This is a genomic window from Collinsella sp. AF18-8LB (assembly GCF_003459795.1).
GTDB lineage: Bacteria > Actinomycetota > Coriobacteriia > Coriobacteriales > Coriobacteriaceae > Collinsella.
Window position 1 is genome coordinate 461,373 of the sequence record NZ_QRWU01000001.1, and the last position, 230,686, is coordinate 692,058.

The 230,686-nt window shown below is 59.2% G+C and carries 180 protein-coding genes, 6 tRNA genes and 2 pseudogenes (2 of these 188 only partly in view); 122 read left to right on the forward strand and 66 right to left on the reverse strand.

Annotated features, from left to right (window positions below):
- The 10 genes from DWX25_RS02095 to DWX25_RS02140 all read left to right on the forward strand — a co-directional run.
- Positions 1 to 884 carry the 3' portion of a transketolase family protein gene (locus DWX25_RS02095; protein WP_117734380.1) on the forward strand. Its footprint begins 58 nt before the window's first position, so only the last 884 of its 942 coding nucleotides appear in the window; its start codon lies beyond the left edge, outside the window; the stop codon is at positions 882 to 884.
- A 457-nt stretch (positions 885 to 1,341) separates the two neighbouring features.
- Positions 1,342 to 2,562, forward strand: coding sequence for a cell division ATP-binding protein FtsE (gene ftsE, locus DWX25_RS02100; RefSeq protein WP_117734381.1), 1,221 nt, complete (start codon positions 1,342 to 1,344; stop codon positions 2,560 to 2,562).
- Complete coding sequence (gene ftsX, locus DWX25_RS02105; protein WP_117734382.1) at positions 2,549 to 3,469, forward strand: permease-like cell division protein FtsX; 921 nt, start codon at positions 2,549 to 2,551, stop codon at positions 3,467 to 3,469. The genes ftsE and ftsX overlap by 14 nt, the downstream gene beginning before the upstream one ends.
- Positions 3,470 to 3,661: 192 nt before the next feature.
- Complete coding sequence (locus tag DWX25_RS02110; RefSeq protein WP_117734383.1) at positions 3,662 to 5,797, forward strand: ribonuclease R family protein; 2,136 nt, start codon at positions 3,662 to 3,664, stop codon at positions 5,795 to 5,797.
- Positions 5,798 to 5,974: 177 nt separating this feature from the next.
- On the forward strand, positions 5,975 to 6,580 hold the full coding sequence (locus DWX25_RS02115; protein ID WP_117734384.1) for a recombinase family protein: 606 nt from the start codon (positions 5,975 to 5,977) through the stop codon (positions 6,578 to 6,580).
- A gap of 245 nt (positions 6,581 to 6,825) precedes the next feature.
- Complete coding sequence (locus DWX25_RS02120; protein ID WP_117734385.1) at positions 6,826 to 7,677, forward strand: MurR/RpiR family transcriptional regulator; 852 nt, start codon at positions 6,826 to 6,828, stop codon at positions 7,675 to 7,677.
- Positions 7,678 to 7,687: 10 nt separating this feature from the next.
- Positions 7,688 to 8,611 carry an N-acetylmuramic acid 6-phosphate etherase gene (gene murQ / locus DWX25_RS02125; protein WP_117743556.1) on the forward strand — a complete coding sequence of 308 codons (924 nt, stop codon included), beginning with the start codon at positions 7,688 to 7,690 and terminating at the stop codon, positions 8,609 to 8,611.
- 57 nt (positions 8,612 to 8,668) lie between these two features.
- Positions 8,669 to 10,099, forward strand: a complete 1,431-nt coding sequence (locus DWX25_RS02130; protein WP_035137407.1) for a PTS transporter subunit EIIC — start codon at positions 8,669 to 8,671, stop codon at positions 10,097 to 10,099.
- Positions 10,100 to 10,216: 117 nt separating this feature from the next.
- On the forward strand, positions 10,217 to 11,269 hold the full coding sequence (locus DWX25_RS02135; RefSeq protein WP_117798610.1) for a MupG family TIM beta-alpha barrel fold protein: 1,053 nt from the start codon (positions 10,217 to 10,219) through the stop codon (positions 11,267 to 11,269).
- A 92-nt stretch (positions 11,270 to 11,361) separates the two neighbouring features.
- Positions 11,362 to 11,721 carry an arsenate reductase family protein gene (locus tag DWX25_RS02140; RefSeq protein ID WP_006235321.1) on the forward strand — a complete coding sequence of 120 codons (360 nt, stop codon included), beginning with the start codon at positions 11,362 to 11,364 and terminating at the stop codon, positions 11,719 to 11,721.
- Positions 11,722 to 11,793: 72 nt separating this feature from the next.
- On the opposite strand, the gene DWX25_RS02145 is transcribed toward DWX25_RS02140, so the two are convergent.
- Positions 11,794 to 12,204 (reverse strand): hypothetical protein, encoded by a 411-nt coding sequence (locus tag DWX25_RS02145; protein ID WP_117734388.1) that lies wholly within the window; start codon positions 12,202 to 12,204, stop codon positions 11,794 to 11,796.
- Between the two features lie 276 nt (positions 12,205 to 12,480).
- Between DWX25_RS02145 and DWX25_RS02150 the strand changes: the two genes are divergently transcribed.
- The 6 genes from DWX25_RS02150 (at position 12,481) to DWX25_RS02175 (ending at position 15,015) form a co-directional block, all read left to right on the forward strand.
- Positions 12,481 to 12,554, forward strand: a tRNA-Gln gene (locus tag DWX25_RS02150).
- Between the two features lie 17 nt (positions 12,555 to 12,571).
- A tRNA-Glu gene (locus tag DWX25_RS02155) sits at positions 12,572 to 12,648 on the forward strand.
- A gap of 97 nt (positions 12,649 to 12,745) precedes the next feature.
- Positions 12,746 to 13,663: a hypothetical protein gene (locus DWX25_RS02160; RefSeq protein ID WP_117798612.1), complete on the forward strand. Its 918-nt coding sequence runs from the start codon at positions 12,746 to 12,748 to the stop codon at positions 13,661 to 13,663.
- Positions 13,653 to 14,123, forward strand: coding sequence for an SsrA-binding protein SmpB (smpB, locus tag DWX25_RS02165; protein ID WP_006235325.1), 471 nt, complete (start codon positions 13,653 to 13,655; stop codon positions 14,121 to 14,123). The genes DWX25_RS02160 and smpB overlap by 11 nt, the downstream gene beginning before the upstream one ends.
- Before the next feature lie 155 nt (positions 14,124 to 14,278).
- Positions 14,279 to 14,782: a flavin reductase family protein gene (locus tag DWX25_RS02170; protein WP_117763184.1), complete on the forward strand. Its 504-nt coding sequence runs from the start codon at positions 14,279 to 14,281 to the stop codon at positions 14,780 to 14,782.
- Positions 14,783 to 14,871: 89 nt separating this feature from the next.
- Positions 14,872 to 15,015: a rubredoxin-like domain-containing protein gene (locus DWX25_RS02175; protein WP_035137395.1), complete on the forward strand. Its 144-nt coding sequence runs from the start codon at positions 14,872 to 14,874 to the stop codon at positions 15,013 to 15,015.
- A gap of 470 nt (positions 15,016 to 15,485) precedes the next feature.
- Here DWX25_RS02175 and DWX25_RS02180 read toward each other — a convergent pair whose 3' ends face one another.
- Positions 15,486 to 16,742 carry an Nramp family divalent metal transporter gene (locus DWX25_RS02180; protein WP_117734392.1) on the reverse strand — a complete coding sequence of 419 codons (1,257 nt, stop codon included), beginning with the start codon at positions 16,740 to 16,742 and terminating at the stop codon, positions 15,486 to 15,488.
- Positions 16,743 to 17,264: 522 nt separating this feature from the next.
- On the opposite strand from DWX25_RS02180, the gene gltB reads away from it, so the two are divergent.
- The 5 genes from gltB to DWX25_RS02205 all read left to right on the forward strand — a co-directional run bounded on the left by gltB (position 17,265) and on the right by DWX25_RS02205 (position 27,627).
- Entirely contained in the window at positions 17,265 to 21,962 is a 4,698-nt protein-coding gene (gene gltB, locus DWX25_RS02185) for a glutamate synthase large subunit (RefSeq protein WP_117798614.1), read from the forward strand.
- Positions 21,963 to 21,967: 5 nt separating this feature from the next.
- The gene (locus DWX25_RS02190; RefSeq protein WP_117798617.1) at positions 21,968 to 23,449 is read left to right on the forward strand and encodes a glutamate synthase subunit beta; all 1,482 of its coding nucleotides are present in this window, start codon (positions 21,968 to 21,970) and stop codon (positions 23,447 to 23,449) included.
- A gap of 415 nt (positions 23,450 to 23,864) precedes the next feature.
- Positions 23,865 to 24,572 (forward strand): hypothetical protein, encoded by a 708-nt coding sequence (locus DWX25_RS02195; protein WP_117798619.1) that lies wholly within the window; start codon positions 23,865 to 23,867, stop codon positions 24,570 to 24,572.
- 359 nt (positions 24,573 to 24,931) lie between these two features.
- A complete protein-coding gene (locus tag DWX25_RS02200; protein WP_117858836.1) occupies positions 24,932 to 26,008 on the forward strand; it encodes a hypothetical protein in 1,077 nt (358 codons plus the stop codon).
- 248 nt (positions 26,009 to 26,256) lie between these two features.
- Positions 26,257 to 27,627 (forward strand): amidohydrolase family protein, encoded by a 1,371-nt coding sequence (locus DWX25_RS02205; RefSeq protein WP_233505187.1) that lies wholly within the window; start codon positions 26,257 to 26,259, stop codon positions 27,625 to 27,627.
- 133 nt (positions 27,628 to 27,760) lie between these two features.
- On the opposite strand, the gene DWX25_RS02210 is transcribed toward DWX25_RS02205, so the two are convergent.
- The 6 genes from DWX25_RS02210 to DWX25_RS02235 form a co-directional block, all read right to left on the reverse strand.
- Positions 27,761 to 28,234: a hypothetical protein gene (locus DWX25_RS02210; RefSeq protein WP_117798625.1), complete on the reverse strand. Its 474-nt coding sequence runs from the start codon at positions 28,232 to 28,234 to the stop codon at positions 27,761 to 27,763.
- A gap of 146 nt (positions 28,235 to 28,380) precedes the next feature.
- Complete coding sequence (locus DWX25_RS02215) at positions 28,381 to 28,653, reverse strand: metal-sensing transcriptional repressor (protein ID WP_022094020.1); 273 nt, start codon at positions 28,651 to 28,653, stop codon at positions 28,381 to 28,383.
- Positions 28,654 to 28,699: 46 nt separating this feature from the next.
- Positions 28,700 to 28,921 carry a heavy-metal-associated domain-containing protein gene (locus DWX25_RS02220; RefSeq protein WP_117798627.1) on the reverse strand — a complete coding sequence of 74 codons (222 nt, stop codon included), beginning with the start codon at positions 28,919 to 28,921 and terminating at the stop codon, positions 28,700 to 28,702.
- Between the two features lie 147 nt (positions 28,922 to 29,068).
- A complete protein-coding gene (locus tag DWX25_RS02225) occupies positions 29,069 to 31,411 on the reverse strand; it encodes a cation-translocating P-type ATPase (RefSeq protein WP_117798629.1) in 2,343 nt (780 codons plus the stop codon).
- A gap of 494 nt (positions 31,412 to 31,905) precedes the next feature.
- The gene (locus DWX25_RS02230) at positions 31,906 to 33,981 is read right to left on the reverse strand and encodes a DUF6273 domain-containing protein (RefSeq protein WP_117798631.1); all 2,076 of its coding nucleotides are present in this window, start codon (positions 33,979 to 33,981) and stop codon (positions 31,906 to 31,908) included.
- A gap of 187 nt (positions 33,982 to 34,168) precedes the next feature.
- Positions 34,169 to 35,131, reverse strand: coding sequence for an FHA domain-containing protein (locus tag DWX25_RS02235; RefSeq protein WP_117798633.1), 963 nt, complete (start codon positions 35,129 to 35,131; stop codon positions 34,169 to 34,171).
- 587 nt (positions 35,132 to 35,718) lie between these two features.
- On the opposite strand from DWX25_RS02235, the gene DWX25_RS02240 reads away from it, so the two are divergent.
- The 9 genes and pseudogenes from DWX25_RS02240 (at position 35,719) to DWX25_RS02270 (ending at position 44,519) form a co-directional block, all read left to right on the forward strand.
- Positions 35,719 to 37,905: a DEAD/DEAH box helicase gene (locus tag DWX25_RS02240; protein WP_117798635.1), complete on the forward strand. Its 2,187-nt coding sequence runs from the start codon at positions 35,719 to 35,721 to the stop codon at positions 37,903 to 37,905.
- 348 nt (positions 37,906 to 38,253) lie between these two features.
- Positions 38,254 to 38,766: a PTS glucose transporter subunit IIA gene (locus tag DWX25_RS02245; RefSeq protein WP_158557550.1), complete on the forward strand. Its 513-nt coding sequence runs from the start codon at positions 38,254 to 38,256 to the stop codon at positions 38,764 to 38,766.
- A gap of 18 nt (positions 38,767 to 38,784) precedes the next feature.
- Positions 38,785 to 39,123 (forward strand): CAT RNA binding domain-containing protein, encoded by a 339-nt coding sequence (locus DWX25_RS09505; RefSeq protein WP_199412291.1) that lies wholly within the window; start codon positions 38,785 to 38,787, stop codon positions 39,121 to 39,123.
- The gene (locus DWX25_RS02250; protein ID WP_199412292.1) at positions 39,068 to 39,658 is read left to right on the forward strand and encodes a PRD domain-containing protein; all 591 of its coding nucleotides are present in this window, start codon (positions 39,068 to 39,070) and stop codon (positions 39,656 to 39,658) included. Before DWX25_RS09505 ends, DWX25_RS02250 begins: the two co-directional genes overlap by 56 nt.
- A 99-nt stretch (positions 39,659 to 39,757) precedes the next feature.
- On the forward strand, positions 39,758 to 41,374 hold the full coding sequence (locus DWX25_RS02255; protein ID WP_117798639.1) for a PTS transporter subunit EIIC: 1,617 nt from the start codon (positions 39,758 to 39,760) through the stop codon (positions 41,372 to 41,374).
- 3 nt (positions 41,375 to 41,377) lie between these two features.
- Complete coding sequence (locus DWX25_RS02260) at positions 41,378 to 42,760, forward strand: 6-phospho-alpha-glucosidase (RefSeq protein WP_117734429.1); 1,383 nt, start codon at positions 41,378 to 41,380, stop codon at positions 42,758 to 42,760.
- Positions 42,761 to 42,885: 125 nt separating this feature from the next.
- Positions 42,886 to 43,089: pseudogene (locus tag DWX25_RS09425) on the forward strand (hypothetical protein); the annotation flags it as partial.
- A 217-nt stretch (positions 43,090 to 43,306) separates the two neighbouring features.
- The gene (locus tag DWX25_RS02265; RefSeq protein ID WP_117798641.1) at positions 43,307 to 43,510 is read left to right on the forward strand and encodes a hypothetical protein; all 204 of its coding nucleotides are present in this window, start codon (positions 43,307 to 43,309) and stop codon (positions 43,508 to 43,510) included.
- Between the two features lie 88 nt (positions 43,511 to 43,598).
- Positions 43,599 to 44,519, forward strand: a complete 921-nt coding sequence (locus tag DWX25_RS02270) for a CPBP family intramembrane glutamic endopeptidase (protein ID WP_147335808.1) — start codon at positions 43,599 to 43,601, stop codon at positions 44,517 to 44,519.
- Here DWX25_RS02270 and DWX25_RS02275 read toward each other — a convergent pair.
- The gene (locus tag DWX25_RS02275) at positions 44,516 to 46,663 is read right to left on the reverse strand and encodes a YgiQ family radical SAM protein (RefSeq protein WP_233505188.1); all 2,148 of its coding nucleotides are present in this window, start codon (positions 46,661 to 46,663) and stop codon (positions 44,516 to 44,518) included. The two genes, DWX25_RS02270 and DWX25_RS02275, sit on opposite strands and share 4 nt — an antisense overlap.
- A gap of 268 nt (positions 46,664 to 46,931) precedes the next feature.
- On the opposite strand from DWX25_RS02275, the gene DWX25_RS02280 reads away from it, so the two are divergent.
- The 4 genes from DWX25_RS02280 (at position 46,932) to DWX25_RS02295 (ending at position 51,847) form a co-directional block, all read left to right on the forward strand.
- A complete protein-coding gene (locus DWX25_RS02280) occupies positions 46,932 to 47,648 on the forward strand; it encodes a YoaK family protein (protein WP_117734433.1) in 717 nt (238 codons plus the stop codon).
- A 165-nt stretch (positions 47,649 to 47,813) separates the two neighbouring features.
- Positions 47,814 to 48,980, forward strand: coding sequence for a lactaldehyde reductase (gene fucO / locus DWX25_RS02285; protein WP_117798647.1), 1,167 nt, complete (start codon positions 47,814 to 47,816; stop codon positions 48,978 to 48,980).
- 335 nt (positions 48,981 to 49,315) lie between these two features.
- Positions 49,316 to 50,335 (forward strand): M42 family metallopeptidase, encoded by a 1,020-nt coding sequence (locus DWX25_RS02290; protein WP_117798807.1) that lies wholly within the window; start codon positions 49,316 to 49,318, stop codon positions 50,333 to 50,335.
- A gap of 138 nt (positions 50,336 to 50,473) precedes the next feature.
- On the forward strand, positions 50,474 to 51,847 hold the full coding sequence (locus tag DWX25_RS02295) for a DNA-binding protein (RefSeq protein ID WP_117798649.1): 1,374 nt from the start codon (positions 50,474 to 50,476) through the stop codon (positions 51,845 to 51,847).
- Positions 51,848 to 51,855: 8 nt separating this feature from the next.
- Here the strand turns inward: DWX25_RS02295 and mnmA are convergent.
- Positions 51,856 to 52,959 (reverse strand): annotated as a pseudogene (mnmA, locus tag DWX25_RS02300) (tRNA 2-thiouridine(34) synthase MnmA); the annotation flags it as partial.
- A gap of 174 nt (positions 52,960 to 53,133) precedes the next feature.
- The gene (cysK, locus tag DWX25_RS02305) at positions 53,134 to 54,072 is read right to left on the reverse strand and encodes a cysteine synthase A (RefSeq protein WP_117798652.1); all 939 of its coding nucleotides are present in this window, start codon (positions 54,070 to 54,072) and stop codon (positions 53,134 to 53,136) included.
- 252 nt (positions 54,073 to 54,324) lie between these two features.
- On the opposite strand from cysK, the gene DWX25_RS02310 reads away from it, so the two are divergent.
- Positions 54,325 to 54,753 carry an Rrf2 family transcriptional regulator gene (locus DWX25_RS02310; RefSeq protein ID WP_089572175.1) on the forward strand — a complete coding sequence of 143 codons (429 nt, stop codon included), beginning with the start codon at positions 54,325 to 54,327 and terminating at the stop codon, positions 54,751 to 54,753.
- Between the two features lie 138 nt (positions 54,754 to 54,891).
- Here the strand turns inward: DWX25_RS02310 and DWX25_RS02315 are convergent, their stop codons facing one another.
- Positions 54,892 to 55,257, reverse strand: coding sequence for a phage holin family protein (locus DWX25_RS02315; RefSeq protein ID WP_117734439.1), 366 nt, complete (start codon positions 55,255 to 55,257; stop codon positions 54,892 to 54,894).
- Positions 55,258 to 55,581: 324 nt separating this feature from the next.
- Between DWX25_RS02315 and DWX25_RS02320 the strand changes: the two genes are divergently transcribed.
- The 14 genes from DWX25_RS02320 (at position 55,582) to DWX25_RS02385 (ending at position 81,361) form a co-directional block, all read left to right on the forward strand.
- On the forward strand, positions 55,582 to 55,881 hold the full coding sequence (locus tag DWX25_RS02320) for a YerC/YecD family TrpR-related protein (RefSeq protein ID WP_022094855.1): 300 nt from the start codon (positions 55,582 to 55,584) through the stop codon (positions 55,879 to 55,881).
- Between the two features lie 184 nt (positions 55,882 to 56,065).
- On the forward strand, positions 56,066 to 59,161 hold the full coding sequence (locus DWX25_RS02325) for a PD-(D/E)XK nuclease family protein (protein ID WP_117798654.1): 3,096 nt from the start codon (positions 56,066 to 56,068) through the stop codon (positions 59,159 to 59,161).
- 3 nt (positions 59,162 to 59,164) lie between these two features.
- Positions 59,165 to 62,797 carry a UvrD-helicase domain-containing protein gene (locus DWX25_RS02330; RefSeq protein WP_117798656.1) on the forward strand — a complete coding sequence of 1,211 codons (3,633 nt, stop codon included), beginning with the start codon at positions 59,165 to 59,167 and terminating at the stop codon, positions 62,795 to 62,797.
- Positions 62,798 to 63,059: 262 nt separating this feature from the next.
- Positions 63,060 to 66,863 (forward strand): DNA polymerase III subunit alpha, encoded by a 3,804-nt coding sequence (gene dnaE / locus DWX25_RS02335; protein WP_117798657.1) that lies wholly within the window; start codon positions 63,060 to 63,062, stop codon positions 66,861 to 66,863.
- A 161-nt stretch (positions 66,864 to 67,024) separates the two neighbouring features.
- Positions 67,025 to 70,498: a DEAD/DEAH box helicase gene (locus tag DWX25_RS02340; protein ID WP_117798659.1), complete on the forward strand. Its 3,474-nt coding sequence runs from the start codon at positions 67,025 to 67,027 to the stop codon at positions 70,496 to 70,498.
- A gap of 165 nt (positions 70,499 to 70,663) precedes the next feature.
- Entirely contained in the window at positions 70,664 to 71,026 is a 363-nt protein-coding gene (locus DWX25_RS02345) for a desulfoferrodoxin family protein (protein ID WP_117798661.1), read from the forward strand.
- A 117-nt stretch (positions 71,027 to 71,143) separates the two neighbouring features.
- A complete protein-coding gene (locus tag DWX25_RS02350; RefSeq protein ID WP_117798662.1) occupies positions 71,144 to 73,129 on the forward strand; it encodes a hypothetical protein in 1,986 nt (661 codons plus the stop codon).
- A 137-nt stretch (positions 73,130 to 73,266) separates the two neighbouring features.
- Entirely contained in the window at positions 73,267 to 73,788 is a 522-nt protein-coding gene (gene ruvC / locus DWX25_RS02355) for a crossover junction endodeoxyribonuclease RuvC (RefSeq protein WP_117798664.1), read from the forward strand.
- The gene (ruvA, locus tag DWX25_RS02360; RefSeq protein ID WP_117798666.1) at positions 73,788 to 74,408 is read left to right on the forward strand and encodes a Holliday junction branch migration protein RuvA; all 621 of its coding nucleotides are present in this window, start codon (positions 73,788 to 73,790) and stop codon (positions 74,406 to 74,408) included. The genes ruvC and ruvA overlap by 1 nt, the downstream gene beginning before the upstream one ends.
- Positions 74,408 to 75,475: a Holliday junction branch migration DNA helicase RuvB gene (gene ruvB / locus DWX25_RS02365; protein WP_022095140.1), complete on the forward strand. Its 1,068-nt coding sequence runs from the start codon at positions 74,408 to 74,410 to the stop codon at positions 75,473 to 75,475. The genes ruvA and ruvB overlap by 1 nt, the downstream gene beginning before the upstream one ends.
- A 131-nt stretch (positions 75,476 to 75,606) precedes the next feature.
- Positions 75,607 to 77,274, forward strand: a complete 1,668-nt coding sequence (locus tag DWX25_RS02370) for a formate--tetrahydrofolate ligase (protein ID WP_117763157.1) — start codon at positions 75,607 to 75,609, stop codon at positions 77,272 to 77,274.
- 400 nt (positions 77,275 to 77,674) lie between these two features.
- On the forward strand, positions 77,675 to 79,708 hold the full coding sequence (locus tag DWX25_RS02375) for a zinc ribbon domain-containing protein (RefSeq protein ID WP_117798668.1): 2,034 nt from the start codon (positions 77,675 to 77,677) through the stop codon (positions 79,706 to 79,708).
- A 252-nt stretch (positions 79,709 to 79,960) separates the two neighbouring features.
- On the forward strand, positions 79,961 to 80,260 hold the full coding sequence (locus DWX25_RS09430) for a hypothetical protein (protein WP_158557552.1): 300 nt from the start codon (positions 79,961 to 79,963) through the stop codon (positions 80,258 to 80,260).
- A 114-nt stretch (positions 80,261 to 80,374) separates the two neighbouring features.
- On the forward strand, positions 80,375 to 81,361 hold the full coding sequence (locus DWX25_RS02385; protein WP_117794563.1) for a hypothetical protein: 987 nt from the start codon (positions 80,375 to 80,377) through the stop codon (positions 81,359 to 81,361).
- Positions 81,362 to 81,379: 18 nt separating this feature from the next.
- Here the strand turns inward: DWX25_RS02385 and DWX25_RS02390 are convergent, their stop codons facing one another.
- Entirely contained in the window at positions 81,380 to 82,561 is a 1,182-nt protein-coding gene (locus DWX25_RS02390) for a cation diffusion facilitator family transporter (RefSeq protein WP_117798669.1), read from the reverse strand.
- Between the two features lie 218 nt (positions 82,562 to 82,779).
- On the opposite strand from DWX25_RS02390, the gene DWX25_RS02395 reads away from it, so the two are divergent.
- The gene (locus tag DWX25_RS02395; RefSeq protein WP_117798671.1) at positions 82,780 to 84,117 is read left to right on the forward strand and encodes a hypothetical protein; all 1,338 of its coding nucleotides are present in this window, start codon (positions 82,780 to 82,782) and stop codon (positions 84,115 to 84,117) included.
- A 462-nt stretch (positions 84,118 to 84,579) separates the two neighbouring features.
- Here the strand turns inward: DWX25_RS02395 and DWX25_RS02400 are convergent, their stop codons facing one another.
- The 4 genes from DWX25_RS02400 to DWX25_RS02415 all read right to left on the reverse strand — a co-directional run bounded on the left by DWX25_RS02400 (position 84,580) and on the right by DWX25_RS02415 (position 86,430).
- Entirely contained in the window at positions 84,580 to 84,801 is a 222-nt protein-coding gene (locus tag DWX25_RS02400) for a hypothetical protein (protein WP_117743010.1), read from the reverse strand.
- 32 nt (positions 84,802 to 84,833) lie between these two features.
- A complete protein-coding gene (locus DWX25_RS02405; RefSeq protein WP_117798673.1) occupies positions 84,834 to 85,622 on the reverse strand; it encodes an ADP-ribosylglycohydrolase family protein in 789 nt (262 codons plus the stop codon).
- A 139-nt stretch (positions 85,623 to 85,761) separates the two neighbouring features.
- Positions 85,762 to 86,214, reverse strand: coding sequence for a helix-turn-helix domain-containing protein (locus DWX25_RS02410; RefSeq protein ID WP_117743008.1), 453 nt, complete (start codon positions 86,212 to 86,214; stop codon positions 85,762 to 85,764).
- A gap of 45 nt (positions 86,215 to 86,259) precedes the next feature.
- On the reverse strand, positions 86,260 to 86,430 hold the full coding sequence (locus DWX25_RS02415) for a type II toxin-antitoxin system HicA family toxin (protein WP_117734454.1): 171 nt from the start codon (positions 86,428 to 86,430) through the stop codon (positions 86,260 to 86,262).
- A gap of 243 nt (positions 86,431 to 86,673) precedes the next feature.
- Between DWX25_RS02415 and DWX25_RS02420 the strand changes: the two genes are divergently transcribed.
- Positions 86,674 to 86,943 carry a hypothetical protein gene (locus tag DWX25_RS02420; RefSeq protein WP_117794557.1) on the forward strand — a complete coding sequence of 90 codons (270 nt, stop codon included), beginning with the start codon at positions 86,674 to 86,676 and terminating at the stop codon, positions 86,941 to 86,943.
- A gap of 94 nt (positions 86,944 to 87,037) precedes the next feature.
- On the opposite strand, the gene DWX25_RS02425 is transcribed toward DWX25_RS02420, so the two are convergent.
- The gene (locus DWX25_RS02425; RefSeq protein WP_117798674.1) at positions 87,038 to 87,631 is read right to left on the reverse strand and encodes a hypothetical protein; all 594 of its coding nucleotides are present in this window, start codon (positions 87,629 to 87,631) and stop codon (positions 87,038 to 87,040) included.
- Positions 87,632 to 87,856: 225 nt separating this feature from the next.
- Positions 87,857 to 88,462 carry a hypothetical protein gene (locus DWX25_RS02430; RefSeq protein WP_117763150.1) on the reverse strand — a complete coding sequence of 202 codons (606 nt, stop codon included), beginning with the start codon at positions 88,460 to 88,462 and terminating at the stop codon, positions 87,857 to 87,859.
- Between the two features lie 375 nt (positions 88,463 to 88,837).
- On the opposite strand from DWX25_RS02430, the gene DWX25_RS02435 reads away from it, so the two are divergent.
- From DWX25_RS02435 to DWX25_RS02465, 7 genes are all read left to right on the forward strand, one after another.
- Positions 88,838 to 89,470 (forward strand): cyclodeaminase/cyclohydrolase family protein, encoded by a 633-nt coding sequence (locus tag DWX25_RS02435; RefSeq protein WP_117763149.1) that lies wholly within the window; start codon positions 88,838 to 88,840, stop codon positions 89,468 to 89,470.
- A gap of 2 nt (positions 89,471 to 89,472) precedes the next feature.
- Positions 89,473 to 90,327, forward strand: coding sequence for a bifunctional 5,10-methylenetetrahydrofolate dehydrogenase/5,10-methenyltetrahydrofolate cyclohydrolase (locus tag DWX25_RS02440; RefSeq protein ID WP_117763148.1), 855 nt, complete (start codon positions 89,473 to 89,475; stop codon positions 90,325 to 90,327).
- Between the two features lie 355 nt (positions 90,328 to 90,682).
- Positions 90,683 to 92,206 carry a C69 family dipeptidase gene (locus tag DWX25_RS02445; protein ID WP_117763147.1) on the forward strand — a complete coding sequence of 508 codons (1,524 nt, stop codon included), beginning with the start codon at positions 90,683 to 90,685 and terminating at the stop codon, positions 92,204 to 92,206.
- Positions 92,207 to 92,305: 99 nt separating this feature from the next.
- Positions 92,306 to 92,722, forward strand: a complete 417-nt coding sequence (locus DWX25_RS02450) for a hypothetical protein (RefSeq protein ID WP_055250902.1) — start codon at positions 92,306 to 92,308, stop codon at positions 92,720 to 92,722.
- An 8-nt stretch (positions 92,723 to 92,730) separates the two neighbouring features.
- On the forward strand, positions 92,731 to 94,494 hold the full coding sequence (locus DWX25_RS02455; protein WP_117763146.1) for an AarF/ABC1/UbiB kinase family protein: 1,764 nt from the start codon (positions 92,731 to 92,733) through the stop codon (positions 94,492 to 94,494).
- 431 nt (positions 94,495 to 94,925) lie between these two features.
- A complete protein-coding gene (locus tag DWX25_RS02460; RefSeq protein ID WP_158557553.1) occupies positions 94,926 to 98,699 on the forward strand; it encodes a DUF4430 domain-containing protein in 3,774 nt (1,257 codons plus the stop codon).
- A 9-nt stretch (positions 98,700 to 98,708) separates the two neighbouring features.
- Positions 98,709 to 99,611: a DUF4430 domain-containing protein gene (locus DWX25_RS02465; RefSeq protein ID WP_233505189.1), complete on the forward strand. Its 903-nt coding sequence runs from the start codon at positions 98,709 to 98,711 to the stop codon at positions 99,609 to 99,611.
- A gap of 159 nt (positions 99,612 to 99,770) precedes the next feature.
- Here DWX25_RS02465 and DWX25_RS02470 read toward each other — a convergent pair whose 3' ends face one another.
- The 3 genes from DWX25_RS02470 to DWX25_RS02480 all read right to left on the reverse strand — a co-directional run bounded on the left by DWX25_RS02470 (position 99,771) and on the right by DWX25_RS02480 (position 102,787).
- On the reverse strand, positions 99,771 to 100,178 hold the full coding sequence (locus DWX25_RS02470) for a GtrA family protein (RefSeq protein WP_022095123.1): 408 nt from the start codon (positions 100,176 to 100,178) through the stop codon (positions 99,771 to 99,773).
- 218 nt (positions 100,179 to 100,396) lie between these two features.
- Positions 100,397 to 100,792: a GtrA family protein gene (locus DWX25_RS02475; RefSeq protein WP_117798677.1), complete on the reverse strand. Its 396-nt coding sequence runs from the start codon at positions 100,790 to 100,792 to the stop codon at positions 100,397 to 100,399.
- Positions 100,793 to 100,870: 78 nt separating this feature from the next.
- Positions 100,871 to 102,787 carry a fructose-1,6-bisphosphatase gene (locus DWX25_RS02480; RefSeq protein ID WP_117798679.1) on the reverse strand — a complete coding sequence of 639 codons (1,917 nt, stop codon included), beginning with the start codon at positions 102,785 to 102,787 and terminating at the stop codon, positions 100,871 to 100,873.
- Between the two features lie 318 nt (positions 102,788 to 103,105).
- Here DWX25_RS02480 and DWX25_RS02485 point away from each other — a divergent pair, with 318 nt between their 5' ends.
- Positions 103,106 to 103,996: a DegV family protein gene (locus tag DWX25_RS02485; protein WP_117798681.1), complete on the forward strand. Its 891-nt coding sequence runs from the start codon at positions 103,106 to 103,108 to the stop codon at positions 103,994 to 103,996.
- A gap of 80 nt (positions 103,997 to 104,076) precedes the next feature.
- Here the strand turns inward: DWX25_RS02485 and DWX25_RS02490 are convergent, their stop codons facing one another.
- Positions 104,077 to 105,168, reverse strand: a complete 1,092-nt coding sequence (locus DWX25_RS02490) for a hypothetical protein (protein WP_117798683.1) — start codon at positions 105,166 to 105,168, stop codon at positions 104,077 to 104,079.
- 193 nt (positions 105,169 to 105,361) lie between these two features.
- On the opposite strand from DWX25_RS02490, the gene DWX25_RS09435 reads away from it, so the two are divergent.
- Positions 105,362 to 105,532: a hypothetical protein gene (locus tag DWX25_RS09435; protein WP_158557554.1), complete on the forward strand. Its 171-nt coding sequence runs from the start codon at positions 105,362 to 105,364 to the stop codon at positions 105,530 to 105,532.
- Between the two features lie 24 nt (positions 105,533 to 105,556).
- Here DWX25_RS09435 and DWX25_RS02495 read toward each other — a convergent pair whose 3' ends face one another.
- Both DWX25_RS02495 and DWX25_RS02500 read right to left on the reverse strand, forming a co-directional pair.
- The gene (locus DWX25_RS02495; RefSeq protein WP_117798685.1) at positions 105,557 to 106,660 is read right to left on the reverse strand and encodes an RsmB/NOP family class I SAM-dependent RNA methyltransferase; all 1,104 of its coding nucleotides are present in this window, start codon (positions 106,658 to 106,660) and stop codon (positions 105,557 to 105,559) included.
- 150 nt (positions 106,661 to 106,810) lie between these two features.
- Positions 106,811 to 108,961, reverse strand: a complete 2,151-nt coding sequence (locus tag DWX25_RS02500; RefSeq protein WP_117798687.1) for a class I tRNA ligase family protein — start codon at positions 108,959 to 108,961, stop codon at positions 106,811 to 106,813.
- A gap of 130 nt (positions 108,962 to 109,091) precedes the next feature.
- Between DWX25_RS02500 and DWX25_RS02505 the strand changes: the two genes are divergently transcribed.
- From DWX25_RS02505 to queA, 3 genes are all read left to right on the forward strand, one after another.
- The gene (locus DWX25_RS02505) at positions 109,092 to 109,661 is read left to right on the forward strand and encodes a DUF3267 domain-containing protein (protein WP_117734470.1); all 570 of its coding nucleotides are present in this window, start codon (positions 109,092 to 109,094) and stop codon (positions 109,659 to 109,661) included.
- Between the two features lie 132 nt (positions 109,662 to 109,793).
- Positions 109,794 to 110,366 carry an epoxyqueuosine reductase QueH gene (locus DWX25_RS02510; RefSeq protein ID WP_117734471.1) on the forward strand — a complete coding sequence of 191 codons (573 nt, stop codon included), beginning with the start codon at positions 109,794 to 109,796 and terminating at the stop codon, positions 110,364 to 110,366.
- A gap of 73 nt (positions 110,367 to 110,439) precedes the next feature.
- Entirely contained in the window at positions 110,440 to 111,651 is a 1,212-nt protein-coding gene (gene queA / locus DWX25_RS02515) for a tRNA preQ1(34) S-adenosylmethionine ribosyltransferase-isomerase QueA (protein ID WP_117742995.1), read from the forward strand.
- Positions 111,652 to 111,889: 238 nt separating this feature from the next.
- On the opposite strand, the gene DWX25_RS02520 is transcribed toward queA, so the two are convergent.
- Positions 111,890 to 113,665 (reverse strand): hypothetical protein, encoded by a 1,776-nt coding sequence (locus tag DWX25_RS02520; RefSeq protein WP_117798689.1) that lies wholly within the window; start codon positions 113,663 to 113,665, stop codon positions 111,890 to 111,892.
- 294 nt (positions 113,666 to 113,959) lie between these two features.
- On the opposite strand from DWX25_RS02520, the gene DWX25_RS02525 reads away from it, so the two are divergent.
- The 5 genes from DWX25_RS02525 (at position 113,960) to DWX25_RS02545 (ending at position 118,054) form a co-directional block, all read left to right on the forward strand.
- Positions 113,960 to 114,760: an SDR family NAD(P)-dependent oxidoreductase gene (locus DWX25_RS02525; RefSeq protein WP_035137314.1), complete on the forward strand. Its 801-nt coding sequence runs from the start codon at positions 113,960 to 113,962 to the stop codon at positions 114,758 to 114,760.
- A 472-nt stretch (positions 114,761 to 115,232) separates the two neighbouring features.
- Positions 115,233 to 116,372, forward strand: a complete 1,140-nt coding sequence (tgt, locus tag DWX25_RS02530) for a tRNA guanosine(34) transglycosylase Tgt (protein ID WP_117798691.1) — start codon at positions 115,233 to 115,235, stop codon at positions 116,370 to 116,372.
- A 198-nt stretch (positions 116,373 to 116,570) separates the two neighbouring features.
- On the forward strand, positions 116,571 to 117,329 hold the full coding sequence (locus DWX25_RS02535; RefSeq protein ID WP_117798693.1) for a TIGR00730 family Rossman fold protein: 759 nt from the start codon (positions 116,571 to 116,573) through the stop codon (positions 117,327 to 117,329).
- A 114-nt stretch (positions 117,330 to 117,443) separates the two neighbouring features.
- Complete coding sequence (locus tag DWX25_RS02540) at positions 117,444 to 117,743, forward strand: type II toxin-antitoxin system RelB/DinJ family antitoxin (RefSeq protein WP_117734476.1); 300 nt, start codon at positions 117,444 to 117,446, stop codon at positions 117,741 to 117,743.
- Positions 117,744 to 117,745: 2 nt separating this feature from the next.
- Entirely contained in the window at positions 117,746 to 118,054 is a 309-nt protein-coding gene (locus DWX25_RS02545; RefSeq protein WP_117734477.1) for a type II toxin-antitoxin system YafQ family toxin, read from the forward strand.
- Positions 118,055 to 118,117: 63 nt separating this feature from the next.
- Here DWX25_RS02545 and DWX25_RS02550 read toward each other — a convergent pair whose 3' ends face one another.
- The 3 genes from DWX25_RS02550 to DWX25_RS02560 form a co-directional block, all read right to left on the reverse strand.
- Entirely contained in the window at positions 118,118 to 120,538 is a 2,421-nt protein-coding gene (locus DWX25_RS02550; protein ID WP_158557555.1) for a DEAD/DEAH box helicase family protein, read from the reverse strand.
- Positions 120,483 to 121,103 (reverse strand): hypothetical protein, encoded by a 621-nt coding sequence (locus DWX25_RS09440; RefSeq protein ID WP_158557556.1) that lies wholly within the window; start codon positions 121,101 to 121,103, stop codon positions 120,483 to 120,485. The genes DWX25_RS02550 and DWX25_RS09440 overlap by 56 nt, the downstream gene beginning before the upstream one ends.
- 741 nt (positions 121,104 to 121,844) lie before the next feature.
- Positions 121,845 to 122,705, reverse strand: coding sequence for a DegV family protein (locus DWX25_RS02560; RefSeq protein ID WP_117798698.1), 861 nt, complete (start codon positions 122,703 to 122,705; stop codon positions 121,845 to 121,847).
- 156 nt (positions 122,706 to 122,861) lie between these two features.
- Between DWX25_RS02560 and DWX25_RS02565 the strand changes: the two genes are divergently transcribed.
- The 9 genes from DWX25_RS02565 (at position 122,862) to DWX25_RS02605 (ending at position 132,612) form a co-directional block, all read left to right on the forward strand.
- Positions 122,862 to 123,524: an HAD hydrolase-like protein gene (locus DWX25_RS02565; protein WP_233505190.1), complete on the forward strand. Its 663-nt coding sequence runs from the start codon at positions 122,862 to 122,864 to the stop codon at positions 123,522 to 123,524.
- Positions 123,525 to 123,578: 54 nt separating this feature from the next.
- On the forward strand, positions 123,579 to 125,015 hold the full coding sequence (locus DWX25_RS02570; RefSeq protein WP_117798703.1) for a M20 family metallopeptidase: 1,437 nt from the start codon (positions 123,579 to 123,581) through the stop codon (positions 125,013 to 125,015).
- Between the two features lie 449 nt (positions 125,016 to 125,464).
- On the forward strand, positions 125,465 to 126,400 hold the full coding sequence (locus DWX25_RS02575; protein ID WP_117798705.1) for a phosphate ABC transporter substrate-binding protein: 936 nt from the start codon (positions 125,465 to 125,467) through the stop codon (positions 126,398 to 126,400).
- Between the two features lie 25 nt (positions 126,401 to 126,425).
- A complete protein-coding gene (gene pstC / locus DWX25_RS02580; protein ID WP_117798707.1) occupies positions 126,426 to 127,334 on the forward strand; it encodes a phosphate ABC transporter permease subunit PstC in 909 nt (302 codons plus the stop codon).
- A complete protein-coding gene (gene pstA / locus DWX25_RS02585) occupies positions 127,327 to 128,253 on the forward strand; it encodes a phosphate ABC transporter permease PstA (RefSeq protein ID WP_199412294.1) in 927 nt (308 codons plus the stop codon). Before pstC ends, pstA begins: the two co-directional genes overlap by 8 nt.
- Positions 128,250 to 129,122 carry a phosphate ABC transporter ATP-binding protein PstB gene (pstB, locus tag DWX25_RS02590; RefSeq protein WP_117798711.1) on the forward strand — a complete coding sequence of 291 codons (873 nt, stop codon included), beginning with the start codon at positions 128,250 to 128,252 and terminating at the stop codon, positions 129,120 to 129,122. The genes pstA and pstB overlap by 4 nt, the downstream gene beginning before the upstream one ends.
- 255 nt (positions 129,123 to 129,377) lie before the next feature.
- The gene (locus DWX25_RS02595; RefSeq protein ID WP_117798712.1) at positions 129,378 to 131,237 is read left to right on the forward strand and encodes an ABC-F family ATP-binding cassette domain-containing protein; all 1,860 of its coding nucleotides are present in this window, start codon (positions 129,378 to 129,380) and stop codon (positions 131,235 to 131,237) included.
- 6 nt (positions 131,238 to 131,243) lie between these two features.
- Entirely contained in the window at positions 131,244 to 132,014 is a 771-nt protein-coding gene (locus tag DWX25_RS02600; protein ID WP_117798714.1) for a Cof-type HAD-IIB family hydrolase, read from the forward strand.
- A gap of 208 nt (positions 132,015 to 132,222) precedes the next feature.
- Positions 132,223 to 132,612 (forward strand): metal-dependent transcriptional regulator, encoded by a 390-nt coding sequence (locus DWX25_RS02605; RefSeq protein WP_117798716.1) that lies wholly within the window; start codon positions 132,223 to 132,225, stop codon positions 132,610 to 132,612.
- Positions 132,613 to 132,891: 279 nt separating this feature from the next.
- Here DWX25_RS02605 and DWX25_RS02610 read toward each other — a convergent pair whose 3' ends face one another.
- The 6 genes from DWX25_RS02610 to DWX25_RS02635 all read right to left on the reverse strand — a co-directional run bounded on the left by DWX25_RS02610 (position 132,892) and on the right by DWX25_RS02635 (position 138,712).
- The gene (locus DWX25_RS02610) at positions 132,892 to 134,844 is read right to left on the reverse strand and encodes a heavy metal translocating P-type ATPase (RefSeq protein ID WP_199412295.1); all 1,953 of its coding nucleotides are present in this window, start codon (positions 134,842 to 134,844) and stop codon (positions 132,892 to 132,894) included.
- 100 nt (positions 134,845 to 134,944) lie between these two features.
- Positions 134,945 to 135,163: a cation transporter gene (locus DWX25_RS02615; RefSeq protein WP_117735568.1), complete on the reverse strand. Its 219-nt coding sequence runs from the start codon at positions 135,161 to 135,163 to the stop codon at positions 134,945 to 134,947.
- 63 nt (positions 135,164 to 135,226) lie between these two features.
- A complete protein-coding gene (locus DWX25_RS02620) occupies positions 135,227 to 135,592 on the reverse strand; it encodes a helix-turn-helix transcriptional regulator (RefSeq protein WP_055285819.1) in 366 nt (121 codons plus the stop codon).
- Between the two features lie 389 nt (positions 135,593 to 135,981).
- Positions 135,982 to 136,335 carry a hypothetical protein gene (locus DWX25_RS02625; RefSeq protein ID WP_117798718.1) on the reverse strand — a complete coding sequence of 118 codons (354 nt, stop codon included), beginning with the start codon at positions 136,333 to 136,335 and terminating at the stop codon, positions 135,982 to 135,984.
- Between the two features lie 18 nt (positions 136,336 to 136,353).
- The gene (locus tag DWX25_RS02630; RefSeq protein WP_117798719.1) at positions 136,354 to 137,103 is read right to left on the reverse strand and encodes a hypothetical protein; all 750 of its coding nucleotides are present in this window, start codon (positions 137,101 to 137,103) and stop codon (positions 136,354 to 136,356) included.
- Between the two features lie 640 nt (positions 137,104 to 137,743).
- Positions 137,744 to 138,712, reverse strand: a complete 969-nt coding sequence (locus DWX25_RS02635; RefSeq protein ID WP_117583776.1) for a 3'-5' exonuclease — start codon at positions 138,710 to 138,712, stop codon at positions 137,744 to 137,746.
- 171 nt (positions 138,713 to 138,883) lie between these two features.
- Between DWX25_RS02635 and DWX25_RS02640 the strand changes: the two genes are divergently transcribed.
- Positions 138,884 to 139,972 carry a putative manganese transporter gene (locus tag DWX25_RS02640; RefSeq protein WP_117798721.1) on the forward strand — a complete coding sequence of 363 codons (1,089 nt, stop codon included), beginning with the start codon at positions 138,884 to 138,886 and terminating at the stop codon, positions 139,970 to 139,972.
- Between the two features lie 19 nt (positions 139,973 to 139,991).
- Here the strand turns inward: DWX25_RS02640 and DWX25_RS02645 are convergent, their stop codons facing one another.
- Both DWX25_RS02645 and DWX25_RS02650 read right to left on the reverse strand, forming a co-directional pair.
- Positions 139,992 to 140,474: a DUF188 domain-containing protein gene (locus tag DWX25_RS02645; RefSeq protein WP_117742979.1), complete on the reverse strand. Its 483-nt coding sequence runs from the start codon at positions 140,472 to 140,474 to the stop codon at positions 139,992 to 139,994.
- Entirely contained in the window at positions 140,475 to 141,077 is a 603-nt protein-coding gene (locus DWX25_RS02650; RefSeq protein WP_117798723.1) for an HdeD family acid-resistance protein, read from the reverse strand.
- Between the two features lie 233 nt (positions 141,078 to 141,310).
- Between DWX25_RS02650 and DWX25_RS02655 the strand changes: the two genes are divergently transcribed.
- The 3 genes from DWX25_RS02655 to DWX25_RS02665 all read left to right on the forward strand — a co-directional run bounded on the left by DWX25_RS02655 (position 141,311) and on the right by DWX25_RS02665 (position 143,262).
- Positions 141,311 to 141,982, forward strand: coding sequence for a nitroreductase family protein (locus tag DWX25_RS02655; protein WP_117798724.1), 672 nt, complete (start codon positions 141,311 to 141,313; stop codon positions 141,980 to 141,982).
- Positions 141,983 to 142,065: 83 nt separating this feature from the next.
- Positions 142,066 to 142,608 (forward strand): histidine phosphatase family protein, encoded by a 543-nt coding sequence (locus tag DWX25_RS02660; protein WP_117798726.1) that lies wholly within the window; start codon positions 142,066 to 142,068, stop codon positions 142,606 to 142,608.
- 18 nt (positions 142,609 to 142,626) lie between these two features.
- A complete protein-coding gene (locus tag DWX25_RS02665) occupies positions 142,627 to 143,262 on the forward strand; it encodes a histidine phosphatase family protein (RefSeq protein WP_117735576.1) in 636 nt (211 codons plus the stop codon).
- Between the two features lie 132 nt (positions 143,263 to 143,394).
- On the opposite strand, the gene DWX25_RS02670 is transcribed toward DWX25_RS02665, so the two are convergent.
- Both DWX25_RS02670 and DWX25_RS02675 read right to left on the reverse strand, forming a co-directional pair.
- Positions 143,395 to 144,093 (reverse strand): DUF1015 family protein, encoded by a 699-nt coding sequence (locus tag DWX25_RS02670; RefSeq protein ID WP_117798728.1) that lies wholly within the window; start codon positions 144,091 to 144,093, stop codon positions 143,395 to 143,397.
- Positions 144,094 to 144,195: 102 nt separating this feature from the next.
- Positions 144,196 to 145,353, reverse strand: coding sequence for a M20 family metallopeptidase (locus tag DWX25_RS02675; protein ID WP_117798730.1), 1,158 nt, complete (start codon positions 145,351 to 145,353; stop codon positions 144,196 to 144,198).
- 152 nt (positions 145,354 to 145,505) lie between these two features.
- Between DWX25_RS02675 and DWX25_RS02680 the strand changes: the two genes are divergently transcribed.
- Positions 145,506 to 146,555, forward strand: a complete 1,050-nt coding sequence (locus DWX25_RS02680; RefSeq protein ID WP_117807901.1) for a hypothetical protein — start codon at positions 145,506 to 145,508, stop codon at positions 146,553 to 146,555.
- Between the two features lie 347 nt (positions 146,556 to 146,902).
- Here the strand turns inward: DWX25_RS02680 and DWX25_RS02685 are convergent, their stop codons facing one another.
- The 4 genes from DWX25_RS02685 to DWX25_RS02695 form a co-directional block, all read right to left on the reverse strand.
- Positions 146,903 to 148,066 carry a phosphoglycerate dehydrogenase gene (locus DWX25_RS02685; protein ID WP_117798733.1) on the reverse strand — a complete coding sequence of 388 codons (1,164 nt, stop codon included), beginning with the start codon at positions 148,064 to 148,066 and terminating at the stop codon, positions 146,903 to 146,905.
- Positions 148,067 to 148,137: 71 nt separating this feature from the next.
- Positions 148,138 to 149,262 (reverse strand): 3-phosphoserine/phosphohydroxythreonine transaminase, encoded by a 1,125-nt coding sequence (gene serC, locus DWX25_RS02690; protein ID WP_117798735.1) that lies wholly within the window; start codon positions 149,260 to 149,262, stop codon positions 148,138 to 148,140.
- Positions 149,263 to 149,489: 227 nt separating this feature from the next.
- Positions 149,490 to 150,071: a TrkA C-terminal domain-containing protein gene (locus DWX25_RS09510; protein WP_199412296.1), complete on the reverse strand. Its 582-nt coding sequence runs from the start codon at positions 150,069 to 150,071 to the stop codon at positions 149,490 to 149,492.
- Positions 150,050 to 151,096 carry a potassium/proton antiporter gene (locus tag DWX25_RS02695; protein WP_199412297.1) on the reverse strand — a complete coding sequence of 349 codons (1,047 nt, stop codon included), beginning with the start codon at positions 151,094 to 151,096 and terminating at the stop codon, positions 150,050 to 150,052. The genes DWX25_RS09510 and DWX25_RS02695 overlap by 22 nt, the downstream gene beginning before the upstream one ends.
- Positions 151,097 to 151,348: 252 nt before the next feature.
- Here DWX25_RS02695 and DWX25_RS02700 point away from each other — a divergent pair, with 252 nt between their 5' ends.
- The gene (locus tag DWX25_RS02700; RefSeq protein ID WP_117763112.1) at positions 151,349 to 152,188 is read left to right on the forward strand and encodes a metallophosphoesterase; all 840 of its coding nucleotides are present in this window, start codon (positions 151,349 to 151,351) and stop codon (positions 152,186 to 152,188) included.
- Positions 152,189 to 152,465: 277 nt separating this feature from the next.
- On the opposite strand, the gene DWX25_RS02705 is transcribed toward DWX25_RS02700, so the two are convergent.
- Positions 152,466 to 154,040: a lipopolysaccharide biosynthesis protein gene (locus tag DWX25_RS02705; RefSeq protein WP_233505192.1), complete on the reverse strand. Its 1,575-nt coding sequence runs from the start codon at positions 154,038 to 154,040 to the stop codon at positions 152,466 to 152,468.
- A gap of 178 nt (positions 154,041 to 154,218) precedes the next feature.
- On the opposite strand from DWX25_RS02705, the gene DWX25_RS02710 reads away from it, so the two are divergent.
- The 6 genes from DWX25_RS02710 (at position 154,219) to DWX25_RS02735 (ending at position 160,684) form a co-directional block, all read left to right on the forward strand.
- A complete protein-coding gene (locus tag DWX25_RS02710; RefSeq protein ID WP_117798737.1) occupies positions 154,219 to 155,790 on the forward strand; it encodes an L-lactate permease in 1,572 nt (523 codons plus the stop codon).
- 278 nt (positions 155,791 to 156,068) lie between these two features.
- A complete protein-coding gene (gene pckA, locus DWX25_RS02715; protein WP_199412298.1) occupies positions 156,069 to 157,739 on the forward strand; it encodes a phosphoenolpyruvate carboxykinase (ATP) in 1,671 nt (556 codons plus the stop codon).
- A gap of 227 nt (positions 157,740 to 157,966) precedes the next feature.
- Positions 157,967 to 158,686: a B3/4 domain-containing protein gene (locus tag DWX25_RS02720; protein ID WP_117735595.1), complete on the forward strand. Its 720-nt coding sequence runs from the start codon at positions 157,967 to 157,969 to the stop codon at positions 158,684 to 158,686.
- Positions 158,687 to 158,859: 173 nt separating this feature from the next.
- Positions 158,860 to 159,309 carry a MarR family winged helix-turn-helix transcriptional regulator gene (locus DWX25_RS02725; protein ID WP_117735596.1) on the forward strand — a complete coding sequence of 150 codons (450 nt, stop codon included), beginning with the start codon at positions 158,860 to 158,862 and terminating at the stop codon, positions 159,307 to 159,309.
- A gap of 119 nt (positions 159,310 to 159,428) precedes the next feature.
- Positions 159,429 to 160,283, forward strand: coding sequence for a DegV family protein (locus DWX25_RS02730; protein ID WP_117798738.1), 855 nt, complete (start codon positions 159,429 to 159,431; stop codon positions 160,281 to 160,283).
- A gap of 80 nt (positions 160,284 to 160,363) precedes the next feature.
- Positions 160,364 to 160,684 carry an MGMT family protein gene (locus DWX25_RS02735; RefSeq protein WP_117798740.1) on the forward strand — a complete coding sequence of 107 codons (321 nt, stop codon included), beginning with the start codon at positions 160,364 to 160,366 and terminating at the stop codon, positions 160,682 to 160,684.
- Positions 160,685 to 161,030: 346 nt separating this feature from the next.
- Here DWX25_RS02735 and trpS read toward each other — a convergent pair whose 3' ends face one another.
- Both trpS and DWX25_RS02745 read right to left on the reverse strand, forming a co-directional pair.
- Positions 161,031 to 162,080: a tryptophan--tRNA ligase gene (gene trpS / locus DWX25_RS02740; RefSeq protein WP_117794628.1), complete on the reverse strand. Its 1,050-nt coding sequence runs from the start codon at positions 162,078 to 162,080 to the stop codon at positions 161,031 to 161,033.
- Between the two features lie 157 nt (positions 162,081 to 162,237).
- Positions 162,238 to 163,437, reverse strand: a complete 1,200-nt coding sequence (locus tag DWX25_RS02745) for an MraY family glycosyltransferase (RefSeq protein ID WP_117798742.1) — start codon at positions 163,435 to 163,437, stop codon at positions 162,238 to 162,240.
- A gap of 534 nt (positions 163,438 to 163,971) precedes the next feature.
- On the opposite strand from DWX25_RS02745, the gene DWX25_RS02750 reads away from it, so the two are divergent.
- The 5 genes from DWX25_RS02750 (at position 163,972) to proB (ending at position 168,455) form a co-directional block, all read left to right on the forward strand.
- Complete coding sequence (locus DWX25_RS02750) at positions 163,972 to 164,910, forward strand: radical SAM protein (protein ID WP_117763106.1); 939 nt, start codon at positions 163,972 to 163,974, stop codon at positions 164,908 to 164,910.
- Positions 164,911 to 165,061: 151 nt separating this feature from the next.
- Positions 165,062 to 165,134: transfer RNA gene (locus DWX25_RS02755), tRNA-Ala, on the forward strand.
- Between the two features lie 64 nt (positions 165,135 to 165,198).
- On the forward strand, positions 165,199 to 165,657 hold the full coding sequence (locus tag DWX25_RS02760; protein ID WP_117763105.1) for a hypothetical protein: 459 nt from the start codon (positions 165,199 to 165,201) through the stop codon (positions 165,655 to 165,657).
- 84 nt (positions 165,658 to 165,741) lie between these two features.
- Positions 165,742 to 167,247 (forward strand): nicotinate phosphoribosyltransferase, encoded by a 1,506-nt coding sequence (locus DWX25_RS02765; protein ID WP_117798744.1) that lies wholly within the window; start codon positions 165,742 to 165,744, stop codon positions 167,245 to 167,247.
- 80 nt (positions 167,248 to 167,327) lie between these two features.
- On the forward strand, positions 167,328 to 168,455 hold the full coding sequence (gene proB / locus DWX25_RS02770) for a glutamate 5-kinase (protein ID WP_117743972.1): 1,128 nt from the start codon (positions 167,328 to 167,330) through the stop codon (positions 168,453 to 168,455).
- Between the two features lie 73 nt (positions 168,456 to 168,528).
- Here proB and DWX25_RS02775 read toward each other — a convergent pair whose 3' ends face one another.
- The gene (locus DWX25_RS02775; RefSeq protein ID WP_117798746.1) at positions 168,529 to 169,947 is read right to left on the reverse strand and encodes an alpha/beta fold hydrolase; all 1,419 of its coding nucleotides are present in this window, start codon (positions 169,945 to 169,947) and stop codon (positions 168,529 to 168,531) included.
- 112 nt (positions 169,948 to 170,059) lie between these two features.
- Between DWX25_RS02775 and DWX25_RS02780 the strand changes: the two genes are divergently transcribed.
- Complete coding sequence (locus DWX25_RS02780; RefSeq protein ID WP_117798748.1) at positions 170,060 to 171,346, forward strand: glutamate-5-semialdehyde dehydrogenase; 1,287 nt, start codon at positions 170,060 to 170,062, stop codon at positions 171,344 to 171,346.
- Between the two features lie 216 nt (positions 171,347 to 171,562).
- Positions 171,563 to 172,321: a transposase gene (locus DWX25_RS02785; protein WP_158557557.1), complete on the forward strand. Its 759-nt coding sequence runs from the start codon at positions 171,563 to 171,565 to the stop codon at positions 172,319 to 172,321.
- Between the two features lie 63 nt (positions 172,322 to 172,384).
- Here DWX25_RS02785 and DWX25_RS02790 read toward each other — a convergent pair whose 3' ends face one another.
- Complete coding sequence (locus DWX25_RS02790; RefSeq protein ID WP_117798752.1) at positions 172,385 to 172,984, reverse strand: HD domain-containing protein; 600 nt, start codon at positions 172,982 to 172,984, stop codon at positions 172,385 to 172,387.
- Between the two features lie 108 nt (positions 172,985 to 173,092).
- Positions 173,093 to 173,578, reverse strand: coding sequence for a CarD family transcriptional regulator (locus tag DWX25_RS02795; protein ID WP_006235480.1), 486 nt, complete (start codon positions 173,576 to 173,578; stop codon positions 173,093 to 173,095).
- A gap of 342 nt (positions 173,579 to 173,920) precedes the next feature.
- Between DWX25_RS02795 and argS the strand changes: the two genes are divergently transcribed.
- The 4 genes from argS to DWX25_RS02815 all read left to right on the forward strand — a co-directional run bounded on the left by argS (position 173,921) and on the right by DWX25_RS02815 (position 181,432).
- Positions 173,921 to 175,774, forward strand: a complete 1,854-nt coding sequence (gene argS, locus DWX25_RS02800; RefSeq protein WP_117743968.1) for an arginine--tRNA ligase — start codon at positions 173,921 to 173,923, stop codon at positions 175,772 to 175,774.
- Positions 175,775 to 176,687: 913 nt separating this feature from the next.
- Entirely contained in the window at positions 176,688 to 179,261 is a 2,574-nt protein-coding gene (rho, locus tag DWX25_RS02805; protein ID WP_233505193.1) for a transcription termination factor Rho, read from the forward strand.
- A 313-nt stretch (positions 179,262 to 179,574) separates the two neighbouring features.
- Positions 179,575 to 180,975: a hypothetical protein gene (locus DWX25_RS02810; RefSeq protein WP_117798754.1), complete on the forward strand. Its 1,401-nt coding sequence runs from the start codon at positions 179,575 to 179,577 to the stop codon at positions 180,973 to 180,975.
- Positions 180,976 to 180,982: 7 nt separating this feature from the next.
- Complete coding sequence (locus DWX25_RS02815; protein ID WP_117735610.1) at positions 180,983 to 181,432, forward strand: VanZ family protein; 450 nt, start codon at positions 180,983 to 180,985, stop codon at positions 181,430 to 181,432.
- A 114-nt stretch (positions 181,433 to 181,546) separates the two neighbouring features.
- Here the strand turns inward: DWX25_RS02815 and DWX25_RS02820 are convergent, their stop codons facing one another.
- Together DWX25_RS02820 and DWX25_RS02825 are read right to left on the reverse strand one after the other, a co-directional pair.
- Positions 181,547 to 182,437: an ROK family protein gene (locus tag DWX25_RS02820; protein ID WP_117798756.1), complete on the reverse strand. Its 891-nt coding sequence runs from the start codon at positions 182,435 to 182,437 to the stop codon at positions 181,547 to 181,549.
- Positions 182,438 to 182,578: 141 nt separating this feature from the next.
- Entirely contained in the window at positions 182,579 to 183,760 is a 1,182-nt protein-coding gene (locus DWX25_RS02825; protein ID WP_117798758.1) for a pyridoxal phosphate-dependent aminotransferase, read from the reverse strand.
- Positions 183,761 to 183,925: 165 nt separating this feature from the next.
- Here DWX25_RS02825 and DWX25_RS02830 point away from each other — a divergent pair.
- The 3 genes from DWX25_RS02830 to DWX25_RS02840 all read left to right on the forward strand — a co-directional run bounded on the left by DWX25_RS02830 (position 183,926) and on the right by DWX25_RS02840 (position 184,216).
- Positions 183,926 to 184,002, forward strand: a tRNA-His gene (locus tag DWX25_RS02830).
- Positions 184,003 to 184,024: 22 nt separating this feature from the next.
- Positions 184,025 to 184,100: transfer RNA gene (locus tag DWX25_RS02835), tRNA-Lys, on the forward strand.
- A gap of 43 nt (positions 184,101 to 184,143) precedes the next feature.
- A tRNA-Lys gene (locus tag DWX25_RS02840) sits at positions 184,144 to 184,216 on the forward strand.
- A gap of 101 nt (positions 184,217 to 184,317) precedes the next feature.
- Here the strand turns inward: DWX25_RS02840 and DWX25_RS02845 are convergent.
- From DWX25_RS02845 to DWX25_RS02860, 4 genes are all read right to left on the reverse strand, one after another.
- Positions 184,318 to 184,692 (reverse strand): BRO family protein, encoded by a 375-nt coding sequence (locus tag DWX25_RS02845; protein WP_233505194.1) that lies wholly within the window; start codon positions 184,690 to 184,692, stop codon positions 184,318 to 184,320.
- 161 nt (positions 184,693 to 184,853) lie between these two features.
- Positions 184,854 to 186,380, reverse strand: a complete 1,527-nt coding sequence (locus DWX25_RS09760; protein WP_117798760.1) for an FAD-dependent oxidoreductase — start codon at positions 186,378 to 186,380, stop codon at positions 184,854 to 184,856.
- A gap of 296 nt (positions 186,381 to 186,676) precedes the next feature.
- Positions 186,677 to 187,681, reverse strand: a complete 1,005-nt coding sequence (locus DWX25_RS02855) for a GGGtGRT protein (protein WP_117798762.1) — start codon at positions 187,679 to 187,681, stop codon at positions 186,677 to 186,679.
- Between the two features lie 18 nt (positions 187,682 to 187,699).
- Positions 187,700 to 188,434, reverse strand: a complete 735-nt coding sequence (locus DWX25_RS02860) for an iron-sulfur cluster assembly scaffold protein (protein ID WP_006235554.1) — start codon at positions 188,432 to 188,434, stop codon at positions 187,700 to 187,702.
- 403 nt (positions 188,435 to 188,837) lie between these two features.
- On the opposite strand from DWX25_RS02860, the gene DWX25_RS02865 reads away from it, so the two are divergent.
- Positions 188,838 to 189,638 (forward strand): transposase, encoded by an 801-nt coding sequence (locus DWX25_RS02865; RefSeq protein WP_117763091.1) that lies wholly within the window; start codon positions 188,838 to 188,840, stop codon positions 189,636 to 189,638.
- 65 nt (positions 189,639 to 189,703) lie between these two features.
- On the opposite strand, the gene sufU is transcribed toward DWX25_RS02865, so the two are convergent.
- From sufU to sufC, 5 genes are read right to left on the reverse strand one after another with little or no spacing between them, the layout of a single operon-like run.
- On the reverse strand, positions 189,704 to 190,138 hold the full coding sequence (gene sufU / locus DWX25_RS02870; RefSeq protein ID WP_117736728.1) for a Fe-S cluster assembly sulfur transfer protein SufU: 435 nt from the start codon (positions 190,136 to 190,138) through the stop codon (positions 189,704 to 189,706).
- Positions 190,131 to 191,456, reverse strand: coding sequence for an aminotransferase class V-fold PLP-dependent enzyme (locus tag DWX25_RS02875; protein WP_199412300.1), 1,326 nt, complete (start codon positions 191,454 to 191,456; stop codon positions 190,131 to 190,133). Before DWX25_RS02875 ends, sufU begins: the two co-directional genes overlap by 8 nt.
- Positions 191,453 to 192,724, reverse strand: a complete 1,272-nt coding sequence (locus DWX25_RS02880) for a SufD family Fe-S cluster assembly protein (protein ID WP_117798763.1) — start codon at positions 192,722 to 192,724, stop codon at positions 191,453 to 191,455. Before DWX25_RS02880 ends, DWX25_RS02875 begins: the two co-directional genes overlap by 4 nt.
- On the reverse strand, positions 192,724 to 194,136 hold the full coding sequence (gene sufB, locus DWX25_RS02885; RefSeq protein WP_117794639.1) for a Fe-S cluster assembly protein SufB: 1,413 nt from the start codon (positions 194,134 to 194,136) through the stop codon (positions 192,724 to 192,726). Before sufB ends, DWX25_RS02880 begins: the two co-directional genes overlap by 1 nt.
- A 12-nt stretch (positions 194,137 to 194,148) precedes the next feature.
- A complete protein-coding gene (sufC, locus tag DWX25_RS02890) occupies positions 194,149 to 194,949 on the reverse strand; it encodes a Fe-S cluster assembly ATPase SufC (protein ID WP_006235561.1) in 801 nt (266 codons plus the stop codon).
- Positions 194,950 to 195,173: 224 nt separating this feature from the next.
- Here sufC and DWX25_RS02895 point away from each other — a divergent pair, with 224 nt between their 5' ends.
- The 3 genes from DWX25_RS02895 to DWX25_RS02905 all read left to right on the forward strand — a co-directional run bounded on the left by DWX25_RS02895 (position 195,174) and on the right by DWX25_RS02905 (position 199,523).
- Positions 195,174 to 195,605, forward strand: coding sequence for an Rrf2 family transcriptional regulator (locus DWX25_RS02895; protein ID WP_117798765.1), 432 nt, complete (start codon positions 195,174 to 195,176; stop codon positions 195,603 to 195,605).
- Between the two features lie 139 nt (positions 195,606 to 195,744).
- The gene (locus DWX25_RS02900; RefSeq protein WP_117798767.1) at positions 195,745 to 197,523 is read left to right on the forward strand and encodes a hypothetical protein; all 1,779 of its coding nucleotides are present in this window, start codon (positions 195,745 to 195,747) and stop codon (positions 197,521 to 197,523) included.
- 203 nt (positions 197,524 to 197,726) lie between these two features.
- Positions 197,727 to 199,523, forward strand: a complete 1,797-nt coding sequence (locus tag DWX25_RS02905) for an AAA family ATPase (RefSeq protein WP_117794641.1) — start codon at positions 197,727 to 197,729, stop codon at positions 199,521 to 199,523.
- A 24-nt stretch (positions 199,524 to 199,547) separates the two neighbouring features.
- Here the strand turns inward: DWX25_RS02905 and DWX25_RS02910 are convergent, their stop codons facing one another.
- Together DWX25_RS02910 and DWX25_RS02915 are read right to left on the reverse strand one after the other, a co-directional pair.
- The gene (locus tag DWX25_RS02910) at positions 199,548 to 200,567 is read right to left on the reverse strand and encodes a glycosyltransferase (RefSeq protein ID WP_117798769.1); all 1,020 of its coding nucleotides are present in this window, start codon (positions 200,565 to 200,567) and stop codon (positions 199,548 to 199,550) included.
- Positions 200,568 to 200,737: 170 nt separating this feature from the next.
- Positions 200,738 to 201,868, reverse strand: a complete 1,131-nt coding sequence (locus DWX25_RS02915; protein ID WP_117798771.1) for an acyltransferase — start codon at positions 201,866 to 201,868, stop codon at positions 200,738 to 200,740.
- A gap of 112 nt (positions 201,869 to 201,980) precedes the next feature.
- Between DWX25_RS02915 and DWX25_RS02920 the strand changes: the two genes are divergently transcribed.
- The 5 genes from DWX25_RS02920 (at position 201,981) to DWX25_RS02940 (ending at position 208,891) form a co-directional block, all read left to right on the forward strand.
- Positions 201,981 to 203,084, forward strand: coding sequence for a glycosyltransferase (locus DWX25_RS02920; protein ID WP_117794644.1), 1,104 nt, complete (start codon positions 201,981 to 201,983; stop codon positions 203,082 to 203,084).
- A 6-nt stretch (positions 203,085 to 203,090) separates the two neighbouring features.
- The gene (locus DWX25_RS02925) at positions 203,091 to 204,131 is read left to right on the forward strand and encodes a glycosyltransferase (RefSeq protein WP_117794645.1); all 1,041 of its coding nucleotides are present in this window, start codon (positions 203,091 to 203,093) and stop codon (positions 204,129 to 204,131) included.
- A 74-nt stretch (positions 204,132 to 204,205) separates the two neighbouring features.
- A complete protein-coding gene (locus tag DWX25_RS02930; protein WP_158557558.1) occupies positions 204,206 to 205,324 on the forward strand; it encodes a glycosyltransferase family 2 protein in 1,119 nt (372 codons plus the stop codon).
- Between the two features lie 12 nt (positions 205,325 to 205,336).
- Entirely contained in the window at positions 205,337 to 206,404 is a 1,068-nt protein-coding gene (locus DWX25_RS02935; RefSeq protein WP_117798775.1) for a glycosyltransferase, read from the forward strand.
- A complete protein-coding gene (locus tag DWX25_RS02940; RefSeq protein WP_117798777.1) occupies positions 206,405 to 208,891 on the forward strand; it encodes a glycosyltransferase in 2,487 nt (828 codons plus the stop codon). It begins immediately after the preceding gene.
- Here the strand turns inward: DWX25_RS02940 and DWX25_RS02945 are convergent.
- Both DWX25_RS02945 and DWX25_RS02950 read right to left on the reverse strand, forming a co-directional pair.
- Positions 208,888 to 209,865, reverse strand: coding sequence for a translation initiation factor 2 (locus DWX25_RS02945; RefSeq protein WP_117798779.1), 978 nt, complete (start codon positions 209,863 to 209,865; stop codon positions 208,888 to 208,890). The two genes, DWX25_RS02940 and DWX25_RS02945, sit on opposite strands and share 4 nt — an antisense overlap.
- A complete protein-coding gene (locus DWX25_RS02950) occupies positions 209,865 to 210,314 on the reverse strand; it encodes a DUF4869 domain-containing protein (protein WP_117798781.1) in 450 nt (149 codons plus the stop codon). Before DWX25_RS02950 ends, DWX25_RS02945 begins: the two co-directional genes overlap by 1 nt.
- A 1,074-nt stretch (positions 210,315 to 211,388) precedes the next feature.
- Here DWX25_RS02950 and DWX25_RS02955 point away from each other — a divergent pair.
- The 3 genes from DWX25_RS02955 (at position 211,389) to DWX25_RS02965 (ending at position 218,718) form a co-directional block, all read left to right on the forward strand.
- Positions 211,389 to 214,595 carry an N-acetylmuramoyl-L-alanine amidase gene (locus DWX25_RS02955; protein ID WP_117858838.1) on the forward strand — a complete coding sequence of 1,069 codons (3,207 nt, stop codon included), beginning with the start codon at positions 211,389 to 211,391 and terminating at the stop codon, positions 214,593 to 214,595.
- A 127-nt stretch (positions 214,596 to 214,722) separates the two neighbouring features.
- Complete coding sequence (locus tag DWX25_RS02960; RefSeq protein ID WP_117798785.1) at positions 214,723 to 217,152, forward strand: NlpC/P60 family protein; 2,430 nt, start codon at positions 214,723 to 214,725, stop codon at positions 217,150 to 217,152.
- A gap of 15 nt (positions 217,153 to 217,167) precedes the next feature.
- A complete protein-coding gene (locus DWX25_RS02965; protein WP_117758316.1) occupies positions 217,168 to 218,718 on the forward strand; it encodes an oligosaccharide flippase family protein in 1,551 nt (516 codons plus the stop codon).
- Between the two features lie 146 nt (positions 218,719 to 218,864).
- Here DWX25_RS02965 and DWX25_RS02970 read toward each other — a convergent pair whose 3' ends face one another.
- On the reverse strand, positions 218,865 to 219,881 hold the full coding sequence (locus DWX25_RS02970) for a glycosyltransferase family 2 protein (RefSeq protein ID WP_117758315.1): 1,017 nt from the start codon (positions 219,879 to 219,881) through the stop codon (positions 218,865 to 218,867).
- A 33-nt stretch (positions 219,882 to 219,914) separates the two neighbouring features.
- Entirely contained in the window at positions 219,915 to 221,012 is a 1,098-nt protein-coding gene (locus tag DWX25_RS02975; RefSeq protein ID WP_117794390.1) for a glycosyltransferase, read from the reverse strand.
- A gap of 36 nt (positions 221,013 to 221,048) precedes the next feature.
- Between DWX25_RS02975 and DWX25_RS02980 the strand changes: the two genes are divergently transcribed.
- From DWX25_RS02980 to DWX25_RS03015, 7 genes are all read left to right on the forward strand, one after another.
- On the forward strand, positions 221,049 to 221,993 hold the full coding sequence (locus DWX25_RS02980) for a glycosyltransferase (RefSeq protein WP_117798787.1): 945 nt from the start codon (positions 221,049 to 221,051) through the stop codon (positions 221,991 to 221,993).
- Positions 221,994 to 222,815: 822 nt separating this feature from the next.
- Positions 222,816 to 223,502, forward strand: coding sequence for a glycosyltransferase family 2 protein (locus DWX25_RS02990; RefSeq protein ID WP_117758312.1), 687 nt, complete (start codon positions 222,816 to 222,818; stop codon positions 223,500 to 223,502).
- 5 nt (positions 223,503 to 223,507) lie between these two features.
- Complete coding sequence (locus tag DWX25_RS02995; protein ID WP_117794391.1) at positions 223,508 to 223,843, forward strand: DUF2304 domain-containing protein; 336 nt, start codon at positions 223,508 to 223,510, stop codon at positions 223,841 to 223,843.
- A 202-nt stretch (positions 223,844 to 224,045) separates the two neighbouring features.
- On the forward strand, positions 224,046 to 226,046 hold the full coding sequence (locus DWX25_RS03000; protein WP_117794392.1) for a DUF2142 domain-containing protein: 2,001 nt from the start codon (positions 224,046 to 224,048) through the stop codon (positions 226,044 to 226,046).
- Between the two features lies 1 nt (position 226,047).
- The gene (locus DWX25_RS03005) at positions 226,048 to 228,429 is read left to right on the forward strand and encodes a glycosyltransferase (RefSeq protein WP_117798788.1); all 2,382 of its coding nucleotides are present in this window, start codon (positions 226,048 to 226,050) and stop codon (positions 228,427 to 228,429) included.
- Positions 228,430 to 228,438: 9 nt separating this feature from the next.
- The gene (locus DWX25_RS03010) at positions 228,439 to 230,004 is read left to right on the forward strand and encodes a hypothetical protein (RefSeq protein WP_147335810.1); all 1,566 of its coding nucleotides are present in this window, start codon (positions 228,439 to 228,441) and stop codon (positions 230,002 to 230,004) included.
- Positions 230,004 to 230,686, forward strand: partial view of a polysaccharide pyruvyl transferase family protein gene (locus tag DWX25_RS03015; protein WP_117798790.1) — the 5' portion only. It continues 349 nt past the right edge of the window; only the first 683 of its 1,032 coding nucleotides appear in the window; it begins with the start codon at positions 230,004 to 230,006; its stop codon lies beyond the right edge, outside the window. Before DWX25_RS03010 ends, DWX25_RS03015 begins: the two co-directional genes overlap by 1 nt.

The following is a 230,686-nucleotide window of genomic DNA, read 5'->3' on the forward strand; positions in this document are numbered from 1 at the left end:
TCGCCAACGAGCACGACGACTTTGTGGTCCTCGACGCCGACCTGGCCGCCGCCACGCAGACCGGCAAGTTTAAGGCCGCCTGCCCCGATCGTTTCTTCGATGTGGGTATCGCCGAGAGCAACCTGATGGGTGTTGCCGCCGGTATCGCGACCACCGGCCGCGTTGCCTTTGCGAGCACCTTTGCCATGTTCGCCGCCGGCCGCGCCTTTGAGCAGGTCCGCAACTCCATCGGCTATCCGCATCTCAACGTTAAGATTGGCGCCACGCATGCCGGTATCTCGGTGGGCGAGGACGGCGCCACGCACCAGTGCTGCGAGGATATCGCCCTCATGCGCGTTATCCCTGGCATGACCGTTATCGTTCCCGCCGACGACGTCGAGGCCCGCGCCGTGACGCGCGCCGCCTACGAGTGCGACGGCCCTGTGTACATGCGCTTTGCCCGTCTGGCCTCGCCGGTTATCAACGACCCCGAGAACTATAAGTTCGAGTTGGGCAAGGGCATCGTTATGCGCGAGGGCGCCGACGTTACCATCATTGCCTGTGGTCTGATGGTCGGCGAGGCCCTCGAGGCCGCCGAGCAGCTCGCTGCCGAGGGCATCGACGCCGAGGTCATCAACATGCACACCATCAAGCCCATCGATGCCGACCTGGTCGTCAAGAGCGCTACCAAGACCGGCCACGTCGTGACCGTCGAGGAGCACTCCGTGATCGGTGGTCTGGGCAGCGCCGTTGCCGATGTCCTGTGCGAGCAGTGCCCGACGCCGCTCAAGAAGATCGGCGTCAACGACACCTTTGGCGAGTCCGGCCCGGGTGCAGAGCTCCTGCACAAGTACGGCCTGGACGCCGCCAACATCGTGGCGACCACCAAGGAGTTCTTGGCATAAGGCAAGGCGAGGCAAGACATCGCTTCGACAACCGCAAACAAGCTAGAGCAGGGGCGTCCTCAAAGAGGGCGCCCCTGCTTCAGTTGGCAACAAGCAAATCAAGCCCATATCAGGCAAGGGCTTCCTCCGGGAAACGGGCCCATCCCAGCCAAGTGCAATTCAGCCCCCAAGCATAGCGCTGCTGTACCCAAGTAAAACGCAACGACCCCTTAGTTACCGCAGGCCGGGCACAGGGCTACTCTCCAAATCTTTCCGCAGGACGGAGGAGCCCCCGCCGCACGTAGTGCGCAGCGGGGGCTCCGACATGTCCGAGGACGATTTGGAGAGTAGCCCTGTGTCCGGCCGGAGAGGGCCGGAGGGACCCAAACACGGCCATGCTTCTTATGTGCAGCAAAGCTAATGCTGCTAAAATACTAAGCGCTCATGTAGTTTAAACGCACGACGATAAGGAGCACCAGTGGGTAACCACTTCCGTACCTCCGGTGCGGGCGATGATGCCCCCAAGACGCAGACAGGCGTCCAGGGCAGTCGTTTCGCCACTCCGGATTCAGAGGGCCAGCCTGTTGCTCAGGCCCCCGCTCAGCCGGCAGATCAGGCACAGCCGGCATCCGATCCCTTTGCCTACAATCCCACCAGCGATGTCGCGCTTTCCGGCACGGCGGGTTTTGAGCCCGTTCAGGCCGTGACCGCTCGCGTGGAGCAGCCTCAGGCTGGCGCCGCCACGCCGCAGCCTACCATGGCCGGCATTCCCGACCCCATGGCCCCTGCGACGCCGGTTCCTCAGCCTGCGCAGTCCGGCCTCTTTGCCGCTATTCCCGACCCCACGCAGCCTGCTGCCCCGGTGGTCAAGAGCGATCAGGCAGCCGAGGTCGCAAGCCTCGATAACGCGCTCAACAATCCCGATTTTACGTCGGTGTTTGCGCCCATCGATCCGCAGGCCAGCCGCAAGAAGATGGCCAAGCAGGCCGGTGTCGAGCCCGTCATCCTTATGGAGCATGTCACCAAGATCTATCCGGCACAGCCCAACAAGCCCGCGCTCGACGATATCAACATCGAGATCTATCCGGGCGAGTTCGTCTTCCTGGTCGGTCACTCCGGCTCGGGTAAGACCACGCTGCTATCGACGCTCAACCGCGACGTCAAGCCGACGAGTGGCCGCATCCTGGTTGCCGGTCAGGATCTCATGAAGATCAAGAACCGCAAGGTTCCGTTCCTGCGCCGCCAGATTGGCGCCGTGTTCCAGGACTTTAAGCTTCTGCCGCAAAAGACCGCCTACGAAAACGTGGCGTTTGCCCTGCAGTGCATCGGCAAGCCCAAGGGCGTCATTCGCAGCCAGGTGCCCGAGGTGCTGCGCCTGGTCGGTCTGGCCGATCAGATGGACTCGCTGCCCGACCAGCTTTCCGGTGGCGAGCAGCAGCGCGTTGCCGTCGCCCGCGCTATGGTCAACCGTCCGCCGCTGCTGATCTGCGACGAGCCCACGGGTAACCTCGACCCGGCGATCTCGTTGGGCATCATGAAGCTGCTCGAGCGTATTAACCGCACCGGCACCACCGTGATCGTCGCCACGCACGACCGCGAGATGGTCGATAGCATGCACCGTCGCGTGATCGCCCTCGAGGGCGGCCACGTTATCCGCGACCAGGAGAGGGGAGGTTACGGCAACTATGGCACCAACTAACGTGGGCTACTCCTTCAAAGAGGCAATCAGCCACTTCTTCCGTAACTGGACTACCTCGCTCGGCGCCGTCATCACGATCTTCCTTTCGCTGTTTATCATCGGTCTGTTCATTATGGGCTCCGCGATGCTGAACTCCGTGATCGGCACCGTCGAGGATCAGGTTGTTATCAACGCATTCATCAGCGATGATGCCGACCAGGCGGACGTCCAGGCCTTTGAGGCCGAGCTCAAGACGTGGAGTAACGTCAAGTCCGTGACCTATAAGGATAAGGACGACGCGCTGGCCGAGTATACGAGCAAGATGTCGGGCAACGCCGATGCCACCATGAGTGCGCTCGACGGCCAGAACCCGCTTCCGGCCTCGTTCGCGATTGAGATGGACGATCCGTCTCAGGTCGAAAGCACGGCCAAGAAGCTCAAGAAGAATGCCGATTTCCAGAAGATCGCGGATGACGGCGACGTCAACGCGAGCGTGCTGTACGGCCAGGAGGAAGTGAGCCGCCTGTTCCAGGTGACCAACTACATCCGCATCGCCGCCGTGGTGCTCGTTGGCCTTCTGACCTTTATCGCATTCATCTTCATCAACAACACGATTCGCCTGTCCATCACGGCGCGTCGTCGTGAGATTGCGATTATGCGTCTGGTCGGCGCCAGCAACGGCTTCATTCGTGGCCCGTTTATCACCGAGGGCGTACTGCAGGCCATTTTGGGCTCGCTGCTTTCCATCGGTGTTCTGGAGCTGCTGCGTAATCTGATGATTCCGCGTCTGCAGGAGAGCATCGGCTGGATGTCGTTTGCCCTGCCGATGCAGTACTACCTGGTGACCTATGCTGCGCTGATTCTGGTCGGCGTGATTATCGGTCTCTTTGGTTCTGCCATCGCCATGCGCCGCTACCTGCGCGTGTAGGCATGCCTGGAATTCACCCCTTCCAACGGGTCGTCTCTTATGGGGCGGCCCGTTTTTTGATCCCTAGGGAACGGCAGGATTGCGGATCATCGTGGCGCTGGTCTATCTATGTGATCCGTTTTCCTCCGCCCCCTAAGGACCATTTGGGTAGACTCTTGGGGTGTAAACGACCATCGATAGTTAGGAGGCGCCATGGGGCGCAATAATAAGCATAAGCGTGGAGCTCGCAATAAGCGCGGGCCGGTGCGCAGCGAACGCCGTCCGAGCCTGACCGGACGCGTGCAGCTCCATGAGCATAGCGCCTACGTTGTAACCGAAAACGGCGACTACAAGGTCATGGGTCGCGGTAAGCGCGAGATCATGGATGGAGATACCGTTGCCGTGAGCATTAAGAACAGCCCACACGGTGAACGGCGCGCCGTGATCGAAGGCGTGGTTGAGCGCGCAGCCATAAGCGTGGTGGGCACGTACCAGACCGCCGGTCCGCTTGGTGTGATCGAGCCGCTCGATTCGCGTCTGAAGGCCGACTTCTTCATTCTGCCCGAGGATACCTCGGCGGATTGTCTGGGCGTCCACCCGGGTGATGCCGTTGTCGCGCGCATTTTGACCTACCCGACGCGCCTGGAATCGGGCACCGTGACGATCGAGCGCCGCATTGGCGGAGATGACGCGCCCGATTTGGGCGTTCAATATGTGATGGCGCGTTACGGCTATACCGATAGCTATCCCGAGGCCGCGCTGGACGAGGCCGAGGGACTTTCGCTCGATGTGACCGCGGCGCTTAAAGATCCGCTTCGCCGCGACCTGCGCGACCGCTTTGTCATCACGATCGACCCGGTCGACGCGCGTGACTTTGACGATGCCATTTCGCTGGAGCGCACACCCGGGGGCGGCTACAAACTGGGTGTGCATATCGCTGACGTTTCTCACTATGTGGCTTGGAACGGGCATATCGATCTTGAGGCTCGCCATCGTACGACATCGGTGTATCTGGCCGATCGCGTGCTTCCCATGCTGCCCGAACGCCTGTCCTGTGACCTGTGCTCGCTTCGCCCTGACGAGGACCGTCTGGCGTTTACCGTTGACATTGAGCTCGATGCGCAGGGCCACGTTCGCCATTACGATCCGTACCCCAGCGTGATTCGCTCGTGTGTGCGCATGGATTATGACGGCGCCGAGGCGCTGCTGGTGCGTGCCGGCGCGGTTGAGTATTCGGTGCTGGAGGGTGCGGCCGAGGATGTTGCGGCTGCCGAGACCTCGCGCGAGGAAGCGCTTGAGCGCGGTCTTGCGTGCGAGGAGGCCGCCCGCGGCTACAACGTCGACCTCGGCGATTTCCTTGTCGCCGCCAACGAACTCGCCGAACTTCGCCGTCGCATTCGTCGCGCCCGCGGCTCAGTCGATTTTGACACGGCCGAGATCCGCGCTCTATTGGATGAGGACGGAGTACCCGTGCAGATTGTCGCGCGTGAGCGTTCGTGTGCTACGTCGCTTATCGAGGAAGCCATGCTGCTCGCCAACGAGTGCGTTGCAGAGTGGCTGGCAGACCGTGATATCGAGGCCTGCTATCGCGTGCATGAGGATCCGAGCCCCGATAGCCTGCACGGTGCCGCCGTTGCGCTGGCGCAGCTAGGCATCATCGACGATCGCCGTGCTGCCGGTATTGCCCTGGGGAGTCCCGATGAGCTACAGGCTGCAGTTGATGCTGCCGCCGGTACGGCCAACGCACCGCTCGTCAACACGCTGCTTCTGCGCAGCATGCAGCGTGCGCTGTACAAACCGCGTAACGAGGGCCACTTTGCGCTCGCCGCGCCGTGCTACTGTCACTTTACGAGTCCCATCCGTCGCTACCCCGATCTGGTGGTGCACCGCGTGCTCAAACTGCAGTTGGCATACGAACAGCTGGGTGGAAAAGACGCCTTAGTGCGTACGCCCAGGCTAATCGGAAAAGGCCGGGGGTCGCTTCCGCGCATTCTGCCGCAAATTTGCCGTGCGTGCAGCGATGCCGAGCGCGCGGCCGACGCCGCCAGCCATGCGACGCAAAAAATCAAAATTGCCCAGTACTACGAGGATCGCCTGGGCGAGCGCTATGCCGGAACGGTCTCGTGGGTCAGCAGCATGGGGCTCTTTGTGCGCTTGGACCTGACGCAGGTCGAAGGCTTGGTTTCCATCAAGAGCCTGGGCAACGAGTGGTTCGAGTTCGACGAGGACGCGCTCACGCTCACAGGTGCCGACACGGGCACCCGTTACGAGCTGGGGCAGCGTGTGATCATCGAGGTCTCGCGCGTCAATACCACGCGCGGGCACTTGGACTTTAAGCTTATCCATTAGCTAAATCCCGACTCGTGGCGGGAGAGCGGAGGGCGGTCTTTCGGGGCCGCCCTCCGCATTTGAATCGTGGCTACCTTGCCGTCTGCTCGGCCGCCCGCTTACCTGCTATTTGAGAGGTAAAACCTACCAAAATAAACCTGTCCCTTTTTGGCAGGTTTACAAGAAAGCGGGGATGAGATGGCGACGGTGTACGGTTATGCGCGGGTGAGTTCGCGCGATCAGAATCTTAATCGGCAGCTGGATGCGCTGGGCGCCTATGGCGTGGGCTCGGCGAATATTTATGCCGACCATGCGAGCGGCAAGGACTTCGATCGACCGCGTTATCGCGAGCTGCTGCACGTCCTGGGAGACGGGGACGTGCTGGTGGTGCTTTCTATCGACCGACTTGGTCGTAATTACTCCGAGATTCTTGAGGAATGGCGACGCATTACCAAGGAGCTCGGAGTTGCCATTGTGGTGTTGGACATGCCATTGCTTGACACGCGCGCCAGGGCCAGCGGCGCGCCGGATGTGACCAACACCCTGATTGCCGATATAGTGCTGCAACTGCTGAGCTACGTGGCGCAGGTGGAGCGCGAGAATATCCATCGGCGCCAGGCGGAGGGAATTGCAGCGGCGCGGGCGCGAGGGGTCCGTTTCGGTCGACCTCGCAAGCCGTGCCCTCCTCAGTTTGAGCTGGTGCGCGATAGCTATGAGGCAGGCGATATTACCCGCAGCCAGGCGGCAAAGCGCCTGGGCGTGTGCGTGGGGACGTTCGATCGCTGGATGCGCGAGTCGGGGTAGGGGTTTGCGGCACGTCCGATTGGCGCCCACTCGAGGCGGTATCGGTAACAGCCCTGTTACCGATAATGCGACCTTGTTGAATTATTTTGTGTCGCGCGTATTTCCGAGCGGTCGGATTTGAGGGGCGAGCGGTAGAACGCTCGCCCTTTGTGCGCCACGATGCGGCACAATGTACCGTAAAAGCTGTTTGTATCCGGTACGAATCGTTCGTTGGTCTTTAATTCTTCTCAACGGAGGTGTTTGAGATGGCAAACGGATTGCTTTTGCGGCTTCGCGAGCGTGAGCTCAGCGCGAGCCCGGCGGAACGCAATGTCATCGCATATGTAAGCGCTCATCCGCACGAGGTGGTCGGGCTGTCCGTCCGCGGTCTTGCCGATGTCACGTTCTCCTCGCCCTCGAGCATTTTGCGCTTTTGCAAGCGCTTGGGTTTTGCGGGCTACAAGGAGTTCCAGCGCGAACTGATTGCCGAGCTGGCGCTCTTGGGTGACAAGAAAGACGTTGCCCTCGAGGACATCTCCATGGATGACAGCGTCGAACGTATCGTGGGGAAGGTGATGAAAAGCAACGTGCGCACGATCGAAGCGACGGCGCGAACGCTCGATTACACCGTCTTGGAGCGATGTGCGGCCTATCTTAAGCGGGCACGTGCGGTCAATCTGTTCGGTATCGGTGCCTCTCGTTTGGTCGCGCACGATCTGGCGCAAAAGCTCATGCGTGTCGACAAGGAGTGCCATCTGTACGACGACTGGCATGATCAGCTCTTGTGTGCCAAGAACATGCATGAGGGCGATATGGCAATCGCCTTTAGCTACTCGGGCTTGACGCAAGAGGTGCTGGACTGCACCGCCGAGGCCCAACGCCACAACTGTCCCGTTGTGGCCGTGACCAAAGTAGATGGATCATCCAAGCTTGCCACCATGGCCGATGCCGTGCTCGGCGTCGCTGCGAGTGAGCCCTTGGTCCGCAGCGGTGCCATGGCTTCGCGTATGGCCCAGCTTATGGTTGTCGATGCCCTGTACGCTGCTTACGTTGCCAGCGACTACGAACGGGCGACGCATGTCATTAAGCAAAACTACATCGAGAAACAGGAAAGATGAGGTGAATGAAATGCTCGATTTAACAAAATTCACGACCGAACAGCGTAATCAAAGGTCAATGGACCTCGATACGATGACATCGCTGCAAATCGTCACGACGATGAACGATGAGGATCTTCGTGCCGTCCAGTCGGTCACAAAAGTGCTGCCCCAGGTTGCCACAGCAATCGACTGGGCTGCTGAGGCACTCGAGCGCGGTGGGCGCGTCTTTTACATGGGCGCAGGCACCAGCGGTCGTCTGGGCGTACTCGACGCTTCGGAGTGTCCGCCCACGTTTGGCGTGTCACCCGATCTGATTGTCGGGCTCATTGCCGGAGGCGAGACGGCGTTTATCAAGGCTGTCGAAGGTGCCGAAGACAGCGAGGAGCTTGGCGCGAACGACCTGCGAGAGCGTGGACTCTCGGACAAGGATTTTGTCGTTGGCCTGGCAGCAAGCGGCCGTACTCCTTATGTGGTGGGCGGCCTTGTGTACGCCAAGGCAATTGGGTGCAAGACCATTGCAATTGCCTGCAACCAAGGGTCGAAGATCGGAGAGAGCGCAGATCTTGCCATTGAGCCCGTGCCTGGTCCCGAGGTGCTGACCGGCTCAACGAGGCTCAAGGCGGGAACGGTTCAAAAGCTCATCCTCAACATGATTTCGACCGGTGCCATGGTCAAGATCGGCAAGGTATACCAAAACCTGATGGTCGACGTGCAGCAGACGAACGAGAAGTTGGTGGTGCGCGGACAGAACATCGTGATGGAGGCGACCGGCTGCACGCGCGAGCGCGCTGTTCAGGCGCTTGTAGATGCCGACGGCCACGTAAAAACCGCTATTGTCTCGGTACTGCTGGACTGCGATGCCGAGCAGGCTGCGGTAGCTCTTGAGCGGGCGCGCGGCCATGTCCGTGCTGCGGTGAGTGGCCATGAGAAGAGCAATGCCGATGCCCAATAGGTGCGCGGCGTGAGCTGATATGACATCCAAACGAGATACCCAATACAAGGAGGAGTTATGACGAACAAAGAGCTGGCTCAAAAGCTGCTGGACCTTTTGGGCGGTAAAGACAACGTGCTCGCAAACGCGGCGTGCATGACGCGCCTGCGCGTGACCGTCAAAGACACGGGCAACGTCGACACGGAGGGTATTAAGGCACTCGACGGCGTGATGGGCCTGGTCGAGGACGACACGATGCAGATCGTGCTGGGTCCGGGCAAGGTGAATAAGGTGCTCGAGGAGTTCTCCAAGCTCACCGGCCTTGCGAAAGGCGTTGCTGACGAGAGCGTGGTTGACGCTGCGGCCACAAACAAGGCCGCGCAGAAGGCCAAGTACGAGTCCAAGCCGGTTCAGGCCTTCCTCAAGAAGATTTCCAATGTCTTCGTCGCCCTGCTTCCCGGCATCATTGCGGCTGGCCTCATCAACGGTATCTGCAACGTCATTAACGTCTCGACGGCAGGCGCGCTTGCAGGCGAGTGGTGGTACCAGGGCATTCGTTCCATGGGCTGGGCCCTGTTTGCCTATCTGCCCATCTTGGTGGGCTATAACGCGGCACGTGAGTTTGGTGGCTCCGCTGCGCTGGGCGGCATCGCCGGCATGATGTGTATCGCCAACAGTGCCATGCCCCTGCTTGCGCCTGGCGCGGCTGATCCTGCCACTGCCATTCTGCTGCCGCTTACCAATGCGCAGTACAACCCCGCAGCGGGCGGCATGATCGCGGCTCTCATCGCTGGTGCATTTTTTGCCTGGATGGAGCGTCAGATTCGCAAGGTTATGCCCAACGCACTCGACACGTTCCTGTCCCCGTTGCTGGTGCTCATCATCGGCGCCTTTGCTCTGATGCTCGTCATCCAGCCGGTTGGCGCATGGCTGACGACTGCCATCTTTAGCGTTTTGACCTTTATCTTCGAGAAGCTGGGCGTCCTGGGCGGCTATATCCTGTCGGCAGGCTTCTTGCCGCTGGTGTCCGTCGGCCTGCATCAGGCGCTCACGCCGATCCACGCTATGCTCAACGATCCCGACGGCGCTACCAAGGGTATCAATTACCTGCTTCCCATCCTTATGATGGCTGGCGGCGGCCAGGTCGGTGCCGGTCTGGCGCTGTACTTTAAGACCAAGAACGCCAAACTCAAGAAGTACGTCGCCGAGTCCATTCCCGTTGGAATCCTGGGTGTGGGCGAGCCTCTGATGTATGCTGTTACGCTGCCGCTCGTTCGCCCGTTTGTGACGGCCTGCCTGGGTGCCGGATTTGGTGGCGCGCTCGCGGCGCTGCTTCACATCGGCACGGTTTCTCAGGGCGTTTCCGGTCTGTTTGGCCTGCTGATCGTCGTTCCGGGCCAGCAGCTCGGCTACGTTGCCGCTATGCTGCTTGCCTATGCCGCCGGCTTTGTCCTGACGTGGTTCTTTGGCGTCGACGAGCAGAAGATCAACGAGTTCTTTGGCGAGTAGTTTGATATCGCGAGCCGTGTTGCTCAGAGCTCGCGGCGCGCGGCAGATTTCTTGATGCTATGGTTGTGCCGGCGGGGCTAACTGCTCCGCCGGCCTTTTTTAAAGGAGCGTTGAAGCGTGAAAACGGGTATTTCGATTTATCTTTCCAGCCCTCTGCAGGATATTGAGCGGACGATTGAGCGCGGTGCTGCGGCGGGTGCGCGCTATGCGTTTACCTCACTGCATATTCCCGAGGATGGGGGAGCGGCGTATGCCGATAAGGTCCGTCATGTGCTGTCGCTGCTTTCCGCCCGCGGCATTGCGCTCATTGCCGATGTGGGGCCGCGCACGTGCGATTTGCTCGGGCTTGAGCGCATCGAGGACCTGCGCGATCTGGGGTTGGAATACCTTCGTTTGGACTATGGCTTTAGCGCCCAGCGGGTCGCGGAGCTGTCCGGTGTATTTCGCATTGTGGTCAATGCATCGACGGTGAGTTCTGATGAAATCGCATCGTGGCGTGAGGCCGGTGCCGATGTGACTCGTTTTGCCGCCTGCCACAATTTTTACCCCAAGCCTTATACCGGCTTAGCTCTGGAGGACATTGCTCGGGTGAATCTTCGTCTTGCGGCGCTTGGATTCGAAATCATGGCTTTTGTGCCGGGTGATGCTAACGTTCGCGGGCCGGTATTCGAGGGGCTGCCGACGGTTGAGACGCAGCGCGGTCGCGCGTCAAAGGTTGCCCTCAACATGCTTGAGCTCGCACATGGCGCCGATTGCGACATTGTGTTGGTCGGCGACCCCGATCTTTCCGATGCGGGCTGGGCGCAGTTTGCTCAAGTTTCCGCCGGATACGTGGACTTGCAATGCGAGCTTGAGTCCAGTTATGCCTACGTACGTGGGCAGATTCATCACGACCGGCCCGATTCGAGCGTCCTCATCTTTAGGTCTCAGGAGTCGCGCACGACGCATAAGCCGGATTCCGTGCCGACGGATGCCGGAGCCGGCCTGCCGCGAAAGGCGGGGTCGATCGCTGTGAGCAATAGCGGCTATGGGCGCTACGAAGGCGAGCTTGAGATTGCTCGGGTCGATCTTCCCGGTGACGAGCGTATGAACGTTGCGGGCCATATCACGCCCGAGGCAATGGAACTGCTGCCGTTCATCAAACGCGGATTCGGGGTACGGTTCGTTTAGCGTGTGACCCGTGGGCTACAATTGGGCCATCGTGCGAAGGCGCCTCGTGTGGCGTGTGCCTGCGTTGGCCGATCTATATTCGGAGGATTCCCATGACTGTACTGTTTGTTGAATATCCCAAGTGCTCGACCTGTAAGAAGGCTAAGGCATGGCTGGACGAACACGGGGTAGAGTATATCGACCGCGATATCGTTTTGGACAATCCCACGGCTGATGAGCTTGCGACCTGGATTGCTCGTTCGGGGCTGCCGGTGCGGCGCTTCTTTAATTCGTCGGGCATGAAATATCGAGAGCTGGGCCTGAAGGCGCGTCTGGATGCGGGCATGACGGATCGGGAGTGCTACGAGCTGCTGGCGACCGACGGCATGCTGGTCAAGCGTCCGCTGCTGGTGGGCGACGACTTTGCGATTCCCGGCTTTAGGGAAGCGGCTTGGGCCGAGGCGTTGCTGTAGCGGCTGCGGAAAGTGCGACCCGTTTTGAGCGCTCGGGGCGGGACGTGTTTTCCATCGGCGGGCTCGCTCGGCTCAATCCTCGAGCTGTGTCCATTCGTGCGGATCGTAGACCTTTACGTGCTTGTTGGGCTTGCCGCTCCAGTACTCCTCGTCCATAAAGGGCAGATATGCCTGAACGCCGGGGCAGATAAAGGGAATCCGCTGCTGTTGCAGTCGCTCGCGCTGGCGCTGCTCCAGGTGCGCCTCGGATATGACGGTCGGCATACCGGACAGCTCGACGAGGCTTGCCTGGATTCGCTTAAGGTCGGGGAGTCCCGCGTGCCATGACATCCGCATGATCAAAAATGAGGCGCGGCGGTAGTTTGCCTGCATCACCGTGATGGCGGGGCGCAGTGTGGGATGGATCTTGTCCCGTTCGGGCCAAAGGTCAGCAGTGATCTCGAGGCCCAGGGTCTCCCATAGGTAATCAAGCTCTTCGTCCACGGCGCCTCGATATCTACGCGATCATTGATACTTCGATTGTGTTGCCTGGTGCTATCGTTTTCGCGGTAGAATCTGCCAACGGTTGACGGCTACCGCTCGCGGCGTTTTGCCCTTCGTGTACAGCGGTCGGCTTCACAGGTCCTTCACGGGTTGGACTAAAGTAGGCCAATTTGGCTGAATTTTAAAAAAGTCAAAATTGGGGCTTGCGTCACGGCGGTACTTCCCGTATATTTCTTTCTTGCGCAAAGGCACAGCCGAGCGCAGCGATGCAGTCATTGGGATGTCGTCTAATGGCAGGACAGCGGATTCTGGTTCCGTCAATGGGGGTTCGACTCCCTCCATCCCAGCCATTGCATTTGCTACATATGGCCCGTTCGTCTAGCGGTTTAGGACGCCGCCCTCTCAAGGCGGAGATCACCAGTTCGAATCTGGTACGGGCTACCAAAATTGAACGCCCGGGCCTCGTAAGAGACCCGGGTTTTGCGTATTGACCGATATTTAAGGCGCGCGTTGAGTCTGCCGCCCGGACCGAGGAGTTGTCATGGACCTGTCTATCAGCTTGGAAGACATCACGTATGCCGAGAACTATCTGGCGCAGGGCGACCTGGCTACGGCGACGCCGCTGCTGGAGCGTCTGGTTGAGCTCGCCGAGGAGTATATCGACGCTGAGTGCAAGACGGAGGAGAAGCGCCAGTACTTTAGCTTCGATAGTAAGTTTGAGCGTCTGGCCTATCGCCGCGTGGAGAAGGATCCGCGCGAGCTGGTGCAGGTCGAGGTTCCCTTTGACCGCCTGTACTCCGACATGGCGTTTGCCTACATCCGCCAGCAGGATTATGTGAGTGCTCGGAATGCCCTGATGCAGGCCGTGCGTTGGGATCCCATGAACTGCAACTATCGCTTGGACTTGGCCGAGCTGTTCCGTGCGCTCGAGGACAAGCAGGAGTGGGCATCGCTCTCGTTCTCGGTGCTGGAGCGCGCGAGCGACGGTAAGTGCGCCGCACGCGCCTACACCAACTTGGGTCAGTACTTCTTGGAGCCCGAGACCGAGAACATTTCGGCTGCCGTGGGCTGCGCGCGTCTGGCGCTGCGCCTGGCGCCCAATGATGCGCATACGACGCGCCTGCTCAATAAGATCCATACCACCTATCCGGATGCCGCCGATGAGAGCGACGACCACGTGATGGGTGAGCTCGCCCTGCAGGGCGTGCCGACCTCACCTTCGGCCGAGATCGCCATCTGCCTGATCATGTGTGCGACCGACGCTGCGAGCGACGGCGACAAGCAGGAGGCTACGCGCCTGACGGTCCGTGCCCGCGACCTGGTGGGCGAGGAGGCATGCGCGGCGATCATTAAGCTGGTGCGCGAGAGCGATGCCGAGCTTAACGCCGAGCGCAAGGCAAAGCGCGAGGCTGCGGGCTCAAACGCCGACGACGTCAAGGAGGCCGGCGATGCCCAGTAAGCGCGAGCGCAAGCTCATTTCCAAGAATCGCTCGGCGCATCACGAGTACTTTATCGATGAGACGTTTGAGTGCGGCATTGAACTGAGCGGCACCGAGGTCAAGTCGATTCGCGAGCGCGCCTGCCAGATCACCGATACCTTCGCGCTGATCCGCGGCGGGGAGTGCTGGCTCGTCGGCCTGCATATCCACCCTTATAGCCATGGTGGCGTGTGGAATCGCGATCCCGACCGTCGGCGTCGTCTGCTGCTGCACCGCAAGGAGATCGACTTTCTTGACGGCAAACTTCGCAACCGTGGTTATGCGCTGGTTCCGTTGGAACTCTACTTTAATACCGACGGTCGCGTAAAACTGCTGCTGGGTCTGGGCCGCGGCAAGAAGCTCTACGACAAGCGCGAGGATATGGCCAAGCGTGACGTTCAGCGTGAAATCGATCGCGCGCTTAAGGAGCGTAATCGCTAGGAACGAATTTGCGGGGAGCTGCCCTGCTGTGCCCGTCCCGTCTTCCTAACTTTTTTGACACATTTGCCTCAAAGGCGGCGTCCGTTATGGGCGGCGCCTTTTTTGTGGGTACATACAACCGTGAGGTTCGATCCCGGGTTAGGGGAGTGATTGTTATGGACAAAACTGCGTTCTTTACCATGCCGAGCGGACTGTACGTGGTGAGCGCCGCGGCAGACGGGCTGCGCGCCGGCTGCGTCATCAACACAGCAGTGCAGGTGACGTCCGCGCCGCCACGCATCTCGGTTGCCGTGAACAAGGATAACGTTACGTCTGGCGTTATCGCGTCTGCCAAGGCCTTTGCACTGACGGTGATCGACCAGACGGCTGATATGCTCTACGTTGGCAACTTTGGCTTCCGTACCAGCAGCGACTATGACAAATTTGCCAAGTACGAGACGCGCGAGACCGCACTGGGCATGCCTTATGTTCCCGAGCATGCGGCGGCGCTGTTTAGCTGCCGTTTGATTGACACCGTGGATGTGGGCACGCACCTGCTCTTTATTGGCGAGGTTGAGGATGCCGAGCGCTTGAGCGACGAGACTCCGTTGACCTATGACTACTACCACAAGGTTCTGAAAGGTAAGACGCCGCCCAAGGCTTCTTCGTATCAAGGCTAGAAATGTTTCGAAAGTACTTGCATTATATTATTGAGAACATATACTGATAAATGAAGTACACCAGCAGTCACGTTCGAGAGGAGAACATCATGGCTGAGGAGAAGAAGACGTATAAGTTCGTATGCACCGTTTGCGGTTATGAGGTAGAGGTCGACACGCCCGAACTGCCCGAGGACTACGTGTGCCCGGTCTGTGGCGTCGGTCCCGATCAGTTCGAGCTTGTCGAGGAGTAGCTCGTAGACACACGGCTTGCAGTAACACATAGCTCTGTCCAAGGGCCCCGGTCGAATTCTCGGCCGGAGCCCTTTTGATTAATTCATCCCCAAGGGATCACGGCTGCTGTTAGCCGATCCTGTCTGACGTGAGTCCGGCCGACCGTTTGTCTCAATCTGTAACATGTGGCGGCTCAAAACGGGCCTATCTGTTACAGATTGAGACAAAGGTTGGAGCTGAAGAAATGTCTCGATCTGTAACATCTAGAAGCGGAAATTGGGTCCACTTGTTACAGATTGAGACAAACCAAAACCGTCCGGCAGAAGATCTCAACCCGTAACATCTAACAGTGAAAACGGGGTCTACGTGTTACAGATTGAGACAAACGGAGCTGTCTCTCGGAAAGATCTCAATCTGTAACACCTAGACACCAAAAGCGGGTCTAGACGTTACAGATCGAGACGTTTGCCTGGGTAGGTGCCCCGCTCCATTACATCCCTGTCAACAACACGACATCGAGAATCGTCACGATGGCACCGATCCCTACGAGTAGCGCGTTGAGCGGGCGCGAGTTGGCGTATTTGCCCATGACGCGGCGTGAGCTGGTGAGCCGTATGAGCACAAAGACCGTAATCGGCAGCTGAAGCGACAACAATGCCTGACTCCAGATGAGACCTTCAAAAGGATTTGGGACGACCAGACACGCCGCCACTGCGCCGGCGAAACAGGTCGCCACCCCGATCGAGGAATGTCGGTCGTGGATGTCGTATTCCTCGTCGAACATGCCCGCGGTGATGGTTCCCGCCGCCATGCCTGCCGTCACACTACTCGAGAGGCCTGCAAACAGCAGTGCCACCGCAAAGATGGTCGAGCTTGCCGGGCCCAGAATGGGGGAGAGCGTGGCCGCTGCGACGGCGATGTCGTCTACGACAATGCCGTGCGCAAAGAAGGTCGTTGCGGCCAGGATGACCATGGCCGAGTTGATTGCCCAGCCCACGCCCATCGAAAAGAGCGTGTCGAAGAGCTCGTAGCGCAGACGCTCTTCGATAACCTGCTCGCCTTGGCCTTCGAAGTGCATGGATTGGATGACCTCGGAGTGCAGGAAGAGATTGTGTGGCATAACGACCGCGCCTAGGACACTTACGATAATCGCTACCGAGCCAGTGGGCATACTGGGCGTGATCCAGCTTGCGGCGGCTTGCGGCCAGTCGACCTTGACCAGCGCAAGCTCGGCCAAAAACGAGAGTCCTACCACGCCTACGAAGGCGATGATCCAGCGTTCGGCACGCTTGTAGGAGTTCGTCATCAGCATCGCCATCGATACTGCCGCCACGATGACGCAGCCCGCACGCACGGGCAGCCCAAAGAGCATTTGAAGGGCGATTGCGCCGCCTAGGACCTCGGCCATGGCGGTGGCGATGGTCGCGAGATAGGCGCTGCCGAGCACCGCGCGTCCCACGATGCGGGGGAGGTAGCGTGTCGTGGCCTCGGCAAGACAGGCGCCCGTGGCGATACCCAGGTGTGCCGCGTTGTGCTGCAGCACAATGAGCATAATCGTGGACAGCGTGACGATCCACAGCAGCGCGTAGCCAAACTGCGAGCCCGCGGCCATATTGGAGGCCCAGTTGCCCGGGTCGATAAAGCCGACGGTGACGAGCAGCCCGGGACCGATATGCCGCGCAATGTCTAGGCCTCCGTGACCACCGGTGCGCGGGGAGCCAAAGTGATGTTTGAGATGGTTGAGCATGGTGCATTCCTGCGTGCCGTTTGTTTGACGCCACAAAGGATAACCGTTTTAGGCTCGAAAGTTAACCAAGACTAATAAAAATGCCGTATTTGAATAGGATGGTGAAAGGGGGCTGCCGAAATGTCTTGATCTGTAACAACTGGGGATGGAAATTGGGCCTAGGTGTTACAGATCGAGACAGGAAGAAATGGTCCTATGGAAAATCTCGTTCTGTAACAGCTGACCGCCAAAGCCGGCCCTTCGCGTTACAGATTGAGACATTCGGAATTGTCTCTCGAAAACATCTCAATCTGTAACAGTAAGCCGTCGAAATTGGGTCTTCCTGTTACAGATTGAGATGTTTGAAGCGGTGAGCTTACAGGCCGAACTTGGGACCCTTGTTGTCGCCCTTGAGGTCGGCGGTGTCCACTCGTAGGGCGTGCGTTACGCGATTGTTTCGAAACGGGCGGGAAACACAGCGGGCCGGCGATGCTCCTAGTATGCCTATTCAACTGACTGTCTTATATCTAGGGGAGGATCGCGATGCAGGCAGATTCCGCTCAGCAGCAGGGCCTTTATCGCCCCGAATTCGACCACGATGCATGCGGCATCGGCGCGCTTGCCGATATCAACGGCGAGCGCCATCACCAGATTCTGGACGACGCGCTGTCCATTTTGGTTAACTTGGAGCACCGCGGCGGCACGGGACTCGAGAAGAACACCGGCGACGGTGCCGGCATCCTGTTCCAGGTTCCGCATCACTTTTTTCGAAAAGAGGCTCAAAAGTGCGGCCAGATTCTGCCGACAGAGGGCGACTATGGCGTGGCCATGCTGTTCTTCCCGCAGGACGACAAGGGCGTAGAGGATGCCCGCCGCGTGTTTGAGGAGGGCTGCGCCGAGGCCGGCGTGCCGCTGCTCTTTTGGCGCGAGGTACCGGTCGACCCGCACGACCTGGGCGAGACGGCCCGCGCCTGCATGCCTACTATCTTGCAGGCCTTCCTGGGCCGTCCGGACGACACGCCCGCCGGCGATGCCTTCGAGCGCCGCCTGTACGTGTGCCGCCGTACCATCGAGAAGAAGGCCGACGCTGAGTTCGCTCTGCGTGACAAGATCTTCTACGTGTGCTCCATGAGCTCGCGCACCATCGTGTACAAGGGCATGCTGGTCGCCACGCAGATGCGCCGCTTCTTCATTGATCTTAACGACGCCGCCGTCAAGACGGCTGTGGCGCTCGTCCACTCGCGCTACTCCACCAACACCACGCCCAGCTGGGAGCGTGCGCACCCCAACCGTTTTATCATTCACAACGGCGAGATCAACACCCTTAAGGGCAACGTCAACTGGATTCGCGCCCGCGAGCCCAACCTGTACAGTCCCGTGCTGCAGCACGATCTTGAGCGCGTGATGCCCATCATCAACCGCGAGGGTTCCGACTCCGCGATTCTGGACAACGTTCTCGAGTTTTTGGTTATGAACGGTCGTCCGCTTACGCGTGCCGCATCCATGCTGCTGCCCGAGCCGTGGGACCACAACGATAGTCTGAGTGAGGAGCGTCGCGCCTACGACGCCTACCAGTCTATGCTCATGGAGCCTTGGGATGGTCCGGCGGCGATCGCCTTTACCGACGGCCGTACCCTGGGTGCCGCCCTCGACCGTAACGGCCTGCGCCCGGCTCGCTACTACGTGACGCGCGACGGCCGCTTTATGCTGGCGAGCGAGGTGGGCACCATCGAGGTGCGCCCCGAGAACATCCTGACGAGCGGCTGCCTGGGACCGGGTCAGATGCTCGAGGTCGATTTTGCCCGCGGCCGCGTGATCTACAACGACGAGCTGCGCGCCCGTTACGCCAAGGAAAAGCCCTACCGTGATTGGATTGCCGAGGAGACGCTGACCGTCGACGCGCTCGATGAGCCCGTTGCGGCAACACCCGCCGAGGACGCCGAGGTACCTGCCGCCGTGCGTATGGCCAAGCTTGGCTATCACTGGGATGATGTTGACGAGGTCGTGCGCCCCATGGCCCAGCAGGGCAAGCCCCCGCTCGCCTCGATGGGTATCGATGCGCCGCTGGCCTGCCTGTCCAAGAAGACGCGTTCGTTCTTTGACTACTTCTATCAGTTATTCGCCCAGGTCACGAATCCGCCGATCGATGCCCTGCGCGAGCACATGGTCACCTCGACCACGCTCTACCTGGGTAACCACGGCAACCTGCTCGAGGATTCCCGCACGGCCTGTCAGCTGGTGCGCTTGGAGCGCCCGTTGCTCAACGAGGAGGAGTTCGACCGCATCTGCGCAATCGACCGTGTGGGCTTTAAGACCCGTCGTTTCCGTGCCGTCTACCGCCGCGATGCCGGCGAGGGCGCGCTGCAGGCTGCGCTCAAGCAGCTTGCCGAGGACGTTGAGGCTGCGGTCCGCGACGGCGTGAACATCGTGGTGCTGAGCGATCGCGCCGGAGCGGGCGAGGTGCCCGTGCCGTCGCTGCTTGCCGTGGGCTGCGTGCACAATCACCTGATCCGCGCCGGCGTGCGCACCTTTGCCGACATCGTGGTGGAGTGCGGCGACGCCGTGTCCCCGCACGACTTTGCGGCGCTGGTGGGCTACTCCGCGAGCGGCATCTATCCGTACAACGCACATGCGTGCATCTGCGATCTGGCTGCGCGCGGCGACCTGGACGTGACAGCCGAGCAGGGAATCGCCAATTACAACAAGGCTGCGACCGCCGGCATCGTCTCCATCATGTCCAAGATGGGCATCTCCACGGTGCAGAGCTATCATTCCGCGCAGATTTTCGAGGCCGTGGGCTTTACCCCGGAGTTTGTTAACGCGTACTTTGCCGGCACGGTGAGCCGTGTGGGCGGTATGGGTGTCGAGGACGTCGAGCGCGAGCAAAACGAGCGATACGACGCCGCGCTCGCTATCCTTAAGAGCCCGGCTCCCGATCAGCTGCCCACACTGGGCCTGACCAAGTGGCGCCCGCTCGGCGGCGAGGATCACCTGATCGACCCCCAGACTGTCTACCTGCTCCAGACCGCCTGCCGTGAGGACAGCTACGACACCTTTAAGGAGTACAGCGCCCGCCTGCACCGCACCGGTCGTGCCGTGCGCCTGCGCGACCTGCTGGACTTTGATGCCAGCGGCCGTACCCCGGTGGCACTCGACGAGGTCGAGCCCGCGTTCAACATTGTCCGCCGCTTTAACACCGGCGCCATGTCGTATGGCTCCATCAGCAAAGAGGCACACGAGTGCATGGCCATCGCCATGAACCGCCTGCACGGCCGTTCCAACTCCGGCGAGGGCGGCGAGGATCCGCGTCGCGAGACCCCGCTGGCTAACGGCGACTCCAAGAACTCCGCGATCAAGCAGGTGGCAAGCGCGCGCTTTGGCGTGACGAGCCGCTACCTGTGTAGCGCCTTCGAGATTCAGATCAAGATGGCCCAGGGCGCAAAGCCCGGCGAGGGCGGCCACCTGCCCGGCAAGAAAGTCTACCCCTGGATCGCCGAGGTCCGTCAGTCCACGCCCGGCATCGGCCTGATCTCGCCTCCGCCGCACCACGACATCTACTCTATCGAGGACCTGGCCGAGCTCATCTTCGACCTTAAGAACGCCAACCCCGGCGCGCGCGTGTCGGTCAAGCTGGTCAGCGAGGCCGGCGTCGGTACCATCGCCACCGGTGTGGCCAAGGGTGCTGCCGACAAGATCTTGATCAGCGGCCACAATGGCGGCTCGGGTGCCGCTGCGCGCGACTCTATCTGGCATGCGGGTCTGCCGCTGGAGCTCGGCCTTGCCGAGGCCCAGCAGACGCTGCTGCAAAACGGCCTGCGCTCGCGCGTGGTGCTCGAGGCCGACGGCAAACTCATGGACGGCACCGATGTCGCCGTCGCCTGCTTGCTGGGTGCCGAGGAGTTTGGTTTTGCGACCATGCCGCTCATCTCGATGGGCTGCCTCATGCAGCGCGACTGCCAGCAGGATACCTGCCCGGCCGGCATCGCCACGCAAAACTGCCGCCTGCGTCGTGGCTTCCGCGGCAAGCCCGAGCACGTCGAGCACTTTATGCTCTTTGTTGCCGAGCAGCTGCGCGAGGTCATGGCGAGCCTGGGCTTCCGCACCGTCGACGAGATGGTCGGCCATCCCGAGTGCCTGCGCCAGATCGAGGTCCCGGGCAACCGCAAGGCCAACCTGCTCGATCTGTCGCCCGTGCTGGCGAGCGCGACCTGCGAGTTCGGTGCCCACATTCCGGGTGCCGACGGTCGTCACTTCCTGCCGCAGATGGCTGCCGACAGTGAGCTCGACAAGACGCTCGACTCCACGCTGTTTGTGCCCTACACGGCCGATGCTCGTGCGCACCTGCATCCGATTCGCTTCCGCGCCGATATCGCAAACGTCAACCGCTGCGTTGGCACCATTCTGGGCAACGCGGTGACCAAGGCGCATCCCGAGGGCCTGCCCGCCGGCTCCATCACCATCGATTGCGATGGATCGGCTGGTCAGAGCTTTGGCGCGTTCCTGCCGCGCGGCATTACGCTCAACGTGTGCGGTGACGCCAATGACTACTTTGGCAAGGGCCTTTCGGGCGGCGAGGTGTCGGTGCGCCCCAACCCGCATGCGACCTTCAAGTTCGACGAGAACATCATCGTGGGCAACGTTGCGTTCTTTGGCGCCACGAGCGGCCGCGGCTTCATTAACGGTCTGGCCGGCCAGCGCTTTGGCGTGCGCAACTCCGGTGCTACCGTGGTGGTCGAGGGCTGCGGAAACCACGGCTGCGAGTACATGACGGGCGGCCTGGCGCTCATCCTGGGCGAGGTCGGGCAGAACTTCGCCGCCGGCATGACTGGTGGCGTGGCCTATGTCTTTGACCAGTACGGCACGCTCGATGCCCGTGTGAACCACGAGAGCGTTGAGCTCAAGGCCCCGACGGCCGACGAACTGACGCAGATTCGTGCGCTCATCCAGGAGCACGTGGACGCGACGCAGAGCCCGCGCGGCATTAAGCTGCTCTACAGCTTTGAGACGATGAGCAAGCACTTTGTGAAGGTCATCCCGACCGAGTACGAGCGCGTGCTGGCGATTGTCGCCGCGGGCGAGGCTGCCGGGAAGACGCATGCTCAGGCCGAGGAGCTGGCGTTTGACATCGTGACCGGTCGCGCGAGTGCCGCGGATGTTGCTCGCTTCGATGCTGCGGGCGATGCTGCGGGCGCTGCGTCCGTGGCTGCCAGCTCTGTTGCTTCGACCAAGAAGGAGGCGTAAGTGCCATGGGTAAGCCCGGTGCTTTTCTTGATATCGATCGCGTGACCCATGAGCTTCGCCCCGTGGAGGAGCGCAGCCATGATTTCGATCCGCTGTACGTGGAGCTCGACGACGATGCGCGTCGCGCCCAAGCGAGCCGCTGCATGATGTGCGGTGTGGCGTTTTGCCAGATGGGCGCGAGCTTTGGCAAGGCACGCCCGAGCGGCTGCCCGCTGCATAACCTGATTCCCGAGTGGAACGAGCTGGTGTACCGCGGCCGCTGGGACGAGGCGGCCGAGCGCCTGTCGCTCACCTCGCCCATGCCCGAGTTTACGAGCCGCGTGTGTCCGGCGCTGTGCGAGGCCGCGTGCAACCTGGGTTCGGTCGACGGCCAGCCCACGACGATTCACGATAACGAGCGCGCGATTAGCGACCATGAGTGGGCCAACGGCGGTCCGCGCCGCTTTGAGCCGGCGGGGGAGGATGCGCCCACGGTCGCCGTGGTTGGTTCTGGACCGGCTGGTCTGGTGGCTGCATGGGAGCTTGCGCGTCGCGGCGCCCGTGTGACGGTGTTTGAGCGCGATGACCGCCCGGGCGGTCTGCTCATGTATGGCATTCCCAACATGAAGCTCGAGAAGTCCGTGGTCGAGCGTCGCGTGGCGCTCATGCGTGAGTTGGGCATTGTGTTTGAGCTGAGCGCCGATGTGACGGACCCTGCGGTGGCAGCCAAGCTCGATGGCTTTGACGCTGTCGTGGTGGCTGCTGGTGCCCGTGCCCCGCGCGGGCTTTCGGCTGCGAACATCGAAGTGCCCGGCGTGGTGTATGCCGTGGACTACCTGACGGCTTCGACCGTCTCGCTGCTCGATGGTGGCGAGCTCGCGGTGGACGCTCGCGGCCTGGACGTCGTGGTCATTGGCGGCGGCGATACCGGCAACGACTGCGTGGGTACCGCCGTGCGCCAGGGTGCGCGCAGTGTGCGCCAGTTTGAGTTTTTGCCGGCCGCGCCCGATAAGCGCGCGGCGAGCAACCCCTGGCCGCAGTGGCCCAACGTTAAGAAGACCGACTACGGCCAGCAGGAGGCTATCGCTGCGATGGGTGGCGAGATGCGTGCCTGGGGCGTGGATACGCTCGAGGTGCTGCTGGACAAGAAGGGTGCGGCTGCGGGCCTGCGCGTGGTCGATCTGGATTGGTCGGCGGGAAAGCCCGAGCACATCGCGGGCTCCGAGCACGAGGTGCCGGCGCAGCTGGTGCTCATCGCCTGCGGCTTTACGGGTCCGGAGCACAGCGTGTTCGAAGCTGTCGGCGTGCCTGTTGCCACGGCCGGGCGACCTCTGCCCGTAATGGCTGCCGAGGGTTCACATCGTGCAGCTCGCGTGGATGGCGTTGCTGCGGATGCCGTGCCGGTGTTTGTTGCCGGCGACGCCCGCAACGGCAGCTCGCTCGTGGTGAACGCCATGGCCGACGCCCTGGCCTGTGCTACCGAAGTCGCAGACGCGCTGGAGCTGTAAGGTAGTCGCCCACAATCGAATCAACAAGGGCTGTCCCCAACTGCCGGCACGAAAGGAACGTCCCCAAGTGCCAGCAGTTGGGGACGTTCCTTTTCTGTCGGCATTCGGGGACACTCCTTGCGGATTTGCGAGCGATTTGCTCGTTTGTCGACGTACGGGTGTTCATTTGTCGACTTTTTGGGCTGTGGTCACCTGTTGTTTCTGTGGTGGCTGCGGGCATCTGGCTCAAAAGGGCGGGTTGGCTGTCTATGTCTACCTGCGGTTTCTTTGCGGTGCGCTCATTCGGTCAAGCTTTTCGTCAAGTGTTTGGTCAGCATCTGGTTTGCAGCCGGAGGCCTATTTTGCCCGCGCTTGCCTCGGTTGCTCGCCCTCCCCGTAAGCTCAAATTGAGGTCCATCAGTTTGAGGAGGATGCCATGACTGACCAAGTTTTTGACCGAGCAGAGCTGGCCGAAGCCGTCGGCAACGATATTGCCGACATGGCTCACTTTTGGATGCTGCGGAAGTTCCAGTTTTTGGAGTCGGCGCGCGAGCAGTTCGAGATTATTGTCGATCCGTGGCTCAGCTATTGCGAGGAGCCTTCTCAAAACGAAATCATGGCCTACAACATGGCGTTTACCGATTGGCTGCTGTTTGAGCGCCCCTATCGCCATGGCAAGACGCTGCTCGAGCTATATGTGGATGAGCCGCCAGCATCGATTTTGCCAGCCTCGCTCAAGCGGCTCGAGCAGGTGCGCGACACGCAGCACTTCTCTCGCTTTGGCATTTTGGACAAGGATCCTGCGTCCGGCATGGTCGCGCTGAAGGACACACGCACCGATCATCGCTTTGATGTCTACGATCCCCATATCGTGCAAAAGGAGCATTGGAATGACGGCGCGATCGCGGTGCGCATCGCGTGCGTTGACGATGTCTGGCTTGCGGTGGGACAGCTCTACCTATATGACATCGCGCGCCTGAACGACACGGCGGTCGACGGGCCGGGTGCGGTGCATCCCGAGGATCTGCAGGACGGCTTTGACACCTCGTGCATCAGCTTCTTCTTGCGTCTGGTCCGCGACATCATGGGCGCCCAGGGGCGGTACGTGAAGTCGCTCAACATCTACGAGCAGGAGTGGGAGTAGGGATTGGGCAGTTGTCGCCTGCCTTGCCCTCTGTCTTTTATGTCTCGATCTGTAACGTTTAGGGGCAAAAAACCGGTCTACCTGTTACAGATCGAGACGAATGCTTGGGCGCTGCTGATTTGTCTAAATCTATAACGTTTAGGGGCCTGGAGAACGTCTAACTGTTACAGATCGAGACGTTTGGCACCTGGCTGGGGGAATGTCTCAATCTGTAACATCTACAGGCTGAAAGTCGACCTTACTGTTACAGATTGAGACAAAGGCTGGAAGCGGTGCCGAAAGATCTAAATCTGTAACAACTAGAGGCTCAAAGACTGTCTTCCTGTTACAGATCAAGACATTTTTCAGCGGAGGCAACGGTGACGATGGTCCATTTGTCTGACGTGGTGGTGATGGAAGTGTCTAATACCGTTTTCAAACACAAGCATACGACTCGCAACACGTTGGCACGGAACAGGATGCTCGCGCGGCTCACGGAGGCGACCGAGCAAGGTGCACTGCTCGCAACGCATGACAATGCCGAGCTCATGTGGCTGCGACGCCATGTCGGAACCGACGATATCGCGGAGCCCGAGTCGTATCTGTTCTGTTTTCAATATGATTGGGATACGTTGACACCGGCGGAGCGAACGCTGCGTACCATCAAAGGGCTTGCGGAATTTCATCCAGATTGGGCGTTTTGGGGTTATGACGCGGCACTTTTGTGGGGTTTGGAGGTGCCGAATGATCTGCTCGGGCCGCGTTTTCTTGTTAAGACGGGTTGTTCAGTGACGTTGAGCAGCGGGTGCAAGTTGTTGCGTCCACAGGTGGCGGACACGCTCGAGCGTGTTGATGGCGTGCGGGTGACGTCGTTTTGGCGCACGGTGGAGGATTGCTTACTGCGTGCGCCGTTCTCCTACGGGTTGGCGATTGCCGATTCTGCACTGCGGGCGAAAGGTGTATCACGTGGGGATTTGTGCGAGCGCCTCCGCGCCGATTGCGAGGGCAGGCGAGGGTATCGCAGGGCACAGGTGATCGCGTCGTATGCGGACGGGCTGTCCGAAAACGGCGGCGAGTCGCGGTTCCGAGCGTTCTTTATTGCGTACGGCTTTCCGGTTCCGGAGCTGCAGGTGGAGTTTCGCGACCCGCTCGATCCGAGCCAGGTGTTTCGGGTTGATTATTTCTGGAGGCTCGAGGACGGGACATATGTCATCGGCGAGCTCGACGGGAAGGGAAAGTATACCCTGCAGGATGGTGGGGATCGGGAGTCGGTCGACCCATTCGTGGCAGAACGTCAGCGAGAGTCTCATCTGACGATGCTCGGGCACAAGGTGCTTCGGTTTACGTTTGATGAACTCAAGAACCCGGGGAAACTGGCTGAAAAGATGAGACTGGCGGGAATTCAACAGCGGGCCGATCTGGCTGAGGAATGGAGACGCCAGTGGTATGGGTGCTAAGGGGTGCAACTGACGCGAATGTGGTTGTTCCTGCCGAGTTTGTCTCGATCTGTAACATCTAGTGGCCCAAAAACCGGGTTTACTGTTGCAGATCGAGACGTTCGGCACACACGGCTGGGGCTCGCCGCGCTGGCCTCTCTATCCTCGCATCCTCCCTTTTCTCCGTTAACCGATACATCGGCTGCATCTCCGTCGCCTTGGGCGATAATGGACAAATGTTCAAGTTAATCGTGAGGGAGGAGCTCGATATGGCGTCTGCCGATCGTTCCACGTTGTTTATCAATGCGACCGTCCTGGATGGTTCGGAACATATGGAGTCGCAACCCGATATGGCCGTGACTGTTGAGCGCGGCGTCATCACCTGGATGGGGCCGAGCGCAGTGGCGCAGGCGCCCGCGGGTGCCGAGGTTATCGACCTGGGCGGTGCGTATCTCATGCCCGGTCTCATCAATATGCACGTGCACTTGTGCGGCTCGGGCAAACCGGTCTCGGCCGGCGATGCGGGAGCGCTGATGAAGAAACTCGATAATCCCGTGGGCCGTGCCATCGTCCGCCGCATCCTCAAGGGCAGTGCCCAGCAGCAGCTGGCAAGCGGTGTGACCACGGTGCGCGGCGCGGGCGACCCGTTGTTTGCCGATCTCGCCGTGCGCGACGCTATCGACGCCGGCAGATATCAGGGTCCGCGCCTGGTAGCGCCGGGAACGGGCGTCACGGTGCCGGGCGGCCACGGTGCGGGCTTGTTCGCGCAGGTGGCCAACAGCCCCGTCGAGGCAGCCGAGCAGGTGCGGGACCTGTATGCGCGCGGTGCCGATGTCGTCAAGCTGTTCGTGACGGGCGGCGTGTTCGACGCTACCGAGGTGGGCGAGCCTGGCGTGCTGCGCATGCCGGTCGAGGTTGCCGCGGCGGCGTGCAAGGCGGCGCACGAGGTGGGCCTGCCGGTTATGGCTCATGTCGAGAGCACCGAGGGCGTGAAGGCCGCGCTTGAGGCCGGCGTCGATACGATCGAGCACGGTGCCCCGATGACGCCCGAGATCTTGGAACTATACCGCGGCGCCGCGGGCACTCAGCTTGAGGATCGTGCACCCAGCGTTACCTGCACTATCAGCCCGGCGCTGCCGTTTGTGCTGCTCGACCCGGAGAAGACCCATTCGACCGATACGCAAAAGAAGAACGGCGATATCGTGTGCTCGGGCATTATCGAGAGTGCTCGTGCGGCACTGGAAGCCGGTATCAAGGTAGGCCTGGGCACGGACTCGAGCTGCCCGTTCGTGACGCAGTACGACATGTGGCGCGAGGTGGCCTATTTTGCCAAGTATGTCGGCGTGAGCAATGCCTTTGCGTTGCATACGGCTACGCAAGTCAATGCCGAGCTGCTGGGGCTGGGCGGCGAGACCGGCACGATCGAGTGCGGCAAGGCCGCCGATATCCTGGTGACGCGCAAGAATCCGCTCGATGACCTGTGCGCTCTGCGTGAGCCGGTACACGTAATGTGCCGCGGCGATCTGGTGCGCAAGCTGAAGGTGAAGCGCATCCCCGAGGTGGATGCCGAGCTCGACGCGATTATGGCCATGCCTGCCGAAGCGCTGGCTGAGGAGCTTGCCCGCGACGGCGTGGCGTAGATGTGACAAAGGGACAACTCCATTACCGCATGCAAAAAGCCGAGGTCTCAACACGAGGCCTCGGCTTTTTTATCGAACAAATACTTAAGATTTGGGACAAACAAACCTGATTAATTTGTCCCGCGTGCGGGCGCTAGGAGCGCGTTTCCATCTTGGCGTGGCACTTGGGGCAGGTGACGCGGATTTTGCCCTTGCCCTTGGGGACGGAGAGCATCTGGCCGCAGTTGGGGCACTTGAGGTATGCCGTGGTCTTGCGACCCTTCCACATCTTCTTGGCCGTGCGCTTGGCGCGCTCAAAGTCTTCCTTGCTCGTTCCGGCTGCACGCGAGGCGCCTGTCGCTGAGGTGCCGCCGCCCAAACTGGCGACGAACTTGCCTAGGCCGGGGACGTTTGCGGTCACGGCGACAAAGGCCGCGTTCTCCTTGCGGCGCGCGTCGATGTTTTTGGACAGGCCGCGCAGCACGCCGAGCACGATCACAGCGATGGCGATCCAGCTGAGCCACTGGATGCGGGCTATCGATCCGATCATCGCGATGACGATGCCGGCAAAACCCATCACGATGGTGAGTTCATCGGCACCATTGCGACCCTTCATAAAGTCATTCATGCAAATTGCCTTTCGTTCGATATGCTGCACGCCTTTATACCCGATTTAGAGCAAGGGGGACAGGTTAATCTGCGCCAATGTGGTGCAAACATGCCTGTCCCCGGAACACCAAGACGGTGCAAAGAAGTTTGTTCCCAATGTCCCAATTACTTGGAGAGCTTGTCGACGACGCGTTCGATCTCGGCGAGCTTGGCGGCTTTGAGGTCTTCGTCGCCCGATTCGATTGCCGAGGTCACGCAGCCCTCAATATGCGCCTTGAGCACGTCGGCGTTAATGCGCGCGAGGAGCGCCTGTGTGGCCATGAGCTGCGTGGAGATGTCGACGCAATAGCGGTCCTCCTCGACCATCCGCAGGATGCCATCAATCTGGCCGCGCGCCGTCTTGAGCATGCGGGTCACCGATTTATGGTCTGCCATCATGGCGGGTCCTCGTTTCTGATCGATGGGGTAGGTATCTCCGACGGCGCTAGGCAGCGGTCACCGAAAGGGCATGGAACTTCTCGGCGGCGCCCTCGACGGCGGCAGCGAGCTGCTCGGCGGTCACGGTGTCGGCGCACTCCACCTGGACGGTCTGAGTCTCGTGGTCGGCGTCGGCGTCGGTCACGCCTGCCACGTTGAGCAGTGCCGTCTCGACAGTGGCGTCGCAGTGGCCGCACATGAGGCCGGAAGTCTTAATTTTGTAACGCATGGATATTCCTCTCTGTTGTGTCGGCTTTCCCAGGCACCCGACCTTGACCTTCAAGCCGTCGCTCGCGTACCAAAGTACGCGTCGCTCCTCTTTCAGGTCAATCTCGGGCACCCGGAAAACCCGTTCTAAATGGACGTAATAGTGATCCTATTTTGCCACTTTGGGCTTAAAGGATTTCAGGCGCAGCGCATTGCTTACGACACATACGCTCGACAGGCTCATGGCCGCGGCGCCAAACATCGGCGAGAGCTGCCACCCGGTGAGCGGGAAGAACACGCCCGCCGCCAGCGGAATGCCGATGCCGTTGTAGAACAGTGCCCAGAACAGGTCCTGTTTGATGTTGCGGATCGTGGCGCGCGAAAGCTCGATGGCGCGGGCGACGTCCATAAGGTCGCTGCGCATGAGCACCACGTCGGCGCCTTCCTTGGCGATGTCGGCACCGGTGCCGATGGCAAGGCCCACGTCGGCGCGCGCCAGGGCGGGGGAGTCGTTGATGCCGTCGCCCACCATGGCCACCATGCTGCTCGCGTCCTGCAGTTCGCGCACGTGGCGTTCCTTGTCGGCGGGGAGGACGTCGGCAATGACCTGTTCGCTGCTCAGCCCCACGCGGCGGGCGATGGCCTCGGCCGTCACGCGGTTGTCGCCGGTGAGCATGCGCACGTCGACGCCGAGCTTGCGGAGCGCGGCGATGGCCTCGGCACTCGTTTCTTTGACCTCGTCCGCCACGGCAATGGTACCGACAAGCTCGCCGTTTTTGGCAAAGAACAACGGCGTTTTGCCCTCGGCAGCGAACTGCTCGGCAAGGTCAGCGGGCACCTCCACGCCCAGCTCGTCCATCAGGCGCGCGTTGCCGGCGGCGATGGCGTTTTGCCCCTCGCGTGCCGTAACGCCGCGACCGGGCGCAGCGGTAAAGTCCTCAACCGCGCGAGCGACAATGCCGCGTGTCTCGCACTCGGCCATAATCGACTCTGCCAGCGGGTGCTCGCTCTGGCGTTCCAGCGCAGCGGCAAGCTTCAGTAGCGCCTTCTCGCTCATCGTGGGAGAGCCGTCGGCGCGCGTCGCCACCACAATGTCCGTCACGCAAGGTTTGCCGCGGGTGACGGTGCCTGTCTTGTCGAGCACGACGGTGCCCACGCTGCGCAGGTTCTCCAGTGCCTCGGCGCTCTTAAATAGAATGCCCATTTCAGCGCCCTTGCCGGTGCCCACCATAATGGCGACGGGCGTGGCCAGACCCAGTGCGCACGGACAGCTGATCACCAGCACGGCCACGGCGGAGGTGAGCGCTTCGTTCATACTGCCGGTCAGTGCCATCCACGCCGCAAAGGTCGCTGCCGAGATCACAAACACCACGGGCACGAACACGCCAGCGACCTTATCGGCCATGCGGGCGATGGGCGCCTTGGTGGCATTGGCGTCCTCGACGAGCTTGATGATCTTGGCGAGCGACGTGTCGGCGCCCACACGCGTGGCGCGGAAGGTAAACGAGCCCGTGCGGTTGACGGTGGCGGCGTTGACGGTGTCGCCGGCGGTCTTCTCCACGGGGATGGACTCGCCGGTGAGCGCGCTCTCGTCCACGGCCGAGCTGCCCTCGAGCACCACGCCGTCGATGGGGATGGACTCGCCGGGGCGCACGCGCAGGACCTGGCCGGGAAGGATGCTGTCGACGTCGACGGTGGTTTCGGTGCCGTCATCGGCAACGACAGTCGCGGTTTTGGGCGCCAAGTCGATGAGTGCCTCGATGGCGCCGCCGGTTTTGGATTTGCTGCGCGTCTCGAGGTATTTACCCACGGTGACGAGCGATAGGATTGTGCCCGCACTCTCAAAATACAGGTTGTCCATGCCCGTCATCATGGCCTCGTGGACCTGCCCCGCGGCTAGTTGGTCGGCCATGATGAACATGGCGTAGAGCGACCAGGCGATGGCCGCGGTGGCGCCAACGGCGATAAGGGCATCCATGGTTGGCGCGCCGTGCGCGAGCGATTTAAACCCGTTGATAAAGTACGCGTCGTTGACGTAGGCGATAGGGATGAGCAGGACGAGCTCGGTGAGGGCGAGCGTCATGCTGTGGGTGTGGTCGGTGAAGACGCCAGGCAGCGGCCAGCCGAGCATATGCCCCATGCCTATATAGAACAATGGGATGAGGAAGACGATCGAGGCGATGAGGCGGGTGCGCATGGCGGAGGCGGCGGCCTCCAGCTTTTTGGTGGGCGGCTCCATATGGGCGGCACCGGATCGGGCTTGCGCGCTGCCGTTTAAGCCGACGGCACCGGTGCCCGCATCGATGGGCGAGGCAGAGTACCCTGCGCGATCGACAGCGGTGCAGATATCGTCGGGGGAGACCTGTGCGGGGTCGTAGTCGACCAACATGGAGCCGGCGAGCAGATTGACCGCGACGCTCTGGACGCCGCCGAGCTTGCTTACGGCGCGGTCCACATGCGCCTGGCAGGCGGCGCAGGTCATGCCGCCCACATCGAACTTATCTTGAGCCATGGCTTCTCCTTTCTGTGACGTAGCGTCGGAAATGTTAACCAGCTGATACTATACACCCATACCCCCTGGGGGTGTCCAGTGGAGATTGAAATGTATGACATTCTGATTATTGGTCGAGGTGATAGCCAGGTCGGCGGACCGTAGCCGGTCTAATGTCTCAATCTGTAACAACTAGACCCGTTTTTGTCGAGTAACTGTTACAGATCGAGACATTGCATCGAGCCACAACTTAACGTCTCAATCTGTAACACCTAAGGACCGTTTTTCCTGATAGATGTTACAGATCGAGACAGATTGCCCGCGGCCAACTCAAATGTCTTGATCTGTAACATCAAGAGAGGTTTTTGACCCCTTACTGTTACAGATTGAGATGTTGTCTCGCGGGGCTGGGGTTTGTCTCGTTCTGTAACATCTAGACCTGTATCTGCCGAGCTAATGTTACAGATTGAGACAATTGCCGGGGAGGGGCCCCGCCGCGGCAAGGCGCCCGCTGCTTAGATGCAGAATCCGGGAATCACGCAGGTTCGCTTGTTTGGCTTTTCCGCAGGCGTTGCGTACGTAAAGACGTCGCCGTCGTGCCCCACGCGGTTCATATAGAGTGTGCCTTCGCTCTCCGATGTGTCGGGGCTCACCGTGCGCTCCCACCAACAGGTGTCCTTGCCCTTCCACTGGCGGACCATCGTCTCGTTCGTGGTATACGGACTTACCTTGAGCTCGCGGAAGAGTTGGTATTCCTTGCCCTCGCCGTTGTAGATATCTGCCAGGTAGTGAAAGTCCTCGGTAAATGACTCGGGTGGCTGATTGCCGCAGAGCTCGACCATTGCGGGCAGCCAAAGGGTCGCGGGCAGCTCGCTCAGGCACGAAGTGCTTTTGGTGGCGCCGACGTTGTTCGAGATCTTCTTAACCTCTTTAATAAGTGCGCGCAGCTCGCTTGGCAGCAGCTTGAGGCCGTCGCTGTCGAGCCATTCTCGCAGTTCGCAATCTGCCCAGCCGGCGTTCAATGCCTGCGTTGCGGCATCGCGCTCGGCAATACCTGCGTCAAAGATGAATGACAGACCGGCCTTGCCGTTGGTATCCGCCAGGTCGTCGTGAAGAATGCCCACGAGTTGCGCCCCGACCTCCAGCCCGTTGGTGAGCGTAACGCGCTTGGCACTCGGGTAGGGAATATGGCCGTCGTCGTCGAGCAGATGATAGCGCTTGGCAATCTTGCGAGCTTCGGCGTTGCTCTTCGCCGTCTTAATCTTGAGCGAAATCTCCTGCAGCTGATCCCAGGTGTAGTCGTCAAGTGAGCTGCGGATGCCGTCGAGGTAGTCGGGAATGCCAAAGCCATGAGTGGCGGCGCCGATGACGCCGAGCCCCGCGACGGCAGCGGCAACGCCGCCGATGATAAAGCGCCGGCGGGTCATGGTGTCGCGTTGAGCCTGCTCCAGGATTTCTTGTGCGCGTTCAGCGGCGACGTCGACTGTAAGATGGGTGCCGGCATCGATATCGACCGCGGTCTCGTTGCCCATGCCTTCGCTGTCTTTGGATTCGGCGGTGGGGAGGTAGGACGAGAGCACCTCGAGCATCTGCTGTTCGGTGGGACGATCGCACTGCTCGACCGAGATGCCTTTCATAATGATCTGGACGAGCGTCTCGTCGTCACTGCATCGCGGCTCGAGCGGTGTCGGCTTGGTCTTGGTCTTTATGAGGTAGAACGAGCCGGTTGCCGCGGCGCCCGTCGACTCCACATCGAACGGCTTGCGACCGCTGTAGAGCTGGTACAGAATGCTCGAAAGCGCATAGACGTCGACCGCGGGCGAGCGGCGAAGGGCCGCGATGCCTTCGATATCCTGCGTGAGCATCTCGGGCGCGGCGTATGCGGGCGTGGCAAAGCGCCAGATGTCGGCACGCCGGGTGATCGTGTCGTCGCCGAGGGCCATGGTCGCGGAGCCCATGTCGATGAGGCAGGGGTCAAAGGAGCAATCGGCAATCTGTTGCTCGAGCGTTCGGCTGGTGGTGCGGAACATGATATTGGCGGGCGACAGGTCGCGATGGACGACCGGGTTAACGAGCCCTTGGGTCATCAGGAGTGCGCGAAGCACGGCGTTTCCAACGGCAGCCACCATCTGGGTGGTTAGCCCGCCCGAGGCATCGTGCGGAAGCAAAGGCAGCGCCTGCTTGAGCGAGGCACCCTCGACCCACTCCATGAGGATGAGCGGGTCGTCCTCGCACGATCCATAGCCATAGACGCGCGGAAATCCGCGCAGGTGCGAGACGGTGCACAGATGACGGTACTCCTCGAACAGCGCGGCGGTGTTGGCCAGGTGCGCAGCTGCTTGCTCGGCGGAGCGATCGGGCGTCTGGTCGGAAAGGATGGCGTTGTCCTTGAGCAGCTTGACGGCAAAGACCTCGCCGCTCGTGTTGGTCGCGCGCAGTACCTGTCCGATATTGCCGTCGCTGCGATAGGGCGTTTGGAGGATAAGCGTCATGAAACGGCGCTTGGCATCGTCTTCCGCGCTCGGATTGACCGCCACGGCGGTGTCGAATGTGTCGAGACGGATGAGTTTGCTGCCACGAACGGGATCCATAGTGTTCACAACGTTCCTTTGTTTATAGGGGTTGGCCGTATGCTCATACTAAAAGTACGGACATCGATAGAACCTATGATAGACGGCTCTGATGAAAAGTGAATGTTCATTGTCGCAATTATTGCGTGCAGCACGACGCAAACGGCGGAAAGGCGGAGGACGATTGGTCGCCGTCCGCCTTTCCGCGCTAGTCCACAATGACAAGGAATGTCGTGTAGAGGCCCAGATGGAGCCTGTCGCTGTTTTCGATTTCCACCGGGGGATAGACTTTGCCGGGCTCTCGTTGGTCGCGGGGCGGCTCAATCACAATATCGCCGTCGCCCGCGCCCGATTCGAGCACTGTGCCGTTGGTCGACCCAAGGCCCTGAGCGTACCAGCGTCCGCCTTCGAGCCAAATGCGCAAGTGCTCGCGCGATGCATCGGCACCCACGTCGGTGATGCTGGGCGATGTCTTGGGCAGCGATCCGATTACGGTGCCGCGCGGGTCACGCGTGAGCGGATGGATCTGCATGTCAACGCTGTTGCCGGCGTGCGTCCTAAGCAAACCGAGGTTGGGGGCGACGGTGCGCGGCTGCTCCAGGCTGCTCATAAAGCCACGTCCGACGGTAGTTTCGGTGGTGCCAAAGTGCCCGCCTGTCTTGCTGTCGCAAAAGCGCTCGACGGTGGCCACGCCTTGGATGGGGTCAGCGAGCGCCCCCGTTGCCACAAAGAGCATAAGGTAAAGCGTGCTCTTCTCGCGCACGGTATTGCCGTCAAAGTTGTCGATGTGATTGAGGGCATTTGCATATAGGCGGCTGTCCAGCTTGTAGCTGGCGAGAGCTGACATCATTTCGTTGGCTGCCGGACCACGATAGTGCTCGGCGATTGCCTGATAGGCGGACTCGCCGCCGCCGAGCTTGCTGCAGATTGCCGCGGAAAGGTTGAGCGTGGTGACGGTAAAGTCGCTGTAGATGGCGGGTGCGCACTGGTCGGGCTCGCGATGGACGATGTAACGGGTGAGATACGAGCGGTTGGAAGAGCATTTCTCGAGCAAGGTGCTGCCGAGATAGGAGTTTCCATTGATAAGCATTCGGGCGATTTCGAGATGCTTAAGACCGCCGAACGAGCGAATATCGTTATAGAGGACCGAGCAAGGCGTCTCTGCTGCCACGGATACCTCCTTTGATTGCTTCCTAGCCAATATGGCGATAGGAATTAATGCCCCCCGGTGGGCCACGTATTAAATGGCTGCGCAATATATGGCGTAACCAAAGCAACATTATAGACCACATGTTCGAAATTGCAGGAAGACTGAGAGATTTGGTTTGGACTGGACGGAAATTCCCCTCTGTCTTGATCTGTAACAATTGGGACCGATTTTGCTGCGTAACTGTTACAGATTGAGACGTTTGTGGGCCGTGTCGACCGTTTGTCTCGATCTGTAACACGTAGAGGAAGATTTGCCCTGTAGATGTTACTGATTGAGACAATCGGCCCAGACTCGCCCGTCCGCCTCGTCATCTGTGGTTTACGTGGGGGCATGCGAAGCACGGGTATACTAACCGCGGCGAATCTGCTCCATCGCTTAGAGCTGCTGCGTCTGGACGGCGCGTGATAGGGCTGCCAAAGCGATCGCCAGCGTGCTGAGCAACGTCCTCTCTGTGCGCACCCGTTTTTGTATGTATTAGCGCACTACCAAGCACGCCCGCGCGGCCGCATGCCGTGCCCATTGCGCGTGCAGATAAGGAACAACAACATATGCGTAATTCTGTATCCGACGTCACGGACGCCGAGATTCTGGACGAGACCCGCGAGGCCATGACCCAGGCTGCCTTCGATGCCGCCGATGAGGCCGGCGCCGCCCAGGCCGTCGAGTCCGCTACCGAGAGTCTGCCCGCCTTTGACGAGCTGGGACTTTCGGACGAGATGCTCCGTGCTATTGAGAACCTGGGCTATACGGCGCCCACGCCTGTTCAGGCCGGTTCGATTCCCGTGGTGCTCGAGGGTCGCGACTTGCTTGCCGCCGCTCAGACCGGCACCGGCAAGACGGCCGCCTTTTTGCTGCCGACCATGAACAATCTGGAGCACATCGCTCCTCCCAAACCCGTGCGCGAGCGCGGCGGCCGCAACCGTCGCCGCGGTGCTAAAAAGCCCGAGGGCAACGGCCGTGGCCCCGTGATGCTCGTCATCACCCCCACGCGCGAGCTTGCCCAGCAGATCGACGAGGTCGCGAGCAAAATCGCCGACGTCACGGGCCACGTTGCCGTGACCGTCGTGGGCGGCGTGAGCTACAAGCCGCAGACCGCGGCACTCAAGTACGGCTGCGATATCCTAGTCGCCACGCCGGGCCGTCTGGTCGATCTGATCGAGCAGGGCGCCTGCCACCTGGACGAGGTCAAGGTGCTGGTGCTCGACGAGGCCGACCGCATGCTCGACATGGGCTTTTTGCCCGCCGTCCGCCGCATTGTGCGCGAGACGCCGGCCGAGCGCCAGACGCTGCTGTTCTCGGCGACCCTCGACGAGGAGGCCGTGGGCGAGATCACCGACCTGGTGAGCGATCCTGCCCGCGTGGAGATCGCGCCCGCCACGTCGACCGCCGACACCGTCGACCAGTTTGTGTTCCCGGTGTCCATCGAGGCCAAGAACAACCTGCTGCCCGAGTTCCTCAAGAAGGAGGGCCCGGAGCGCACCATCGTCTTTATGCGCACCAAGCACCGCGCCGACAGCTGCTGCCGTCGTCTGGAGCGTAAAGGCATCAAGGCTGCCGCGATTCACGGCAACCGTAGCCAGGCCCAGCGCGAGCGCGCGCTTTCTGCCTTCCGCGACGGTACCGTCGACGTGCTGGTGGCAACCGACGTGCTTGCCCGCGGCATCGACATCAGCGACGTGCGCTACGTCGTGAACTTTGACGTGCCGGCAGAGCCGACCGACTACATCCACCGCATTGGCCGCACGGGCCGCGCCGGCGAGCTGGGCTGGGCTATTACGTTTGTGACCGAGCAGGACGTCGATGAGTTCTACGAGATTGAGAAGCTCATGGACAAGACCGCCGACATCTACGAGGCCGGCGACCTGCATGTGGGTCCCAACCCGCCCGCGGTTGACCCCGAGCGCGACCCTGCCGCCTTTAAGGTGAAGAAGAAGACCAAGCGCGGCAAGTCCAAGAGCAAGAAGAAGCTTGAGCAGGCGCGTCGCGACGGCAAGCGCAACGGCGACGATTACGGCGATGTGGCCGGTCGTTCCAACCGTGGTCGCGACGAGCGTCGCGGCGACGGCGAGCGTCCGAGCCGTCCCAAGCGCGGCGGCAAGACCCGCGTGCGCGAGGGCGTTCAGGCTCGTGTGGACGAGGCTGTGGAGAGTGTGGCTCGCGAGGTGGCTTCCGAGGAGCGTGCTGGCGCTGCCGAGCAGGTCCCGCGAGGCAACCGTGCCGAGCGCCGTGCCAAGCAGTTCCAGGGCGAGGCGCATCGCCGTCGCCGCGAGGACGAGGACCGCGGCGGTCGTCGCCGTGTTGAGCGCGAGGACGAGGGCCGTGGCTCGCGCGGCGGCAAGCGTGGCTCGGGCGATCGTCGTCGTTCCGGTCGCAATGACGAGCGCGGCGGGCGCGATGAGCGCCGTGGCGGCGAAGGCCGTGGTTCGCGTGACGAGCGTGGTACCCGCGGCGGCGAGTCCCGTGGCGGCAAGCGCTTTGAAGAGCGCGGCGGTCGTGGCGGCGAGCGTCGCGATCCGCGTGCCAGCCGCGATCGTCGCGATGACTGGCGCAACTACGACGATACCCGCGAGGAGCGTCGCGGCGGCTACCGTGGTGGTCGCGGCGGCAACCAGGCCGGTTCCCGTGGCGGCCGCGCCGGCGGTCGCGATAACCGTGGCAGCTATGGCAACAGTCGTGGCGGCAAGCGCGGCGGCAGCTCCCGTCGTCCCGGCGACGGCGGCGGCAAGCGCAAATAACATACGCATCGCACGCTAGCGTGAGACAAGCTAAGGGCCCCGAGCAACTACGCTCGGGGCCCTTTTTGGTGCAAAGGGGTCAGAGCAAGGAGTGTCCCTGAGTGCCGGCAGAAAAGGAACGTCCCTAAGTGCCGCATAGCTACCGTTTATCGGAGAATAAATACCGTTCACCGGTCATAATGATTATTCTGGCTTTGGGCTTGTCTACAATAGCTCTCGTAAAAAGAAATGCGGAAGGTTACCGAGTCCCTCGGACGTGGGCCTAACCAAAGTCTTTGAACGGGTGTGTCTCTATGGATGCATTCGCTTGATTTTGGTTGGGCTATATTTATGAAGGGACATGCCGCCATGGGTTTCTTTTCTCGCCTGATGGGCGGTTCGGATGAGCAGAAGACTGCAGCTTCCGAGCTCGAAATCCTCGCTCCCGTTTCCGGCGAGCTTGTTCATCTAGAAAATACCAATGACCCTGCTTTTAGCAGCCGCGCGGTGGGCGATGGCGTTGCCGTGGTTCCCCAAGAGGGAACGGTGTGCGCTCCTGTTTCCGGCACCGTCGCGGCGTTGTTTCCGACTGAGCACGCGCTGGGCATCATGTCCGACGACAGCTCTGCTCAGGTGATGCTGCATATCGGAATCGACACTGTTAAACTTGAGGGCAAGGGCTTCCATGCGCTCGTTGCTCAGGGTGACCATGTCGACGTGGGCCAGCCCCTCGTCGAGGTCGATTTTGACGCGGTTCGCGCCGCTGGCTTCGACCCCACGGTCTTCGTTATCGTGTGCGAGCGCTCGGAGAACTCGACTCTTCGTGAGCATGCTTCCGGCCCTGTTGCTGTTAAAGAGCCTGTCGTCTGGCTTTCCGAGTAAAGTCTTGTGGTGGGTACCGTGGTTATCAAGCGAGTTTTCAACAATAACGTCGCAATGGTCACTTCGGACGATGGATCCGAACTCATCGTCATCGGCCGAGGCCTCTGCTTTGGCCGCCATGCCGGTGATATCATCGACGAGGCGTCGGTCGAAAAGACCTATGCGCTGCAGGAGGGTACCTCCCAGGATTCTCGTACGATTGACCGCTTGGCACATCTTTTGGAGTCCATCCCCACCGTTAACCTCGTGATTTCCGAGGACATTGTTCAGATGCTTCGTCGAGAGCTCAATGTTGATATCAATGACAAGATTCTCATTGCTCTCGCAGATCATCATTGCTCTCGCAGATCATATTAGCCTCGCCCTTGATCGCGAGCGCAAGGGCATTCCGTGTGAGAACCCGTTGCTGCTCGAGATCCAGCAGTTCTATCGCAAGGAGTATGCGCTTGCGGGCCGTGCCCTTCAGATTATCAAGGATTACCTGGGCATCGAGATGAGCGAGGAGGAGCAGGGCTTCATCACCTTGCATATCGTCAACGCTACCATGCCGCAGCGCTCTGACCGTCTGATTGTTTCGGTCCAGCTTGTTCGCGACGTGCTCGCGATTGTTTCCGAGCACTATGCCACGACCCTTGACGTCGCCTCGTTGCCGTACGAGCGTTTCGTTCGCCATCTGCAGTTTTTTGCGCAGCGAGCGCTCGATCCCGCGGCGGGGCAGGTCAATGGCGACACGCTGTTCCGTATCGATGAAACGGTGTATCCGAGGGCGTTCTCGTGCGCGGAGTCAATTGCCGACCGCTTAGCGTCTACCTATAACGTTGTCGTTACCAATGCCGAGAAGAGTTATCTCGCATATCACATTGTTAACCTGCTTGGAGAATCTGGTCTCTAGGCATAACGTGCCCGCACATCGATTGATATAAGACAAGGCTCATGGTCTTGTCCAGGGCACACCTGTCTTAATTTGCGGAAAAGAAAGGGGAGTATCGCTATGACCGCAAAAAAGAAAGTAAACCTCAAGGCGCCGTTGGAGGTGTTCGCGAAGTCGATCGTCCAGCCGATGATGTATCTCTCGGTTGCCGGCATCCTGCTCATCGTGGGCATCATTCTGACCAACAAGACCATCTGTGCCGTGGTCCCCGTGCTGGGCTCCGGCCCGTTCCAGCTTGCGGGCGCCGTTGTCTATCAGTCGCTGATGTTTATCATCAACAACCTCTCGATTCTGTTCTGCGTGGGCATCGCCGGCGCCATGGCAAAGAAGAACAAGGGCCATGCTTCGCTGATCGCCCTGATGTCGTTCTTCCTGTTCCTTCAGGCCAATAACATCGTGCTCAACGCCACCGGTTCTCTTGCCGAAGCGAGCGGCATGCTCGGCCTTACCGGAACCGGCCAGAGCACCGTTATGGGCATTCAGGTCCTCGATACCGGCGTGTTTGGCGGCATCATTCTTGGTTGCATCACCGGTGCCGTGTTCAACAAGTACTCGAACAAGCAGTTCCCCGTTGCCCTTTCGATGTTCTCGGGCGTTCGCTTTCCGTTCCTGATCATGATCATCATTTCCTGGATCATGGGCGCTGGCTTCTGCATCGTTTGGCCTCCGGTTCAGGGTGCCATCTCCTCCGTTGCCGGCATCATTAAGGAGTCGGGCAACATCGGTCTGTTTATCTACGGCATGCTCAACAAGTTGCTCGTTCCCACCGGTCTGCACCACCTCATCTACACCCCGTTCCAGTTCTCCGATGTGGGTGGCACCCTTACGCTGGGCGATCAGGTTATCGCCGGCGCCTATCCCATCCGTGTCGCCGAGATGGCAATGACGGGCCAGCCCTTCTCCGATAGCACGTATTTCAACAGCTACGCCTTCAACAACCTGTGGCCCTACATCGGCATCGGTCTCGCCTTTATCTTCACCGCCTACAAGCAGAACAAGGACAAGACCAAGGCTGTCATCATCCCGCTGATCATCACCGCCGTGCTTTCCTGCGTGACCGAGCCCATGGACTTCCTCTTTGTCTTTGCTGCCCCTGTGCTCTTTGTCGTCCACTCGATTCTTTCCGGCGTCTTCCTGGTTCTTCTTAAGGTTTTCTCCGTGCCCGCTTCGACTGCAGGCGGCATCATCAACATCGTTGTTTCCAACCTGGTCCTTGGTGTCGATAAGACCAACTGGCCGGTCATGCTGGTGCTTGGAGTTCTCAACGCCGCTCTGTACTTCTTCCTCTTCACCTTCCTTATTAAGAAGCTCAATCTCCACACGCCTGGTCGCGAGGAGGAGTCCGAGCTCGCCGAGTCCGTCGCCGAGGGCGAGGCCGCCGCGTCTGTCGCGGTGAAGCAGGGCGCTGTTGCCGCGGCTCCCGCAGAGGGCGTCGATGCGGGCATTGCCGATCTGGTCGCAGGTCTTGGCGGCAAGGACAACATCGAGGAGCTCGAGAACTGCTTTACGCGTCTCCGCGTGAACGTTAAGAACCCGGACCTCATCGATGAGAACCTCATCAACCACGTGCCCAACAGCGGCATCAACCGCAATGGCAACAATATCCAGATCATCTTTGGCATGAAGGTCGCCGAGATGCGTGACAAGGTCGAAAACGCAATTGAGAAGGAGCAGTAAACAATGATCATTACTCTGTGTGGTGGCGGATCCACCTTTACCCCCGGCATCGTCAAGTCCATCGCTCTGCGCAAGGACGAGCTCGACGTTGACGAGATTCGTCTGTACGACATCAACGAGGAGCGCCAGCGCAAGATCGGCGTGCTCGTGGACTGGATTTTGCACGAGGACCTCGGCCTGGACATCAAGCTTACGGTGACCACCGACAAAAAGACGGCTTTTACCGACGCGAGCTTCGTGTTTGCCCAGATGCGCGTGGGCGGCTATGCCATGCGCGAGCAGGACGAGAAGATTCCGCTGCGTCACGGCTGCGTGGGCCAGGAGACCTGCGGCTGCGGCGGCCTTGCCTACGGCATGCGTACCATCTTCCCCATGGTCGAGCTGATTGACGACGTTGAGAAGTACGCCAAGAAGGACTACTGGATTCTCAACTACTCCAACCCTGCCGCCATCGTCTCCGAGGGCTGCCGCGTCCTGCGCCCCAACGCTCGCATCATCAACATCTGCGACATGCCGATTGCGATTATCGACGTGGTTTGCGCCGCGCTCGATATCGACAAGAAGGACGTCGAGTACGACTACTTTGGCCTCAACCACTTTGGTTGGTTTACCTCGATCCGCCACAAGGGCGAGGAGGTGCTCCCGCAGCTGCGCGAGTACATCAAGGAGCACGAGATTCTGCTGCCCGATTCTTACCTCAAGGGCATGAGCTCGCTGATGTCCAAGAAGCCCGAGGAGGCCACCGACGAGCATCCCGAGCAGAACCGCCACACCAAGGGCAGCTGGTACTACGTCTGGAAGGGCGAGTACGAGATCATGGAGTGCTTCCCGGAGTACCTGCCCAACACGTATCTGAACTACTACCTGCAGCAGAAGGAGTTCGTCGAGCATTCCAACCCCGAGCGCACCCGTGCAAACGAGGTCGAGGAGACGCGCGAGAAGAACCTCTTTGATGGCATCGACCATTACGAGAAGACGGGCGAGATCGACGAGAGCACGTTCTATGCGGGCAGCCACGGCGACTGGATTGCCGATCTGGCCATCGCTCTGAAGAACGATACCAAGCAGCGCTTCCTGGTCATTTGCGAGAACAAGGGCGCTATCCCCAACATGCCCTACGACGCCATGGTCGAGCTGCCTGCCTACATTGGCAAGAACGGCCCCGAGGTCATCAGCCGCGACAACATCCCGCTGTTCCAGCAGGGTCTTATGATGCAGCAGCTGAACTCCGAGAAGCTCATCGTCGAGGCTACGATCGAGGGTTCGTACGAGAAGGCGCTCAAGGCCTTTACGCTCAACAAGACCGTGCCTTCGATGAAGGTCGCCAAGGAGGTTCTCGACGACATGATCGAGGCCAACAAGGGTTACTGGCCCGAGCTTCGCTAAAGACAGAAGGTCTCTGGCACAAAAGAGCCGCTGACCGTAAAACTTGATCAATGCCCTGTTCGCGTGTTAGCGCGGACGGGGCATTGCCGTTTTGCGCAAAGGGTTGATATGGGGGTGGGCAGCGCCGTCGCATCGAGATTGCCCGAGCCCTGCTGTGCCCAGGCGACGCGGTGATTCTGGACGAGCCCTTTACCGGTCTAGATACCGCTGCGCGCGACGCATGCGCCGAGGTCGTGCTCGACTTGCTCGACGGCCGCATGATGTTGTTTGCCACGCACGATGTCGTCGACGCTCAGGCCCTCAATATCTCGGATATCATCACGCTCTAAATACTTACTCAGCAACAAAATGATCCGTTTTTTTCTCCGTCCCCATGGGGTCGGATATGGTATTCTATCTGCGGGGTAATACTTTGGAATACCAAGTAATACCAACGCCGTAGAAACAAACTCTAGATGCGGGCCAATCGGGTTGCCTTCACAGCCCGTCGCCCAGCCGCGTGGCCCGCATCTATCCGCACCACCGTCGTTTCAAAAAGGAAGCGCCATGGCAGAACACATGACCCCGGTTGTCGCGAAGGTCTTGCCCGAGGAAAAGGCGGCCTTCGCGGCGGCAACGCAGCTCGTAGGTACCACGCCGTCCAACGCCATCCGCATGTTTATCGCCGCGTTTAATCGCTGCGGCACCTTTCCGTTCGACATTTCGCCCAACGGGGCCTTTGGCATTGCGCCCGATTCTCATCGACAATGACCGTCCCAAACTGCCGGCACTTGGGGACGTTCCTTTTCTGCCGGCAGTTAAGGAACGTCCCTAAGTGCCGGGTTTTGAGGAGGTTGGCATGCTCAATGCGATGATTTGGGCGCTTGCCTGTTTTGGCGTTGTCGCGGCAGATATTGCCCTGAGTGTGGTTTTGTTCTCCGCTCTGGGCGTCGCATCGGTGTTCATGGGCTTTTCGATTGACGACCTCGATATTCAATTGCTTCAGGCTGCCGCGCAGACGGCGTCGTTTTTGATGGCGCTGATGTGGTGGCGTTATCTGTGGCCGCGCTCGTTTATGGCGCGCTGGCAGGGCGAGCGCCCGCTTGGCGGGGGAGCAGGCAAAGCATGGAGGCGCATTGCCTGCGTTATCGTGATCGGCTTGGCACTGCAGGTGGTCGTTGGCTACGTGACCGACGCCGTGCTGTCGCTGTTACCGGAGGCCGCGGCCGACTACAGCGAACTTGTCGAGGAGACGGGCATGGGTGACACGAGCTATCTGGCCGTCCTGACCACGGTGCTCGGCGCTCCGTTTTGCGAGGAGCTGCTGGTGCGCGGTATCATTTTTGAGTTTTCGCTCCGAGCGTTTAATCCGCAGTGCCGCCCACTTTGGAAGCGCCGGCGTCGTGCGGGTGCGCAGGACGGCGCTATGGTGCCCTGGGCGGCCCCGAGCACGTGGGGTATCGCCGCGGCGGTCGTGCTGCAGGCGGCGATCTTCGGTTTTATGCACCTGAACTGGGTGCAGGGCTGCTATGCGGGCGCTGCCGGCCTCATTTTTGGCTGGGTGCTCGTGACGACCGGAAAGCTCCGCTACACGATCCTGCTGCATTTTGCCTTTAACGCCGGGTCGTATCTCATGACGTTGCTCTGGTTTGTGAACACGCCGTTCGACGTGATAATCACGGTCGCGATCGCCGGCGTGATCCTGGTGGAGGCAATGCACTCGCTGCGCCAAGCGTGCCAGCAGAGCACTGCGACCACATCTACCGCATTCCTGCCCTAGTTGCGACGCCCGCCTCCGTTGGCGCCCTGTCGTCCCTGGGCCGCACGGTTGCGGCCGGCGGTGTTCTGCGCACGCGACATGCCGCCGTGCCCCTTGCTGCCCTTGGGGCCCTTGCCGGCACCACCGTGGGCCCTGCCGCCCTTCTTGCCGGTGCCATGCCCGCCGCCAGCAGACGTCTCGCCCGGGCGCGGCGGCACGGGACGAATCAGACAATGCTTGGTGTAGCCGATCAGGTCACGACGCCCGGCTTTCTCCAGTGCCTCGCGCACGAGCTTGTAGTTCTCGGGTTTGCGATATTGGATGAGCGCGCGCTGCATAGCCTTCTCGTGCGGGTCACGCGCCACATAGATTGGCTCCATGGTGCGCGGGTCAACGCCGGTGTAGTACATGCAAGTGCTCATCGTGGACGGGGTGGGGTAGAAGTCCTGCACCTGCTCGGGCATGTAGCCCATGTCGCGCACGGCCTCGGCAAGCTCCACCGCTTCCTTCATGGTCGAGCCGGGGTGGCTCGAGATCAGGTACGGCACCACGTACTGCTTGAGTCCGTATTCGCGGTTCAAGCGCTCAAATTTGCGGCAGAACGCGTCGTAGACGGCTCGGCTCGGCTTGCCCATCACGGACAGCACCGCATCGCTCACGTGCTCGGGCGCTACGCGTAGCTGACCCGAGACGTGATGTTCCAGCAGCTCGCGCAAAAACTCGTCCGAGGCATCGGCCATGGTGTAATCGAAGCGAATGCCGCTGCGCACGAAGACCTTCTTGACGCCTGGCAGCTGGCGCAGGTCGCGCAGCAGCTGCGTGTAGCCGCTCTCATCGACCACCATGTTCTTGCATACGCTCGGCCACAGACAGCGCTTGTTCTTGCACACGCCGTGCTTGAGCTGTTTGTCGCAGGCAGGACGGCTAAAGTTGGCCGTCGGTCCGCCCGCGTCGTTGATGTAGCCCTTAAACTCGGGGTCGCGCGTGAGCAGCTCGGCCTCGCGCATGATCGAATCGTGGCTGCGCATCTGCAGCACGCGGCCCTGGTGGAAGGTGAGCGCGCAAAACGAGCACTCGCCAAAGCAGCCGCGGTTAGAGTTGATGGAAAACTTGATCTCGGCAAAGGCAGGCACGCCGCCTGCCGCGTCGTAGTCGGGATGCCAATCGCGTGCGTAGGGGAGCTCTGCCACCTCGTCCATCTCGTCAGTGGTGAGCGTCGCCGAAGGCGGGTTCTGCACCACATAGACGCTGTTGGGGTAGGGCTCTACCAGGCGATGTCCGGTGATGGGGTCCATATTCTGCTGCTGCACGTTAAAGCTGCGCGCGTAGTTGAGCTTGTCGGCGGTAAGGTCGTCCCAGCTGGGCAGCAGGTCGTAGTCGTAGACCTCGTCGAGCGAGCTGGTGCGGTAGACGGTGCCATTGATATAGGTAATCTGGTCGACGGGCAGTCCCGCGTCGAGCGCGTCGGCGATCTCGACGATCGCGTGCTCGCCCATGCCGTAGATGAGGATGTCGGCGCCCGAGTCGAGCAGTACCGAGCGCTTGAGCTTGTCCTGCCAGTAGTCGTAGTGGGCCAGGCGGCGCAGACTCGCCTCGATGCCGCCGATGATGATGGGGGCGTCCTTGAACGTCTGGCGGATGAGGTTGCCGTAGACCGTAACGGCACGGTTGGGGCGGTGACCCTCCTCGCCACCGGGGGTATAGGCGTCGGTGTGGCGGCGGTGCTTGGTCACCGAATAGTGGTTGACCATGGAGTCCATGTTGCCGGCACTGACGAGAAAGCCCAGGCGCGGCTCGCCGAGCACGGTGATGCTGGCGGGATCGGTCCAGTCGGGCTGGCAGATGATGCCCACCTTGTAGCCATGCGCGTCGAGTACGCGGCTGATGATGGCCATACCAAAGCTGGGGTGGTCCACGTAGGCGTCGCCGCAGATGTAGACAAAGTCGCACTGGTCCCAGCCGCGTGCATCCATGTCGGCGCGACTGACGGGTAGGAACTTATCGCGGCTCGGACGCCAGGGGCGTGAGGGCGCTGCCTGGGTGTGCGCGGCCCGGGTGGCGGGGGCGGCCGTGACCTGCGCCTTACCGCCGCGCTTTTGCTGCTGGCCCTGTTTGCCCTGCTGACTGCGCTGGTTATTCTGAGCGTGCTGAGGCTTTTTTGCCACGATCCCTCCCGGTGTTTGTATGCTGCACGTAATTGTAACCAGTCTTTTTGGAACGGGGCTAAAAAGACTGGTGGAGTACATGGGCTGGCGGATCGGCGCGTCGATGCGGGTGTCGGCGCCTCTCCCGCCGTTTGTTTCCAGACTGTGTATCCCCGTGTCGAAGGGGTCGTCTCGCGCGCACGCCATGTTGTCAATGGGTTACAGTATGAACGGCGGCAATGTCTCCGCCAACGCACGAGAGGGTCGTCAACAAGGAGGATGTACGACGATGCAGCGTGCCAAACAGATATCGGAGTCCATCGAGCTGGGCATCATCTTGGCGCTCGCCGGTGGCTTTATGGATGTGTATTCGTACATTGGGCGCGACCATGTTTTCGCCAACGCGCAGACAGGCAATATCCTGCTGGTGGGCGTGAGTATCTCGGAGGGCAATTGGGCACTTGCGGGGCGCTACTTCTTCCCTGTGGTTTCGTTTGCTGTGGGCATTATGCTTGCTGACCTGGTACACGAGCGTTTTGGCAGCGTGATTCACTGGCGCCAGGTGACGGTGTTCTTTGAAGCCGTCATCTTGCTGGGCGTGAGTTTTATTCCCGGTGGCGATTTCAACCTGCTCGCCAACTGCCTTACCTCGTTTGCCTGCGGCATGCAGGTCGAGAGCTTCCGCAAGATTCATGGACACGGCATCGCCACGACCATGTGTATCGGCAACCTCCGTAATGCCTTGCAAAACGTGGACGATTACATCATTACCCACAAGCGCGGCTTTTTGGAAAACGGCCTGCTGTACTTTGGTGTGATCTTTACCTTTGTGTTTGGCGCCGTGCTGGGCAATTGGTGCATTGAGCGCATGGGTCTGCATGCCATTGCGGTGGCGAGCGTGCTGCTGTTTATCGCGTTTGCCATCATGTTTATCGATCGCGAACGCGACTTGCGCTTTCGCTGGAAGGTTGCGGCCGAGGCTTGGAAAGAGGGCTGTCGAAAGTAACCGAATGCGGCAGAGGGGTTGTCCCTTTGCCGCAGTTTTTTCATTTCCTGTTGAAACGCTTTAACACTTTTGACGTTCTCACGCGTTTTTTGTTTCAAAAGCGTTAGGATGGAACTTACAGCGCGGGGCGTAATGGGTGCCCCGCACACGATGGGGAGGCTATCAATGGCTAATCGTTTCGTTCTCAACACCATTTCTTATCATGGTTCCGGCGCCATCAAGGAGATCCCCGGCGAGCTCCAGCGTCGCGGCTACAAGAAGATCTTCGTCTGCTCCGACCCCGATCTGGTCAAGTTTGGCGTTACCGCTAAGGTGACCGACGAGCTCGACGCTGCCGGCATCACTTGGAGCCTTTACTCCGAGATCAAGCCCAACCCCACTATCCAGAACGTCAAGGACGGCGTCGAGGCTTTCAAGGCCGCCGAGGCTGATGCCATCGTGACCATCGGTGGCGGCTCCTCCATGGATACCGCCAAGGCCATCGGCATCATCATCAACAACCCCGAGTTCGCTGATGTCCGCAGCCTCGAGGGCGTTGCTCCCACCAAGAACCATGCCGTGTTCACCATCGCCGTGCCGACGACCGCCGGTACCGCTGCTGAGGTGACCATCAACTACGTCATCACCGACCTCGAGAAGGTCCGCAAGTTCGTGTGCGTCGACACCAACGATGCCCCCGAGGTCGCCGTCGTCGACCCCGACATGATGGCTTCCATGCCCGCCGGCTTGACCGCCTCTACCGGCATGGATGCTCTGACCCACGCCATCGAGGGCTACACCACCAAGGGCGCTTGGGAGCTCTCCGACATGTTCCACTTTGAGGCTATTAAGCTGATTAGCGAGAACCTGCGCGACTCTGTCGCTGAGGCCAAGTCCGGTCAGCCCGGCTCCGGCCGCGAGGGCATGGCCCTTGGCCAGTATGTCGCCGGTATGGGCTTCTCCAATGTTGGCCTGGGCATCGACCACGCCATGGCTCACACCCTGTCCGCTCACTACGACACCCCGCACGGCGTCGCTTGCGCCATGCTGCTGCCGATCGCCATGGAGTTCAACAAGCCGGTTTGCGCCGAGCGCCTGGCAAAGGTTGCCGTCGCCATGGGCGTTGACACCACGGGCATGAGCACCGAAGAGGCCGCTGACGCTGCCATCGCCGCCGTCAAGCAGCTCTCTGCCGACGTGAACATCCCGCACGTCTGCGAGGCCATGAAGGCCGACGAGATCGAGGTCCTGGCCAAGGACGCTATGGCCGACGCCTGCTTCCCGGGCAACCCGCGCGAGGCAACGCTTGACGACGTCATCGAGCTCTTCAAGAAGATCTGCCCGGCTGAGTAAATCACTCCCGTCGGCGGCCCCGGGTTTCCCTCCGGGCGCGTCCTCGGACATGCAAAAGGTCCCGCTGCGCGCGTTGCGCGGCGGGGCCTTTTGCGTCCTGCGGAATGCGCCCGGAGGGAAACCCGGGGCCGCCTGCGTTCTTTTCTCAGATGCCGGGGTGCCGGAAAGGCGGGATGTGAGGGGCGCATTGTTGGATGGCGCCTTATGTCTGCTTATCGTGGCGGGCGCAGTTCTGGGGAGCTCGATGGGTCGTCTCGCTAGGTAAAAAGATGGTTCGCGGTGGTATCGTTGCTGTGGGTTTAATTCGATGTGAAAGGGTGACTTTGGTGTCCAAGATGGATTCTACGCTCTCCTATATTACTGACCAGTTGAAGGCGCTTACCTCGATTGCTTCGCCTACGGGCTATACCCGTGCGGCGACTGATTATCTAATGGAAACGTTGCGTGATGTGGGCTTTGACCCCGAGCGTTCTAATAAGGGTAACGTGCTGGTTGAACTTGGCGGCGAGGGCGAGCCGCTCGTACTGGCGAGCCATGTCGATACCCTGGGCGCCATGGTGCGCTCCATTAAGGACAATGGCCGCCTGCGTCCCACGACGCTTGGTGGGCACCAGTGGTCTACGGCCGATGGCGAGAACTGCACCGTCTACACGCGAGATGGCAATGTGTACACGGGTGTGGTTCTCAACACCGAGCCCTCGGCGCATGTGGCCGATGAGCCGGTCAAGACCATCGAGAAGAATATGGAAATCCTGCTCGATGAGAATGTCGACAGCAAGGACGACGTACTTGAGCTGGGCATTCAGACTGGTGACATCATCGCTATGGATCCGCGCACCACGGTGACGGAGAGCGGCTACATCAAGAGTCGTTTCCTTGACGACAAGCTGTCCGCGTCGATTCTGCTGGGTTTGGCCCGCGCCGTTGCTGGCGGCGAGGTGACGCTTTCGCGCAAGGTATCGCTGCTCTTTACCGTGTACGAGGAGGTTGGCCACGGCGGTGCCTTCGTGCCGGCCGACACGCGCGAGATGATCAGCGTGGACATGGGCTGCGTGGGCGACGACCTGGGCTGCACCGAGCGCATGGTGTCGATCTGCGCCAAGGATTCGGGCGGTCCGTACAACTACGATCTGGTGACCACGCTGTCCAACATCGCGCGTGAGCTGGAGCTCGATTACGCCATCGATGTGTACCCGCATTACGGCTCCGACGTCGAGGCCACGCTTTCGGCCGGCTACGACATCCGTCACGGCCTGATCGGCCCCGGCGTGTACGCGAGCCACAACTACGAGCGCAGCCACATCGACGGTGTGCGCAATACCTACGAGCTGGTTCGCGCCTACGTTCAGCGCTAGGGGAGCAGTTTGCGACTCGGCCGACCAATCGCTAAGGCCCGATTTCTCGGGCCTTTTTTCGCTTTTGGTCGTTTAGTATTATGATGCCTGTAATCTATTAACTAAACGTGTAAATTACTTAACGAGGTGATGCGGTGTATGGATACGTCTGAGTACTTGTCTATGGGTGATGCTGCCCGCCTGTTGGGCGTTACGAAAGCCCGCATATCTCAACTTGCCGCATCGGGAACGCTCGCGTGCGATATTGTGGGCGGACGGAAGATGGTTGAGTATGATTCTGCGCTCGCTTATCAAAAGGTCCGCAAACGTGGACGCCGTCCTGCGGCCGATGTGGGGCGCAAGTTTACGCTGATGTCGGCCGACCATGAGGTCGCGCATGTCTCATTTGATCCGACGCGCGAGCTTCCCTTCGAAATCGCCGAGGTCCTCGATGCGCAACGAATGCCGTTTGGCACATGCTCGAGCTCTTCTCCAACGGTGAATAAGCGGGAGCTCAACGCGTGGTGGGGGCATCGGTCGGTACCCGATGTTCGCCCCGGGCTTATCTCGCGCTACCGAGAGTTAGGGATCGTCAACGGCACTGAGGTGCCGGTTCAGTGCCTGGGCCTCTCGCTTTCGGATTGCTATTGGCTGCGGCCGACCGATTGCGACGGGCTCGAATGGCGAAACATCAATTACTTTGAGAACGAATTTGAGCGATCGGCGCCCGAGGGGCGTTCGGGTTGGCTGGAAGGCATCGGTCTTAAAAATCCCGACAACACATCCGAGGGCGAGCTTCCTAAATCGTGGATGATTCGCAACGGTGTTCGCGTCCTGGTCAAGGGGTGCGGCATGGACGATCAACGTCCCTTTAACGAGGCGGTTGCAACGGCTCTACATCGTCGCTTGCTGTCAGAGGGTGAGTTTGTTCCCTATGCGGTTGAGCGGATGTTCGATGGCCCTGTGTGTTTGTGCGACGACTTTCTTGACGGCCGCGAGGAATATGTTCCGGCTGTTTACGTTAAGAACGCTCTTGGCGGTCAGCGAGGAAACTCGACGTACGACCGGTACTGCCGCTTCCTTGGTAAGCATGGAGCAGACGAGGCTGCCGTGAGAAGGTCTATGTCGCAGATGATCATTTGCGATGCCCTTTTGGCCAACAGCGATCGCCATTGGCGAAACTTCGGCATCATCCGCAATGTCGACACCCTGGAGATAAAACCTGCACCGCTGTTCGATAGCGGCAACTGTCTGTGGTATAACGTGCCAACTGCCGTGCTTTCAGCTGGGGAGTTTGGGTTTTCCGCTAAGCCGTTTGGGCCCGACCCTTTCGTCCAGCTGGCGCTTGCGGACTCGCTCGATTGGTTCGATTCATCGCGGCTCAACGGATTTGTTGATGAGGCAATCGAGATTCTTTCGCAGAGCGAATGGGCGACGGCGGAGGATCGACTCGAGGCCATTTGCCGCGGCCTCGAGCGTCGCGTAATCGAGGTTGGTGCCGCTGTTGAGGTACTTCGACACGTGCGGCGATAAACCAGCGGCTACTTAAGTGCGCCGGTTACGATACCACCGCCCAGGACGATGTCGCCGCGATAGACTACAACGGCCTGGCCGGGGGCGATGGCTCGCTGTGGCTCGTCAAAAGTTAGCAGCATTTGCCCGCCTTCGTCGCGCGTAAGTGTCGCTGTCTGGTCTTTCTGACGGTAGCGGTACTTGGCACCTACACGAATGCCGCCGGCATTGAGCTCTGCCTCCATGCGGTCGGCAGGGGCGCTCCAGATCCACTCATCGGCAGTTAGCGCCGAGGCGGTTAGGTCCTCGGCTTCGCCCAGATGCACGGTGTTGCTGGCGGCGTCGACGCCCGTTACATACACCGGATGCGCCATCGCGACACCCAGGCCTTTGCGCTGGCCGATGGTGTAGCGCAGCGCGCCGTTATGGCGTCCGACCACGCTGCCGTCGCGCCACACAATGTCGCCCGGTGCAGCGGCATGTCCGCAGCGGCGCTCGATATAGCCCGCGTAGTCGCCGTCCGGGATAAAGCAGATGTCCTCGCTCTCGGCCTTCTTGGCGTTGATGAAGCCCTGCTCGGCGGCAATGCGGCGTACGTCGCGCTCCTTGTCCAGCCCTGCCAGCGGAAAGATGGTGCGTGCCAGGCGTTCTTGCGTGAGCGAATATAAAAAGTAGCTCTGATCCTTTTTGGGGTCCTCGCCGCGATGCAGCTCCCAGGTGCCGTCGGGCGCCTGGCTCGTTTTGGCATAGTGGCCTGTGGCGATGTGGTCGCAGCCCATGTCGAGTGCCGCATCGAGCAGCGCGCCAAACTTAATATGGCGGTTGCAGATGATGCATGGGTTGGGCGTCAGCCCCTCCTGATAGGCGGTCACGAAGCGCTCGATAACATTGCGGTCGAAGGTCTGCTGCAGGTTGAGCACATGGTGGGGTATCCCCAGGCGCTCGGCGACGGCCTTCGCGTCAGCGATGTCGCGGTCGACTTTGCTCATGCCTGTTGCGGGATCGGGTGCGGGGCAGGTGAGGCGCATGGTGGCACCGATGCATTCGTAGCCCTGGCTCTTGAGCAGATAGGCAGTCACGCTGGAATCGACGCCGCCGCTCATGGCGACGAGCACGCGCTTATTGTGCATGGGGAGGTTCTCCTTGGTGGCATGTGGCCAAAAAAGAAAAGCGGCGCGGGAGGCTGGTTCCGCGCCGCAGACATTGTAGCAAGTTCGGGTGTCCTGTGGGACACCCTGTTGGGATGAGCTCGGGCTGCCAGGGGGGGGAGACCGGCGGGTCCCGGGTTCATTCGGGCTTAAAAGGGCCTAGTCCTGGAAGAGCGCCGTGGACAGGTAGCGCTCGCCGGTATCGGCGAGTAGCGCCACGATGGTCTTGCCCTCGTTCTCGGGGCGCTTGGCCAGCTGCAGCGCAGCCCACACGGCGGCGCCGGACGAAATACCCACGAGCACGCCCTCCTTGTGGCCCACGGCGCGGCCGGTGGCAAAGGCGTCGTCGTTCTCGACGGGGATGATCTCGTCGTAGACCTGGGTGTCGAGGACGTCGGGCACAAAGCCGGCGCCGATGCCCTGGATCTTGTGCGGGCCCGCCTGGCCCTTGGAGAGCACCGGGGAAGTGACGGGCTCGACGGCGACGATCTTAATCTCGGGGTTCTGCTTCTTGAGGAACTCGCCTACGCCGGTCACGGTGCCGCCGGTGCCAACGCCGGCGACGAAGATGTCGATCTTGCCGTCGGTGTCGTCCCAGATCTCGGGGCCGGTCGTGGCCTTGTGGATGGCAGGGTTGGCGGGGTTCACAAACTGGCCGGCGATAATGCTGTTGGGGGTCTCCTTCTGCAGCTCCTCGGCTTTGGCGATGGCGCCCTTCATGCCCTTGGAGCCGTCGGTGAGCACAAGCTTTGCGCCATATGCCTGCATAAGCTTGCGGCGCTCGACGGACATGGTCTCGGGCATGGTGATAATCACCTTGTAGCCGCGAGCCGCCGCCACGGAGGCGATGCCGACGCCGGTGTTGCCGCTCGTGGGCTCGATGATGGTGTAGTCGCCGCCGCGCACGAGCTTGCCGGCCTTCTCGGCCTCGTCAATCATGTTTTTGGCGACACGGTCTTTGACGGAGCCGGCGGGGTTGAAGTACTCGAGCTTGACGAGCACGCGGGCCTTGAGGTCCTCGTCGGCCTCAAAGTGGGTAAGCTCCAAAAGCGGGGTGTGGCCGATAAGCTGATCGATGGACGTGTAAACCTTGCTCATGGTGAACCTCCAAAGTGTTCAAATGACTGGATACCGTGTGGTTTTACGGTGTATGTAACAGCAAAACCTACAAACCCAATAGGTTGTTCGTTTAGCTGTTGGGAAGCATAGTAGACAGCAAAGCCTAGTAATGCAATAGGAATTTATGAATTATTGCGAGTCGATTAACCATCTTGACGGGATGGGTATTTTCAAAGCCAATTTTTCGGCTAGAATTTCTACGGATTAAATGACCGAAAGGCAGCAATATATATGTTGGTTTCCACAAAGGGCAGGTATGCCCTGCGCGTTATGGTCGACCTGGCAGAGCACCAGGCGGCCGGCCGCATCCCGCTCAAAGAGATTGCGGCGCGACAGGGGATTTCGGAGAAATATCTGGAGAACATTCTTGCCACACTCGTACGCGCCAATATGCTCTCGGGCATGCGCGGCAAGGGCGGCGGCTACGTGCTCACGCGCCCTCCCGAGCAGTACACGGTGGGCGAGATTCTGCGCCTGACCGAGGGTAGTCTGGCGCCGGTCGCCTGCCTGGATGGTGACTGCAAAGGCTGCTCGCGATCTGATGAGTGCCCCACGCTCGACGTGTGGAAGAACCTGGACAAGCTCATCAACGACTACCTCGACGGTGTGACACTCGATCAACTTGTCGCTCCCAACGAAGGCTACGACTACGTCATCTAACCCACACCTTCCATTTGGGGACGGGGTAGAAATGGTAGATTTCTTTACCCTCTGAGGCTCGATAAAGAAGAAGGCCGTCCATCGTTTCGATGGGCGGCCTTCATTTTGGCGTGTTGTGGCGATCCGTATCGGTTCGCTCTAGTTCTTGGCGATGCTGTCGAGAATGCTGCGCATGATGGATACCAAGATGCTGCCCATAAACGCCGATCCAAAGCTGGCGATGGAGATGCCCGCGCCCAGCAGATTCACCGATAGGTAGCTGGCGAGCTCGAGCATAAGGCTGTTGACGACAAGCTGGAAAATGCCCAGCGTAATGATGGTGAGCGGCAGCGAGATGACCGTCAGGAATGGTTTGACGAGCGAATCGACGATATTGAGGAACAGTCCTACGAAGGCGAAACAGACCCAGGCCTCGGCAAAGCCGAAGGGTTGGATGCCGGGGACGAGGAACGTGGCGATCGCGATGGCGATCGAGGTGAAGAGCCAGTTAAGCATAAAGCGCATGGCGTGAATCCTTTCTTGCGCCGGGGTTGCTGGCGTCGCGTGAAACGGCTTGCGGCGGCGACCTGGATGGTTGCGCGGGTGCGCCGCGGTGTTTGGGCGCCCATTGTCTCAAATATTCGTGGAGCTTACGTGCGCATTCGGTTTCAAAACGGCATTCGACCTAAAAAACGTGCCGCTGGCAGAGAGTCTTGTCGCTTTAGTTTGGTGGTGTGCTAAACTGCTACGGGCAAAAGCCACAGGCGTTGCCCTATTGAATAGAACGGGCGAACGATGCCCGATGTTAGTATCAACCTCGATGCCTTTTGGCGGGTTTGGCGGTGATCGATGAATATCGAGAACATGTTTGACAAGCCTGATGTCAAGCAGCTAGTCCACGCATTTAGCCTTTTGGACGACGAGAAAGATATCCAAGCGTTTTTGACCGATATCTGCACGCCGCGTGAGATTTGTGATCTTTCTCAGCGTTTGCAGGTGGCGCGCTATCTGGACGAGGGCGAGCCCTATGTCGAGGTCCAAGCCCGCACCGGCGCTTCGTCCACTACGGTGAGCCGCGTTTCAAAGGCGCTGAACGGCGAGTACGGCGGCTACCGTAAGATCCTCATCAAGCTGGAGGATGGCGAGTAGGCTAGCGACAAAAACGAATTGCGCAGAACCGTCCCTTCGGGGGCGGTTTTTATATGCCCGCAATCGGCTGGTGCGTTGGGGTCAGGTTGCTTCGTACCAAAAGATGGAGCTGCGGTGGCAATGTGTCCGCTTGGGCGGGTAGGATGGATACATTGATTATTGCGAACGGTTTGAGTGGAGGACCATGCCTGTTCGAATCTATACCACCAACGCCGGCGCGGATTTGAGCGATGCCGAGGCGGCGCTGCTCGCCGACCTGGTTGCCCGCCACGGGCGTGCCGTTTTGCTGGTGCCTACGTTTGCCGAGCTCGATCTGTGCCGTCATGATGCGGCGGAAGCTGGGGTTTCACTGGGTATCGATTACAAGACCCCTTCGTCGTGGCTCCGTTCGCTGTGGGAGCTTATGGGCGATGACCGTAGCTTTGTGGATAACCTTCAGCGCCAGATGCTGTTCTCGGACATGATCGACCGCCGCGATGACGCTGCTCTGCAGCCGCTCTCGCGCAGCCAGGGCACGGTGCGCATGCTTGCGCGTATGGCCCGCGATGTGTTGCCGGGGGTGGCGGGGGCGGGCGACGAACGCTGCCGCGATGCCGCCGCTCAGCCCGAGCCCAAAAGCGACGCCGAGGCCCGCGTTTTCGAGCTTTTGCGTGCCTACGCGGGTGGTTTGGACCGTCGAAATATGGTCGAGCCCTGCGAGGCGGCTGACATTATGGCCGGTGCCCTGGCCGATAGCCTGCCGGCGTGCACCCGCGCCGTGTGCGTGCGCGGTATCACGTCATTTACGTATAGCTTGCTCGAGCTGCTGTCCGCCGTGTCAAACAACGGGGGAGAGGTTGTCGTGCTGCTTGCCCGCGAGCAAGCGGCGATGCGTGAGGAGCTGGCCACGGCATTTGATGCCCGCGGTATGCTGTTTGAGATCACGCCGCTGGGGGAGGGTGCCGGCGCGTCTGATGCCGCTTGCGGGACCGCCGCTCAGCCTGCCTTTATTGAGGTCGCCGGCCCCCATGCCCGTGCTCATGTCTATGCGGACGCAATTGATGATCTGGTAAAAGCGTGCCAGGGTTCCGAGGCCGACGGCGCCGCGACGAACGCCGACCCCGCACGCGTGCTCGTCGTTTCTGCCCGGGCACCCCAGCTGTTCGGTGAGCTCGCCTCTCGTCTGGCGGCTCGTCGTATCGCTGCTGAGACAACTGAGTTCACGGCGTTTTCCCAATCCATCGCGGGCAGGCAGTTCACGGCGCTCGCCAATCTGATCGAGCGCATGAAGGCCGCCGACGAGGGCACCGCCTCCAAGACGGAGTGGTGGCCCGCTCCAGAGCTTACCGACTGGATCTACAGCCCGCTTTCGGGTGCCGACGCCGCCAGCGCGCGCACGTTCGATAAGAATATGCGTCTCTCGCGCAGCAAGACTACCGCGGGCGTTAAGAGCCTGCTGCAGAGCGTGCAGGGCCAGGTGAGGGGCGCGCGTAAGGCGGCGAGCGACGAAAACTGGTTTAAGAATGTGCCGTGTGTGGTCTCGGACGTGTTCCAGGCGCTGTGGCGTGACAAGCCCGTGACGGCGCTCAAGGCCATGCTTGCCGTTGCCGAGGCGTTGCCCGATCGCTCGCTGGGCAGCTTGGATGGCCAAGCCCGTCGCCAGGCGGAGGTGGCCCTGCTGCGCCATGTCATCGACATCCTTATGAACGATGCTCGCGCGCTCGACGTGTCGCAGGCCGCGACCGTGCCCGTGCTCGATGGCGTTCGCACCAAGGTGGACAAGCGTAGCACCGCCTACGATTACGAGACCTACGAGGTTGACCGTGCGCCACGTGCCCAGGTTCGCTTTACTTCGCTTGCCGATGCGGCGGCTCTGCGCACCGGCAGCTACGATGCCGTGCTGTTTGCCGATGTCGATCTGGACAGCTATCCGCTCTCGCACGAGGAGGGCCCGCTTGCCACGCTGACGGCGAGCCTTGGTCGCGAGGGCGTGATGCTTGAGCCTGCGGCCCTACTGCGCGTGCGCTTTGGCCGCGCGATGCAGGCGGCACGCGGCCCGGTTGCGCTTGCGCGCGTGACACACGATTGCCAGGCACGCGAGTGCTACCCGGCAGCCGTATGGACCGAGCTGCGGGCGTATGCCGAGGCCGCTGGTGCCGCCAAGGTTGCGTGCGTGGGCGAGGGCGGTATCGTCGCCGATTTTGATCCGGCGGCCGGCGAGGGTATCGAGTGCAAGCGTGTTGCGTGCGAGGCTCCTCAGCATTTGAGTGATGCGGCTGTGCCGTACCTGGTCCTGTGCCGCCGCGATGGCGAGGGCGAGGACGCGCCGCTCGTGCCGCGCCTGACGTCCGCCTCGCAGATTGAGGCGTACTCGACGTGCCCGCTGTGTTGGTTCGTGTCGTATCGCGTGAAGCCCCAGTCCATCGACGCGGGCTTTGGCAACATGGAGAAGGGCAACTTTGTCCACGATGTTCTGGAGCGCCTGCACGCCCGTCTGCCCCAAGAGGGCATGGAGCGCGTGACGCCCATGAATCTGCCGCGTGCACAGGAGCTGCTACACGAGGTCTTTGACGAGACCTTGGCCGAGCATGCCTCCAAGCGTGGCAACGAGGGCCCGCTCGTGCCGCTCTCTCCGGTGGAGGAGCGCCAGGTGGCCGAGATTCTGCCGCAGCTGGAGGGAGTGCTTGCCTACGAGTCCGAGGCGCTCGCCCCCTTTGCCCCGCGTTACCTGGAGTTCGCCTTTAACGAGCTCAAAGTCGAGTATGCCGGCTGGCCGCTTGGCGGGCGCATCGACCGCGTGGACGTGGACGCCGAGAATCGTGCCGTGGTGATCGACTACAAGCATCGCACGGGCGTTGAGGAGTTTAAGCTCGCCGACCCTACGGTGCGCGACGAGGAATCGGGCGAGGCCGCCATCGACGACCCACGGTGGCTACCGCCCCATACCCAGACGCTTATCTATGCGCAGGCCATGCGCCGGGCGCTGGATTTGGACACCCGCGCGGCGCTCTACTTTTCGACCAAGGGCGGCAAGCCGGCGTTGCGCGGCGCCGCGAGCGCCGAGCTGCTCGAGGAAGAGCGCGGCGACGGTCGCATCCCAGGCCTCAAGAAAGGTTTCCCCGGCGAGGGTGGCAGCATGGACTTCGACGCCCTGCTCGATCGCGTGGAGGCCGGCATCGCCGAGCGCCTGCGGGAGCTCGAGGCAGGCAACGTTGCCGCCGTCGACCCGACGTCGGCTCAGGCCGCGCATGCGCGCTGCTCGTATAACCACGAAAGAACGTTTGTAAGGAGGGACGTGTAGACCATGGATCTTTCGACTTTGATGCCGCAACAGCTGCAGATTGTCAAAACGCTCGACCGTCCGCTGTTTGTCTCGGCGGGCGCCGGTTCGGGCAAGACCTTTACCCTCACGCGCCGCATCGTCTACGCGCTCTCGCCCGAATCCGGTCCGTTCGTTGAGCATCTGGACCAGGTGCTCGCCATTACCTTTACCAAAGATGCCGCGGCCGAGATCCGTGACCGCGTGCGCCGCGCGCTCATCGACGAGGGCATGGACGAGGAGGCCCTGACCGTCGACGATGCATGGATCTCGACCATTCACGGCATGTGCTCGCGTATCCTGCGCGCACACGCGTTGGAGCTGGGCATCGATCCCGAGTTCACGGTACTCACCGATACCGACGAGCTTATGGATCAGGCTGTTGAGCATGTGCTGGCCCGCGCGACGGCGCCCGATGCCGCCCCCGAGCTCGCGGCATCGCTCAAGGCCCTCTACGCCTGGTATCCCATGGCGGGCGAGGGCGGCCCTTTTGGCGCCGGCACCACCATCAAGGGCCTGGTGCGCGAGCTGCTGGAGCTCTCGAGCCAGCTGCCGGGCGGCATGGACGACGTGCGCGTGGCACACGGTCATGCCGACACTTCGGCCCTTGCCGATGCCTATCGTGCGGCGCTGGGCGCAAGCAAGGCCGCGACCGAGAAAGCGCAGGTGGCGCTCGATGCCATCGATGCGTTCGAGGCGAGCGGCAAGACCATGGCGGATGCGGCGCGACTCATGATGTCGTGCACCATGCCTCGGGCGAGCAAGGCATTCCCTAAGGAGCAGGTGGAGCTGCTCAAGGCGGAGGCTGCCGATGCGTTTATCAATATCGTGCTCGCCTGCGGTGGTCCGGCGCTCGATGCGCTGGTGGGGCTTGCTCGTGCTGTGGAGGCGGAGTACCGCGCGCTCAAGGCTGACCAGTCCGCGCTCGATAACAACGACCTGCTCCGCATGGCATACGAGGCGCTGCGCGATTATCCCGCCATTCGAGCCGCCTACGAGGGCCGCTTTAAGATGGTCATGATCGACGAGTTCCAAGATACCGACCAGATGCAGGTCGATCTGATTCGCTATTTGACGGGTGCGGGCGAGCGCGCGCTGTGCACGGTGGGCGATGCGCAGCAGTCGATCTATCGCTTCCGCGGCGCCGAGGTCGAGGTGTTTCGCCGCCAGGAGCGCAAGGTGGGCCTGTCTGCTGCGCCTGAGACCTCCGTCGCATCCGATGCCCCTGCCGGCGAGCTCGTCAAGCTCGTGCGCAACTTCCGCAGCCACGACGAGGTGCTGCGCTATGTGGCACGCGTCTTTGACGGTGATACCGGTGGTTTGATGCAGGGGTTCTTGGATCTTGAGCCGAGTGACGATCGCGAGGACAAGCTCAAGGCAAAGGCTTCGCGCCGCCAAGCGCTGTTCGTTGCCGGCGGCAGCACCCAGGAGCGAACGCAGGCGAAAGCTCGTGCGATTGCGGGGCGGTTCCAAGCGCTCGTTAAAGCGGGCCAGCCTCAGGGCAGTATGGTGCTGCTGCTGGGGCGCATGACCAATGCCGACGTTTATGCCCAGGCTTTCCGCGACCAGGGACTCGACTGCGTTATCGCGGGCGGCTCGGTCTTTGCCCAGGCAGCCGAGGCGCAGACGGTGCGTGCCCTGGTCTGCGCACTTGCCAACCCGGCCGATACCGCGCAGGGCCTCATGCCGTTGCTGGCCTCGCCGATGTTTGCGCTCGGCGCCCAGGAATTCCTGGCGCTGGCGACCAAGCTGGACGAGCAGACGGGGGAGACGTCGCGCCGCAACATCGATGCGGGCATCATGAGCGATTCCGATGTGCCCGGCTTGCAGGGCTTGCCACTCGTGACGCGCGCCCGCGAGGTGCTGCGCTATGCACTGCGCCGCGTGGGACGTGATTCGTTCGCGGCGATCGCGCGCGACGTGGTCAACGCTTCGGGCTGGTTCGTGCGTCTGGCGAAGCGCGGCCCCGAGGGCAAGGCCATTGCTGCCAACGTGCTCAAGGCGCTCGATGCCGTGGCCGAGGCGGAGGCCGAGTTCGGTAACTCGCCGCGCTCCATTGCGCTGGCCTTCGACCGCTTCTTGGCGGGCAAGGAAGCCCCAGGCGCCCTCAACGAGGAGGGCGACGGCGCGGTACGCATCATGACGGTGCACGCCTCCAAGGGTCTGGAATATCCGGTCGTGGCGGTTGCGGAGTGCTTTGGCGTGCGTAAGTCCTCGGGTGTGGCACAGATGGGTCGCGTCGATGGCGGTGCGCAGGTTGTGGCGCTACCGGCACGCTTCGACGGCGTTAAACTCGCGGACGGCACGTTCGTAAAGGGCGACGACGTCAAAAAACAGTTTGAGCATGCGTTTAAGGGTAAGGGCACGTCGCTATGGTTGCCGCCGGAGCTCATGGAGGACGTCTGTGCGACGGGTTCTCCCGCCGAGGCATTTGCTCGCCTGCGCAACGACGACCTGCAGCTTTCGCTCGAGGAGCGGGCCCGCTTGCTCTATGTCGCCATGACGCGTGCACGCGAGCTGGTCATTCTGGCAATGGATGCCGGCGTGAGCCGTGGCAAGGTGGCGGCGCCGACCTTCGATGTCGAGACCGATCTGACCTACGACGTACTGCGCCGTATTTTGCCGACCGACGCGCAGGCCTTGCCGCAGCTCGATGCCGACCGCCTGGTGTTCGACAACTCCCAGCCGGGCGACTACGAGCTCATTTCGCTTTCGGACTTTACCTTTGGCGAGCAGGCTTTTGAGGCTAACGCTTCGCTGGATGCCGAGGGCAGGCTTGTTCGTGGCGATGCGGAGCCGGAGGGTGCCGGTGCAGATGCCCGCGCCGCCGTTCCCGGTCCTGCCGACCCCGAGCCCGATTCGTTTGAGCTCGTGTATCCCCAGGCGGTGGGCGTGCGCATGGGCACCTGCCCGTTCCCGGCGCGTGACTCGTATAGCTACTCATCGATCGCCGCGGCCCTGCATGCCGAGGCGGAAGATCGTGCCGCCGAGACGCGTGTGCCCATGGACGAGGCCGGCGATGATGAAGACTCGGATGGCTCGGAGATGACCGATGCGGACGTGGTTGCTGCCGAGCCCCTCGGCAATCCCATGGCCTTGGGCTCGGCGTTCCATGCTGCCTGCCAGTGGCTCATCGAGATGGGCGCCAATGAACTGCCCGCCGCGCGCGCCGATGCGCTGGCGCGCCTGTGGTGCCTGACGCCGGAGCAGCGCGAGCGTTTTGACATTGCCCTGAATCGCTGGCTCAGGTCGGCGGTCCGTGCCGAGCTGCTTGCCTGGCCGTGCGTCCGTGCCGAGGTACCGTTCTTCTCGCTGGGCTGCGAGGACGAGGACATTGCCCGCTACGGCACGTATGCCGAGGGCGCCATCGATGCGTTGGCAACGAACCCGGCGGATTCGTCACGCGCGCTGGTCATCGACTACAAGACGGGCGGCACACCGGATGAGACGCCGGAACAGCTGCAGGAGAAGCACGCCCTGCAGGCGCGCGTCTACGCCGATGTGTTGCACAAGGCGGGCTTTGAGGCCGTGACCGTCAAGTTCGTCCGCGTGGAACAGCCGGATCCAACCATCTTCGTCGAACCCGCCGCACCTCAAGTAGTCACCTACAATCTTTAGCCCTCAACAGCGTGCGGTGGAATCCCTCCCGATTCCACCGCAGCTCAGGGGTAGCTAATTTGGGACGGGGCTATTTTAGCTACCCTTTGACTGACGGCGAATGAGTCAGGGTCGGAATACATCTCAACCGATGTATTGGGGTAGCTAAAATAGCCCCGTCCCAAATTAGCTACCCGTGTGGGTTTGGCTAGGTTCGGGTGCTGTCCGTGCCGTGCGGTAAAATCGTTCAGTCAGAACACGAACCCGCATCGGAGCTCATCACATGGCATTCGTCCATCTGCACAACCACACTGTTTTCTCCATGCTCGACGGCGCAACCCGTATCCAGGATATGGTCAACCGTGCCGTTGAGCTTGGCATGCCCGCCGTGGCCATTACCGACCACGGCTACATGTATGGCGTGCCCGACCTGGCGCTGGCCTGCGACGCCGTCAACCACAACACGCCCGAGTACAAAACCTGGAGCCACGACAAGGCCTTCTTGGAAAAGGACCGCCGCGACGAGCTGGAGGAGCCCGATCCCGAGGCAAACCCGCGCGAGCATGCCCAGTTCGTTAAGGACATGGCCATGTGGGACGAGAAGGGCAATATCGACGAGCTCAAGCCGCCGCTGGTCATCAAGCCCATCTTTGGCTGCGAGGTCTACTTTACGCCGGACGAGACGCTCGCCCGCGACCATAAGCCCGAGCTCTACCACATGATCCTTCTGGCCAAGGACCAGGAGGGCTACGTCAACTTGATGCAGACGGTCTCCGAGGCCGCCGTGCAGGGCTTTTACTACAAGCCGCGCGTGACGCTCGACAACCTGCGCCGCCACGCCAAGGGCATGATCTGCACCAGCGCCTGCATCGCGGGCATCATTCCCAAGTACATCGACCGCGGTGACATGGAGGGCGCCATCAAGTGGGCCGAGACCTTCCGTGATACCTTCGACCCCGGCGACTTCTATATCGAGATCCAGGAACACGGCATTACCACCGACAACGGCCTGACCGACGAGCAGATGGACCGCACGCTCATCGACATCGCCAAACAGGTGGGCGTCAAGGTCATCGCCACCAACGACTTCCATTACCTGCGCCGCGAGGATGCGCCCGTGCAGGACGTCATTATGTGCATCGGCATGAACGCCAAGGTCGACGACCCCAACCGTATGCGCATGACCGGCTCGGAGTTCTACATGAAGACCGAGGAGGAGATGCGGGCGATGTTCCCGTATTGCCCCGAGGCCTGCGACAACACGCTCGAGATTGCCGACAAGTGCTACGTGGAGCTGGACTGGGACTCCATCATCCTGCCGCGCTTCCCGCTGCTCGATCCCGGCGAGACGCACGAGAGCCAGTTCCGCCGCGAGTGCGAGAAGGGCCTGCGCCAGCACTACGGCGATGACTGGGCCACGCGCGAGATCGGCGGCGTCAACATCAAAGAGCGCTTTGAGTACGAATACAAGGTTATTTGCGACAAGGGCTTTGCCGCCTACTTCTTGATCGTTGCTGAGTACGTGCAATGGGCCAAGGACAACGGTATCGGCGTCGGTCCCGGCCGTGGCTCGGCCGCCGGCGCTATCGTCGCCTACGCCATGAACATCACCGCGTTCGACCCGCTCGAGAACGGTCTGATGTTCGAGAGGTTCCTCTCCCCGCAGCGTACCGAGATGCCCGATATCGATATGGACTTCGACGATGAGCGGCGCCTCGAGGTCGTGGAGCACGTTCGCCAGCTCTACGGCCCCGAGAAGGTCACCCACGTCATCACCTACTCGACCATTAAGGCCAAGCAGGCCATCAACGACGCCGCACGCGTTCTGGACTACCCGGTCTATATGGGCCAGCGCCTGTCCAAGATGGTCTCGAGCGACCCCAAGGTCAAGCTCAAGCAGGTGCTCGAAAAGCAACCCGGCAAAGAGGATCTGTTTAACCCCGATTTTGCCGAGGCATATAAAAAGGACGACGACGCCCGCCGCATCATCGACACGGCGCTCTCGATCGAGGGCCTCACCCGTGGCGAGGGCGTGCATGCGTGCGCCGTTCTGATCTGCCGCGACCCCGTCAACGAGCACGTGCCCACCAAGCTCGATACCAAGGGCGGCGTCGAGATTACCCAGTACGAGGGCCATACCGTCGCCGACATGGGCCTGCTCAAGATGGACTTCTTGGGCCTGCGTACGCTGACGGTTATCTCCAAGGCCAAGGCAAACATCAAAAAGAACTTCGGCATCGACATCAAAGAGGAAGAGATTCCCTTTGACGATCCCGAGATCTTTAAGCTCATGGGCTCCGGCCACACCGCCGGCGTCTTCCAGGTCGAGTCCGCCGGCATGACGGCCACGATCAAGAACATGAAGCCCACCGAGTACAAGCACGTCGTGGCATTGATCGCTCTGTACCGCCCGGGCCCGCTGGGCGCCGGCATGGTTTCGTCCTACATCAACCGTATGAACGGCAAGGAGCCGGCCGTCTCCTATGACGACCGTCTGGACGACATCCTGGGCGAAACCTACGGCACCATGGTCTACCAGGAGCAGGTTATGCTCATCTCCGTCGAGATGTGCGGCTTCTCCAAGGGCGAATCGGACTCGCGTATCCGTAAGCCCGTGGCCAAGAAAAAGATCAAGCTGCTCACGTCGACGGTGCTCCACTGGGAGGATGGCTCGGACGAGACCACCTACGACCACTGGATGAACGGCGCTATCAAGAACAACTACACGCGCGAGGTCGCCCAGAAGATTTGGGACGATGTTCTCGAGTTCGCGTCCTACGCCTTTAACAAGTCGCACTCCGCCGGCTACGCCATTCTGGTTATGCAGACGGCGTGGCTCAAGGCGCATTATCCGCACGAGTACATGGCGGCCGTTCTGACGTCCTATACGGGCAAGACCGACAAGATTGTTCACTACGTCTCGGCGTGCCGTCACGACGGCATCCCCGTGCTGTCGCCAGATGTCAACGAGTCCGGTACCGAGTTCACGGCTACCAAGGAGGGCGTGCGCTTTGGTCTGGCCGGCATCCGCGGCGTGGGCACCGGCGTGGCGCAGGCGATTATCGCCGAGCGCGAGGCGGGCGGCCCGTTTAAGACGCTGCACGACTTTGTCGAGCGCGTGGACTCCAGCCAGGCAAACCGTCGCGTGATCGAATCACTCATCAAGGCAGGCGCCTTCGACTCCACGGGGTATCCGCGTCGCCAGATGATGCACTTTGTGGACAAGAGCAACCCCGAGAACATCATCGATGCCGCTGTGAAGCGCCAGAAGGATCGCGCGAGCGGCCAGACGTCGTTTTTCGATATGTTTGGCGACGTTGAGGGCTCGGGCTTTGAGGTCAGCGTGCCCGATCCGGATGGCCAGGAGTGGGACCGCCACCTTAAGCTGAGCCAGGAGAAGGAAGTTCTGGGCATCTATGTCTCGGACCACCCGCTGCGTCCGTTTGAGTATGCACTTAGCAAAGCACGCGACTTCTCGTTCTCGCAGATCGACACCGGCTACGAGGTGCAAAACCCCACGGGCGGTACCATCAACCAGGAGATTCCCGAGGGCAAGGCGCTGTGGTGGGCCGGTATGGTCTCGAGCGTGTCCAAGCGCGTGACCAAAAACGGCGACCCCATGGGCATTGTGCAGCTCGAGGACATGGAAGGCGAGGCCACGGTCGTGGTGTTCCCCAAGACCTACAAGGAGGCCGAGGGGTATCTGTACGGCGAGGTCGATCCCGAGACCGGCGCGCAGCTGTCCGATGCGTTTGTGCGCATCAAGGGCAAGCTCGAGCGCTCGGATCGCGGCGACCAGATCATCGCGCAGGAGATCGTGCCGCTGGAGCTTAACGAGGAGAACAACAAGCCCAGGGTGTTTGAGGTCATGGTGCCCAACAGCCGCTTTAGCCAGGGCAATATGGCGCGCCTGGCCACGGTGCTCACCACCAACCCGGGCGGCGACCGCGTGGAGATCTTTATCGAACAGGTGGACGGGCGCGTGTTGCGTGCCGAGGTGCCGGCCAAGGTTAACGCACGCTCGATTCCGCTGCTGGCCGAGGCCAAGGCCATCGTTGGCAACCAAGGCCGCGTGACGGTTATCTAAGGGTGCCTTTGCCGGGGTAGCTAATTTGGGACGGGGCTATTTTAGCTACCCTTTGACTGACGGCGAATGAGTCGGGGTCGGAATGCGTCTCAACCGACATATGGGGGTAGCTAAAATAGCCCCGTCCCAAATTAGCTACCCTGTGTGGATTGGAGGAAGTGATGGCACAGGGGACGTTTGTGCAGGCGCTTCGCAAAGAGGCGGCGTTGAGCGGCACCTTTATGAAGGGGCGCTCGCTCATGCTCAACGGCGCCGTGCTGTCGATTGAGGACAGCGGCTCACGCTTCTCCAAAAACGTGACGGTCGGGGGCTCGGTGCGCGGCTCGCGCGGCGACCTGTACAAGACGCACGTGGCGCTCGACATGGACGAGCACGAGGTTGTCGACTACAACTGCGATTGCCCGGCCGCCTTTCGCTATTCCGGCATGTGCAAACACGCTATCGCCACGGCGTTGGCGTATCTGGATGCCAGTGGCGCCGAGCCCGTCGAGGGCTTGCGCACGCCGGTTCGCACGACTACGGTACCGCCCGCACAATCCAAGCAGTCCGCCCGCCCCGCGCCCACCGCATCCGCGGTCAACCCTAACTTTCCCTTCCCGGCGCCCGTTCCCACGAGCCCGAGCCTTATGGCGGCGCTCTCCGATCTGTCGGAAGCGCGCATGGACGAGCTCGTGGTCATGCGTCGCAAGCTCGCCGGCGCCATTGATCCCGATGCTCCCAAAGCGGTGCTGGAGCCCTCGTTGGTGCCGTACTACAATCCGCTGTTTGGCGAGCGCTTTAGCTGGGCGCTCGAGTTTCGCATCCGCTGCGGTTCGGTGTCCTATGTGGTTAAGGATATCGACGGCATGGCCGATGCCTATGTGCGCGGCGGCACATTTTCTTACGGCAAGAAGCTTACGTTTGCCCATGTGCCCGAGGCCTTCGATGACGTGTCGACAAAGTTGCTCGACCTTGTCACGATGACGGTTGCCTACCTGAGCGACATCACGAGTTCGCGCTCGGCATCGTATGACTTTGCCCGCAGCGGTTTTGTCGCCGAGCGTCAGTTGCCGCTATCCGAGTATTCCATCGTGTCCGTGCTGGACCTGCTGCGCGGTAGGACCATTTCCTTTGAGCCTGCCTGGTCGCGGGGGACGACGACGCATCGCTCCTACGAGGTGGCGGTCGAGCCATCGCCGCAGGGAGAGGACGAAGCCCCGACTTGCCGCCCACCGCTCCTCGCCGCAAAGATTGCTCCGGCGGCGGGAGGTAGCTATGACCTGCGCCTGCCGGCCGATATGTATTGCTTCGCCTCGGACAACGTTGCCTACCTGGTCGACACACGCCGCGCGCGCCGTACCGACGCGGCGTTTGCTCAACACGCGGCGTCGTTCCTGTCGCGCTTGTTGCCCTGCCGCACGCCGGCCCATATCGCCGCCGACCAGGTGGGCGAGTTCTGCCGCATGGCGCTGCCGATCTTGCGCGACTACACGGACCTGACCGCTCCCGCCGCCCTTGATGCCGTGGCACCCGAGGCGAGCTTCCATTTTAAGATTGGTGTCGACGATGGGCTCGTGACCTGCAAAATTACGGTTACCTACGGCGACTGGTCGGCAGATCTCTTTAGCCTGGGTGCTCCGGGCAGCCCCTTCGAAGATCAACGCCCCGGCGTTCCGCCCCGCGATGCGGTGGCGGAGTTTCGCGTTATGGACACGGCGGCCCTGTACTTCGATTTCTACGAGGGCGGCCTGGCGTTTGAGGAGCGCGATGACGAGAGCCTGTTCCACTTGCTGACCGAGGGCCTGTCTGCCCTGTCCGAGTTGGGCGAGGTTATGCTCAGCGACCGCCTGCGCCAGATCTCGGTCCGCCCTGCGCCCAAGCTCTCGGTGCACGCGACCGTCAAAAGCAACCTGCTCGACGTCGAACTGGGTGCGAGTGGGCTTTCGGCGGCCGACCTTGCCATCTATCTCGATTCGTATAAGCGCCACCAGACGTTCGCACGCCTTACGTCCGGTGACATCATTCGCCTGGACGAGGGCGCCCGAGCCGTGTTTGGCCTCGCCGAGGACCTGGGTGTCGATGCTGTCGACCTGCTCGATGGCGTGTCGCTTCCCGCGTCGAGTACCCTGTTCGTCGACAGCATGCTCGCACGCACGCCCGCGCTCGAGGCCGATCGCGACGCTGCGTTCCGCCGTACCGTCGAGCGTCTGGACACGCTCGGCAAGATGGACTTTACGGTGCCGGCATCGCTCAAGGCAACGATGCGCGGCTATCAGGTCGACGGCTATCAGTGGCTCGGCTCGCTTGAGCACCTGGGCCTTGGCGGCATCCTGGCCGACGATATGGGCCTTGGCAAAACGCTGCAGATGATCGCGCACATTCTGGCGCGCGTGGAGGCGGGGGACACCAAGCCCACGCTCGTGGTATGCCCGGCCTCACTCGTGTACAACTGGACTGCCGAGCTGGAGCGCTTTGCGCCCTCGCTCGATGTGTGCGCCATCGTGGGCGCCAAGGCGCAGCGTCGCGTGCAAATTGCCGGCGTGGCCGAGCATAACGTGGTCGTGACGTCGTATGACCTTATGCGCCGCGATATCGATGAGTACGCCGGGCAGGATTTTGCCCGCGTGGTGCTCGACGAGGCCCAGTACATTAAAAACCCGCTCACCCAGGTGGCGCGCGCCGCAAAGCGCCTGCCGGCCGGCGTGCGCTTTGCCCTGACGGGCACGCCTATCGAAAACCGCCTGTCCGAGCTCTGGAGCATCTTCGACTTTTTGATGCCGGGCCTGCTGGGCACGCGCGAGTCGTTTGCCAAGCGCTTCGAAAGCCCGGTCGAGCATGCCGAGGGCGACAGTGCCGCCCGCCTGCAAGCGCTCGTGTCGCCGTTTGTGCTGCGCCGTGTAAAGGAAGACGTGGTGGCCGACCTGCCCGAGAAGATCGAGGATACGGTCATGGCGCAGCTCACCGGCGAGCAGCGCAAGCTCTACCTGGCCAACCAGGACCGCATCGCCCAGCAGGTGCAGCATCGCGAAGCATCCGAGTTTAAGAAAGACAAGCTCAAGGTGCTCGCCGAGCTTACCATGCTGCGCCAGATCTGCTGCGACCCGCGTCTACACTACGAGGATTACAAGGCGGGGAGCGCCAAACTCGATACGTGCATGGAGCTCGTGTACGGCGCCCTCGACGGCGGGCATCGCATCCTGTTGTTCAGCCAGTTTACGGGCATGCTCGATATCATCGGTAAGCGCTTGGCCAAGGAGGACATCGCTTTCCTTAAGCTCACGGGCGCTTCGTCTAAGGAGAACCGCGCCAAGATGGTCGCACAGTTCCAAGCGGGCGAGGTTCCGGTCTTTTTGATTTCGCTCAAGGCGGGCGGCGTGGGCCTTAACCTGACGGCGGCCGACGTGGTCATTCACTACGACCCGTGGTGGAACGTGGCCGCACAGGATCAGGCGACCGACCGCGCGCATCGTATTGGCCAGCAACACACCGTGACCGTGTACAAGCTCATCGCCAAGGACACGATCGAGGAACGCATTATGCAGATGCAGGAGTCCAAGCGCGATCTGGTCAACAGCGTGCTCGGCGGCGACGGCATCTCGTCGGCGCTGTTTACCCGCGAAGATGTTCTGGCACTGCTGGGCGGCAACGGGCGCTAGCTGCGCGCGGGGTGGGACTGCTGGAGTGGGCAGGACGGTCGACGCATTTTGGCCCGACCGCTTGCCTGATCCGTTATGTGTTCATTTGCAATGTCATGGATGGTTTGTCTGCATTTGGGCATAAGAACCATCAGGAATATTGGCACATCAGCAAAGGAGAACATCATGGCGAAATTCTTTAAGGACCCCGACGGTAAGCTCATCGCCGCTCTCGGCAACGACGTTGCAACCCCTGCCGGCTGCACGGAGCTGACCGCGAACACCGAGGATGCAGCGCACGAGAAGCACGTGCCTGTTGTCGAGACCGAGCGTGACGGTCATGTGATTCGCGCACGCGTTGGCTCGACGGAGCACCCCATGCTGCCCGAGCACTACATCGAGTGGATTGCCCTTGAGGCCGAAGGCCGCCTGGAGGTCCATTACCTTGAGCCCGGCATGAAGCCCACGACGTTTTTCGCTGGCGGCTCCAAGACCGGTACCGTCTATGCCTACTGCAACCTGCATGGGCTGTGGTCCGCGACGTTCTAGGAGCGCGCCCCCGCTCGGGGTATCATAGCTAGCATATGCACATGCGAGCGCCGGCTGCATTATGCGGCCGGCGCTTTTACTACGATAACGACGATTTACGACGGAAAGGGCTGGGCCATGAAGCTCGCACTTGCACAGATCGATATGCGCCTGGGTGATATTGAGGGCATTTGCGGCCGCATCGAGGACCAGGCTCGCCTGGCCCACGAGCGCGGGGCGCGCGTGCTGTGCGTTCCGACTCCGCTCTTTATGGGCGCCATGCCCGGTGGCCTGGTGGGCGCTGCCGATTTTGAGCACGATATGCTGACGGGCCTGACGGGTGTTGCCGAGCGTATCCAAGAGCTCGATATGATCTGCATCGTGCCCGCGGCGGTTTCGTTTGAGGGTCAGCCGTTGCTCGACTACATGATGCTCAAGGACGGTCATGTGGTGCCGGCGCGTTCGAGCATTGCCCTGCAGCGTGGCGAGAACGGCGATGCCCGTTGGGCACCGCCGGTGTTTGACGTGGACGGCGTGCGTATCGCCGTGATCTTCGACTTGGACCGCGAGCTCGAGATGCTGCCGACTGGCGTCGACCTCATCGCCTATTTCCAGTTCAACGCGTTTGATATGACCGACCGCGAGACCGCTGCGATCGCCGCCGTGCGCAGTGGCGCCTACCGCAAGATCGCCTCCAAGCGCAGCGTGTGGTTTGCCTGCATGGCGCCGGTCGGTGCGTACGACGAGTCGGTGTATACCGGCGGGTCGTTTGTGCTCGACGACTGCGGCCGCGTGGTGGCCCAAGCGCCGTGTTTTGAGGAGAGCCTACTGGTTCAGGAGATCCAGCGCGGCGTGATGCTCGATGCCCTGGAAGATCACGAACTGCCCGAGTTCCGTTCCGAGGAGTGGCTGTGGCAGGCGCTGGTGCTCGCCGTGCGCGACAACGCCCGAGCCCACGGTGCGTCGCGTGCTGTGGTGGCACTCGAGGGTGACTTGCCGTCGTCCCTGCTGGCGGCGCTGGCCGTCGACGCTCTGGGCCCGCGTAATGTGATTGGCCTGGTGCTGGGGCGCAACCGTATTTTTACGCCGGCGCAGGAGGAGGTGGAGGCTGCCCGCTGTGCCGCCGTCCGCGCCATCGCCGAGCGTCTGCACATTCGCACTGTCGAGCGCGATGCGCCGGATGCGGCGCGTGTGCTCGATCGCGACGTGTCGGCGGGCGATGCCGAGCGTCTGCGTTCGCGCGCGCTGGGCCTGATGCTCGAGGATACGGCGCTCGAGCTGGGTGCTATGGCACTGAGTCCGCTTTCCAAGACTGAGTACGCGCTGGCGGCGCCCGCGCTTTCCGGCGGCTACCAGGGCGATTTTGCACCCTTTGGCGATGTGTACCTGTCGACGCTTGAGTTTGTGGCGCGTGTGCGCAACCGCACGTCTGCCGTGGTGCCCCAAGAGCTCGTGACGCTCAACGCGGTGGAAGATTGTATGGAGCGAGTGCTGGCGCAGGCGCTCTCGACGCTTGACGGTCCGGTCGATATGCTCGACCGCGCGGCACAGCTGCTCGGCGGGCTTGAGCCGGGTGAGGTCGATGGCGCGCTCGAGGCGCACGTGGACCTCAATCGATCTTTCGACGATATCCCGATGGCCGCTGGCAAGCCTGAGGCCTGCTCGCTGCTGCTGATGCTCGTTCGACAGGGTGAGGCTGCCCGCCGCATGTTGCCGACGGCACCGATCGTCTCATCCCGCTCGTTTGCCGAGCGCTCTTGGCCGTACATGCTCGCGTGGTCCGACCTGGGGCTTAACGGCAAGGAGCGTATGTCGGTCGATTCGCTGGCGCGCGCCGAGGTGCGCCGTTTTGCTGACGAGGATACGAGTGAGCGTATGCGCGGCGAGATGATGGGCATACTGGGCGAGCTACTGGGTATTTCGCCCGAGCAGATGGAGGAGCTGCGCTCTGAGGACGGTCAGCGTCGTTTGCATGAGGGAATGAAGAAGTTCGAGGGCGAGGTTCAGGACGCCATCGATAAGATGATGGGCGGTCAGGGCGGCTCGCAAGGTGGTCCCCAGGGTGGCCCGATGCCGCATCCGCCGGTTGATCCCCGACAGTTCCCATTCTTCTCGCAGAACTAAACTGGGGATGGGATTCGCTCCCAACCCCGATACTTCAACTAAGCATCTTGACCCCGTTGTGTTATTCTAGAACAGACGTTCGTGAATGATGCGCGAGGCCTTGCCTTGCGCCGTGCTTTTGGCGAGGGGAGGTCGGCTTGGTTATCTTGGGTATCGACCCTGGTTTGGCCCATACGGGTTGGGGGATTATCGAGGAGCGGCGTGGCGAGGTTCGCTGTCGTGCCTATGGCTGCATCGAGACCAGTGCCGGAAGTCCGCTCGCGGTGCGCCTGTCGCATATCGCCCGCGATCTTAAGGATGTCGTCGAGCGCTATCGCCCCGATACCGCGGCTGTCGAGAGCATCTACTTTGGCGCCAACGTCCGCTCGGCCATCCCCACGGCGCATGCCCGCGGTGCTGCGCTCGTGGCGCTTTCGGAGCGCGCGCTCGAGATTGGCGAGTACACGCCCATGCAGATCAAACAGGCTGTGGTGGGCACCGGTGCCGCGGACAAACGGCAGGTCGCCTATATGGTGCGTACGCTCACACAGCTCGATCACGACCCGCATCCCGACCATGCCGCCGATGCCCTGGCTTGCGCCATCTGCCACGTAAACCTCAGCCGCACCCGGGCGCTTACCGGCGGCGAGTTCTATCAACAGAGAGGAACCGGATACTGATGATTTCCCAGCTCCACGGAACGCTTGTCGAGGCCACGATGAGCTCTGCTGTCGTCGATGTGTCGGGCGTTGGCTTTGAGCTCGGCATCTCGGGCAGCACTGCGGCCACGTTGCCGACGCCCGGCGGCGAGGTCCGCCTCTACACGCGTATGCAGGTGCGCGAGGACGCCATGACACTTTTCGGTTTTTCCTCCAAGGACGAGCGCACGATGTTTGACAGGCTCGTGTCCGTCTCGGGCGTCGGTCCGCGCCTGGCGCTTGCCGTGCTTTCCACCTATACGGTGGGACAGCTGTATTCGCTGGTGATGGCCGAGGACGACAAGGGCATGGCCAAGGTGCCCGGCGTGGGCAAAAAGACCGCCCAGCGCCTCATCTTGGAGCTCAAGAGCACCTTTGCCAAGGACAAGGGCTTTGTGCCGGTCGACGTGATTCCCGGCCAGGTCGCAATGCCGGTGCCCGCCGCCGCTTCTTCGGCAATCGATGACGCTCGCGCGGCGCTTCTCTCCATGGGCTTTAGCCCGCAGGAGACCGAGGTCGCCTTGAGCGGGTATGATGGGCAGGATATGCGTGTCGAGGATCTGCTCGGCGCGGCGCTTAAGCGACTCGGAATGGATGCGTGATGTGGGAAGCCGATGACTCTCAGGACCTGTGGGCGACGCCCGGCAACTCGCCGGCGGCATCCATGGCGCACGGTGAGCGCATGGTGGGCTCGGAGCTGACGGCCGAGGACCTCGATGTCGATCGGACCCTGCGTCCCCAGCGCTTGGATGACTACTGCGGTCAGGAGCATATCAAGCAGAGCCTTCGCGTGCTGATTGAGGCCGCGCAGAGCCGCGGCGAGACGCTCGACCACGTGATCTTCTCGGGCCCTCCGGGTCTGGGCAAGACCACGCTGGCTACGGTTATCGCCAACGAGCTGGGCGCTCAGATTAAGACGACGAGCGGTCCGGCCATCGCGCGCACCGGCGACCTGGCGGCCATTCTGACTAACCTGCAACCGGGTGACGTGCTGTTTATCGACGAGATCCACCGCCTCAACCGTTCGGTCGAGGAAGTTCTGTATCCCGCGATGGAGGACTTTGCGCTCGATATCGTGATCGGCAAGGGTCCGGCTGCGCGCTCGATTCGCTTGGATATTCCCAAGTTTACGTTGGTGGCGGCCACGACCCGTTCGGGCATGTTGACCGGCCCGTTGCGCGACCGCTTTGGCATTTCATATCGCCTGGACTACTACACGGTCGAGGAGCTCGCCCAGATTGTGACGCGCTCGGCGACTATTCTAGGTGTGACGATCGACCATCCCAGCGCACTCGAGATCGGCTCGCGTTCGCGTGGTACGCCGCGTCTTGCCAACCGTCTGCTCAAGCGCGTGCGCGACTACGCGCAGGTGCGCGGCAACGGCCCCATCGAGCTCGATATCTGCCGTCAGGCGCTCGAGTTTTTCGAGATCGACGAGCTTGGCTTGGACTGGATGGATATTCGTATCTTGGAGACGCTTGCCAAGACGTTTTCCGGTCGTGCCGTGGGACTTACGACCCTTGCCAGCGCGGTGGGCGAGGACCCGGGAACGCTTGAGGATGTCTATGAGCCGTATCTGCTGCAGTGCGGGTTGATGATTCGCACGCCCCAGGGCCGCCAGGCAACGCTTCGTACCTTTGAGCATTTGGGAATTGAGCCGACCGTTTAGGATGGGTTTGTAGGCTATCGCTGGGCATTGGGTAAACATATCGCCGTTCGTCGGTTACGGGTGTTTTACTATTGCGCGCCCGTGCTATGCTGGATTGGTCTTTTTCTCATCCGGTAACGAAAGGACCGCCCATGCCTACTGACATCGAAATCGCACGTTCTGTTACGCCGCTGCCTATTACCGAGGTGGCCAAGAACGCCGGCGTCGACGTTAAGCATCTGATTCCGTACGGCTTTGACAAGGCAAAGGTCGACTATTCCCTGCTCAACGAGCCGACCGATCACCAGGCCAAGCTTGTCCTCGTGACCGCCATCAACCCCACGCCTGCGGGCGAGGGCAAGACCACTACGACCATCGGTCTGGCCGATGGCCTGCGCCGTCGCGGCGTCAAGAGCGCTGTGGCCCTGCGTGAGCCTTCGCTCGGCCCTGTCTTTGGCGTCAAGGGTGGCGCTGCCGGTGGCGGCTGGGCGCAGGTCATCCCCATGGAGGACATCAACCTGCACTTTACCGGCGACTTCCATGCTATTGGCGCCGCCAATAACCTGCTGGCCGCCATGCTCGACAACCATATTCAGCAAGGCAACCAGCTCGGTATCGATGTTAAACGTATCACTTGGAAGCGCGTCGTCGATATGAACGACCGTCAGCTGCGCCACGTCATCGACGGCATTGGCGGTAAGGCCCAGGGTGTGCCGCGCGAGGACGGCTTCGATATCACCGTCGCCTCAGAGGTCATGGCAATTCTGTGCCTGTCTACGAGCATCAGCGACCTCAAGGAGCGCCTGGGCGAGATCGTCGTCGGCTACAGCTTTGCCGGCGAGCCCGTCCGCGCACGCGACCTTAAGGCCCAGGGAGCTATGGCCGCACTGCTCAAGGATGCGCTCAAGCCCAATCTGGTGCAGACGCTCGAGGGTACGCCCGCGTTTGTCCACGGCGGTCCCTTCGCCAATATCGCCCACGGCTGCAACTCCATCATGGCCACGCGTATGGCTATGCGTTTTGGCGATGTCGCCATTACCGAGGCCGGCTTTGGTGCCGATCTGGGTGCCGAGAAATTCCTGGACATCAAGTGCCGCATGACGGGCGTTCGTCCCAACGCCGTCGTGGTTGTCGCGACCGCTCGCGCCCTTAAGTACAACGGCGGTGTTGCCAAGGCCGACCTCAACGAGGAGAACCTCGAGGCCCTCAAGGCCGGCATGCCCAACCTGCTGCGCCACGTCGACAACATCCAGAACGTCTACGGTCTGCCCTGTGTGGTCGCCATCAACCGCTTCCCGACGGACACCGAGGCCGAGCTTGCGCTCATCGAGTCCGAGTGCCAGAAGCTGGGTGTCAACGTGAAGCTGTCCGAAGTTTGGGCCAAGGGCGGCGAGGGCGCGCTCGATCTGGCCGATGAGGTCATGCGCCTGATTGAGCAGCCGAGCGAGCTCAAGTTTGCCTACGAGGACGGTGCCGATGTGGCCGACGCCCTGGAGGCTGTCGCCACTAAGGTCTACCGCGCCGATGGCGTCGACTTTACGCCGGCTGCCAAGCGCCAGCTCGCCGAGCTGCGCGAGAACGGCTTTGGCAACCTGCCGGTGTGCGTTGCCAAGACCCAGTACAGCTTTAGCGACAACGCCAAGGCGCTGGGCGCTCCTGAGGGCTTCCGCATCACGGTGCGCGAGCTCAAGGTTTCCGCCGGTGCCCACTTTGTGGTCGCGCTGACCGGCAGCGTTCTGACCATGCCGGGTCTGCCCAAGGTTCCCGCGGCCGAGAACATCGACGTCGACAACGACGGCAACATCACCGGCCTGTTCTAAGCCTGCTGCTCATAGCCGCTTGCCCGCCCCGCCGCGCCTACCAAGGCCCGGCGGGGCTTTTTAATCCCAAGGGGACAGAGAAAAACGGATCATTTTGCGGTTGTTGGGTCAATGAGGCTATCCGTATGGGGTCGTTCGTCCAAAACTATGCCGGTTTACTACGATGAATCGGAATACCTCGACCATATTTGGATTTTCCGATAATGACCGATTCGTCTACCTGCGGTTTTGTTTTTCTGTAAAGTAGCGTGCTCAGGTTCGGGCGATTTATCGTAGTAAACCGGCATAGTTTTGGACGTGGCGGCAATGTTGCGCAACAAGAATCACGATTTCTCCCGTACGGTGTAGTTGGAAGAACTGCGCGGGCGCATTGCGGCTGCGACGAGTGACGGGAGATGCGATGTATTGCACCAAGTGCGGGGCCCAGATACCCGATGGCTCCACGTTTTGCACGAGCTGCGGGGCTCGCGTGGGTTGCGCCGAGGACCAGGCGGAGCCCGTGGCGTTTCCGGTAGGGGATAGTGCGCTGGCGGGCGACCCTGCTGCGCCCGCGCCGTCATCAGCTCCTGCGGGGCGGCAGGCCGCGCAAGGTGCTCCGGCTCACATGGCGGCACAGCCTCAATATGAGCAGCCGTTCTCCGAGACCGCTGAGTCGATCGATCTGACGCCTCAGCCCAAGAAACCCAAGCACAGGGGCCGCATCGTCGCGGCCGTTATCGGTGGTGTGGCCGTTGTTGCCATTGTGGCGGCAATTGTAGTCGTGCCGCGTATCGGCGCATCTTCTGAGGTGACCTCGGGTGGCAAGGGCTATGTTGTCTGCGCATGCGAGACCAAGATTCTGCCCAAAAACAGCAAGGGAAAAAAGCTTAAGAGCTATACCGTTGAGCTTACGCCCGCGAATGGCAAGGGCAAGGGCTATACCATTAAGGTCGATGGCGAGGACGGCTTTGCCATGGAGGACTTTGGCGAGCTGCCCGATCAGAAGTACCAGATGACCATTACCTCGGGCAAGGGCAAAAAGAAGAGCACGACCACCATGAAGGTCGACTACGCCAAGGGTGGCTCGGACGCCCCCAAGAACGTCGAGCTCACGCAGTCCAAGAAGGAAGCCAAGGCTTCTGCCAAGGCAGCGGTCAAGACGGCAAACGAGCTGTTCACCGACAAGATCCTCGAGTACCAAAAGAAGTACGGCGAGGGCGAGGCTGTCGATATGGGCAATTCGCTTTATGGCACTCAGGGTGTGGGCTATGCCGAGCTCATTGACTTTGATGGAGATGGGCAGGACGAACTGCTGATTGAGTATTCCGATGAACCGGTTGATTATGGGGACAAGGCCGCCGCTGCACATCTCGAGGTTTGGGCATACAAGGATGGCGAGATCAAGAAGGTCTATTCGCCAGAGGTGAACGTGTTTACTCAACAGGTGGGTGTGTCTATCAGGCTTGCTGAATATGAGGGCAAAACTGGCTTTATTCAGTGGCTTGATCATGGAACGGCTATTAAGCAAAACGACGTTTCTGGCGAAAGCGGCCCTTCTGCTCATGAATACCAAGTTAAGCTCATTGGGTATGACGGTCAATCATTCGACGCCATGTCGGATCTTATTGCTCTGAGTGAATTTGACTTTTCCACCGTGGACGATTATGGCTTTTTGTATGCTAGCGAGGACTGGGTTAACAGCACCATTGGCACGGTCGCCACGACGCTGGAGCAGCTGAAGTCGAAGGACTCTGACGATACGCAGGCGAGCTATGAGGCCGTCTCTGCCACGCAGGATGTCAGCTTTACGGCGCCGGTGGGCGAGGGCGCGCCTGATCCCGACGTTACGTGCCAGATTTCGGCTACGTGGACCTATCCTCAGGTAAAAGGCCAGGGTGTAGGTGTCGCCAAGTTCAACAAGGATATGATTCAGCTCGTCGCGGATGCGCTTGACGCGAGCAAGCAGGCGACACCACATGATGAGAACTGCCGTGTGACAACGATGTATTACGCTGAAATCGTCTCGATTGACGGCGATATCGCCTGCGTGCGAACCTACACCGATAGCTATCAACCTCCGTATCGCTCGGAGCAGGTGACAAGGTCGGCATACTATAACCTTAAGACGGGCGAGAAGGTTTCGCTCGAGGACTCGCTTGCGCAGCACGGGCTCTCGTTTGACACCCTCAAGAGCGAGGCTAAACAGGCGATTAAGGCTGCAAAAACTAATATGTATTCTTCATACACCAATAGCTACGAAGATGATGACAACTTTACCGAGGACCATTTCTACTACGATGGCAAAGGCTATGTTGTGGTGCTCGATACCGGTGTATTTGACTGTAACGCATGGGGTACACACGATCTGGTGGCACATGCTTTTGACTCGAGCTATTCCAGTGGCCAGGACGTGACCCCCGAGTATCCTCGCTATACGTATATTCTTAATGAGTAAGGCGAGACTGCAGAAAGTTAACTGAACTGTCCCCGGTGACGCAAAACGCTGTGTCGTCGGGGACTTTTTGATGCAAATTGGCTCCGAAACAAGCTATCTGGGCCAGCTGCGCCACGAAAAGTGCCCATCTACTACGTTTACCAGGGTTGGACCAACCATGGAGCGTATTTTAACAATACAGCAAGACGTTTACCTGCGGTTTTGTTAACACAAATATGGCTATGGTTGGCACCCTTGGGTTAAACGTAGTAGATGGGCGCATTTTTTGGTGCACAGCCCAAGAAGAGATCATTAGCCGCGCTGGAGGCCGAAGAGTTTGGCGTTGCGCTCGGCGACCATCATGTTGATATCGGCGATTTCCATCTCGCCGTCAATGTAGGGCTGGTAGGTGCCATATGGATTGCCGGCTCCCAAGCTGCAGCTTCCGCAGTTGTCGCAACTGCCGTTGCCGCAGCCCACGAGTGCCAGCTAAATAAGCTCCTCGCTTTCGGCACGCGTCGTGTCCTTGATGAGCTTACTTTTTGCCATGACGTATCCTCGATTCGCTTGTAACCGTCAGCCGCGCTTGTCTTGTAGATACCGACGGGCTTTGCCCATCATAGGTTTTTGCGCGGGTAGAATGCATGGATAACTTGATGCTTACAGGCGACGGAAAGGAATCGCTGCATGGATCAGGACAAGACAACCGTGATGGGCGGCTACGGTTCCGCGCAGGCTGGCGATAGCGCCGATGCGACCCGCGTTGTTCCCAACCCCGGCTATACCGACCCCGCCGCGACGCAGCCTTCTGCCGAGCCCACCCGGGTTATGGACTATGGCGACACGGCGCAGGATTCTTACGCTGCATCTTCGCATGGCCCCTATGGCAACGCAGCTCCGGACCCGTTTGATTACGCGCCGCAGGATTCTTATGCCGCCTCGACGCCGAATCCCTATGATGACCTGCCGCAGAATCCCATTTCGCAGCCTCAGCAGACGACGTATATGCCTCGCACGGCGCAGCCTCGCTACGGGTCGCGGGAGCCGTATCGCGAGTACCCCAAGTCGATTCCGCAATATGGCGAGGACGAGGAGAAGAAGCCGTCGCGTTCGTCGAGCGTGATCAAGAAGATCCTCATTGTGCTGGCGATCTTCTTTGCCCTCTCGATTGTGTTCGCCATTGTGTCGGGCATGCTCAACAAGCGAGGTGCTACAACCAGCACGACGGCCGAGCAGACAGAGGTCGCCCAGGTGGGTGCAGTAGAGCTGGGCGATATCCCGGGACAGTACTGGTCCAACGCCAAAAAGATTCTCAAGTCGCGCGGCGCTGATCTTTCGAATGCCGTGGTTCTGACTGATGATGGCTCAACGCCCGTCGTCGATGCCAACTGGGTCGTTACTTCTGCCTACTATAACGACAACGGTAACCTTGAAATTCAACTCACGCATAAGAACAGCTCGGGCAACTCGTCCGACGGCCAAAGCGGCACCGACAGCTCGAGCTCCAACATGCTGGAGGACCTGAGCAACAAGGCGCAGGAATTGGGAGACAAGGCGCAAGAGCTGGGCGATACGACACAAAACCTGGGCGATACCGCGCAGAACTTGGGAGACATGGCGACAGATGCCTGGAACGCCCTACAAAACGGCATTTTGGGTGCACAGGGAAACTAGCGGCCGAGCGGAGCGGGGTTACAGCTGCTCTGCCGGACGCTCGGGCGAGCTAAAGCCCGAGTCAAATGTGACGACGCACGAGACATCGGGCCGGCGCTCGTGCACGATGCGCGTGACGAGCTCCAGCAGCTCCTCGTCGGATATGTCAAAGCCGTCGGGACGCACCAGGTCAAACGAAACGAACCCGTCGTGCTCGTGCAGGTCGTGGATGGAGAGCGCGGGATCGATCTGCATGACGCCGCGCTTGACCCAGCCGCGCAGGTCGTCGCCTGTGGTGGCGATGGGGTCGCAGTGCAGCGTGATGTCGATGCCCATCTGGCGCTTGATGTCGTGCTCGATGGTGTCCAGGATCTCGTGGTGCTCAAACGCGTCGCCCTCGCCGGGCATCTCCACGTGGGCGCTGGCAAACTGGCGGCCGGGACCGTAGTCGTGCACCATGAGGTCGTGCGTGCCCAGGACCTGCGGATACGACATGATCTTGTTGCGAATCGCTTGAACAAGCTTAGGGCTGGGTGCCTGTCCCAACAGTGGACTGATGGCGTCGCGCACGAGGCCCATGCCGCTGATGCAGATGAAGATGCCCACGCCCAGGCCTGCCCAGCCATCGAGGTCAAAGCCGGTCGTTTGCGAAATAAGTGCTGCCGTCAAGACCGCGCCCGAGGTGATGACATCGTTTTTGGAGTCCTGTGCTGTGGCGATGAGCGTCTCGGAATCGATTCGGTTGCCCAGTGCGCGGTTGAACGCGGCCATCCAGAGCTTAACGAGCATGGACAAGACGAGGGCGGCTAAGGAGAGCACCGAATATGCGGTGGGGGAAGGCTTGATGATCTTAGTGACCGACTCGAGGATCAGGTTGATGCCGACGGCGCAAACCAGGACGGCGACGAATAGGCCGGCTAGGTACTCATAGCGGCCGTGGCCATAGGGGTGACCTTCGTCTGCCGGGCGGCTGGCAAGGCGGAACCCAAGCAGGCTCACGATGTTGCTCGAGGCATCGGAGAGGTTGTTGAAAGCGTCGGCGATGAGGGAGACGGAACCGGCGAGCAGGCCCGCGATGCCCTTGGCCAGGCACAGGGTGATGTTGAGGCCAATGCAGATGAGGCTTGCGGCAAAGCCCGCGTTGGTGCGGGTGCCGGCATCGACCGGCTCGCCCTCGCTGCCGGGAACAAGTTTATGTACCAGTCGATGAACAAATAGCATGGCGATCGTCCTCACAATCATGTTTAAGGGGATAGTGTAGCTCGCGCGGGGGCGCCGTGCACCGATGATCAGAAAATGCAGCAATAGTCTGCCGGTGCTAACGAGCGAGTCTTCTCGTCTGCCTGGGTGGTCCATTTTGGGCCACATGGGTATGGGCATGTGACTGTTTACTCGACATACTTAATGTCGACAGCCCCTGTGCAAAGGAGGACGTTTCCATGGATGAGATGTTTGCTATTAAATGCCAAAACTGCGGCGGCCCCATGTACTCACACCAGGCTAAGCGCAGCTTTGAGTGCGCCTATTGCGGTGCGGTCATTCCGTGGCAGGCCGATGCGGGGGAGCCCAAAAGCGCCTTGGGCATTCGCCATGCGCCGCTGACGGTTGTCGATGGGCTGCTTAAGCTCACGCACGTCTCGCAGCTCGAGCGCCCGGAGGACCCGGACTGGTATTTCTTTAATTCGCACTGGCGCAATCAGTCGGTCCTGGAACATCTGCTGTGGGATGATCGCGGCACGGCGCAGGAGTTCCAAGATGCCACGCATGTGAGTATTCCTTGCCCCTTCTGCGGAGCGTCCTTTGAGGGTGAGTCAACCCAGCGCGTGTTTGAGTGCCCTTCGTGCGGCAATAAAATCGGTGTCGCTGACCTGCTCAAGCCGGGGACGTTTAGCAAGCGTCTGACCATGGGCGTTGGTGCGGAATATGTGCCCGAGCAGGGTATTCCCTGCGAGATAACGCCGCAGCAGGCGCGTGCCAATGCGCTTGAGCTGGTACGCCAATACCCAGATGCCTTTGCCGGCCACGATGTGGAAGATGCGATCCAAAACGATATGATGCTCTTCTACTTCCCCATGGCACTTGCGGATCTTCGCATGATGGCGTCCTTCCCGGGCAAGGGCCTGAACAAGGAAACCCTGGTGTACTACGAGGTGCTCGACTGGGCATATCCCAGGGCAAACTACCTGGACGTTCGCCTTATGGGCATTCTGGAGCCGTGGGACTTTGCCAAGGTTGGGCCGTTTGACCCGGCCATGCAAGAAGGCGACTTCCGGATTGTCTCCGTCGATGCGTCCACCAAGGACCAGGTGGTCATTGACAAGCTGGCGCTCGACATTGCCGGCAACGATGCCGAGGCGATGCTGGGGCTCAATAAAAAGAGCATCCGCGCCTGGGCGCGCAAGGCCCGCAAGCATAAGGACGGCCTGGTGATGGTGCCGGTCTACTTTGTCGATCGCCCGGCGTCGGATAGCCGCGACGGCGAGCAGGTGCGCATTGCCGTGAACGGCCAGACGGGTCGTACGGCGGCGGTGGTGTTTAGCGACAAGCGCGAGACGCATGTGGTGGCACCGCTCAATCCCAACGTGATACTGTCGAGCGAAAGCACCGTGCACGCCACACCCATCGAGGTCAAATATGTTAAATCGCCGTTCCTGTACCAGATCGTGCGCCGTGGAGACGGCGAGCAACCGCGCCAGGTTGCAGCCGCCGTCGAGGGTTCCTACCGAGAGGAGAAGCCCAAACGCAAGGGCTTGTTCGCTGCGATCTTTGGTAAGTAGGGGAGTGGTGCCGGTTGGCTCGCGAGAGTGCAAAACATCCCGCCCGTGATGGCAGATGTAAATAAACGGTGGAACGGCTGTAAAAGAGTCTTGCCACTGGGTAAAATCAGGATGTGCCGCGGAACCCGCTCCTTAGCTAGTCACACTTCGGAGACGCGGGCAACGCAGGTACAAGTGTCTTAAGGGCCGGCTGCAACCGGCCCTTTCTTTATGACTCCCTTCGCTATCCGTTACTGCTTATATTCCTGCCAGATCGAGTAGAGGTTCCGTGCAATGCCGGTCACATACATCGAGAGGCGCAGGATTTCAAGAAACAAGTTCATAGGCTTCACCCCAATCGGAGATCGGAGCGTTGCCCGCAGGCGGATTCCGCGGCAATCATAATTCTACCTCACGGGCCGCGGTGGAGGATAGCCTGCCCCCTGGTTTGGAGCAGTGTCGACCTAACGGGCAATCAAGCCTCTAGCTCTCTTTGAATTGGGCAAGCATCTGCCCGAAGAAGCTTAGTTCGGATGGCTCATAAATGAGCGAGCCGCCATCTTCGGTCCGGTAGACCCCGCAGGGGAGGTAACGCCCGTCGGGGAGGACATAGAGGTTGGCTTCTTCCTTCAGTCCTGCTGGAAATAGCGGAATCCCGTTTTCGTCCACTTGGAACTCGTCTATATTTGCGATCTTCCTCTCCATGACGCCTCCTGCCTTATTTCTTGAATGGCGCCCTAAAACAGACAGCTCTCAATCAGCTCTTTTCCGCATAGGGCGTCGACCCACTCCTGTGGGATGGTTTTGAGACCGTAGGCCGTGCCGGCGAGGGCGCCGGCGACGGCTGCGGTGGTGTCGGTGTCGTCGCCCAGGTTGACGGCGGCAAGCACGCAATCTTCGTAACTGTTGGTGTTGACAAAGCACCAGGTAGCGGCTTTAAGCGTGTCGCGCACGAAGCCGCCGGACCTGATTTCGTGCTCGGGCACGCCTTTCAGATGGAGTGCCCACGAGGGGAGCACGTCGTTCATCACATCCCTCATCAGCTCGACATATATGATGCATGCGTCGGTTGACGTTCTGTGGGCGTGCGTAATCGCGGAGACCTTGCTGACCTCTTCGTCCGTCGCATCGGTGAACGCCAGGGGAGCGATGCGCATGAGCGATCCGTTGCCATTGTCGCGCTCGCCGGAGCCACCTTTGCCGGCGTGCAAGGCGCAGGCGGTCGTACCACCGTAATCGAAAACGCCGTCAATCGTATACTCGCCACGGGCAATCCAGCTTACGAACTTGTCGCGCATGTCTGCGGTGTCGATATGCCCGAGCTCCCTAATCGAGTCGCAGGTGGCAAGCGTCATAGATGTGTCGTCGCTCCAAGTGCCGGCGGGCTGCCCATGCGTGCCGTAGCCGATCATGTCCGTGCATTCGAACGTGCCGCGGGGCCTGAACTCGTAGGGAACGCCCAACGCGTCGCCGACGGCAAGCCCGTAAATACAGTCGCGTAGCGTTGTTTTCGGTCTGTCTGTCATGGGAAACACCTCTCGTACTTTGGATTGAGGATGCGCGGCTACCTGCGGCAATATGTTCAGTTCGATTCGCGACGCAGTGCGTCGCGAATCGAGAGAACTCAATAGTCAATATGCCAAAATGGTATGCCTAGACGTCTCTTTACACGGCAACAGGCATTTCTTTTGGGCGTCCTGCCTTTGGAGCGTCGGCGAGTCGTGCCTCGATGGAAGCTTTGGATACCATGCGCTTGGTGCCATCCTTCCATGAATCCAACAGTCCAGCATTTATCAGTTGCGATACTCTTGCCGAGCTAACGCCAAGTATGCGCGCGGCATCCGCTGCGGTGACGGCGGGGATATCGTTGAGTTCGCGACTGACGGCCACGGCGATAATCTTGCCACTGTGCTGCGGCTCGTGGCCAAAGTCCGGCGCAGGCAGGTCAACGCCGCCCATTAGGTGGTCATCGACCATGCATGCGAGAAAATCAGCGGCGCTTTCGACAGCGTCGTTTAGGTCGGATCCGAACGTTCCACCTCCGCCCAGCGAGCCACATGGCACAGCGTCGACAACGCCGTCCGAATCAAAGAACTCGAATTCCCATACGTAAACCATGTAAGACCTCCTTTAAAAAGCGATGCGAAATGTGATGAGGATGAGCTATCGAAGCCCTGCCTGCCTTAGGATTCTTTTGGCAATTTGCTCCTCGATCTCTCGATGGCGTTTCACGAGCACGAGCTTGTCGCCTTTGACGAACTTCTCGTGATTGGTGCCTCCTTTCGAGATGAAGCCGGCTTCTTCGAGGATACGGATCAATTCGCGTCTCTGCATCTCAGCCTCTTTCAATAACTATATATTAGCACTTACTAAGGGTTTTAGACTTAAATCTTAGCCATTGCTAATCCCTTGTTTTATTTCACCATCCTTGGATAACGGCTTATAGTCCTTGCGGTATTAGTTTATTTGCTCGTGCGGACACGATTTGGTGCTCCGTGCGCGACCGCGAAAAGGGTTTGCGGTGACTAAAATGTGACCATAGAGACAGTTTTAGCGAGCCCCACGGGAGTGACGCGCATGGACAACAATACGCTGCTATTCCAGGACAAAGGTTCGGGTAGGTTTAAAGACGTTAAGATCTACCCGAATCGCCTTGAGGTGCTTAAGAAGGGCGTTCTCGGCGGCAAGCACACCGAGATTGTCTATCTTAAGGACATCACGGGGGTCAACAGGGTCAAGGGCCGCGACGTTTTCCTGCGCAACAGGTTGTTGACTGCTTGTGTCTTTAGCCCGAGCAGCCGCTTCCAAGCTCAGGAGTTTGTGAATGCGTTGAACATGGTGATGTGACCGGGCGCTTTCGAACACAAAAAGCCGGGATGCAAGGAGTCGCACCTTGCATCCCGGCTGAGCTAAAACGGCGCTGCTGCATGCCGTTGGAGCTTTAGCGCTTGATCTCGATATCCTCGAGCTTGACGTCCATGGCCTCGGTCTTTGCCTTGGCGATGTCGTCGGCAAATTCCAGGGACTTCATCATGGCTTCGACGGCGTCCTTGTGCTCCTCGACGTTGTCGATGCTCACGTAGACGCTGCCGCCGCCTGCTTCGGTGAAGTACTCAGTCGTCACGCCGCCCGAGTGTGTATAGGAAGCGTTGCGCCAAGTCTTACCGTTGTACTTGACGGGGTCATTCTCGGTCCACTCAAAGTTGGTCTTCCACTTTGCCTCGTAGTCGAACAGCTCGTCGGCGTTCTTGTCAGAGTCGAAGACAGGGATGAAGCGGTCGCTGGCGTGCTCGCTCTCGGTGAACTTAAACTGGGCCCTGTCGGCGGTATCGCCTGCGACGTCGGTGATCTCGACGCCCTCGGGGACCTCGACCTTAAACCAGATGAAGTCGGTCCTCATGTCCACGGCCGGCTTTTCTGCGCCGCCGCCCCCACCGCTGCCGGCGGCGCCGCCGCTTCCACCACAGCCTGCCAGGGCAACTGCGGCAAAGAGACTGATGCAGAGGGTGAGAATCGCAAAGGCTTTCTTTTTCATGGTCGTGTCCTCCTCGGTCTGTAACCGTCCATGGATTACCTGTCTTTACTGTACGCGCGAGCGGCTCGTTCGGGTGGGCCACATGTCCCATTCTTGGGGCCGGATTTGCGCCGACAAGTGGCAATATGTCGCGATATAAGTAGGGGAGGACCGGCTGATCCGATCCTCCCCCGGCTGGGCGTCCGATCATGTAATGACTGCGCACGCGATGCTGCGTGCGAGCCCCTAATGCTTGATCTCGATGCTCGAAATCTCGACTTCGCGTGCCTCGGAAACCGCCTCCGCCATGTCATCGGGGAACTCGATGGAGTTGAGGAGTGCCTCGGCTTCTTTCTTGTGCAGTTCGAAGTTTGAGATAAGGACGTAGACGCTTCCCGGTTCAACGTCGGTAAAGAGGAGTGTTGAGATGCCACTGTTGTCCTCGTACGTTCCGACGAGCCATGTCCTGCCGTTATACTCGACGGATCCGCCATCCTTCCACTGGAACGTATCCCCCTTCTTTTCTGCCTGGTCGGCGTGGGACTCCTCAGCTGTCAGCGCTTTTTTCCAAACGGGGATAAAGCGATCGCCCGAGGCGTTCTCATCTTCGGGGAAGGTGAGCTGAATCCTATCTGCATTCTTGCCGGCGGAGTCGCTTACGCCGACGCCCTCGGGCATCTCGACCTTAAACCAGATAAAGTCGGTCTTCTTGGCAACGGGGGCTTTTTCCTTGCTCTCGCTCTTGGCGGCGCTGCCGCCCCCGCCCGATGCGCTCCCGCCGCAGCCGACAAGGGCAAATGCGGCAAAGAGGGCGATGCAAAGGGAAAGGATTGATAGGGTCTTTTTCTTCATGGTGGCGTCCTCCTTGTCTGTTAGGGGCATCGTGTGCAGCGGTTCGCCAATCGGCGGTTGCGCATGCACTGATGGCTTTATTTGCTGTGCGGTGATTCCTCCGTTCTTTGTCCGGCGCCGTGGCGAGCGTTGCCCCAGCATGGGGCTCCTTATCTATATGTATGCCCCAGTTGCCGCCGTCCGAGAGTCCCGAAACGTGGGCCATGTGTCTCATGTTTGCGTCGCTGCCGCCTATCGTGTGCCATAGAAATCCGCGATGGCCAGGTGCGCTGACGCTCATGTGCTTATGGGCTAGACTTAGCACCATTACGTGTTCGATGCGGTTGGTTGGCGGTTGCCGCCCGATCGATGTATATGACTTGAAGGTGCGTGCGTATGAGCCAAGAGATGATGGATAAAACCTGTCGAGAGTTTGCCGAGGCGCTTGCCGCACGCGAGCCGGTGCCCGGCGGCGGCAGTGCGAGCGCCTTTGTGGGCGCGCTGGGCGCCTCGCTTTGCGGAATGGTCGCTCGTTATGGAGCAACCAATCCCGCGCTTGCGGATCGCGCGGACGATCTGACGCGCACATTTGCCCAGGCAGACGAGTTGGCGCAGGAACTTGTGGGTCTGGTTGCCGAGGATGTTCGTGCATACGGCCAGGTGTCCGCGGCATACGGTATTCCTCGTGATGATCCGGCTCGACCCGCGGTGATTCAGGATGCGTTGCGCGTGGCGGCCATGCCACCGTATCGGATTATGGATGCCTGCGGACGCGCGCTGGCACTGCTCGAGGACATGGCCGACAAGGGCTCGCGTCAGCTGCTGTCAGACGTGGCGTGCGGTGCCGTGTTCTGCCGCGCCGCCATGCAGGGCGCGAGCCTGACGCTTTTTGCCAATACCACGTCTATGAAAGACCGGGCGCGCGCCGAGGAGCTCGAGGCGGCGTGTGATGAGCTGCTGGATACGTGGCTGCCGCGCGCCGATGCGCTGGCGCGCCGTGCCGCCGACGCCGCAAGGAAGAGGGGATAGCCATGGCCGTGCTGCTTAAAGGCGCTCCCGTTGCCCGCGCTTTGACTGAGGATCTCGCTGCTCGCTGCGCGGCTTTGCGCGAGCACGGCGTTGTTCCGACGCTTGCTATCGTTCGCGTGGGCGAGCGCGAGGACGATCTATCCTACGAGCGCGGCGCCCTCAAGCGCTGCGAGAAGGTTGGCATCGAGGCTCGCCGTGTTTTGCTTCCTGCCGATGTTTCGCAGGACGAGCTGATGGCTGCTATCGAGGGCATCAATGCCGACCCTGCTGTTCATGGCTGCCTGATGTTTCGTCCGTTGCCCGCTGGGCTTGACGAGGATGCAGTTGCCGCAGCACTCGATCCCGTCAAGGATGTTGACTCCATGACGCCGGCCTCGCTGCTTACCACGCTTTCGGGGCGAGGCGAGGGCTTTGCCCCCTGCACAGCCGAAGCCGTGCTTGCTTTGCTTGATCATTACGGCGTTGAGCTGGATGGGGCCAAGGTCGCGGTCGTTGGTCGGTCGCTGGTGATTGGCCGTCCCGTTGCCGCCTTGCTTACGGCTCGCAATGCCACCGTGACGACGTGCCATACGCATACGCGGGACCTTGCTGCCGAGTGCCGTGCTGCCGACATTGTTGTTGCCGCGGTTGGACGTGCGCGCACGATTGGCGCGGATGCGGTTCGCGAGGGCCAGACGATCATCGATGTTGGCATTAACTGGGATGAGGACGCTGGCAAGCTGGTGGGTGACGTCGATTTTGTTGCCGCGGAGCCGGTCGTTAACGCCATCACGCCCGTGCCGGGCGGCGTGGGCGCTGTGACGACGGCGATTCTCGCTAAACACGTGATTGAGGCGTCGGAGCGCGCATCGAAATAGGCGTTTTGGGCTGTTTGAGGGGTTAGCGATATACCACGTGGTCAAAAAACGTCAAATATGAGTACTGTTGCCAAGATAGTCACATATGTTTTTATGTCTTTTGGGCTCCCTAGCGATATTTATTCTCGCTAGGGAGCCCATTTTATTGAACCTATGGGGAATAACGTTGTCCTACTTTTGGACAAATGGGGATTTTCGGCACCTATTACAAGGAAATTTGCTGCTACTAAATTGGTGACAGTACTCATATTTGGCATTTTTTGACCACAGGGGTTGCCAGCGCCGTGGTTTCGCCCTTTCTGCGGCGAAGCGATACACTGTTATCGTTTGATTTCTTCGCTCAAGGAGGATGCGCATGCCGTGCACAACGATTTTGGTTGGTAAGAACGCGAGCTACGACGGGTCGACCCTTGTCGCCCGCAACGAGGACTCGTCCAACGGGGTGTTTGAGCCCAAGCGCATGTGCGTGGTGCATCCCGACGAGCAGCCGCGTGTCTACACGAGTGTCCTGAGCCACCTAGCCATTGAGCTGCCCGACAATCCCATGCGTTACACAAGCGTCCCTGACGTTATCCCGGGCCACGGCATCTGGGCCGAGGCCGGCTTCAACGAGCTCAACGTTGGCATGTCTGCAACCGAGACGCTTACCACCAACGAGCGCGTCCGTGGCGCCGATCCGCTTGTCGACTACGTGCCCGCCAAGGGCAACGAGGGTGAGGACGGCTATGTGCCGGCGCAGTCTGGTGGCCTGGGCGAGGAGGACATGGTGACCCTGGTCCTGCCGTACGCTAAGTCTGCCCGCGATGGCGTTCGTATCCTGGGCGACCTGCTCGAGCGCTACGGCACCTACGAGAACAACGGCATCGCCTTTAGCGACGTGGACGAGATCTGGTGGCTCGAGACCATCGGCGGTCACCACTGGATTGCCAAGCGTGTGCCTGATGACGCCTATGTGACCATGCCCAATCAGCTGGGTATCGACAGCTTTGACCTGGATGACGCCGAGGGCGCCCAGGTCAACCACATGTGCTCTGCCGACCTGCGCTCCTGGATGGCCGAGTGGCATCTGGACCTGACGCTGGGCGTTGAGGGCGACGGTCCGGCTGTGGTCTTTAACCCGCGCGAGGCCTTTGGCTCGCACAGCGACAGCGATCATGTCTACAACACGCCGCGCGCGTGGTACATGCAGCGCTGCCTCAACCCCAGCGATGTGTGGGACGGCCCCGACGCCGACTACACGCCCGAGAGCGACGATATCCCCTGGAGCCGCGTGCCCGAGCGCAAGGTGACCATCGAGGACATTAAGTATGTGCTTTCGAGCCACTACCAGGGCACGGAGTACGACTGCTACGGCAGCAAGGGCACGCCTGCCACGCGTGGCGCTTATCGCCCCATCGGCATCAACCGCAACAGCCAGCTCGCCGTGTTGCAGCTGCGCCCCTATGCGCAGCCGGCCTATCGCGCCGTGCAGTGGATGGCCTTTGGTTCCAACTCGTTTAACGCGCTGGTTCCGCTGTACGCCAACGTCGAGACCATGCCCGAGTACTATGCCGATACACAGGCTCGCGTGACGTCCGAAAACTTCTACTGGGCCAACCGCCTGATCGGCGCGCTGGCTGACGTTCGCTTCCATGAGTGCGGCCGCGCCGTGGAGGACTATCAGGAGAAGGTCGGTGGCATGGGCCACAAGCAGATCCATGACGTCGATGCTGCCGCAGCCGTTCTGCCCGAGGCCGAAGTGCCTGCCGAGCTCGCCCGCGCCAACGAGGAGTTTGCCGAGCGCGTGCGGGTGGAGACCGATGCTCTGCTGGGCAAGGTGCTCTACACCACGAGCTGCGCCATGAAGAACTCTTTCGCGATGAACGACAACGTGAGGTAGGGATTTCCCGTCGATCGTATAGCACTAAAACGCTTTGTCGCTTTCGCTCAATCTTGGGTACAAGAACGCCAATGCAGTTGTTTGTGATTGGAGCCAACCATGGTTATGAAACTCGATCAGCTTGTTAACGGTGCCATCAACGTGGGCTTCGGCGCCGCCGCCGTTGCCGTCGAGGGCAGCAAGAAGGTTCTCGACGACCTTAATACCAAGGGTGAGCAGGTGCGCAAGGACGCAGGCGCCCCCGATATCGCCCGCAGCGTGTCCGACATGTTCGAGCAGGCTGGTGGCACTATCTCCGACCTGACCGAGCGTCTGGGCATGCAGGGCGAGACCGCGGCCCAGCGCGTGCTCGACGAACTCATTCTGGCTCGCGTCCGCGTTATGACCGCTCCCGAGCGCACGGCCTTCCTGGCCCATGTGCGCGACATCGTCGATTCGGTCGAGGACAACGTGACCTCGGTGCCCGTCGAGTCCGTTGAGCCCGACGATGCGAAGGATACCGAAGAGGCCGAGTAGCAGCGCAGATGGCAGATTCCACCACCGATTACAACAATCTAGATCCCTTGGGTGACGAGGCGGCGGTTGTCGATGAGGTCGATGCCGCCGTCTCGGGCGCTCGCAAGAAGCCGCGCGCTGTCGATATGGTCCCCGAGGAGCCCGAGGCGATGGCGCCGGATGAGGAATACCAGCTCACGCCGGCGGGTCGCCGCGAGCGCATCGGGCAGATTGTTCGCCTGGTCAAAAAGTACCGCGTGTGGGATAACCTCACGCCGGTTCGTTTGCGCCGCCTGCTCGAGGAACTCGGCCCCATGTTCGTTAAGATGGGGCAGATTCTGGCCAACCGGTCCGAGATTCTGCCGCAACGCTTTTGCGACGAGCTGCGTCGTCTGCGCTCTGACGTGGAGCCGGTGCCGTACGAGGTCGTACTCAGTTGTCTGGAAGAAGAATACGGCCTGCGCCTGGGGGAGATGTTCGATGCGATCGACCCAAATCCGCTTGGTAGTGCATCGCTTGCGCAGGTGCATCGCGCCCGCCTGGTGACGGGCGAGGACGTGGCCGTTAAGGTGCAGCGCCCAGGTGCGCAGCAGGTTATGGCACAGGACATCGATATCATCCGCTCGGTGGTGCGTATCGTTTCCAAGTTCGTCAACACCGATCAGTTTGTGGACCTGCACGGCGTGGTCGAGGAGCTGTGGACCTCGTTTCGCGAAGAGACCAACTTTTTGGCCGAGGCAAAAAACCTCAACGACTTCTACGAGTTCCACAAGAGCGTTCATGGCGTGACGTGCCCTAAATCCTATCTGGACCTGTGCACCGAGCACGTGGTGGTTATGGACTACGTCGACGGCATTTCGATCGCCGATCCTGAACGCTTGGTGGCCGAGGGCTATGACTTGGAAAAGATCGGTGCCGCGATTGTCGAGGACTACTCGACGCAGGTGCTCGATGACGGCTTTTTCCATGCCGACCCGCATGCGGGAAACATCATCCTCAAGGACGGCATCGTTTACTTTATCGACTTGGGCATGGTCGGACGCATGTCGAGCCACGATCGTGGCATCGTTAAGGACATGATTTTCGCCGTGGCCGAGGGCGACGTGCCCAAGCTCAAGGATTCGCTCATGCGCTTCGCCGTGACGCGTGGCGACTCGGCCGAGCTCGATCATTCAGCGTTTTTGTCCGATCTTGACTTTATCGTGGCTGACTTTGCGGGCCTTGACCTGAAGGATCTGGATATCGGCGAGTTTTTGACCTCGCTGTTAAACCTCGCGCGTAAGAATGACGTTGAGCTGCCGAGCGTGGTGACGATGTTCGCGCGCGGCATGGTGACGCTCGAGGGTTTGCTGACCGAGTACATGCCCAACGTCAACATGATCCAGATCATCCAGACGCATATTAAAAACGAGAAAAGCACCTATGCGCGCGTGCGCGATATGGGGAGCGATCTTGCCGCGAGCAGCTATCGCGCGGTGAAGGGCTCGCTCGAGGCGGCCGAGTATCTGGGCCTGGCCTCGCGCATGCTCACGCGCGGCCAGCTTAAGGTGAACACGCAGATCATGAGCAGCGATAAGGCGCTGCGACAGCTGGGTGGAATTATCGACCGCATGTCGATGGCAATTGTGATTGCCGGCCTGTTTATCGGTTCGTCGGTGGTGTACTACGCGCGCATCGAGCCGGTTGTGTTTGGTATCCCGGTCATTGGCTTTTTGGGTTACGTGAGCGCGCTGGTGCTGGCGCTTATGCTGGGCCGCAATATCTGGCTCAACAGTCACGGCGGCAAGCACTAGAGGCTGCGACTGTCACCGCATTTTCCTATCGCAAACAATAGCTTTTACCTTGGGCTTCGCCTGCGTGCGAGGCCCTTTTGCGTGATAGCATATTGACAGTAATAATAGATGGCCTAGATGGTGGTGCGGAGACGCACGAACGCGCGGTTTTCCTGCGCGTTTGGGAGAATCGGGGTGCAAGTCCCCGGCTGTACCAGTAACCGTAATTCCTCTTGGCTCGGGATGTTCGCGTCGCAGATCGGACGGCGCGCCTGAGCCGTTAAGGTTAAGTCGGATCGCCTCCCATCTTGCATGCGGCTGCGGCGTATGCCGCCGGTGTGCATAGGGCTCTGGAAGGAAAGGGGACCCCGATGGGGGAACTCGAGCGCAACATGCGCGATGACGTGGGGCAGCCTCAAGGCAACGCTTCAAGTACAGACAATGGGGGACAAATGGATATGTTTGAGGACGAGCGCGAGCGCGCCTCGTTGCATCGCCGTGGCGCGCTTGCACGCGGTGTAGCCAAGCGCGGCCTGGTGGCATTCCTGGCCTTCGCGATGGTCTTTGGCACCACGCCGGCTCAGCTGTGGGCCGAGGGCGCCGAGGGCATTGCCGAGGCTGTGGCTCAGGCTACGACGCCGGGCGAGGACGCAGCGCTTGCGGGCGGTGCCGCTGAGCAGAGCGGCGCCGAGGTTTCGGATTCCGGGAGCGCGCCTGCAGCTAGTGCCGCTACAACAGGGGCAGCAACTGGCGACGAAGGCTCGGCGACGGGGGAGAGCCCTGCCTCGAGCGAGCAGTCTTCGACGGCATCCGCTGGCCAAGCAGGATCTGCCGCCGCGGCTGCCGTTCAAACAGAGAACCCGACAGAAACCGGCGATGTCGCCAAGAAGCAAGTCGAGGTCTCGTTCTCGATTATCGGCACCGATGCCGACGGCAAGGCTCAGACCTGGGTGGCACCTACGCAGCTTAAGCTCGACGAGGGCTCGACGGCTGCGGACGCCTTCGTTAAGCTGCAGCAGAAGGTGGGCTTCAAGGCGAAATACGATCCGAACACGGCATACGGTTTCTACCTCGAAAGCATCACGTCCCCGAGCGATGGCCGCACGCTTGCCTTCGATCCGGCGACTTATGCCTACTGGCAGCTGTTTGTCGACGGCGCGTCTTCCTCGGTTGGCGCGAGCGGCGTCAAGCTCACCCAGGGGCAGAAGATTGAGTTTGCCTATACGGCTGGTAGCTCGTCCCCTGTCGTTAAGGACCAGGTTGCCGCAAATGTGACCGTCATTGGTCGCGATGCCCAGGGCAAGACTCAGACTTGGGTCGATAATGCGCAGTATGTGGTGACGTCCGGCTCGAGCGCACTTGACCTTACGAAGGTCGCGCTTGAGGCGAATGATATTGACGCCGTTGCTGCGGGCTCCTTCATTCTGAGCCTTAAGTACAACGGTGTTGAGCTGGGTACGCCGCTCGATTATTCGACCTATTGGCAGCTGTTTATCAACGGCAAGTCGAGCGACTACACGGCAGACAATGTCACCATCCATGCCGGCGATACCGTCACGTGGTTCTACGGTGGCTGGGGCGACCAGTTGCCCTCCGATTCCGTCCATGCTTCCGTTCAGGTCCTCGGTAAGGACAAGGACGGCAAGCAGCAGGTTTGGGCTTCGACGGGTCAGATGAGTCTCAAGGCGGGCTCTACTGCCAAGGATCTGCTGGAGCAGACCGGCCTTAGGCTCGATTCTAGCGAATCGTCTTGGGGCTGGTTCCTCAACGGCATTTATTCGCCGTTCGACGTCGACGGTAAGCCCTATGTCGGGGATGCTGCAACCAATAGCTATTGGCACTTCTACGTAAATGGCGAGTTCAAGAACGTTGGCGCTGGTGCCTACGAGCTCCAAGAGGGTGACGCCGTCACCTTTATGTATGGTGCTGACGCCGATGCCCTTCCCGGTCAGGTTCTTGGGTCTGTCGATGTTATCGGCCCCGATGTCAACGGCAACAATACTCGCTGGGGCTCGGCAAGCAATGTTTCTTTGCCCGAAGGCTCTACTGCCCAGAACCTTATTGAGACGGTTCTGAAGGCCAAGGGCGTTACGTACAACGGCTCCCAGAGTGGTGAGTACTGGTTCCTCAATTCCATCAACTCGCCGTTCGATCACAAGCCGTATGCCTGGGATGCTGCGACCAAAAAATACTGGCACCTGTATATCAATGGAGAGTCCTCCTTACTCTGCGCCAACCAGATTACGCTCAAGAGCGGCGATAAGGTTACGCTTGCCTATACCACCGACGATTCGCCCATGCCCGATCCCGACAAGATTGTCGTGGATCCGAATGCGACGACTCCTGATTGGGATGCCGAGTGGGCCGGCTACGGCAACAGCGGCAACGGTTCGACCGTAACGGATGCCAAGACGCCTGCGCAGGCCGCCGGTCTTAAGTGGGCCTTCGATTGGAAGGCCGAGTCTGGCCAGCAGTATGCCAACTGCAGCGAGCCCGTTATTGCCAATGGTTTTGTGTACATCGCGACCGAGAACGAGCTCATTAAGATCGATTCGTCCACGGGCAAAAAGGTTGCCTCTGCGCCGCTTGCCTCCAAGGTGAGCTATACCTCTCGTCCGATCTATACCAATGGCCTTATCATCGTTCCGCTCAACGGCGGTGCGGTCCAGGCGATTACTGCAGACAAGCTGATCTGCAAGTGGCTGACGCCTGGTTTGACGGACCTGACGCAGAGCTCCTGCACCGTCGTTTCGGACGGCGAGTACGTCTATGTAGGCTCGGTCGATATTTCGTATGACGAGAATTACAACGCGACCTACGGCAATGGCTCCTTTGCGCGCATTAAGATTGCCACGGGCGAAGTTTCTTGGCAGAACATCGACCCTGCCGAGGGCTATTACTGGACTGGTGCGGCTTTGACGGATAAGTATGCCATCGTTCCTACGAGCGCGGGTACGCTTAAGTGCATTGATAAGACGACGGGCGATGTCGTTTCGACCATGAAGCTCGGCGCTGTCGCAAATGCCGATTGCATTGCCGATCCGTCCAATGGTTCGACCTTCTATCAGATGACGCACGACGGAAAGCTCCATGTGATTTCGCTTTCGGCGGAGGGCGTACTGAGCGAGCAGAAGACGGTCGACCTGGGCCTTACGAATAATCTGAGCGCCCCTGCGGTGTCTGGTGACAATCTGATTGTCGGCGGACAGACGGCTACTGGCTCTGCTCTGGTTCTCTATAACCTGAAGGCGGATAAGACCACGATGGTCGCTGCTGCCGACGGCAAGGCGCTGCCGGCTGGCCTCAACGGTATTGCTGCTACTCCGCTGGTGAGCGTTCGGGGCGGCAAGACCTATGTGTACTTCACTGTTAACAGCGCGGATAGCAAGGATTACGTCAACTACTCTGCTGGTGGTGGCGTGTATCGCTATACGCTCGGCGATGCAGAGGCGACGCAGATTTATGATGCGGCTGGCCATTACCAGCACTGCGACTCTCCGGTCATTGCCGATGCATCTGGCAACCTGTACTACATCAATGATTCGGGCACGTTGTTTAAACTTGGAGCTGTCGAGTCTTGGACGGTTGCCTTTAATTCCAACGGCGGGTCTGTTTGCGATACTAAGTTTGTTGCTACGGCCGATGGCAAGCTGGTCAAGCCGGCCGATCCGACGCGCGACGGCTACACTTTCGGCGGTTGGTATGCCGATGAGGCTTGCATGCAGGCGTATGACTTTAGCACGCCGGTGACGGCCGACCTGACGCTGTATGCCAAGTGGACAAAGAATGCCACCAACCCTGGCGGTAATGGCGGCGCTGGTTCCAATGGCGGCAGCGGTTCTGGTACCGGTACTGGTTCCGGCGCTGGCGCTGGCGCGGGTTCTGGCTCCGGCTCGAAGGGCGGCGCTATCGCCCCGGGTCATAAGCCGACGACCAAGACGACGGTGTCGACCAAGACCGAGACCAAGGACAGCAAGTCCGACAAGAAGGACTCCGATAAGTCCGATAAGAAGGACGAGAAGAAGTCTGACAAGAAGAACAACAAGTCCGACAAGAAGTCCGATTCCAAGTCCGATACGGGTGCTGCTTCCACGACCACTGCTAAGAAGTCCTCTGGTGCTTCCGAGCGGGAGGCTGGCACCAACCCGCTTGCCATTGTTGGCGTTGCCGCCGGCGTCATCGGTCTCGCCATCGTCGGCGTGTTCGTGTTCACCAAACGTCGGTAGGTGAGGGCTGTGTCCAATAAATCCAAGGACGCTGACCCCAAGCAACCAGATTCCTCGTTCATTCAGTTCGACGATGCAAAGCAAAAGGGCGCCGCTTCGGCGGCGTCCGCCCCTCGCCGCAAGGCGCTCCTCGGCGTTCTGACTGCCGCGTGCGCCATTCTGATCGTCGTCTCGCTGGGTTTCGTCCATCCTTCCACAAGCGGTGCCTGGTCTATCGACTGGATCATTCAGACCGTGACGGGGGAGAGCGTCGTCACCAAGGACACCAAGGCGTCTGGCTCGACTACGACTTCGGGCGAGGCCAGTTCCAAGGATTCCAAGTCATCGAATGACGCAAAAGATGAGTTCAAGGGTTCGAACGACGGCAAGGACGATTCCGAGTCTTCGGACAAGGAATCGGACAAAAACTCGGATAGCAAGAAGTCCGAGGACCAGGACGGCAAGAAGTCTGGCGATAAATCCGCTGCCCAGAATACGGGAGCCGGCGATACTTCCAAGGTGTCTGGTGGTGCTTCTTCGGGCGGTGGCCAGTCGTCTAATGGAGCCTCATCCTCTAATGGTGGAAACGCCTCCTCGGGCGGCCAGAGCGGCTCGCAGGAGTCCAACTACGTTACGGTGACGGTTTCGGTCACATCGAGCTCTGTGGGCAATCCTGTGTCCTCTGGTGGCACCTTTACCTTTAACGAAGGCGCTACCGTCTACGATGCCCTGTGCGCGCTGGGCCTTTCTGTCAACGCACATGGCTCGTCGTACGGTACGTATGTCTCCGCGATTGGTGGTTTGGCCGAGAAACAGTACGGCGGCACGAGCGGCTGGATGTACTCCGTCAACGGCACAACGCCCATGACGGCCTGCAGTAACTACGTTCTCTCCAATGGTGACAACGTCGTTTGGTATTACGTAACGGGCTAGAGGCCTCGACATAGCGCGCCAGACGGGCGGTTCGGACCAACATCCGGACCGCCCGATTTTCATGCGAATGGGACTGGGTCGCCGGGTCTCTCGGCAAACAAAAAACCGGTTGGAACGGGAATTCCAACCGGTTATACATTCAAGCAAATAGCGAATCGACTACGACCGTGCGCCCTCGAGGAAAAAGCGGCGGCTGAAGTAGTTGTACCAGGTGACGAGGAACGTGGCGATGGCCTTCATGGCCTGGTAGCCGATGCTCAAAAACGTGACGCCCACAAACATGTACAGGTCGTTGAGGCCCAGGCCGATCACCGACAGGATGGTGAAGATCGTGAACTCGCGCTTGCGGCTCATGCCTTCGCGGTGGTCGAACACGTACTTCATGCTGAGCCAGTAGTTGACCACGACGGATGTGATAAACGAAACCGTGGTGCTCATCAAAAAGTCAAGGTGAAACAGCTCGACGAGCGCAATGAGCATGCCCCAGTCGATGCCAAAGGAGATAAGACCCACGACAGCGAACTTGAGGAATTGCTTGGTATGAGGTTGTGCCAGTGCCTTGCGCACGTAATCACATCCAATGCGTTGATGAATCGAGCAGAGGATACTTTAGAGCTTTTGCAAGGGAAACGTAAGGTCTTTGCCAAGAACTATACGAACTCGCCAAATTTTCAAGAGCTAATCCGCAAACGTTGAAAATTTGCCCGTAAACGAACGATGCCCACGGGCGATACTGTACTGAGCACGCATTGTCCGTGGGCATCGTAAGGCTGTAAGGTTGCGAGTTACTTGGTCTCGTCACCCTCCAGGAAGATCTTTCGGGTCACAAAGTTGTAGACCATGACAAGCGCGGTGGCGCAGATCTTGGCGATATTGGCCTCGAGCCCCAGACCGGCGTTGAGTGTCAGCACGATACCGTCGTTGAGTGCCAGGCCGATCACGGACAGCACGACAAAGATGATGAACTCGCGGCGGCGGCTCATGCCTTCCTTGTGCGCAAACACGTACTTCATGCTCGCAACGTAGTTAAAGATGAGCGAGACGATAAAGCCGCTGGTGTTGGCGATCAGGATGTTAAGGCCCAGACCGTAGTGGAGCAGATTCATGATGCCAAAGTCGATGACGGTGGCAATGACGCCGACGACGCCAAACTTCATGATCTGCGCAAGGAGCTTTTGCATGGTACCTGCCTTAGGGTGGCGCCGCTGCGCCGCGGGGATGACAAACTCAGCAAGTTTAGCCAATCCCCGCAAGCGGGGCTAGGCGCGCTTCTCGATAGCACCGTTTCTATATGCATCGAGCAGTTGGCGTAGGTCCTGGATCTGGCTGCGGATCTTGGCGCCGGTATCGGTGTCGCTCACCATGCGGCGACGGTCGGCCTCGTCAAAGCGGTTGGTCTCGCTTTCGATATCGATGTTGCGGGTGAGCGCCTCGGCAACGGTGGTAAAGGCCTGGTGCGACTTGAGGCGGCATCCTCGCGAGCTCGAGATGAGCGTGTAGCCGGCGATGCCCGTTTTGGGATGGTAGGCGCGACAGAAACCGCCGTCGATGACCAGCAGCTTGCCGTTGGCGCGGATGGGCTGCTCGCCCTTGGTGGTCTTGACCGGGGTGTGCCCGTTGATGATGTGACCGGTCGGCGAACATGCCATGGGCGCGACACCAAACTCGCGCATGATGTCGTCGCAGACCGAGGGCGACTTGGTAAGCGTAAAGTACGGGTCCATCGGCTCGACCCAGGTGCTCTTATCGGCGATATAGGCGCGCTCAAAGGTACGCACCAGGCGTCCGCTGGCGGGCGAATTAAAGCCAATCCACAGGTACCACATCCAGTCGAGAGCATCGCGGTCGCCCACGCGCCAGGCGCGGCGTGCAATGTAATCGCAAAAGTCGAAGTAATCGCGGCCGGCGTGCCAGGCACCCAGGCAGTTCATGCTGCTGAAGGTGCCGTCTTCGTTGAGCGGCACGCAGCCGTGGAACAGCAGGTTGCCGTTGGCGACCTTGTACATCGAGCCGTGGGAATAGAGGAAATCGATATGGCGATGCAGGTGATCGGCGGTGACAAACTCGGACACGAGCTTGTCGATGATGTGCTGCTCTTGGGGCGTGAGCGAATAGGGGTCCGCCGGGTCGACGGTGGGGAAGTCATTGGTCGTGAGCTGCCGCACGCTGCCGTCGGCGAGCGTGACCGTGCCGGTGTCGTGATCGATCTTGTCGAGCAGCAGGCGGTCGACCATATCGAACTCGGGGTGGCGCTGGATAAGCTGGCCCTCGAGCTTAAAGAGCAGCACGTTGATGGCCTTGATCAGCGGGGTGATGGACTCACCGGCGGTGTAGGTGGCATCGGCAAAGGCGACAAGCTCGCGCAGCGAGACACCGTAGTCGTTCTCCAGGATCTCGTAGTTGTCGTAGCGTAGGTTGTTTCGCAGCACCGTGGCGATACAGGCGGGCTCGCCGGCAGCGGCGCCCATCCACAGCAAGTCGTGGTTGCCCCACTGGATGTCGATTGAATGGTAGGTGAGCAGGCGGTCCATAATCTTGGCAGCGCCGCCGCCACGGTCGAAGATATCGCCCACCAGGTGCAGGTGGTCGACAGCCAGGCGCTTGATGAGCGAGGCAAGCGACTCGATAAAGTCGTCGGCGCTGGCGGTCTCCAGGATGGACTCCACGATGCGCTCGTGATAGCGCACGCGATAGTTGTTCTCGTCCGGGTGCGTGTGCAACAACTCGTCGATGATATAGGCGTAATCGCGTGGGATGGCCTTACGCACCTTGGAGCGCGTATAGCGGCTCGAAAGCGAGCGGGCAACTATGATAAGCTGGTCGAGCATTGTCTTGTACCAGGTGGGGGAATCCTCGTGCTGGCTGCGGACCAGGTCGATCTTCTCGCGCGGGTAGTAGATGAGCGTGCACAGCTCGCCCTTCTCGTCAAAGGAGAGCGTGTCGCCAAAAATCTCGTCGACATGCTCGCGCACGACGCCCGAGCAGTTGTTGAGGATGTGCATAAAGGCTTCGTACTCGCCATGCACGTCGCTCATAAAATGCTCGGTGCCCTTGGGTAGGTTGAGGATGGCCGAGAGGTTGATAATTTCGGTAAATGCGGATTGTTCGGTGGGGAACTGTTTCGACAGCAGGCGCAGATACTTGAAGTCTTGCGGGTTGCGATCGAATGCGACCATGAAACACCTTCCGATAGGGCTGGTAAAACTGATAAACAGCGTCAAGCGTTTATCAGTATGCGCCGCTTTTGTTTCGATTGGGGATGGGCGGCCGAATTGTTTGCCGAACGGTTTGGTAAATCGATTTAGTTGAGGTAGATATGGCGGTTGGGTGGAGACGTAGGGTCGTTTTTACAGACGCATGCCGCTGGGGTCGATAGAGATGATGACGGTAAAGATGTTCACTACCTCTGGCTCTATTTGGTAAATAGTGGACATTTGTACCGTATGTAGGCTCACTGTGCGATAATTTGCGCAGCAATGAGTAAGGAGCCTCATATGAGTGATTTTGTCCTGACCTGTGAATCTGCCGCTGACCGAACTCGGGAGTTCTTTGCGTCGCGCAATATCCCTGTCGTGTGTTTTCATTACGAGATCGACGATGTTGTCTATACGGACGATCTGTATCAGTCGATTACGCCGGACGAGTTTTTTGCCCAGATTGCCGCGGGTGCCATGCCCAAGACGTCTCAGGTGAGCGTGGGTGAGTATGAGGAGTTTTGGGAGCCGATTGTTGCCGAGGGTAAAGACGTGCTGCACCTGACGTTGTCGTCGGGTATTTCGGGCACGTATGGATCGGCCTGCGTTGCGGCGCAGATGCTCGCGGATCGCTATCCCCAGGGCGGCAAGGTGCGCGTCATCGATTCGCTGGCGGCGTCTTCGGGCTTTGGCCTGTTGCTGGAATATGCCGCCGACGTGCGCGATAGCGGGGCTTCACTCGATGAGACGGCTGCCTGGATCGAGGAGCACAAGCTCAACCTGCAGCACTGGTTCTTCTCGACCGATCTGTCGAGCTACCTGCGCGGCGGTCGCATTTCGGCTGCGAGCGCGATCATCGGCACGGCGCTTAAGATTTGCCCACTTATGACGGTCGATTGCGAAGGTAGGCTGTCGCCACATGAAAAGATACGCACTAAGAAGCGCGCGATTTCCGAGATGGCTAAGACCATGTTGGCACACGTGCAGGACGGTGCGGATTATTCGGGTAAGTGCATCATGTCGCACTCGGCGTGCCGAGAGGATGCCGAGGCAGTTGCGGCGCTGATTGAGGAACAGGTTCCGCAGCTCAAAGGCAAGATTGAGATCAACAATATCGGTGCTCTGATTGGTTCGCACACCGGACCTGGTACGGTGGCGCTCTTCTTTATGGGCGACAAGCGCGTGGATTAATTTGCCCCATCACGTCGCCGCATGATTGCTCAAACGAAAACGGCCCGCCTCACGTTTGTGGGGCGGGCCAAGTTGTTTTGCTAGCGTTTCTTTCCGCGGAAGAAAAAGCCGTGTAGTGACGGCTTGAGGCCGCGGTTGGCGCGACGTTCCTCAACGCGCTCGTGGATCGAGGCGACGCGCTCGATGATCTCGTCGGGAATTGGCACGTCGGGATTCATATTCTCGACCTGACTGACCTCGGCGGCGGCGACCTGATCAATAATGGGTACATTTTCGCGCGAAATAACGGGCGTGGCGTCTTCCTTCATCTTGCGATAACGCTGCATCATGTCGGTCTGTAGCTGTTGTGCCGAAGGCGGCGTCCAGATGATGGCGTTGGCGCCGGCGGCGATGGTCTCGCGAATGCTTTCGGGCGTCTTGCCGCCCGGCGCGATGAGCGGCAGGTTGGGATAGTGCTCGCGCAGCTCGCGCAGGACCTGCGGCGTGTTCTTACCGGCTGCGATGTTGAGGATCTTGGCGCCGGCGCGCACTTTGGCGTGAGCATCGTCGTCGCAACGAACGACCGTGGCGATGACGGGGATGTCGGCGATGTTGGTGATGTGCTCAACCATCTCGGCGGTGGCGGGGGAGTTGACCACGCAGCCCGCCGCGCCCTGCATCTCGGAGACGGCTGCCATCTGCACGGAGCGCTTGCCGGTGGTGGTGCCACCGCCCACGCCTACAAAGACCGGGCACTCGGCGACGGTCAGCAGCGCCTGCGTAATGGCGGGCTGCGGCGTGAAAGGGTAGACCGCAAAGACGGCATCGGCATTGGAGTTGCGGATAACCGCGACATCGGTGGTGTAAATGAGCGACTTGATGCGGCGGCCAAAGAGCGTAAAGCCGCTGGCCTCCTCGATCTCATCGGGCATGCGGAGGGCCGCCTTGCGCAGACGCCCGTCGATGGGCAGCGGCTCCATGGGCAAAAGGCCATTGGGAGTTACGGCTACCTGGGGCTCGGTAAATTCGTCCGCAAGCTCGACCTCGGAAAAATCGACCGAGGCGACGATGTCCTCGTGAACCTCGGCGGGAACATCGATGGGGGCTTGGTCGTTTGTCGCGGTGGGCGTGTCGAAGGAGCTGGTGCCGACGAAGGCGTCGACGCGCTCGTTTAGATCGTTGAGGGTATCCATGGAGGCTCGATTCTATGTGATGACGGCCGGCAGGGTGCCGGCAGCGCTGTGCTTGCTAAATCGTTTGACGAGTTGATTTTTCCCCGCCGCGTCATCCGTTAGACCGAAGGGCCGGCGAACGTGAAGGAGCTGTGGTGGCGGGAATCGAGGTGCTATCTTGAAAGTCCCGTATGCAAAAGAAAGGTGACGCGGTATGGAATTCTCGGCAATGTTGGGCTCGATTGGCCTGTGTGTGGGCGCAATCGTTGCCGCCGCGGTCATCTACTTTGTGGTCACGGCCATTAAGGGTAAAAGGGCCGAACGCAAGGAGCGCGCGATGCTTAAACAGCATCGCGACCAGCAGGGCAAACGCGCACGGAGATAGCTTGTTGAGTTTTGGATCCGTGCGCTAGCTGCGTTTTCGGATCAGGGCAATGTAGAAGCCCTCAAAGTCGCGGCTAGGCGGAATGGTGAGCGTGCCGGGCATACCGTTGGCGACGGACGAGACATGGCCGGCGGCGATGGCCTCGGTGAGGGCGTTGGACTCGATACGTGGCTCCTTACCAGCTTCCTGGGCGCGGCGTGCCTCACTTTCGCTTGGCGTGCCGTCGAGGGGGATGAGCTCGCAGTCCATATGCTTGTCGAGGGCCTCTTGCAGGGCATCCTCGTTTTCCTGCGGCAAGATCGAACAGGTTGAATAGACCAGCGTGCCACCCGGTTTGAGGGCCCCCAAGGCGCGGTCCAGAAGCGCGCGCTGCGAGCGGGCGCATTTGTTGAGCAACTGCTCGGTGAGGCCGCGTAGGCTCTTTTCGTTGTCGCTGATAACGGTGCCCGTGCCGGTGCAGGGGGCGTCGAGCAGGATACGGTCAAAGCGGAAGAACTCGTCAAGCTCGCGCGCGTCAATGCGCATGACAGGCACGTTTTTGGCGCCTTGGCGGCCCAAGTTGGCCTCAAGCTTTTCGGCGCGGGGAATGCTCATCTCGCAGGCCGTGAGGTGTGCCTGTCCCTGGGTGAGGGCGGCGATCTGCGTCGTCTTGCCGCCAGGGGCTGCGCACATGTCCAGGATGTCCTCGCCTGCCTGGGCGCCCAGGACCAACGGCGGCATCATGGACGACAGGCTCTGCAGATAGATTTTGCCGTCGCGGTAGATGTCGAGGTCCCACAGATCGGATACCTGAGCCTCGGGCAGGATAAAGGCGTCTGGGTACCAGGCGACGGGGTTGTGGGCGATGCCGGCTGCGTCGAGCGCCGCAGCGATGTCCTCGGCTGTTGCCTTGAGCGTGTTGGCGCGCAGCGTGACCGGGCGTGCGGCTGCGGCGCCAAAGCCTTCGATCATGAGGTCGGCATCGGCGGGCGCATAGGCGCCGGCGACCGTGTCGACCATAAAGCGCGGCAGGTCGACGGCGGAGGGTTGGGTGGCAAGCTGGTCGGAAAGCTCGGTGGCAGCAAACTGCCTAAGCTTGAGCTCAGGCTTAACCTGCTTTTTCTGCTTACGACGACGCGGCTTAGACATCCGTCTTTCCTTCCTGTTCCACTCAAGTAGTCAATTTGGGACGGGGCTTTTTTAGCTATCCCGTCTGTTTTGGCAAGCGCTGCAGCCAAGGATGGGACGGGTAGCTAAAAAAGCCCCGTCCCAGATTGACTACTGCGCCTTGCCGGTTGTCTAGTACTGGCTCTCGTGCTTGCTGAAGAAGTCGAAGCGCGGGGGCAGCGGCTTCACGCGGTGCTCGCCGGGCTTCTCGCCCAGGCTCTCCACAAACTCGTCCGTGGAGGCAAAGATGTTATCCCAGCTAAAGAAGGCGACCGGGTCGACGTCGAAGTACTCGCAGATGAGCTCGCAGCCGGCCGGCACAATGCCGTGCATGAGGACGGTCGCCACGCGCAGCTCGGTAAAGGCGTCGGTGAGGGCCTGCGTCATGGCGGCGTTGGCCTCGGCGCCCTCGAGCTTGTTGGCGGCCTTGGAGGCGTCGCTCCAGCGCTTGTTGGCGGCACGCAGGTAGTCGTCGCACACGGCGAGCGCGCGGTGTGTCTCGAACTTGTACATGGCCTGCTCAAAGGCAAGGGCGGCCTGCTCGGCAGCCTCGACCACGGCGGCAGAGGCCGCGCCGGCAGGAATGCAGCCGTTGCGATAGGGGCTCTCGTCGCCTTCCTTGACGGCAACGCCGTAGAAGCAGCTGCGGGCCAGGCGGTTGAACACGCCGGTCAGCAGCGCGCTCTCCTTAAGGGCCGGGTCGATAACGCGCTTGTCGTCGCAGGCGCGCACCTCGTTGCCGTCCTTGTCCTTGCCGGTCACGCGCGTGTCGTATGCCTTGGGGCTAAAGCTCACCGGCTTCTCGGACAGGCCGAGCGACAGCCAATGCGCGCGCATCTGCTCGCAGGTGTAGTGGTTGAGCAGATCGTCTGCCGGCGGGGGAGGCGTCTGCGAGGACGAGCTGGCCTTTTTGCCCATGTAGAGCAGGTGGTAGCAGGCACTGACGGTGCTCTGCGTGAGGTCCCAACCCAGGGCCTCCCACATGGCGGTCTGCGCGATGCAGTAGAAGTAGATGTTGTCCTGACCGATGAACTGGTAGATCTGAGCGTCGTCAGAGCACCACCAGTCGCGCCAGTCGAGCGAGCTGTGCTGGTAGGTGGGCACGGGGACCTGCGTGGAATCGGCGGCTGGCTCGCCCATGAGGGCGGCATCCTGGGCGGCAACGCCCTCGGTCACGCCGGCGGCTTTGGCATCGCGCGCGAGCACGGTACGCGTATAGCTGATGGGCGCCCACAGGCTCTCGGGCCAGCACCAGCAGGTGACGTCGGAGACGCCATCGACCTCGGGCACCGGAACGCCCCAGTCGATGTTGCCGGTGATGCGGAAGGGCACGAGCGCCTTGCCGCTGCGGAAGCGCACGCCACCGTTGGCGAGCACTGCGTGGGCATCGTCGCGCTCCTTCCAGCTGGGGAAGGTGACGGTAAAGCTGCTCTTGTTGCCCTCGGGCTCCAGCACGGTGTGCTCGGGAAGCTGATCCTCGACGGCATCGAAGGCCTCGCGGAACTTATTCTGAATGTAGAGCTGAGCCGGCAGCAGCCACTCTTCCATGGTTTTGGAGACCACGGAGCGAACCTGCGGGTTCTGGGCGAGCTTGGCGGTATAGGTCTTCATAAAGTCGAGGTAGGCCGGCAGGTCAAAGTAGAGGTTGTCGACCGGGCGCAGCTCGGGCACCTCGCCGGTGAGCTGGCTCTTGGGCGCGATGAGTTCCTCGGGCTCAAACTGGTGGCCCAGGTCGCACTCGTCGGCATAGGCCTTCTCGGACTTGCAGCCCTGAATGGGGCAGCGGCCGATCACCTGGCGGCCGTTGAGGAACGTGCCGGCCTTGGCGTCGTAGAACTGCAGCGTGGAGCGCTTGGAGATGGTGCCCTGCTCGTGCAGGCGCTCGATAATCTCGGCGGTAACCTCGTTGTGAATCTGCGCGGCAGGCTCAAGACCCGAGCCGCCGTAGATATCGCAGCTGATGTTGTAGTTGTTGAGGGTCGCGGCCTGGCGGGAGTGATTGGACTCGACGTACTCGGCGATGGACTTGTCGTAGCCTTCGTTCTCCTTGAGCTTGCGGTAGCTCTCCATGATGGGCGAGCCGTAGCAGTCGGTGCCCGAGGTGAAGATGACGTTCTCGCTGCCCAGGCGGTCGCGCAGGAAGCGGGCGAAGAAGTCGGCCGGGACAAAGACGCCGCCGACGTGGCCAAAGTGCAGGCCCTTGTTGCCGTAGGGCTCGCCAGCGGTAACGATGGCGCGGCGCGGCCAGCTGGGACGGTCGTTCATGGAGTATTTAGATGCCATGGGACTCCTTCGCATAGGTGAAAGCGCGGCCGGCGCAAGGCCTGGCGGCGCGGTGGTCAATTCGTGCATATCGTTCGACATTATCGCACATGCGGGTAGGTGCGTGGCAGGGGCGCTATCCTAAGATGCTATGAATGAGATTTCCAACATACATGCGTTTGAGGACGAGGATTTTCTGCACGCCTGCTTCGTGTGGGGGATGGCCGTGCTTGGCGTATTTGCCGTGTGCTTGGTGCCGGTGTTTATGCTGCTGGGCGGGCCTGCGGACTTGGATGCGGCTGAAGCGGGCGGCTGGACGGGAGTCGTGGGCTGGATAGTCGGCTTAGCTGCGGTTTCGGCGGCGGCATTTGCCGTGCACGAGCTGTTACACGCCGCGTTTTTTAAGCTGTTGGCGCCTGCGGGCGCGCATGTGACCTTTGGGGCGAATCGCGAGACGGCGATGATCTACGCCTGTGCCGAGGGCGTTGTGTATTCGCGCCGGCGCTACATTGCCATTTGCCTGGCGCCCACGGTGATCCTGACGGCGGCGTTTGCCTTGGGGTTAGCATTTTCGGGCTATCCGCTGCTGTGCTACCTGGCGGCTGGCCTGCATTTGTCGGGCTGTGTGGGCGACTGGTATTACGTGTGGACCATTTTGCGCGACCGCCGCATTGCCGCCTGCGAGGACACGTCCTTTGGCGTACGCTTTTTCGCAAAGTAGTCTTTTTGGGACGGGGCTATTTTGACTACTTTCCTGTTGATGCAGATATTTGGAACTGCTTTACATCAAAAGTAGTCAAAATTGCCCCGTCCCAAAAAGACTACCCTGGGCAAAGATTGGGAGGAGATGTCCATGAAGCCGTTGTTGCTGCATGCTTGCTGCGCGCCGTGCTCGCTTGAGCCGGTTCGCCTGCTGCGCGAGGAGGGGTTTGAGCCCACGATCTGCTGGACTAACCCCAATATTCAGCCGCACGATGAATGGCGGCGGCGTCTGGACGAGCTGCGCCGGTGGTGTGCCGACGGCGACATCGAGCTTATCGAGGCCGGAGAGGACCGTGAGCGCTGGGAGGCCGGCGTGGCCCCGCTGGGCGCCGATCGGCCCCGTCGCTGTCGCACGTGCTATGCCCTACGCCTGGCCGAGGCATGCCGTGTGGCTCAGGAGCGCGGGTTTGAATATGTAGGCACGACGCTCGCTGTCTCGCCCTATCAGCTGTTCGAAACGTGCAATGATGTGCTCGAGCGCCTGGCTGCCGCCCGCGGGCTCACGCCGGTGATTCGCGATTTTCGCCCGTATTATCCCGAGGCCACGCGTCGTTCGCGCGAGCTGGGCATGTATCGGCAGAACTACTGTGGCTGCCGCTTTTCGGCCGTCGAGGCGGCCATGGACCGCGCCCGCATCCGTGACGAGCGCAAAGCTTCCAAATAGTAGTTCTTTTGAGCTGGCAGCCTGCTAGGATGTAGAGCGGACTTTAGCTATATAAGGAGAATCCGACGTGTCTATGCGTACTGATGATTTTGACTATAACCTGCCCGAAGAGCTCATCGCCCAGGCTCCTGCCGAGCCGCGTGACTCCTGCCGCCTGCTGGTGGTGAATCGCAAGGGATCTGAGGCGGGAACGCCGCTGGAGCACGGCGGTACCGTTGAGCACCGTATCTTCCGTGACATCATCGACTATATCGAGCCGGGCGACGTACTCGTCATCAATCAGACGCGCGTGATGCCGGCCCGTCTGATCGGTCGCAAGGCGGGCTCGGGCGGCGTGGTGGAGACGCTGCTGCTTAAGCGCCGCGAGGACGTGGATCCACTGGGTCACGTGTGGGAGTGCCTGGTTAAGCCTGGCAAGCGTCTGAAGCCCGGCGCTCAGATTGAGTATCGTGCCGGTGGCGCCCATGCGCCCGAGGGGGCTCCCGTGGTGCTGACGGCCGAGGTCGTCGACTTTGTTACCGATAGCCGCGGCGGACGCCTGGTGCGATTTGAGCCGGCCGGTTGCAATGCCGCCGGCGACCCGCGCACGCTCGACGAGGCCATCCATGCTGCCGGCCACGTGCCGCTGCCGCCCTACATTACCGATTACGAGGGCGATCCCGAGAAGTACCAGACCGTCTATGCCATGAAGGAGGAGCACTCGGCTGCCGCCCCCACGGCGGGCCTGCACTTTACCCCCGAGCTCATGGCTGCTATCGAGGCCAAGGGTGCGAAGTTCGCCGCTGTCGAGCTCGAGGTGGGCATCGATACCTTCCGTCTGGTGGAGGAGGACGACCCCACGCAGCACGTCATGCACACCGAGCGCTACCACGTGTCGCAGGAGGTTGTCGACGCCGTGCACAAGGCCAAGGCCGAGGGTCATCGTGTGATTGCCGTCGGCACCACCGCAGTGCGTTCGCTCGAAAGCGCCTTTGATGCGGATGCCCCGGTGTTCGATCCGGCTGTGACGGCGCGCTATTTTGAAGGCCGCGAGGACGGCGCCGACACGCTCGGCCGCGGTGACATCGTGGTGCGCGAGAATGCGACGACACAGCTCTACCTCATGCCCGGCTCGACCTATCACGTGGTCGACGCGCTGATCACGAACTTTCACGTGCCGCGCTCTACGCTCATGATGCTCGTGAGCGCGCTTGCCTCCCGCGACCAGATCATGGATGCCTACGCCGCCGCCATTGAGGAGCGTTACCGCTTCTTCAGCTTTGGCGACGCGATGCTCATTTGTTAGTTACGCGGTTCTACGAACCGCGTAACCACCTGACGCTGCCAAAGTATCGGCCTTGCCTTGGCTGTCAATGTGGCACTCATTGGGGACGTACTTAAATGAGTACCTGCGGAATGAGAGTGGATAATCTCCCGTTTTTGGCCCGTCTGCGGGCTCAAAGTGGGAGATTATCCACTCTCATCATTGATTAGTCGTTGGGGACGTTCTTGTTTGACTGGTCGTTTAAGAACGTCCCCAAAGACTACTTGCTCGCGAACAGCCAGACTAGGATGATCACGAGAACTACGGCAACGATGCAGACGATGGCGCCGGTGAATTTGATGCGGGAGTCGCGGGTACGCTCGCGCACCGCGTCCTCGGCGGCCTCGAGCTGGGCGACTTCTCGCTCGGTCTCGGCGTGCTCGGCTTTGTCTCGGGCCAAGGATCCTGCAAGCGACTCAGTGATCTCTGGGTGGTCGTGCACCTCGGTCGCCTGTTCGATGATCGACTGCGCATGTGCGGCATCTGCTTGGGCATTGGCGATGGTCTGCTCCTGGTCACGGCGTGCCTTGTCCTCGGCAGTGATCTTCTCGCGCAGCTCGCGCTGACGAGTCGCGGCGGCCGTTTTCGCCGTCTGCAGCTCGTCGCGCGCGGCATCAGCTTCGGTCGTCACGGCTTGGTGCGCGCGCTTTGCGTCGGCGATAGGGGCTTGAGCCTGCTCGACGGCCTGCTCGGCTGCGGCAAGCGAGTGCTCAAGGTCGGCGGTGATGCGCGGGACATCTTCTTCGGCTTTACGCAGGGCATCTGCCGTGTCGGAGATCTGCATCGAGAGCTCGCTGGTGCGTACCGTATAGTTGGCGGGATTTGCCGAGGGATTGCGTTGCAGCTCGGCATACTCATGACGCAGCGTCTCGAGCTGGGCGCGCGTGGCGTCGACGGTTTGTTGTGCGGCCGCAATGCCGGCGTCTCGCTCGGTCTTCACCTTGTCGCGGATGCGCTTGGAATCCTCAAGACGTCGAACGAGGCGGTTGCCGGTCTCGCGCGAGCTCGCCTCGCGGGCCTCCACGGCGTCGAGCGCGGCCTTCAAGCGGAGTTCAGTCGCGTCATCCTCTGTCTTCATTTGTTCGAGCTGGCCCTTGAGCTCTGTCGCCTTGGCGGCGTGGGCATCACGGTCAATCTCAGCGGCCGCTGCAGTCTTTTGGGCCGTGGCAATCGCCTGGCGCTGGTCGGCGACGATCTGGTCGTAGCGGCCTGCGATATCCTGGCGCGTCTCGAGTTCCTCGGCCTGATCGGCAATGCGCTGCTCAAGTTCGGCCAAGTGGGCGCGGGCGTCGGAAAGTGCCTTTTTCGCGGCGTTCATCTCACGCATGGCCGAGGCGCCCTGGGCGATAAAGGTGCCCACGGCGTTCGCAGTGTTCGAGACAGCGGTCCCCAGATCGCGGCTCGCGGCGGGGGAATGCGGGGCGGTCGGGCGAGCGGTGTCGGCAGCATCCGCATCGGCAGCCTGCGGCGCGGCGATATTGCCGGTACCGCCCTCGACCACAGAAAAGCCTGCTGCGTGCGGATCGACCGCGTCGGCGCCAATCGTGGGGTGCTCGAGCTGCAGAAACGAGGGCATGGTGCTGCCCTGGTCGGCGACCGGAGTCTCGCCGGGCACGAAGGTCGAGGCCGCCTCGGCGGCCTCCTCTTCCTCGGCGTCCACGTCGGCATCGGCGACGGCGTCTTTCATCGCTTTGACAGCATCCATCATGGAGTCCATGACGGCATCGAGTTCTTCTTCCGAAGACACCTCGATGGGGCCCGCCGCCTGTGGTGCGGGTTCCGTGTCAGGTTCGGCATGGCTCAGCTTCGGCTGCTCGCTTTCGTCATGCTCGACAGTACCGTCTGTGTCTGTTGCCTTATCCGCACCGGCGTGCGCATCTGCACCGGCGTGCGCATCGGTGGAGGCGTCGACGCAGGTAGGAGTATCGCAGTCGTCGACGGCGTCTGCTGAATCATCAATATGCTGTTGAGTCTGGGGGTCCAGCTCGTCTGTCATAGGCATGTGCTCCTCATCGTTGTTTGTCACCCTATGATAAAGTTTCGCGCCGACATCCCACGCGCCGCAGCAAAGTTTCAAAACGTGTTCGATGGCTCGATCTGATAACAATAACTCGGCCGCTTTATCCAGTTTTTACTTGACAATCCCTTCGCCGAACGACGTGGTGCCGTTCGCCTACCGCGGTCTTTTATTTTCGCTTGAACACGCTAAAGTTACATTCCAGCTTTTGGCGCGTGAATTTGGATGCGCGCAGTCGGCGGGCGTGTCCGCCGCGATTTGAAAGGACTTTATATGGGACTTTTCACTGGTAAGACCGTAATCGTCACCGGCGGCGGCAAGGCCACGCTTAAGGACGGCTCCGCTGGCTCCATCGGCTACGGCATCGATATCGCATTTGCCAAGGAGGGCGCAAACCTCGTCATTACCGGCCGCAACGTTGCCAAGCTCGAGGCCGCCAAGGAGTCCCTCGAGGCGGAGTACGGCGTCAAGGTGCTGCCTGTTCAGGCCGATGTCTCGGCTGGTCAGGACAACGAGGCCGTCGTGCAGAACGTTATCGACAAGGCGATTGAGGAGTTCGGTCGCATCGACGCCGTCGTCAACAACGCTCAGGCCAGCGCTTCGGGTGTGACCATCGCCGACCACACTATGGACCAGTTCAACCTGGCCATTTACTCTGGCCTGTATGCCACCTACCTGTACATGCAGAAGGCCTATCCGCACCTGAAGGAGACCAAGGGCTCCGTGGTCAACTTTGCCTCGGGCGCCGGCCTGTTTGGCAACTATGGCCAGTGCAGCTATGCTGCCGCCAAGGAGGGCATCCGCGGCCTGACCCGCGTCGCCGCCAACGAGTGGGGTCCCGACGGCATCAACGTCAACATCGTGTGTCCGCTTGCTTGGACTGCTGCGCTCGAGAACTTCCAGGATGCCTATCCCGAGGCGTTCAAGGCCAACGTCCACATGCCGCCGGCGGGCCACTACGGCGACGTCGAGAAGGAGATCGGCCGCGTGGTCGTTCAGCTCTGCGGCCCCGACTTTAAGTACATGAACGGCGAGACCGTCACCCTCGAGGGCGGCATGGGCCAGCGGCCGTAGGGTTACGCGGTTTTACCAAACTGCGTAACAGCTCGACGCTGCGCGGGCCGCATTTGGACAATCTGACGTTCAACTTCAAGGGCGCGACCAGAAGGTCAGCGCCCTTTCGTTTCACGTCACCTTGCCTCAAATGCGGCCCGCTCGCTGACTTATGCTCAACCTGCGGCGCCATTTTGCTTGAAGGCACCTTGCTCACTTTGGCGGGTTTTCGCTGGATGTAGTCGTTGGGGACGTTCTTAAATGACTAGTCGAAAGGGACGCTCTTGCCGGCACTTGGGGACAGTCCCTGAGTGCCGGCAGATTGGGGCGCTCCTTTGTCAGGCTGCCCTGAAGACTGTCCCCAACAGCTAGTCGTTTAAGAACGTCCCCAACGACTAGTCGTTTAATGCATCAGTTTCTGTCGAGTCGGTGCTTCTTGCGGGTTGCCCGTATAATGGTTTGCGTATGAGCCGCAACCAAGGAGTTCCAGTTTATGGATCAAAACCTGTTTAAATTCGACCTGATCGCAGAGGATCCGACGACGCACGCGCGTGCCGGTGTGCTGCACACCCCGCACGGTGACATCGAGACACCGATCTTTATGCCCGTGGGCACCAAGGCAAACGTCAAGGGCATCCCCACCGAGACCGTCAAGCAGCTCGGTGCGCAGATCGTGCTCGCCAACACCTACCACCTGTCTATGCGTCCCGGCGAGGACACCATCGCCGAGCTGGGCGGACTGCACAAGTTTATGAACTGGCATGGTCCCATCCTCACCGATTCGGGCGGCTTCCAGGTGTTCAGCCACAACGACGCCGTCAAGCTCACCGACGAGGGCGTGCGCTTTATCGTCAACGATTACGACGGCCGCCACGTGTTCTGGACGCCCGAGGACAACATGGAAATCGCCATGAAGCTTGGCTCCGACATCTGCATGCAGCTCGACCAGTGCCCGGGTTATCCCGCCACGCGCGCCTACGTTGAGCGCGCCGTTGAGCTGTCGAGCATGTGGGCCGAGCGCTGCTATAAGGCTCACACCCGCGATGACCAGGCGCTCTTTGGCATCGTTCAGGGCGGTATGCACCTGGACCTGCGCCTTCGCTCGCTGCGCCATCTGGAGGAGTGCGGCGATTTTCCGGGTTATGGCATCGGCGGCTACTCGGTGGGCGAGGACCACGAGACCATGTTCGAGACGCTGGCGCCGCTGGCTTCCGAGTACATGCCTAAGCACAAGCCGCGCTACCTGATGGGCGTCGGCAACCCCACCACCCTCGTGCGCGGCGTGGGCGTGGGCATCGACATGTTCGACTGCGTGCTGCCGACGCGTACCGGCCGCATGGGCACGGCGTTTTCGAGCGAGGGTCGCCTCAACTTCCGCAATGCCCGCTTTGCGCACGACGACGGCCCCATCGATCCCACCTGCACCTGCCCGGTATGCACGGGCGGCTACAGCCGTGCGCTCATCCGCCACATGGTCACGCAAAAGGAGATGCTCGGCGGCATTTTGCTCTCGATGCACAACATCTACTACTTGCTCAACCTTATGCAGCAGGCTCGTCAGGCCATTATCGAGGGCAGTTACGGTGCGTTTGTGAGCGACTGGATGAACAGCCCTGCGGCGGTGGATTACTAAGAGCTCCGGGCTCGCTTACGAGCTGTTCGCGGCCGGCGGCGGGCATTGCATTCGCTGGCATCGGCTGCGCGACCGCTGACCGATGGCTTGCAAGCACTTGATGCATCGTGGGTACCATACCGAATGGTTGATGTTCGGGCGGGTGTTTGGCGCATGGCGTCGACCCCGCCCGTTTTCTTTTTCTCGATAGGAGTACCCATGATTAAAAATGAGAACGTCGAGGGCGAGCCTGCCTACGACGAGACGTACCGCCGCGGTCCCGTGGTCATGCGCGGCCCCATGATTCCTAAGGACAACACCTACGCCAACCTGCTGGCACCCGAGGAGTCGACCGACTGGCTGCATGCCGATCCGTGGCGTGTACTGCGCATTCAGGCCGAGTTTGTCGACGGCTTTGGCGCGCTTGCCGAGCTCGGACCTGCGGTGACCATCTTCGGTAGCGCCCGCACGCCCAAGACCGATCCGCTCTACAAAGCGGCACGTACCGTCGGGCGCAAGATCGCGCAACGTGGCGTGGCGGTCATCACAGGTGGCGGCCCCGGCATCATGGAGGCAGCCAATAGGGGAGCGGCGAGCGCCAACGGCAAATCGGTCGGCTTGGGGATCGAGCTCCCGCACGAGCACGGGCTCAACAAATACGTGAACTTGGGCATGGACTTCCGTTACTTCTTTGTGCGCAAGACCATGTTCGTCAAATACAGCTCGGGCGCCATCGTGTTCCCCGGCGGTTTTGGTACGCTCGACGAGATGTTCGAGGTCCTTACGCTGGTGCAGATGCACAAGGTCAAGCGCATGCCGCTCGTGCTGGTGGGCAGCGAGTACTGGCAGGGCCTGTTCGACTGGCTCAACGGCCCGGTGATGGACGCCGGTATGATCAGTCCGCTCGATCCGGATCTAGTACACATTACCGACGACCTCAACGAAGCCGTCGACATTGCGCTCAGCGGGTTGATGTAGAGCAATCGTGCCCACCGCGACATGAATATGCATGGCAATCTGATGCTTTCTAACGTCAGGTTGCCATTTATATTGGGTATACTGATGCAAAAGACGAGGGCGAGGAGGTCGCGTATGTCTACTGCAACGGTTAAGCCTACGACGGTTCGGATCGAAGAGGGGCTCAAGGAGCAGGCGACCGAGTTCTTGGATTCGGTCGGCCTCAGCCTCAATTCCTATCTCAATCTTGCCGTTCGGCAGCTTGTAAATCAGCGAAAGATTCCTTTTGAGATTGTAGGAAGGGCGGAGGTGCCCAACGAGGCGACGAGGCGTGCCATGGTGATTGCCGAGGCTCATGAATTGGGGATTCTGCCAGACGACAGCCCGTCATTCAATAACGCTGATGAGCTTATATCATTCCTCGATGAGGGCTAGCGATGTTTGAGATTGAAATCGAGGCTCAGTTTAAGGCGGATTACAAACGGACGATGCGCATCCATCCGCAGCTAAAAACCGAGTTTAAGGCGGCAGTTGCAGAGCTTGCGGCTCACGGCTCGCTTCCCGCGGAATATGGTGCCCACGAGCTTTCAAACCCGGGCGGCAACTACAACGGTCACATCGATTTCCATCTATCCGATGGCTTGGTCGACGTGGTCGTTCTCTATTTGCCGCATAAGACTAATCCTGTGATCCGGTTGGTCAGAATGGGCTCGCATGACGAACTGTTTCAGGGTTCGCACGGTTGATTGCTCGCTTATGATTCGCGAGGGAATAGTAATTGATTCACGAGCGATTGAGCAAGGCAGCTCCTATTCCACCGCAACAGCTGGGGACGTCCCGTTCGTGGCTGCGACCTCCGGTTCTCCTCTTCGCTGGATTTCGCTTAAAAGCTCGGCTGCAACTTCGCTGCTTTTGAAACGGATGCTGCAGTCTTCTTTCTTAGGAAAAGCCAGTAATGGAATAGCTCCGTACCAGACGGTTTCCTCGTCAATTACTGACGCGCACAGGCGCCCTTCGGCTTTGATGGAATAGTCGACGTTCATCTCGGCAAAAATCGCTTTTACGTCATCGCGCGGAGTCGAGGCAATTGAAATCTCAAGGGCAATCCCACGGACAATAGCGCTCGTGAGCGCGGCGGCGAGCTTCGCGAGGCATGCGGCGGATGCGTAGGGCGCGGCAATAAAAATGCTTTTCGTTGCGCTTGCGATGTCGTCCGCTAAAGCCTCCACGGCTGTTGCCGACCTAACGAGGATGTTTCGATCGGCCTGTTTGTTGTCATTTGCTGCAAAGACTTCATACCCCAGCTTGGCATAGGTCTTGAGTCTCTTCTGGTACATACGCGCGAGCATGGGTATCGACAAATCAACATAGTCGAATATCTCAACCCGCTGCTTGCCCTCGTGACTTCTATGTAGTCTGCCTGCCTGCTGCGTTATGCTGCCGTCCCAAGATATCGGTGTGGCAATGAGCAGAGTGTCAAGGTAAGACAGGTCGAAGCCCTCGCCCAGAAGGCCTTCGGTTGCGATGATAATTCGATGCTCATGCTCGAAGCCGGGAAGGCTGTTCAGTATTGCCTTTCTTTCTTTGGCGTCGATTTCTCCGGTTAAGAGTATGGGTTCGTGTCCGCGGCTTTGAAGCAGCCTACATAGCTCTTCGGCATGTTTTTTCCTTTTGGATAGCACAAGCGAATGTCGACCGTTTGACGCGGTATCGAGGGCATCGTCGACAATTGCTTCGTTTCTCGCTGTGTGCGCACACAGGAGATCGAGAACTTGATTAAAGGACGCCTCTGGTTTGTAGGCGGGTAGTCGAACTCCGGTAAAACGCGGCCTAACAACGCGCTGAATTCCCTGTTGGATTGCTTGCGTTTTTGGATCAATGACATGGCGAAGCGGGCCGCAGAGCATTGAGAGTGCTCGCGTGAGACCGTCCGAGCGTTCGGGCGTCGCAGAAAGGCCGTATACATATTTGGCTGGAGCGGACTTGAGGACAAGCTCAAGCTGTGGTGCGGCTGCATGGTGACATTCATCACAGATGACGAGGCCGTAATCACGAACGAACTCCTTGGCTATTGGTTCTCCGGTCTGGGGGTCCTTGCTGGACAGAGACTGGAATGAAGCAATGTCGATGAGATGGCTTATGGCGGTTTTACCTCCTCCGATTTGGCCAATGAGCGGCGGCTGCCTTTTACTGATTCGTCCTTTTGGGGTGCGGACTGGCTTTCTGTTATCAGTAATGTCGATAAACCGTTCGAGCTGGGATTTCCATTGGGCAATGAGCGCGGTCTTGGGAACGATGACGAGCGTTGGAAGACCGATGGTAGCAATAAGATAGGCTCCGATGACGGTTTTGCCGAAACCCGTCGGTGCAGACATGATTCCGTCTTCATAGTCGAGTATCTGTTCGGCGGCAATTTGCTGTTCAGGGCGAAGAGTCCCTTTAAATGCCATCACAATTGGATTGCCAGACTTGCGCTTGTCAGAATAGTGGGCAGCAACGCCGGCTTCTTGAAACAGCCACTCAAGCTGAGCCTTGCAGCCTCTGGGAATCGCGACGCAGCTGTCTCTAAGTTCGCTGAGGTCTATGTACCGCGGTTTGCCGAATACCGATTGATGCATAGATTGCGCGCGGAAGAATTCTGGGTTGGCAAATGTTGCAAGCCTGCGAACTTCCATTTGAGCTGCGGGACTCAGAGATTTTTCGGGGATATAGAGCATATCGGCCTGCGTGACGGACAGCGATGACGGGAAGTCCTGCGGCGTGAGCGGAAGCCGCTTTCGCGGCCTCTGAGAATGTGGCGCGGCGGTGTTTCCCACCACTGCAGCAGATATTCCATGCGGTTTATTGTCGATGCTCTCAATCAGATTTTGCACTGTTGCATGTGGAATCAGCTGAATTTGCGAAAGGTAAAGCCATTGATCGGGAAAGGGCTCAAATTGCTCGTCAACAAATACGCTGTTCCCTTTTCGCTGCGCTTTTCCTTGAAAAGGCAGTGCTATGAGATTTCCAAAGCCGCCCTCAGGAATGGTGGACTGCGCGGGCAGTATCCGGTCAAAAGCTTCAAAGGTGATTGTCTTGTTGAGCGCCGCTGCTTCGGTGATAAGGCTGCTTCCAAATTCTCGTGCGATCTTTGCGCTGGTGAGCTCTAGGAAGAAAAACCAGACATGTGTGCCGTTACCTGATCTCGATCGCTCGACCGCAGCATCGATTCCATGGTTTTTTTGCGACACGCCGAATGGCGTTTGTCGCTTCTTTCCAATCGGCTCCGTCAAAGTCGATGACCAGGACTTTTGTGTTGCTGTCATTATCGAGAACATATTGACCTATGACGTCTCGGAGTCTGTCGTCACTGCCCTTGAAATGGGAGATGATCGCGGTATCGCTCAACTCGGGGAAGACGCGGTTGCCACATTCAGCGCATTTGGTTTTCTGACGATTTGCTTTGGGACAAATGCCTGACTTCCACTCGTTTGCGCAAGCGGGCGTATAGCCGATTCCCCCGTCTTTTCTGCGGTACCCATGGGCGTAAACATCTTTGCGGCCAGTAAAGAGATTGCGAAAGAGCTCGAGTTTGTCGCGCGCTGGACTCGCACTGGTGACGATACCCTCGACCTGCGTCCGTCTATCGAAAGATGTGCCAGCTTTCTCCCATTCTTCGAGCGTTGCGTAACGGATGTCTGGGCCATTGCTGCAGATGACGATTTGGCCGTACGGCTCAGATACATGAACGAGTGCTTCCTTGAATTGGAATACCGTGTCCCCGATGAGGGCGTATTGATGCGTGACGGTGCTCATGTAAATGCCGTTCTTGTTGGGGTTCATTAAAATGAGAGTACGTTATTTTGGTTTTTTGGGCATCCGATTCTGATTTTGATTCGGTGATAGTGGAGTGCGGCTCCGTGAGTGGTGTTTGGCTGGTGCTAAAATATGTGGCAGCTGTTATTGAGTGGGTTTTAGCGGCTGCGGGGCGAGCTGGAGATCCTGGGAACTGCCTTCGAATAGGACCGGTGGGCAAAAAATGGCAAATATGAGTACTGTTGTTGCGACAGTATCATATCATCTGTAAAGTATTTAAGACCAATCGAGTGAAATCGAATATAACCAACCCTCTAAACATGACGATTTGGGGCATTATGGCGCTCGAAATTGGCGGTGAGATGCAAATTCAGCCAGATTTCGGTGCTACTAAATTTGTAGCAGTACTCATATTTGCCATTTTTTGACCAAGGGGTATCGCAAGGGGGTTGGATAAAGCATCGATCGCCTGCAATGGCTCAATTGGGCAGTTGTGCGGCAATTGAGTTGCGGCGTAATGGGAAGCTATTCGCAGCCTTTCGACTAAAACGGTCCCTTTACCGCCGCCATTCCTAAAGAGATGCCGGCGCGCCTTAAGTTGGGGCGTGCCGGCGTGATGGCTTTGCTGTGGCTGGGTGTACCTCGGCTGTTCGACTGTCCCAGCTTGTCCTGTCTAGCTAGGCAGACCTTTCTTAGCGTTTAACGTTTGCCCAGATAAAACCTGCCAAAATAAACCTGTCCCTAATTGGCAGGTTGGTAGCGGGGGCAGTAGCTGATGGCGATGGCATCGACGCCTACGTGGGTGGCGATGGTGCAGCCGATGGGACCGGTGCCCGCATCGACGCAGTCCTGGCCCGCGAGCGCCTGGTTGACGAGCTCTTGCTCTTCGACGGCGCCGGTTGTGAGCACGCGTACGCTCGCGCCCGGATGCTCGGCCAAAAAGTCGAGGCAATCGGCCATGGTGTTGGCAACGATGCGCTTGGCGCCGCGGCCCTTTTTGATGACTTTGATCTCGCCCGATTTCCACTCCGGCGAAACGGCCAGGCGAATGTTGAGCATCTGCGCGAGGTGGCCGGCGAGCTTGGGCGCGCGGCCGTTCTTAACAAGGTTCTCGAGCGTGCGGGGAATCAGTAACAGGTGGGCGTCAGGCAGCGTCGCGCGAATCTGCGCCTCGGTCTCGTCCAGGCTGCGGCCGTCATCGCGCATGGCGAGCGCGTATTCCACCAGCAAGCCCTCAGCGCCCGAGCCGGTGCGCGAGTCGACGCAGCGCACGTCGAGCTTATGGGCGTCAGCTACCAGACATGCGTTGGCATGGCAGGCGGACCACTCGCTGCATAGCGAGATAAAGATGGCGCTGCCATGGCCGTCGGCGAGCACGCGATCAAAGAGCGCCTTGAACTCGCCGGCGCTCGGCTGCGACGTGTGCGGCAACTGCTCGGAGTCGGCCATGCGGGCGATGTACTCCTCGGCGGTAATCTGCATCTGGTCGAGCAGATCCTCGCCTTCGATAACCACATGCAGTGGAATCACGTAAATGCCGAGTTCTTGGGCGCGGGCGGGGGAGATGTCCGACGTGGAGTCGGTTATGATGGCAAAAGACATAATTGCACCTTTCGTCGGGGCGCTTGTGCGCCGCCTTCTGAGAGCAAAGTGCGACAAGTATAGTGGAGTTGTTCCGCATTGCTAGGTTCAATTGTTGAATAGTCAACAGTTTTTAATGTTGGTGTGGAAATCATCAACTGGGGAAGAGGGATGCCGATGGGGGCACTGGAGATATGCAGGCGGCCGGTCGTGCTGTTTGATTTCGATGGTACGGTGGCCGATACGGGCCGGGCGGTGATGACCTCGACGCGCAAGGCGCTGACTGCGCGCGGGTTTTCGGAGGCGCAGATGGGTGACCTGCGCCGTATGATCGGGCCGCCCCTGTGGAAGAGCTTCCACGACTTTTACGGCTTTACGCGTGAGGAGTCGCTCGTGGTGGCCGACGAGTACCGTGCCTTTTTTGACGAGCTGGGTCCGGAGGAGTATCCCGTGTTCGATGGGATCCCCGCGCTGCTCGATGGTCTTGCCGCTCAGGGACATCGCTTGGCCGTGGCGACCTCTCGTATGGAGGCGAAGTGCATCGACATGGTGCATGAGCTGGGGCTTTGCCAGTTCGAAGCCGTGGTCGGCATGAATCCGCCGCAGGGGCGCGAGACCAAGGCGGATTCGGTCCGCGATGCGCTGGCGGCCCTGGGCGCGACCGCGGACGATGCCGTGATGGTTGGCGACCGCTTTAACGACGTCGAGGGCGCGCACGCAATGGGCGTGCCGTGCATCGGCATCTATTCGGGCGCGGCGGCGCCGGGCGAGCACGAGGCGGCGGGTGCCGACGCAGTGGTGCACTCGGTGGCCGAGCTTGCTAAACTTTTCGCTATCTAGGGACTTAATGTGAGGGGCGGGCGTGCTCGCCGCTCATTGGTAAGGAGGTCGTCCATGAATCAGGTGGAGCAGAGTGTTGCCGAGTACGTCGACGAGGTCTGGGAGGACGTCGTCGCCGATATCGAGCAGCTGGTGAGCTACCCGTCTGTTGCCGTTGCTGCCGATGCGGAGCCCGGTGCGCCGTTTGGCCGCCCGGTCCGTGACGCGCTCGATTGCGCGCTCGGCATCGCACAGAACCTCGGCTACCAGACGAGCGACGACGAGGGCTATGTGGGCATTGCCGATATCCCCGGTCGCGGCGACAAGCAGCTCGCGACCATCTGCCACGTGGACGTGGTGCCCGCCGGCCCGGGCTGGAACACCGACCCGTTTGCGATGGAGCGTCGCGAGGGCTGGCTGCTCGGCCGCGGCGTGATCGACGACAAGGGTCCGGCGGTACTGTCGCTCTACGCCGGCGCCTATCTGCTCAAGCACGGCATTACCCCGCGCTATACCTTCCGCGCCCTGCTGGGCTGCGATGAGGAAGTGGGCATGTCCGACGTTCACCATTATCTGGAGAACCACGCGAACCCCGACTTTTTGTTTACGCCCGATGCCGAGTTCCCGGTCTGCAATGCCGAGAAGGGCCAGTTTGGGGCGACGTTCGTGAGCTCCAAGATTGACGGCGGGCGCATTGTGTCCTGGGGCGGTGCCGAGGCGAGCAACGCTATTCCGTCGCAGTCTATCTGCGAGCTTGCGATTGCCGCCGATGAGCTGCCGGCGCCCGTTGAGAACGCCGACCGCCTGGAGATCACGGCGCTCGAGAACGGCCATGCCCGGATTTTTGCGCACGGTATCGGTGGCCATGCTTCGATGCCCGAGGGGACGATCAACGCCGTTGGCCTGATCGTGACGTACCTGCGCGAGGTCGAGGACGCGTTTGCCGCACGCGACGAGCACTTGCTGACGCCTGCCGAGCATGAGTTTGTCAAGTTTCTGGCCTTTGTACATGCGGATGCCTATGGCCGCGGCCTGGGTATCGACGCAACGAGCCCCGCGTTTGGCCCGCTCACGTGCAACCCCGGTGTCATCCGCGTGGCGGATGGCCACATTGAGCAGGTCATCGACGTGCGCTTCCCCGATAGCACGAGCGCCGATACCATCCGTGGGCAGCTCGAGCCGCTCGTGGGCCGCTTTGGCGTGACGTATCGCGTCGGCCGCGCCAAGGTACCGTTCTCGGTCTCTGCCGATGATCCGGCCGTGAAGGCGCTTATCGATACCTATAACGAGTTCACCGGCAAGCATGCCGAACCCTTTGCCATGGGCGGTGGCACGTACGCACGCAACTTTGCCCGCGCCGTGTCGTTTGGCCCCGAGGAGACCGGCCTGGAGCTGCCCGCATGGGGTGGCCAGATGCACGGCCCCAACGAGTGCGCCAACGAAGAACAGCTCAAGCAGGCGCTCAAGATCTACATCGTGGCGATCCTGCGTCTCAACGAACTCGAACTTTAAGGTTACGCGGTTTTACCAAACTGCGTAACGGCTCGACGCTGCAAACGCCCCTAAGCGGCAATCTGACGTTCAATCGTCGGTCGCGTACCAAAGTACGCTTCCCTCCTCTTTCACGTCACCTTGCTCGCTTAGGGGCGTTTTCGCTGACTTATGCTCAACCTGCGGGGTTTCCAAGGTAGTCGTTGGGTGTTCTTAAATGACTAGTCAAACAAGAACGTCCAACGACTAGTCGTTTAAGAACGTCCCCAATGACTACCTTGTAAAAGGTGGACCATGCTTGTCGGCGGGTTTGTTATTTGTTTGTAAAGCTGAACCGCGCTTGCGGTAAGGGTCTATCAAATGCCCGTAAGAAACCGCAGATAAGGCTGTTGTCGCCCGATCGAGGCCGTATCTTTCCAAACAGCAAAGCGGGCAGGGTGTCCGCGAGTCGCATGTATGAAAGGAAGATCATGCTCGATCAGGCTTATTCTCGTCGTCAGTTCCTCGGCCTCGCTGGTGGTCTCGCCAGCATCGTCGGTCTCGGTCTCGTTGGTTGCGGCGGCGCAGGCGCTTCTAACACCGCCGACAAGGGCAGTGCCGCTGCCGAGTCCGTCTCCGGCGAGGTGACCTACGACGGCGCCTCCTCGTTCCAAGCTCTCGTCGAGGCCGCTGCCGAGAAGTTCATGGATGCCAACCCGGACGTCTCCATCTCCGGCTCGGGCAACGGTTCGGGCAAAGGTCTGACCGCTGTTGCCGCCGGCACCGTCACCATCGGTAACTCCGACGTCTTCGCCGAGACCAAGCTCGAGGCCGACCAGGTCAAGAACCTCGTCGATCACGAGGTCGCCGTCGTGGGCATGGGCCCCGTCGTCTCCAAGAACGTGACGGTCGACGATCTGTCCCTCGAGCAGCTCAAGGGCATCTTCTCTGGCCAGATCACCAACTGGAAGGAGGTCGGCGGCGACGACGCCACCATCGTCGTCCTCAACCGCAAGGCCGGCTCCGGTACCCGCGCCACCTTCGAGGCCGCCGTCTTTGGCGACGAGGCCGTCGACTTTAAGGGCGACGCCGAGCTCGACAAGTCCGGCGACGTCCAGACCCAGATGGCCAGTACCGACAACGCCATCTCCTACCTGGACTTCTCGCACTTCGACGACTCCAAGTTCAACGCCGTCAAGGTCGAGGGCGTCGAGCCCAAGAGCAAGAACGTCACCGACGACTCCTTCAAGATCTGGGCTACCGAGCACATGTACTGCGCCAAGGACGCAGACGAGGCCACCAAGGCCTTCCTGGACTTTATGCTTTCCGACGACGTCCAGGGCAAGCTTGTCGAGGAGCAGGGCTTTATCCCCGTCTCTGCCATGAAGGTCGTCAAGGACGCCAGCGGTAAGGTCTCCGCTAAATAGGTAATCGCCCCCGGAAAGGTTTGCAATGGCAAAACAGCTGCCAAAGCGCGACCTTGAGAACGTGGGCCTGGGCGTCACGGGCGCGTGCGTAGCGCTCGTGACGCTTGTTGTTGCCGCGCTTATCTTCATGGTCGCCCAAAAGGGCCTCTCGGCTTTTGTTAAGGATGGCGTTTCGGTCGTCGAGTTCTTCACTGGTACCAAGTGGGACCTGGCTAACACAGCCGAAAACGGTCTGCCTTACACCGGCGCCCTGCCCCTGATCGTCACCTCGTTTGCGGTCATGGTACTCTCCACGCTCATCGCACTGCCCATCGCTATCGGCTCTGCCATCTTTGCGGTCGAGATCCAGTCTAAGTTTGGTTCCAAGGTCTTTCAGCCGCTTATTGAGCTTTTGACCGGTATTCCCTCGGTTGTCTTTGGCCTGATCGGCTTTCACGTGGTCGTCGGCCTTATGAAGAGCGTTTTCCACGTAAGCACGGGCTTGGGCATCTTGCCCGGCGCCATCGTGCTGGCCGTCATGATCCTGCCGACGATGACCACGCTTTCGGTCGATGGCCTGCGCGCTGTGCCCGATAGCTACCGTCAGGGCTCGCTCGCGCTGGGCTACACCCGCTGGCAGACCATCTGGCACGTGGTGCTCAAGTCCGCCATGCCGTCGCTCATGACTGCGGTCATCCTTGGCATGACGCGTGCCTTTGGCGAGACGCTCGCCGTGCGCATGGTCATCGGCGGCATCGAGGCCATGCCGACGTCGCTGCTGTCGCCGGCGTCCACCATCACCACCACGCTCACCACGTCCATGGCGGTCTACGCCGAGGGCTCGGCCCAGGACGACGTCCTGTGGGCACTCGGTCTGCTGCTGATGGGCATGAGCCTCATCTTCATCCTGATCATCCATCTCATTGGCCGCAAGGGGGCGAAGGCTCGTGGCTAGCACGCGCATCCACATCGACGAGGCGAGGCTCGGGCGTGTCCAAAAACAGGATCGCATCGCCACGGGCGTGCTGACGGCGATCGTCGCCATCGTCATGCTCATCGTCATCTCCATGGTGGCCTATATCCTGTTCGAGGGCATCTCGACGCTGTTCCAGCCGGGCTTTCTCACAGAGCCGTCGCGCGCCAACGGAACGCAGGGCGGCGTGCTCTACCAGCTGTTCGACTCGTTCTACCTGCTGCTGATCACCTTAGGTATCTCGGTGCCCATCAGCCTGGGCGGCGCGGTCTTTTTGGTTGAGTACGCGCCCGATGGACCCATCCGCGACATCGCCTCCACCGCCATCGAGACGCTGTCTTCGCTGCCTTCCATCGTCGTCGGCATGTTCGGCTTTTTGGTGTTCTCGGTGCAGCTGGGCTGGAAGTACTCCATCATCTCCGGCGCCGTCGCGCTCACCATGTTCAACATCCCCATTCTGGTGCGCGTGATCCAGCAGGCGCTCGAGGACGTGCCGCAGGCCCAGCGCGATGCGTGTCTGGCGATGGGCCTTACTCGCTGGGAGGCCACGCTGCACATCCTGATTCCCGAGGCCATGCCCGCCATCGTGACCGGCATCGTGCTTTCGGCAGGCCGCGTCTTTGGCGAGGCCGCGGCGTTGCTCTTTACCTCGGGCATGAGCTCGCCGGTTCGTCTGAACTTTTTGAGCTTAAACCTGTCGAGCCCCACCTGCGCCTGGAACGTGTTCCGCCCCGGTGAGTCGCTCGCCGTGCACATCTACAAGATCTATGGCGAGGGCAGTCCCGAGGCCCAGCAGATCGTTTGGGGCACCGCCGCACTGCTGATGATCTGCGTGCTGCTGTTTAACGTGATCGCCCGTATCGTGGGCAAGCAACTGGCAAGGAGGATGACGGCCGAATGAGCGAGATGAGCACAACGCCCGCAACCGAAGCAGCATCGTCCGAGACCCGGGACTTCCTGTCGAGTGTGGGGGAGAGCGAGAAGCGCGTGCGCGTGAGCGGCAAGGCCGTGAGCGACGAGGTCGTGCTCTCTACCAAGGACGTCAACGTGTACTATGGCGACCACCATGCGCTGCACGATACGTCGCTCGACTTTCACAAGGGCGAGATTACGGCGCTTATTGGGCCTTCGGGCTGCGGTAAGTCGACCTTTTTGCGCAGCCTCAACCTCATGAATCGCGAGATTCGCGGCTGCCGCGTGGAGGGCGAGATCAACTACCGCGGGCGCAATGTGAATACCAAGACCGAGAACACGTACGAGCTGCGCCGTTCCATTGGCATGGTGTTCCAACAGCCCAACCCGTTCCGCAAGTCCATCCGCGACAACATCACATTTGCGCCCAAGCGCCACGGCATCACCGACCGCGACGAGCTCGACCGCATGGTCGAGGAAAGCCTGCGCGGCGCGGCGCTGTGGGACGAGGTCAAGGACAAGCTCGACAAGAGCGCCTATGCGCTTTCGGGCGGCCAGCAGCAGCGTCTGTGCATCGCGCGCACGCTGGCGCTCAACCCCGACGTGATCCTGTTTGACGAGCCCTGCTCGGCGCTCGACCCCATCTCGACGCTGGCGATCGAGGACCTGATGTCATCGATCGTGGCCGATCGCGCCATCGTCATCGTGACGCACAACATGGAGCAGGCGTCGCGTGTGTCCAACCGCACGGCGTTCTTCTACATGGGCGATATGGTCGAGTACGACGAGACTGACGAGATTTTTCAACGGCCCAAAGATAAGCGGCTGAATGATTACCTCACCGGCATGTTCTCCTAGTCCGGGACATGCTTGAGGCCCGCGGCGGCCACGGTTGCCGCGGGGCTGATTGGAGAGGCGGGTCATTTCTTTTGCGAGATGGCCCGCCTTTTTGCTCTGCGACCGAATCGACCACCACAAAGGGGACAGGCACCTTCGTGGTGGTTTTTCGAATAACGAGGCGCCTGCCCAAAACCACCACGAAGGTGCCTGTCCCCTTTGTGGTGGTTTTCGCTATCATGGACAACGTTGAATTTCTACGAAGGAGCAGGGCATATGGCGATTCTTTTGGGATGCGATTCCGTCAGCCTAGAGTTTCCCACCAAGCATATTTTCGATAGCGTGACGCTCGGCGTGGGCGAGGGCGACCGCATTGGTATCGTCGGCAAAAACGGCGACGGCAAGTCGACGCTGCTGAGCGTGCTCGCCGGCACGCTGGAGCCCGACGACGGCCGCGTGACGCATCGCCGCGGCACCACGATCGGCCTGCTCGGCCAAAAGGACGACCTGGTCGATACTGATACCGTGCATCATGCCGTTGTGGGCGACGCCCCCGAGTACGAGTGGGCGTCGAGCCCCCGCACGCGCCAGATCCTCGCCGGCCTCATCAGCGATGTGCCCTGGGAGGGCACGGTGGGCGAGCTCTCGGGCGGTCAGCGCCGTCGCGTGGACCTCGCGCGCTTGCTGATCGGCGATTACGACGTGCTCATGCTCGACGAGCCCACCAACCACCTGGATATGCGCACCATCAACTGGCTCGCGCGTCACTTAAAGGCCCGCTGGCAGCGCGGCCAGGGTGCCATGCTCGTGGTCACGCACGACCGCTGGTTCTTGGACGAGGTCTGCACCAGCATGTGGGAGGTCCACGACGGCCAGGTCGATCCCTTCGAGGGCGGCTATTCGGCATACATCCTGCAGCGCGTGGAGCGCGACCGCATGGCCGCCGTTACCGAGGAGCGCCGTCGCAACATGGCGCGCAAGGAGCTCGCGTGGCTGAGCCGCGGTGCCCAGGCTCGTTCCACCAAGCCCAAGTTTCGCGTGGATGCCGCTCGCGAGCTGATCGCCGACGTGCCGCCCGTGCGTGACGAGCTGGAGCTCAAGCGCCTCGCCGTGAGCCGCCTAGGCAAGCAGGTTATCGATGTGGTCGACGTGGACGCCGGCTATGCGGATGTCGATGGCGCGCCCAAGCAGGTACTCTCCGACGTGACCTGGTTCATTGGTGCGGGCGACCGCTATGGTCTTTTGGGCGAGAATGGCGCTGGCAAGTCGACGCTGCTTGATGTGATCCAGGGCAAAATTGCGCCCACGCGCGGCCGCGTGAAGATTGGCCAGACAGTGCGCTTTGGCGTGCTGTCGCAGCAGCTCGAGGAGCTCGAGCCCTTCATGGGCGACACGATTCGCGAGGTGCTCAGCAACTATAAGAAGTACTACGTCATCGACGGCAAGGAGACTTCGCCCGAGAAGCTCTGCGAGCGTCTGGGCTTTACGACGCAGCAGCTCTGGAGCCGCATCGGCGATCTTTCGGGCGGCCAGCGCCGTCGCCTGTCGCTGCTGCTGACAATCCTGGACGAACCCAACGTGCTCATCCTGGACGAGCCCGGCAACGACCTGGATACCGACATGCTCGCGATTGTCGAGGACCTGCTCGACGGCTGGCCCGGCACGTTGATCCTGGTGACGCACGACCGCTTTTTGATGGAGCGCGTGACCGACCAACAGTGGGCGCTGCTCGACGGCCACCTGACGCATATGCCCGGTGGCGTGGACCAGTACCTGCGCCTGTGCAACGCTACCGCCGAGGGCGAGCCCGTGGGCGCGCCGAGCGCCAAGACCGGCACGTTTGACACCGGTGCCGCGGCAGCTGCGGCCGAAAAGCCTAAGGCAAGCGGTCAGCCCAATGGCCTTTCCAACGCCGAACGTCAGAAGCTCCGCCGCGAGGTGAGCTCGCTCGAGCGCAAGATGGAGACGCAGCGCGCTCGCGTTGAGGAGGCCGAGGCCGCGATGGCCCAGGTCGATCCCACCAACTACACGGCGCTCGGCGAGCAGCAGGCAAAGATCGACGAGGCTCACGCCGCCATGGACGAGCTGGAGATGGCGTGGCTCGAGGCGAGCGAAAAGCTCGAGGGCGAGGAGTAAGCGAGAATGATCAAAGCCGCGTTTTTCGATATCGACGGTACGCTGCTGAGCTTTAAGACCCACCGGATTCCGGCGTCGGCGCAGCAGGTGCTCGACAGCTTTCGCGAGCAGGGGATTGCGTGCGTGATCGCCACGGGCCGTCCGACCTACCAGATGCCGGACTGGCTGTTCGACCTGGGCTGGGATGCGTACATTACGCTTTCGGGCCAGCACTGCTTTGATGCCGAGGGAGTTTACCGCAGCTGCCCGATCGATCCGGACGACGTCGCGGTGATTGTGGACCAGGTGGCGCAGGGGCGCTACGACTCGCTGTGCATGCAGGGCGAGAACTCGTTTGTGAACCGCCTGTCCGAGCGCGTGGTGACGGCTGGCAGCAACGCGGGAATCGTCTACCACGAGGAGCCGTTTGAGCACGCCTTTGACGCACCGGTCTACCAGTTCTGCGCCTTTGTGGACCCGGCCGACGAACATATCGTGACCGACGCCGTGTCGCATTCGCTCACCACGCGCTGGTGCGACCTGTTCTGCGACATTATTCCCGCTAACGGCGGCAAGGACCTGGGCGTGGCGGCGACGCTCGAGCGGCTTGGTATCGACGCGAGCGAGGCGATTGCCTTTGGCGACGGCGAGAACGACCTGTCGATGTTCTCGGCCGTGGGCACAAGTGTGGCCATGGGCAACGCGCAGGACACGGTGAAAGCTGCAGCGACCTATGTGACGACCGCCGTGGACGACGACGGCATCTGCAACGCCGCGAAGCACTTTGGACTGTTATAACTGCGGCTCGGCACTTAGGGATGCTCCTTTTCTGCCGGCAGCTGGGGGACACTCCTTGCGGGGCGTCCCCATTTTGTTTTCGTCCCGCACGTTTTGTGAAACACGGCTAACTTTTAGACAAAGTAGTAAGACATGGGCAACTTTTGCGGTAAAGTTAGCCGTGGAAAGTATCCAAAGGCTAACTAGCAATCATCGCGAAAGGCGGCCCATGGCCCTACGTGAATCCGGAGAAGACTATCTCGAATCGATCTACGTTCTGTCGGAACGTCAGGGCATCGTGCGCTCGATCGACGTCGCGGAGTACCTCGGCGTAACCAAGGCGAGCGTTTCCAAGGCCATGGCGACGCTGGAAAGCAACGGCTATGTCGAAATGGGCAAGCGCGACGTTCATCTGACGGAGTGTGGTCTGGAGGTCGCTCGCCAAATGTGGGAGCGTCACTGCTTTTTCGTGGGGCTGCTGGAGGATGCGGGTGTTTCGGCTGAGGTCGCGTCGCAAGAGGGCTGCCACATGGAGCACTGCCTGAGCGAGGAGAGCTTTGAGAAGCTGAGGGCGATGCTGGGACGGGAAGATGTGGCGGGCCCAACAACGGAAGCCTAACTGACTCACAGTGGCGCCGAGTTCGCGCAAAGCGCGAACCAGCGACCGGGACCAGTAGTCCCGCCAACCAAGTCCAACTCAGACAAGGAATCCCGCAAGCAAGCGATGCCCAAGAACCTTCAGCTGTGTCAATGCAGGCCGGGACCGGGTTTGGTTTTGAAAACACTCCGCAGCGCGAGGCCCGTCTTTCCGTTGCTCCGCAGGAGCAGGAAAGACGGGCCTCATGCGCGAGGACGTTTTCAAAACCAAGCCCGGTCCCGGCCGGACAGCCCACGAACGCTACAGGTTCTTGACACCCATCGCGCGCATGGCGTTCAGGATGGCGATGATCGCCACGCCTACGTCGCCGAACACGGCAAGCCACATGTCGGCAATGCCCAGCGCTGCCAGCACCAGGATCAGCAGCTTAACGCCCAGCGCAAAGATGATGTTCTGCCAGACAATCGCCATGGTCTTGCGCGCCACGCGGATCGCGCGGGAAATGTTGGACGGCTTGTCATCCATGAGCACAACATCGGCGGCCTCAATCGCGGCGTCGGAACCCATAGCGCCCATGGCAATGCCCACATCGGCGCGCGTAAGCACGGGTGCGTCGTTGATACCGTCGCCGACAAAGGCGAGCTTGCCCTTGCCGCTTTCGGCCGCGAGCAACGCCTCAACACGCTCGACCTTATCGCCCGGCAGCAGCTGCGCGTGGAACTCGTCGAGACTGAGTTGCTTGGCCACAGAAGCCGCAACCTCCTCGCGGTCGCCCGTGAGCATGACGGTGCGCTTGACGCCGGCGGCGTGCAGGTCGCTGATCGTCTGCTCGGCATCGGCCTTGACGGTGTCTGCAATCACGATGTGGCCGGCGTACACGCCGTCAACGAGCACATGCAGAATCGTGCCGACGACCTCGCAATCGGGCGCTTCGACTCCGGCCGCGGCGAGCATCTTTGCGTTGCCAACGACGACGTGCTTGCCGTCGATGGTTGCCGTCACGCCATGGCCCGCGTCGTTGGTGGAGTCGCTTACGCGCTTGGGGTCGACCTCGCCCTGGTAGGCGACACGTACGGACTGCGCGATGGGGTGATCGGAGAACGACTCAGCAAGGGCTGCGACTTCGAGCAACGACTGCTCGGTATAGCCGGCCTCGGGGTGTACCGCGACCACCGAGAACGTGCCGTTGGTGAGGGTGCCCGTCTTGTCAAAGACGACGGTGTCCACGTCGGCGAGCGTCTCGAGGTAATTAGAACCCTTGATGAGAACGCCCAGCTTGGACGCGCCGCCGATGCCGCCAAAGAAGCTCAGCGGCGCGCTGATCACGAGCGCGCACGGGCAGCTGACGACCAGGAAGGTCAGGCCGCGCAGGATCCAGTCGGACCAGGCGCCGGTGACCAAGCCGCCGCCGAGCGCGAGTACCGCGGCAGCGCCGGTGACGGCGGGCGTGTAGATGCGGGCAAAGCGCGTGATGAAGTTCTCGGTGCGCGCCTTCTTTTCGCTGGCGTTTTCTACGAGCTCCAGGACGCGCGCGACGGTGGACTCGCCAAAGGGCTTGGTGGTGCGCACGTGGATGAGCCCCGTCATGTTGATGCAGCCGCTGATGATATCGTCTCCGGTTTTGGCCGGGCGGGGGACCGACTCACCGGTAAGGGCGGCGGTGTCGAGCTGGGTTTCGCCTTCGACGATGACGCCGTCGATGGGCACGCGCTCGCCGGGCTTGACCACGATGACGGTGCCGACGGCGATGTCATCGGGGAAGACCTGTTCGAGTGTGCCGTCGGGTTGTTCGACGTTGGCGTAGTCGGGTGCGATGTCCATCATGGCGCTGATCGATTTACGGCTCTTACCCACGGCGTATGCCTGGAACAGCTCGCCGACCTGGTAGAACAGCATGACGGCGGCGCCTTCGGCCATGTGCGGATCGGTGTCGGGGAAGAGCACCATGGCAAACGCGCCGATGGTCGCGACGGCCATGAGGAAGCTCTCGTCGAAGGCCTTGCCGCGGCGGATGTTATTGAATGCCTTTTGCAGTACGTCGTAGCCGGCAATCAAAAACGGCACGAGGAACAGCACAAAGCTGGCGTAGATGTCGCCCGGGGTGCCGAATGCGGCAGTGAGGGTGCCGAGCTCATCGAGGGCGTACACCACGGCAAAAATGCCCAGCGCTACCAGGATGCGGTTGCGCTTATGCTCGAGTGACTCTTTTTTCTTGCGCTTCTTCTTTTTCTTCTTGGGGTCGGCGGTGGCCATGACTCGTATCCTCCCATTTGAATGTATGAACACTCGCTCATACAATTTCGCGAGCAAAGGCCGCGGCAAGCGCGGCCTTGCGTGTTGGCGTAAACCTGGGCTAGAGAATGATCTCGCAGTCCGGCTCGGCGTCGGCGGTGAACTCCACAACGCGGTCGAGGACCTCGTCGAACTCGGCTTCATCGGCCTCGAGCGTTAGCTTCTGGGTCATAAAGTTGACCGAAACGGACTTGACGCCCTCGAGCTTGGCCAGCTCGTCCTGAAGCTTACGCGCGCAGTTGGCGCAGTCGATCTCATCGAGCTTAAACTGCTTTTTCATGGTGGGTTCCTTTCCCTGTATTTGCGGCTTGGGTGCAGGCCGCGCTGGTACCGTGGTTAGTCGCTATTCGCAGATGTGGCTCATGCCCTGGTTGAGCATGGTGTAGACGTGGTCGTCGGCGAGCGAGTATAGGATATTGCGCCCGTCGCGCCGGAATTTAACCAGGTGCGACTGCTTGAGTGTACGCAGCTGATGCGACACCGCGGACTGCGAGGTTTCGGTCGCTTCGGCGATGTCTGCCACGCAGAGCTCGCGGCCCATGAGGGCATAGAGGATCTTGATGCGCGTGGTGTCGCTGAAGACCTTGAACAGGTCGGCGAGGTCGTAGAGAAGCTCCTCGTCGGGAAGGTCCTCGGGCGAGCAGGTGGTGGGGATCGCGGGTTCGGTGGCCTCGATGTCAGGTTTCGTTTCATCAACGCGGATGCTCATTGCAATATCCCTTCATATGAACATGCGCTCATATAACTTGCTTCCGATTATATGAGTGTATGTTCATATGTCAATACAATTTGCGATAATTTCGATGACTGCTTTCCGCCTCTGCGATTTTCTGTGGGTTGGGAGACATCGACGCAATGCTCGCCAACATATTTCGAGATGTTCGGCTAGCATGCTAAGAAAGCCACCTTGAGAAGCATTAGAACTGTTCATATTTGTACTTTATCGTGTTAAATACCGCGAGAATCAGTTCTTCCTCTACGGGAGTTCCTGCAGAATCAGTTTTATCTAAAGTTATATTGAGCATTGCTGCGGCAAATCCGGCACATCGGCGGCCGAATTAGTCGAAAAATGTAGGTGGACATCCGCAGAGATCGACTTTAGAAGAGTGAATTCTCAATCAGATTAATAATCGTGTCGTCTTCCGTGCGGTTTTCATCGATTTTTGCGGACATGTCGCATTCCCAAGGCCCATTGATTTCTTCAGCAAGGGCCCCGACGTGTTGCATGTCGTCGGGTTCGGGCACATCGTTGATGCTCGGGTCATCAGCTTGCGGATATTGGCTTGCAATTTCGCGCTTGGCGGACTCTTCTTCTTTGAGAGCCTCCAGGACGCGGCGACCGTATTCGAAGTAGCGCCGCAAGACAAATTGACGAAGAGTTTCTTGTAGGATGGCGAAGTTATCCGGGAGTCGACCAGGCCAGATCTTCTCGCGAATGCGAATCGCTTCCATGACCCGTCTAAAAGCGGACTACTTGAAAAACGAATGACGACTAACTGTGATAACGGCATATCCCATGTTTCGCAGCGTGTTGCGGCGTTCCTCGTCAATTGATTGCTGCTCGGGCTCGTCGTGGTAAAAGCCGTTGTATTCGATATCGGTCATCGAATTCTCGAGTAGCGCGTCGAGGTAGAAAACCGTCCGTCGCGTTAGGGCGGCGTATCTTTTGGGGACTGGAATCGGATAATCCGTTTTGATAGCGCGTATGGCTAAGCCACCCATTGACTTGGGCATCGTCAGCATCATGACAAACGCCGTTTCGAGTGGGGAGCGACAGCCTTCGCGTACATAAGAAAGTGCCTTAAGGGCTTTATTAGATCCACGATACCCCGACGCCTTTGAAAAGAAGGCTCTGAGCTCTTCAACGCTGGTTAGGGCCGGGCGCTCGCGATATTGAGTTTCGTTGGACGTTTCAAGCGCGTAGGAGCCGCAGATTTCAAAGTAATACTCAACGAGCTCCGAAAGGTTGAGGTCGGCTGTTGCTTCTAACGCGCACAGCTTGATATCGACGATGAAGACGTTCGGCTCGAGTTCTAGGTAGCTTTCTGCATCAAACGTATAGCGCGTGCAGTGGCAGATGCGGCCCTTGCGGTGCCTTTTGGAATTATTGGAAAACGTCAGCACATGGATGCTTTCAGAATCGACATTCTTTCTGTTGAGCCATGCTCGTGCCGCTTCCAGGTCGGATGTGGTCGGCGCAGACGCCCTGATCTTTTCCATAGGTATGGGATCGGTCGCGTAGCTTGCGAGCGAGTTGGCTGTTTGGTATACAGCGCGTGCCGTGGTATGTGACAGAACGATTCCCATACGCGCATGATGGCATAGCGGACGCCACATACGCCCGAAACTTCGGGCAATGGTATTGGGGTGCGGCTTATCTTCTGCGAACGGTGGGTTTTTGAGCTGTCGTATTGAGGGGGGCAGCTTCGGCCGGGGAGGTTTCTGCCAGCTGCGCCTTTTTTGGTGAACTTTAGTTGCGGGTTCGTAGCTTCTAAGCGTTTTTGCCGACCGCCCAGATGCCTCACCAACATAATTTGAGTTATTCGGCCTTTTCCTATACGAATGGTGCGATTACAATGTCCTATTTGAATTGATTCAGGTAGATTAATGGGGCTTGGTTGCGAAATTAAGGCGACTACAGCGCTCGATTGCGGTTCAAGGGGCCTTGACTAGTGGTTCAGCTGGCCGAACAACTCGAAAAATGTAGGTGGGCCAACCTGTCGACTGTGTGAAGCACGCGTATTTGCTTGTTTTGATGAAAACTAGGGTGCAGCCATAAGGCTGCGCCCTAGTTTATTGCGTGCCGGTGCGCCCAGACGGATTGCGCTGTGCCTGGCAGGCGCTCCCGCAGATGGATCGGTTATTTCGCGAATAGGTTCTTGAGGTTGAACTCGGCTTGGACGGTGCGGAGCATGAGGTCGGTGTCGTCCAGACCCAGATGCTGCTCGTTGGCATCGGCGGCGAGGGTTCCGCGGCGGCGCGCCCAGTTCTCGAGCGCGGCGGGGGCGGACTCGCGGGGGAGCGAGCGGACGTCGGCATCCAGGCTGCGGCAGATCTGGCGCGAATCGATGACGATAATCTTGCCGGCACGGCGCGCCTCGGCGTAACCGTCCAGGTGAATTTTGAACCAGCTGTCCTCGAACGCGGCGTTATGCGCCATGTACGGGTACTTCTTCATAAGCTTGAGCAGCTGCTTCTGCAGTTCCTTGTTCTCGCGGAACGGCTTTTTGCCGTCGATGTCGTCCCAGGTGATGTGGTGGATATTCGACAGCGGCACATCTTCGCCGCGGTAGATGTCGGGCAGGCCACAGTAGTGCGCCTCGGCGTCATGCGGGACGGCGTCGCTAGTGAGTTCCATGATCTCCCAGCCGACGTTGATGATATAACCGCGTTCGGGTGCACGGCCGGTGGTCTCGATGTCGATACCGAGCACGGTGCCCTGGATGGGCTTACGGGCGTAGGCCACGCCGAGCGCGTCGCGGTCGCCGCGGATCTCGCGCATAACGGACGCGGCGGTGCGCTTTTGCATCTTGCCGATGGCGGCGCAGGTGTCGGCATCGGACAGGCCGCGCGAAAGCGTCGCGGGCGTCACGTTGCGCAGGCGCGCCTCGCCGATCTGATCGCACAGGTCGCGGTTGCGGTCGGCCAGGTCGCGCACGGTGGCAAAGTCGAAACCGGGGTCGCCCTCGGCGGTAAAGTACTCGGTTTCGAGCGCCTTAAGGGCCTCCTCGCCCTTCTGGCGCTCGGACTCCATGGCGCCGTGATCGCCATAGATAAACATGGGAATAAACGGCTGGCGCTCGTATTCGAGTGCTTGCGAAACGTTCATAGGCTGCTCCTTGGACGGGCCGCGTCGCGCGGCTCGGGGTTACTGAGTTGTGGCGAGATGATAGTTTACCATGGGCAACTATTGGCACCGCGCCCGGGACTACTACAATACCCTAGTTGACCGCTAGGACTTTTACAATGCTGCCGAAAGACACGAAAGGTTCCATCCGTCATGGATTTACTGATAGATATTCTGCTCGATGCCGGCAAAGACACGCTCTCGCTGGTGCCGTTTTTGTTGGTGACGTACCTTGCGCTCGAGACGCTCGAGCATGTTGCGGGCGACCGCGTTAACGGCGCCATCAAGCGCGCTGGCGCTGCGGGCCCCGTGGTTGGCTCGTTGTTGGGCATGGTGCCGCAGTGCGGCTTTTCGGCCATGGCGGCCACGCTGTACGCCGGTCGCGTCGTGACGCTGGGCACGCTGGTTGCGGTGTTCCTCTCGACCTCAGACGAGATGCTGCCGCTGTTGCTAGCCGAGCAAGTTCCCGTGCAGACCATGGCGATGCTTTTGGCTTCGAAGGCGCTGATCGCGCTGGTCACGGGCTTTATCGTGGATGCCGCCATTCGCGGCCTGCGTCGTAACGCTCGCGCGCATGCGGCGATTCGCCGTACCGTGCTGGGAACCGCGGCCAACCCGGCCCACGTGAACTGCGCGCACGATGACCACACTGGCGGTGACATCATCGACGAGGTGGCAGAGGCGGGCGTGAGCGCCGACCACATCCACGAGTTGTGCGAGCGCGACCATTGCGGCTGTGATGAAGACGAGGACGAGCACGAACACGGACATGGCCACGATCACGGTCATGAGGGCGAGCATGAACATCATGATGGCCACGGTCGCTCCCACTCACACGAAGGTGCGCCCGCCGTGTCGATTATCCGCAGCGCCATCTCGCATACCGTGCATGTATCGGTATTCATTTTCCTGGTGACGCTGATTCTGGTCGCCGTGCTCGAGACCTTCGGCGAGTCCGCAATCGAGCAGTTCCTGCGCGGCAACGAGACGCTCGCCGTCCTGGGTTCGGCGCTTGTCGGCCTGATCCCCAACTGTTCTGCGAGTGTGGTCATCACGCAACTGTACCTGGAAGGCGCGCTGCAGCTGGCCCCGATGCTCGCCGGCACGCTCATCTCTGCCGGCGTGGGCTACCTGGTGCTGTTCCGCACCAATCGCAGCGCCCGCGAAAACGTCCTGTTCCTGATCATGATGTACGTTATCGGTGCCGGCTGGGGACTCGTTCTCTCCGCCTTTGGTCTCTAAGCCCAAAATTCTACCTTGGTCAGCGTAGCAGCTCGGTGAGGTTGCGCTTAAAGCGGGCGCGATCTTCGCTGGTGAAGGCTGCCGGCCCGCGGGTGCGACCGCCAGCGCGGCGCACCTTCTTTTCTTCGTGACGAATAAACAGCTGCATATCGATGGTCGCTTTGTCGTAGACGCGCCCGCGCACGCCGATGGCGGCGGCATCGCGTCCGAGCACCATGCTCGCCAGACCTATGTCCTGCGTCACGACCACGTCGCCAGTCTGCAGGCGCTCAATAATGGCAAAGTCGGCGCTATCGGCTCCCACACTCACATCGAGCGTCGTGACCCAAAAGCCCCGACGCGCATGCTCGGCGTCGCGCGGATCGTCGCGGCGAATGTGGCGTTCCAGGTTTTGCGTGCTGTTGCCGGCGATAACGACGGCAACGCCCGCCCTCCGCGCGCAGTCGATCGACTCGCGCGTGACCGGGCAGGCGTCGGCATCAATAAAAAGCGTCTTTGGCATCTAGCGCACCAGTTTGCCAAATTGAATAGCGCGAACAATCAGTGTCACGCCAAACACCAGCAGCGCGGCGCCGCTAAAGATGACGAGCATCTTGGCCGACCACAGCGGATAGATAAACACGAACATGCCCGCAATGATGGAGAGTGCGCCGCTCAGGATGGCGAGGGCGCGGTTGGCGGAAAGTTCGGATTCCAGAATCGACATGACGCCCTCGACGATCCAGCCAAAGCCGGCCACGACCACCACAAGCGTGCTGAGCGTCGCGGTCGAAAGCGCCTGGTTGCGCAGGATCACCACGCCGCCCAAGATGATGAGCAGGTTGGCGAGGATGCTCGTGACGCGCCAGCCGGCGGGCAGCAGCGGCTCAAAAATGGCGGTGAACAGCCTGACGCCAGCCGTGATTACAAAGTAGAAGCCCAGTACGGTCGTCAAAAAGACGAGGGTCTTAGCGGGTGCAAACAGCAGCGCGATGCCGGCGATGAGCGCGATGACACCCGTGGCGGCGTAGATCCAGCGCACGGCTTTAATCGCCTTGCCTGCCATGCTCTTCTCGTCAAATCCAAACAGACTCGATTGTTGGTCGTCATTCTTAAAGATGCCCATGAGGCCTCCTTTCCGTGCGGCGTAAGCCGCGATCGTTACAACCAGTATCGCCTAAAGGCGCTGGCGTATGGGCCGGGGAGGGCGAAACGCAACCCAAAGGCCCCGATTTGTTTCCGTTGTTCCCCACGTTGCGATTTTCTATTCAACAGGTGTAGAACATTGCAGCTCTGTTCGTTATTGCCTGCGTTTTAGGTTAGATTTTCCTAAGAACAATTGGCTTTTTGGGGGTCCCTATGAACGAAGCAGTTCCCGTGGTGCCGTTGAGCGCCGAGTCGATGGCAAAGCAGGGTTGCGAAAAGCTTGGCCTGGATGCGTTTGATGCGCTGATCCGTCGCGCCCGCACATGCCGCCGTTTTGACGAGTCCATGCGCGTGCCGCGCGAGTTTTTGCTCGAGCTGGCAGAGCTGGCGCACCTGGCTCCCTGTGGCGCCAATGCTCAGCGCTTGCGTTTTCATGTGGTGAGCGGTGCCGAGGACTGCGCTCGCGTGTTTGACGAGCTCGCATGGGCCGGGGCGCTCAAGGACTGGCCGGGTCCTGCCGAGGGCGAGCGCCCGACCGGCTACATTGCAGTTCTTGCCGAGCGCACCGTTCCCGGCAAACCCGCCGCGCCTATCACCGAGGTCGACACGGGCATCGCGGCTCAGACGATGATGCTCACCGCGCGCAGCGCAACGCCTGAGGTGGCGGCTTGCATGTTCAAGGCCTTTACGCCCCGCGCGATCGATGCGATGGGGCTCGACGGCGACAAGTATGAGCTCAAGCTGATCATGGCTTTTGGCGTGCCGGCCGAGACCCAGGTTATCGACGCGATCGATTCCAACCCCGACGGTTCTATTAATTACTGGCGCGACGAGGCGCAGGTGCATCACGTGCCCAAGCGTCCGCTTGCCGACGTACTGGTGTAGCTGCGCGTCGTTGCGGTGCAATCCGGCGGCAAAACCACCACAAAGGGGACAGGCACCTTTGTGGTGGTGCGAGGGGAGGGCATGTGGCCGATCTGTTTTTGGTGCGGCATGGGCAGACTGAGTTCAATGTGAAGAACATTTTGCAGGGCTGGCACGATTCGCCGCTTACGGCGCGCGGGCGTGAGCAGGCGCTGGCGACGCGCGCGGCGTTCGAGGACCGCGGCGTGACCTTTGACCATGTGTATTCTTCTCCGTTGGGCCGGGCGCGGCGTACGGCTGGGCTAATTGCTGGTGAGGGTCGCTCCATTGAGCTGGTCGACGACCTGCGCGAGTGGCATTTGGGCTCGCTGGAAGGTACATCAAATCGCAAGATGCCGCCGCAGCCCTGGGGCGATTATCCGGTGGCCTTTGGCGGCGAGTCGGAAGCGCAATTCCGGGCGCGTATGGTCGCGGCGCTGTCCCGCATTATGGCCCGACCGCAGCACAACTGCGTGCTGGCTGTCTCCCATGGGTCTGCCTGCCAGGAGTTTCTTGAGTACGTGGCCGGCGGGGGAGAGCAGCCCGACAACGGTGCCGTGCTCCATTTTGGCTATTGCGACGGGGCGTTTTCGCTCCTTGATTGGTAACGAACGGAAGGACTCCCTATGAATAAAGACTTGTATCTGGTCCGTCATGGACAGACAATATTTAACCTTAAGCGTATCATTCAGGGGTGGAGCGATTCGCCGCTTACGCAGTTGGGCTGCGACCAGGCGGCGCGCGCCGGCATGTTCTTGCGAGCGCGCGGCATTGAGCCCGATCATGCCTACACCTCGACGCTGCATCGCACGGAGCAGACCATCGCCAGCCTGTGGCCGGGCCTTGCCTACGAGCGCCTGGATGGCCTGCGCGAGTGGTTCTTTGGCGACTTTGAGGCCGAACGCGTGATGCTCATGCCCGAGCGTCCGTGGCGTGACTTCTATCGCCAGTTTGGCGGCGAGGGGCAGATGCGGGTGCGTGAGCGCATGGTGGCGACGTTGACCGATCTGATGCGACGCCCGGACCATTCGTGCGTGCTCGCGGTGAGCCACGCCTCGGCCATCAAGGAGTTTTTGGATCATGTGAGGGGAGCGGCGGCCGACGAGCGCGAGCGCGTGCCGGGCAACTGTTCGGTGCTGCACTTTGCGTTTGACGATGCGACCGAAACGTTTGAGCTGGTTGAAGTCTTTACGCAGGAAGATTATGCGCGTGAGCTGGGTCTTGAGCCGTTGACGGCGGCAGCGGGTCCACAGCGCGGGTAACGCAGGCGCGGCGATACGGGTCGCCGACATACTTGCTCGATGCAAAAGGGGCGGAGATGCATGCGCTGGCATTGCATCTCCGCCCTTCGTTTGTTGGACTGCCGAGTCTTTGCGCTAAGCGTTTAAGTCCTGCTAGTATCGTGCAATCTGGTGAGTGAGCAGACCCGTTGGAACCTGCGGCGCGCCGCCTGCGACCTGCGCGGCAGGGAACAGCGCGGAAATGACAAAGTTGAACGGCTCCTTGCCCGTGTAGGTGCCGGCCGCGCGGGCCTCGTCTGCCAAGAGCTGTGCCGCCCCTGCCAGCGCGGCGACATAGGCCGGATCGTCTGCGGGGGCAGGCTCCGGTGCCTGGTCGAGCATAGCGTGGATGGCGGCAACGGCGTCATTGCGTTTGACCTCCCACACGCGATGCGTAATGCCGGCGGGGTCGGTGACGGCATAGAGCGACGCGCCCTCTTTGGCGGCACCGAGGATGATATCCATGACGGGCGAGGCTTCGTAGGTGAGCGTAACAGGGCGAGGCTGCACCTTAAGCTCGGTGATTGCACGGGCGGCCGCTGCTACATCTGCGGAGGCCGCGTCGCCGTCACAGGCCGCGTCGTCGCCCGCAAGCACCCTGACCGGGCAGATCGCCACAACGCCCGTTACGTGCCCCGGCTCTCCGGAGCATTCGTACACGTAATATGCCGAGCCCGGATCTTTGAGCATGAGCCCGTCGGCGATGGCGGCGCGCAGGGCGTCGTTGCCGCTCAGGATGCCGTCCATCTGCGGCAGTGCTTCGAGCACGCGGTCCTGAGCTGGACGGATGCAGGGAAACGGAAGTGCTTTCATGGGCGGTCCTAACGCGCGAGTCGGTTTGTTCGCGGCTTATTATGCCCCAACTTGGTTGCTCGCGTCCCAGAGCGTGTTATCGACAAGCGCGATCAGCACGTTCTAGCAGCGAACGATATCGGCGTGGGGCACATATTCGTTGGGCTTGTGCGCGAGTGCCAATGAGCCGGGGCCGTAGCTCATGCAATTGCGGTTGCCCGTCTTGCCGGCAATGACGGCGGTGTCGGTGTAGCCGGTAAAGAAGCCGACGGTCGTGTCCGCGTTCGTCGTATCGTCTGTTGCGCGCTTGAGTGCAGCTAGAAGGGGAGAGCTCGGGTCGCGCTCGATGGCGGGGCGATCGCCCGTCACAACATAGCTGCCGTGACAGCCGGGAACCGCAGCTTCGGCAGCGGTGATGGCCTGCTCCACCATGCGTGTCGCGGCGGCCGTATCGGTCGGCGGCGTCAGGCGCATGTCGACCCAGACCTTGGCGTGGTCGGGCACGACGTAGGGGCGATAGCCGACCTCGATTTGTCCAAACGTAATGGTCGAAGGCCCCAGCTCATCATGCACGGGCAGCGCCGCGAACGCATGGCGAAGCGAACACACGACCTCGGCCATGGCGGCGACGGCGTCTGCACCCTTCCAAGGCTGACTCGCATGCGCCGTGCCGCCGGCCATCTCAATTTCGAACCACGTGCGCCCCTTGTGCGCCACCTGAATCTGCCCGTCGGTGGACTCGGTGTCCAGCACCCATTCGCGCGAGCCGATCCAGCCGGAATCGATGGCGGCCTCGGAGCCGCGCATAAAGTCCTCCTCGTCGACCGAGCAGATGAGTGAGAAGCCACGGCGGGGCAGCTCGCCGCTTGTCGCTATGCGCTCGAGTACGTGGACAATCGCGGCAATGGCGCAGGCCAAGCCACCCTTCATGTCGCAGGTACCTCGGCCATAGAGCTTATCGTCCCGCACGATCGCTTCGAGCGGCGGAATGTCCGCGTCCCAGCCATAGCCCAGCGTAAGGGTATCCATATGGCAGATATAGACCAGCCGCGGCTCGTCGCTCAAACCGGGCGCGGTGACCATGAGGTTGCGGCGTCCGGGGAGCACTTCGAGCTCCTCAATCTGCACGGCCTCGAGCGTAGAACTATCAAGTTGTGCCAGCTGCTGCTCAATGAGCCTCTTAATGAAGCGCTCAATCTCGTCCTCATATGCGCCCGGGTCTGAGCTGTCAACCTTCACAAGGTCCTGCGCAAGCCGCCAGGCAAAGTCCTCATCAACCATATGCAACCTCACAATTAGTCTGCTTTCCAAACTGATTGTAAGCCTCCTGAGAGATCCGCGGCGCGCGTGGCGGTATTTACCGTTCGCAGGCGGAGCCATCGCGTTTGCCGTCCGAGCGGGCTCACAAACGACGTAGTGGGTACGTACCCTTCATGGACGACATGCTGTGCGACATATCTGCCTTTCGGTATCACCGGATACCTCCACAGGTCTTGGCAATAATGCCAGACCTGCCCGATTCTGCGGACGATCCGCGCAGGGAGCACCTATGCGAGCATCCGCTCGTCACGCATTTCATGGGCACCCCGTTACATGTGTTGGCACAGGGCAGCTGCGGACGTAAGGGCGATCGCATCGTCAGGCATGTTTGGAACGGGGAGAGGCCGTTTGGCTCCGTGCGGCAGACAGAGTTTGGTCTCGATATCGCGTCCCCGCTCTTTACCTTGCTGACACTGGCCTCCTCGGTCTCAAACGAGCGACTGATCATGTGCATGTATGAGATGTGCGGCACCTTTGCCGTGTGCAAGATTGCGTCTCAGGTAAAGTCGGCGCTTGAACAGGCATACGGGGACCGGTGGGGCGATGCCCGGCTGGGCTGGGAAAACGTAAAGGATGCCTCGGGGAATCCAACGGACTTGTGGAAACGACCTCCCTTGATTGAGCTCTCTGAACTTGCAGAGTACGTCGATAAGGTCCGGGGGCTTCGCGGTGCTAAATCGTTCACACGTGCCGCAAAATGCGTTACGGGGGTGGCGGCATCGCCGCTCGAGGTCCAGGCTTCGATGCTGTTTGGTCTTTCGAGGTTGCGCGGCGGTGAAGGGCTGCGCCTTACCAATAACGTTGAGATTCGTATGACGCGCAGTGCCCGTCTGATTTCGGGGCTTGATAGGCGCTATGCCGATATCCTGCTGGCAAATAAGGACGGCAGCCGAGAGTGCCTGGTTGAATGTCAAGGTAAAGCCATTCATGGATCCGTAGAATCCAAGATCTCGGACTCCGATCGAACGACGGCCTTGCAAGCGATGGGATATCCCGTCGTTCTGATGACCTATGGCCAGCTGGTTGACTCCGATGCCTTCCGCGTAGTGATGGAACTCATCATGTCCTATCTCGATGTGCCGCTGAAAGACAAGACGTCGCGGCAGCAGGAGCTCGAACGGCGGCTTCGTGAGGAAATTTTTATCGATTGGGCGGGAATATAGTCGCGCAGGCAGAAAACGCTCGCGCGAGCTAGAGTTTTGGTCGCAAAAAGGCTTCAATTTTGCCTTGGAAGGGCTTTAAAAATGCTATCCATAAACAGTTGTTTCGGAAAATCGACAGTCAATTTGAATGTGGTATATAGAGATTGATTTTTACCTACTAAAGTCCCTGATAAAGCTGTTTATCAAAGCGGGTGTGCTTGGTGATTGGGGTCTTACTGTCGATTATCCGAAAAAACTTGTTCTGGGTATCATTTTAAAGTCGTCCGGAGCAACGAAATCGGCCCCGTTTCGCGAAAACGGGGGCCGAATGGGGCTTCATGGCCTGCCTGGCAGGCTTGGCGCCGGCGCTATTTGATCACGCGCACGCGATACATCGACGGAATCTGCTTGAGCGCCTCGATGGTGCTGCTGTCCAGGTGCTCGTCGGTGTCGAACATGGTGTAGGCGTTCTCGCCGGCGGACTCGTTGGTCATGCGCTGCACGTTGGCGTTGTCCTTGGCGAGGATTGCCGTGATCTGGCCGATCATGTTGGGCACGTTGGCGTGCAGGCAGGCGATGCGGCTTGCGGCGCGCGCCTTGCCCATACTGCAGGCGGGGTAGTTGACGCTGTGCGCGATATTGCCGTTTTCCAGGTAATCCTTGAGCTCGCTGATGGCCATGTCGGCGCAGTTGGCCTCGGCCTCGCCGGTGCCGGCGCCCGAGTGCGTGGTAATAAACGTATTGGGCATCTTGACCGTCTTAGGCGTGGCAAAGTCGCAGCTAAACCAGCTCAGCTTGCCCGCGCGCAGGGCGGCGTCGACGGCGTCCTCGTCAATGATGGTCTCGCGCGCGTAGTTAATGAGGACGGCGCCCGGTGCCAGCAGGTCGATCTGCTCGGTGCTGATCATGCCGATGGTGTCGGCCTTGCTGGGCACGTGTACGGTGAGGTAGTCGCAGCCGCGGCAGAGGTCCTCGAGCGTGCCCACGCGCTGCACCTCGCGGCTCAGCACCCACGCGTGCTCGACGGAAATGAACGGATCGTAGCCGTAAACGTCCATGCCCAGATCGACGCAGGCGTTGGCGACCTTGGAGCCTACGTTGCCCAGGCCGATGACGCCGATGCGCTTGCCCTTGAGCTCGCGGCCCACAAAGGCCTTCTTGGCCTTTTCGGCATCGACCTGAATCTCGGGGTCGTCGGCGTTGTCACGTACCCAGTTCATCGATTGCACCACGCCGCGGCTCGAAAGCACCAGCATGCCCAGGACGAGCTCCTTGACGGCGTTGCTGTTGGCGCCGGGGGAGTTAAAGACGACGACGCCCTTCTTGGCGTACTCCTCGACGGGGATGTTGTTGACGCCGGCGCCGCAGCGGGCGATGGCGCGGATGCCCTCGGGCAGCTCGTAGCCGTGCAGGTCGGTCGAGCGCATCAGGATGGCGTCGGCCTCCTCGGCGCTGCTTACAAACTCGTAGCCCTCGCCAAACTCGACTTTGCCGTCTTTGGTGATGTCGTCGATGGTCTTAATCTTGCGCATGGAAAACTCCTTAGCAGGTTTTGATCTAAACAGGGTGGTCTGAGGTGCCTGGTCGGCCCGCGTATTGCGGGCTAGTTAGATCGCGGACTCAAACTATGCTGCGCTTCGAAGTCCTTCATGTACGTGGCCAGTGCCTGCACGTCTTCCATGGTTACGGCGTTGTAGACGCTGGCGCGCATGCCGCCTACCATGCGATGGCCCTTGACGTTTTGAATCTGGTACTCGGCCGCTCCCGCGACAAAGGCAGCGTCGAGGTCGGCGTCGCCGGTGCGGAAGGTGACGTTGGCGATGGAGCGGCTGTCGGCTTGCGTGGTGCCGTGGAATAGCTCGCTGTGCTCGAGCAGGTCGTAGAGCAGGTTGGCCTTGCCCCAGTTGCGCTCGGCCATGGCGGCAAGTCCGCCGGTTTGCTCTACCCAATGGAACACCTTGCCGCATACGTAGATGCCAAAGGTGTTAGGCGTGTTGAGCATGGAGCCCTTGGCAGCCTGGGTCTTGAGGTTCAGGTACTGCGGCGTCTGCGCAAAGGCAGGGCCTTTGGCGATGAGGTCGTCGCGCACGATAACCACGGTCACGCCCGCGGCGCCGGCGTTTTTCTGCGCGCCGGCGTAAATGAGCCCGTAGCGCTCAACGTCGAGCGGCTGCGACAGAAAGCAGCTCGAGACATCGGCGACCAGCGGCACATCGCCGCAAGCGGGCAGCTCGTGGTACATGGTGCCAAAGATGGTGTTGTTCTGGCAGATGTAGACGTAGTCGATCCCGTTGCCCGCGGCCTCGGCGGCAATGCGCGCGTTTATGTCGGCCATGGTGGGAATGCGGTCGAAATTGGTGTCCTCGGAGCTCGCGAGCAGCACGGCCTCGCCGTACTTGGCGGCCTCCTTGTACGCCTTGTTGGCGAAGTTGCCGGTCACGACGTAGCCGGCGCGGCCGCGGCGCATGAGGTTCATGGGGATGCCCGCAAACTGCAGTGTGGCGCCGCCCTGCAAAAACAGGACGCGGTAGTTGTCGGGGATGCTCAGCAGGCGACGCAGGGTTGCCTCGGCGTCGTCGATGATCTGCTGGTACATGCTAGATCGATGGCTCATCTCGAGCACGGACATGCCGCAACCGCGGTAGTCCATCATCTCGTCGGCGATCTCGGCGAGCACGCTTGTAGGAAGCGCGGCCGGGCCAGCTGAGAAGTTGTGCACACGTGCCATCTTCTAGTTCTCCCTCGTAGTCGTTTGAACGTTCGGGATACTTTAGCACAGTGGAGCGCCAGGCGCGACCGCATCACGGTAAAACTCGAGTGCGCCGCTATGATTTACAGGATGGTTACATGGGGGAGGGGTGCTTTACTTCTCAGGCAAATCCAAATCTGCGAGCGAAGACATGGGGTTCTCTAGGCGCTTGATCTTTTCGTCGCAAATTAGCTACCTCCTGGCCCCTATGACGCCAGCGTGGCGATGACGGCTTCGTCTCCGAGTTGGATTTGGGTGTCGCCGTCGGGGATGATCGTTTGGTCTCCGCGCTTGAGCATCACCACGATAAACGGGTGCTTGCCCTGCGGCACGTCGCGCAGGCGCTGAACGGCTAGGCGTCCATGGGTCGTCACGGTGACCTCGCGCAGCGTAACCTCGGCACGCTCTTCAAACGTTGGGGCGGCCATAACCAGAAGGTCGCCTTCCTCAATGACCGTATCGCCGTTGGGGAGCACCGGGTGCGTGCCGTCGCGTAGCGCCAGGACCACAAGCATGTCCGTCGCACTGCCAATGTCGGCAAGCGAGCGACCGGCAAACGGATGCCCCGCTCCCACCTTGAGCTTGACGAACGACATGCCGTCCTCGTCGCGGTAATCATTAAAGGTGCGGCGCACGCCGCGGGCCGCATCGATCATGTCGAGCTTTTTTGCCACTGCCGGCAGCAACGAGCCCTGCACCACAATGCTCGACACGGCAATCACAAAGACCAGGTCAAACAGGTCGTGTCCACCGGGAACGCCGGCCATCACGGCAAAGAGGCTAAACACGACCGAGGCTGCGCCGCGCAGGCCCGCCCAACTGATGAGTGCAACCTGGCGGGGGGGGGGTTCGTCTTAAAGGGCGCCAGCAGCGCACCGACAGCGATGGGGCGGCTCACGAAGAGCATAAACGCCATGAGTGATAGGCCCGGCAGCAGCATTTGCGGCAGGCGGGCGGGCGTCACGAGCAGGCCGAGCAAGAAGAAGATCGTCATCTCGGCCATCTCGGTGAGGGTATCAAAGAAGTGCGCCATCTCGACCTTGCCGGTGATGTCGCTGGCCCCCAGCACAATGCCGGCAAGGTACACGGCCAAAAAGCCGTTGCCACCCAGGTAGCTCGGCAGTGCGTAGGCCACGATGGCCACGGCAAACAAAAAGATGGTCTGCGCGCCCTCGGCTGTTGCATGCGCGCGCTCAATCAGGCGGCTGGATGCCCAGCCGATGGCAAGGCCCAGCCCCACGCCCAGGATAATCTGCTTGGCCAGCAGCATGGGGATGTCGATATTGCCGCCGGCCGCGAGGGTCGCGAGCACCGCGGTGAGCATGTAGGCGACGGGGTCGTTTGAACCCGATTCGACCTCGAGCAGCGAGTTGGTGCCGTCACGCAACGACAGGTTGCGCTCGCGCAGCACGCTAAAGACGCTCGCTGCATCGGTGGACGCCACAACCGAGCCCAGCAACAGGCCGCCGATCCAATCGAAGCCCAGAACCAGGTGCGCAAACGCGCCGGTGATGCCGGCGGTGATGACCACGCCGAGTGTGCTCAGCAGCACCGCGGGCGCGGCGACGGGCTTGGCGCGGTCGATATTGGTGTTAAAGCCGCCGTAGAACATGATGAACAGCAACGCCGTGCTGCAGACGGTTTCGGTAAGCGCGTAGTCGTTAAAGTCGATGTGCGCCGGGCCGTTGACGCCCAGCAGCATGCCGAGTGCGATAAAGATGAGCAGGGTGGGGAAGGGGAGCTTTTTGCCGACAGGTTTGATGGTCAGGCACAAAATGATGACGAGGCCGATAAAGAGAAGGATCTGGTTCATGGACGGTGTCCGCTCCTGGGTGGTTGGCGTGGCACGGTCAATTGTCTGCGGTATTTGTACCCAAAGATGGTGGGTTTATGGGGTTGGATTGCGGGCGTGCGCGATATCGTCATAGACGGCTGCCGTCTTTGCCTCTGCTCGGAAACCCTTTCCAGCTTTATTGCAACGGAGTACAATGGGTAACGTTTAAGTTCAACTTGAAGTTTTAGTTGCGGCGCCGGGCTTTGGCCGCAATGCAAGGAGAGGCGTACCATGGCGATTTATGTGACATCTGATGCTCACGGGCACGTGCGTGCGCTTGACGAGGCCCTGTCCAAGATTTCGTTGACGTCCGACGACACGCTGTACGTGTTGGGCGACATGATCGATCGCGGGCCCGATCCGGTCGGCGTTATTAAGCTCGTGCGCTCGCTGCCCAACGCCCGCGTGCTCAAGGGTAATCACGAGCAGATCATGCTCGATGCCATCATTGGCCAGGATCCGCTCGATGCCGAGACCTGGGATATCAACGGTGGCTGGACTACCCGTCAGCAACTCAACGACATGGAATTTGAGGCGTACGAGGAGCTGATCCGCTGGGCTGCCGCCCTGCCGCTCTATGCAGTGGCCCAGACTGCCGAGCGCCCGTATTTGCTGGTGCATGCCGGCATCCAGACCGAGGCTGCTCGCGCGTTTTTGCTTGAGCACGGTGTCGATTGCGGCAACGGCAGGGGAGCGGTCGATGCCGATGCCGAGTTGCTGCAGCAGATGCTTGCGGTGCAGTCGTCCGATGACCTGCTGTGGATTCGCCATGGCTATTGGGATGCGCCGACGGGGCTGCTTTCTGTCGAGGGCAAGGGCCCGGTCGTGGTGAGCGGCCACACGCCCACGGTGTCGCTCGGGCGTTATTGCGAGGTCGGCGGCCTGGCGGGGCTCGATGAGGAGTCGGGCCGCGGGCAGATCGTGCGCCTGGGCGGCGAGGATACCGCCGGCGTGCCCGATCGCATCGACATCGACTGCGCCGCCGCCACTGGGTCGGAGTTTGGCCGCGTAGGTATCCTGCGGCTCGATGATGGGGCTGAGTTCTACGCGAATATCAATCCTGGAGAATGATGGCGCAAGGGGTAGCTAATTTGGAAATGATTTTTCTGGGACGGGGATTAAATAATCATTTGGCTGCCCGCTGGCTAAGTGAGTAGGCTTTTTTGGAAATGCCGAGCACCCAACATATTTGCCTCAATAAAACCGCAGATCACAGACTTGTATTATGTCGGTGTGGTCGGGGATTCGGTAAAAGTCTACTCACTTAGTTTTGCGTGATGCATATTGTCCGCAACCGGACCCCAGCCGGGGTGATTCCATCGCAAATTCCGGTTCCGGGGGCAGCTAATTAGGCTCCGTACGGGTTGCGGTCGCGTTCGATGCGTTGGCGGATGTGGGCGTACTCGATAATCAGTAGTACCAGGAGTAGGGTCATGATGGCTAGGTAGCTCACCACAGCGCCCATCAGACCCAGCAGCTTAATCAGGATCACCGGCAGCACCACGCTTACGGCGAAGCAGATCAGGTAGATCTTGGTGACATCGCCGGCGTGGCGCAGCACCGTGATGATGGCGTAGATAAAGTCGATTGCCGCGGTGACGCCGCCGGCGACGACCATCAGCAGTGCCAGCGTGCGGTAGCGCTCAAAGTTAAGGCCGTACATAAAGCTCATGATGGGGATGCCGGGGCCTGCCATAAATGCGGCGCACGCTCCGGTGATGACTACGATCAGCGTCATAACGGCAACAATAATCAGGTCAAAGCGGCGACGCTTGCGCGGATTCGCCCAAATGCTCGATAGACGCAGGAGCTGCGGTTTATAGATAAATCCAATGCTCAACAAAATGGCCTGCGCCGGAAAAAACAGCGCATTAAAGTACAGCTGATACTTGTAGGCCAGCGTGCCTTCCATCACAAACTTGGGCATGCTTTCGATAAGGTTGAACAGGAACAGCGCGCCAAAAAGCGGGGCGCACTGGACAAACAGGTGACCGACCTCGCGCAGACTCATGCGGCGTGATTTTTCGGTCTCGAGCAGGGCGAGCGGCGCGGTGACCAGTACGAGCGAGGCAATCGCGGCGATGCCCATGGCCATGGCGGCGATGGGCATGCTGCGCGTGAGGAACAGTGCCACGCTAAAGACCGCGATGACGCCGGCGGAACGCAGCGTTTGACTCATGCCAGCCAAGTAGAGCTTGTCGGCCTGCTGCAGGCGGCCTTCGTACGCGTCCGCCACGCCGTCGATTACCTTATAGAGGTAGACGCCCAGGCCGATCGTCGCCATATGCGCGTCATAGCCGCGGACGCTGCTATAGAGCAGGCCGCAGCCCAAGGCTAGGGCCCCGCAGATCCAACGATTGAGCTGGTAGGAGGCGAAGGACGTCTTTTCGTCGATGTCCGAGACCTGGAAGTTGCGCACGCCGTAGTTGCACGCGATCATGATGAGCGTGCCGGTGACAAAGGCGATGGAGAACTTGCCTGCTTCTTCGGCGCCCACGAGCTGCGTAGACACGATGGTGAGCAGGGGAAACGTCATGCCCCACACGGCGGTGCCGATGGTGTTCCAAAGGTAGTCGCGATGGGTGGCGTGATCTTCGTACTCGGCTTCTTGTGCGGAGAAGCCGCCGCCGTAGACGGCTCCGAGCAGGCGGTTCCACCAGGCATTGACCATGCGGTGGATGGGGCCGGGCTGGCGATCGCGCTCGCGGCGACGGCGTGTGGCCTGGCCGTTGTCGGGACCGCCGGCGTTCCGCTGGCTTAGCTCTTGGATGCGTGCGAGCTCCTCGGCGGTGTGAGACGCGGGGAATAGACCGTTCTCGATGCGTCCGCCCTGCCCGTGCGCCCCGCCCGATACGGTGGGGTCGGTGACGCCGTTACGGCGGGCGATGGCGCGGCGAATGCTGTCGAGGGGCGTGATGCTCAAGGCGAGTCCTTTCTATTACTGCGCTCTAGTATAGACGCGACGGCGTCCGCTCGTGTTTTTGAACCGGTTGTTCAATAATTTCGGCGGGCGGCTGTAATTTGTCGGCAAACGTGCGGTATCCTGATGAAGTTTTGTGACACCCCTATGCCGCCCGCGCGGTAGCAAGGAGCTATGAACCATGGACGTCGCCGCATTCCTGCTGGCTCTTGTGCCGATTATTTGGCTTGTCGTGATGCTGCTGTGCTTTAAATGGCCCGCCTGGAAAGCCGCTATCGGATCGTTTGTCCTTTCGTGCGTGCTTGCCCTTGCGTGGTGGCATTTGCCGGCGGCGCAGATAGCCACGGCCTCGCTCGAGGGCTTTTTGATGGCCCTGTGGCCCATCGTGCTCGTGATTATCGCCGCCGTCTTTACGTATAACCTGTGCGTGCGCACGGGTGCCATGGACGTGATCGGCAGCATGATCACCTCCATCAGCAGCGACCGTCGTCTGCTGGCGTTGCTCGTGGCGTGGTGCTTCGGCGGCTTTATGGAGGGCATGGCCGGCTTTGGTACCGCCGTTGCCATTCCCGCCGGCATGCTCGCGGGCCTTGGTTTTGAGGCCGTGCCCGCCGTGCTGATCTGTCTACTGGCCAACGGCGTGCCCACGCCCTACGGCTCCATCGGCATCCCCACGGTGTCCGTTGCCGACCTGGTGGGCCTGGACCCGCTGCATTTGGCGACCGTTCAGCTGGTGCAGCTCGCACCGTTCTTTGTGGTGATGCCGCTGCTCATTGTATTGGTCGCGGGCCGTGTCGCCGATGATCAAGGCAACGTTGCGAGCGTAAGCGAGCGTCTGCACGGCGTTGCCGGCGTGGCGCTGCTTTCCGGTGTGTCCTTTGTCGGCGCGGCCCTGGTCGTTGCCATGTTCGTGGGTCCCGAGCTTGCCGTGGTCGTGGGCTCCATCGTATCGCTTGCGCTGACCGCCGCGCTTGCCATGCATGCCGAGAAGTCGGGGCATCTGGATGCACGCTTTCACATGAATATCGAGGCCGGCGAACAGCTCACCGCTAAGTCGGCGCTTTCTGCCTGGTCATGCTTCATCCTGATTTTTGTGCTGCTGTTGGGTACCTCCAACCTGGTGCCCGTCGTGCACGCCGCGCTCGCGCCGTTTGCGAGTTACGTGCAGGTGTATTGCGGTGAGAACCCCGGCACGCTTACGTTTTCGTGGATCAACACGCCGGGTGTTTGGATCTTCCTGGCGGCATTTGTCGGCGGCGCCATTCAGGGCGCGTCGCCGCGCTTGATGGGCGAGGTGCTGGCCGCGACCGTCAAGCAGATGATGCCGACGGTCATTACCATGCTTACGGTGCTGGGTTGCGCCAAGGTGATGGGCTATGCGGGCATGATCTCTTCGATCAGCGCGTTTTGCATTGCGGTCGCCGGCGGCCTGTACCCGATTCTGGCTCCGTGGATCGGCGCCGTCGGTGCGTTCGTGACCGGTTCGGGCACGTCCTCAGGCATGCTGTTTGGCCCCATCCAGAGCCAGGCCGCTACGGCGCTGGGTGTGAGCGACTACTGGATGGTCGCGCTGAATGCGCTTGGCGTTGCCGCCGGTAAGATGATTTCGCCGCAGACGCTCGCGATCGGTCTTGCCGCCGTGCATGTACGCGGTAAGGACGCTGAACTCCTGGGCGCGGTGCTGCCCTACGCTGCCGGCATGCTGGTCCTGATGAGCGCCATAGCCATGCTCGGCCAAGGCCTGCCGCTATAGTTGGCACTTAGGGACGTTCCTTATGTGCCGGCACTTTGGGAACGTCCCTAAGTGCCGGCATCTGGGGACACTCCTTGGTTGTTGCCTGTTCAAGAATGTCCCGAATGGCTAGTCGTTTAAGAACGTCCCCAATGACTAGGCCGCTTGCGTGCGATTTTTGACCGTTGGGCGGGTGCTTCGCGGTTGCCGCAAAAACGTTTTTGCATATCGGGTACAACGGGCTTTATGTGAGTAAAGTGCGCGCCGCGTCCACGTGCCGCGTTTTTAAAGGAGGCCCCATGCCTGGTGTTACCCCTGCAGAAGTTCTGTCCAACTTTGGCATTACGCTGGTCGAAGATCCCGCCGAGAACGAGCCCCGTCTGCTGGTCGATCTACCCGCCGCGGAGCTCGTCGAGCACGCCATCCGCCGCGAAGAGGGCCGTATGGCGTCCAATGGCGCACTCGTGATAGAGACGGGGGAGCGTACTGGCCGCTCGCCCAACGACCGCTTTATCGTCGACACGCCCGATGTGCACGACAAGATTGCCTGGGGTGCCGTCAACCGCCCGCTGTCTGTCGAGAGCTACGAGGCCATCAAGGCCGGCGTCGTCGACTATCTCAACGAGCGCGACGTGTTCGTCACTCGCGGTATGGCCGGTGCCGACCGCAACTACACGCGTCGCCTGCTCGTCGCCTGCGAGCGTGCCAGCCAGGCGCTCTTCATTAAGCAAATGCTCGCCCGTCCGCTCGCTCGCGAAATTGCGCGCACCGGTGAGCCGGACTTTTGCGTGCTTGCCGCCCCTGGCTACCAGTGCGACCCTGCCCTCAAGGGCCTCAACTCCAGCGCCGCCGTGGTCATCAACTTCCAGGAACGCGTGATTCTGGTCGCCGGCACCGGCTATTCCGGCGAGATCAAAAAGTCCATCTTCAGCGTCATGAATTACCTGCTGCCTGTCGAGGACGATGTGCTGCCCATGCACTGCTCGGCCAGCATGGATCCCGTCACGCACGAGACCGCGGTGTTCTTTGGCCTGTCGGGCACCGGCAAGACCACGCTTTCGGCCAACCCCACGCGACTGCTGATCGGTGACGACGAGCACGGCTGGTCCGACATGGGCATCTTCAACATCGAGGGCGGCTGCTACGCCAAGTGCGAGGGCCTGGACGCGTTCCACGAGCCCGAGATCTTCAACGCCGTTCGCTTTGGCGCCATCTGCGAAAACGTGGTGCTCGACGAGAACCGCAAGCCCAACTATGATGACGTCTCGATCACGCACAATACGCGCGTGGCCTATCCCGTTGAGCATATCCCCAACGCGTGGACCAAGGGCATGGGCACCACCCCGAGCGTCGTGCTGTTTTTGACCTGCGATGCCTTTGGCGTGCTGCCGCCCATCTCGCGCCTGACGGCCGATGCCGCCATGTATCACTTTGTGACAGGCTTTACGGCCAAGATCCCCGGCACCGAGGTCGGCGTCACCGAGCCCACGCCCACGTTCTCCTCGCTGTTTGGCGAGCCGTTTATGCCGCTCGACCCTATGGTCTACGCCAAGATGCTCGGCGAGCGCATTGCCGACGGCCGCACGCGCGTGTACCTGGTCAATACCGGCTGGATCGGTGGCGGCTACGGCGTTGGCCATCGTATCGAGCTTGCCTACACGCGCGCCCTGGTGGCCCGCGCCCTCGACGGTACCATCGAGGACAGCGAGTTCGTGCACGACGATATCTTTAACGTCGACATTCCCACCACGTGCCACGGTGTGCCCGACGGCATCCTGGTGCCGCGCCAGTACTGGCAGAGCACCGCGCGCTACGACGAAGCCGCGCACAACCTGGCGGTGATGTTCGAGGAGAACTTCGAGAAGAAGTACTCACACCTGCCCGAGTCCGTCAAGGCCGCCGGCCCGCACGCCCAGGTGCCCGCCGAGGCCCGTCATCGCGGCCGCGGCCTGCTGGGATTTCGTCTCTAGCATCGCCGCGAGTTCAAAACCACCACAAAGGGGACAGGCACCTTTGTGGTGGTTTTGCTCGGGCGGAAGACTCGGGTTACAATACGCCTGACATATCGCCCCCTTCTCCGGATGGGGGCAGCGTAAGCGCTCTTGTGGCGGCACCGTAGGACTTTGAAGGTGGCCGTCGTAAGGGCGCTTTTTGTTTAGGCGCCCGGGCTCGGGCGCACGCTATGAAGGGAGAGCACATGAAGAGTTTCGTTGCCGAGGATTCGTTTTGGGAACTGTTTCCGCAGGCGGCTATCGGCGTTGTGGTCGTAAAGGGCATGAAGCCCGCGGCGCAGATTTCCCAGGAGGACGTGGATGCGATTGCCGCGCTGCTTGACCGCGCCAATATCGATGCGGAGCGTCACCTGACGAGCGATACCATCAGCGAGAATGCGCCGGTCAAGGCATGGCGCGAGGCGTATCGTCTGTTCAAGACTAAGAAGGGCGCGCGTTGTTCGATTGAGAACCTGCTTAAGCGCGTGCTCAAAGGCAAACCGGTCGGTCATATTACGCCGGCGGTGGATATCTACAACACGGTGTCGCTGACCTATGCGCTGCCTGTTGGCGGTGAGGATGTGCACGCGATTGAGGGCAATCTGCGCTTGGCGGTGACCGATGGCGGCGATGCGTTCCTGCCGCTTGGCGAGGAGACAGATGATCCGACGCTTTCCGGCGAGCTCGCCTATATTGACGATGCGGGCGCCGTGTGCCGCTGCTGGAACTGGCGCGACGGCGTTCGCACGGCGCTGTCCGACGATTCGGCCGATGCATTCCTGGCGATTGAGTGCGTGGAGCCCGAGCGGATGGGGGATTGCCAGGCTGCCGTTGATCGCCTCGCTGAGTTGCTTGAGCGCTATCTGGGAGCGACGGTTGTCGTCAAGACGCTTGTGACTCGCGACAATCCTTGCGTGGAACTGTAGCGACGCCTGCGGATCAAACTCGACGGTCACAACCACCACAAAGGTGCCTGTCCCCTTTGTGGTGGTTTTTATGTTGATGGGTTAACAAATGGGGCGCGTGGGGCTGCCGGTCGCTGAGTACGGCTAAGATGTTTACTCGTTAGCATTATGCAAGCGAAAGGCGGTTGTCTCCCATGCAGCAGAGCGACGAGACACGTTTCGAGGACTTTGTCGGACTGATCAGCGGTCTCTACAAGGAGATCCAGCGCATTAAGGCATCTGAGGGCGCAAGGCTGGGCCTCAAGGGCTCCGATGTTATGTGCCTGTACTATCTGGAGCGCAGCAAGGACGGCTTGACTGGGGCCGACCTCGCCCGCATGGCAGGCGTGACCCGTGCCGCTGTCTCGCGCACGCTGGCGCATCTGGAGGAGGGCGGCTACGTCGAGGTCGAAGATTCGGGCGATGCTGCCGTTAAATACCGTGCCCCGGTTCGCCTGACCACGTTGGGCGGCGAGAGCATGAACGAGGCCGATCGCATTATTCGCGAAGTGCTCGACACCACCGGCAAGACCATGGGCGTGGAGCAGCGCGAGCAGATGTACGCGTCGTTGCGCACGATTCTCAACACCCTGCGCGAGCTGTAGAGCCGCTGGGGCATTTGCTTCCGATAAACAACTGCAGAGTCCCGTTTGAGCGCGTTCGCCGTGCCGGGGCATTGCTGTCAAAATTCCCTGCGCGAGGCCCACGCAAGAAAGGATCAACTATGTCTGTCCGCATTATTACCGATTCCGCAAGCGATATGTCGCCGGCCGAGCATCCGGCGCTGGCCGTTTTGCCGCTGTCCGTCACCTTTGGCACCGATGTGTACATGGATGGCGTCGACATCGACCACCAGCGTTTTTACGAGATGCTCGTGGAGCGCGATGAGCTGCCCATGACCGGCCAGGTCAACCCGTATGCCTTTTCGCAGGCGATTGCCGAAGCACGTGAGGCCGGCGACGAGGCTGTGATTATTACCGTGGGCGCTAAGCTTTCGGGCACCAATCAGAGCGCCCGTACCGCACTTGCCGAGGCTCCGGGCGGCGACGTGTTTATCGTGGACAGCAATAACGTGACCTTGGGCGAGCGCGTGCTGGTTGAGTATGCCCTGCGCCTGGTGGACGAGGGCCGCAGTGCATTTCAGATCGCGGCGGCTGTCGAGGCCGTGCGCGACCGAGTTGTGGTTATTGGCCTGCTCGAGACGCTGGAGTATCTGGTGCGCGGCGGTCGACTGTCTGCTGCGGCGGGCGCCGTGGGTACGCTGCTCAACGTAAAGCCCGTGGTGGCTGTAGAGGACGGTCTGATCGTACAGCTGGGCAAGGCGCGCGGCTCCAAGAACGGTCGTAACCTGCTGAACCAGAAGGTCGATAAGGCGGGCGGCGTCGACTTTGCCATGCCCCTGGCGCTTGGCTATACGGGACTTTCGGATGCGGTGCTCAAGAAGTATATTGAGGACAGCGTGGCGCTGTGGGCTGGCCACATCGAGGGCGAGCTGCCCGTCCATACCATCGGCGCCACCATCGGCACCCACGTAGGTCCCGGCGCCGTAGCCATAGCCTTCTTCCAGCCTACCAACTAACCGACCTGCCATAAACCACCACAAAGGGGACAGGCACCTTTGTGGTGGTTTATGCTTTTCCGGATGGAAAGGAGTGAGCAATGGCGTCTGAGGGCTTTTTTGAACGGGTGTACGAGGTGGTCGAGCAGATCCCCGAAGGGATGGTCGCCACGTACGGCCAAGTGGCGCTGCTCGCCGGTCGCCCACGGAGTGCGCGGTACGTTGGGTATGCCCTACATAGCAATCCGCGCCCCGGCGAGATTCCCTGTCACCGTGTGGTGTTTGCCGACGGGCACATTTGCGAGGGTTTTGCTTTTGGCGGTCCCGATGCTCAACGTGAGCTTTTGCTAGGGGAGGGTGTGGCGTTTAAGGACGACATGCACGTCGATCTGGGCGCCTGTCGCTGGCCTGCCGGACTCTAACGGTTCTGCCGTGGCTAAAACCACCACAAAGGTGCCTGTCCCCTTTGTGGTGGTTTTAGTTTACCGGAGCTAACTTATGGAGAAGGTGTGGCGGAGCATATTGACGCTACAAAGTAAACCACGGTGAACTATATTGTATTCAGCAACGGAGCAGGCAATAGGCGATGAAAAAGCCTGCCCTGTTGAGTTTGATTCGCATTCCTCCCCTCTGTGCGATTCAACGGTGTACTTCGGGAACGGGCCCGCTGACAACTGACTGCCAGCGGGCCCGTTCCTGTTAGGGGAGGATTTAGCCTCACCGTCTCTGCGTGTTCAAATCCCGGCGACAGCGCCGCAGAACATATCCCTAGTACACCATACCCATGGCGTCCTGAACCTCGGCCAGGGTCTGCTCGGCAATCTCGTTGGCACGACGGTTGCCCTCGTGCAGCACGTCCTTCACATAGTCCAGGTCGTTCTCATAGCGCTGGCGACGCTCGCGGATCGGCGCGAAGTACTCGTTGACCGCCTCGGTCACGTATTTCTTAAGCTGACCGGAGCCGCCCATGCCAATCTCTTCGGCAATCTCAACCTCTGAACGACCGGTGCAGATGGCGGCTGTCGAAAGCAGACCGGACACGCCGGGGCGGTTCTCGGGGTCAAACGTGATCATGCGCTCGGAGTCGGTCTGGCTCTTCTTAATGCGCTTGGCCGTCTCCTCGGCGGTCATCGAAATATTGATGGCGTTGCCGTAGCTCTTGCTCATCTTTCGACCGTCCAAGCCGGGCAGCAGTGGGGTCTCGGACAGCAACGCGTCAACCTCGGGGAACACCTTGCCGTAGCGGTTGTTAAAGCGGCGGGCGATGGTGCGGGTAAGCTCGATGTGCGGCAGCTGGTCGCGGCCGACGGGCACGACGTTGCCCTTGCAGAACAGGATGTCGCAGGCCTGATGCACCGGGTAGGTGAGCAGAAGGCCGGTGAGCTCGTGGCCCGAGGCATCCATCTCGGCCTTTACCGTGGGGTTGCGCGCCAGCTCGGCCTCGGACACCAGCGACAGGAACGGCAGCATGAGCTGGTTGGCGGCGGGCACGGCGGAGTGCGCGTAGATCATGGTCTTGTCGGGGTCGATGCCGCAGGCAAGGTAGTCCATGACCATGTTGTACACGTTGTCCTGGATGTGCTCGGTGGTGTCGCGGTCGGTGATGACCTGGTAGTCGGCGATGAGCACGTTGGTCTTGGCGCCCATGTTCTGCAGCTCAACACGGCCCTTGAGGGTACCGAAGTAGTGGCCCAGGTGCAGACGGCCGGTGGGGCGGTCGCCGGTGAGCATGGTGAACTTCTCGGGCGTCTTGGCCAGGCCCTCGCGAATGGCGTTGCTCTTTTGCAGCGCGACTTCGTAGCTGTTCTCGTTTGGCATGATTGCTCCTAACGTTCGTTCGCAGGTCTTGATGATAGCGTGTTTATTGAGGGGTGGGCGTGAGTGGGTGAGGGACTGTCGGGAGCCGGCTTTCATGTCCGTCACGCCGTCCGCGCGAACGGCTGCCAACGCCTTAGCCCATCCTCGCCAGCAAACCCTAGCGCCTGTGGTGCCGCTCTTCCTTACGCTCTTCCGCCGCCTGCTCCTCCTGCTTAAAGGCGGGGTCGTCGGGGGTTACCAGCTCGTCCTCGTGCGTGCGCTTGTTGTAATGGTGGCGCAGCACGGGCTCAAACAGGTGCAGGTGCTTGGCGAAGGCTGCCGAGCCAATGGCGAGCACGGTAAAGATGAGCACGCGCATGGGGACCTCGACCTGATTAATGGCGGCGGCGCCGGCCGAAAGCATGATGCACCAGGCATAGATGAGCAGTACGGCCTGCTTTTGGTTGTAGCCCTCCTGAATCAGGCGATGGTGGATGTGGCCCTTGTCGGCCTGCCCGATGCTAATGTGGGCGCGCTTGCGGCGCACGATGGCGCTAAACGTGTCGATGATGGGCACGCCGGCAACGATGAGCGGGATGATAAGCGAGGTGAGCGCGGCGGTGCGGCTCACGTTGAGCAGCGAGATGGAGCCCAGCGCAAAGCCCAGAAGCAGCGACCCCGAGTCGCCCAAGAAGATGCTTGCGGGGTTGAAGTTGTAGCGCAAAAAGGCCAGGCAGGCGCCAAAGAGCGCAATGGAGAGCGCGGCGGCGTCGATGCGCCCCGAGAGAACGGCCATCGAAAACATGGTGAACGACGCGATGCCGCAGATGCCTGTGGCCAAGCCGTCGAGGCCGTCGATGAGGTTAATGATGTTGGTGAATGCCACCAGATAGATCACGGTGATGGGGTAGGCGAGCCATCCGAGCATGATTTCGCCGGGGGCAAACGGGTTGACGATGACGACGATCCGCAAGCCGCCGATACAGGCGATGAGCGCGGCGAGTACCTGACCGGCCAGTTTTTGTTTGGGCTTGAGCTGATAGACGTCGTCGATAGCGCCGGTCGCAAAGATGACGGTAAAGGAGAGCGCCAGCATGGGATAGCTAATGTGAAGGCGTGGGTGCGGCACCAGGACGGGCGGCCAGCCTAGGTGCCAGGTGCCTAGGATTTGCACAATGCAGGCAACGACCAGGCCCAAAAACACCGCCGTTCCGCCCAAACGCGGGATGGGCTTGGTGTTGATGCGGCGCTTAGAAGGATAGTCGACGGCGTCGAGCTTAATTGCCAAGCGCTTGACCAGGGGCACCGTGAGGAAGGTCGTGATAAAGGCCGCCGCTGCCACGCATAGATACGGTATGTAGCTCGGGGATGAAGCCATGAATCTAAAAACCGCCAAGCGTCGAAGGAAAAGGTCAAAGGTTGCTACGCAAAAAGGCATAGCTGACCCATGATACTCGACCGAGGGGGTGCGGAGGTTTGCACCGTGCGATTATCACGTGCTTACCAGATATTGGGATGTTGGTGGGGATTCTGCTGGATGCCGCTGAGCGTCCATGTGGGGCCTGCAGCGGCGGTATTCAGAAAAATCGGCAAAAGAAAACCACCCCCCACGTTACGAAAATGAACCCACCTAAAACAGGTGGGTGCCCTCATCGACTGTTCCAGCGTCCTTAACAACGAAGGATACCTGTACTAGGTACGACTGTGTGGGCTCCCTAAATAAACGCGACGGTTCACCCAGTTGCTCCGCGGGGGGCGGAATATCTACATCATAAAGCGGCACTTTGTCGATTCCAGTCTTGACATTACAAAAATCGTGTCGGACGATTACGGCGCTTTTAGGCTCGAGCCGTCTGTGCGGCCTAGCCCTTTACGTTTGAGCTGCTGAATCGTTGTTTTGGAGCATGTTTTTATGCCGACGTCGTTGACCGAACTTTTTTCGCCCGCCTGCCATTTGTGTCCGCGCCGTTGCGGTGCGGCGCGCGATGAGGGCGCGCGCGGCGTATGCGGTGCTAACGACACGCTTAAGGTGGCCCGCGCCGCACTTCATATGTGGGAGGAGCCGCCCATTTCGGGCGAGGCCGGCTCGGGCACGATTTTCTTTAGTGGCTGCTCGCTCAAATGCGTCTACTGCCAGAACCACGAGATCTCGACCGGCAATTTTGGCCTTGAGATTTCGCCTGAGCGCCTGGTCGAGATTATGCTGGAACTGCAGGACCAGGGTGCCAACAACATCAATTTGGTGACGGCGACGCACTATGCGCACCTGTTGCCTGCCGCGATTGCCGCGGCACGGACGCGCGGGCTGGTCATCCCAATCGTCTACAACACGAGCGGTTACGAGCGCGCGAGTGCCGTGGCGGCGCTGGGCGACCTGGTCGATGTGTGGCTCACCGACTTTAAATATGCCGATGCCGGGCTTGCGCAGTCGCTTTCTCATATCAAGGACTATCCGCGCGTGGCCGTGTCGGGCCTGGCACAGATGGCGCGCGAGGTCGAGCGCCGCGGGGGAGAGCTGGTGGACGAGGACGGGCTCATGAAGCGCGGCATCATCGTGCGCCACCTGGTGCTGCCGGGGCATGCGGATGACTCGTGCCGCGTGCTAGACCTGGTGTGGCAGACGGTGGGCGATGTGCCGATCTCGGTCATGAACCAGTACACGCCCAATGCCCTCATGCGTGAACAAGGCGGCGATCTGGCGCGCGCCGTAACGCGCGAGGAGTATGAGCAAGTGCTCGACCATGCCGACGACCTGGGCTTTACGACGATGTTTTGGCAAGAGGGCGGAGCGGTAGACGAGAGCTTCACCCCAGCGTTTGACACCACCGGTGTTCTTACCAGCGCAAAGTAGCGCGTTTGCCGATGATTTTTCTGGGACGGGGATTAAAAAATCATCGGTTGGTTCGCTCGCTCGAAAAGTAGTCAAAAAAGCCCCGTCCCAAAAAGACTGGTTATTGGGCGTTGACAGTTGGCGAGCCGTAGGTAAAATATCGACTTGTCCTGGGGACGTAGCTCAGTTGGGAGAGCGCTGCCGTCGCATGGCAGAGGCCGAGGGTTCGACTCCCTTCGTCTCCACCCTTGGATTTGATAAGCCGTCGACATTGTGTCGGCGGCTTTTTTTGAAAGAAAGGGCTGCACCATGGCCGAGCTTGAGTCCCAACCACTGTCTTCCGAGGAGCGCGCCGAGTTGGAAGAGCTCCGCGCCGAGAAGGCTCGTCGCGAGGCCCAGGAAGAGGCACGCCGCGAGCGTGAGGAGCTGGCCGCCCTGCGTGCCGAGCGTGCGAAGGCCGAGGAGGTCGCCGCGAGCGCCGCATCCGCGCCGGCGCCCGCGCCCGCACTCAAGCCCGCTGCTGCGAAGCCTGCACCTGCCGCGCCCAAACCTCAGCCTAATAAGGTCGTTCGTTCCAAGTCCGTCGAGCCCAAGCCGAGCCGTGACGAGATGACCTTTGCCCAGCGCATGGTTACCTCCAAGGAGCCTACGGGCGAGAACGAGATCCCTGGCATGGCGCCGGCTCAAAAAATCATCATTGTCCTTGCCCTCATCGCGTTTGTCATCTTTATGGGCTACACGATCCTGACCAGCATGGGCCTGCTCTAACCGATTTACATCGGGTGCCATGCCCGAACACTCTGCCCTCGTCGAACCCTCAACCTCTGCACAACGCATCCGAAAGGTCGCCCCATGGCTTTGACCGATATCTCTCATCCCGCCGACATCGCAATGCTTACCGATCTGTACGAGCTCACTATGGCCCAGGGCCTGTGGGAGAGCGGCAAGGCCAATGAACAGGGTTGTTTTACCGCGTTTTACCGCGACCATCCCTTTGGCAGCTCCTATGCCGTCATGTGTGGCACCGCCGAACTGCCCGAGCTGGTCGAGAATCTGCGCTTTACGCCCGAGGACATCGACTACCTCGCCTCGCTCCAGGCCCCTGCCGGCGGCGCGATGTTCAAGCCTGGATTCCTCGACTACCTGCGCGATTTTCGTGCGCATGTAAACATCGACGCCGTGCCCGAGGGCGAGCTCGTCTTTCCGCGCGAGCCCATGGTGCGCGTCGCTGGCCCCGCGCTGGAGTGCCAGCTGCTCGAGACGGCGCTGCTCAACATCGTCGGATTTCAGACGCTTGTCGCCACCAAGACGGCGCGCGTGGTGCTCGCCGCCGACGGTCGCCCCGTGGCGGAGTTTGGCCTGCGCCGCGCCCAGGGTCCCGATGGCGGCCTTGCCGTCGCGCGTGCGAGCTACGTTGCCGGCTGCTCCTCTACGTCCAATGTGCTCGCCGGCCGCCGCTACGGTATTCCCGTCTTTGGCACGCATGCGCACAGCTGGGTGATGAGCTTCGATTCCGAGCTCGAGGCCTTCCGTGCCTTTGCCAAGTCGAGCCCCAAGAACTGTACGCTGCTTATCGACACCTATGACGTGCGCGAGGGCTGCGAGCATGCCATTACGGTTGCCAAGGAGATGGAGGCGGTGGGCGAGCGCCTGTCGGCTATTCGCATTGATTCGGGTGACCTTGCCAAGCTCTCCAAGTATGTTCGCGGCCGTTTTGATGCCGAGGGCCTGCCCTATGTGGGGATCTCGGTTTCTAACGATCTGGATGAGTACACGATTCAGTCGCTGCTCGACCAGGGCGCGCCCATCGACAGCTTTGGCGTGGGTACCAAGCTTGCGACCTGCTATGACCAGCCGGCGCTGGGTGGCGTGTACAAGCTTTCCGCCCGCCGTGCGAGCGAGGCAGATCCGTGGACGCCGGTGGTCAAGCTCTCCGAGCAGCCCTACAAGCGCACGATCCCGGGTGTGCAACGCGTGCGCCGTTATTACGACGGCTTTGGTGGCCCGGTCTGCGACATGATTTATGACGAGGACCATCTGGCAGGGGAGGGCGCCGCGCGCGGCAATACCCTCGTGGCCGTGAACGATGCCGCCCTGGTGACTGACGTGTCCGAACTTGAGTATCGCGAACTGCTGGTGCCGATCGTGCGCGATGGCAGTGCGGTGGCTCCGCGTGAGAGCATCCAGGACGCGCGCGAGCGCTGTGCTTGGGCGCTCGATCATCTGGATCCGGTCTACAAGCGCTTCCTGTATCCGCAGACCTACGTGGTGGGTATGGAACAGGGCCTGGCCCAGGTGCGCGACGAGCTCGTGCGCAAGAACATGGCCGCGGCTTCTGCCTTTCCCTGGGCAAAATGATTCGAAGGGGACGGAGGAAAACGGACTATTTTCCCGCTTGCTGGTTCGTCCGTTCGCTGAACATTCGATTGGTTTAACGTATGACGACTTCTTATAAAACGATGGTGGTAAAGATCGGTTCGTCCACGGTGGTGGGGGCCGACGGAAAGGTCAACCGTGCCTTTATCGGTGGACTTGCCGATCAGGCCGCAGCGCTGCGCAAGCTCGGCTGGCGTCTGGTCGTGGTGAGCTCGGGCGCTATCGCCTGTGGCTATCCCGTGTTGGGCTTCGACCGCAAGCCGGTCGGCGACCTGCCGAGCCTGCAGGCCTGCGCCTCGGCTGGTCAGTGCATCATCTCGTCGGCCTACGACGAGGAGTTCCATGCGCGCGACCTGCTCACCTCGCTCGTGCTGCTCACGCGCCACGACACGGCGCGCCGCACGTCCTACCTGCACGCGCGCGACGCCCTGCTGCGCCTGGTGGAGCTGGGCGTGGTGCCGGTTGTCAACGAGAACGATACCGTCACCGTCGACGAGATCAAGTTTGGCGACAACGACACGCTGGCGGCGCTTGTGAGCTGCCTGGTTTCTGCCGATCTGTGCGTGACGCTCTCGGACATCGATGGTCTTTATACTGCCAATCCGCATGAGGACCCCACGGCCGAGTTTGTCCCGGTCGTGCATAAGATCGATGCCAAGATTATTGCCTCGGCGGGCGATTCTTCGACCTCGGTGGGTACGGGCGGCATGATTACTAAGATTCGCGCGAGCCGCATTCTCATGACGGCGGGCATTCAGAGCGTGATTTGCTCGGGCGAGGAGCCCGATGCGCTCGTGCGTCTGGCCCGCGGCGAGAGCGTGGGCACGCTGTTCGATCCGCCGGCGGAGCGTCTGGACATCGCACCCCGCAAGCTGTGGATCGCACTGGGTGACAAGGCACATGGCTCGGTGACGGTCGATGATGGTGCTGCGAAGGCGCTGGTCAGCCGTGGCTCTTCCCTGCTTGCGGTGGGTATTCGCGAGGTCGATGGCGCGTTTGCCGAGGGCGATGTGCTCGACGTGTGCGACCCGAGCGGCATGGTCGTCGCCCGCGGTATCGCCGAGGCCGATTCGGACGTGCTGGAGCTTGCGGCCGGCCGCCGCCAGGATCAGATTGTCAGCAACCGCCTGCTGGCGGATCTGGCCGAGAAGCCCGCGATACACAGGGATAACTTGATCGTATTTGCATAAAGAAAGACAGTGCTGTGGATCGTTTCCCGCAGGGCTGTCTTTTTCGTGCCGGCACTTGGGGACGTTCCTTTTGTTAGAAGATCCGGCGCAGGTCTCCGCGGTTGAGGGCTTCGTCGAAGAGGTGCTTGAATACCACGCTGCCGTGCAGGCCGTCGTGCTCGAACTCGTTGGTCACCCAGGCGTGCGAGTTGCCCACGCGGCTGAGCGTGTCGAGCTGCATGCCCGAGTCCACGTACATGTCATCGAAGTATACTGCGGCCTGGAGCGGTACCTCGTTACAGGCCAGGCGATGCGGGTCGTAGATCTTGTCCCAGCTGGTGTCCTCCATCAGCAGGTCCATCGCCGGCTTGAAGGGCTTAAGTTCGGGCATCTGCTCAAACATCCACGGGAACATGGCCTCGCCGGTAAACATGAGCGGGCGTGCGAGGGTGTCGAACTCGGCACGATGGGCTTTCTCTTCTGCTGCGGCCCAGCGAATGGGCATGGTGTCGCCGTCGGCGTAGATGAACTCCTGCAGTGTCCAGTACAGCGGGTTCGTGCGCGTATTGGTGCGCTCGAAAGCGCGCATCAAAAAGCTGTCGGATACCGAGGCGCCGCAGCTCAGCGTGCCGTCACCATCAACAAACGCGTGGTCGATAATCCAGTGCATGCGCTCAAAGCTCGGCTTCATGCCAAAGTCGCTGCCCATGAGCTGCAGACGCTCGACCGTCATCGGCGAACCGTCGGGCAGTGCGGGCTTTTGCACCTCGATCGCATCGGCCAGCGCCGCCACGCGCTCGACATCGGCGGGGTAGCGGTCGTAATACTGCTGGGTCTTGGCCGCCATGCGCGGGAAAGTGCGCGCGTAGACCTCGCTGGCGCTCGCCGGCACGTGCGGAATGCCGCCGCAGGTAAAGCTTGCCGTCACGCCCTCCGGGAAGAGGGACAAATAACTCAGCGTCAAAAATCCGCCGTAGCTCTGGCCGATCGTGACCCAGGGCTTGCCGCCAAAGCCCACCAGACGCAGGTACTCAAAATCGCGCACGATGGAGCTGGCGAGGTGACGCTTGAGAAAGTCTGCCTGCGAGCGGGCCGCATCGGCGCCGGTTGCCTCCGCGCGCTCGCCCAGGGCTGCGATCGTGCGTCCGTCAACACAGCTGCTGCGTCCGGTGCCGCGCTGGTCGGGCAGCACGACACGGAAATGCTTGACGGCCTCCTCGATCCAGCCGTCGCTTGTGGGCGACAGCGGACGCGGGCTCTCGCCGCCGGGGCCGCCCTGCAAAAACAGGAGCAGCGGCAGATCGTCGTTGATGCGGTCGGGCGCGCAAACCACGCGGTAGAAGAGCTTGATGCTCTCGGGCGCGCCGGCGATTGGTGCCGGCATAGCGCCGCGGCGCATGGTGCTGCCGACGGCCAGGAGCATCGGCTCCAGGCCGCGCCAGTCAAGGGGGACGTCGATGCTGTGGTCCTCGACATAAAGGCCGGGGACGTGGTACGAAGTGATGAGCGCCATGTAATGCTTCCATTCGTTGCGGTGTTTCGGGTTGACCAATTCTACCGCCGCGGGCGAGGCCATGCGCAAATCGGCTACCATGGTTGCAAACTTCTAGGAGAAAGGGCCGCCCATGTCGGTCGATATAGCCACGTATGTCCACGATCTTGCCGTCGAGGCCAAGGCCGCTTCTGCCGCGCTTGCCACGGCGAGCGATGCCCAGCGCCAGGAGGCCGTGCGCGCCATGGCCGCGGCGCTGCGCGACGGTGTCGATTGCATCATTGCCGCCAACGAGCTCGATATGTCTGTCGCGCGCGATGCGGGCACCTCGGCCGGACTGCTCGACCGCCTGCTGTTGACGCGCGAGCGCGTTGACGGCATGGCCGCCGGCCTGGAGAAGCTCGCTGAGCTGCCCGATCCCGTGGGCCGCGTGCTCGACCATCGCGTGCTTGCAAGTGGTGTGGACCTTACGCGTGTGACTGTGCCGCTGGGTCTGGTTGCCATGGTCTACGAGGCACGTCCCAACGTGACGGCCGACGCCGCGGGCATCTGCATCCGCACCGGCAACGCCTGCATCCTGCGCGGCGGTTCGCTGGCGTATCACTCGTGCGCCATGATTGCCGAGCTGCTGGCCGATGCGCTTGAGGCCCAGGGTTTCCCGCGCGAGGCAGTGTCGATGATCGAGTCTACCGACCGCGAGGCCACCGGCGAGCTCATGAAGCTCCGCGGCATCGTCGATGTGCTCATTCCGCGTGGCGGTGCGGGCCTGATTCAGCGTTGTGTACGCGAGTCGCTCGTACCGGTGATCGAGACGGGCACGGGTAACTGTCACATCTACGTGCATGAATCCGCCGACTTTGATAAGGCGCTCAACATTATCGTCAACGCTAAGACGCAGCGCGTGGGCGTGTGCAATGCCGCCGAGTCGCTGCTGGTCGACCGCGCCGTGGCAGACACGTTTTTGCCCGCGGCTGTGGCTGTGCTGCACGACCACGGCGTGCTCATTCACGGCGACGAGGCCACGTGCGCCGCATGCGCCGACGCCGGTCTTGCCGAGGGCGACGACTACGTGGCCGCGACCGAGGAGGATTGGGGCCACGAGTATCTGGCGCTCGAGATGAGCGTGAAGGTCGTGGCGGACGAGGATGAGGCCATCGCGCACATCAACCGCTACGGCACCATGCATTCCGAGGCCATCATCGCCGAGGACGCGGACGCTTGCGAGCGCTTTTTGGATGAGATCGATGCCTCGGCCGTGTATGCCAATGCCAGTACGCGCTTCACCGACGGCGGCGAGTTTGGACTGGGCGCCGAGATCGGCATCTCGACCCAAAAGCTCCACGCCCGCGGCCCCTTTGCCGCCGAGGCCCTCACCACCTACAAATACAAGCTCCGCGGCACCGGCCAGGTCCGCCCCTAAACCTCTCGTAAGCAAAAACCACCACGAAGGGGACAGGCACCTTTGTGGTGGTTTTTGCTTCCTCGCGCATTCGTTCGTTGCTCAAGTGTATCTAAGCATATTTTCGTTAAGCAATAGATGGCATTTCGGCAGGTGGGCGGCATAATCGGTGAATAGATTCTCGCCGCTTTGCGTGCGTCGCGGGGTTATTTTTGACATGAGAGCAAGGAGATGCCCATGTCAAGAAAACCTCGGCAGAAATCGCAGATTGGCCTATATCACATTACGATGAGGGGCAACAGCAAGCAGCTTCTATTTGAGGATGATGCAGACAGGGGGCGGCTGTTGTCGCTTGTCCGGTCGTCGTTATCGAGGTTCAACGTCAAACTTATTGCTTGGTGCCTGATGGGCAATCACGTGCATCTTGTCGCGAGCGATCCCGATGATAACGTAAGTGAGTCCATGCACCTTGTCATGTCTTGCTACGCAACATGGTATAACCGCCGGCATGGGCATGTCGGCCACGTTTTTCAGGATAGATTTTCGAGCACTCCCATTTCGAGCGAGGAACATCTTCTCGATGCTATTCGATACGTGCATTTCAATCCGCAAAAAGCCGGTATTTGTCCGTATGGCGAGTATCGATGGAGCAGCCATCTGGATTATGCTGAACGCGACCCAGCTATTGCGACGGTCGATTTGGCGTTTGTTCGCCTTGCGTTTCCGCGCGCTTGCGACTATCGGGCCTTTATGGACGCATCCGATGTCGTGGTTGTTCGTCCGTCAGCGGGTGGGCGCATCGATGAAGATGAAGCTTTAGATGTGGGGATATCGCTGGTTCGCTCGTTTGGGCTGAGTGAGCTTTCCGATGTTAAAGCCCTCGATAAGGCCAAACGAAATGAGATTTTGGCTGCGATGCGGAGCGCCGGCCTTTCGATCCGTCAGATTCAGCGCCTGACGGGTGTAGGGGAGTGGTCGATTCGCAAGGCAGGTTAGCTCGTTCTGATGCAAACAAAAACCACCACAAAGGTGCCTGTCCCCTTTGTGGTGGTTTTAGTGTTAGGCCTGGAAGGTGTCGCGATCGGGAGCGAAGGACTGCATGGCCGCGATGGTGCGGTCAAAGAGCTCGGGGAGTTCCCAGCCCAGCATCTCGGCGCCCTGCGAAATCACGTCGCGCGAGCAGCCGGCGGCAAAGCGCTTGTCCTTGAACTTCTTCTTGAGCGACTTGGTCGTAAAGTCCATGACGCTCTTGCTCGGTCGCATGATGACGGCAGCTCCGATCAGGCCGGTGAGCTCATCGCAGGCAAACAGGATCTTTTCCATCTGCAGCTCGGGTTTGGGCAGCGAGGTATTGAAGTCCGACGTGTGCGTCTGGATGGCGCGAATGAGCTCGGGAGACGCACCTTCATCCTTAAGAATCTTGGCAGCATAGATGGTGTGGTTCATGGGGTCGTCCTCATGCTCCTCCCAATCCAGGTCGTGGAGCAGGCCGACGATGCCCCAGAACTCCTCGTTCTCGGGGTCGAACTCGCGCGCAAAGTAGCGCATGGTGCCCTCGACGGTTTCGCCATGGGTGATGTGGAACGGATCTTTGTTGTGCTCGTTGAGCAGTTCGAATGCACGGTCGCGGGTGATTCCGGCGGTAAGCGGCTCTGCCATAAGAGACTCCTTGTGCTCGTGGGTATCGATAAGAATGAATACTACTAGAACAAGAAAACCACCACAAAGGTGCCTGTTCCCTTTGTGGTGGTTTTTGGCGCGGATGGGTTAGTTGAGGGCGGCTTGGGCTAGGCGGGCTTCGGCGGCCTCCTCGGTGACACCAAGGGCCACGGCGAACTCCTCGATGGAGCGGCGTTTGGCCTCCTTGAGTACGCGCATGTAGTAGGAGCTGGGTTTTTTATCAGCTTCCTCGGCCTGGCGAATGCGGTGCATCATGGTCTTTGCCACGCGGACCGTCTCGGGCGCGCCCAGCTTGAGCTGCTGCTTAAAGTGCGTCTCCTCAAGCGAGCTGTTGCGCTCGGTAAAGGTGTCGCACTCCAGCTCGTCATAGTGGCTCAGCAGGTGCTCGGCATCCTGCTGAGAGATGGCGGCATGCAGACGGTCGGCTTGCGCCACGGGGTACATGAGGATCGTCTGCGCATGTCCCTGCTTGGTCTCGAGCAGCAACATGGGCTGCGGCGTGTCGTCCCTAAAACCGACGACGGTGCAGACTCCCTGGCCCGGATGAATGACGTGTTGACCGATTGAGAACATGCTACCTCCAGCTTATACGAATTTGCGTATGTCTAGAATACCACGCTGACGTGCGCAAACCATCGCTTTATGCAGGAAAAGCACACAATTCCGATAGGTAAGAGTATTCGATATTCCGAGCAGCTCATGCACGTGTTTATGCATTTTCGGCAGGTGCACAATCAGCAGGCAAACCGCCATCTTTGAGTGGCTCTGTGCGAGCTGTAGTCATTTTTGTGCATATGCAATATCGATTAACTTTACCCTGCGACAGTAGTTACCGCTTGTGATAGAGTGCTACAAACTCTGGCTTTTGCCCTACGAGTGACCAAGAGCTCGGGGGCTTTAACACAAGGAGGATCTATGCCCGAGAAGATTGAAGAGCTGGTACGCGCTGCGCTTGCTGCGGCCCAGGAGGCCGGCGACCTTTCCGCATTTGAACTTGACGATTGCGCTATCGAGCGACCGGCCGACACTTCTCATGGCGAGTGGACCTCCACCATGGCCCTGAAGTCCGCCAAGCTGGCTCACTGCGCCCCGCGCAAGATCGCCGAGGCCATCGTTGCCCATATGCCCGAGGACCCCGCGATTGAGAAGGTCGAGATCGCAGGCCCCGGCTTCATTAACTTCTACCTCTCCGTTGCCGTCAAGAACGCCATTTTTGGCGAGGCCCGCGAGAAAGGCATGGACTTCGCTAAGTCTAACGTCGGTGGTGGCCTGAAGACCCAGGTCGAGTTCGTCTCCGCCAACCCTGTCGGCCCCATGCACATCGGCCACGGCCGCTGGGCCGCTCTGGGCGACTCCCTTTGCCGCGTTATGGACCACGCCGGTTACGACATCCAGCGAGAGTTCTACATCAACGACCACGGTTCTCAGATGAACACCTTCGGCAACTCCATCAGCACGCGCTATATGCAGCTTGCCGATATCATTGCCAAGCAGGGCGTTGATATCGACGAGGCTCACAAGCTGCTGATCGCCGACCGTGACGCCTTCGTTGCCGACGAGAACGACGAGCATCCCGAGACCCATCCGTACCAGGACAACTTTGCCGAGACCCTGGGCAAGGACTCCTACGGCGGCGACTACATCATCGATGAGGCTGCCGAGTTCTGGCGTACCGACGGCGACAAGTGGGTCGACGCCGATCCGCAGGAGCGCATGGAGAGCTTCCGTGAGCGCGGCTATGTGAAGATGGTCGACAACATGCGCGACCTCTGCCACGCCGTCAACTGCGACTTCGATCGTTGGTACTCCGAGCGCTCGCTGTATGTGAAGGACACCGAGGGCGAGACCGCCGGCACCTCTGCCGTCGACCGCGCTTTTGAGAAGCTCGACAAGATGGGCTACCTCTACACCAAGGACGGCGCCCTGTGGTTCCGTTCCACCGATCTAGGCGACGACAAAGACCGCGTCCTGATCAAGTCCGACGGCGAGTACACCTACTTCGCCTCCGACGTCGCCTATCACTGGGATAAGTTCCAGCGCGTCGATCACGTCATCGACATCTGGGGCGCCGACCACCACGGTTACATCGAGCGCGTCCGCTGCGTCTGCGACGCTCTCGGTTACCCCGGTAAGTTCGAGGTTCTGCTGGGCCAACTCGTCAACCTGCTGCGCAACGGCAAGCCCGTCCGTATGTCCAAGCGTAAGGGTACCATGGTGACCCTGCAGGAGCTCGTCCATGAGGTCGGTTCCGATGCCGCTCGCTACACGCTCATCTCCAAGAGCTCCAATCAGATGGTCGACTTCGACATCGAGGCCGTTAAGAAGCGCGATAACTCCAACCCGGTCTATTACGTGCAGTATGCTCACGCCCGCGTGTGCTCCATCCTGCGCCGTGCCGCTGACGTTACGCCCGAGCAGGCTGACGAGATGGGCATGAAGGCCGTCGCCGCCAAGGCCATCGGTGAGAACGTCGATTACTCGCTGCTGACCGATCCGACCGAGCTCGCCCTTTCGCGTAAGCTCAACGAGCTCACCGACCTGATTGCCAGCTGCGCTCGTGATCGCGCCCCGTTCCGTCTGACGCATTTTGCCGAGGAGCTCGCCGGCGACTTCCATAGCTTCTACGCTGCCTGCCAGGTGCTGCCGAGCGAGGGCCGTCCCGTCGACCCCGAGCTTTCGCGTGCCCGTCTGGCCGCTTGCGACGCCGTTCGCGTGACGCTCGCCCTGGTGCTCACCCTCGTTGGCGTCTCCGCGCCCGAGCAGATGTAATCTGCGGTTCATTTGACCGTGTAGGTTCGGCTTTGCTGAGCCCTATAAGCCCGATCTCCATGCGGAGGTCGGGCTTTTTGCGTTTGGCGGGGCTTTTTGGCGTGTTGGAAAATGCTACAAAAAAGCAACTATACCGCTTTACGGGGCTGAATCGCTGCCTGGCGACCATAGCGACAGCAGTGAAAATAAAACCGCAGGTAGACGGCTTGCCGAATATTAAAAATGCAGGGTATGGTTGGCTTGCGCCGTTCTTGCACCGTAATCCGCCATAGTTTTGAAAATGACCCCTTGGGGACGGAGGAAAACGGATCATTTATGTCCCGGGGGAGAGCGGTACGAAACCGTCCGCCACGAATCGGACTTATCTACTACGTTTAGTCGCATACCCCGAACCATGTCGAAAGGCGCGATATTTAAAACCGCAGGTAGCGGGATTGCGATTTTAGGAAGACCGAGGGAATGGTCAGAGGTCGCGGGCCAAACGTAGTAGATAGGCGTGATTCGTAGCGAGTCGATCCTGGGACTGACGATTCTGCTCCCGTGTCTCGTGGTCACCACGATCTTTGGGGGCTCGGCTGGCCTCTCCATATAAGTTGCAGTGGAATAGTTCCTGTTTGGGGCGGCTGCCGGATTATTCAGGAGCTCTTTCACCGCAACTTAAGAGAGCTGGATTTCGCCGCCCGCGGCTTTGTAAAGAGTGCCCCTTTTGACTAGTCGTTTAAGAACGTCCTCAATGACTAAGTTGCAGGTGGCGGCGGTTGTGTTACACTAACGCTGCGTAGTTGACGCAATCATCTCGATACAGATCAATGATGTCCGTCGTTTTGAACGGAACTAGACTGTTTAGCCGCCCTGAAGGTTTATGCAGGGAGCATGTGATCACAGGGCTTGAAAAGAAAGTTGAGCAAACACTGTGTCTGATCAACAGCAAGAAAACGAAATAACGACGACGCAGGCCGCTCCCGCTGCACCGGTTGCGTCGGGCCAGGTCGCGGCGCCCGCGCAAGCCTCGGCTCCTGAGACGCCTAAGGCTGCTTCTACGCCTACGCCTGCAGCGGCTGAGAAGGCCATACCTGCAACTGGTGAGGAGGCTGCTCCGGCAAAGACCAAGCGCACGCGCCGCACGGCCAAGCCTGCCGCTGACGGCGAGGAGGTCACCAAGCCCAAGCGCCGTACCACGCGCACGACGCGCGTCAAGCGCACCGTTGCAACAGACTCCTCGGCGCCGATTTCCGATGAGGTCGCGCAAGCACGTGCGTTGGCGCAGATTAGCGAGGCTCAGGTGGTGCGTGCCCGCCGTCGTGCTGCCGAGCGCGAGGCCGCGGCTCTGACCGAGCTTGCAGCTCCGTCTGTGCCCGAGACGCCTGCCGCCACCGAGACCCCTGCCTCCGACCAGCCGACCGAGAAGCCGGCACCGCGCACACGCCGTCGCACGGCTGCTAAGGTCGAGCAGGTTGCCGAACAGGTAACCCCCGAGCTCACTGAGGCTTCGGTCCGTTCCGCGGCAGGGGAGGGCACATCGCCTGCTGAGCCTGCTGCGCCTGTCGAGGCCGGCGAAGTTCCCGTTGTCGATCCGGCTTTGCGCCCGCACCGTCGCGGTCGCAAGCCCAAGGCCTTCGTCGAGGCCGAGAAGGCCGCAGCCGCAGCCGCCGCCGCTCGGGATGCTGCGGCGACCGCCGAGTCTGCAACCGCTGCCGACGCGCCCGTCCAGGATGCTACGACTTCCGAGGCCGCTCCCGCCGATGCCGAGCCCGCCGACGTCCGTCCCGGTCGCAGCCGTCGCACCGCTGCTAAGCGCACGTCCAAGGCTAAAGCCGCTAAGAAGGGCGCGTCCGAGGATTCCGCCGAGACGACCGCCGATGCATCGACTGATGTCGCCGAGCCTCAGGACGTCGAACAGCCTGCGTCCGAGAAACCCAAGCGCGGCCGTAAGAAGTCCGCTAGGGCCAAGGCCGCCGAGCAGCAGGCTGATGTCGAAGCGCAGGTCGATACCGGCGCCGAGGCCAATGACGCCGCCGCGGCCAATGCTGACACCGCCGCAACCGATGGCGCCGCGCCCGCCGAGGGCGAAGACGGCGCTCGCCCCAACCGTCGCCAGCACAAGCGCAACGACGAGCGCAACGAGCGCAAGGATGACCGCAACAACGACCGCCGCAACCGCCAGCGAGATCGCAAGCAGCGCAACAAGGAGCGTAATGCCGCTCCCACCGAGCCCACGCTTTCGCGCGAGGAACTCGCGGCCATGAAGGTCGCCGAGCTGCGCGAAAAGGCCAAGGAGTTCGAGATCGAGACGACCGGCAAGAAGAAGGCCGAGCTCGTCGAGGAAATCTACACCACCGCTGCGAAGGCCGAAGGCTTCCGCGACATCAAGGGCATTCTGCAGATTCGCCCGGACAGCTCCGGCATCATCCACGCCCATGGCTACATGAAGTCCAACGACGACGCCTTCGTGCCTGCCTACCTCATCCGCTCCGCGCGTCTGCGCACGGGCGATGTCATCGAGGGCTCGCTGCGTCCTTCGCGCGGCGGCGACAAGCGCGCCGGCCTCGCCAAGATCACGACCGTCAACGGTCTGGACCCCGAGCAGATTCGCAACCGTCCCAAGTTCGGCGACCTCACCCCGGTCTATCCCAACGAGCCGCTGCGCATGGAGCACGGCAAGGACTCCATTACCGGTCGCGCCATCGACATCGTGTCGCCGATCGGCAAGGGTCAGCGTGGCCTGATCGTGTCTCCGCCCAAGGCCGGCAAGACCACGATCCTCAAGAAGATCTGCCAGTCTATCTCGATTAACAACCCCGAGGTGCACCTCATCTGCCTGCTCGTCGACGAGCGCCCCGAAGAGGTCACCGATATGCAGCGTTCTATCAAGGGCGAGGTTGTGGCGTCGACCTTCGATATGCCCGCCGACAACCACACCCGCGTGGCCGAGCTCGTCATCGAGCGTGCCAAGCGCATTGTTGAGCTGGGCGGCGATGTCGTGGTGGTGCTCGACTCCATCACGCGTCTTGCCCGCGCCTACAACTTGGCGGCGCCCGCCTCAGGCCGCATCCTTTCGGGCGGCGTCGATTCGGCGGCACTGTATCCGCCCAAGCGCTTCCTGGGTGCAGCCCGTAATATCGAGAACGGTGGCTCGCTCACCATCCTGGCCTCTGCCCTCATCGACACCGGTTCCAAGATGGACGAGGTCATCTTTGAGGAGTTCAAGGGCACCGGCAACATGGAGCTTAAGCTCGACCGCGACCTGGCCGACCGCCGCATCTTCCCGGCTATCGACCCCGTTGCCTCCGGTACGCGTAACGAGGACCTGTTGGTCGACGAGCAGATGCGTCCGTTTGTCTTTGGTCTGCGTCGCATTCTTGCCGGCATGAACAACACCGAACGCGCAGCCGCGTCGTTCATCAAGGGTCTTAAGGGCACCAACACCAACCAGGAGTTCCTGGTGCGTTCGGCCAAAAAGCACAGTGACTACGAGCAGACGTTCTAGGTTGTCATCCACGCGCAGCGATAGTCATCAATGCGGTAAGGGGTCGGGGCTTTGAGCCTCGGCCCTTTTCCATATCGCCGCTCCGCGCTTATTTTTGACCATAAGACAGGCAAGCAGCAGGTTTCCCGTTTCAATCCGACATTCTCGCTTGCAATCGACAGGGTGGTTTCGCATAATAGCTTTTAAGCTTCGCGACGGAAAACGCAGATGAAACGAACCATATACCGTTGCTTTGGGGCATAGCCCCGCTTCATCTTCTCTCGCGCAGCCAACTGAATGATGCGATTTGGGTGCTGGAAGATGGGGAGAGCTCATGGCTTCTTCTGATGCAACACAACGAGCAGTCCTTGCCGGACTTTCGTGCGGGATCGGCCTTGCCGCTCCCGTGGTTATGTATGCCGCGACGCTGCCGTTTTCGTCGGTGAACGAGACGGTCGTGGCGGGTGCGGTTCCCTTTGCCGTGGGCGCGGTGGCGGGCGTGGGTATCTATGCCGCCTCGCTGGGTATCTCCGAGTACCGTGCGCAGCGTGAAGAGCGTCTGTTCCAGCCCGATGCCATGGGCGGTGCCGCCAATCTCAATCAGCATCAAAGCGAGTTCAAGACCGCCTCGATTCCAGCTCAGCAGCAGGATGCGACTCCTTATGCTGCCGCTTCTGCTTCTCAGGCTCAGTCGGAGCAGTCTACCTCGGCATTCCTTTCCGGCCTGACCGGTGCGTTCCAGCGCCGTCATGCCGATGATGGTGTCCCTACCATCGCTCGAGCCGCAGATGCTATGGACGAGGCGGAGGCTTGGTCCATGATCGACAGTATACTCGACGACGATTCGCCGGTGAGCTGCGACCCTGCACGCTCGCGCGACGTCTATCAAGTCGCCATCGACGAGCTCACCAATGGCGGGCAGACTGGCTCCTTCAATCGCGATGACATCGCCGCCGCGGCACGTGCCGTGTCTGGCTCCCAGGCCGCCCCTGCGGGCAGCACGGCGGCTTTCGTGGCACTCGTTGCCAACGCCGCAGCCAATAACGCCTGCAGCGCCACCTCGGCGGACGTGAACGCTTCTGCCGATAATTCGTACGTTGATGAAGCCATGACCGCGGATGAGGAGGCCGTTGCCGCCCGCCGTGCCGCCGAAAGCTCGCTTTGGGGCGCTCCTGCCCAGCAGCAGGCGGCTGAGGCTGCGCCGTACAACGCAAACCTCGCCAGCATGCCTATCATCTCCGGTGCTGCGGGCATCGATCTCGATGACCTCGATGAGCCTGCAGTCATCACCGCATCGATTGATGCCCAAGATCGCATCGACACCGGCGACCTTCCGGACGCCTCGCTCGAGGTTGATGTCCCCATGGCCGACTACTCGGGCCACGAGGACATGTGGGCCGCCGCCACCGCGATTCTGGATGAGATTGACGAGCCTGCTCCTGTTGCGGCCCCAGCTCCCGTCGCTGCCCCTCAGCTTGCTGCCCCCGCCTATGTCGGCCGTCACAGCGCTGTGTTCCCCGAGGATACCGCCCGTATCTCGCGCGAGAGCATCGAGCGGGCCGAGGCTATTGCCGCCGGCATTATGGAAAATCGTCGTCACGAGCGCGTCAATCAGATCCTAGAAGAAGAGATCGAGCGCCTGCAGTCCTCTACTGCCAAGCGTACGGGCCGTGCCTATCTGAGCGTTATCGAGGGCGGTACCGCCAGCTTCGCGCCGCTCCGCGCGGAGGCATAACTTCTGCATGGTTAAGATCAATCGAAAATGGGCGGTCGTGACCTGCCTGATGGCACTCTTGATCTGGGGCAATTCGCTGGTTCCCGGCTCGGGGTCGGGCTCGCTGAGCCTGACGGTCATGGAAGCTATCCGCGGTTTCCTGCACGGCGTGGGACTTCCATATGCATGGGTGACCAACTTTGTTGTTCGCAAGTGCGCGCATTTTACCGAGTATATGGTGCTCGGCATCCTGGCAACGCATGCGTTTGATTTTGAGGGCCGGCGCACCTTTGACGTGCTGCTGCCCACGGCGGTGTTCCTGCTGCTGATTCCCTCGATCGACGAGACGATTCAACTCTTTGTGCCGGGACGCGCCGGCATGATCACCGATGTGATGATCGACTGCTGTGGAGCGGCAACGGGCGTTGTGCTCCGATATCTCTTACGGTCGCTGATGTGCGCCAAAAAGGCCGCCTAGGACGTATTGTTTGGTCCTAGGCGGCCTTTTTTATTTGAGGGTTTATATGAGGCGTGGTGGCGTCGTTCCGTAGGTCGGATTTGCCGGGCGTGCCACGTCCCGTGGGTGCGTCTGCTACTGAAGCGCCTGTGCGCCCAGGGCCAGGCAGCCCATAATGCCCTGCTTGCCCTCGAGGCTGTTGTTGACGATGTAGTTATCGATGTCGGCCATCTCGGGTGTGACGATGTAGCCGTTGAGCATCTCGGCGCACTTCTTGCGCGCGAGCGGCACGATGGAGGTGTGGTCGGCCACGCCGCCACCGATGACGATCTTCTGCGGCGCATAGCACAGCGTGTAGGTCATGAGTGCCTGCGCCAGATAGCCGGCGAGCAGGTCCATGGCCTCTGGGTCATCGGCCATCTCTCCGGCGCTCTTGCCATTCCAGCGCTTTTTAACACCGGGGCCGGCGATGAGGCCCTCGAGGCAGCTGTCGTGGAAGGGGCAGGCGCTGTGCTCGCCAATGGTGTCGCGCGGGTCGCGCGTGACCAGGATGTGACCGGCCTCGGGGTGCATCATGCCGTGCACAAGCTGGCCGCCCGAGAGCACACCGGCGCCCACGCCGGTGCCGATGGTCAGGTAGACCACATCGGTGAGGCCCTGAGCGCAACCAAAAGTGACCTCGCCCAGGCAGGCGACGTTGACGTCGGTATCGTAGCCGCAGGGGATATTGAGCTCGTTTTGGATGCTGCCCAGCAGGTCAAAGTAGCGCCATGCCGTCTTTGGGGTCTCTAGGATCTTGCCGTACTGCGGCGAAGCGGGGTTGACCGCGGTGGGGCCAAACGCGCCGATGCCCAACGCGGCGATGCCCTTGTTCGCAAACCACGCGTTGACGGCCTCGACGGTCTCCTGTGGAGTCGTGGTCGCGATCCGCTCGCGCTCTAGGACCGTACCGTCCGCATAGCCCGTGGCGCAGACCATCTTGGTGCCACCGGCCTCGAGCGCTCCGATAAGCTGCTGCTCTGCCATAGTATTCCTCTCTCTGGGACGAGTTGCTCCTTCTCTAAAGTATAGCGCTCTAAACCATTTAAGAAAGCGCTATAAAAAGAAGCCTCGCAACGCGGCAGGCGGTGCGGCGCTTCTTTGGTTACTGTAGCCGCCCGTCCGTCCTTACCCGCGCGGCTTGATTTTATCACGTAGCGACTTGAGGTTCTCCAGCGCCGCGTTAAGCGTCTCGTCTCGCTTGGCAAAGTGGAAACGAATCAGATGGTTGACGGGCTCGCGGAAGAAGCTCGAGCCGGGCACGGCGCCCACGCCCACCTTAGACGCGAGATCCTCGCAGAATTCGAGGTCGCTGTCATAGCCAAACTCAGAGATGTCCATCATGACGTAGTAAGCGCCCTGCGGCACGTTGTGCTCAAGACCGATGCTATCGAGCCCCTGGCAGAACAGGTCGCGCTTGGCGGTGTAGAGGTCGAGGACCTCCTGGTAATAGCTGTCATCGAAGTTGAGGGCGGTGACGACAGCTTCCTGCAGGGGAGCGGCGGCACCCACGGTGAGGAAGTCGTGGACCTTCTTGATGCGCTCGGTGATCTGGGCCGGGGCAATGGTGTAGCCAAGACGCCAGCCGGTGATGGAGTACGTCTTAGACAGTGAGCTGCAGCTGATGGTGCGCTCAAACATGCCGGGCAGCGTGGCCATGTACACGTGCTCGTGGGGCGCGTAGACGATGTGCTCGTAGACTTCGTCGGTGATGCAGTAGGCGTCGTACTTTTTGCAGAGTTCGGCGATAAAGGTGAGCTCCTCGCGGGTAAAGACCTTGCCGCAGGGGTTGGACGGGTTGCACAGGACGATTGCTTTGGGATCGTTGTCGCGGAAGGCCGCCTCGAGGACCTCACGGTCGAAGTCAAAGGTGGGCGGGTTGAGCGGCACATAGATGGGCTCAGCCCCCGAGAGAATGGTGTCAGCGCCGTAGTTCTCGTAGAACGGCGAGAAGATTACGACCTTGTCGCCGGGGTTCGTGACCGTCATCATGGCGGCCATCATGGCCTCGGTGGAGCCGCAGGTGACTACGATATTCTCGTTGGGGTTCACCGGCATGCCCATAAAATGCTCCTGCTTGGCGGCAAGCGCCTCACGCATGGCCTGAGAGCCCCAGGTGATGGAGTACTGGTGGTAAAGCGGCTTGGGGTCGGTGGCGATGGTGCTGAGGCTATCGAGCAGCTGCGCCGGGGGATCGAAGTCAGGGAAGCCCTGCGACAGGTTGACGGCGCCGTACTTATTGGAGATGCGCGTCATGCGACGGATGACGGAATCGGTAAATAATGCCGTGCGGTTGGAGAGTTCTTTCATGCTTGTCCTTTCGAACTTCAGGGTGGGGCAAGTTTACTCCTATGAAACCGGTGGGATTTGCTTGAAATGGTCTCGAACTACTCTTTTCAAAATTCTTGAAAATTGGGGCTTGCATCGCGTGGCGTTCCTTGCAATAATAGTCGAGCGCGAAGCGCACAGGACACGGTGGGTGTAGCTCAGTTGGCTAGAGCGACGGGTTGTGGTCCCGTAGGTCGAGGGTTCGAGTCCCTTTACCCACCCCAGTTCTTGCTTCGTGTTGATATCGGGTCGTTAGCTCAGTTGGTAGAGCAGGGGACTCTTAATCCCAAGGTCCAGGGTTCGACCCCCTGACGGCCCACCACACGATATCTCCTCTAAAGTCCGCCACAACGGACTTTATCTTTGGGTCGTTAGCTCAGTTGGTAGAGCAGGGGACTCTTAATCCCAAGGTCCAGGGTTCGACCCCCTGACGGCCCACCCAAAGCAAGTTAAGACGGTCAACGAAAGTTGGCCGTCTTTTCTATTAACCTCGCACGGGGTCGAACCCGAAAGGACACAGCCCCTTTCACAGATCGAGTCTACCCTGGGGATCGGTAAAACCGGCGCGTCTGCACGGCGAAGTACGCCTGTGCGAGCGCGACTTCCGGCTTGTTTGGGTCCCCGTTTTGGGCGATTAAATAGCATGCGTAGCGCGTTAACTTATAGTCTTTGACTGCTTTTTGTCCTATTCCTGTAGGTACTTTTTTGCTGGTTTCAACAAAATAGGAAGCAACAAGCATCTCATTGACTTCACACGATACCATTGCCCTCTTTACTGCAGTCTCAAAATTGCGCCATTGGGCGTATCCGAGGGGCTCCATTAATTCGCGTGCGAGCCAATACTCAACGTCGTCTTCCACATTGGCGTAGCTATCAAGTTCGACACGCCACTTCTCGATATCTCTACTGTCCATATCTCCTCCTCGCTGGTCTATTGTCTATGCGGGCTTTGTCCGCTCTGTATTCAGAATAAGGATACGCTGCCGTGCGGACACGAATGGGCCCCGTGACACTTTGAGCTCACGGGGCCTATAGATATCGATTAACTGTGCTCTGTTTTAGATGGGTGTTCGACTTAGTCCGCTCGATAATGGGAACCGAGACTTTCGGTTCGGTTGCGCATGGCTTTGACAATTTCTTTTGCTAGCTGAATCTGCGATTCCAGGCGGGCAAGGGCTGCGACTTGGCTGTCATGAGCGTTTCGCATGCTCAGAGTCGTTGCTTCCGTCTCCAGGCTCTCAATCTCCTGCAGTGCTGTGGAGAGGCCCCTTTCGGTCCTGTTGATCATGCAGTAGGTGCTCATTGTGTGTTTGAGGCTGCGGGTCAGGTGCTCGGCGTCTGTTGTGGCAATGCCGTACTGGGGGAGGGCGATATCCGCCTTAGGGGCCTCCTCAAGTGCATTCTGTGCTGCTTGGGCTGCCGATGCGCCCGCGATCCGCCCAAACACGATGCCGTTGGCGCTTGACAGGCCACCAATGCGATCGGCGCCGTGCATGCCGCCTGTTGCCTCGCCACAGGCGTAGAGGCCCTCAACGCCCGTGTACGCGGTTTTGTCGATCCCGATGCCGCCGTTGGCGGCGTGGGCATACATCGCCACGCGCATCTCGTCGCTCGGCGCGATACCGTGCTCGTCTTGTAGCCAGGTGGCAAAGGTCTGCACAAACTCGGGAACGTCCTCGCGGGGGAAGTCGTAGTGGAGCGCCAAGCCCTCTGCACCTGCCTGATCTATGACGAGGTCGATGGCGCGGGAGGCTAAGCGTGACGTGAAGGGACCATATCCAGAGCGCTGCTCAAGCAGATCGTCCAGCTTGCCGTCGGCAATATCGATCGGCTGGTCTACATGTACGTAACGCCAGGTCTTCTCGTTAAAGACAAGGTTGCGCTTAGGTTCAATGAAGCCGGGCATCATCTGCATGAACTCTATATTAGTAAGCGATGCGCCGTGCGCCAGTGCGATGGCCTGTGAGGAGCTGAGCACATCAGCCGACGTAAGGCTGCGCTCGAACAGGCCGCCCGTGCCGCCCGCAGCGACGATAATGGCCTTAGCTGCAATGGGTACGAGATGCTCGCTTGCGCGGTCGTAGAGCACGGCGCCGGTAATCTTCCCGGTTGTGTCCTCAACAAGGTCTATAAGCTCGTGGCGGGGGAGCAGGCGAATGCCGAGCGATTCGATCCGGGCCGTACACGCGTCCTCAAGGGGCTTGCGGGTGAGGCCGCGCCACATGCGCGTCTTGTGGTCAAAGCAGGGGATAAACTGCTTTTGCTGAGCGCTCTCAGCGCTTTGCGGACGCTGGAGCTCAACGCCTAGGTCTTGCTCGAGCCATTCAATTGCCTGGGGAATGCCGTGGACGAACGTCTGGACGAGCGTAGGGTCGGCGACGCCGCCACCAACGGTCTGGATAGTGTTGATGAGGTCCTGTTCGTCGTCTTTGTCGACGGGGCCAATAAGACCAAGGCCCCAGGTGCCCGGGAAGAAGCTCGATCCGCTCATGGTCTTGCCGGCGCTTGCGACGGCAACGGTCGCGCCCGCGCTCGCCGCTTCGATAGCGGCACAAAGGCCCGCAATGCCAGATCCAATTACCAGTACATCAGTCGATTCCATCGGATTCCTTTCTCGTCCGGCGCATTGTCGCATGGGTGATCGGCAATGGGGCCGCAAAGACTCGGCAAATCGGTAAAGGGCAAATATGGCAGGTGGGCGTCATGGGCGCGTGATGGTTCCGTCTCGCTGCAACTCATATTCCCCTGCAGCTGATATATCGGTAGTAGATGGTCTTGCGACGGGGTAGCTAAAATAGCCCCGTCCCAAATTAGCTACCCCTCTGGAAGAAAAAAGAGCCGCTACCCGGGTGGGTAGCGGCTCTAAAGCTCAACTATATGAGCATCGCGCGGGCGCGATTAGGCCTTGAGGGCCTCCTCGACGGCGACAGCGCAGGCGACGGTGGCACCGACCATGGGGTTGTTGCCCATGCCGATGAGACCCATCATGTCAACGTGCGCAGGCACGGAGGAAGAACCGGCGAACTGGGCGTCGGAGTGCATACGGCCCATGGTGTCGGTCATGCCGTAAGAGGCAGGGCCGGCGCCCATATTGTCCGGGTGCAGGGTACGGCCAGTGCCGCCACCAGAAGCGACGGAGAAGTACTTCTTGCCAGCCTCGATGCGCTCCTTCTTGTAGGTGCCAGCGACGGGGTGCTGGAAGCGCGTGGGGTTGGTGGAGTTACCGGTGATCGAGATATCGACGTTCTCGTGCCACATGATGGCAACGCCCTCACGGACGTCGTCGGAGCCGTAGCAGTTAACGGCAGCGCGGGGACCATCGGAGTAGGGGATGGTCTCGACGACCTTGAGCTCGCCCGTGTAGTAGTCGAACTGGGTCTTCACATAGGTGAAGCCGTTGATGCGGGCGATGATCTGGGCGGCGTCCTTGCCCAGACCGTTCAGGATAACGCGCAGCGGCTTCTTACGAGCCTTGTTGGCGTTCAGAGCCAGGCCGATGGCGCCCTCAGCGGCAGCGAAGGACTCGTGGCCAGCCAGGAAGGCGAAGCACTCGGTGTCGTCGGAGAGCAGCATAGCGCCCAGGTTGCCGTGGCCCAGACCGACCTTGCGGTCCTCGGCGACGGAGCCGGGAACGGTGAAGGCCTGGATGCCCTCGCCGATGATGGCGGCAACCTCAGAAGCGGACTTGGCGCCACGCTTGACAGCGAGAGCGCAACCGAGGGTGTAAGCCCACTCGGCGTTCTGGAAGGCGATGGACTGGGTGTTGTTGACGATCTCACGCGGGTTGAAGCCCTTGTCGGTGCAGATCTGCAGAGCTTCCTCGAGGGAGGCGATGCCGTTGTCGGCGAGGCACTTGTTGATCTTGTCAGCGCGGCGCTCGTAACCTTCGAACGTAACAGTCATAGTTATTTCCCTCCCTTTCTACTCGTGAACCGGGAACACGCTGGCGACGGAGTGAGTCTCCTCGTCGGTGCGCGGGTCGATGTACTTGGCAGCGTTCTCCCACTGACCATAGTGGCCCATAGCGCCAGCGATGGCCTCCTCGGGGGTCTTGCCGGCCTTGACGGCGTCGGTGAACTTGCCGAGGTTCAGGAACTCGAATGCGATGATCTCGTTCTTGTCGTTGAGAGCCATGCGGGTGACGTAGCCCTGAGCGAGCTCGAGGTAACGAGCGCCCTTGGCCTTGGTGCCGAACATGGTGCCGACCTGAGAGCGAAGGCCCTTGCCGAGGTCGTCGAGGGAGGCGCCCACGGGCAGGCCGCCCTCGGAGAACGCGGTCTGGCTGCGGCCGTAAACGATCTGCAGGAAGATCTCGCGCATAGCAACGTTGATGGCGTCGCAGACGAGGTCGGTGTTGAGGGCCTCGAGGATGGTCTTACCGGGAAGGATCTCGGAAGCCATGGCGGCAGAGTGGGTCATGCCCGAGCAGCCGATGGTCTCAACGAGGGCCTCCTCGATGATGCCGTCCTTGACGTTTAGCGTGAGCTTGCAGGCGCCCTGCTGAGGTGCGCACCAACCCACACCGTGCGTAAGACCGGAGATGTCGGAAATCTCCTTAGCCTGGACCCACTTGCCCTCCTCGGGGATGGGTGCGGGGCCGTGGTATGCACCCTTGGCAACGGGGCACATGTTCTCCACTTCCTGTGAGTACTGCATGCCTCTCCTCTCTATCGTGTTGGCGTCCCGTCTGGGGGTCGTGGCTGGCGATTGCCGGGCGACCCTTCGAAAGGGACATGACATGCAGCCCCTATAATACCGCGAAATGCACGGAATATTCGGCGAACGGCTCAGTTTTCGTAGCGAGAAGTCCGGAAGTTTTAATTGAAACGGTTTAACTCTATATTCTGTGGTCGTGAACTTTTGTAGAGGGGGTTCGTCTTGGGCAAGCTTTTGGTCAGCTCTTGTAAGCGTTGCAGGGGTTGACCTGTTGCAACGGTGCCGTTCGCCGCCTGTTTACTGCCTTTGGCCGCGCGAGTGAATTGTTTTGCGTGAATGTTTTGATGGCACGCTTCAATCGTGCTGTATTGGATGGCAATCAGATCCCGGCGAAGGGAGCGCCATGCAGCGCGTTTGGAGAACGGTTACCGGCTTTTACCATGTCTGTGCCCGCGGTACGGGCAAGCAGCTCATCTTTGAGGGCGACGAAGACCGGTGGGAGTTTTTGGAACTGATGCGCGACTGCTGCCGCGAGGCGGGCGTGACGGTTATCGCCTGGTGCCTTATGGGCAATCACGTGCATCTTGTGCTTGCAGATTACGAGGACGCGATGAGCGCGGCGATGCACCGGCTGCTTTTGACGTACGCGCGGCGGTTCAATAAACGCACGGGGCGAACGGGCCATCTGTTCCAGAACCGTTTTGACCGGCGCTCGCTCGATACCGACCGTCATCTAATGGCCGCGATTCGCTATGTTCATGCTAATCCGCAGGAGGCGGGTATCGCCCTGATCGAGCGCTATCCGTGGAGCAGCTTTGCCGAGTATCTGCGAGCGTATGACAACGATATGACGAGAGGATTTTCCGACCCTTCTTGTGTGCTCGAGCTCTTTGAGTCTGCCAAGGGGTTTCTTGATTATTCTCTGTCGACGCCCGATGGTTCCGATCCGGTGATTCACGATATGGATGAGACGGAGTGGGAGCGGCGTGCGTTTGCCGACAAGATGGCGAAGCGCCTGGGCGTGCCGCTCAACGAACTCAAGACCGTAGCACCGTCACGTCGAGACGGAATCATTTTCGTCCTGCACGATGGCGGCTACACGGTGCGCGAGATTGAACGCTATACGGGAATCAGCAAGAGTACCGTCTCTCGTATCGTGCGCGCTTATGCGCGGGTGAAGGCTCAAGCTGAGGGCTCGGAATAGATAATGGCCGAACCGCTCTTGTCAAGCGATTCGGCCAACATAATTCTTAAGATTTGGGACAAATACTACTGATTATTTTGTCCCGTGAGCATGCCGTCGAGGGTGCGCCAGGCGAGCTCGGCACATTTGACGCGGGCAGGCATGTGCGAGATGTCCTGGAGCTGGGCGGCCTCGTCCAGGTCTTCCAGGTCCTCCTCGGAGAGCTGCTCGCCGCGAATCATGGCGAGGAAGAGCTCTGCCAGGCGGCGAGCTTCCTCAACGGTCTCGCCGGTGATGAGGTCGGCCATGATGTCGGCGCTGGCCTGACTGATGGCGCAGCCGTGACCGGTAAACGAGGCCTCCTCGATCACGTCGTTCTCGACGCGCAGCTGCAAGGTGAGCTCGTCTCCGCAGCTGGGGTTGATGCCGTCGTGCTCGTGCGTGGGGGCATCCATCTCGTACTTATAGTCGGGGTGCGAGTTGTGCTCCATAAATGTGGTGGAGGTGTACAGATTACCCATTGAACGTGCTCCAAACGTGATGCAGACCGGCGATGAACTTGTCGATGTCGGCCTTGTCGTTGTAGAAGGCCACGCTGGCGCGGCAGCAGGCGAGGTTCTCGACGCCCAGCCAGGTGAGCAGCGGCTGCGCGCAGTGGTGACCGGCGCGGATGCAGACGCCGTCCATGTCCATGATGCTCGCGACGTCGTGCGGGTGGATGCCGCGGACGTTAAAGCTCACGACGCCGTGATGGTTGTCCCAATAGATGGATCCGATGATCTGGACAAAGTCGAGCTGCATGAGCTCGCCCATCAGGTAGTGCACGAGTGCCTGCTCGCGTGCCCGGATGTTTTCGTAGCCTACCGTGTTGACCAGGTAATCAAGCGCCGCGCCTGTGGCGAAGATGCCGGCGGCGTCCTGCGTACCTGCCTCGAACTTCTCGGGGACGGGCGCCCAGACGGCGTCCTGCTCGGTGACCGAATCGATCATCTCGCCGCCGGTGAGCATGGGCGGCATGGCGTTGAGCAGGTCCATCTTGCCCCACAGCACGCCGATGCCCATGGGGCCCATGGCCTTGTGCGCGCTAAAGGCAAAGAAATCGGCGCCCAGGTCGGCCACATCGACCGGCATGTGCGGCAGCGACTGCGCGCCGTCGACAACCAGATAGCCGCCGTATTTGTGCACGAGCTTGCCGAGGTTCTTGACCGGGTTCTCGACGCCCAGCACGTTAGAGACCTGACCCACGGCCAGGATCTTGGTCTTGGGACCCACCTTGGCAAGAACCTCCTCGGTGGTGAGCTGGCCGGTCTTGGTGGGGTAGAGGTAGACGAGCTTGGAGCCGGTCTCGCGGCAGACCTGCTGCCACGGAATCAGGTTGGAGTGGTGCTCCATGATGGTGATGACGACCTCGTCGCCCGGTTCGAGGACCGTGGGCGCAAAGCTCTTGGCGACCAGGTTGAGCGACTCGCTCGTGTTGCGGGTGAAGACGACCTCGTTGGCCTGGGCGGCGCCGATGAGGTCGGCGATCTGCTGGCGGACCTTCGCGATGGCGTCGGTGGCATCGACGGACAGCGAGTACAGTCCGCGCAGGGGGTTGGCGTTCATGCGCTGATAGAAGTCGCGCTCGGCGTCGAGCACGCAGGCAGGGCGCTGCGCGGTGGCGGCGCTATCGAGGAAGGCGATCTCGGGGTGCTGCTGGAACAGCGGGAACTGGCCCTTGTAGGGGTTGGTCTCGATGTCCACAGTGGGCCAGTCGCGCGAAGCCTCGTCGCTGGCGTCGAGCTCCATGGGCTCGGGGGCAGTACAGGTATCGCATTTAACGTGCTCGGTGTCGATCATGCGAGCTCCTCCTCAAAGTTGTCGATCAGGTTGTTGCCCAAGCGGACGACGGCGGCGCGGGCGCGCTCGTCGGTGGCGGAAAGCGCGGCGTCCTCCAGCTTGGCGCGGATGAACAGGTCCTCGGCGGCGTTTTGGTCGAGGCCGCGACAGACGAGGTAGAACAACTGCTCGTCGCGGACATGGCCGATGGTGGCGCCGTGGTTGCCGGCGACGTCGTCCTCGTCGCAGAGGATGACGGGAACGGTCTTGTTGTCGACGCCCTTGTTGGCCAAAAGCACCGTTTCGCGCTCGGCGCCGGTTGCACCCTTGCAGCCGTGGACGAGGTCGATGGTGCCGCGGTAGACCTTCTTGGACGTGCCGGTCAGCACGCCGTTGGCGTCGATCTGGCACTCGGTCTTGCGACCGCGGTGGCGCAGCTCGTAGTTAAAGTCGCGCACCTGATCGCGGGCGCCCAGGTAATCGGTATCGATGGTGACCTTGGCGGTATCGCCCAGCAGGTCGCCGGCAAGGCCGGTGGCGCTGGCGCCAGCACCCAAGACGGTGTGTTGCACGTTGACGCGAGCGCCCTCGTCCAGGAACAGGCCGGTGTCGTCGAGCGCGATCCAGCTATCGTCGAGCGTCTGCGTGCAGGCCACGTTGACGGTGGCGTACTCGTGGGCGCACACGCGTAGCACGGAACCCACGACGCCCTCGCCGGCAACGGGGGAGTCCAGGGCGATCTGCAGGTCGAGCGTCGACTGGGGACGGGCGACGACGTCGATGGCGGCGATGGCCGCGGCGGTATCGACACCGCTCACACGCACGGTAACCGTCGCGTGCTTATATGCGGGCGCATCGATGACGATGCGCTTGGTAGCGTGCTCGGCCAAGTAGGCGTAGGCAGCCTCGCCCATGCCGGTTTCGAAGGCCTCAGCGGGGGAGAGATCCTCCTCCAGCTTAATGGCACCGGCCTGGTAGACGGAGGTGGCGGGCACATCGAGCTCGGTTTCGGGCGTAATGCGGGCGCGGTCGGCGGCATCACCGGGGGCGGAGGCGCGGCGCTCGGGGAAGCGCACGGCCATGGCGTCCATGGCGGCTTCGAACGCGTCTGCCACGCCAGTAAACTGCTCGTCCAAGCCCTCGACCTCAACGGCCTCGGTGGGAGCGGCGGCAAGCTCGTCAGAGAGCTCGAGCTTGGTCTGGTTCATTTTCAACCAGCCCCAGGTTGCTGCGGGCATCGCGTTTACCTGCTCGAGCGTGGTAGCAGCGGTGTTGGTGGTCTGTTTCATTATCCGATCGCTCCTTCCATCTCGAGCTTGATCAGGTTGTTCATCTCGACGGCGTACTCAAGCGGCAGCTCCTTGGAGACCGGGTTGGCAAAGCCGTTGACGATCATGGTGCGGGCCTCTTCCTCCGAGATACCGCGGCTCATCAGGTAGAACACCTTGTCGTCGCCGATGCGGCCGATGGTGGCCTCGTGGCCGATGTCGACGTTCTTGGCGCGGATGTCCATGGCCGGAATAGTGTCGGAGCGGCTCTGGTCGTCGAGCATCAGCGACTGGCAGCTCACGGTTGCCTTGGAACCCTCGGCCTTGGGTGTCGCCACAATAGAGCTGCGGAACGTCTGGATGCCGCCACTCTTGGAGATGCCCTTGGTCTCGACGGTCGCCGAGGTCTCGGGGGCGTTGAGCACGACCTTGCAGCCGGTGTCGAGGTTCTGCCCGGCGCCGGCAAAGGTGATGCCGGTAAAGCTCGAGCGGGCGCGGCGGCCGTTGAGCACGCTCATGGGGTAGAGGTAGCCCACGTGGCTGCCGAAAGAGCCGCTGATCCACTCGATGTCGCCGTCCTCGTCCACGCGCGCACGCTTGGTGTTGAGGTTGTACATATTCTTGGACCAGTTCTCGATGGTCGAGTAGCGCAGGTGCGCACGCTTGCCCACAAAGAGCTCGACGGCGCCGGCGTGGAGGTTGGCCACGTTGTACTTGGGCGCGGAGCAACCCTCAATGAAGTGCAGGTCGGCGTCGTCCTCGACGATGATGAGCGTGTGCTCAAACTGGCCGGCGCCCTTGGCGTTGAGGCGGAAGTAGCTCTGCAGCGGAAAGTCGAGCTTGGTGCCCTTGGGCACGTAGACAAACGAGCCGCCCGACCACACGGCGCCGTGCAGGGCCGCAAACTTGTGGTCGGTGGGCGGGATGAGCGTCATGAACTTCTCGTGGATGAGCGGCTCCCACTGCGGATCGTGCAGGGCCTCCTCGATGCCGGAGTAGACGATGCCCATCTTGGACGCCGTGTCCTGCATGTTGTGGTAGACCAGCTCGGAGTCGTACTGCGCGCCGACGCCCGCCAGATAGCTGCGCTCGGCCTCGGGGATGCCCAGGCGCTCAAAGGTGTTCTTGATGTCGTCGGGCACCGACTCCCAGTCGTGCTTTTGATCGGTGTTGGGCTTGACGTAGGTGACGATGTTGTCCATGTCCAGGCCCTCGATGGAGGGGCCCCATGTCGGGTTGGGGAAGCGGTTGAAGATCTCGAGGGACTTTAAGCGCAGGTCGAGCATCCACTGCGGCTCGTCCTTCTTGGCGCTGATCTCGCGCACGATGTCGGGCGTGATGCCGGCGTCGAGGCGCTCGAATCCCTCCTCGCCATAGGTGAAGTCGTAGAGGCTGCGGTCAATGTCCGCGACCTCGGTGCGGTTCTTGGTCATTGCGTCGCCCCTTTACGCCTGCTGCTCGGCAGCGGCGGCCTCGGCCTGGGCGCGCTGCTCGGCGGCCTCGCGCTCGAAGGTTTCAAAGCCGTTCTTGTCGATCCAGGGGATGAGCGAGGCGTCGTCCTCGCGCACGATGTGGCCCTTGACCATAACGTGGACGCGGTCGACATCCAGGTGCTCCAGGATGCGCGTGTTGTGCGTAATGATGAGCATGGAGCCGTCACAGCTCTTGCGGTAGGCGTCCATGCCGTGGCTGACGGTGGAAAGCGCGTCGACGTCCAAGCCCGAGTCGGTCTCGTCCAGGATGGCGAGCTTGGGCTGCAGCAGCAGAAGCTGGAGCATCTCGACCTTCTTCTTCTCGCCGCCCGAGAAGCCCACGCCCAGCTCGCGGTTGAGATAGGCGGTATCCATGTTGAGCTCGGCCGCGAGCTCCTTCACGCGGCGGCGGAACTCCTTACCCTTCATCTCCAGGCCGGGGCGGCCGGCGATGCTGGCGCGCAAAAAGCTCGACAGTGGCACGCCCGGAATCTCGACCGGGGCCTGGAAGCTCAGGAACAGGCCGGCGCGCGAACGCTTGTCGGTGGTGAGCTCGGTGATGTCCTGGCCGTCAAAGACGATGCGGCCGTCGTTGACCGTGTAGACGGGGTCGCCCATGACCAGGTGGCCGAGGGTGGACTTGCCGGCGCCGTTGGGTCCCATCAGCACGTGGGTCTCGCCGGCGGCGACGTTGAGGTTGACGTTGTGGAGGATGGTCTTCTCGTCCACGGAGGCGGTCAGACCTTCGATGGAAAGCAGCGGATTTGCGCTCATGCTGTCCCTCTCTGTATATGGTGTACTCATAGGTGTACTAAACCCTAGGAATCTTCTCGGAATAAAGTTACTATGGGTTCGGCTTTAGTCAAGGGAAAACCCGACTAATCCACTCGACTTTTCAAATTCTGGGACAAAATAACCTGTTGTGTTTGTCCCACTTAATTAAGATTTGGGACAAACAAACCTGGTTATGTTGTCCCAGATGCGATGGGAGGGTAGGTATGCTCATTTCTTCCAAGGGCCGCTATGCCCTCCGGCTGATGATCTATATCGCGGCGCTCGGTGACGCCGAGGGCAAGATTGCTCTGCGCGAGGTCGCCGACCGCGAGCGCATTTCGCAGAAGTATCTGGAACAGCTGGTTCGTCCGCTTTTGAAGGCTGGTCTGCTTAAGAGTGTGCGCGGCAAAGGCGGTGGCTACATGATGGCTAAGGACCCGGCCGAGGTGCGTGCTGGCGACATCCTGCGCGCTGTCGAGGGCAGCACGGCGCCCGTGGCGTGCGACGGTATCGACAACAGCTGCACCCGCAGCGATTTGTGCTCGACCGTCAAGTTCTGGCGCGGTCTGGACGACGTGATCGAAAAGTACGTCGACGGCGTAACGTTGGCCGACTTGGCTGCCGTTCCAGAAATTAACTTCGACATTAAGCTGTAGGTTGTACGCAATTCCTTAAGATTTTGCGGAGGGTTGTTGCCGTTTACCGAGGGGTTGTTGTGCAACAACGGGTGAGCTGCAATACTTAACTCTATCTTTGCAAACCGCACTTTAACTACACCAATGCAGGGAGGATCTTATGCAGCCTAAGCATTCTGCTATTGTCGCGGGCCTGACGCTGGCGCTTTCGTTTGGCGCCGTTTCCGCGCCGGCACCCGCCGCTGCCGAGGAGCCCACGCCGGGCGTTGCCTCGGATGCCACCGATATCGATAAGGGCCTTTACACCCAGCAGTCCTTCTCGGGCGTGCTGAGGTCGGTTCAGGGCGTTTCGTTTGTCAACGTGACCGCCGAGATGAAGTACTTTACCAAGTACGAGAGCCACGGCAACTATAACCAGGGCTTTTCGTATGGTGACGGCTACAACGCGCTGGGCTATTACCAGTTCGACCGTCGTTGGTCGCTCATTCCGTTTATGAAGCAGGTCTACAACTACAGCCCCGAAAAATACAGCATGCTCAAGGATGCGATTGATCGCGGCAGCGAGATTTCCAACGCGAGCAATGCCATGTACGAGAACGGCCAGCTCACCGAGCTGGGCCATATCGCGCAAGATGCCTTCCAAGGTGCGTACAACACCGATCCTGTTGAGTTCTCAGCACTTCAAGATGCCTATGCGTACAACTCGTACTATGCGGTGACCGAGGCGTGGCTCAAGAGCGGCTTGGGCATTGATGTTTCGGGCCGCGCCGATTGCGTTAAGGGCATGGTGTGGAGTATCACCAACATGTGCGGCACCGGTGGTTGCAGGGACTTCTTCCGCTGGGCAAACCTTTCTAACAGTATGACCGATCGCGAGTTTGTGACGGCGCTTTCCAACAGCGTGGTCAACAATGTCGCCACCAAGTATTCGAGCCAGCCCCAGTATCATGAGGGCTGGAAGAATCGTTATAAGAATGAGCTGAAGGACTGCTTGGTTTATATCGCTGAGGACGAGGCTGCCGCTGCGACGCCCGTGCAGCCCGAGCCTACGCCGGCGCCCTCGCCGACACCTGATTCGAATGACGACTCGAGTGACGATGCCAACGATGACAGGATGGACGCGCCCTCGACCGATACTGACGGTGATGGTTCTGCTGGTGGTACTACCGACGACGGCTCTACCTCGAACGGCTCCGATTCGAACGGCTCTGCTGCGGGCGATTCGTCTTCAAGCTCTGCCGGCAATACGGACAGCGACGCTTCTGGTTCGACCGACGCTGACACCTCTGACTCATCCACCGGCTCGAGTGATTCGTCCGCTGACACCGGCTCTAACAACGGCTCTGGCTCTGCCGCAACCCCTGATTCCGATGCTTCCAAGGACGACTCGAATAAGGCGCCGGACACTCCCGTTGCTTCGCCGGACAAGAAGCCTTCTTTCTCCGTGCAGCTTGGTTCTACGCTGGGCTCTTCGCTGATGGCTGGTGTCAATAACGGCTCGACCCAGAACAAGGACAACTCTGATCAGGTTTCCACGGAAAAGACCGAGGCCGCAAAGGGCGACTCCAAGGACGAGGCTTCCGAGAAGACCGAATCTGATAAGGGTTCTAGCTCTGATGAGAAGGGCGACAAGTCCGGTCAGAAGAAGGACGAGAGCAAGACCGAGGGCGAAAAGAAACAGCCCGAAGACGACGACAAGAGCGGTGCTGACAACCAAGTCCAAGAGCAAAATGACTCCAAGACGGTGACCACTACAACCACCACGACCACCACAACCAAGTCCTCGGGCGGAAACATGCCCAAGACAGGCGATCTGATTGTGATGGCGAGCCTTGCCAGTGCGAGCTTGGCCACGCTGGGCGCTACGTCTATCGTAAGTGGTAAGCATAAGCTCGATCAGCAGAAGAGGGCTTCTGGGCAGAACGACTCCGAGGAGTAGTCCCTTTCGGTTGCCCGACAACTAAAGATTCGCAATGGGGGCCGGTGCAGTTGCATCGGGCCCCATTTTGTTGCACAACGATTTGTTATGCCCCCTCAAGGCCTTTGTTCCTACCGTTGCCCGATGCCTTTGCACGGATCCAGCGTTGCACTTGAACTGCTCGCTACAATGGGCTTCGTGCTGCGTTTTAGGGAGAAGTTACGGTGTCTGAACAGGAGTATTGCAACAGTGACGATACTTTTGGCGTACGGCTTGTCAACCATGTCGATGATGCGGTTTTGCCGGTCGGTGTGCATGATTTTGCCGATGCCATTGGTCGTTGCATGCTGGTTGACAAGACCATGTTTATTGCCGATGTGTTGGACTGCGACGCGTCCGTTGTGGTGTGCTGTCGACCCGAGGGTTTTGGCAAGAGCATGAACTTGTCGATGCTCAGGGCTTTTCTGGAGCGTCCAGCGGTCGGTCGCTCTGGTCAGCGTTTGTTTGCCGATGCTCAGATTTGGGATGCGAACGGCGGGCGCTATCGGGATGAGTATGCTTGCTATCCGGTGATATCGCTGGACTTTTCTGGCGCTGGGAGGCGTGGCCCCGCTGTTGCCGGCGTCGTGCGCGATGCCCTTTCGGGCGAGTGCGCTCGCTTGTTGGCGCTCTTGGAGGCTCCGGATTTAGCTCGAGATAAGGTGCGTCACATCGAACGTGTCGCGCGTGGCGTGGCGAGCGCGGACGAGGTTGGCTCGGTGCTCGGTGTGCTCATAGAGCTGCTGGAGATTGCCTGCGATGAGCAGGTTGTATTGCTCGTTGATGGGTACGATGCGGCGTGGTCTCGCCGTGCGAGCGCGAGGGACGCTTCCGACGCCGATCCGGCAGAACTACTTGACCGTGCGCTGTTTGACGCCATTGCCACTGCGCGCGATTCGTTGCGGCTGACGTGTCTGATGGGGGAGTGTCCCGGTCCTGCCGAAGCGGCGCTTTCTTCGCGCGGCTGCTCGTATTGTCTGACGACGCCGCTGTCGGCGTGGTGTGACCGTTGGTTCGGTTTTTCGGATGCCGAGGTCGAGGCTCTTTTGAATCATGCTGGGCGCGAGGAATACCTGAATGATGCGCGTGAATGGCTCGAGGGGTATCGGTTTGGCAGGGCCTATTGCTCGAGTCCAGAGCGTGTGATCGGTTTTCTGGGCCGAGGCTGCACGGCGCCTGTGCGTGCCGATCTGTATGGATATGCCGATTGCCTGAGTAGGGTAGTTGCCGGGTGGAATCTCGACCGCCTTTCGGTCTTGTTTGATTTGCTCGAGGCCCATGGGTGCGCTGAGGCCCCGCTTTGTTTGGGCACTGCAGAGCCAGATGTCTCGCCTGACGATGGCATGTGGACAGCGCTGTATCTGTCCGGTTTTCTCACGACGGATATGACTGAGGAGCCAGAGCATGGCGATCGCTTCCGTGCTTTGCGATTGCCCAATAACGAGCTTCGCCAGGCCTTGCGTCTAGTGATTATTGAGTGGTTTGAGTGCGCTGCAGAAGACATTCGAGACGTCGATGCGTTTCGCGACGGGCTGTGCCATGGGAACGAGGATACCGTGAGGCGGGCGCTAAGCCGCATCTTGGGAGATGCGGGAATCGGTGCGACCGACCCAGATACACCGCTGCCATATCACCTACTCTTGCAAGGACTCTGCTTTGGATTGCCGGGCTATGCCAATCCTGCTTCGAGGCGAAAGTGTGGCGCGGATCGCTGGGACATCCAGGTTTTTCCTACGGGCGCCGCGTTCGACATAGCCGATACGATCGGTATGCTCGATGAACGTCCGCTGATAACGATCAACATGATGTATGACCCCGGTGTGGATGCGCTGGGCCTGGAATTGCTGGCCGTGCAGGCGCTGCTCGACATAGAGCGCGACGGCATCGACGAAATCCGTGTGCCGCGACCCGGCGTTGGCCGCATGCGCTGGGGGTTTGGGTTTGATGGACAGCATGTGGCTACGGTGTACCAGCGGCTTTAAGCGCTGAGGTGTTTCCGGCTTCCGTTACTCGGTGTCCTTCATGGGTGGCATGGGCTTCCAGTTGGGATCCTTGATGATCTTGCGGGCGTCTTTCATGCCACGGCGCAGCGCCGGAATACCGGTCTTATAGCACTTATCGACCGCAGCCAGGCGAATGAATTCCTTGCAGAAGGTCGCGGCATTGCCCAGGCGGAACAGCATGGGGTGGTAGTCACCGTAGATCTGCATATAGCGAGCGAGGAAGCCTCGGTTGCGCATGATGTAGTAGCGGTTGGTGTCGCTCGTAGAGTTGAGCTGGCGCTTGCCGGCGATATCCCAGTTAGAGACGGCGCGGGCGCGCTTGAGCACCACGTCGGCCACAACGGCGGCGGGGAAGTGCTGGCTGGCCACGTAACCATAGCAGGCATCGTCGCCGTAGATGAAGAATCGCGCATCGGGCAGGCCGATCTTGTCGACCACGCGGCGCGAGAACATGCCGCCCTCAAAGCATAGCTGGTTCATGGCGCGGTAGCCCTCGGGTCCCAGGTCCCACTTGGAGACAGGGTTGGGAATGCCGAGCGAAAGGATGAGTTGGTATTGCCAAAAGAAGGCGCCGCCGTCAAAGTCCAGGCGCGAACCCTGGATGACGTCGTAGCGGTCGGTCCACTTGGCAAGACGCTCGATGCCTTCGGGGATGACGAGCACGTCGTCGTCCATCACCCAGAACCATTGAGCGCCCAGGTCGTAGGCGCATTTAGTGCCGGCGGAGAAGCCGCCCGCACCGCCGCCGTTTTCGAGCTGCGGGGCGTAGATGACACGGTCGGTGCCGCCCTGCGCGTCAGGCTGCTCGGTGTCGATGCCCCACAGGTTGGCCAGGCGCTCGTTGAATGCGGCGCACATGGCCTCGGTCTCGCGCGAATTCTCGTTATCGACAATCACGATGCGCCAGGGCGTTGCCGTGAGCTCGGTCATGGAGTCGAACAAGTTGGCCAGGAGTTCCTGGCGCTTGTACGTAACGACGACGATGGCGAGCTTGTCGATGGGGGCGGGAAGGGTTGAAGGCATGGGGCAATATATCCTTTCACGCGCGGCTGGCGATCGCTGCGCGGAAGCTATCGAATACGTCCTTGGGACTGTCTTATTGTAAAGGCTCGGCGCACCTTGACGGCAAGCTTTGAATAAAACGCAGGAACCTGCCACGGCTGTAGCGGCTTTAGCGTCTGACGGCAGCGTGTCTATTGCCGCTTGAGCTTGCGAGCGATAAGGCTTCTAGCTGCGTCGATGGTGAGAAGTGTCAGGGCAAAGACGATGCTAATGACGGTACCCGTGACGATACATATAACTGCCGGGCTGTTTTGGCTGACCAGTATGTTTGCGAGCAACGTATTGAAGACGGGACGCCACAGGCTACTGGTGAGCGACTGCATCACATAGAAACCGAGCGTGGCGGTCGATAAGGTGACGATGGCACCTGCAGTCCGCGAATTGCCTGAGGCACTGCGTCGGGTAGCCGCAAAGAGCAGGGAGGCGGCAGCGAGGGCAAACGAGATCAGCGAGGTCGATTTGTAGGAGAGGATTGTCATCGCCGTGAGGTTGTCGGTGAAGGAGAGTGCTCCTTCCAGGATGATGGTGAGCACCAAAACCGTTACGAGCGAGCGCATGCCCAAGGCGCCCACCCTGTCCGAATCCATGACATCGGTAACGTCGCGGAGCAGTCCGCCGATCAAAAACGCGACTACGTACGTGGTAGCGCTCATGAGCTTTTGGAGCCAAGAAAACTCGCCGGCGCTTGTCGCACTCATGGCGGCCAAATACCCGTTAGCAACGAATGCGAGGATGCTAACGGCGATGACCGTCGTCGTGTAGCTCTTCTGGGAGAGTCGACTCTTGGCCAGTCCAAACCATGGCGCCATGAAGACCGTGGCGGCATAGACCCAGATAAACTCAAGGCCTAGCGTGTACCAGTAGTGCGTGTTGAGGGTAACATCGGGAATGGGGGAGGCGACCGTGGACCACGCGAGTGCCACGAGGCAATAAAACACAGTGGGCAAGATGACCTTGCCAAGGCGCTGCGCCGTCCGTTGCATTTGCGACTTCCATGTTGCTCCATCGTCCCAAGCGCGCGCGGCCGAAGCGATGAGAAAATAGCCCGAGATCATAAAGAAGACTTCGTTGGCCCAGCAGCCGAGCAGGTTGATGAATCCCAGCAGTCCCGAGTAGGGGAAGGCGGCGAGCGGCGCATATTCCACGGCGCCGACGCAGGTCGCTTGGAAGGTCCACTGAAACGTGTGGAATATCGCAATCCCGGCGACCGCGACCAAGCGCAGCGCTTCGATGGATATGTTGCGTGCGGCTTTGGGCTGCATGACGTCCTTTCGTATCGGTTTGCCTCTGCGAGCTCCATAGATTATATAAACGCCCGCTGGCGCGCTGACCCTTTGATACCATGAAACGACAGGTATTTCCTAAGGAGCACATTTGTCTACTAACGCCTCTGGCAGCCCTGTTCTGTCGCTGCTTATTCCCATTTACAATGTTCAGCGCTACCTGCGCGAGTGTCTCGATTCCGCCCTGGCGCAGACGCTCAAGGATATTGAGATCATCTGCATTAACGACGGGTCGACCGACAACTCGCCGGCGATTATCCGCGAGTATATGGAGCGCGATGGGCGCGTCAAGATGATCGACAAGGCCAACAGCGGCTACGGCGACTCGATGAACCACGGCCTGGAGATGGCGCGTGGCAAGTACGTTGGCATCTTGGAGTCCGATGACTTTATGGCGCCCGACGCACTCGAAAAGCTTGTTTCGGCCGCCGATAGCAATAATGCCGACTTTGCGAAGGCGAACTTTGATTTCTACTGGTCTAAGCCCGAGGAGCGCCGTTCGCTGCACGAGATGTTTAAAGCCAAGGACTGCGGCAAGCCAGTGCACCCGAGCGATACGACGCAGTTCTTTAAGCAAAAGCCGTCGATTTGGTCGGCCGTGTACCGTCGCGATTTTCTTGACCGCAACGGCATTAAGTTCCTGCCGACTCCGGGGGCATCCTTTCAGGACACGTCATTCGCCTTTAAGGTGATCGCGTGCGCCGATAAGGCTGTTTACCTTCATGATGCCGTGTTGTCTTATCGCCAGGACAACGAGAATTCCTCGGTCAATTCTTCGGCTAAGGTCTTTTGCGTCAATACCGAGTATGCCGAGATTGAGCGTTGGATTCGAGAGGATTATGCCCGCGACCACGCAAGTGATGACGTCGCGCGCATGCTCAAGTTCAATCAGCTCATTAAGTACGATTCGTACATGTGGAACTACGTGCGCCTGGCGCCTAAGTTCTATAAGGAGTTCCTGGTTCAGATGGCCAAGGAGTTCCAAGCGGCCTTGGACGCCGGGGACTTTTCGCTTGACGACCTCAAGCCGTGGAAGCGCGCAAATCTCGCTGCCATCCTCAAAGATCCTGAGGGCTGGGTTGACGAGCATCCGAGTTTTGCGACGGATGGTGCCTTGGGGCGTGCTAAGTATTACGCCTCGGTTGGAGGCCCAGGCGTGGTTGCTGCTTTCCTCATCGAATCGCTGAGGGGGTAGGTCGGCATGGGAGAGGCCTCGTGTCCTAAAGCTACCATTGTCGTCCCCGTTTACAACTCTGCGCGCTCCATTCAGCGATGCCTCGATTCGCTGTTGGCCCAGTCCGAGCGCTCGATTCAGGTTGTCTGCGTCAACGACGGTTCGACCGATGATTCGTTGAACGTGTTGCGCCAGATTGCGCAGGCCGACGATCGCGTACTGGTGATTGACCAGGAAAACGCGGGCGTCTCGTGTGCTCGGAATGCCGGTATCGATGCCGCCGAGGGCGAGACCGTCTTTTTTGTGGACGCCGACGATTACATCGATGCTCAGATGGTCGAGCGCGTGCTGCATGCCATGGAGTCTGCAGATGCCGAGGCCGCCGTTTTTGGCGGCGTCTGTGAACCTGCCGATGCTGCCCCCAAACGCGTCCAGCAACTCATGAGCCCCAAAGCTGGTACCTTCGGCGCCCGTGATCCCCAACTGCTGTTCCATTCGAATGCGCAGCCCTATGCCTGCCGCGCGGCTTTTTCGCGCGAGCTGCTCAATCGCGAAGGCATTCGCTTCGCCCCCGGTTTGGCTTTGGGCGAGGACGTCGTCTTCCAATTTGCGGCTTATGCGCTTGCCCACAAGACCGTCGTCATGCCGGACAAGTTCTACCACTACGTGATGGAGAGTGAATCGGCGACGCACGAGTTCAACAGTGTCGAGGCTCGCGCCAAAAAGCTCGATGCCCATATGAGAATGCTCGAGGAGGTCTTGGAGGACTGGGCGGCCTACGGTCTTTTGGACCTGTGTCCCGGCGAGCTGATAACTTGGTTTTTGGACCTAATTGTGTTCGACCTGGCGCGCTTGGATGCTGATGACTTCCAACGCGTGGCGTCTCGCGTCAACATGGACCTCACGACGTTTTTGGGAACGGCGTGGGCGGATATGCCCGCCAAGGGCGCCGTTTGCCGTGTTGCCCACAAGCTCGTTGCGGCGACCTCGGGCGTTTCGATGGCAGACGCCACGCTGTTCTATCTTTCGACTCGCGGTCTCAAAGCCTGCCTGGAGCGCTTTCTCTAATTCCAAGCGCTGCCGCCCGCCGCAACTCGGCTGTTAAAATAACCCTGTTACACGCTATTCAACAGGAGGTTCTCTTGCAGAACTCTGATACCCCTAAAGTTTCGCTGCTTGTCCCCATTTGCAATGTGGAGCGCTACTTGCGCGAGTGCCTCGATTCCGCCGTGGCGCAGACGCTCGAGGACATCGAGATTATTTGCATCAACGACGGCTCTACCGATAGCTCGGCGGATATCATCCGCGAGTACATGGAGCGCGATGGGCGCGTCAAGATGATTGACAAGGCCAACAGCGGCTACGGCGACTCGATGAACCGCGGCCTGGAGATGGCGCGCGGTGAGTACGTGGGCATCCTTGAGTCCGACGACTTTATGTTTGAGAATTCGCTCCAAAAGCTGGTCGCCAAGGCCGATGCTGAGCATGCCGATGTGGTAAAGGGCGACTTTTACCTGTATTGGTCCACGCCCAGCGAGCGCCGTGAGCTGTTTGGGATTATTGACGAGCATATGACGGACGCGGCGTATCGCCCCGTCGATCGCCCGGGGATCTTCTACCGCAAACCTTCCATTTGGTCGGCTATCTATCGGCGCGAGTTCCTCAACGACAATCAGATTCGGTTCCTTCCCACGCCGGGTGCTTCGTATCAGGATGCGGGTTTTAACTTTAAGGTCTGGGCATGCGCCGAGCGTGCCGCGTTTATCGCGGACCCCATTTTGTGCTATCGCCAGGATAACGAGAAGAGCTCCGTTAATTCACCCAACAAGGTGTTTTGCGTTTGCGACGAATATGCCGAGATGCAGCGCTTTTTGGATGAACGTCCCGAGCTCAAGGCTCAGCTTCAGGGTATTTTAATGCGCATGAAGGTCGATACGTACCGTTGGAATGATGAGCGTCTGGTCGATGAGTTGCGCGAGCAGTTTTGGGAGAAGGCCTCTCCCGAGCTCAAGGCCGATTGGGATGCCGGTCGCTTTGACCTGTCGCTGTTCGATCCGCGTGGCGAGACCGACTTTCGCCTGATGGTCAAATCGCCCCGCGCCTATATCGATTCGCGCTTTGACTTTAAAAAGCCGGGCAAGATCAATACGTTTAAGCACTACTTTAAGATTGGTGGGCTGCCGCTGGTCTGGCGCGTGCTGACGTATCAGCGCACCTACGGTGATAATCCGCACCCCGATGACGTTCCGGTCGCACAGTAGGAGCACTTGACTATGGCTACCCCCAAGATTTCCGTTGTCGTTCCCATCTATAACGTGGAGGAGTGCCTGGCCTGGTGCCTGGACTCCCTGCTTGCGCAGGACATGCCCGATTGGGAAGGCGTGCTGGTCAACGATGGCTCGCCGGACGGTTCGCGCGATATTGCGGCTGCCTATTGCGAAAAGGACGCGCGCTTTACGCTGGTCGATAAGGAGAACGGCGGCCTGTCGAGTGCGCGTAATGCAGGTATCGCCGCGTCCACGGCGCCTATCGTTGCGTTTTTGGATTCCGACGACCGCTTTACGCCCGATGCATGCCGCGTGATCGTCGATGCCTTTGAGCGCGAGCGCTGTGATGTTTTGACCTTTGGCGCGAATCCGTATCCGCTGGAGGCGGGGTATCCGTGGCTTAACTATGTGCTGAGCCCGCGCGATGTGTCGTTTGAAGGCTATAGCTCCGGCCTACTGTTTAAGGAAGCATCTCGCCCCTTTGCATGGCGCACTGCCTGCAAGCGTGAGTTTTTGCTGGGTAACGGGATCGTGTTCGACGAAACCGTCAAGTATGGCGAGGACCAGGTCTTCGATTTTGCCGTGTACGGTCGTTCGCGCAAGACCGCGCTTATTTCGAACAAGCTGTATGACTACCGCGTGGCGCGCAAGGGCTCGCTCATGGACACCATGCGCTATGACGACGAGACGCGACTGCTGGAGCACGTGAAGATTTACTCCGCGGTGCTGGCTGACTGGCAGCGCGACGGTCTCGATGCTCAGCATGCCGATGACCTGACGTACTTCCTCTGCGATCTGGTGCTGTACGATGCGCTCAGGTTGTTGGGTTCGGACTGCGGCAAGGTGTTTGCTGCCGTTGCCGCGGCGCTTGCCGGTTCTGCCGTGGGCGGCGATGCTGCGTTCGCGCAATGTGCCCCGTCTGTTGCCGCTATGGTGCGTGCGGCGCTCGCCGGCAAGGCCCCCAATGCCCGTGCATGCAAAAAGCTCATGTTCGATTACGACGTCTTGAGGTTTGGGCGCCTTGGTGCCTGCAAACGCATGGCAGCGAACGCCCTGGGAAAGCGAGAAGTGTAGATGAGTATCAAGCGTTTGGCACTTTGCCGTAGTCGGGGCCGTCTGTTTGTGCTGCTTCGTTTTGCCGGTCAGGATATCGCCGCACTTATTGAGCGGGAGGGTTCTCAAGCGTTTGCCCATGCGACGACGAGCGGTTCTTGTGTGCCGTCGCTGGTGCTCCCAGTCGATCATGGCCGTGTGTTGGCGCTTTGCCCTTCCGTTTCCGATTACGAGCGCGAGCTCGCCGTCTTGGTGCTTCCGTTTTTGGATGGCTCGTCGATGGATGTCGTTTTCGCATCCGGTGGCCAAAGGTTGGGCTCCATTCGCCTCGATAGCCGCGTGGCCAAGCTGGAATCCAAGATTAACTACAAAGCAAAGCCTGCGCTGTGCGCGCTTATCCGCGACGCGCAGCGTGGCGAATGCTGCGGTCGCTACGAGATCGATGCCATTCGCTATTTGCCGGCAGACGCCGGCGCGGTGTGGCGTTATGAGGTTACCTGGGCGGGAGACCCCCAGTGCGCGCCTGAGCTCCAGATCTTCGATACGCATATGAATGCCATCGATGCTACCGTGCATGTGTTTGAATCGCAGGTCGATGTGCCGCAGCGCAACGGTTGCCACGTCAATAAAACGTATCTGAGCGTTGAGATGCCTCAGGATATACGAGATTTTGTCGCGATTGTGAGCGATCCCACGGAGCAGATTCAGAGTGGTTTTTGCGCTATGGATGGTCGCCTGTACAACGGCATGGTCGACGACAGCTGGAACCGCATGAAGGATGCGCGTGCAGACGACGCGGCTTATCGACGTTGGTTTGAGCAGCATCGCGCAAAACCGGGCGATTTAGCGTGCCAGCGTGTCGCTTCGGTGGCTTTTGCCTATAGACCACTCGTGAGCATTGTGGTGCCGTGCTACAAGACTGATCGGGTCTACCTGCGCGAGCTGCTGGACTCGGTGCTAGTCCAGAGCTATGACAACTGGGAATTGTTGCTTATGGACGCCTCGACCGAATGGGACGCGGTGTCCAATCTTGCGGCAGGCGCCCACGACGAGCGCATCCGTCGCATCGAGCTTCCCGGCAACGGCGGCATTGTGGTCAACACCAACGCTGGTATTCAGCAGGCGACGGGCGACTACATCGCGTTCTTGGACCATGATGACATTCTGGAACCGGACGCGTTATTCCACTATGTTGCCGCGCTGAATAAGGCGGCCGAGGGCGAGCGTCCCCAGGTCCTGTTCTGCGACGAGGACATGTTCCAGAAAACGGGGGAGTGGGGCCAGCCGGTCTTTAAGACCGTACTCAACGTCGACCTGCTCTATAGCCATAACTGCGTGACGCATTTCCTGATGGTGGATAAGGCGCTCATCGATCACATTGGCACGTCCCCAGAAGACGTTGCGGGTGCCCAGGATTACGACCTGACGCTTCGCTGTCTTGCAGCCGGTGCGCGCTTTGAGCATGTCGCGCACGTGCTGTATCACTGGCGCGTGCATCCCGGTTCGACTGCCGACGGTTCTGCCGATAGCAAGCCGTATGCTATTGAAGCCGGGCGCCTTGCGCTTCAGCGCCACTTTAACGCGCTGGGCATTTGCGGAACGGTCGAGGAGACCGAGACGCCGTTTGTCTATCGCATGCGCTATGCGCTGCCGGAGTCTGCGCCGCTGGTGAGCATTGTGATTCCCACCAAGGACCACGTTGAGACGCTCGATGCCTGTGTGATGTCGATCGCTCAGAAGGCAACGTATGCCAACTACGAGATCGTCTTGGTGGAGAACAACAGCGAAGCTCCGGAGACGTTTGCGTATTACGAAACCCTGCCAGAGCGCGTGGCTGCAGCATCCGAAGGCAAGGGCATCGCGCGCGTTGCGTACTGGCCGGGTGAGTTCAATTACTCCCAGATCATTAACTTTGGCGTGGAGCATGCCAAGGGTGATTACCTTCTGTTGCTGAACAACGATACCGAGGTCATAAGCCCCGACTTTATCGAAGAGATGATGGGCTATCTGCAGCGTCCCGATGCGGGCGTGGTGGGCGCCAAACTCTACTTTGCCGATCATCTGGTGCAACATGTCGGCATTTTGGTTGGCGTGCGTGGCGCACTTGCCCATGCCAACCAAGACTTCTCGGCAAAGCGCGAGGGCTATCTTGCCCGCGCTGTGCGCCCCGGTAACTTCAGTGCTGTAACGGGCGCCTGCCAGATGGTGCGACGCGACGTATTTGAACAGGTCGGAGGCTATAACGAGGAATTCGCCGTCGGTTTTAACGACGCAGACTTTTGCCTGCGCATGTGGGAGGCGGGCTACCGCACCATCTTTACGCCCTATGCCGAGCTGTACCACTACGAGTTCACCTCGCGCGGCAGGGAAGAGGCCAACGAGGAAAAGCTGCGCCGCTGGAAGCGCGAGCAGGCCCTGTTCGCGCAGCGCTGGCCTGAGTTCTTCTTGACGGGCGATCCGTGGTTGGGGCCGAACTTATCCTCCGACAGTGAGTACTTCTCGTTTTAGTGCGAAGTAATGCCAAGTTCCGGCAAAGTATCCTCAAGAGCTGCAAGAGCGGTGGGGTTCAAGTACTCCTCGTTCAAGCAGCTCTTGTCATATCGAAAACGTGTGTCTCGTGAGCATTCGATGAGTTCTGCAGTAAAGAACTTCTCCCAGCTAAAGAATTTTGAGCTTTCGATATGTTCAGCGGGGTTAAGCAGCATGTCCTTAATGTGTTTGCTGTTGAATAATCCCGACTTCAACACGAGCCATTCAAACGATTCCGGTAGGAATAGCTTGATGTTCTTTCGGCGCAATAGAGCAGCTGCTTCCGCAATTTCTGGTCCAAAGGCGGCACCGTCGGCAATCACGAGGATGTCGTTTTCCGGTGCGTCCATAATGCAGTTGCAAATATTTGATTTGCCTCCCGCGCTGATGCACTTAATGCTGCTTTTTTTGCATAGCAAACTGAAGAATTCGTAGCCCGAATTTGTGTCCTCGACGATGACAAGCTCGGGCCTCTCGCCTCTAAAATCAGTATCACCGTAAATACGATATGTAGAGGTGTAGACACGAGAGTAAACGGGATACTTCGTTGTGGTTCGGTTGGTGTTCTTAAGACCGTAGATTTCATCAACGCTATAGGGCAGTTGGCGCAGTGACTCTCTGGCGACGATTACGTAGTAGTTTGAGCTACGTTTTGCTTCATGGGCAAATTCTCTTGATCGAACAAAAGTATTGCCCTCATCAATAAAAACAATACTGCTGGAAATCTCTTGGAGATCTCTGCGCCAATATTTTCCAGATATTGTTTTACAGGGCACTTTGCAACTTACTGTTACGCCGCTTTGTGCCCCAAGCTCTTCGTGAGCTCCCACCATATCAAGCAGAGTTGTCTTGCCTGTAGCACTGTTACCTTGGATGATGGTCAGATTTCTATTGATGGTCAGTTTAAACTGAACCCGGTTATTTTGAATAATTACCTTGTATGATCCGCGCATCAGGAGTTCTCCCTTAGGCTTTTTCCAGCTATGGGGGCAAGGTCAAACATCGTGTGAACGACATCGCCTGTGTTCGCAATGACAGCCGTGAATTTGCCGTTTCCAAAATCCATTATGTGGTAGAGGTTGATCGTCAGGTCTTTTTGCGCGGCGATTCGCAGAATCCAATAAGCACAATTGTCACCACAGTTTGAGGCGTTATATACGTTCTCCGGCATAAAGTACATAAGCAGCAGTGTTTTGGTGCCGCTGGATAGTTTCTCGGGGGGAATGATGCCTAGAATCTTGGTATCGATTGCATTGGGGCCTACCACGGTGCCTTTGTCGATGGATTTAATGATCCTTTGAGCAAAAGAGTCTTGAAACCACTGGGGCGAATAGACGTTATCGAAGTAAACTGACGTGTTGTAGATAACTTCATCCATATCACCATAGTGAATCGTTAGCACGTTGGTCCCTTCGGATTGCTGGCTTTGCATTTGTAGAGTTTGATTATATCGCAGCACATGAGGCGGGCGTTATCGGCCTACGGTAGATGTGATTGATGACCCAGGTTTGAATTTAATTTGACCATGCCCGTGCGTAGCTTTCTTTAGTGGCTTGAGTTAAAGATAATAATCTTGAGCTAAGCTCCGTGTGGCGGCACGTAAAAGCTGTACTGTGCTTGGGCAGGTTAAAGTCCAAGACGATTAGATATCCGAGAGGATATCGAGCCCGCACCGGGGAGATAAGGTGAGTCTGTGCCGGGGACTATAATTTCGGTGACAACTAGGTTTCCGTGAGGATGCCGCGGCTGACGGCCAGCAGAAAACCGCCTCTTTGATTATCAGCCGGGGCTATCTCGGCTTTTTTGATTGGGGCGGTTGTTATGTTGCTGAATCTTTAAGGGACGAAGATTGTTTTTCAAAGGCCCACGATGTGCATCTGGTCACTCATATCTTTTCGAGACAGAACGATAAGAAGCTATATGATTCTCTTGTTTAAAGATGGTGAGTTCGATGATTCCCAGATTCCAAGAACTATTAGGTCTCTCCTAGATCCCTCTCTTCTTGCCCATTAGAAGATTCAAAGACGCGCGCGAGCGTTGCTTACTGGCGTTTGATTCATGAAGACCACGCTCTACTTTTCTTGAATGCGTTAGTCAGGCCACTCTTTCGATGAAGCCCCAGACGCCTCTGATACAAGCGAAACATTGGGGCATTTTGCTGTATTTCGCGGCTGCGTACACGCTTTCGTCGTCCGCCACGTGCTTAAACGAATTGCGTGCTTCAGTGGATTTTCGTGTCACTGGCGCTTGTGCTGTTTGGGGCGCCGCTAATTGCTTCAAAAACTAGAGCTAACACTGTGTCTATAGAAGGACTGAAAAACAAAAGTTTGCTGAGAACGTAACCTGCTTTTTATAAGAGCAGATTTCCGTCTGCCTTTATAACAATTCCCGCGCTTCGAATAACTGGACTTCCGATGCAGAAGGGATTGTAAGATAATCTTCTCTTAGTAACATCATTTGTGACGGGGGATTCGATATGAAAAAGGCATTGCGTGCCTCAACAGCTTTTTCTCTTGCTGGTCTTTTGACCATTTCATCCTTTATGGGCCCTGTGACTGCCGCCTACGCTGTGAGCAACGTCCCGTCTGCGGACGCTGCCGTGGACGCTGCGACTGCAGACAATGATGGCGTGGCCTCGCGTGATGCGGGCTCTGTCGATGTTGGCGCTGCAGATGACTCATCGTCGGCAACGAACGTTGACGAATCGGCTGATAAGGATTTTGGCGTTGATGTATCTGAGAACTATCAGCAGGCTGAACCGGTCGATTCTTCTTTCCAATATGTATATCTTGCCTCCCCGAGCCTTCCCAGCGGGACTGATCAGGTCGTTGCCTTTGCTACTCCCGATGACGACGATAGCCTTTCCTCCGCAACTCTCAACTATGTAAGTGCCAATGGGATTCAGGGGACTATTGAAGCATCTGGAACGGCTGACAATTCTGCTGCCTTTGTATTTGGCTCGACGTTGAAATCCAATACTTACTTTCTGACTTCGATAACCTATGTTTTGCGGGCCGATGACTCTGAGCATGAGTTGGATCTTTCCGACAGGGATTATTCGTTTACGGTCGTTGATAGCTCCGTGAGCTCCGAGGGCACTTCTGTTTACTATGCAGACGGTGATGGCAATGCCGTTGAGGCTCAATCAATCCAGCAGGCGTTGGAATGCGCTGATTCGCCTGATGGAGTATCTACCTACGCTGAGCGCTCCGCGCGTAATGTGGGGGTTATTGCACTTGACGCCGGACATGGCGGGGTGGATTCTGGCGCTCAGGGTAATGGCAAGAGTGAAGCCGACCTTACCTGGAAGATCATGACAGCCTGCAAAAATAAACTTGAAGCTTACGGCTTTAAGATCGTTCTTGCGCGCGAGCAGTCTGGCTACTATCCCAGCAATGATTATCTTTATCGCGTACAGCGCTGCATTGATCAGGGCGCGCAGGCCTTTGTTAGCTTTCACATCAACTCTGGGTCTTCTGGAGCTCACGGCGCAGAAGTTTATGCTCCTACCGCAAATGGCACCGACTACACGCAGGTCTCTGTTGAGCTTGCCAACAAGGTCATGAACAACCTTGCTGCTATGGGACTAACGTACCGCGGCGTATTTCAAATGGAGGTAGGCGACGAGTTCGCCGTTATCCGCTGCGCTCGCGAGCAGGGAATTCCAGGTATTCTTATCGAACATGGCTTTATCTCGAATTACGGTGATGTGGTCAACTATTTCTCGGACGATGGTTGCCGCCGTCTTGGCGAGGCTGACGCTGCCGCAATCATCGCGCAGTTCCCGCATCCCTACTCCGTCAATGGAATTTCCTTCTCGGAAGAACTGGGACATGCGGGGTCAACGGTAAAAATCGGTGTAAATGTTAGCGGCAAGACTGATGGCCTTAGATATAAGTTTGTTTGGCATAGGGCTGGGTCTGATTGGAGTGATTCCAATTGGGGTGTAATCGGTCAAGACTTAACTTCGCCGTCGATTTCTTGGACCCTGCCCCAGGCTGGTGAATATGAGATCTATGTTGATGTCATTGACTCCAATGGGTATGTGACTAGCACTTCTAAATACAAAGTTGTTAATTGGTCTCTTGAGTCGCTCGAAGTCTCGGGCGACGCCCGCTGCGGCAAGCCGGTCAAGCTGCAGGCCAAGGTGTCCGGCGACGCCTCCGGCCTCAAGTACAAGTTCGTCTGGGAGAAGGGCGGCTGGGCCAAGTGGGGCGTCGCCCAGCAGCCCTCCGCTTCCTCCTCCTGCGAGTGGACCCCGACCGAGCCGGGCGTGTACACCGTCTACCTCGACGTGATCGACGGCTCCGCCGAGAGGCACCTGACCCGCAAGGTCACGGTGGGCGAGCGCTACACCCTCGAGTCGCTCGACGTCTCGGGCGACGCCCGCTGCGGCAAGCCGGTCAAGCTCCAGGCCAAGGTGTCAGGCGACGCCTCCGGCCTCAAGTACAAGTTCGTCTGGGAGAAGGGCGGCTGGGCCAAGTGGGGCGTCGCCCAGCAGCCCTCCGCTTCCTCCTCCTGCGAGTGGACCCCGACCGAGCCGGGCGTGTACACCGTCTACCTCGACGTGATCGACGGCTCCGCCGAGAGGCACCTGACCCGCAAGGTCACGGTCGGCGAGCGCTACACCCTCGAGTCGCTCGACGTCTCGGGCGACGCCCGCTGCGGCAAGCCGGTCAAGCTCCAGGCCAAGGTGTCCGGCGACGCCTCCGGCCTCAAGTACAAGTTCGTCTGGGAGAAGGGCGGCTGGGCCAAGTGGGGCGTCGCCCAGCAGCCCTCCGCTTCCTCCTCCTGCGAGTGGACCCCGACCGAGCCGGGCGTGTACACCGTCTACCTCGACGTGATCGACGGCTCCGCCGAGAGGCACCTGACCCGCAAGGTCACGGTCGGCGAGCGCTACACCCTCGAGTCGCTCGACGTCTCGGGCGACGCCCGCTGCGGCAAGCCGGTCAAGCTCCAGGCCAAGGTGTCAGGCGACGCCTCCGGCCTCAAGTACAAGTTCGTCTGGGAGAAGGGCGGCTGGGCCAAGTGGGGCGTCGCCCAGCAGCCCTCCGCTTCCTCCTCCTGCGAGTGGACCCCGACCGAGCCGGGCGTGTACACCGTCTACCTCGACGTGATCGACGGCTCCGCCGAGAGGCACCTGACCCGCAAGGTCACGGTGGAGGGTACTCCAATTATGGGAAGTCTGCAGACTTCAGTTGATGCTATGGTGAACTTATATGAATCAACAGGACATACATATCCCTCAGACGAATTTATTTCAAAGGGAGCACCTACTATTCGCGATTTTTGTTCATTAATTGTCGAAGCCGCTGTTTCTGAAGGGGTTCGTCCGGAAGTTGTTTTTGCTCAGGCTATGCTTGAGACTGGATGGTTGCAATTTGGAGGTTCCGTAAAGCCGAATCAGTGCAATTTCGCCGGACTGGGCGCCGTCAATCAACAATCGGGAGGCGCTAGATTTGACGATGTATATCAGGGCTTGCTTGCCCAAGTCCAGCATCTTAAAGGATATGCTACTGGTGCGGCGTTGAATAACGCTTGTGTGGATCCTCGATATGAAGTCCTTCAGTCTAAGGGTTTTCTCGGAGTTGCGCCATATTTGGAAGATTTAAATGGCCGCTGGGCTGTTCCGGGTGACACATATGGTCAGAATATTGCGCGCATTATTTCTTTAATTGGCTAACATCAATATGAATTCTCTAGGTCGACTGCGCTGGTTGTAGTCGACCTTACTTGTATGGTAAATCTTGGCCTTAAATTGTTACTTGCTAGCAATATTATGTTCGAGTGAACTATCGGGGAGGTTCTATATGCATTTCTTTAGAAGTAAGGCTGTCCGTGTCGCTTTTTTCTTCTTTTATTTCTGTTTGGCCGTAACTCCTTGCTTTGGTTTGAGCGAAGCGGGCCTGTCTCCATCACAGATTGAAGATTCAACACGGGCCGATGATTTAAGTGCAACTTCGCCGGTTTCAGAGGACTACTCTGTCGACGGCCTCTCGGCAAAGGCGTCCGATGGAGGGTCTCCTCTCCTGGGCGACCGCTGCTCGCTCGGCCTGGCCGCGTCCGGCAACTCGGGCTCGGTCCGCTATAAGTTCGTCTGGGAGCAGGGCGGCTGGTCCAGGTGGGGCACCATCCGCCAGCTCGGGCCCGAGGCCTCCTGCGATTGGGTGCCGGAGGTCGCCGGCGACGTCAACATCTTGGTCGACGCCGTCGATTCGGCCGGCAACGTGAGGACCTGGAGGTTCCCCGTCAGGGTGGATGCCTGTCGCCTTTCCGTGAGCGGCGGGGATACGCTCGAGTGGAGCGGCGGAATGAAGGTCAATATCTCCGCCGCGGCGGCTCCCGGCGCAAAGATTAAATTCCTTTGGGAACGGGGCTCATGGTCCAAGTGGGGCGTCATCCAGGCAGCATCTGAGTCCGCCGCCTGTACCTGGGCGCCCCCGTCTTCCGGCTCCTATACTCTCTATGCCGACGTCACGGTCGGCGGGCTCACGTCGACGTCAAGACTCCCCGTTCGCATCTCAGAGGACTACTCTGTCGGCGGCCTCTCGGCAAAGGCGTCCGATGGAGGGTCTCCTCTCCTGGGCGACCGCTGCTCGCTCGGCCTGGCCGCGTCCGGCAACTCGGGCTCGGTCCGCTATAAGTTCGTCTGGGAGCAGGGCGGCTGGTCCAGGTGGGGCACCATCCGCCAGCTCGGGCCCGAGGCCTCCTGCGATTGGGTGCCGGAGGTCGCCGGCGACGTCAACATCTTGGTCGACGCCGTCGATTCGGCCGGCAACGTGAGGACCTGGAGGTTCCCCGTCAGGGTGGAGAGAAATCTATCTAACTTCACTTCAATAGATTTGAAATCTGATTCATCCAATTTGTGCGTAGGGGATACGCTTTCAATTACACCTCGGATTACCATCCGAAAGAATAATCAGATTTCATACAAATATGTTTGGATGCGGAACAACTGGGCTGAATGGGGTGTGATTGACTCCGGCAGAGGTAAATCCTCAATTGACTGGAGAGTCGATAAATCTGGCGCTGTCACCGTTTTTGTTGATGTTATTGATGAGGCCAACGATCAGACGATGACCTCGAAGACTGAATGCTCGATTGGCTCCGAGAAGTGGAATTACGAGTCCCTGAGTTCTTCTGCAACGCTTGTCAGGCCTAATGAAAGCACTGAGATCGATGCTAGATGCTCGGGTGATACTAATTACTTACAGTATAAGTTCGTCTGGAATAAGAATAATTGGGCTGACTGGGGCGTTGCTCAACAGGGCACAAGTTCACACTTGCAATGGGCTCCAAAAGACGCCGGAGACTATGAATTGATCTGTGACGTTTCGGGGTCAGATGGAGTTGTCCAAACAAAAAGAACAATCATTAGCTGTTGGGATTTCTCGAGGATTACTGCAATTTCGACTGATGGCAATAATTCTTGGGGAGTTCGAGCTGATTTGGGAACGCTTGCAGCTGAAAAATCTGGACAATTTCAGTTTAAATTTGTTTGGGCCAAGTCCGACTGGAGTAAATGGGGTGTTCTAAAAGAATTTTCCAGTGTGAATGACGCTTATTTCAATCCCTCTGCACTTGGATTGCAAGATGGTTATTACGATCTTTACTGCGATGTCTTGCTTCCTGATGGCACTCTCCAGTCGAAGTCGACTCAGATTTACTACAGCCCATTTGGCAGCTCAACGGTTTTGGGGGTTAGTCGTATTGGACTCGTCACTTGGCTTACGACGCATCAATTTGATGGCTATTATTTAGGAACGAGATATTCCGGTGGCTTCTCCTATGATAGTTGCCTTTACCCAAAAGGTGCCCCGAGATGGGATGGCTATACTGGCATGAATTGCACTGGCTTCGTGGCCCATGCTTATGCTGCGGTTGGTGGCGATGTCAATCGTATTGCGCAGAATAATAATCACTCTCCTTGGGCTGGGGGGCCAGGCGGTGGCGGCTATATTAACGCTTGGAGATGGTATGGCTATGCTCGAGATTTGGGATGCAAAATGTATGAGTTCCGTACTGTCCAAGATATGCTAAATAGTGGTTATGCTCAAAAGGGAGATATTATCTTCTTTAAGACTGACGGATCAATCGACTGTCATATTGGGTTCTTCTGGGGAGATAATCCGCATGACAATAAAATGTGGCATCAAATTCTGCCTGGGAATTTAATCGGACCCTGTTTTAACAATGCGAACAAAGGAGAGGTTCGGCAATCGGTTGTTCTGATTAAATAGTGCTTTAATTTCTGAATGGTATTTGAAGCAACTAATTGTGAAACGGTGATTCTGATAAGTAGCGCAAGCAGAAGACTTACTGGCATAATAATTACATATGGTTATATACTGGCTCAGGCTTTAGTCGGCTTTGTATATGTTCCGATGTTGTTGCAAAACATTGGACAAGACGAATATGGACTCTATCAATTGATAGGCTCTATCATGTCTTATATAGTTTCCATTAATGGGATTTTGTCTGCCGGTGTTGGGCGTTTTTATTGCAAGTATATGGCAGAGGGCAAAAATGACTTAATGGAGAATACTCTCGCAATAGCTAGGCGTCTGTACTGGGTCCTATCTGTGTTCGTGATGCTAATAAGTTGCGTTCTCGCCGTGGTTGTTCGGTTTGTATATTCAGCCAGTTTTACAAACTCACAGCTTGATGAGTGTTCCGCAATGCTTGTTGTATTAGGGATCAACACAATTGTTATCATGAACAACACTATTAGCGTTGCGGCGATAACTGCTAATGAAAGGTTCGTTTTTTTGAAGGGCTCGCAATTGGCCGCCCTAATAGCTCAGCCTTTCATAGTGTATGGACTTACGACAATTTTTAAGAATGCATTAGCCGTATGTTTAGTTGTGCTTGTTACAAATGTGTTGTGCGCGGTGAGTCAGCGTTTGTTTGCTAAATATAATCTGCACATTAGTTTCAGATATCATGGCTGGGACATGAAACTGGCTAAAGGATTGCTATTTTTTAGCGGCGCGATTGTATTGGTGACGATTGCTGACCAGATTTTCTGGAAAACCGATCAATTAATTGTCGGCTATTATTTTGGTGCTGCCGCCGTTGCGGTATATTCTGTTGGATCTCAAATCTACACGATTTATATGACAATCGGTACGGCAGCCTCTTCAGTTTTTCTTCCTCGAGTTTCAGAACTGTATTGCCAGAATAAGGATATGTCTGAAATTTCGGATCTCTTCATTAAAGTCGGTCGCATTTCCTTTATCGTCTGCGGATTTGTTCTTAGTTTATTTATTGTTCTGGGGAAAGATTTCATCATTATTTGGGCTGGTAAGGACTATATAGACGCTTTCTATATCGCCTTGATCGTAATGGTTCCATTTACCATTGACTTAATTCAGAACCTGGGACTTACCATAATGCAGGTTGCGAATGTTTACCTGTATAGGGGGTATATGTATCTTGCGATTGCGCTTGTCAACGTGGTCGTGACGATTATATTGCTCAAGCTTATGGGCATAGTGGGCGCAGCAGTTTCAACAGCCATCGCTATGGTTATAGGTAACGGTTTCTGTATGAATTGGTATTATTCTGAAAAGCTTGGGTTGAACATAAAGAAATTTTGGCTTGAAATTGCCAAACTTTCCGTCTTGGTTATTGCCGGTACGGGGGCTTTGCTGCTGCTCTATAACCTAATTAAAAGCCTTTTATCTGGCCTTGTGGTGGTTTTGGTGTCAGCAATAATTTATTTCTTTATCTATTTCTTCTTGGTTTTGATGTTTGGGCTAAACGAATCCGAAAAGACGAGCATATCTGCATTTATCAAGCGATAATCTGTGACGCTTGTTAAGCAGAATAGCCTAATGTTCTTTCATTACTTTTATGACCAACCGGCTTGCCTGACATTTGATTATCGAAGGCTAAGTCGGTTGGTTTTACTACTCGGTGCCAGGAAAAATGAGCGATGACAACAGGGCGATTAGCTCAAGATTTTCAGTATCAATAGTTTTAGCTGTTCACAACAGCGTATTACTACTCGAGATAACAAATAGTGCTTATTCTTTGCCGCAAGGAACAGTAAATAGCTGTCAGGTCTGTAGGTGCTGCAAGGGACATCAGCTTTAATTGAGGGATTAAATAAGGCCTCTGAAATTGAAACAAAGTTACGTTTTTTGGTCTCATTATTGTCACTGAGCTCGTTGATCGATAGGAGATAAAGATACTGTTCCGTTCTTGTTTTCCATGCCAGCCTTTCTGTTTCTTCTCCCCAACGAGCAGCGATTTTCACTAGGCTTGAGGTGACGAAGGTTAAATCTGAAAGCTGTTTTTCCTTATAGCTGTGTGTTGCACTTTGTCCGTTTTGACAATTATAATAATACAGCGCATCACTTATTTGTAAAACCGATCTGGCTGAATCGACTATGGGTATCATTTGCAGAAAATCTTCTGCAAAATCGATTCTCTTTGTATCGGTATTGCTTAAATCGTCAATCAGACAGTTTCTTTTGATTGCCTTTCCCCAAATTGAATTGAGTTTCCCTCGCGCCAAACATTTTTTGACTTCGTCGAGATCGTCACCTTCATAGATGCCAGACGGAAGGGCGGGATTGATAAACGGATCGTTTGAATAGTCTGGGTTTCTTGTATAGCTGAAACAGATTATGTCTGGATTGCACTTATCGATTTCGCGAGCAAGAATAGATAGGGTATCGAAGCGCAAAGAATCATCCGCATCAACAAAGACCAGGTAATCTCCGGCGCTTATCTCCGCGCCTTTTCGCCTGGCCTCATATACGCCCATATTATTTTGTCTAACGTAATGAGTATTGTTGTGAGATTCACAAAACACTTTGCAGACACTTTCAGTAGCGTCTGCTGATCCATCATTAATGAGGATAATTTCATAGCCGTCATATGTTTGTTGGTAGATGGATGATAGCGTTTCCGGCAAACTGGATGCCGCATTATATGCAGGGATAATAATTGAAAACAGCATTTAGTCCCTTTCCGTATTGGAAGAACAAGATGGTTAGTTAGAAAGCCCGTTTACAATGTCCCTGTATAAAATAAATTGACGCTGGGCAATGGCCTTCCATTGAAAGTGTTCAATTGCATACTTTCTAGCTGCAGTTGCAAGTTTACAACGAAGTTCATCGTCATTGAACAGCGTGAGAATTGCTTTAGAAATGGCTTCGAGATCAGATTCTACACCGATTCCAATTCCTTTATTGTTCGCTGTTTCTTTCCATGTGGTTCCCTCGGTAACAATAATTGGGAGGCCATATGCTAGTGCTTCCAAAACAGACGTCGGGAAACCTTCAGTGCGTGAAAGTTGGATATAAAACTGCGATTGGAGAAAAGCGTCCGCTTTAGATTGACCATTAACTGGACCATTTAATAAAACAATATCGGATACTTGATTGTCGGCAATAAGTAGTTCCAGTTTGGCCATAGACCCATCTTCGTCTGGACCGTAGATGTAGATTTTTGCTCCGAGCCCTCTTAGCTCATCAGCAATTAGTGGCAGACTTTTGATCAGTAGATCAAGACCTTTGACCTCTATATCTAGGCGGCCAATAAAAAGCGCGATGCGGCTGTCTAAGTTTGAGGCTTTGGCTTTTGGGATGCTAACACCATTTGGAATAATGCTTGCTTTCCTATGTTTAAAGCCGTTTGAACTCATCGCCTCTTTTTCCGATAGAAAATGGATACAATCAGCATTGCGAATAAAGGCGTTATAGAAGAAAACATTAAGCAATTGTTTAGCTAAATGATGCTGTTCTTGCGCCACATATGTTAGAGACCCATGTGGTGTGATGATGTATGGGATCGCACGTCTTCTGAGCCAATGGCTTAGTTTAATGTGATCTGGCCTATATATCTCATGAAATATTACGAGTGACGGATTGCAAAACGGTTCAGGAAGTTTTTCTATGCATGACTGATAGAAGACGGGATATTTCGCATCTTTAGGTCTGTAGTTTGTAAGATTTAATAGAGCTATATTCATGTCCTTTATTTCTGACTGCTCATTTAGGTATTGAGGCACCACTGTAGACACGCCAGAAGCGAAATCACTTGTAATATATGCCACATGAAGGACTATTAAACTATCGGTAGTTTTCATTAGCGTTTGCTCCCGCAGCGGTGTTGGAGGTTTTAGTTGACAGATTCACAGTTGGTTTCAGTGCTCATGCCTTGTTATAGGGAGAGCGCCAAAGATTTTACTGAGGCACTAGCGTCTATTTTAAAGCAGACCTATCATCGAATCGAGGTGGTTGTTGTTTTTGATAATCCAGATGACAACACACTTTACAATATTGCTCAAAACTATAGCTCTCATGACAGTAGGATTTGCCTCGTGAGAAATGAACGCAATCTTGGTCTTGCTGCATCTTTGGAAAGGGCGTTCAAGGTCTCACGCGGTCAGTATATCTGCCGAATGGACTCAGATGACATTTCTGAGGCGCAGCGCATTGAACGGCAGTTGTCGTATCTTGAAGAACATGAGCTTGACCTAGTGGGTTCTTATTTGAACGCCATTGACGAAGACGGTAGTCAATTATATCTCGTTGATTCAATTCCAAGTTCGAGTGAAGGCGTTAGGCGTTCTCTTATGATTAGAAATTGCGTACCTCATCCGAGTTGGTTTGGAAGAAGGTCTGTATTTGAAATGGGGTATCGGTCTGTTCCGCTAGCAGAAGATTATGACTTACTGTTGCGTGCCGAGCTGGAAGGGTTCACTATTGGAAATGTTCCAGAGCCGCTCATTCGATACAGAATGACTGTTAATAGCATTTCGCGTAGCAATTTGTATAAACAGTTCGTTGTTTCTCAGTGTTTACGTTCAGCTTTCAAAGAGGGCCGATCACTGGATGTCGATAAGATTGATACAATCGTCGCCGAGCGGTTCGATCGGCGACGAGCTGAGAACTATCTAAAGGCAAATGCATTATTTAATAATGGGTTGAGAAATATTCATTCTGGTAATCGAGCAAAAGGTATTTCCCAATTGCTTCAAATCCCATTTTGCTCTAAGTCGTATTTAATGAATGTCATTAATATGGCGCGTGTGGTTACAATTAAGACTTTTGAGAAAACCTCGTAGTTGTGCACCTACGCTTGGAGAGACGTGGCGCAACCATGCCGTTCAACACTCGGAAGATTGCTAGCTTTGAAATCTAGGGCTAGGTTTGTTGCGGGGTTCTCGATGCCGTGTGCACCATTCGTGGTTGATTTCCGATCTCAGCCGAACACACTGCGCAGATAGTCCGTACCCGCGGCTAGCCGAACGCCCCCCGCGACCCCCATGGACCCCGGGGGCGCCGTTTCCCCAGTTGAAGGAACGGTGGATATGTGTTCGATAGGTCCGGGGGCCATTCTCCGCCCTCAGTCTGGCACCTCTTTCCAGACTCAGCCGGACGGTCGGTCCGCCTCTTCCGTTTTGCCTTTGGGCTAGGCCAGCGGGGCGTCGCGCCTCTCTGCGCGTGCCCTCTCGATGAGGCTCGGCGCCAGGTCGAGTCTTCCGATGGGCACGTCCTCCAGGCTGTAGGCGTCTAGCAGCGCCTCCGCATCGCCGCCGAGCATCGCCCTGGAGGCGCGCGGGCGTCCAGCTCCAGCATCTTCTGGACCGTGTCCCTTTCGTGTCTGGTGAGCGCCTGCCGTAGATACTCGGGGTCGCCTTCTCGGAACCCTTTTTCTTCTTTCCGGACATGCCGTCCTTCGAGTCCCCGGGGCCAACCGGTTCGGCCCTCAGGGTATCGGGTTCCCACATTCATCCGCACATGTGCGGATGAATGTGGGAGGTGTTCGGATGAAGTTGATAATCAAGGGTTGATAATCAAGGGTGCACCATTCGTTGTGTCTATTTAACCATTTGTATATCTCTCGCTATAATAATGAGAAAAACTAGAGATCGGTTTATGTGTATATGACACCTAAAACTCTTATCGCTATTCCTGCTTATAATGAGGAGGAATGCATAGAAAAGACGATATGCGAGCTCAGGCAAATTGCACCTGAGTTTGATTTTGTTGTTATCAATGATGGGTCTCGAGATCGAACGCTAGCTATCTGCAAGGATCTTGGTTGTGACATCATTGATATGCCCATTAACTGTGGTTTGACCGTTGGGTTTCAGACGGCTGCGCGTTATGCGGTTGATCATGGATATGACTATATGGTTCAGTTTGATGCTGACGGCCAGCATTGTCCGGAATATATAAAGGTCCTTGTTGATAGGGCTCAATCTGATGGATCAGATATTGTCATTGGCTCTAGGTTTGTAAGCGTGCGCAAAGACAAGACGCTTCGCATGATCGGCTCGCGTATGATTACGGTGCTAATAAAGATTCTGACAGGCAAGAGGATCAGTGACCCCACGTCTGGATTTAGGCTATTTGGGCGGGATATTCTTACGAAATACTATTACGACAATACCTTAAATCCGGAACCAGAATCTCTCGCTCTCTTTTTGAAGCAAGGGTATTCTATTTCAGAGGTACAGGTTAAGATGCGCGAGCGTCAAGGTGGCGAGAGCTATCTTAACCCTGTTAGGTCTATGCAGTATATGGTTCGTGTTTTCGTTACGCTCCTTGTCGTTCAGTGGTTTAGGTGATCCATTTGCCGATCTCTCTTCGTATTTTGCTTCTCGTTTGCGCTGTTTTGGTATTCGTGTTCGTATTGCGCAAATTAAAAAAATCCCAAATGCAAGTTTTGGATTCTCTGTTTTGGCTGCTATTCAGCGTCAGTTTTGTAATTTTGGGCGTTTTTCCACAAGTTGCAATGTGGCTTTCAAGTCTATTTGGTTTCATGTCGGCTTCTAACTTCGTGTTCCTTTACGTTATTGCCGTTCTTGTGGTCCGTGATTTCTGCAATTCTCTTCGCCTCTCTCGACAGGAAGAGCGTTTGAACTCGCTTGTTCAGGCTGTTGCGTTAAGTAGGGAGAAGGAAAAGTAGGCTATGCGTTTCGCTTTGGCGTATAAATCATCCGGATGGGAATGTCTCTACTTATATTTCTTTCAACAGTTGTGAACAGTGCTTGGTGCCCATACTTGTCATCCAGATGACTGGGAACGATTCTTCGAGGGCCCTTGCAGCTTGATTTGGATAAAGGTGAATTAGCCCCGTGTTGTCTCGATGCGTAAACCAAAAGCAAATAATGAAAGCCGTCTTCGTTGCTCTTCTCTTTATTGTCGAGCTTCTGTGCATGAAGCACTTTTATGTGAACCACTCTGTCTCACAGCTGTTCGTTTTAGCGCTCTATTGCGTCGTTGTAGATGTTGCCATTTGGCAATCATATTGTATCTTCCTTTCCTCAGATGATGAAAAAAAGCGTGGCAACTGTTCTGGTCGCTGCGCTCAATTATTAGTCCTGTTGCTTACGGCATTTGCTGTGGCGGTCATCTGGGAGGGCTGCACCGTTCTTGGCTCGCCGGCTTCTCATTTCTCGAATATTGCTGACTGGAATAAAAAGCGGCTCATATTCTTTTTTCTGATTTCCTATTGCGCAATACTCTATTTATTCCAAAGCGGCTTTTCTCTGAAAGCGTTGTTCCATTCTGCTTCGGCGAGGGTCAAGGCTACCGATTACGTTTCCCTGCTGATTATCGCATTCTTTATTGTTTTTGGCTGCTCTACGATTGCATTCGTGAATGGGTTCATTAATGCTGTTGTTTATTTCCTGCTGGTAATCATAACTTCGGTTTTCACGGCTTGCTCGGGCATTCGAAAGAGAAATTCTGCCCTTCCTGTTGCTTTCTTTATTGCTGCATTCTCAATTGGTGTTTTCCTTGTGGTGAGCACTCCGATAACGACGGGTATTTCATGGGATGATCAAATTCACTATTCCAATGCCCTTTCGACATCTTATTTATTTGAAACTCAAAAAACTGATTCGGATATTAACTTTACTGACGAAGCGGTCCGTCGTGCACAGGGCTATGAAGAGCCCTCTCTTTCCCATTTTGATCGAGCGGAAATTCTTGAGCATGCTAGGCAGTTGAATGGCTCCTATAGATCTGATATCGCTTCTGGTCATGTGCAAGTTAACAAGCATGAAGAATTCGTTTATACGCTTAGCAGCATTGGGTATATTCCATCGGCAATTGGCCTTTGGCTCGCTCGCCTTCTGCATTTCGATTTTTCTTCTATGATTCAATTCGCTCGGATTTGCAATTTATTTAGTTACTGTCTTTCAATTGCCATTGCAATCAAGGTTACGCCCTCAAAAAAGGGACTATTTGCTTTTGTGGGAATGCTGCCAACTTCGATCTTTCTTGCGTCATGTTTCTCATATGATGCATGGCTCATTTCGTTTATCATTCTCGGTTTTGCTTATTTTTTGAGGTATGCATGGGGTGATTTAAATGAATTTACAGTTCGCAATATAGCACTCGCATTTTTATTTACCTTTTTAGGACTCGCAGTCAAAGCTGTGTATTTTCCGATAATCGGTCTTTTCTTTATGGTTCCGCGTAATCGTTTTGCGGGCTCGAAGCAACGAGTTCATTACTATGCCGCCGTGTTTGTTTTGGGCTTGATTGCTTTTGCCTCATTTGCGCTTCCGTTCTTGTTTTCAACGGCCAGCGGATCTAACGTTGGCGATATGCGAGGCGGCTCCGATGTTAACTCTGGTCAGCAAATCGCTTTCATTCTCGCCGATCCATTGCGCTACGCGGAAATACTCGCCAATTATTTTTCAACTTATTATTTAAATCCGATAACCTCTTCTGGATATGCATTGAACTTTGCATACCTTGGATCGCTTGCTGCTCAGATTTCTGTAAATGCAATCCGTGGGTTGGTTCAGGTGCTTCCAGCTGTTTGCCTATTGTTGTTTGGGCTTTTTTCGGCCGATTCGATTAGCGTTAATCATATTGGTCTCGCACAATTTCTATGGGCCTCATTTGTGTTTTTGTTTACGGTGATTTTGGTGGCAACTGCACTTTATGTGTCTTTTACTCCCGTTGGATTGGGGACAGTTAATGGTTGCCAGAGTCGTTACCTTTTGCCACTTCTGGTTCCGTGCCTATCGTTTATCCTTAACCAAAGTCGCTTGGTCTTTGGGGACAGCAAACGATTCATATTGATATGCCTCGTATTCCCGTTTACTTTGGCTACGATTTGCGAGTTTGTTTTAGTTGTTGGAAAGTGTTGCTGATATGGGCATAGTTTTTAATACCGAATTTAACAATAAGCTAAATTGCCGTGGCGACGGCAAGCTATATCTACTGTATGAAGCCGCATCCGTTTTTCCTGATGCTGTTGAGTCGCAATCACCTAATGGGCAAATTCTGCCCGCAAGAATCATTCCTATTTCAGAGACTGAATTTGTTGCTGTTCTTGCCGATTTTGGTGTCGACCAATCGCTGTCTTTCTTTAGCGGAGATAATGTAATTTACCAGCGCCGCATCAATCCTGGCAAGTTTTCGATTGAGTCGAAAGTTAACGGCTTGCTGCGCGCGGAGCATTGTGGACAATTTCGCAATATTGACCGTTCTGGCGTGCATGCGCTCGCTTCTATCCAAATTGAGAGCTTTATTCCCTGCGTTGATGGCGTAATCGTTAGAGGTGTTCTTTCGGGTACTGATTACCTTGAGGGTGATCGTATTGTCGCTTTTAATGAAGAAGCCTGCGTTGTTGGGGAATCTTTGTTATTTAATAAATTAATAGCCGATGCGAATCCTGGTCTAATAAATTTCTCTCTTCATATTCCTGAGGTCGGGGATAGCCTGTGCATTTGCATACACAGGGCTTCTGGTCATCTAGATACGTTTATCAATCTAAAGAAAGATATGCTTAAAGAGCTTTTGGATGAGGCTGATCGGAATCATGCGTGTGCATTCGATCAACCCCGTTATTTGTCCTGGTTTTCTGGGCGCAGATTGACTGGATCCGATTCGCGGGCACAAGCACAAATAAGACTTGCATACCAGCCCTTGTTTTCAATCATCGTTCCTCTATATAAGACTCCCTTGAATTTCTTCAGGGATATGGCTGATTCTGTGATTGCTCAGACGTATTCGAATTGGGAACTCATCCTGGTTAACTCTACGCCAGATTACGATGGACTTAGCGACTTGGTTTCCGAGTACGTGACTGCAGACTCTAGAATTAAAGTGACTGATCTTGAGGGCAATCTAGGTATCACTGAGAACACCAATGTCGGAATCAAGATGGCCAAGGGAGACTACCTTTGCTTTTTCGATCATGATGATGTTCTCGAACCGAATATCTTGTTTGAGTATGCACACGCTCTAAATCAAAATTCGGATATTAATCTTCTCTACTGTGATGAAGATAAGCTATTGCCTGATGGGTCCTTGGCTCATCCTACTTTTAAGCCGGATTTTAGTCTTGATATGGCTCGAGACAATAATTATATTTGCCACCTTCTTACTATTAAGAGGGCATGTTTAGACAGAATTGACCTTTCTAACAGCGAGTTGGATGGCGCCCAGGACCATGCCATGGTGCTGAAGATTGCCGAACTTGGTGGGACGATCCATCACGTTCCTAAAATCTTGTATCACTGGAGAATAAGCGAGAATTCGACTGCGGGTAATTCCGATAGTAAACCCTATGCAACCCTCGCTGGAATAAAAGCTGTTCAGGAGCACCTTGATAGATGCGGTATCAAGGCGACTGTGGTCAATTCTCATAATCGTGCTTTTCGTTATAGCCCCATTTATGATGTTCCTTCATCTGAGTCCTGTTCATTAATCGTTACCACCCGCGGCAATTCTTCGGTTCTTTCGACTCTTGTATCTTCAATCAATGACACCGATTTTGATGATCTTGAAGTCGTTTTCGTGTGCTCGCAGGAAGCGGAAGCTGCTGTTAAGCAATCGAGCTCTGGACTTCGTTGCCGCTATATCGTTCACGCGCTTGATGACCCCTTTAATATATCTGTGTGGAGAAATGCCGGTGCTCTCGCCGCGCGTGGCGAGCAACTCGTCTTTATTCATGACGATATTCAGGCACTAGACTCCTCGTGGCTAAAGACTCTCGTCGGTTTTTCTCAACGAGAGGATGTTGGCGTCGTTGGAACAATGACGTGCGATCTTGACGGCATTGTGCAGCAGGCAGGCCTGTCTTATGTTGGAGAATCAATCGTCAACCTGTCGCAAGGCATTCATCGCTCTTCTCCTGGCTATATCTATATGCCATTGACTGTAAGGGATGTATCGGCGGTGAGCGGTGTCTGTTTAGCTATTTCACGCAAACATTTTAATCGTCTGGGTGGTTTTGATGAGTCGTATCTTCTTGACTATTCGGATGTTGATATTTGCTTCAAGTCTTCTCAAGCTGGGTTAAAAGTGATCTATACACCAGAGGCATGTCTCTACCATATGGCATGTGTTGACAAATCCCTTGATAGTAAATCTCGCTCTCATAAGCATTTTGAGGATAAGGCACGATTGTTGCATAACTGGTCCGAGCGTTTCTCTGAGGGAGATCCATGGTTCTCCGTTAACTTTTCTCGAGATCCCAAGCGCGCAGCGTTATATAAGTTCGATCCTTTTGACTACGAAGCGATTTGAGTGCTTTAAATGAAACAAATTGCCTGGATAATATCTCCGCCGGCAAAGGGTTCTGGCGGCTTTCGAACCATCTGCAGCAAGGCTTCCTTTCTAGATTCTCGCGGATATGAGAACTACTTTTACATTATGCCGGGCTGTGAAGCATACAAAAGTGCTCATAGAGTTCAGACCGAAATAAAGGATTGGTTTGGTTATTCGCCTAAAGAAGTTCGTGTGGCTCCGAGTGTGTCCGAGGATTTTTTTGCAGTAATCGCCACCGCTTGGAATACGGCGCACTTTGCATCTATGCAGAAGTGCACCCATAAGTTCTACTTCATTCAGGATTTTGAACCTTGGTTCTATCCGATGGGGGAGATGTATCTAAATGCCGAAGCAAGTTATCGTTATGAACTAAACCCCATAACAATAGGCAGATGGCTTTCTAAAAAAGTTGAACCCTATTATTCGCATGAAGTCCCATATTGTGATTTTGGCGTTAGCGATATATATACTGCGCAGGAACAAAATCTAAGCAGAGAGTATGCCGTCTGTGCTATTTATCAATCCAATAAGGATCGGCGTTTGTCTGGCATGTTGCTTGATGCAATTAAATTGCTTCTCAAGCTCGACGATGCAGTTGTCGTATATTTATACGGCGAAGACGCAATGCCTCCCATTCGTGATCCACGTGTACGCAGCCTCGGCATCTTGACCGTTGATGAATGCGCCTCGCTTTATGCCAAGTGTGTTGCCGGCGTATCGTTGAGCGTGACTAATCCCTCTCGCCTGCCTTTCGAAATGCTTGCATCGAAGCTTTCGGTAATTGAAATAAACCGTGAGAATAATCTACTCGACTTTCCGGAGGGCACCATCCACCTCGCTGAGCCCTCTGCTTGCGGCATTGCTTCTTCTATTCTTGAGGCTCTTTCAGGCTCAAAATGCGATTCGCCTAATCGATTTAGCTGCACGTCGATTGAGCGTGAAAATGAAATGTTCTTCGAGGCCTTTACACGTTATCTGAATGAAGAGCCATCCTTGGTTAGCGGGAAGTCCGCCTTCGGGAATGTGCTAAAAACCGAAGAACTAAGTAAGGTCTTCTTGCTCAGCGATCATCTCGCTGATGCTCGATTGCGATCGTCTGCCATGTCTCAAACGCTCATTCAAGCTTCTTCTGTTGATTTGACTGTGCGTTTTGAGTCGTCTTTGATGCCTGTGGATGTTCGCGCGGCAGTTTGGTGTGCCCTTGATCAGTCTGATATTCGCTGGATTAGTCTTGAATCTAGGGACGGTCTTTTTGCGGGGCATGTTCCGCTGTTTTTAAATGATGATGAAGAGGCCTATCTTCGCATTCATATATACTCTTTTGCGGAAGACGGCAAGAATCCGCTTTGTGTCGCCGAGCTAAGCCAACTAGTCTGTCTTTCGCCTTCTCGCAACGCTCATCCTGTTGTTCGTTCGGTTGAAAGTGGCGCATGCAGCGTGTCTGCCGTTTTTAACCTATCTGATGATTATTGTGAACCGTTTCAGCCTTCTGCTTCGACGGGCGTCGAAGGCGGTCACGTTGCTCTACTCAAACGTTTATTTCGGAGAAACTAATGGCGCGCTTTAACCAATGGACTCAGCTACTTAAAGCCTCTGCGACATCGCGCAGGCACGATGAAAAATCCGATGGTGTTAAGCAAGAACGCTATCTCCTTTTGGATACGGCTATGGGAAGCGAGAACTCTGGTGACCATGTGATCATGGATGCCTGTGGCTGTATCGCGGATCAAATCTTTGGCGGTGCGTTGCCCCATGTGGCAACGCACTATTATTCCAAAGAGCTTGAAATGTATCCTGAATACGTAAAGCTGTTGTGCGGCACCAATATTCTGTATACGCATATGGCTGATCAGCAGCAATGGGCGCTTGCCAAGCGGTTGGGCAATAATAGAAATGTTGTTTTGTTCGGCGTGGGCATGTCTGATATTGGGGTGGACGATGCTATCGACGCCTATACAAAGAAGTTCTATAAAACCTTGCTATCCGATGAATATCTTCATAGTGTTCGAGATGAAATGACTAAGAAGAGGCTTAACTCTATTGGCATAGAGAATGTTCTTAATACCGCATGTCCGACCATGTGGTCGTTAACCCCATCTAGGCAACTCGAGATATCCTCTAAGCGTTCTAAAAACGTTGTTACGTCAATTACCGATTATTGTTTCGATGCGGAACGTGACCGTAAGATGCTGGAATTGCTGTCGTTGGAATACGAAAAGGTAACGATTTGGATTCA

Bases quoted from the DNA above. Each gene is read 5' to 3' on its own strand.
- ftsX (WP_117734382.1), top strand. From the start codon at position 2,549: ATGGCACCAACTAACGTGGGCTACTCCTTCAAAGAGGCAATCAGCCAC.
- DWX25_RS02110 (WP_117734383.1), top strand. From the start codon at position 3,662: ATGGGGCGCAATAATAAGCATAAGCGTGGAGCTCGCAATAAGCGCGGG.
- DWX25_RS02115 (WP_117734384.1), top strand. From the start codon at position 5,975: ATGGCGACGGTGTACGGTTATGCGCGGGTGAGTTCGCGCGATCAGAAT.
- DWX25_RS02120 (WP_117734385.1), top strand. From the start codon at position 6,826: ATGGCAAACGGATTGCTTTTGCGGCTTCGCGAGCGTGAGCTCAGCGCG.
- murQ (WP_117743556.1), top strand. From the start codon at position 7,688: ATGCTCGATTTAACAAAATTCACGACCGAACAGCGTAATCAAAGGTCA.
- DWX25_RS02130 (WP_035137407.1), top strand. From the start codon at position 8,669: ATGACGAACAAAGAGCTGGCTCAAAAGCTGCTGGACCTTTTGGGCGGT.
- DWX25_RS02140 (WP_006235321.1), top strand. From the start codon at position 11,362: ATGACTGTACTGTTTGTTGAATATCCCAAGTGCTCGACCTGTAAGAAG.
- DWX25_RS02160 (WP_117798612.1), top strand. From the start codon at position 12,746: ATGGACCTGTCTATCAGCTTGGAAGACATCACGTATGCCGAGAACTAT.
- smpB (WP_006235325.1), top strand. From the start codon at position 13,653: ATGCCCAGTAAGCGCGAGCGCAAGCTCATTTCCAAGAATCGCTCGGCG.
- DWX25_RS02170 (WP_117763184.1), top strand. From the start codon at position 14,279: ATGGACAAAACTGCGTTCTTTACCATGCCGAGCGGACTGTACGTGGTG.
- DWX25_RS02175 (WP_035137395.1), top strand. From the start codon at position 14,872: ATGGCTGAGGAGAAGAAGACGTATAAGTTCGTATGCACCGTTTGCGGT.
- DWX25_RS02180 (WP_117734392.1), bottom strand. From the start codon at position 16,742: ATGCTCAACCATCTCAAACATCACTTTGGCTCCCCGCGCACCGGTGGT.
- gltB (WP_117798614.1), top strand. From the start codon at position 17,265: ATGCAGGCAGATTCCGCTCAGCAGCAGGGCCTTTATCGCCCCGAATTC.
- DWX25_RS02190 (WP_117798617.1), top strand. From the start codon at position 21,968: ATGGGTAAGCCCGGTGCTTTTCTTGATATCGATCGCGTGACCCATGAG.
- DWX25_RS02195 (WP_117798619.1), top strand. From the start codon at position 23,865: ATGACTGACCAAGTTTTTGACCGAGCAGAGCTGGCCGAAGCCGTCGGC.
- DWX25_RS02205 (WP_233505187.1), top strand. From the start codon at position 26,257: ATGGCGTCTGCCGATCGTTCCACGTTGTTTATCAATGCGACCGTCCTG.
- DWX25_RS02210 (WP_117798625.1), bottom strand. From the start codon at position 28,234: ATGAATGACTTTATGAAGGGTCGCAATGGTGCCGATGAACTCACCATC.
- DWX25_RS02215 (WP_022094020.1), bottom strand. From the start codon at position 28,653: ATGATGGCAGACCATAAATCGGTGACCCGCATGCTCAAGACGGCGCGC.
- DWX25_RS02220 (WP_117798627.1), bottom strand. From the start codon at position 28,921: ATGCGTTACAAAATTAAGACTTCCGGCCTCATGTGCGGCCACTGCGAC.
- DWX25_RS02225 (WP_117798629.1), bottom strand. From the start codon at position 31,411: ATGGCTCAAGATAAGTTCGATGTGGGCGGCATGACCTGCGCCGCCTGC.
- DWX25_RS02230 (WP_117798631.1), bottom strand. From the start codon at position 33,981: ATGGATCCCGTTCGTGGCAGCAAACTCATCCGTCTCGACACATTCGAC.
- DWX25_RS02240 (WP_117798635.1), top strand. From the start codon at position 35,719: ATGCGTAATTCTGTATCCGACGTCACGGACGCCGAGATTCTGGACGAG.
- DWX25_RS02245 (WP_158557550.1), top strand. From the start codon at position 38,254: ATGGGTTTCTTTTCTCGCCTGATGGGCGGTTCGGATGAGCAGAAGACT.
- DWX25_RS02250 (WP_199412292.1), top strand. From the start codon at position 39,068: ATGACAAGATTCTCATTGCTCTCGCAGATCATCATTGCTCTCGCAGAT.
- DWX25_RS02255 (WP_117798639.1), top strand. From the start codon at position 39,758: ATGACCGCAAAAAAGAAAGTAAACCTCAAGGCGCCGTTGGAGGTGTTC.
- DWX25_RS02260 (WP_117734429.1), top strand. From the start codon at position 41,378: ATGATCATTACTCTGTGTGGTGGCGGATCCACCTTTACCCCCGGCATC.
- DWX25_RS02265 (WP_117798641.1), top strand. From the start codon at position 43,307: ATGGCAGAACACATGACCCCGGTTGTCGCGAAGGTCTTGCCCGAGGAA.
- DWX25_RS02270 (WP_147335808.1), top strand. From the start codon at position 43,599: ATGCTCAATGCGATGATTTGGGCGCTTGCCTGTTTTGGCGTTGTCGCG.
- DWX25_RS02280 (WP_117734433.1), top strand. From the start codon at position 46,932: ATGCAGCGTGCCAAACAGATATCGGAGTCCATCGAGCTGGGCATCATC.
- fucO (WP_117798647.1), top strand. From the start codon at position 47,814: ATGGCTAATCGTTTCGTTCTCAACACCATTTCTTATCATGGTTCCGGC.
- DWX25_RS02290 (WP_117798807.1), top strand. From the start codon at position 49,316: ATGGATTCTACGCTCTCCTATATTACTGACCAGTTGAAGGCGCTTACC.
- DWX25_RS02295 (WP_117798649.1), top strand. From the start codon at position 50,474: ATGGATACGTCTGAGTACTTGTCTATGGGTGATGCTGCCCGCCTGTTG.
- cysK (WP_117798652.1), bottom strand. From the start codon at position 54,072: ATGAGCAAGGTTTACACGTCCATCGATCAGCTTATCGGCCACACCCCG.
- DWX25_RS02310 (WP_089572175.1), top strand. From the start codon at position 54,325: ATGTTGGTTTCCACAAAGGGCAGGTATGCCCTGCGCGTTATGGTCGAC.
- DWX25_RS02315 (WP_117734439.1), bottom strand. From the start codon at position 55,257: ATGCGCTTTATGCTTAACTGGCTCTTCACCTCGATCGCCATCGCGATC.
- DWX25_RS02320 (WP_022094855.1), top strand. From the start codon at position 55,582: ATGAATATCGAGAACATGTTTGACAAGCCTGATGTCAAGCAGCTAGTC.
- DWX25_RS02325 (WP_117798654.1), top strand. From the start codon at position 56,066: ATGCCTGTTCGAATCTATACCACCAACGCCGGCGCGGATTTGAGCGAT.
- DWX25_RS02330 (WP_117798656.1), top strand. From the start codon at position 59,165: ATGGATCTTTCGACTTTGATGCCGCAACAGCTGCAGATTGTCAAAACG.
- dnaE (WP_117798657.1), top strand. From the start codon at position 63,060: ATGGCATTCGTCCATCTGCACAACCACACTGTTTTCTCCATGCTCGAC.
- DWX25_RS02340 (WP_117798659.1), top strand. From the start codon at position 67,025: ATGGCACAGGGGACGTTTGTGCAGGCGCTTCGCAAAGAGGCGGCGTTG.
- DWX25_RS02345 (WP_117798661.1), top strand. From the start codon at position 70,664: ATGGCGAAATTCTTTAAGGACCCCGACGGTAAGCTCATCGCCGCTCTC.
- DWX25_RS02350 (WP_117798662.1), top strand. From the start codon at position 71,144: ATGAAGCTCGCACTTGCACAGATCGATATGCGCCTGGGTGATATTGAG.
- ruvA (WP_117798666.1), top strand. From the start codon at position 73,788: ATGATTTCCCAGCTCCACGGAACGCTTGTCGAGGCCACGATGAGCTCT.
- ruvB (WP_022095140.1), top strand. From the start codon at position 74,408: ATGTGGGAAGCCGATGACTCTCAGGACCTGTGGGCGACGCCCGGCAAC.
- DWX25_RS02370 (WP_117763157.1), top strand. From the start codon at position 75,607: ATGCCTACTGACATCGAAATCGCACGTTCTGTTACGCCGCTGCCTATT.
- DWX25_RS02375 (WP_117798668.1), top strand. From the start codon at position 77,675: ATGTATTGCACCAAGTGCGGGGCCCAGATACCCGATGGCTCCACGTTT.
- DWX25_RS09430 (WP_158557552.1), top strand. From the start codon at position 79,961: ATGGGCGCATTTTTTGGTGCACAGCCCAAGAAGAGATCATTAGCCGCG.
- DWX25_RS02385 (WP_117794563.1), top strand. From the start codon at position 80,375: ATGGATCAGGACAAGACAACCGTGATGGGCGGCTACGGTTCCGCGCAG.
- DWX25_RS02390 (WP_117798669.1), bottom strand. From the start codon at position 82,561: ATGCTATTTGTTCATCGACTGGTACATAAACTTGTTCCCGGCAGCGAG.
- DWX25_RS02395 (WP_117798671.1), top strand. From the start codon at position 82,780: ATGGATGAGATGTTTGCTATTAAATGCCAAAACTGCGGCGGCCCCATG.
- DWX25_RS02400 (WP_117743010.1), bottom strand. From the start codon at position 84,801: ATGGAGAGGAAGATCGCAAATATAGACGAGTTCCAAGTGGACGAAAAC.
- DWX25_RS02405 (WP_117798673.1), bottom strand. From the start codon at position 85,622: ATGACAGACAGACCGAAAACAACGCTACGCGACTGTATTTACGGGCTT.
- DWX25_RS02410 (WP_117743008.1), bottom strand. From the start codon at position 86,214: ATGGTTTACGTATGGGAATTCGAGTTCTTTGATTCGGACGGCGTTGTC.
- DWX25_RS02415 (WP_117734454.1), bottom strand. From the start codon at position 86,430: ATGCAGAGACGCGAATTGATCCGTATCCTCGAAGAAGCCGGCTTCATC.
- DWX25_RS02420 (WP_117794557.1), top strand. From the start codon at position 86,674: ATGGACAACAATACGCTGCTATTCCAGGACAAAGGTTCGGGTAGGTTT.
- DWX25_RS02425 (WP_117798674.1), bottom strand. From the start codon at position 87,631: ATGAAAAAGAAAGCCTTTGCGATTCTCACCCTCTGCATCAGTCTCTTT.
- DWX25_RS02430 (WP_117763150.1), bottom strand. From the start codon at position 88,462: ATGAAGAAAAAGACCCTATCAATCCTTTCCCTTTGCATCGCCCTCTTT.
- DWX25_RS02435 (WP_117763149.1), top strand. From the start codon at position 88,838: ATGAGCCAAGAGATGATGGATAAAACCTGTCGAGAGTTTGCCGAGGCG.
- DWX25_RS02440 (WP_117763148.1), top strand. From the start codon at position 89,473: ATGGCCGTGCTGCTTAAAGGCGCTCCCGTTGCCCGCGCTTTGACTGAG.
- DWX25_RS02445 (WP_117763147.1), top strand. From the start codon at position 90,683: ATGCCGTGCACAACGATTTTGGTTGGTAAGAACGCGAGCTACGACGGG.
- DWX25_RS02450 (WP_055250902.1), top strand. From the start codon at position 92,306: ATGGTTATGAAACTCGATCAGCTTGTTAACGGTGCCATCAACGTGGGC.
- DWX25_RS02455 (WP_117763146.1), top strand. From the start codon at position 92,731: ATGGCAGATTCCACCACCGATTACAACAATCTAGATCCCTTGGGTGAC.
- DWX25_RS02460 (WP_158557553.1), top strand. From the start codon at position 94,926: ATGGATATGTTTGAGGACGAGCGCGAGCGCGCCTCGTTGCATCGCCGT.
- DWX25_RS02475 (WP_117798677.1), bottom strand. From the start codon at position 100,792: ATGCAAAAGCTCCTTGCGCAGATCATGAAGTTTGGCGTCGTCGGCGTC.
- DWX25_RS02480 (WP_117798679.1), bottom strand. From the start codon at position 102,787: ATGGTCGCATTCGATCGCAACCCGCAAGACTTCAAGTATCTGCGCCTG.
- DWX25_RS02485 (WP_117798681.1), top strand. From the start codon at position 103,106: ATGAGTGATTTTGTCCTGACCTGTGAATCTGCCGCTGACCGAACTCGG.
- DWX25_RS02490 (WP_117798683.1), bottom strand. From the start codon at position 105,168: ATGGATACCCTCAACGATCTAAACGAGCGCGTCGACGCCTTCGTCGGC.
- DWX25_RS09435 (WP_158557554.1), top strand. From the start codon at position 105,362: ATGGAATTCTCGGCAATGTTGGGCTCGATTGGCCTGTGTGTGGGCGCA.
- DWX25_RS02495 (WP_117798685.1), bottom strand. From the start codon at position 106,660: ATGTCTAAGCCGCGTCGTCGTAAGCAGAAAAAGCAGGTTAAGCCTGAG.
- DWX25_RS02500 (WP_117798687.1), bottom strand. From the start codon at position 108,961: ATGGCATCTAAATACTCCATGAACGACCGTCCCAGCTGGCCGCGCCGC.
- DWX25_RS02505 (WP_117734470.1), top strand. From the start codon at position 109,092: ATGAATGAGATTTCCAACATACATGCGTTTGAGGACGAGGATTTTCTG.
- DWX25_RS02510 (WP_117734471.1), top strand. From the start codon at position 109,794: ATGAAGCCGTTGTTGCTGCATGCTTGCTGCGCGCCGTGCTCGCTTGAG.
- queA (WP_117742995.1), top strand. From the start codon at position 110,440: ATGCGTACTGATGATTTTGACTATAACCTGCCCGAAGAGCTCATCGCC.
- DWX25_RS02520 (WP_117798689.1), bottom strand. From the start codon at position 113,665: ATGACAGACGAGCTGGACCCCCAGACTCAACAGCATATTGATGATTCA.
- DWX25_RS02525 (WP_035137314.1), top strand. From the start codon at position 113,960: ATGGGACTTTTCACTGGTAAGACCGTAATCGTCACCGGCGGCGGCAAG.
- tgt (WP_117798691.1), top strand. From the start codon at position 115,233: ATGGATCAAAACCTGTTTAAATTCGACCTGATCGCAGAGGATCCGACG.
- DWX25_RS02535 (WP_117798693.1), top strand. From the start codon at position 116,571: ATGATTAAAAATGAGAACGTCGAGGGCGAGCCTGCCTACGACGAGACG.
- DWX25_RS02540 (WP_117734476.1), top strand. From the start codon at position 117,444: ATGTCTACTGCAACGGTTAAGCCTACGACGGTTCGGATCGAAGAGGGG.
- DWX25_RS02545 (WP_117734477.1), top strand. From the start codon at position 117,746: ATGTTTGAGATTGAAATCGAGGCTCAGTTTAAGGCGGATTACAAACGG.
- DWX25_RS09440 (WP_158557556.1), bottom strand. From the start codon at position 121,103: ATGAGCACCGTCACGCATCAATACGCCCTCATCGGGGACACGGTATTC.
- DWX25_RS02560 (WP_117798698.1), bottom strand. From the start codon at position 122,705: ATGTCTTTTGCCATCATAACCGACTCCACGTCGGACATCTCCCCCGCC.
- DWX25_RS02565 (WP_233505190.1), top strand. From the start codon at position 122,862: ATGGGGGCACTGGAGATATGCAGGCGGCCGGTCGTGCTGTTTGATTTC.
- DWX25_RS02570 (WP_117798703.1), top strand. From the start codon at position 123,579: ATGAATCAGGTGGAGCAGAGTGTTGCCGAGTACGTCGACGAGGTCTGG.
- DWX25_RS02575 (WP_117798705.1), top strand. From the start codon at position 125,465: ATGCTCGATCAGGCTTATTCTCGTCGTCAGTTCCTCGGCCTCGCTGGT.
- pstC (WP_117798707.1), top strand. From the start codon at position 126,426: ATGGCAAAACAGCTGCCAAAGCGCGACCTTGAGAACGTGGGCCTGGGC.
- pstB (WP_117798711.1), top strand. From the start codon at position 128,250: ATGAGCGAGATGAGCACAACGCCCGCAACCGAAGCAGCATCGTCCGAG.
- DWX25_RS02595 (WP_117798712.1), top strand. From the start codon at position 129,378: ATGGCGATTCTTTTGGGATGCGATTCCGTCAGCCTAGAGTTTCCCACC.
- DWX25_RS02600 (WP_117798714.1), top strand. From the start codon at position 131,244: ATGATCAAAGCCGCGTTTTTCGATATCGACGGTACGCTGCTGAGCTTT.
- DWX25_RS02605 (WP_117798716.1), top strand. From the start codon at position 132,223: ATGGCCCTACGTGAATCCGGAGAAGACTATCTCGAATCGATCTACGTT.
- DWX25_RS02610 (WP_199412295.1), bottom strand. From the start codon at position 134,844: ATGGCCACCGCCGACCCCAAGAAGAAAAAGAAGAAGCGCAAGAAAAAA.
- DWX25_RS02615 (WP_117735568.1), bottom strand. From the start codon at position 135,163: ATGAAAAAGCAGTTTAAGCTCGATGAGATCGACTGCGCCAACTGCGCG.
- DWX25_RS02620 (WP_055285819.1), bottom strand. From the start codon at position 135,592: ATGAGCATCCGCGTTGATGAAACGAAACCTGACATCGAGGCCACCGAA.
- DWX25_RS02625 (WP_117798718.1), bottom strand. From the start codon at position 136,335: ATGGAAGCGATTCGCATTCGCGAGAAGATCTGGCCTGGTCGACTCCCG.
- DWX25_RS02630 (WP_117798719.1), bottom strand. From the start codon at position 137,103: ATGGAAAAGATCAGGGCGTCTGCGCCGACCACATCCGACCTGGAAGCG.
- DWX25_RS02635 (WP_117583776.1), bottom strand. From the start codon at position 138,712: ATGAACGTTTCGCAAGCACTCGAATACGAGCGCCAGCCGTTTATTCCC.
- DWX25_RS02640 (WP_117798721.1), top strand. From the start codon at position 138,884: ATGGATTTACTGATAGATATTCTGCTCGATGCCGGCAAAGACACGCTC.
- DWX25_RS02645 (WP_117742979.1), bottom strand. From the start codon at position 140,474: ATGCCAAAGACGCTTTTTATTGATGCCGACGCCTGCCCGGTCACGCGC.
- DWX25_RS02650 (WP_117798723.1), bottom strand. From the start codon at position 141,077: ATGGGCATCTTTAAGAATGACGACCAACAATCGAGTCTGTTTGGATTT.
- DWX25_RS02655 (WP_117798724.1), top strand. From the start codon at position 141,311: ATGAACGAAGCAGTTCCCGTGGTGCCGTTGAGCGCCGAGTCGATGGCA.
- DWX25_RS02665 (WP_117735576.1), top strand. From the start codon at position 142,627: ATGAATAAAGACTTGTATCTGGTCCGTCATGGACAGACAATATTTAAC.
- DWX25_RS02670 (WP_117798728.1), bottom strand. From the start codon at position 144,093: ATGAAAGCACTTCCGTTTCCCTGCATCCGTCCAGCTCAGGACCGCGTG.
- DWX25_RS02675 (WP_117798730.1), bottom strand. From the start codon at position 145,353: ATGGTTGATGAGGACTTTGCCTGGCGGCTTGCGCAGGACCTTGTGAAG.
- DWX25_RS02680 (WP_117807901.1), top strand. From the start codon at position 145,506: ATGGACGACATGCTGTGCGACATATCTGCCTTTCGGTATCACCGGATA.
- DWX25_RS02685 (WP_117798733.1), bottom strand. From the start codon at position 148,066: ATGCGCAAGATTAAGACCATCGACGACATCACCAAAGACGGCAAAGTC.
- serC (WP_117798735.1), bottom strand. From the start codon at position 149,262: ATGGCACGTGTGCACAACTTCTCAGCTGGCCCGGCCGCGCTTCCTACA.
- DWX25_RS02695 (WP_199412297.1), bottom strand. From the start codon at position 151,096: ATGAACCAGATCCTTCTCTTTATCGGCCTCGTCATCATTTTGTGCCTG.
- DWX25_RS02700 (WP_117763112.1), top strand. From the start codon at position 151,349: ATGGCGATTTATGTGACATCTGATGCTCACGGGCACGTGCGTGCGCTT.
- DWX25_RS02710 (WP_117798737.1), top strand. From the start codon at position 154,219: ATGGACGTCGCCGCATTCCTGCTGGCTCTTGTGCCGATTATTTGGCTT.
- pckA (WP_199412298.1), top strand. From the start codon at position 156,069: ATGCCTGGTGTTACCCCTGCAGAAGTTCTGTCCAACTTTGGCATTACG.
- DWX25_RS02720 (WP_117735595.1), top strand. From the start codon at position 157,967: ATGAAGAGTTTCGTTGCCGAGGATTCGTTTTGGGAACTGTTTCCGCAG.
- DWX25_RS02725 (WP_117735596.1), top strand. From the start codon at position 158,860: ATGCAGCAGAGCGACGAGACACGTTTCGAGGACTTTGTCGGACTGATC.
- DWX25_RS02730 (WP_117798738.1), top strand. From the start codon at position 159,429: ATGTCTGTCCGCATTATTACCGATTCCGCAAGCGATATGTCGCCGGCC.
- DWX25_RS02735 (WP_117798740.1), top strand. From the start codon at position 160,364: ATGGCGTCTGAGGGCTTTTTTGAACGGGTGTACGAGGTGGTCGAGCAG.
- trpS (WP_117794628.1), bottom strand. From the start codon at position 162,080: ATGCCAAACGAGAACAGCTACGAAGTCGCGCTGCAAAAGAGCAACGCC.
- DWX25_RS02745 (WP_117798742.1), bottom strand. From the start codon at position 163,437: ATGGCTTCATCCCCGAGCTACATACCGTATCTATGCGTGGCAGCGGCG.
- DWX25_RS02750 (WP_117763106.1), top strand. From the start codon at position 163,972: ATGCCGACGTCGTTGACCGAACTTTTTTCGCCCGCCTGCCATTTGTGT.
- DWX25_RS02760 (WP_117763105.1), top strand. From the start codon at position 165,199: ATGGCCGAGCTTGAGTCCCAACCACTGTCTTCCGAGGAGCGCGCCGAG.
- DWX25_RS02765 (WP_117798744.1), top strand. From the start codon at position 165,742: ATGGCTTTGACCGATATCTCTCATCCCGCCGACATCGCAATGCTTACC.
- proB (WP_117743972.1), top strand. From the start codon at position 167,328: ATGACGACTTCTTATAAAACGATGGTGGTAAAGATCGGTTCGTCCACG.
- DWX25_RS02775 (WP_117798746.1), bottom strand. From the start codon at position 169,947: ATGGCGCTCATCACTTCGTACCACGTCCCCGGCCTTTATGTCGAGGAC.
- DWX25_RS02780 (WP_117798748.1), top strand. From the start codon at position 170,060: ATGTCGGTCGATATAGCCACGTATGTCCACGATCTTGCCGTCGAGGCC.
- DWX25_RS02785 (WP_158557557.1), top strand. From the start codon at position 171,563: ATGTCAAGAAAACCTCGGCAGAAATCGCAGATTGGCCTATATCACATT.
- DWX25_RS02790 (WP_117798752.1), bottom strand. From the start codon at position 172,984: ATGGCAGAGCCGCTTACCGCCGGAATCACCCGCGACCGTGCATTCGAA.
- DWX25_RS02795 (WP_006235480.1), bottom strand. From the start codon at position 173,578: ATGTTCTCAATCGGTCAACACGTCATTCATCCGGGCCAGGGAGTCTGC.
- argS (WP_117743968.1), top strand. From the start codon at position 173,921: ATGCCCGAGAAGATTGAAGAGCTGGTACGCGCTGCGCTTGCTGCGGCC.
- DWX25_RS02810 (WP_117798754.1), top strand. From the start codon at position 179,575: ATGGCTTCTTCTGATGCAACACAACGAGCAGTCCTTGCCGGACTTTCG.
- DWX25_RS02815 (WP_117735610.1), top strand. From the start codon at position 180,983: ATGGTTAAGATCAATCGAAAATGGGCGGTCGTGACCTGCCTGATGGCA.
- DWX25_RS02820 (WP_117798756.1), bottom strand. From the start codon at position 182,437: ATGGCAGAGCAGCAGCTTATCGGAGCGCTCGAGGCCGGTGGCACCAAG.
- DWX25_RS02825 (WP_117798758.1), bottom strand. From the start codon at position 183,760: ATGAAAGAACTCTCCAACCGCACGGCATTATTTACCGATTCCGTCATC.
- DWX25_RS02845 (WP_233505194.1), bottom strand. From the start codon at position 184,692: ATGGACAGTAGAGATATCGAGAAGTGGCGTGTCGAACTTGATAGCTAC.
- DWX25_RS09760 (WP_117798760.1), bottom strand. From the start codon at position 186,380: ATGGAATCGACTGATGTACTGGTAATTGGATCTGGCATTGCGGGCCTT.
- DWX25_RS02855 (WP_117798762.1), bottom strand. From the start codon at position 187,681: ATGACTGTTACGTTCGAAGGTTACGAGCGCCGCGCTGACAAGATCAAC.
- DWX25_RS02860 (WP_006235554.1), bottom strand. From the start codon at position 188,434: ATGCAGTACTCACAGGAAGTGGAGAACATGTGCCCCGTTGCCAAGGGT.
- DWX25_RS02865 (WP_117763091.1), top strand. From the start codon at position 188,838: ATGCAGCGCGTTTGGAGAACGGTTACCGGCTTTTACCATGTCTGTGCC.
- sufU (WP_117736728.1), bottom strand. From the start codon at position 190,138: ATGGGTAATCTGTACACCTCCACCACATTTATGGAGCACAACTCGCAC.
- DWX25_RS02875 (WP_199412300.1), bottom strand. From the start codon at position 191,456: ATGATCGACACCGAGCACGTTAAATGCGATACCTGTACTGCCCCCGAG.
- DWX25_RS02880 (WP_117798763.1), bottom strand. From the start codon at position 192,724: ATGAAACAGACCACCAACACCGCTGCTACCACGCTCGAGCAGGTAAAC.
- sufB (WP_117794639.1), bottom strand. From the start codon at position 194,136: ATGACCAAGAACCGCACCGAGGTCGCGGACATTGACCGCAGCCTCTAC.
- sufC (WP_006235561.1), bottom strand. From the start codon at position 194,949: ATGAGCGCAAATCCGCTGCTTTCCATCGAAGGTCTGACCGCCTCCGTG.
- DWX25_RS02895 (WP_117798765.1), top strand. From the start codon at position 195,174: ATGCTCATTTCTTCCAAGGGCCGCTATGCCCTCCGGCTGATGATCTAT.
- DWX25_RS02900 (WP_117798767.1), top strand. From the start codon at position 195,745: ATGCAGCCTAAGCATTCTGCTATTGTCGCGGGCCTGACGCTGGCGCTT.
- DWX25_RS02910 (WP_117798769.1), bottom strand. From the start codon at position 200,567: ATGCCTTCAACCCTTCCCGCCCCCATCGACAAGCTCGCCATCGTCGTC.
- DWX25_RS02915 (WP_117798771.1), bottom strand. From the start codon at position 201,868: ATGCAGCCCAAAGCCGCACGCAACATATCCATCGAAGCGCTGCGCTTG.
- DWX25_RS02925 (WP_117794645.1), top strand. From the start codon at position 203,091: ATGGGAGAGGCCTCGTGTCCTAAAGCTACCATTGTCGTCCCCGTTTAC.
- DWX25_RS02935 (WP_117798775.1), top strand. From the start codon at position 205,337: ATGGCTACCCCCAAGATTTCCGTTGTCGTTCCCATCTATAACGTGGAG.
- DWX25_RS02940 (WP_117798777.1), top strand. From the start codon at position 206,405: ATGAGTATCAAGCGTTTGGCACTTTGCCGTAGTCGGGGCCGTCTGTTT.
- DWX25_RS02945 (WP_117798779.1), bottom strand. From the start codon at position 209,865: ATGCGCGGATCATACAAGGTAATTATTCAAAATAACCGGGTTCAGTTT.
- DWX25_RS02955 (WP_117858838.1), top strand. From the start codon at position 211,389: ATGAAAAAGGCATTGCGTGCCTCAACAGCTTTTTCTCTTGCTGGTCTT.
- DWX25_RS02960 (WP_117798785.1), top strand. From the start codon at position 214,723: ATGCATTTCTTTAGAAGTAAGGCTGTCCGTGTCGCTTTTTTCTTCTTT.
- DWX25_RS02965 (WP_117758316.1), top strand. From the start codon at position 217,168: ATGGTATTTGAAGCAACTAATTGTGAAACGGTGATTCTGATAAGTAGC.
- DWX25_RS02970 (WP_117758315.1), bottom strand. From the start codon at position 219,881: ATGCTGTTTTCAATTATTATCCCTGCATATAATGCGGCATCCAGTTTG.
- DWX25_RS02975 (WP_117794390.1), bottom strand. From the start codon at position 221,012: ATGAAAACTACCGATAGTTTAATAGTCCTTCATGTGGCATATATTACA.
- DWX25_RS02990 (WP_117758312.1), top strand. From the start codon at position 222,816: ATGACACCTAAAACTCTTATCGCTATTCCTGCTTATAATGAGGAGGAA.
- DWX25_RS03000 (WP_117794392.1), top strand. From the start codon at position 224,046: ATGAAAGCCGTCTTCGTTGCTCTTCTCTTTATTGTCGAGCTTCTGTGC.
- DWX25_RS03005 (WP_117798788.1), top strand. From the start codon at position 226,048: ATGGGCATAGTTTTTAATACCGAATTTAACAATAAGCTAAATTGCCGT.
- DWX25_RS03010 (WP_147335810.1), top strand. From the start codon at position 228,439: ATGAAACAAATTGCCTGGATAATATCTCCGCCGGCAAAGGGTTCTGGC.